This window comes from Pseudomonas sp. NPDC088444 (genome assembly GCF_044900175.1).
Classification (GTDB): Bacteria; Pseudomonadota; Gammaproteobacteria; order Pseudomonadales; family Pseudomonadaceae; genus Aquipseudomonas.
The window spans coordinates 173,015-385,330 of the sequence record NZ_JBJDNK010000008.1 but is presented as its reverse complement, the minus strand read 5'-3'; the positions used below and the strand labels follow the sequence as shown (position 1 = coordinate 385,330).

The 212,316-nt window shown below is 58.5% G+C and carries 161 protein-coding genes, 2 tRNA genes, 1 pseudogene and 1 riboswitch (1 of these 165 running past the window's edge); of the genes and pseudogenes, 66 read left to right on the top strand and 98 right to left on the bottom strand.

Translation table 11 applies throughout. The annotated features are described in order from the left end of the window. Nucleotides 1–2,103: magnesium-translocating P-type ATPase (mgtA, locus tag ACI2KB_RS18075; protein WP_404636542.1), on the bottom strand; the 2,103-nt coding region annotated here is incomplete at its 3' end. 513 nt (nt 2,104–2,616) lie between these two features. Here mgtA and ACI2KB_RS18070 point away from each other — a divergent pair. The 3 genes from ACI2KB_RS18070 to ACI2KB_RS18060 all read left to right on the top strand — a co-directional run bounded on the left by ACI2KB_RS18070 (nt 2,617) and on the right by ACI2KB_RS18060 (nt 7,029). Continuing rightward, nucleotides 2,617–3,633: a class I SAM-dependent rRNA methyltransferase gene (locus ACI2KB_RS18070; RefSeq protein WP_404636541.1), complete on the top strand. Its 1,017-nt coding sequence runs from the start codon at nt 2,617–2,619 to the stop codon at nt 3,631–3,633. Nucleotides 3,634–3,747: 114 nt separating this feature from the next. After that, nucleotides 3,748–6,711, top strand: a complete 2,964-nt coding sequence (locus ACI2KB_RS18065; RefSeq protein WP_404636540.1) for a DUF748 domain-containing protein — start codon at nt 3,748–3,750, stop codon at nt 6,709–6,711. A gap of 15 nt (nt 6,712–6,726) precedes the next feature. After that, nucleotides 6,727–7,029, top strand: a complete 303-nt coding sequence (locus ACI2KB_RS18060) for a DUF2845 domain-containing protein (RefSeq protein WP_404636564.1) — start codon at nt 6,727–6,729, stop codon at nt 7,027–7,029. A 148-nt stretch (nt 7,030–7,177) separates the two neighbouring features. Here the strand turns inward: ACI2KB_RS18060 and ACI2KB_RS18055 are convergent, their stop codons facing one another. The 4 genes from ACI2KB_RS18055 to ACI2KB_RS18040 all read right to left on the bottom strand — a co-directional run bounded on the left by ACI2KB_RS18055 (nt 7,178) and on the right by ACI2KB_RS18040 (nt 14,143). Next, complete coding sequence (locus ACI2KB_RS18055) at nt 7,178–8,857, bottom strand: methyl-accepting chemotaxis protein (protein ID WP_404636539.1); 1,680 nt, start codon at nt 8,855–8,857, stop codon at nt 7,178–7,180. A gap of 361 nt (nt 8,858–9,218) precedes the next feature. Further along, complete coding sequence (locus ACI2KB_RS18050; RefSeq protein ID WP_404636538.1) at nt 9,219–10,589, bottom strand: HlyD family type I secretion periplasmic adaptor subunit; 1,371 nt, start codon at nt 10,587–10,589, stop codon at nt 9,219–9,221. Beyond that, complete coding sequence (locus ACI2KB_RS18045) at nt 10,579–12,732, bottom strand: type I secretion system permease/ATPase (protein WP_404636537.1); 2,154 nt, start codon at nt 12,730–12,732, stop codon at nt 10,579–10,581. The genes ACI2KB_RS18050 and ACI2KB_RS18045 overlap by 11 nt, the downstream gene beginning before the upstream one ends. 61 nt (nt 12,733–12,793) lie before the next feature. After that, the gene (locus ACI2KB_RS18040; RefSeq protein WP_404636536.1) at nt 12,794–14,143 is read right to left on the bottom strand and encodes a TolC family outer membrane protein; all 1,350 of its coding nucleotides are present in this window, start codon (nt 14,141–14,143) and stop codon (nt 12,794–12,796) included. A 405-nt stretch (nt 14,144–14,548) separates the two neighbouring features. On the opposite strand from ACI2KB_RS18040, the gene ACI2KB_RS18035 reads away from it, so the two are divergent. Both ACI2KB_RS18035 and ACI2KB_RS18030 read left to right on the top strand, forming a co-directional pair. Then, entirely contained in the window at nt 14,549–28,090 is a 13,542-nt protein-coding gene (locus ACI2KB_RS18035; RefSeq protein ID WP_404636535.1) for a retention module-containing protein, read from the top strand. Nucleotides 28,091–28,173: 83 nt separating this feature from the next. Beyond that, a complete protein-coding gene (locus ACI2KB_RS18030; protein WP_404636534.1) occupies nt 28,174–28,512 on the top strand; it encodes a tryptophan synthase subunit beta in 339 nt (112 codons plus the stop codon). A 164-nt stretch (nt 28,513–28,676) separates the two neighbouring features. On the opposite strand, the gene lapD is transcribed toward ACI2KB_RS18030, so the two are convergent. Next, nucleotides 28,677–30,623 carry a cyclic di-GMP receptor LapD gene (lapD, locus tag ACI2KB_RS18025; RefSeq protein WP_404636533.1) on the bottom strand — a complete coding sequence of 649 codons (1,947 nt, stop codon included), beginning with the start codon at nt 30,621–30,623 and terminating at the stop codon, nt 28,677–28,679. Between the two features lie 8 nt (nt 30,624–30,631). Then, entirely contained in the window at nt 30,632–31,327 is a 696-nt protein-coding gene (gene lapG, locus ACI2KB_RS18020) for a cysteine protease LapG (RefSeq protein ID WP_404636532.1), read from the bottom strand. 484 nt (nt 31,328–31,811) lie between these two features. On the opposite strand from lapG, the gene ACI2KB_RS18015 reads away from it, so the two are divergent. The 19 genes from ACI2KB_RS18015 (at nt 31,812) to rffA (ending at nt 53,209) form a co-directional block, all read left to right on the top strand. After that, complete coding sequence (locus ACI2KB_RS18015) at nt 31,812–32,792, top strand: glycosyltransferase family 2 protein (RefSeq protein WP_404636531.1); 981 nt, start codon at nt 31,812–31,814, stop codon at nt 32,790–32,792. Nucleotides 32,793–33,280: 488 nt separating this feature from the next. After that, nucleotides 33,281–33,826, top strand: a complete 546-nt coding sequence (gene rfbC / locus ACI2KB_RS18010; RefSeq protein WP_404636530.1) for a dTDP-4-dehydrorhamnose 3,5-epimerase — start codon at nt 33,281–33,283, stop codon at nt 33,824–33,826. Further along, nucleotides 33,826–34,653: an ABC transporter permease gene (locus ACI2KB_RS18005; RefSeq protein ID WP_404636529.1), complete on the top strand. Its 828-nt coding sequence runs from the start codon at nt 33,826–33,828 to the stop codon at nt 34,651–34,653. The genes rfbC and ACI2KB_RS18005 overlap by 1 nt, the downstream gene beginning before the upstream one ends. Beyond that, complete coding sequence (locus ACI2KB_RS18000; RefSeq protein WP_404636528.1) at nt 34,643–35,989, top strand: ABC transporter ATP-binding protein; 1,347 nt, start codon at nt 34,643–34,645, stop codon at nt 35,987–35,989. The genes ACI2KB_RS18005 and ACI2KB_RS18000 overlap by 11 nt, the downstream gene beginning before the upstream one ends. Before the next feature lie 6 nt (nt 35,990–35,995). Continuing rightward, on the top strand, nt 35,996–40,606 hold the full coding sequence (locus ACI2KB_RS17995) for a glycosyltransferase (RefSeq protein ID WP_404636527.1): 4,611 nt from the start codon (nt 35,996–35,998) through the stop codon (nt 40,604–40,606). A 36-nt stretch (nt 40,607–40,642) separates the two neighbouring features. Then, complete coding sequence (locus ACI2KB_RS17990) at nt 40,643–41,908, top strand: hypothetical protein (protein ID WP_404636526.1); 1,266 nt, start codon at nt 40,643–40,645, stop codon at nt 41,906–41,908. Then, nucleotides 41,905–42,531 carry a hypothetical protein gene (locus ACI2KB_RS17985; RefSeq protein ID WP_404636525.1) on the top strand — a complete coding sequence of 209 codons (627 nt, stop codon included), beginning with the start codon at nt 41,905–41,907 and terminating at the stop codon, nt 42,529–42,531. The genes ACI2KB_RS17990 and ACI2KB_RS17985 overlap by 4 nt, the downstream gene beginning before the upstream one ends. Before the next feature lie 14 nt (nt 42,532–42,545). Continuing rightward, nucleotides 42,546–43,646: a DegT/DnrJ/EryC1/StrS family aminotransferase gene (locus ACI2KB_RS17980; protein ID WP_404636524.1), complete on the top strand. Its 1,101-nt coding sequence runs from the start codon at nt 42,546–42,548 to the stop codon at nt 43,644–43,646. Then, nucleotides 43,643–44,593, top strand: a complete 951-nt coding sequence (locus ACI2KB_RS17975; protein ID WP_404636523.1) for a glycosyltransferase family 2 protein — start codon at nt 43,643–43,645, stop codon at nt 44,591–44,593. Before ACI2KB_RS17980 ends, ACI2KB_RS17975 begins: the two co-directional genes overlap by 4 nt. Continuing rightward, the gene (locus ACI2KB_RS17970) at nt 44,580–45,521 is read left to right on the top strand and encodes a WxcM-like domain-containing protein (protein ID WP_404636522.1); all 942 of its coding nucleotides are present in this window, start codon (nt 44,580–44,582) and stop codon (nt 45,519–45,521) included. The genes ACI2KB_RS17975 and ACI2KB_RS17970 overlap by 14 nt, the downstream gene beginning before the upstream one ends. Nucleotides 45,522–45,583: 62 nt before the next feature. Beyond that, entirely contained in the window at nt 45,584–45,952 is a 369-nt protein-coding gene (locus ACI2KB_RS17965; protein ID WP_404636521.1) for a GtrA family protein, read from the top strand. Nucleotides 45,953–45,994: 42 nt separating this feature from the next. Further along, complete coding sequence (locus ACI2KB_RS17960) at nt 45,995–47,497, top strand: hypothetical protein (RefSeq protein ID WP_404636520.1); 1,503 nt, start codon at nt 45,995–45,997, stop codon at nt 47,495–47,497. Between the two features lie 304 nt (nt 47,498–47,801). After that, on the top strand, nt 47,802–48,497 hold the full coding sequence (locus tag ACI2KB_RS17955) for a WbqC family protein (protein WP_404636519.1): 696 nt from the start codon (nt 47,802–47,804) through the stop codon (nt 48,495–48,497). Further along, a complete protein-coding gene (locus ACI2KB_RS17950) occupies nt 48,494–49,417 on the top strand; it encodes a glycosyltransferase family 2 protein (RefSeq protein ID WP_404636518.1) in 924 nt (307 codons plus the stop codon). The genes ACI2KB_RS17955 and ACI2KB_RS17950 overlap by 4 nt, the downstream gene beginning before the upstream one ends. Beyond that, nucleotides 49,404–50,030: a methyltransferase gene (locus tag ACI2KB_RS17945; protein ID WP_404636517.1), complete on the top strand. Its 627-nt coding sequence runs from the start codon at nt 49,404–49,406 to the stop codon at nt 50,028–50,030. The genes ACI2KB_RS17950 and ACI2KB_RS17945 overlap by 14 nt, the downstream gene beginning before the upstream one ends. A 2-nt stretch (nt 50,031–50,032) precedes the next feature. Beyond that, complete coding sequence (locus tag ACI2KB_RS17940) at nt 50,033–50,695, top strand: acetyltransferase (RefSeq protein WP_404636516.1); 663 nt, start codon at nt 50,033–50,035, stop codon at nt 50,693–50,695. Beyond that, complete coding sequence (locus ACI2KB_RS17935) at nt 50,692–51,618, top strand: hypothetical protein (RefSeq protein ID WP_404636515.1); 927 nt, start codon at nt 50,692–50,694, stop codon at nt 51,616–51,618. Before ACI2KB_RS17940 ends, ACI2KB_RS17935 begins: the two co-directional genes overlap by 4 nt. Further along, nucleotides 51,611–51,985: an EamA family transporter gene (locus ACI2KB_RS17930; RefSeq protein WP_404636514.1), complete on the top strand. Its 375-nt coding sequence runs from the start codon at nt 51,611–51,613 to the stop codon at nt 51,983–51,985. Before ACI2KB_RS17935 ends, ACI2KB_RS17930 begins: the two co-directional genes overlap by 8 nt. A gap of 96 nt (nt 51,986–52,081) precedes the next feature. Further along, entirely contained in the window at nt 52,082–53,209 is a 1,128-nt protein-coding gene (gene rffA, locus ACI2KB_RS17925) for a dTDP-4-amino-4,6-dideoxygalactose transaminase (RefSeq protein ID WP_404636513.1), read from the top strand. A 42-nt stretch (nt 53,210–53,251) separates the two neighbouring features. Here the strand turns inward: rffA and ACI2KB_RS17920 are convergent, their stop codons facing one another. The 11 genes from ACI2KB_RS17920 to cbpA all read right to left on the bottom strand — a co-directional run bounded on the left by ACI2KB_RS17920 (nt 53,252) and on the right by cbpA (nt 64,054). Then, on the bottom strand, nt 53,252–54,562 hold the full coding sequence (locus ACI2KB_RS17920; protein ID WP_404636512.1) for a hypothetical protein: 1,311 nt from the start codon (nt 54,560–54,562) through the stop codon (nt 53,252–53,254). A gap of 299 nt (nt 54,563–54,861) precedes the next feature. Next, nucleotides 54,862–55,779: a glycosyltransferase gene (locus ACI2KB_RS17915; protein ID WP_404636511.1), complete on the bottom strand. Its 918-nt coding sequence runs from the start codon at nt 55,777–55,779 to the stop codon at nt 54,862–54,864. A gap of 36 nt (nt 55,780–55,815) precedes the next feature. Next, nucleotides 55,816–56,706 carry a glucose-1-phosphate thymidylyltransferase RfbA gene (gene rfbA / locus ACI2KB_RS17910; protein WP_404636510.1) on the bottom strand — a complete coding sequence of 297 codons (891 nt, stop codon included), beginning with the start codon at nt 56,704–56,706 and terminating at the stop codon, nt 55,816–55,818. Further along, nucleotides 56,703–57,608, bottom strand: coding sequence for a dTDP-4-dehydrorhamnose reductase (rfbD, locus tag ACI2KB_RS17905; RefSeq protein WP_404636509.1), 906 nt, complete (start codon nt 57,606–57,608; stop codon nt 56,703–56,705). The genes rfbA and rfbD overlap by 4 nt, the downstream gene beginning before the upstream one ends. Next, nucleotides 57,605–58,681, bottom strand: a complete 1,077-nt coding sequence (gene rfbB / locus ACI2KB_RS17900) for a dTDP-glucose 4,6-dehydratase (protein ID WP_404636508.1) — start codon at nt 58,679–58,681, stop codon at nt 57,605–57,607. The genes rfbD and rfbB overlap by 4 nt, the downstream gene beginning before the upstream one ends. Nucleotides 58,682–58,905: 224 nt before the next feature. Continuing rightward, nucleotides 58,906–60,243 (bottom strand): DEAD/DEAH box helicase, encoded by a 1,338-nt coding sequence (locus ACI2KB_RS17895; RefSeq protein WP_404636507.1) that lies wholly within the window; start codon nt 60,241–60,243, stop codon nt 58,906–58,908. A 48-nt stretch (nt 60,244–60,291) separates the two neighbouring features. Continuing rightward, entirely contained in the window at nt 60,292–61,191 is a 900-nt protein-coding gene (gene yedA / locus ACI2KB_RS17890; RefSeq protein WP_404636506.1) for a drug/metabolite exporter YedA, read from the bottom strand. Nucleotides 61,192–61,315: 124 nt separating this feature from the next. After that, the gene (locus ACI2KB_RS17885; protein WP_404636505.1) at nt 61,316–61,930 is read right to left on the bottom strand and encodes a PolC-type DNA polymerase III; all 615 of its coding nucleotides are present in this window, start codon (nt 61,928–61,930) and stop codon (nt 61,316–61,318) included. A gap of 140 nt (nt 61,931–62,070) precedes the next feature. Then, on the bottom strand, nt 62,071–62,550 hold the full coding sequence (locus ACI2KB_RS17880; RefSeq protein WP_404636504.1) for an NYN domain-containing protein: 480 nt from the start codon (nt 62,548–62,550) through the stop codon (nt 62,071–62,073). A gap of 233 nt (nt 62,551–62,783) precedes the next feature. After that, nucleotides 62,784–63,083 (bottom strand): chaperone modulator CbpM, encoded by a 300-nt coding sequence (locus ACI2KB_RS17875; RefSeq protein ID WP_404636503.1) that lies wholly within the window; start codon nt 63,081–63,083, stop codon nt 62,784–62,786. Nucleotides 63,084–63,100: 17 nt separating this feature from the next. Further along, nucleotides 63,101–64,054 (bottom strand): curved DNA-binding protein, encoded by a 954-nt coding sequence (cbpA, locus tag ACI2KB_RS17870; RefSeq protein WP_404636502.1) that lies wholly within the window; start codon nt 64,052–64,054, stop codon nt 63,101–63,103. 299 nt (nt 64,055–64,353) lie between these two features. Here cbpA and ACI2KB_RS17865 point away from each other — a divergent pair, with 299 nt between their 5' ends. Beyond that, on the top strand, nt 64,354–65,619 hold the full coding sequence (locus tag ACI2KB_RS17865; RefSeq protein WP_404636501.1) for an Hsp70 family protein: 1,266 nt from the start codon (nt 64,354–64,356) through the stop codon (nt 65,617–65,619). Nucleotides 65,620–65,855: 236 nt separating this feature from the next. Here ACI2KB_RS17865 and ACI2KB_RS17860 read toward each other — a convergent pair whose 3' ends face one another. The 3 genes from ACI2KB_RS17860 to ACI2KB_RS17850 form a co-directional block, all read right to left on the bottom strand. Continuing rightward, a complete protein-coding gene (locus ACI2KB_RS17860) occupies nt 65,856–66,866 on the bottom strand; it encodes an AI-2E family transporter (RefSeq protein WP_404636500.1) in 1,011 nt (336 codons plus the stop codon). A 271-nt stretch (nt 66,867–67,137) separates the two neighbouring features. Next, complete coding sequence (locus ACI2KB_RS17855) at nt 67,138–67,428, bottom strand: PsiF family protein (RefSeq protein ID WP_404636499.1); 291 nt, start codon at nt 67,426–67,428, stop codon at nt 67,138–67,140. A gap of 73 nt (nt 67,429–67,501) precedes the next feature. Beyond that, nucleotides 67,502–68,287 carry an AraC family transcriptional regulator gene (locus ACI2KB_RS17850; RefSeq protein WP_404636498.1) on the bottom strand — a complete coding sequence of 262 codons (786 nt, stop codon included), beginning with the start codon at nt 68,285–68,287 and terminating at the stop codon, nt 67,502–67,504. Nucleotides 68,288–68,384: 97 nt separating this feature from the next. Between ACI2KB_RS17850 and ACI2KB_RS17845 the strand changes: the two genes are divergently transcribed. After that, complete coding sequence (locus ACI2KB_RS17845; protein WP_404636497.1) at nt 68,385–69,269, top strand: DMT family transporter; 885 nt, start codon at nt 68,385–68,387, stop codon at nt 69,267–69,269. Between the two features lie 3 nt (nt 69,270–69,272). Here the strand turns inward: ACI2KB_RS17845 and ACI2KB_RS17840 are convergent, their stop codons facing one another. Both ACI2KB_RS17840 and ACI2KB_RS17835 read right to left on the bottom strand, forming a co-directional pair. Further along, nucleotides 69,273–69,509 (bottom strand): hypothetical protein, encoded by a 237-nt coding sequence (locus ACI2KB_RS17840; protein ID WP_404636496.1) that lies wholly within the window; start codon nt 69,507–69,509, stop codon nt 69,273–69,275. 59 nt (nt 69,510–69,568) lie between these two features. Continuing rightward, nucleotides 69,569–70,459, bottom strand: a complete 891-nt coding sequence (locus ACI2KB_RS17835; RefSeq protein WP_404636495.1) for an esterase/lipase family protein — start codon at nt 70,457–70,459, stop codon at nt 69,569–69,571. A gap of 169 nt (nt 70,460–70,628) precedes the next feature. On the opposite strand from ACI2KB_RS17835, the gene osmE reads away from it, so the two are divergent. Both osmE and ACI2KB_RS17825 read left to right on the top strand, forming a co-directional pair. Beyond that, nucleotides 70,629–70,967 (top strand): osmotically-inducible lipoprotein OsmE, encoded by a 339-nt coding sequence (osmE, locus tag ACI2KB_RS17830; RefSeq protein ID WP_404636494.1) that lies wholly within the window; start codon nt 70,629–70,631, stop codon nt 70,965–70,967. 323 nt (nt 70,968–71,290) lie between these two features. Next, nucleotides 71,291–71,824: a bacterioferritin gene (locus ACI2KB_RS17825; protein ID WP_404636493.1), complete on the top strand. Its 534-nt coding sequence runs from the start codon at nt 71,291–71,293 to the stop codon at nt 71,822–71,824. A gap of 74 nt (nt 71,825–71,898) precedes the next feature. Here the strand turns inward: ACI2KB_RS17825 and ACI2KB_RS17820 are convergent, their stop codons facing one another. Continuing rightward, a complete protein-coding gene (locus tag ACI2KB_RS17820) occupies nt 71,899–73,965 on the bottom strand; it encodes an AsmA family protein (RefSeq protein ID WP_404636492.1) in 2,067 nt (688 codons plus the stop codon). Nucleotides 73,966–74,226: 261 nt separating this feature from the next. Between ACI2KB_RS17820 and ACI2KB_RS17815 the strand changes: the two genes are divergently transcribed. The 7 genes from ACI2KB_RS17815 to ACI2KB_RS17785 all read left to right on the top strand — a co-directional run bounded on the left by ACI2KB_RS17815 (nt 74,227) and on the right by ACI2KB_RS17785 (nt 79,319). Next, a complete protein-coding gene (locus ACI2KB_RS17815) occupies nt 74,227–74,496 on the top strand; it encodes a hypothetical protein (protein ID WP_404636491.1) in 270 nt (89 codons plus the stop codon). A gap of 220 nt (nt 74,497–74,716) precedes the next feature. After that, on the top strand, nt 74,717–75,349 hold the full coding sequence (locus tag ACI2KB_RS17810; RefSeq protein WP_404636490.1) for a TetR family transcriptional regulator: 633 nt from the start codon (nt 74,717–74,719) through the stop codon (nt 75,347–75,349). A 171-nt stretch (nt 75,350–75,520) separates the two neighbouring features. Then, entirely contained in the window at nt 75,521–76,021 is a 501-nt protein-coding gene (gene ureE / locus ACI2KB_RS17805) for an urease accessory protein UreE (RefSeq protein WP_404636489.1), read from the top strand. Nucleotides 76,022–76,031: 10 nt separating this feature from the next. Further along, nucleotides 76,032–76,706: an urease accessory protein UreF gene (locus tag ACI2KB_RS17800; protein WP_404636488.1), complete on the top strand. Its 675-nt coding sequence runs from the start codon at nt 76,032–76,034 to the stop codon at nt 76,704–76,706. Between the two features lie 50 nt (nt 76,707–76,756). Next, on the top strand, nt 76,757–77,371 hold the full coding sequence (gene ureG / locus ACI2KB_RS17795) for an urease accessory protein UreG (protein WP_062378949.1): 615 nt from the start codon (nt 76,757–76,759) through the stop codon (nt 77,369–77,371). A gap of 28 nt (nt 77,372–77,399) precedes the next feature. After that, nucleotides 77,400–77,972: a HupE/UreJ family protein gene (locus ACI2KB_RS17790; protein WP_404636487.1), complete on the top strand. Its 573-nt coding sequence runs from the start codon at nt 77,400–77,402 to the stop codon at nt 77,970–77,972. A gap of 210 nt (nt 77,973–78,182) precedes the next feature. Next, a complete protein-coding gene (locus ACI2KB_RS17785) occupies nt 78,183–79,319 on the top strand; it encodes an AGE family epimerase/isomerase (protein ID WP_404636486.1) in 1,137 nt (378 codons plus the stop codon). Nucleotides 79,320–79,466: 147 nt separating this feature from the next. Here the strand turns inward: ACI2KB_RS17785 and ACI2KB_RS17780 are convergent, their stop codons facing one another. The 9 genes from ACI2KB_RS17780 to ACI2KB_RS17740 all read right to left on the bottom strand — a co-directional run bounded on the left by ACI2KB_RS17780 (nt 79,467) and on the right by ACI2KB_RS17740 (nt 89,599). Continuing rightward, complete coding sequence (locus ACI2KB_RS17780; protein ID WP_404636485.1) at nt 79,467–80,240, bottom strand: SDR family oxidoreductase; 774 nt, start codon at nt 80,238–80,240, stop codon at nt 79,467–79,469. A 384-nt stretch (nt 80,241–80,624) separates the two neighbouring features. After that, nucleotides 80,625–81,071: a hypothetical protein gene (locus ACI2KB_RS17775; RefSeq protein ID WP_404636484.1), complete on the bottom strand. Its 447-nt coding sequence runs from the start codon at nt 81,069–81,071 to the stop codon at nt 80,625–80,627. A gap of 85 nt (nt 81,072–81,156) precedes the next feature. Beyond that, a complete protein-coding gene (locus ACI2KB_RS17770; protein WP_404636483.1) occupies nt 81,157–81,873 on the bottom strand; it encodes an ABC transporter ATP-binding protein in 717 nt (238 codons plus the stop codon). After that, complete coding sequence (locus ACI2KB_RS17765; protein ID WP_404636482.1) at nt 81,870–82,745, bottom strand: ABC transporter ATP-binding protein; 876 nt, start codon at nt 82,743–82,745, stop codon at nt 81,870–81,872. Before ACI2KB_RS17765 ends, ACI2KB_RS17770 begins: the two co-directional genes overlap by 4 nt. Then, complete coding sequence (gene livM, locus ACI2KB_RS17760) at nt 82,745–84,040, bottom strand: high-affinity branched-chain amino acid ABC transporter permease LivM (protein WP_404636481.1); 1,296 nt, start codon at nt 84,038–84,040, stop codon at nt 82,745–82,747. Before livM ends, ACI2KB_RS17765 begins: the two co-directional genes overlap by 1 nt. Before the next feature lie 2 nt (nt 84,041–84,042). Further along, on the bottom strand, nt 84,043–84,957 hold the full coding sequence (locus ACI2KB_RS17755) for a branched-chain amino acid ABC transporter permease LivH (RefSeq protein WP_404636480.1): 915 nt from the start codon (nt 84,955–84,957) through the stop codon (nt 84,043–84,045). Nucleotides 84,958–85,141: 184 nt separating this feature from the next. Beyond that, entirely contained in the window at nt 85,142–86,275 is a 1,134-nt protein-coding gene (locus ACI2KB_RS17750; RefSeq protein WP_404636479.1) for an ABC transporter substrate-binding protein, read from the bottom strand. 357 nt (nt 86,276–86,632) lie between these two features. Next, complete coding sequence (locus ACI2KB_RS17745; RefSeq protein ID WP_404636478.1) at nt 86,633–87,916, bottom strand: NAD(P)/FAD-dependent oxidoreductase; 1,284 nt, start codon at nt 87,914–87,916, stop codon at nt 86,633–86,635. Between the two features lie 192 nt (nt 87,917–88,108). After that, entirely contained in the window at nt 88,109–89,599 is a 1,491-nt protein-coding gene (locus ACI2KB_RS17740) for an aldehyde dehydrogenase family protein (protein ID WP_404636477.1), read from the bottom strand. Between the two features lie 163 nt (nt 89,600–89,762). Between ACI2KB_RS17740 and ACI2KB_RS17735 the strand changes: the two genes are divergently transcribed. From ACI2KB_RS17735 to ACI2KB_RS17720, 4 genes are all read left to right on the top strand, one after another. After that, a complete protein-coding gene (locus ACI2KB_RS17735; protein WP_404636476.1) occupies nt 89,763–90,668 on the top strand; it encodes a LysR family transcriptional regulator in 906 nt (301 codons plus the stop codon). A gap of 361 nt (nt 90,669–91,029) precedes the next feature. Next, nucleotides 91,030–92,229: a nicotinate phosphoribosyltransferase gene (gene pncB, locus ACI2KB_RS17730; protein ID WP_404636475.1), complete on the top strand. Its 1,200-nt coding sequence runs from the start codon at nt 91,030–91,032 to the stop codon at nt 92,227–92,229. Between the two features lie 63 nt (nt 92,230–92,292). Then, nucleotides 92,293–93,120, top strand: coding sequence for an ammonia-dependent NAD(+) synthetase (nadE, locus tag ACI2KB_RS17725; RefSeq protein ID WP_404636474.1), 828 nt, complete (start codon nt 92,293–92,295; stop codon nt 93,118–93,120). A gap of 219 nt (nt 93,121–93,339) precedes the next feature. Then, nucleotides 93,340–94,356, top strand: coding sequence for a DUF1338 domain-containing protein (locus ACI2KB_RS17720; protein WP_404636473.1), 1,017 nt, complete (start codon nt 93,340–93,342; stop codon nt 94,354–94,356). 153 nt (nt 94,357–94,509) lie between these two features. Here ACI2KB_RS17720 and azu read toward each other — a convergent pair whose 3' ends face one another. Beyond that, a complete protein-coding gene (gene azu / locus ACI2KB_RS17715) occupies nt 94,510–94,956 on the bottom strand; it encodes an azurin (protein WP_404636472.1) in 447 nt (148 codons plus the stop codon). 193 nt (nt 94,957–95,149) lie between these two features. Here azu and ACI2KB_RS17710 point away from each other — a divergent pair, with 193 nt between their 5' ends. Continuing rightward, entirely contained in the window at nt 95,150–95,275 is a 126-nt protein-coding gene (locus ACI2KB_RS17710) for a hypothetical protein (RefSeq protein ID WP_404636471.1), read from the top strand. Here the strand turns inward: ACI2KB_RS17710 and ACI2KB_RS17705 are convergent. From ACI2KB_RS17705 to ACI2KB_RS17680, 6 genes are all read right to left on the bottom strand, one after another. Next, nucleotides 95,256–96,152 carry a transglutaminase N-terminal domain-containing protein gene (locus tag ACI2KB_RS17705; RefSeq protein WP_404636470.1) on the bottom strand — a complete coding sequence of 299 codons (897 nt, stop codon included), beginning with the start codon at nt 96,150–96,152 and terminating at the stop codon, nt 95,256–95,258. The genes ACI2KB_RS17710 and ACI2KB_RS17705 overlap by 20 nt on opposite strands. After that, nucleotides 96,152–98,653 carry a circularly permuted type 2 ATP-grasp protein gene (locus ACI2KB_RS17700; RefSeq protein ID WP_404636469.1) on the bottom strand — a complete coding sequence of 834 codons (2,502 nt, stop codon included), beginning with the start codon at nt 98,651–98,653 and terminating at the stop codon, nt 96,152–96,154. The genes ACI2KB_RS17705 and ACI2KB_RS17700 overlap by 1 nt, the downstream gene beginning before the upstream one ends. Before the next feature lie 135 nt (nt 98,654–98,788). Further along, nucleotides 98,789–102,079: a DUF2126 domain-containing protein gene (locus ACI2KB_RS17695; RefSeq protein WP_404636468.1), complete on the bottom strand. Its 3,291-nt coding sequence runs from the start codon at nt 102,077–102,079 to the stop codon at nt 98,789–98,791. A 667-nt stretch (nt 102,080–102,746) separates the two neighbouring features. Continuing rightward, nucleotides 102,747–103,232, bottom strand: coding sequence for a hypothetical protein (locus tag ACI2KB_RS17690; RefSeq protein WP_404636467.1), 486 nt, complete (start codon nt 103,230–103,232; stop codon nt 102,747–102,749). 257 nt (nt 103,233–103,489) lie between these two features. Beyond that, complete coding sequence (locus ACI2KB_RS17685) at nt 103,490–103,921, bottom strand: hypothetical protein (protein ID WP_404636466.1); 432 nt, start codon at nt 103,919–103,921, stop codon at nt 103,490–103,492. A 4-nt stretch (nt 103,922–103,925) separates the two neighbouring features. Continuing rightward, complete coding sequence (locus tag ACI2KB_RS17680) at nt 103,926–104,792, bottom strand: NAD synthetase (protein ID WP_404636465.1); 867 nt, start codon at nt 104,790–104,792, stop codon at nt 103,926–103,928. Between the two features lie 187 nt (nt 104,793–104,979). Between ACI2KB_RS17680 and ACI2KB_RS17675 the strand changes: the two genes are divergently transcribed. Continuing rightward, nucleotides 104,980–105,468, top strand: a complete 489-nt coding sequence (locus ACI2KB_RS17675; RefSeq protein WP_404636464.1) for an Hcp family type VI secretion system effector — start codon at nt 104,980–104,982, stop codon at nt 105,466–105,468. A gap of 51 nt (nt 105,469–105,519) precedes the next feature. Here ACI2KB_RS17675 and ACI2KB_RS17670 read toward each other — a convergent pair whose 3' ends face one another. The 8 genes from ACI2KB_RS17670 to rnr all read right to left on the bottom strand — a co-directional run bounded on the left by ACI2KB_RS17670 (nt 105,520) and on the right by rnr (nt 115,413). Then, nucleotides 105,520–107,826, bottom strand: coding sequence for a YgiQ family radical SAM protein (locus ACI2KB_RS17670; protein ID WP_404636463.1), 2,307 nt, complete (start codon nt 107,824–107,826; stop codon nt 105,520–105,522). Nucleotides 107,827–108,076: 250 nt separating this feature from the next. After that, nucleotides 108,077–109,474 carry a replicative DNA helicase gene (gene dnaB, locus ACI2KB_RS17665; RefSeq protein ID WP_404636462.1) on the bottom strand — a complete coding sequence of 466 codons (1,398 nt, stop codon included), beginning with the start codon at nt 109,472–109,474 and terminating at the stop codon, nt 108,077–108,079. A gap of 160 nt (nt 109,475–109,634) precedes the next feature. Further along, nucleotides 109,635–110,081, bottom strand: coding sequence for a 50S ribosomal protein L9 (gene rplI / locus ACI2KB_RS17660; protein ID WP_108239442.1), 447 nt, complete (start codon nt 110,079–110,081; stop codon nt 109,635–109,637). 20 nt (nt 110,082–110,101) lie between these two features. After that, complete coding sequence (locus ACI2KB_RS17655) at nt 110,102–110,998, bottom strand: hypothetical protein (protein ID WP_404636461.1); 897 nt, start codon at nt 110,996–110,998, stop codon at nt 110,102–110,104. A 41-nt stretch (nt 110,999–111,039) separates the two neighbouring features. Further along, nucleotides 111,040–111,270 (bottom strand): 30S ribosomal protein S18, encoded by a 231-nt coding sequence (rpsR, locus tag ACI2KB_RS17650; protein WP_037015707.1) that lies wholly within the window; start codon nt 111,268–111,270, stop codon nt 111,040–111,042. Between the two features lie 28 nt (nt 111,271–111,298). Further along, complete coding sequence (rpsF, locus tag ACI2KB_RS17645; protein WP_108239440.1) at nt 111,299–111,721, bottom strand: 30S ribosomal protein S6; 423 nt, start codon at nt 111,719–111,721, stop codon at nt 111,299–111,301. 336 nt (nt 111,722–112,057) lie between these two features. Then, nucleotides 112,058–112,816, bottom strand: coding sequence for a 23S rRNA (guanosine(2251)-2'-O)-methyltransferase RlmB (gene rlmB / locus ACI2KB_RS17640; RefSeq protein ID WP_404636460.1), 759 nt, complete (start codon nt 112,814–112,816; stop codon nt 112,058–112,060). Next, nucleotides 112,813–115,413 (bottom strand): ribonuclease R, encoded by a 2,601-nt coding sequence (rnr, locus tag ACI2KB_RS17635; protein WP_404636459.1) that lies wholly within the window; start codon nt 115,411–115,413, stop codon nt 112,813–112,815. Before rnr ends, rlmB begins: the two co-directional genes overlap by 4 nt. Nucleotides 115,414–115,629: 216 nt before the next feature. On the opposite strand from rnr, the gene ACI2KB_RS17630 reads away from it, so the two are divergent. Further along, nucleotides 115,630–115,716 (top strand) — tRNA-Leu (locus tag ACI2KB_RS17630). Between the two features lie 220 nt (nt 115,717–115,936). After that, nucleotides 115,937–116,023 (top strand) — tRNA-Leu (locus ACI2KB_RS17625). A gap of 155 nt (nt 116,024–116,178) precedes the next feature. On the opposite strand, the gene ACI2KB_RS17620 is transcribed toward ACI2KB_RS17625, so the two are convergent. The 13 genes and pseudogenes from ACI2KB_RS17620 to ACI2KB_RS17560 form a co-directional block, all read right to left on the bottom strand. Beyond that, the gene (locus tag ACI2KB_RS17620) at nt 116,179–116,883 is read right to left on the bottom strand and encodes a methyl-accepting chemotaxis protein (RefSeq protein ID WP_404636563.1); all 705 of its coding nucleotides are present in this window, start codon (nt 116,881–116,883) and stop codon (nt 116,179–116,181) included. A 201-nt stretch (nt 116,884–117,084) separates the two neighbouring features. Continuing rightward, nucleotides 117,085–117,297, bottom strand: a pseudogene (locus tag ACI2KB_RS17615) (methyl-accepting chemotaxis protein); the annotation flags it as partial. A gap of 967 nt (nt 117,298–118,264) precedes the next feature. Next, entirely contained in the window at nt 118,265–119,557 is a 1,293-nt protein-coding gene (locus ACI2KB_RS17610) for an adenylosuccinate synthase (RefSeq protein WP_404636458.1), read from the bottom strand. 55 nt (nt 119,558–119,612) lie between these two features. Next, nucleotides 119,613–120,800, bottom strand: a complete 1,188-nt coding sequence (locus ACI2KB_RS17605; protein WP_404636457.1) for an ATP phosphoribosyltransferase regulatory subunit — start codon at nt 120,798–120,800, stop codon at nt 119,613–119,615. Between the two features lie 281 nt (nt 120,801–121,081). After that, the gene (gene hflC / locus ACI2KB_RS17600) at nt 121,082–121,951 is read right to left on the bottom strand and encodes a protease modulator HflC (RefSeq protein ID WP_404636456.1); all 870 of its coding nucleotides are present in this window, start codon (nt 121,949–121,951) and stop codon (nt 121,082–121,084) included. After that, nucleotides 121,951–123,126 carry an FtsH protease activity modulator HflK gene (gene hflK, locus ACI2KB_RS17595; RefSeq protein ID WP_404636455.1) on the bottom strand — a complete coding sequence of 392 codons (1,176 nt, stop codon included), beginning with the start codon at nt 123,124–123,126 and terminating at the stop codon, nt 121,951–121,953. The genes hflC and hflK overlap by 1 nt, the downstream gene beginning before the upstream one ends. Before the next feature lie 96 nt (nt 123,127–123,222). Next, complete coding sequence (hflX, locus tag ACI2KB_RS17590; protein WP_404636454.1) at nt 123,223–124,524, bottom strand: ribosome rescue GTPase HflX; 1,302 nt, start codon at nt 124,522–124,524, stop codon at nt 123,223–123,225. A 12-nt stretch (nt 124,525–124,536) separates the two neighbouring features. Further along, on the bottom strand, nt 124,537–124,797 hold the full coding sequence (gene hfq, locus ACI2KB_RS17585) for an RNA chaperone Hfq (protein WP_404636453.1): 261 nt from the start codon (nt 124,795–124,797) through the stop codon (nt 124,537–124,539). Nucleotides 124,798–124,887: 90 nt separating this feature from the next. After that, a complete protein-coding gene (gene miaA, locus ACI2KB_RS17580; protein WP_404636452.1) occupies nt 124,888–125,859 on the bottom strand; it encodes a tRNA (adenosine(37)-N6)-dimethylallyltransferase MiaA in 972 nt (323 codons plus the stop codon). Continuing rightward, complete coding sequence (mutL, locus tag ACI2KB_RS17575) at nt 125,859–127,817, bottom strand: DNA mismatch repair endonuclease MutL (protein WP_404636562.1); 1,959 nt, start codon at nt 127,815–127,817, stop codon at nt 125,859–125,861. Before mutL ends, miaA begins: the two co-directional genes overlap by 1 nt. 38 nt (nt 127,818–127,855) lie before the next feature. Beyond that, a complete protein-coding gene (locus tag ACI2KB_RS17570) occupies nt 127,856–129,295 on the bottom strand; it encodes an N-acetylmuramoyl-L-alanine amidase (RefSeq protein WP_404636451.1) in 1,440 nt (479 codons plus the stop codon). Nucleotides 129,296–129,297: 2 nt separating this feature from the next. Next, nucleotides 129,298–129,768: a tRNA (adenosine(37)-N6)-threonylcarbamoyltransferase complex ATPase subunit type 1 TsaE gene (gene tsaE / locus ACI2KB_RS17565; RefSeq protein WP_404636450.1), complete on the bottom strand. Its 471-nt coding sequence runs from the start codon at nt 129,766–129,768 to the stop codon at nt 129,298–129,300. Further along, nucleotides 129,756–131,252, bottom strand: a complete 1,497-nt coding sequence (locus tag ACI2KB_RS17560) for an NAD(P)H-hydrate dehydratase (RefSeq protein ID WP_404636449.1) — start codon at nt 131,250–131,252, stop codon at nt 129,756–129,758. The genes tsaE and ACI2KB_RS17560 overlap by 13 nt, the downstream gene beginning before the upstream one ends. A 62-nt stretch (nt 131,253–131,314) precedes the next feature. Between ACI2KB_RS17560 and queG the strand changes: the two genes are divergently transcribed. Continuing rightward, nucleotides 131,315–132,412, top strand: coding sequence for a tRNA epoxyqueuosine(34) reductase QueG (gene queG, locus ACI2KB_RS17555; RefSeq protein ID WP_404636448.1), 1,098 nt, complete (start codon nt 131,315–131,317; stop codon nt 132,410–132,412). Between the two features lie 40 nt (nt 132,413–132,452). Here queG and ACI2KB_RS17550 read toward each other — a convergent pair whose 3' ends face one another. Continuing rightward, nucleotides 132,453–133,064 (bottom strand): trimeric intracellular cation channel family protein, encoded by a 612-nt coding sequence (locus ACI2KB_RS17550; RefSeq protein WP_404636447.1) that lies wholly within the window; start codon nt 133,062–133,064, stop codon nt 132,453–132,455. Between the two features lie 9 nt (nt 133,065–133,073). Next, nucleotides 133,074–133,610, bottom strand: coding sequence for an oligoribonuclease (gene orn / locus ACI2KB_RS17545; protein WP_404636446.1), 537 nt, complete (start codon nt 133,608–133,610; stop codon nt 133,074–133,076). Between the two features lie 112 nt (nt 133,611–133,722). On the opposite strand from orn, the gene rsgA reads away from it, so the two are divergent. After that, the gene (rsgA, locus tag ACI2KB_RS17540) at nt 133,723–134,754 is read left to right on the top strand and encodes a small ribosomal subunit biogenesis GTPase RsgA (protein WP_404636445.1); all 1,032 of its coding nucleotides are present in this window, start codon (nt 133,723–133,725) and stop codon (nt 134,752–134,754) included. Between the two features lie 193 nt (nt 134,755–134,947). On the opposite strand, the gene motB is transcribed toward rsgA, so the two are convergent. Both motB and motA read right to left on the bottom strand, forming a co-directional pair. Then, complete coding sequence (motB, locus tag ACI2KB_RS17535; protein ID WP_404636444.1) at nt 134,948–135,973, bottom strand: flagellar motor protein MotB; 1,026 nt, start codon at nt 135,971–135,973, stop codon at nt 134,948–134,950. 3 nt (nt 135,974–135,976) lie between these two features. Continuing rightward, on the bottom strand, nt 135,977–136,828 hold the full coding sequence (gene motA / locus ACI2KB_RS17530; protein ID WP_404636443.1) for a flagellar motor stator protein MotA: 852 nt from the start codon (nt 136,826–136,828) through the stop codon (nt 135,977–135,979). Nucleotides 136,829–137,039: 211 nt separating this feature from the next. Between motA and ACI2KB_RS17525 the strand changes: the two genes are divergently transcribed. From ACI2KB_RS17525 to ACI2KB_RS17510, 4 genes are all read left to right on the top strand, one after another. Further along, a complete protein-coding gene (locus ACI2KB_RS17525; RefSeq protein ID WP_404636442.1) occupies nt 137,040–138,575 on the top strand; it encodes an HDOD domain-containing protein in 1,536 nt (511 codons plus the stop codon). 47 nt (nt 138,576–138,622) lie between these two features. Continuing rightward, nucleotides 138,623–139,438, top strand: coding sequence for a thiosulfate sulfurtransferase (gene rhdA / locus ACI2KB_RS17520; protein WP_404636441.1), 816 nt, complete (start codon nt 138,623–138,625; stop codon nt 139,436–139,438). A gap of 45 nt (nt 139,439–139,483) precedes the next feature. Beyond that, complete coding sequence (gene asd, locus ACI2KB_RS17515) at nt 139,484–140,353, top strand: archaetidylserine decarboxylase (protein ID WP_404636561.1); 870 nt, start codon at nt 139,484–139,486, stop codon at nt 140,351–140,353. Nucleotides 140,354–140,636: 283 nt separating this feature from the next. Continuing rightward, a complete protein-coding gene (locus tag ACI2KB_RS17510) occupies nt 140,637–142,421 on the top strand; it encodes a molecular chaperone (protein WP_404636440.1) in 1,785 nt (594 codons plus the stop codon). Between the two features lie 89 nt (nt 142,422–142,510). Here ACI2KB_RS17510 and serB read toward each other — a convergent pair whose 3' ends face one another. Next, nucleotides 142,511–143,722, bottom strand: coding sequence for a phosphoserine phosphatase SerB (gene serB / locus ACI2KB_RS17505; RefSeq protein ID WP_404636439.1), 1,212 nt, complete (start codon nt 143,720–143,722; stop codon nt 142,511–142,513). A 130-nt stretch (nt 143,723–143,852) separates the two neighbouring features. Here serB and ACI2KB_RS17500 point away from each other — a divergent pair, with 130 nt between their 5' ends. Beyond that, nucleotides 143,853–145,379 (top strand): histidine kinase, encoded by a 1,527-nt coding sequence (locus ACI2KB_RS17500; protein ID WP_404636438.1) that lies wholly within the window; start codon nt 143,853–143,855, stop codon nt 145,377–145,379. Nucleotides 145,380–145,637: 258 nt separating this feature from the next. Here the strand turns inward: ACI2KB_RS17500 and ACI2KB_RS17495 are convergent, their stop codons facing one another. From ACI2KB_RS17495 to ACI2KB_RS17455, 9 genes are all read right to left on the bottom strand, one after another. After that, nucleotides 145,638–146,345 carry a membrane integrity-associated transporter subunit PqiC gene (locus ACI2KB_RS17495; protein WP_404636437.1) on the bottom strand — a complete coding sequence of 236 codons (708 nt, stop codon included), beginning with the start codon at nt 146,343–146,345 and terminating at the stop codon, nt 145,638–145,640. A gap of 181 nt (nt 146,346–146,526) precedes the next feature. Next, nucleotides 146,527–148,785, bottom strand: coding sequence for a DNA topoisomerase IV subunit A (gene parC / locus ACI2KB_RS17490; RefSeq protein WP_404636436.1), 2,259 nt, complete (start codon nt 148,783–148,785; stop codon nt 146,527–146,529). Between the two features lie 10 nt (nt 148,786–148,795). Then, on the bottom strand, nt 148,796–149,278 hold the full coding sequence (locus ACI2KB_RS17485; protein ID WP_404636560.1) for a TIGR02281 family clan AA aspartic protease: 483 nt from the start codon (nt 149,276–149,278) through the stop codon (nt 148,796–148,798). A 35-nt stretch (nt 149,279–149,313) separates the two neighbouring features. Then, on the bottom strand, nt 149,314–150,273 hold the full coding sequence (locus ACI2KB_RS17480; protein WP_404636559.1) for an esterase-like activity of phytase family protein: 960 nt from the start codon (nt 150,271–150,273) through the stop codon (nt 149,314–149,316). 35 nt (nt 150,274–150,308) lie between these two features. Continuing rightward, nucleotides 150,309–152,213 carry a DNA topoisomerase IV subunit B gene (gene parE / locus ACI2KB_RS17475; protein ID WP_404636435.1) on the bottom strand — a complete coding sequence of 635 codons (1,905 nt, stop codon included), beginning with the start codon at nt 152,211–152,213 and terminating at the stop codon, nt 150,309–150,311. 105 nt (nt 152,214–152,318) lie between these two features. Next, complete coding sequence (locus ACI2KB_RS17470; protein ID WP_404636434.1) at nt 152,319–152,939, bottom strand: YqiA/YcfP family alpha/beta fold hydrolase; 621 nt, start codon at nt 152,937–152,939, stop codon at nt 152,319–152,321. A 130-nt stretch (nt 152,940–153,069) separates the two neighbouring features. Continuing rightward, on the bottom strand, nt 153,070–153,879 hold the full coding sequence (cpdA, locus tag ACI2KB_RS17465) for a 3',5'-cyclic-AMP phosphodiesterase (protein WP_404636433.1): 810 nt from the start codon (nt 153,877–153,879) through the stop codon (nt 153,070–153,072). Between the two features lie 228 nt (nt 153,880–154,107). Then, entirely contained in the window at nt 154,108–154,566 is a 459-nt protein-coding gene (locus tag ACI2KB_RS17460) for a DUF1249 domain-containing protein (protein WP_404636432.1), read from the bottom strand. After that, nucleotides 154,557–155,174 (bottom strand): NUDIX domain-containing protein, encoded by a 618-nt coding sequence (locus ACI2KB_RS17455; RefSeq protein WP_404636431.1) that lies wholly within the window; start codon nt 155,172–155,174, stop codon nt 154,557–154,559. Before ACI2KB_RS17455 ends, ACI2KB_RS17460 begins: the two co-directional genes overlap by 10 nt. Nucleotides 155,175–155,406: 232 nt before the next feature. On the opposite strand from ACI2KB_RS17455, the gene ACI2KB_RS17450 reads away from it, so the two are divergent. After that, the gene (locus ACI2KB_RS17450; RefSeq protein ID WP_404636430.1) at nt 155,407–156,153 is read left to right on the top strand and encodes an RsiV family protein; all 747 of its coding nucleotides are present in this window, start codon (nt 155,407–155,409) and stop codon (nt 156,151–156,153) included. On the opposite strand, the gene cytX is transcribed toward ACI2KB_RS17450, so the two are convergent. Beyond that, complete coding sequence (gene cytX, locus ACI2KB_RS17445; RefSeq protein ID WP_404636429.1) at nt 156,122–157,411, bottom strand: putative hydroxymethylpyrimidine transporter CytX; 1,290 nt, start codon at nt 157,409–157,411, stop codon at nt 156,122–156,124. The genes ACI2KB_RS17450 and cytX overlap by 32 nt on opposite strands. Nucleotides 157,412–157,493: 82 nt before the next feature. Beyond that, on the bottom strand, nt 157,494–159,380 hold the full coding sequence (thiC, locus tag ACI2KB_RS17440; RefSeq protein ID WP_404636428.1) for a phosphomethylpyrimidine synthase ThiC: 1,887 nt from the start codon (nt 159,378–159,380) through the stop codon (nt 157,494–157,496). A 172-nt stretch (nt 159,381–159,552) separates the two neighbouring features. Further along, nucleotides 159,553–159,657: riboswitch (TPP riboswitch) on the bottom strand. Nucleotides 159,658–159,838: 181 nt separating this feature from the next. On the opposite strand from thiC, the gene ACI2KB_RS17435 reads away from it, so the two are divergent. After that, entirely contained in the window at nt 159,839–161,278 is a 1,440-nt protein-coding gene (locus ACI2KB_RS17435; protein WP_404636427.1) for a TolC family outer membrane protein, read from the top strand. Nucleotides 161,279–161,364: 86 nt separating this feature from the next. Here the strand turns inward: ACI2KB_RS17435 and waaA are convergent, their stop codons facing one another. Together waaA and ACI2KB_RS17425 are read right to left on the bottom strand one after the other, a co-directional pair. After that, complete coding sequence (waaA, locus tag ACI2KB_RS17430) at nt 161,365–162,636, bottom strand: lipid IV(A) 3-deoxy-D-manno-octulosonic acid transferase (RefSeq protein WP_404636426.1); 1,272 nt, start codon at nt 162,634–162,636, stop codon at nt 161,365–161,367. 14 nt (nt 162,637–162,650) lie between these two features. Continuing rightward, on the bottom strand, nt 162,651–163,535 hold the full coding sequence (locus ACI2KB_RS17425) for a LysR family transcriptional regulator (RefSeq protein ID WP_404636425.1): 885 nt from the start codon (nt 163,533–163,535) through the stop codon (nt 162,651–162,653). Between the two features lie 108 nt (nt 163,536–163,643). Here ACI2KB_RS17425 and ACI2KB_RS17420 point away from each other — a divergent pair, with 108 nt between their 5' ends. The 4 genes from ACI2KB_RS17420 to ACI2KB_RS17405 all read left to right on the top strand — a co-directional run bounded on the left by ACI2KB_RS17420 (nt 163,644) and on the right by ACI2KB_RS17405 (nt 167,031). Beyond that, the gene (locus tag ACI2KB_RS17420; protein ID WP_404636424.1) at nt 163,644–163,976 is read left to right on the top strand and encodes a DMT family transporter; all 333 of its coding nucleotides are present in this window, start codon (nt 163,644–163,646) and stop codon (nt 163,974–163,976) included. A 64-nt stretch (nt 163,977–164,040) separates the two neighbouring features. Then, nucleotides 164,041–165,216 (top strand): NAD(P)/FAD-dependent oxidoreductase, encoded by a 1,176-nt coding sequence (locus ACI2KB_RS17415; protein WP_404636423.1) that lies wholly within the window; start codon nt 164,041–164,043, stop codon nt 165,214–165,216. Continuing rightward, nucleotides 165,213–166,022, top strand: coding sequence for an aldo/keto reductase (locus ACI2KB_RS17410; RefSeq protein ID WP_404636422.1), 810 nt, complete (start codon nt 165,213–165,215; stop codon nt 166,020–166,022). Before ACI2KB_RS17415 ends, ACI2KB_RS17410 begins: the two co-directional genes overlap by 4 nt. Nucleotides 166,023–166,059: 37 nt before the next feature. Beyond that, nucleotides 166,060–167,031 carry a metal ABC transporter ATPase gene (locus ACI2KB_RS17405; RefSeq protein ID WP_404636421.1) on the top strand — a complete coding sequence of 324 codons (972 nt, stop codon included), beginning with the start codon at nt 166,060–166,062 and terminating at the stop codon, nt 167,029–167,031. Nucleotides 167,032–167,098: 67 nt separating this feature from the next. Here the strand turns inward: ACI2KB_RS17405 and hldE are convergent, their stop codons facing one another. Together hldE and msbA are read right to left on the bottom strand one after the other, a co-directional pair. Then, nucleotides 167,099–168,520 (bottom strand): bifunctional D-glycero-beta-D-manno-heptose-7-phosphate kinase/D-glycero-beta-D-manno-heptose 1-phosphate adenylyltransferase HldE, encoded by a 1,422-nt coding sequence (hldE, locus tag ACI2KB_RS17400; protein ID WP_404636420.1) that lies wholly within the window; start codon nt 168,518–168,520, stop codon nt 167,099–167,101. A gap of 251 nt (nt 168,521–168,771) precedes the next feature. Next, nucleotides 168,772–170,574, bottom strand: coding sequence for a lipid A export permease/ATP-binding protein MsbA (msbA, locus tag ACI2KB_RS17395; protein WP_404636419.1), 1,803 nt, complete (start codon nt 170,572–170,574; stop codon nt 168,772–168,774). Nucleotides 170,575–170,680: 106 nt separating this feature from the next. Between msbA and ACI2KB_RS17390 the strand changes: the two genes are divergently transcribed. Both ACI2KB_RS17390 and ACI2KB_RS17385 read left to right on the top strand, forming a co-directional pair. After that, nucleotides 170,681–171,322, top strand: a complete 642-nt coding sequence (locus ACI2KB_RS17390) for a toluene tolerance protein (RefSeq protein WP_404636418.1) — start codon at nt 170,681–170,683, stop codon at nt 171,320–171,322. 71 nt (nt 171,323–171,393) lie between these two features. Beyond that, the gene (locus ACI2KB_RS17385) at nt 171,394–172,614 is read left to right on the top strand and encodes an O-antigen ligase family protein (protein ID WP_404636417.1); all 1,221 of its coding nucleotides are present in this window, start codon (nt 171,394–171,396) and stop codon (nt 172,612–172,614) included. 14 nt (nt 172,615–172,628) lie between these two features. On the opposite strand, the gene ACI2KB_RS17380 is transcribed toward ACI2KB_RS17385, so the two are convergent. Continuing rightward, nucleotides 172,629–173,519 carry a glycosyltransferase gene (locus ACI2KB_RS17380; protein WP_404636558.1) on the bottom strand — a complete coding sequence of 297 codons (891 nt, stop codon included), beginning with the start codon at nt 173,517–173,519 and terminating at the stop codon, nt 172,629–172,631. Nucleotides 173,520–173,938: 419 nt separating this feature from the next. On the opposite strand from ACI2KB_RS17380, the gene ACI2KB_RS17375 reads away from it, so the two are divergent. Continuing rightward, a complete protein-coding gene (locus tag ACI2KB_RS17375) occupies nt 173,939–174,832 on the top strand; it encodes a glycosyltransferase family 2 protein (RefSeq protein ID WP_404636557.1) in 894 nt (297 codons plus the stop codon). Nucleotides 174,833–174,841: 9 nt separating this feature from the next. On the opposite strand, the gene ACI2KB_RS17370 is transcribed toward ACI2KB_RS17375, so the two are convergent. From ACI2KB_RS17370 to ACI2KB_RS17350, 5 genes are all read right to left on the bottom strand, one after another. Further along, nucleotides 174,842–175,801, bottom strand: a complete 960-nt coding sequence (locus tag ACI2KB_RS17370; protein WP_404636416.1) for a glycosyltransferase — start codon at nt 175,799–175,801, stop codon at nt 174,842–174,844. A 69-nt stretch (nt 175,802–175,870) separates the two neighbouring features. Further along, a complete protein-coding gene (locus ACI2KB_RS17365) occupies nt 175,871–177,274 on the bottom strand; it encodes a PIG-L deacetylase family protein (protein ID WP_404636556.1) in 1,404 nt (467 codons plus the stop codon). Continuing rightward, a complete protein-coding gene (locus ACI2KB_RS17360; protein ID WP_404636415.1) occupies nt 177,271–178,167 on the bottom strand; it encodes an antimicrobial resistance protein Mig-14 in 897 nt (298 codons plus the stop codon). Before ACI2KB_RS17360 ends, ACI2KB_RS17365 begins: the two co-directional genes overlap by 4 nt. Then, complete coding sequence (locus ACI2KB_RS17355) at nt 178,167–179,297, bottom strand: glycosyltransferase (RefSeq protein ID WP_404636414.1); 1,131 nt, start codon at nt 179,295–179,297, stop codon at nt 178,167–178,169. Before ACI2KB_RS17355 ends, ACI2KB_RS17360 begins: the two co-directional genes overlap by 1 nt. Then, on the bottom strand, nt 179,281–181,038 hold the full coding sequence (locus tag ACI2KB_RS17350) for a carbamoyltransferase (RefSeq protein WP_404636413.1): 1,758 nt from the start codon (nt 181,036–181,038) through the stop codon (nt 179,281–179,283). Before ACI2KB_RS17350 ends, ACI2KB_RS17355 begins: the two co-directional genes overlap by 17 nt. A gap of 262 nt (nt 181,039–181,300) precedes the next feature. Between ACI2KB_RS17350 and ACI2KB_RS17345 the strand changes: the two genes are divergently transcribed. Beyond that, complete coding sequence (locus tag ACI2KB_RS17345; protein WP_404636412.1) at nt 181,301–187,372, top strand: dermonecrotic toxin domain-containing protein; 6,072 nt, start codon at nt 181,301–181,303, stop codon at nt 187,370–187,372. A gap of 3 nt (nt 187,373–187,375) precedes the next feature. On the opposite strand, the gene ACI2KB_RS17340 is transcribed toward ACI2KB_RS17345, so the two are convergent. The 8 genes from ACI2KB_RS17340 to glnE form a co-directional block, all read right to left on the bottom strand. Beyond that, entirely contained in the window at nt 187,376–188,815 is a 1,440-nt protein-coding gene (locus tag ACI2KB_RS17340) for a lipopolysaccharide kinase InaA family protein (RefSeq protein WP_404636411.1), read from the bottom strand. Between the two features lie 167 nt (nt 188,816–188,982). Continuing rightward, nucleotides 188,983–189,738: a lipopolysaccharide kinase InaA family protein gene (locus ACI2KB_RS17335; protein WP_404636410.1), complete on the bottom strand. Its 756-nt coding sequence runs from the start codon at nt 189,736–189,738 to the stop codon at nt 188,983–188,985. Then, on the bottom strand, nt 189,735–190,469 hold the full coding sequence (locus ACI2KB_RS17330) for a lipopolysaccharide kinase InaA family protein (RefSeq protein ID WP_404636409.1): 735 nt from the start codon (nt 190,467–190,469) through the stop codon (nt 189,735–189,737). The genes ACI2KB_RS17335 and ACI2KB_RS17330 overlap by 4 nt, the downstream gene beginning before the upstream one ends. Further along, entirely contained in the window at nt 190,469–191,275 is an 807-nt protein-coding gene (rfaP, locus tag ACI2KB_RS17325) for a lipopolysaccharide core heptose(I) kinase RfaP (protein ID WP_404636408.1), read from the bottom strand. The genes ACI2KB_RS17330 and rfaP overlap by 1 nt, the downstream gene beginning before the upstream one ends. Next, nucleotides 191,272–192,396 (bottom strand): glycosyltransferase family 4 protein, encoded by a 1,125-nt coding sequence (locus ACI2KB_RS17320; RefSeq protein WP_404636407.1) that lies wholly within the window; start codon nt 192,394–192,396, stop codon nt 191,272–191,274. Before ACI2KB_RS17320 ends, rfaP begins: the two co-directional genes overlap by 4 nt. Then, complete coding sequence (gene waaC / locus ACI2KB_RS17315) at nt 192,396–193,472, bottom strand: lipopolysaccharide heptosyltransferase I (RefSeq protein ID WP_404636406.1); 1,077 nt, start codon at nt 193,470–193,472, stop codon at nt 192,396–192,398. Before waaC ends, ACI2KB_RS17320 begins: the two co-directional genes overlap by 1 nt. A 1-nt stretch (nt 193,473) precedes the next feature. Beyond that, nucleotides 193,474–194,508: a lipopolysaccharide heptosyltransferase II gene (waaF, locus tag ACI2KB_RS17310; protein ID WP_404636405.1), complete on the bottom strand. Its 1,035-nt coding sequence runs from the start codon at nt 194,506–194,508 to the stop codon at nt 193,474–193,476. 220 nt (nt 194,509–194,728) lie between these two features. Next, entirely contained in the window at nt 194,729–197,680 is a 2,952-nt protein-coding gene (gene glnE / locus ACI2KB_RS17305; protein WP_404636404.1) for a bifunctional [glutamate--ammonia ligase]-adenylyl-L-tyrosine phosphorylase/[glutamate--ammonia-ligase] adenylyltransferase, read from the bottom strand. A 386-nt stretch (nt 197,681–198,066) separates the two neighbouring features. Between glnE and aceE the strand changes: the two genes are divergently transcribed. The 4 genes from aceE (at nt 198,067) to msrA (ending at nt 206,421) form a co-directional block, all read left to right on the top strand. Next, nucleotides 198,067–200,715: a pyruvate dehydrogenase (acetyl-transferring), homodimeric type gene (gene aceE / locus ACI2KB_RS17300; protein WP_404636403.1), complete on the top strand. Its 2,649-nt coding sequence runs from the start codon at nt 198,067–198,069 to the stop codon at nt 200,713–200,715. A gap of 140 nt (nt 200,716–200,855) precedes the next feature. Then, nucleotides 200,856–202,511: a dihydrolipoyllysine-residue acetyltransferase gene (aceF, locus tag ACI2KB_RS17295; protein WP_404636402.1), complete on the top strand. Its 1,656-nt coding sequence runs from the start codon at nt 200,856–200,858 to the stop codon at nt 202,509–202,511. A gap of 448 nt (nt 202,512–202,959) precedes the next feature. After that, nucleotides 202,960–205,653 (top strand): putative bifunctional diguanylate cyclase/phosphodiesterase, encoded by a 2,694-nt coding sequence (locus ACI2KB_RS17290; protein ID WP_404636401.1) that lies wholly within the window; start codon nt 202,960–202,962, stop codon nt 205,651–205,653. A gap of 105 nt (nt 205,654–205,758) precedes the next feature. Next, nucleotides 205,759–206,421 (top strand): peptide-methionine (S)-S-oxide reductase MsrA, encoded by a 663-nt coding sequence (msrA, locus tag ACI2KB_RS17285; protein ID WP_404636400.1) that lies wholly within the window; start codon nt 205,759–205,761, stop codon nt 206,419–206,421. A 140-nt stretch (nt 206,422–206,561) separates the two neighbouring features. Here msrA and ACI2KB_RS17280 read toward each other — a convergent pair whose 3' ends face one another. Next, complete coding sequence (locus ACI2KB_RS17280; protein ID WP_404636399.1) at nt 206,562–207,404, bottom strand: 23S rRNA (adenine(2030)-N(6))-methyltransferase RlmJ; 843 nt, start codon at nt 207,402–207,404, stop codon at nt 206,562–206,564. A 333-nt stretch (nt 207,405–207,737) separates the two neighbouring features. On the opposite strand from ACI2KB_RS17280, the gene ACI2KB_RS17275 reads away from it, so the two are divergent. Next, nucleotides 207,738–208,001: a hypothetical protein gene (locus ACI2KB_RS17275; protein WP_404636398.1), complete on the top strand. Its 264-nt coding sequence runs from the start codon at nt 207,738–207,740 to the stop codon at nt 207,999–208,001. Nucleotides 208,002–208,134: 133 nt separating this feature from the next. Here ACI2KB_RS17275 and ACI2KB_RS17270 read toward each other — a convergent pair whose 3' ends face one another. Together ACI2KB_RS17270 and ACI2KB_RS17265 are read right to left on the bottom strand one after the other, a co-directional pair. Beyond that, on the bottom strand, nt 208,135–209,238 hold the full coding sequence (locus ACI2KB_RS17270; protein ID WP_404636397.1) for a GlxA family transcriptional regulator: 1,104 nt from the start codon (nt 209,236–209,238) through the stop codon (nt 208,135–208,137). A gap of 567 nt (nt 209,239–209,805) precedes the next feature. Then, nucleotides 209,806–211,182 carry an L-serine ammonia-lyase gene (locus ACI2KB_RS17265; RefSeq protein ID WP_404636396.1) on the bottom strand — a complete coding sequence of 459 codons (1,377 nt, stop codon included), beginning with the start codon at nt 211,180–211,182 and terminating at the stop codon, nt 209,806–209,808. A gap of 466 nt (nt 211,183–211,648) precedes the next feature. Here ACI2KB_RS17265 and ACI2KB_RS17260 point away from each other — a divergent pair, with 466 nt between their 5' ends. After that, nucleotides 211,649–212,316, top strand: the 5' portion of a protein-coding gene (locus ACI2KB_RS17260) for a choline ABC transporter substrate-binding protein (RefSeq protein ID WP_404636395.1). Its footprint extends 280 nt past the window's final position; the window shows 668 of its 948 coding nt (coding positions 1–668); it begins with the start codon at nt 211,649–211,651; the stop codon falls past the right edge of the window.

Genomic DNA, 212,316 nt, shown 5'->3' with positions numbered 1-212,316 from the left:
GAGCATGTTGGCGAAGGTCCGGCGACCTTCCAGCACGCCCTCCTCCAGCACCATCAGGCTCTTTTCCAGCAGGATGATGTCGGCCGCTTCCTTGGCGATGTCCACCGCGCTGTCCACGGAAATGCCGATATCGGCAGTGCGCAGCGCAGGCGCGTCGTTGATGCCGTCGCCCATGAAGCCGACTACATGGCCGTTGGCTTTGAGCAGGCGCACGATGCGCTCCTTGTGCGAAGGCGTCAGCTTGGCGAACACGTTGGTGGTTTCCACCGCCACGGCCAGTTCGGCATCGCTCATGCGCTCAACGTCCCCCCCCAGCAACAGGCCCTGACGCTCCAGGCCCACTTCACGGCAGATCTTGGCGGTCACGCGTTCGTTGTCACCGGTCAGCACTTTTACCGCCACGCCGTGTTCGGCCAACGCTTTGAGGGCGGGTGCGGTGCTTTCCTTCGGTGGATCGAGGAAGGCCACATAGCCGATGAGGGTCAGGTCGCTTTCATCGGCCAAGCCATAAGCGTCACGCCCGGCGTCCATTGAACGCGCAGCAACGGCCACAACGCGCAGCCCTTCTTCGTTGAAGCCCGCCGTCACCTGCACAATGCGCTCCAGCAGTTCCGGGGTCAGCGATTCTTCCTCTTCGCCATGACGTACGCGATTGCACACGCCCAACACCTCTTCCAGAGCACCTTTGCAGATCAGCAGATGAGGCTGACCGTGCTCCTGCACGACCACCGACATGCGCCGACGGTTGAAATCGAACGGCACTTCGTCGACCTTGCTGAACGCAGTCCCCACTTGCAGCTCGCGATGGATTTCCACGTGCTCCAGCACAGCAACGTCCAGCAGGTTTTTCAGCCCGGTCTGGTAATAGCTGTTGAGGTAAGCCATTTCCAGCACGTCGTCGGACTCATCCCCCCACACATCGACATGGCGCGCCAGGAAGATTTTGTCTTGGGTCAGCGTCCCGGTTTTATCGGTGCACAGCACGTCCATGGCGCCGAAGTTCTGAATCGCATCCAGACGTTTGACGATGACTTTCTTGCGCGACAGAAACACCGCGCCCTTGGCCAGCGTCGAGGTGACGATCATCGGCAGCATTTCCGGGGTCAGGCCCACGGCAATGGACAACGCGAACAGCAGCGCTTCCATCCAGTCGCCCTTGGTGAAGCCATTGATGAACAGCACCAGCGGCGCCATGACGAACATGAAGCGGATCAGCAGCCAACTGACTTTGTTGACCCCGGCCTGAAACGAGGTGGGCGCACGATCCGTGGCGCTGACGCGTTGGGCCAGGGCGCCGAAATAGGTGTTGTTACCGGTGGTGAGAACCACGCCGGTCGCGGCCCCCGATACCACGTTGGTGCCCATGAACAGGATGTTTTCCAGATCCAGCGGGTTGCCGGTATCGACCTCCTGGCGCCGGGCGAATTTCTCGACGGGCAAGGATTCGCCGGTCATCGCGGCCTGGCTGACGAACAGGTCCTTGGCGCTGAGCACGCGGCAGTCAGCAGGAATCATGTCGCCCGCCGAGAGCACGATCAGGTCGCCCGGCACCAATTGTTTGATCGGCAGTTCGATGCGCTGCGCTTTGCCGTCTTCACGACGCAGCACGGTCGCGGTGTTGCTGACCATCGCCTTGAGTGCGTCGGCGGCCTGATTGGAGCGGGCTTCCTGCCAGAAGCGCAGCAAGGTCGAGAGCACCACCATGGAGAAGATCACGGTCGCGGCTTTCATGTCCTCGGTCAGCCACGAGATGAGGGCCAGCAACGTCAGCAGCAGATTGAACGGGTTTTTGTAGCAGTGCCACAGGTGCACCCACCAAGGCAGCGGCTGTTCGTGCTCAACTTCATTGAGGCCGTGTTGTTGACGCAGCGCGAGGGCTTCGTCTTCGCTCAGGCCGTCGAGGTTGCTGCCTAGGCGCGAGAGCAATTCAGGCACTTTACCGCTGGCACCAAGGGTGAGGGTTTGCGCCAGAGTGGGCGGTACTTCGCGGCTGACAGTGGCGTCGGTCATGCTGTCGAGCATGGCCAGCCGACGGAAATGCCGGGCGAAGTGACGGGTCCGCAGAAAACCTGCGAAGAACTCTTTCAGGAGGGCGAATTTCATCATGGTGTCCCCTGGACTGAAGGGTTACTGCTCATGGAGATTCAGGGGTACAGCCGAGCGCGCGGTGTGCCGTTCGCAAGGAAACAGCGCACAACGGACCACCCGCACGACCGTAAAAAGCCGTACGTGGGGCAAGCGTCAGGGAAAGGACAGGAAAGGGTTCGCCTGCCGTTTCTCGCATGTGTCAGCGAGATAACGGCAGTGAAAAGACTGCGCGTTATCTTGCCGAGGATTGGCCGGTCATCGAAACCGGCTGACGTCTGTCACTCGAACAAGTACCCACTGTGGGTCTCCGCATTGGTTGAAAACGGGCGAAGAATACGCCCGGCTTTTATGAGAGTAAACCGCCATCATGAGCCCTGCCGAGACTATTGCGTGAGGGTTCAGGGAAGGTTCAGGAAGGGCGTTTCCTACAGACCGCACCGATATCCTCGGTGGACGCCGTCCACCGCAACATCCTGCCGGCCTTGCTGCTAGAATGCCGCGCTTCACTCCTGCCCCAAGGCGCCGCGCATGTCTTCCTTGAATCAGGCGCTCAGCGTCGCCCTCGATAATCGCCAATCCCTGCTCGCAGAGCTGCACGCGCAAGGCACCGATTGCTATCGTCTGTTCCATGGCAGCCAGGAAGGCGCAGGCGGCTTGACCATCGACCGTTATGGCCCGCAATTGCTGGTGCAAAGCTTCCACCGTACGCTGGACCGCGACTCGCTACTGGCCGCGCACGCCGCGATCAATGCTCGATTGGGGCTGGAACTGATGCTGGTCTACAACGACCGCTCTCAGGGCAATTCGCGGATCGATCGCGCAGATCCCGTCTACAAAGCCGACGGTGCTGCGCTGGAAGACCTGATCGGCCACGAGTGGGGCCTCAAGTACCGTGTGCGCGGGCGGCATGCCGGGCAGGACCCGCTGCTGTTTCTCGACCTGCGCAATGCCCGCGGCTGGGTGAAAGACCACGCCAAGGGCAAGCACGTACTCAATCTGTTCGCCTACACCTGTGGCGTGGGGCTGAGCGCCGCAGCCGGTGGTGCGCGAGAGGTGTGCAATCTGGATTTCGCCGAAGGCAACCTCGCCGTCGGCCGGGAGAACGGCAAGCTGAACCCGCAACTGCCCGAGATGCAGTTCATTCAGTCCGACTACTTCCCGGCGATTCGCCAACTGGCGGGCCTGCCGATTGCGTCCCGTCGCGGCCAAAAGCTTCCGAGCTATGTACGCCTCGAACAGCGCCAGTTCGATCTGGTGCTGCTGGACCCACCCGCTTGGGCAAAGAGCGCATTCGGGACAGTCGATTTGCTGCGCGACTACCAAAGCCTGCTCAAGCCCGCATTGCTGACCACTGCCGAGAATGGCGTGTTGATCTGCTGCAACAATCTGGCAAAGGTCAGCATGGATGATTGGCGCGATCAGGTGCTGCGTTGTGCCACCAAAATCGGCCGTCCGGTGCGCGAGTGGCAAGCGCTCCCCCCTGCCGCCGACTTTCCGTCACTGGATCAACAGCCTCCACTCAAAACCTTGATCTTGCAGCTTTGATCGGGGGTTGATCGCGCGGATTTTTCCCACAAGCAGTGAGGCAATCGACTTCGGAACCAGATTGGCGTGCCATACTCAAAGGCACCTCATATCGAGAGAGAGTTGGCGACCCTTATGCCCAAAGGATTGAAACGCGCCATCGGCGCCTTGTTGGCCGCCTTCGCCCTTTACAGCATGTTGGGGTTCTTCATTCTGCCCGGCATCGCGCTGCGCGTGATCAACCAGCAACTGGCGAATTACGCGACGGTTCCCGCCACGTTGAACCGACTGGAACTCAACCCCTACACGCTTGAAGTCACGCTGTGGGGCCTGAACATTGGCGCACCGGGCAAAGAACAGATTGCCTTCGAAAAGCTGTACGTCAACCTGCAGATCGACAGCCTGTGGACCAAGGCCCTGCACCTGGCCGCCGTCAAGCTCGACAAACCCAAGACCGAACTGCTGTTCGCCAAAGACGGCACCCTCAATCTGGCCGGACTGTTCAAGCTGCCACCGAGTGATCCTGCCAAGCCCGACGAGCCACCTAGCAAACCCTTCCCGCTGCGTATCGATGAAATAAAGCTCGCTGACGGTTATGTCCACTTCGAAGACCTGCGCCCCAGCGAACCCATCGAATTTCTCTACGACGCCCTGAATTTCGAGCTGAAAAACCTCAGCACCCTGCCTGAAGACAACGCGGACATGACGCTGGTCGCCGCCGGTCCCGATGGTGGGCAGATCGACTGGGTGGGCCGCGTGAGCCTCGTTCCCATCGCCTCGGAAGGCACGCTGAAAGTCACCGATGGCAAGATGAAGCTGTGGTGGCCCTATGTGCGCGATGCTCTGCCGCTGGTACTCAAAGACGGCGTACTTAGCCTCGACACTCACTACACACTCAACCTGGCCAAAGAAACCGAACTGCGGCTGGACAACACCTCCATCAAAGTCTCGCCATTCGCCATGGACGCCCCGGACGGGCGGCCACTGGTGCGCCTGAAAAACTTGGAAGTCAGCGAGACGTCGGTGGATCTGGCCAAGCAGTTAGTCACCGTGGGCAAGATCCGCAGTCAGGGTCTGGAGACCTGGGCCGCACGGGAAAGCGATGGTCAGCTCGACTGGCAGAAGCTGTTCGCCAGCCAGCCTGCGAAGTCGGAGCAGAAGAAGGCCGAAGCCGAGAAGCATCAACCCGCGACCGCTTCGGGCGCCGAAACCACAGCCAGTAAAGACACGGCGCCAAGCAAGCCGTGGCAAGTGCTGCTGCGCGACACACAACTGCGGGACTATCGCGTGCACTTGGCCGACAAAGTGCCCAAAGAGCCTGTCGCGCTGGAGGTCGGCCCGCTCAATCTGGACCTGAACAATTTTGACAGCCTCAATCAATCGCCTTTCACCCTCAAACTCGACACCGGGCTGGGCAAACAAGGCAAGCTGACCGCCGAGGGCGAAGTCAATCTGGCGCCGGTACGCGCCAAACTCAATGTCACCACCCGCGACATCGACCTGCGTGTGGCGCAATCCTATGTCACGCCGTTCATTCGGCTGGAAGTGCGCAGCGGCATGCTGAACACTGATCTGGCGGTCGACTTGAAGAGCACCGAGCCGCTGGCGCTGGGCATTACCGGCAAGGCCCAGGTCGATCAACTGCACACACTGGACACCCTCAAATCCCGGGACTTCGTGAAATGGCAAAGACTGAACGTCGATGGCCTGAACTTCCAGCTGGGCGACAGCCTGAGCATCGCGACCATCAATATCGAACAGCCGTATGCGCGCTTCGTGATCGCCGATGACCGGACTACCAACATTGATGACCTGCTGATTCCGCAGCCTGCCGACACGCCCAAAGCCGCGCCGCAGCCCGCAGCTCAAGCAAAGGCCGCGTCCGCTGACAAACCGATGGGCATTCACATCGGTGAGGTGAACATCAACAATGGCTCGGCCAACTTCGCCGACTTTAGCCTCACGCCGAATTTCGCGACGGCCATCCAGCAGTTGAACGGTACGATCGGCACGCTGGATAACCGTCAGGACAAGCCTGCGCCGGTGGACATCAAAGGCAAGGTCGACCGCTATGCGCCGGTCACGATCAAAGGCGCACTCAACCCCTTCAATCCGCTGGCCAGCCTTGATATTGCGACCAGCTTCAAACGCGTCGAGCTGACCACGCTGACGCCCTACTCCGGAAAATTCGCCGGGTATCGCATTCGCAAGGGGCGGTTGAATCTGGACCTGCATTACCTGATCACCAAAGGCCAGCTCAAGGCCGAGAACAAGGTGGTGGTCGAGCAACTGCAATTGGGTGAAAAAGTCGACAGCCCGGATGCGGTGAACCTGCCGCTGAAACTGGCGATTGCGCTGCTCAAGGATGTGGACGGCAAGATTTCCATCGAACTGCCGGTTTCCGGGGATTTGAACAACCCTCAGTTCAGCGTGATGCCGATCGTCTGGCAGACGCTGCGCAATCTGGTGGTGAAGGCGGCGGCGGCGCCGTTCAAGTTCATTGGCGGACTGATCAGCGGAGGCGGTGCGGAAGACCTGGGCACTGTGGCCTTCGCACCAGGCTCGGACGAATTGAGTGGCGACGCGCAAGCTTCTCTCGACAAACTGGCCGCCGCGCTGAAAGAACGCCCCGCCCTGCGTCTGGAAATCGAAGGCACCAGCGCCGAGGCCAGCGATGGCCCCCTGATCGCCCAGCAACGGCTGGAGCGTGAATACCAGAGCACGTACTACAAAATTCTTCAGCGGCGTGGCGACAAAGTCCCCGCCCAGGCCAGTGACCTGAAGGTGCCGGACGACGAGAAAGCACCGATGCTCGAAGGCATCTATCGCACCCGCCTGAAACAGCAGCCACCTGCTGAATGGGTCGATCTGGGTAAGGAAGAGCGGCAGAACAAGCTGCGCGAGGCCGTGCTCAAGTCGTGGAGTTCTAGCGCTTTGCTGTTGCGTCAGTTAGGCCAGGCGCGGGCAGGCAGTATCAAGGACTATCTCGTGGACAAGGGACAACTGGCCGATGATCGGGTCTATTTCGTTGACGCGTCCCTCGGTCAGCCGGAAAAAGACGGACGCGTCATCAGCCCCCTGCATCTGGACAGTGAGTAACGAACGTTGAAGAGTGTGTTAATCGTGGCCTTGGTGGCGCTCGGCCTGACGGCATTGAGCCTCACCGCTCAGGCGGATACGTTGCGCTGCGGCAGCCAATTGATCAGCGCTGGCGACAGGATGTTCGAAGTGCAACAGAAGTGCGGTCAGCCCATCAGTCAGGACATTGTGGGGTACAAGGAAACGGTCAACCACTTCCGTCAGGTCGATCAGGTGCAGGTGCAGGAATGGATCTACGGCCCGAATAACGGGATGTATCAGTACCTGCGTTTCGAAGGTGGGCGGTTGGTGCGGATTGATAGTCGGCGGGGTCGGTAAACCTGGCGTGGCGTCAGCACCAACCCTGTGGGAGCGAATTCATTCGCGAAATGATGGATAAGGCAACAGAGATGTGTTGATCGAACTACCCCATCGCGAATGAATTCGCTCCCACAGGTGATTGCGTTGTAAGGCGCAATCTATCCCGTCAAATCCTGAACTGCTTCACCAACCCACCCAACCGATCACCTAAGTCTGTCAGGCTGCGCGCCGTATAAGCACCGGCCTGAGCATCGTCGGCCACGGTGTCCACGGCTTGGGCGATCTGAGTCATGCTGCGGCTGATCTCTTCGGCGACGGCAGTCTGCTCTTCCGAAGCGCTGGCGATCTGCGCGTTCATGTCATTGATGGTCTCGATCAACTGCCCGATGGCATCCAATGACGCACCGGCCTCGTTGGCCAACTCGCCCGTGGTTTTGCCGGTGTCGCTTGAGCGGCTCATCGCCACGACCGCGTCTTGCGCACCGCGCTGCAGCGAGGTGATCATGTCGTGGATTTCCTGTGTGCTCTGCTGCGTTCGGCTGGCCAAACCCCGCACTTCATCGGCCACCACCGCAAAGCCGCGACCGGCATCCCCTGCTCGCGCCGCTTCAATGGCCGCGTTAAGGGCCAGCAGGTTGGTCTGCTCGGCCACGGAGCGGATCACGTCAACCACCGAAGCAATCGAGTGCACGTTCTGACGCAGGGTGTCCAGCGACGAGCTGCTCTCACCAATCTCACCGATCAACGCACGAATGCTCTCGATGCTCTTGTTCACCACGCTCCTCGCGTCATGCCCGACGTCGCTGGTCTTGCGCGCGGCCTGAGAGGCGCCTTGCGCGCTGATCGACACCTGATGCGCCGCCGAAGACATTTCGTGAATGGCTGTCGCGACCTGATCAGTCTCCTGACGCTGACGACCCATGGCTTCTTCGGAGCGTTGTGCTTGGGACGACATGTCATTGACCAGGCCGTTGAGCTGGCCGGTCATCTCCGCGATCTGCCGCACCAGTCCATGGATTTTTTCGACGAACTGGTTGAACGACCGAGACAGCGCACCTAACTCGTCATTGCCTGTCTCTGGCAGACGTCGGGTCAAGTCGCCGTCACCTGCGGCAATGTCATCCAGATTCTGCTTGATCACCATCACCGGTTTGACCAGCCCGTTGCCCAGGAACAGGCCAATCACGGCAACGATCAGCAGCAATACCGCAACGACGGCGACGATCAGCGCTGCCGACGAGCCGATGCGGCTCTGGATCGCCGCCTCGATGGCTGCAATTTGTTGATCGATGTCATCGAGGTTGGCCTGCGTGCCGAACGCCAAGTCCCATTTTTGCAGGTAGTTGGTGTAACCCAGTTTCGGAACCGGCTTGTCGCTGCCGGGCGTGGTCCAGTCGTAGCGGAAGAAATGGGTGCCGTCTTTGGCTTTGTCGACCAGGCCGCGGATCACGTAAACGCCGTTGGCGTCCTTGGCATCGGAGAAGTTCTTGCCGATGTCCACGTCCTTGTCAGACCAGAACACCCGCACGTACTGCGAGTTGTAGCCGAAGAAGTAGGCAGCCTTGTCGTATTGCAAGCCCTTGAGGACTTTGAGCGCACGGTCGCGGGCTTCCATATCGCCAGGCGCCGAGGCGTCGTAGATCGGTTTGATCGCGGCTTCGCCAATCTGTTGGTAGTTCTTCAGCGACAGTTTGCGTTCTTCGAGCAGCAACGCACGGGTCTGCTCGACCTCCTGAGTGGCCAGTTTTTGCAGCACGACCCAGGTGATACAGCTAATGACGGCGGCCAGTATCAGGCTGGGAATAATGGCAAGGAGAATGACCTTGCGGCGCAGGTTTAACGTCACGACGAATTCCTTGTATGCAGGACATATCATCTTTACTGATGAAAAATGACCGGAAGCTCTTGTGGTGAGTGGTGGCGTGAACGGCGGTTGCAGCTAATCGTATCGCTGATCCTGAGCGGATCTTTAGGATCCAGGCGCGATAAATTACAACCGAAATATGTCACAAGGCTACTATGATCGATCGATGTGATGGGGCCGAGAGGAGTATCGATTTTGTCGATGGTTTAGCGGAATGAAATGTAGAGACGAGTAGTGCGTAGTACGTCATTCGCGATTGGCCAGTACAGTCGATAGAGATGTATCGAATGTCCCACCGAATCGCGAATGAATTCGCTCCCACAAGGGGGAGGCGTAGGTTCTATTAGCGTTCGTGAAGCGCTTCGGCGCGTGCCTTCAGTACAGGTTTGAGCAGGTAGCTGAGAATGCTCTTCTTGCCGGTGATGATGTCCACCGACGCAACCATCCCCGGAATGATCAACAGCGGATGGTCATCGGTGCCGAGGTGGCTGCGCTCGGTGCGCAGTTTGATGACGTAGAAGGTTTCCTTCTTCTGCTCGTCCTGCACGGTGTCGGCGCCGATCTGTTCCAGCTTGCCTTTGAGGCCACCGTAAATGGTGTAGTCATAGGCCGTGAATTTGATCATCGCTTCCTGGCCCGGATGCAGGAACGCAATGTCTTGCGGACGAATGCGCGCCTCGACCAGCAAGGTGTCATCCAGCGGCACGATTTCGGCGATGTCGCTGCCCGGCTGGATAACGCCGCCGACGGTGTTGACCAGCATCTGCTTGACGATACCGCGCACAGGAGAGGTGACCATGGTGCGGTTGACCCGGTCTTCCAGCCCCTTGGCCGTAGACTGCGCCTTGGCCAGATTGGTACGGGCCTCGTTCAATTGCGTCAGGGCGTCGCTGCGGAATTTGCCACGGGTCTCGTCGATCTTGCGCTGCACTTCGGCAATCGCCGCCTGCGCACGAGGAATCGCCAAGGTGGTGCCGTCGAGCTGGCCGCGGGTTTCCACTTCCGACCGTTTCAACCGCAGGATGTCCACGGGGGACACCGCGCCCTGTGCAACCAGTGGCTCGGACATGCCGATCTCCTGGCGCAACAGGTTCAGGCTGTTGCGGTACTGCTCCTGCTTGGAGCCGAACTCGCGCAATTCCTGCTGACGCTGAATCAGTTGCTGTTGCAGCCCGCCAACTTCATCAACCAGTTGCTGACGACGGCTCTGGTACAGAGACTCTTCGTTCGCAGCCTGTTTGGGCGCCGACTTGCGCGCATCAGCGCTGATGTTCAACGGACGGTCATCGACCTCGGCACTCAGACGCTCGACGCGCAACTCCATGGCCACGCGGTCGGCCTCCGTCTCACCGACGTTGGACGCGAAACGAGTGTCGTCCAGCCGAATCAGCGGTGCACCGGCTTCAACGATCTCACCGTCGCGCGCGTAAATCTGCGCGACGATACCGCCCTCAAGGTTCTGGATTTTCTGAATCTTGGTCGAGGGAATCGCCTTGCCTTCGCCTTTGGTCACTTCGTCGATGACCGCGAAGTTGGCCCACAGCACCAGAAACACGAAGAACAGAATGACGCCCCAGATGGTGTACCGCACGATACGCGGCACGTCATCGAGGAAAGCCTTCTTCACTTCAGGCATCGGCTGCCCTTCAAGGGAAGGGGTGCCTTTGAAATAGCCGAACAACCCGCCGGAGTCTTGACCCGATTTAAGCAACACTGATCTGCCCCTTCTTCAATGCTTCCATCACGGCCGCTTTCGGACCATCGGCAAGGATCTGGCCACGGTCGATCACCAGCAGGCGATCGACCAGAGAGAGCAGCGAGGCTCGGTGGGTCACAAGAATCACGGTTTTCTTCTCGATGACGGCTTGCAGGCGCTGCTTCAGGCGCTCCTCGCCGGTGTTGTCCATGGCGCTGGTGGGTTCGTCCAGCAGCAGAATCGGTGGATTGAGCAACAACGCACGGGCGAGCGCCACGTTCTGCCGCTGGCCACCGGACAGGTTCTGTCCACGCTCACCGACTTGCAGTTCATAACCTTGCGGGTGCAGACGGGCGAATTCGTGCACGCCTGCCAGCTCCGCAGCTTGAAGAACCATTTCATCGTCGACATAACGCGCGCCGCTGACCAGGTTGTCACGCAGCGAACCGGCCAGCAGTTGAATGTCCTGAGCGACATAGCCGATGTTGTGCCGCAGCTCGCTGACGTCGATCTGGCGAATGTCCACGCCGTCAACCAACAACGAGCCTTCGTCTGGTTGATAAAGACCAACCAGCAGTTTGGCCAGAGAGCTCTTGCCCGAACCGCTTCGACCGATGATGCCGATCTTCTCGCCCGGACGAACCACCAGGTTGATGTTCTTCAGCGCCAGGGTCTGTTGATTCGGGTAGGTGAACTCGACGTTGCGGAACTCCATCGCACCTTGCAGCACCTGACGGCTCATCGGACGCTCTTCGAAGTTGCGCTCTTGCGGCAACTCCATCATCTGGTCCACGGACACCATCGTCACTTTGGCCTGCTGGTAACGGGTCAGCAAACCGGACAATTGCGCCAGTGGGCCAAGGGCGCGGCCGCTCAACATGTAGCAAGCCACAAGACCACCCATGCTCAGATTGCCGTCGATGATCATGTACACGCCGAAGCAGATCATCGCCACACCCGCCAGTTGCTGGATCAGCAACGTGATGTTCATGGCCATCCCGGACAGAATCTTGACCCGCAGTTCGAGGCGGCTCAGGGTGCCGATGGTGTGCTCCCAGTGATACTGACGCTCACTTTCGGCGTTGTTGACCTTGACCGCGTCCAGCCCCGACAGCGTTTCGATCAGGCTCGACTGACGCTCGGCCCCCAGAGCCATGGTGCGTTCGAGGGTGGCAGTGAGCGGCTTTTGCAAAAGATGACCAATGCCCAGCGCCAGTGGGAAGGCAATGATCGGAATCCACACCAGATGCCCGCCCAGCAGCGCGATCACCAACAGGATGATGAGGGTGAACGGCAGGTCGATCAGGCTGGTCAGGGTCAGCGACGTCAGAAAGTCGCGCATGCCCTGAAATTCATGGATGTTCTGCGCGTAGCTGCCGACGCGGGCGGGACGAAACTTCATCGCCATGCCCACGATGCGTTCGAACAGCGTCGCGGAGATGATCAGATCGGTCTTTTTACCGGCCAGGTCTAGGCACAGGCTGCGCAGCCCTTTGAGCACCAGATCAAACAGATAGGCACCGACAATACCAGCGGCCAGCACCCACAGGGTGGAAGTCGCCTGATTGGGTACCACCCGGTCGTACACGTTCATGACGAACAAGGGCGCCGCAATCGCGATCAGGTTGATGACGAAGCTGGCAGCAATCGCGTCGGCGTACAACCAACGCGACAGCTTGAGGGTGTCTTTGAACCAGGAGCGTGCTCGCGGGATGATCGAGCCTCTGGTTGCGTCAAATTTATGTTGCGGTTGGGCGAAGAACACCTTGCCGCTGTAATCCTTGGCCAGCGCCTCGCGCTCGACCTGCACTTCACCGCCGTCGCTTTCGCTGATCAGCAGTCTCGCCACATCATCGTTCCAGCCCAGCAATACGGCGCAGCGGTTGTCTTTCAACAACAGCATGGCCGGGAGCGCGATGGCGGGAATCTGGTCCAGCTTGCGCACCAGCAAACGCCCCTGCAAACCGGCCCGAGCCGCCGCACGAGGCAGCAGGTCGGCGGACAGGCGCTGATCGGGCAACGGCAGGCCGGTGCTCAACATCGCCCGGCTCGCCGGTTTGTGATGCAGGGCGCAGAGTGTCAGCAAACCGTCCAGTAACGGGTCGTCATGCTGGCTGCGGGGATCATGACCTAGTTGAACAGAAGGTAATTCCAAATCCACGCTGACACTCTCTTTCTTTAGCAATTAAAAGAAGCTGGCTCCTGACAGGATGCGTCAAGGATCAGTTCATACCCGGCAGTTTGACCGACGGCTTTATATCATTCTGCACAACCGATGCCAGCGGAGCCACGACGCCCTGACTTTTCAGCAAGGTGCCGATGTCGGCCTGAATGCGGTACTGGGTGTAGGTTTTCAGGCTTTGCAGTTGCACCAGACGCTGTTGCGCGGTGAACAGTTCGTTCTCGCTGTCGAGAAGGTCGAGCAGCGTACGCTCTCCGAGGCTGAATTGCTGCTGATACGACGTACGGACGCTGGTGGCCCGATCAACGTACTGCTGCGCGATCGGCACTTGTTGCGATGCGTTGTTGTAGGCGTTCCAGGCCAGACCCAGTTCTTCGTTCAGTTGACGCAGGGCGTTGTTGCGGATGTCCAGCGCCTGAGAAGCCAGGTAAGACTTGGAGGTCAGGTCGGCCTTGTTGCTACCACCGGCATACAGGTTGAACTGCATGCGCACCATGGCTTCCCAGCCGTTGTTGTGACCTTCGTCGCCACCGACGTTGTTGTCGGCGTTGCGGCCCAGATCCAGATCGAAACGCGGCGAGAAGGTCGACTTGGCGGCGGCGTACTGTTTCTCGGCGGCGGCAATGTCAGCCTCGGCCGAACGCAGCACCGGGCTGTTGTCGAGCATTTGCTGACGGGCTTCCTGCAGATCGGCCGGCATCAGCGCGAACGGCGCAGGCTTTTCCAGTTGGTCCGGCAGTTGGCCAATGGCGCTCAGGTAGTTGGTCTGAGCATCGGCGAGATTGGTCTGTTCGGTGATCAGGTTGTTCTGCGCCTGAGCCAGACGGGCATCGGCCTGATCCATGTCAGCCATGCGACCTACACCACGGCTCGTGCGCAACTTGATCTGGTCATAGATACGTTCGTGACTTTTAAGGTTTTCTTCAGCGAGACGAACCATTTCACGCTGCGTCAGAACATCGATATAAACCTGAGCAACTGTCAGCGCAGTGCGCTCGGAAGTATTCAACAAAGAGTACGCCCGAGAATTGGCGGTGGCTTGTTGACGCCCAACTTCGTTACTTGTAGCAAAACCATCAAACAACATCTGGCGCAGGCGAATGGCGGACTCGCCACGGTTCAGTGTCTGCCAGTGGTTGTCATTGCCCTGAGCACGGGTGGTTGGCGTATCGGAACCCGCACGACCATACCCCGCCGTAATGTCGACACGTGGCAGATAGCCGCCCTTCGCCGCACGGACGGCGTAGTCCTGCGCAATGCGGGCGTTGACGCCTGCCTGAACCTCGGGATGCACTTCCATAGCCTTCTGCATGGCTTCTGGCAAGGTTTGTGCCTGCACGAAGCCAGCCGAGAGGATGAACGGTACAGCGGTGAGAATTTGCTTACGCATGTTGGTGACTTCCCGAGAACGTACTTGTTCAAAAACGCAGCATTCACTGCTGCACTGCAAAGAGAGACTTGTGTAAGAGATCGGCGGCGTCAGGCTGTTCTGAAGGGTCTCTGGGAGCGAACAACAGAAATACGCGATCTCAGAAAATATCAATGTGACATTACGGACGCGATTGTTTAGGATGTCGCGGAATAGGTCAATAGTTTGGCAGAAAGTTAATGAGGAAGCCGATACTAGACCGAGAATAAATTGACGCCAAATAACCAACAATAAATAAATCAAACGCTTAGTTGTTGGGCGCCAAAGTTTTGTTAGTTTCAAGCAGCCCCATATGAAGCGCCGCACCCGAAAAGCCGGTCGGCATGATGGATACCTACAGAACGGTAAATTCGGAGAGTCACCCCCATGAGCAGTGTTGTTGCCATCGTCAAAAGCATTGTTGGCCAAGTAGTCGCAGTCTCCCCGGAAGGGATTCGTCGTGTGCTGATCGAGGGTGACCGGCTGTTGGCCGGGGAGCAGGTGCTCACAGGCCCGGAAGGCTCTGTCACATTGCAGTTGCCTGATGGTCGCCAACTGGACATGGGCCGTGACAGCCAGTGGAGTTCGGAAACCCCGACCTCGACCACTAACATCGCAGAAGCCACCGCTCAGGCGGCACCGTCTGTTGCCGAACTGCAACAGGCCATCGCAGCGGGCGCGGACCCGACCAAGGATCTGGAAGCCACCGCAGCAGGCCAGACCACCGGCACGTCTTCCGATGGCGGCAACGCAGGCGGCGGCCACAGCGTCGTGATGCTGACCGAAACCGCGGACGTCGTGAACCCGAACATCGGCTTCAATACAGCCGGTCTGGGGAACGCCGCAGCCGCAGGTATTCAGGAAGACGCCGCAGTCCCTCAGCGCGAATCGACCCTGACCCTGAGCGCAACACCGACACTGACCGAAGAAGGCGGCGCGCTGATCTACACCGCCACCGTGACTCAGGCACCGCTCAGCGACCTGACTATCACCCTGTCCAACGGCTCGACCATCGTGATCGCTGCTGGCCAGACGACTGGCACCGTGGTCGTTCAGATTCCGAACGGCAACACCCCGTACATCGACGCGCACAACATCACCACAACCATCACCGGCACCACCGGCGGCGCTGGCCTGGTTCTGACAACCAACCCTGCGCCGGCCGTGACCAACGTCACCGACACCGTCGACACCACCACGGCCTCTATTACGGGCAGCGCTCAGGTCACTGAAGGCGAATCGGCGACGTACACCATCACGCTGAGCAACCCTGGTCAGACCGAAGTCACCGTCAACCTGACGTACAGCGGCACCGCTGCCAATGGCACGGACTACACCCAAGTGGTCAGCGTCAAGATTCCAGCCGGGTCCAGCAGCGTTACGTTCGATCTGGCAACGATCAACGACACCCTTCCGGAAGACGTCAAGAACATCACCGTTTCGATTGGTTCGATTACCGGTGGCAACTTCGAAAACGTCGTGGCCAGCACCACCAACGGCAGCGTCACGACCATTCTCATCGACAACGATGCTTTGCCTGTCGTTGATTTGAACGGCGCTGCGACTGGCACCAACAGTGAAGTCACTTTCACCGAAGGCAACACCGGTGTCGCGATTGCACCGGACATCAAGGTCAGCGACGTCGACAGCCCGCAACTGGCAGGCGCCAAGGTCACCCTGACCAACGCGCAAGCGGATGACACACTGACCGTGGGCAGCCCGAACGCCAACATCACCGTCACCACAAGCACCGTCAACGGTCAGATCGTCCTGACCCTGACCGGCGCTGCGACAGCGGCTGAATACGAAGCCGTGATCAAGTCGATCACCTTCAGCAACAGCAGCGATAATCCGAGCGTGGCAGATCGTACGATCACCGTGACGGTGAACGACGGCCAGAACGACTCGATTCCGGTGAGCAGCACCGTTCACGTGCAAGCTGTCAACGATGCGCCAACCATCACGTTCGAGACCCCGAGCTACACCGAAAACGGTGCCCCTCAGCCTCTGGTCAACAACCTGCAAATCAAGGACGTCGACGGCGACACGCTGAGCGGGGCGAAGATCACCCTGACCGGCATCAAGGCCGAAGACCTGATCGCGTCTGACTACTATAAAGGTGGCACCGAAGGCACCACCGATCTTGGTATCAGCTACAAACTGGTAAGCAACCCGGATGGCAGCATCACCATCGAGCTCACGGGCAACGCGTCGATCGCCAACTACACCACGCTGATCAACTCGATCACCTACGCGAACAACAGCGACAACCCGGACACCACCCCTCGTGGCGTCAAGATCGAAGTCACCGACGTCGATGCCCATGGCACCGACAATCAATCGGGCGACCACAGCGGTCAGATCGATATCATCTCGGTCAACGATGCACCGACCGTCAATGATGCCAGCGGGACTGGCTATGAAGACGGCAAGGACAGCGCAGGCACCGAGACGGGCCTGGTCAAGATCATCCTGACGGGCAGCGACGTTGACGGTCAGATCGATCACTTCAACCTGGTCGACATGGCCGAGCACGGCAAGTTCTATGCTGACGCGGCAGGCACTCAGGAGCTGACCAGCGCCAGCGACATCGCTGCCGCCAATAACAGCGCAACGATCTACTTCAAGCCGGACGCTGACTGGAGCGGCAAAACCAGCTTCACGTACACCGCGACCGACAATCAGGGCCTGCCTGCCGCAACGGCAGCCACCGGCAACATCACTGTAACCCCGGTGACAGACACCCCTGCCCTGTCGCTGGTGAGCGACGCGGTGGTGGCTTCGCTGACCGTCAACGGCGCGACCACCGGCGTGATCGGCAACATCGGCAGCGGCGCGTGGCACACCGACAACAGCGGCGGCACTGTCGAGATCAGCGCACCAGGCACCTACGGCGTCGGCGCCAACGCACAGAACTCACAGGTCATCGAGCTGGAGCGCAATTCGGGCGACCCAAGCAACCTGTACACCACCATCGACGCCAAAGCGGGCGCGACCTACTCCATTTCGGTCGACTACTCGCCACGCGCCGGTGCGCTGGATAACTCCGTTATCAATGTGTACTGGGGCACTACCCTGATCGGCACGCTGAACGCCAATCAGACCGGCATGCAAACCTACACCTTCCAGGTACCGGTCACCGCCGATGGCGCGGCCAAACTGGAATTCAAGGCAGCCGACAGCAACTCTGTGGGCGGTGTGATCAACAACATCAGCGTTACCGAACAGCTGAACACCGGCCTCGAAGACAAAGGCATCCTGCTCTCGACCATCAAGGCCGCCACCACCGATACCGATGGTTCGGAAACCCTGACGCTGAGCCTCAAAGGCCTGCCGGTCGGTTCGACGCTGACCGATGGCACGCACACCTTCACCGCGACGGCTGGCCAGACGTCTACCGACATCACCCAATGGGACCTGAGCAAGCTGACCTTCACGGCACCGTCCAACGTCAGCGGCACCGTTTCGCTAACCGTGACGGCGACCGCACAGGACGGCGATGCTGCACCGGTGAGCAAAGACCTGAGCTTTGATGTCCACGTGATCGCCGTGGCCGATGCGCCAGTGGTTAACGTCACCTCGGCCACCGGCCCTGAAGACAGTGCGATCCACCTGACCATCGCAACGGCCCTGACCGACACCGACGGTTCCGAATCGCTCAGCACCACGGTTTCGGGCATTCCGTTGGGCGCCGTGCTGACCGATGGCACCCACAGCTACACCTCGATACCAGGCGGTGACGGCGCGGTCGTGATCGATGGCTGGGACCTGAGCAAGCTGACCATCACCCCGCCTAAAGACTTCAATGGCGAGATCAAGCTGACCGTGAGCTCGACCTCGACCGAGGCCAGCAACGGCAATACTGCGACCACCACAACTCCGTTGGTCGTGACCGTCACTCCAGTCAACGACGCCCCTGTTCTGGACCTGAACAGCAAAGACGGCTCGACCGAGACCGGCTACAGCCTGAACTACATCGAAAACGGCAAGGCGATCAGCATCGCTGGCAGCAACGTTTCGATCACCGACGTGGACAACACCACGCTCAAAAGCGCCACCGTCGTTCTGACCAATGCTCAGATCGGTGACGTGCTGGCCGCCACCAGCAAGAACGGCATCTCCGTACAGATCGTCAACGGCGTCGATGCCGATGGCAACAAGACCATCACTGTCAACCTGAGCGGGGAAGCAACCCTGGCTCAGTACCAGTCGATGATCCAGTCGATCACTTATCGCAACACCAGCGATGACCCGAGCACCGTCGATCGCAAGATCACAGTTCAAGTCAACGACGGTCAGTCCGAGTACAACCTGTCCAACGTTGCCACCAGCACCATCAAGGTCACGGCGGTCAATGACGCACCGACCATCGACATGCACGGCTTCGGCAACGTCACCGCCGCTGCGCCTTATGTCGAGAACCAGGCACCGGTCAAACTGATGCCAAACGTCACCCTTGCCGATCCGGACAGCCCGAATCTGCAAAGCGCGACAGTTTCGATCCAGAACGCAAAAGCCGGCGACACGTTGGCGTTCGACACCACCGGTACCAACATCACCGTCACGTCGAAAGTGGTCGGTGGCCAACTGGTCTATACCCTGACCGGCACCGCGACCCAGGCGCAATACGAAGCGGTCTTGAAGTCGGCGACCTTCCAGAGCGTGGGTGACGATCCGGTGGGTGGCATCCGCGTGGTCACCGTCACCGTCAACGATGGCGAGTTGAACTCCTCTGTCGGCACCTCGCTGGTCACCGTCATTCCGGTCAACGATGCACCTGTGGTTGATCTGAACGCAGGCGCTGTGGGCGGCAACGGCAACTTCGTCACCGATTACACCGAGAACCAGGCTGGCATCAACATCGCAGGCAACGTGAAAATCACCGACCCTGACGATTCCAAAGTGCAAGGCGCGACCATCACCCTGACCAACGCTCAGGCCGGTGACGTGCTGACAGCTGCCAGCCAGTTGGGTATCAAGGCGACCGTCATCAATGACCTCGCGCACAACAAGATCACGGTCATCCTGACCGGCAGCGCTAGCGCCTCGGCTTACGAGCAAGCGATCAAGTCGGTCACCTACAGCAGCACCAGCGAAGATCCGGACCAGACGCCGCGCAACATCACTGTCACCGTTTCTGACGGCCACCTGATCAATGGCGTGTCGAGCGCTTCGACCACCACCATCAACGTGACCGCCGTCAACGACAAGCCGACCGTGACTTTCGGCAGCAGCGAATACGTTGAAAACGCCGACCCAGTGTCCATCGCTCCGGGCCTGCAAATCGCTGACGTGGACAACACCACGCTGAGCAAAGCGGTCATCACCCTGACCGGCCTGAAAGCTGAAGACGTTGTGGACTCTGTGCACAACACCGGCAACGGCACCACCGACATCGCCGGTATCAAGTACACCGTCTCCGGCCCGGATGCCAACGGCACCATGGTCATCACGCTGGAAGGCACGGCGACCAAGGCCCAGTACCAGGAGCTGATCGAGTCGATCAAATTCGTCGCCTCGGGTGACAATCCAACGGGCGGCGAGCGCGGCGTGAGCGTCGTCGTGACCGACACCGGCCTGAAGAGCGATGGCACCCACCTGGAGTCGTCGACTGAGTACACAGGCTCCATCAAGGTTACCCCGGTCAACGACGCGCCGGTTCTGGACCTCAACGGCCCGGCCGGTGGCAGCAACAGCACCACCACGTTCACCGAAGGCAACAGCGCGCTGAAGGTCATGCCGTTCATGACCATCACCGATCCTGACAGCCCGACCTTCAAAGGTGCAACCGTCACCCTGACCAACCCGCAGGCGAACGATCAACTGTACTTCGCGACCACCAACGCGAAGATCACCGTGACCTCAGCCACTGTCGACGGCAAGCTGGTGTTCACCCTGACCGGTGAAGCCACGCAGGCCGAATACAACGACGTGCTGAAATCGCTGCGTTTCATCAACAACAGCGATAACCCGTCGAGCGTCAACCGCGTGATTGACGTCACCGTCAACGATGGCTCCGACAGTTCCAACACCGCTCAAGCCATTATCAAGGTCGTGCCGGTCAACGACGCACCGACGTCTGTCGGCGACGGCTCTGGCATCTCGTTCACCGAAGGCGGCGCTGGCACCACTCTCGCCGGCAAAGTCACCGTCGCTGACGTCGACAACGACAACCTGCAAAGCGGCAAAGTCACCCTCGTTGGCACTCAGATTGGCGATGAGCTGACCGTGGGTTCGCCAAACGGCCACATCACCGTCACCCAGTCGGTGGTCGACGGCAACATCGTGCTGACCCTGACCGGTAACGCTACAAAAGCCGAATACCAAGCGCTGATCGACTCGATCACCTTCAAAAACACCAGCGACAACCCGACCACCGATCCGCGCGCGATCACTGTCACCGTCAACGACGGCGCGCTGAACTCTGCGGCGTCCAGCACTGCCGTGACCGTGGCCCCGGTCAACGACGCTCCGACCATCACGTTCACCGGCGCAAGCTACACCGAAAACGGCGCAGCCACCCCGCTGGTCACGAACCTGGTCATCAAGGACGTCGACAGCGGCCAGCTGTCCAGCGCCACAATCACCCTGAGCGGCATCAAGGGTGAAGACCTGATCGTTTCCGATTACTACAAGGGCGGCACCGAAGGCGACACTTCGCTGGGCATTCACTACAGCCTGAGCAACGACGCTAACGGCAACATCGTCATCACCCTGACCGGCAACGCGTCGATCGACGACTACAAGGCGCTGATCAGCTCGATCACCTACGCCAACAACAGCGACAACCCGTACGCTGACCCGCGCAGCGTGAAGATCGAAATCACTGACGTCGATGCGCACGGCACTGACAACCAGTCCGGTTTCAGCACCGGCAGCGTCACTGTGACCCCGGTGAACGATGCACCGATCATTGGCCACACCGGCACAGGCACCAGCTTCGGCAACACCTGGAACGAATCCCTGGCCGATGGCACCCCATCGGGCAGCGGCAAGGGGCCAGGCAAAATTGCTCGCGATTTCACCCTGACCGATCCGGACACCACCGTTCTGAAGTCTGCGACCATCACCCTGACCAACTCGCACGATGGCGACATCCTGAACGTGGTCAAGAATGCGGGTCTGACGTACGAAATCACTAACGTCAAAGACGCTCAGGGCAACATCGTCAGCCAGACCATCACTTTCGGTCCGGGCACCGCAGCGCAATACCAGACTGCGATTCAGTCGATCACGTTCGACAGCTCGTCGCATAACCCGAGCACTGAAAACCGCATCATCAACATCACCATTGATGACGGCGGCGATGTGAACAACATCGCTACTACGGTTTCGACCATCCGGATTACCACCGTCAACGATGCGCCGACCGTGGGCACCGACAAGGTCACCTTCACCGAGAACGACAACGCCGTTTCGGTGGTGAAGAACCTGCAACTGAACGATCTGGACAACACCACCCTCAGCAAGGCCGTCGTCAGTGTCAGCGACATGAAGGCTGGCGAGCTGTTGACGTTCACCGGCACCACGCCTGACGGCGTCACCGTGACCGAAGTGAAGAACGCGTCGGGCCAGGTCACCGGCTTTACCCTTTCCGGCGTCGCGACCCTCGAGCAGTACAAGGCGCTGATCGAATCGATCAAGTTCCAGGCACCGGGCGATAACCCGATTGCAGGCACGCGTGGCGTCGACATCACCGTCACCGACTCCGGCGCCAAAGGCAACGGGGTGAACGGCAAAGAATCGTTCCTGGCCCACGGCGAGATCTCCGTGGTCGCGGTCAACGATGCTCCGACGGCCAATGCCGCTCAGGGCAGTGGCAACGAGGACGACGGGCAGACCAACCCGGGCATCGCCATCACCCTCAGCGGCAGCGATGTGGACGGTCAGATCGACCACTTCAACCTGGTCGATCTGGGTGCGCACGGCACGTTCTACGCCGATGCAGCCCATACGATCGCCATCAACACCAGCACGGATATCCCGGCCTCCGGCAACAGCGCGACCATCTACTTCGTACCGGATGCGGATTGGAGCGGCACCAACGACTTCACCTATAAAGCGGTGGACAATGGCCTGGCCGGCAAGGACGTGCTGAGCTCGCCTGTCGTGAATGGCAGCGTTACCGTGAACCCGGTCACCGATACACCATCGCTGACCATGGATGGCGGTTTCAGCCGTGGCATCGACTTCCAAGGGTCCGGCACAGGCACTAACGTCGCTGTCGAGCAGTTCAGCGGCGGCGTGTGGCACACCGATAACTCCGGCAATGCGGTGGAAATCAACACCGCCAGCACCTATGGCGTGAATGACCCGAAACAGGCCTCGGGCAACCACGTCATCGAGCTGGAGCGCAACACCGGCGACAAGAGCAACCTGTGGACCGAATTCTCGGCCAAGGCGGGCCAGACCTACACCGTAACCGTCGATTATTCGCCACGGGCAGGTGCGCTGGACAACTCGACGATCAACGTCTTCTGGGGTACGACCCTGATCGGTACGCTGAACGCCAACGAGGTGGGCCTCAAGACCTACGCGTTCCAGGTTCCGGTCACCGCCGACGGCACTGCGCACCTGGAATTCAGAGCCGCAGACAGCAACTCCACTGGCGGCATTCTGGACAACATTTCGGTAACCCAGAACGTCAACACCGGTTATGAAGATCAACCTATCCTGCTGTCACCGATTCACGCAGCCAGCACCGACCGCGATGGTTCGGAAAGCCTGACCCTGACCCTCGGCGGTCTGCCGAAAGGCTCGGTCATTACCGATGGCAATCCGAGCCACGTCTTCACCGCTGGCGATAACAACGCCTCGGTGGATGTCAGCAACTGGAACCTGAGCGGCCTGAAATTCCAGGCACCGCTGAACTACAGTGGCACCGTTGGGCTGGAGCTGACCGCCACCGCCAAAGATGGCGCCGCAGCGCCTGAGAGCACGTCGCTGAAATTCGACGTAACGGTTATCGCCGTCGCGGACGCACCGACCCTGACCGTGCATACCGATGGCGGCAACGAAGACAGCGCCATCAAGCTGGATATCGCGGGGGCGCTGGTCGACACTGACGGTTCGGAATCCCTGACGCTGACGGTGGCAGGTATTCCGTTGGGCGCAGTGGTGACCGACGGCCACAACAGCTACACCTCGATTCCGGGCGGCGATGGCGCTGTCATCATCACCGGCTGGGATCTGAACAACCTGACGATCACTCCGCCGAAAGACTCGACGGCGCCGATTCAGCTGAGCATCATCGCCACGGCAACTGAAGCGAGCAACGGCAGCCACGCTTCCACGACGCTGCCGCTGACAGTCAATGTCAACCCGGTCAACGACGCTCCAACCGCCACGGGCGGCAGCAGCACCGGGGACGAGGACACCACCCAGACCCTGCACTGGAGCAACTTCGGTGTTTCCGACATCGATTCTCCAGCCAGCTCGCTGGGCGTGGTCATCACCGGCCTGCCCGCCAATGGCACCCTGCTGCTCAATGGTGTGGCCGTTGCGCAAGGTCAGTTGATCAGCAAGGCCGACATCGACGGCGACAAGCTGACCTTCAAGCCTGCCGATGACGCCAACGGCAACAACTACGCCACCATCGGCTTCCAGCCGAGCGACGGCGGCGCGACCCTGGGCAATGCGTCCAGCGTTGTGATCAACGTCACCCCGGTCAACGATGCGCCTATTGCCGCCAATGATATTGGCCAACCTGTCACCGGCAGCCTGCAGGGCAACTACTACGGCTACAAACAGGGCAGCGGCGCGGGCAACGATGGTCCGAACCTGAGCAGCATCAAGCAAGCGCTGGACTTCATCGCCACGCACAAAGCCGATGCGACCTTCAACGCCAGCACCCTGAACTATGGTGGCTCGTTCGGCAACGACCTGGGCAACGCCGGAAACCTGGCGACCTTCCTGGGCACGGACAAGGGCTCGCTGGTTTACACCAACGGTACTGCGCAAACCACTACGACTGACGCGATCGTCGAGCTGGCGGGCAAGGTCAAGATGGAAGCAGGCAACTACTCGCTGAAGATCACGGCGGACGATGGCTATATCGTTTTGATCGATGGCAAACAAGTGGCTGCCTATGACGCGAACCAGTCACCTACCGCTCGTACAACCTCGTTCTCGCTCGCGACCGGCGGCGAACACAGCATCCAGATCGTCTATTGGGATCAGGGCGGCCAGGCTCAGTTGAAAGTCGAAGTGGCGGAGGTCACCGGCAACGTGATTGGCGGCTACAGCGTTCTGGGCACCAACCCGGCCATTGCGCTGGCGCATGACACCCTGACCACGCTCGAAGACCAGCCATTGGTCATCAAGGCGGCAACCCTGTTGGCTAACGACAAGGATGCCGACGGCGACGCATTGACCATCAACTCGTTGCAAGGCAACGATCCGAAAACGCCATCCAGCGTCACCGACGCGTCGGGCAAAGTGGTCGGTTCGGTGGTCATGGATGCCGCGGGCAACGTGATTTTCACCCCGGCCAAAGACATCAACGGTCCGGTGACTTTCACCTACACCGTCACTGATGGGCATGCGACTTCCAATACCGCCACGGTCACGGTCAACGTGACCGCCGTTAACGATGCGCCGGTCGCATCGGCCAGCACCGGTGCGGGCAATGAAGACACTACCCTCACAGGTCAATTGCAGGGTAGCGATGTCGATGACAACGACGTACTGAAATTCGCCGTCAAGGACGCTGACAAGCCTGCCGGTTTCACAGTCGACGATTCCGGCAAGTGGACGCTGGATGCCAGCAACCCGGTTTACCAGCACCTGGGCGCCGGTCAGACCACCACCTTTAACGTGCCGTTTACCGTCACCGACAAGGCGGGCGCGACCAGCACTTCGACCCTGACCATCACTGTGACCGGCACCAACGATGCACCGGTGGCCAAAGCCAGCGTCGGGTCCGGCAGCGAAGACAGCACCCTCAGTGGTCAATTGCAGGCCACCGATGTGGACGATGGCGACACACTGACCTATGCCGTCAAACCGGCTGACAAGCCTGCCGGCTTCACAGTCGACGAGTCGGGCAAATGGACGCTGGACGCCAGCAACCCGGCTTACCAGCATCTGGCTGCGGGCGAGACCACGGTCATCAACGTACCGTTCACCGTCACCGACAAATCGGGCGCGAGCAGCACATCGAACCTGGCGATTACCGTCACCGGCACCAACGATGCACCCGTGGTCAGCAACGCTGCGGCCACCGGCACCGAAGACACGGCGCTGGTGTTCAAGTGGTCCGACTTCGGCATCAGCGATGTCGACACCGCCAACTCGGCACTGGGCATCAAGATCACCGCCCTGCCAAGCGGCGGCGATCTGCAGTACAAGGCCGCCAACGGTAGCTGGGTTTCCCTGACCGGCAACGACATCGGCAAGGCCTTCAGCTATGCCGACATCGCAGCGGGCAAACTGCAGTTCGTTCCAGCGGCCGACAAATCCGGCAGCAGCGACTACAGCACCGCCGGTGTAGGCGATCAAAAGTCTGTCTACAGCCAGTTGCAGTTCAGCGCGACCGATGGCGGCTCCGTCGCCACGCCGGGCACGCTGAACATCAGCATCCGTCCGGCCGTCGATCAGCCTTCCCTGTCGCTGGGCACCAGCGCGGTCACATCGACCGGCCTGGTCAAGGATGTCTGGGTGGGCACGCTGACCGGCATGGGCACCGACGGCAACGGTGCGAGCGAATCGACTATCAAGGCCGGTTTCAATACCTCGACCGCTCCGACGACCCATACCACGGCAACCGCCGCGCAGGATGGCAACGTTGCCGCGGGCACCGGTACCAAGCTCTCCGGCCTGATCTATCTGGAAGCGGGTCACACCTACAACTTCTCGGGTTCGGGCGATGACAGCCTGCTGATCACCGTCGGCGGCAGCACCGTGGCCAAAGCGACCTGGGGCAGTAACAGTGGCGCCATCTCGTCGACCGGCTACACCCCGACCGAGTCCGGCTACTACACGCTGGATATCTACCACTACAACCAATCGGGCCCAGGCAGCTACACCATTAACCTGGTGGACAAGACCAACAGCACCGGCGCTTCCCAGACCGTCGCCCTGAACAGCGCCAACGAGCTGTTGTATACCTCGGCAGACGACCTGAAGGCTTCCGGCCTGAACGGCGTGACACTGCATGAAAACGGCGCAGGCTCCGGCGAGGGTTACTACACCGCCTACGACCTGAACCACGGTACCGAAAACAACCCGATCAAGCTGAGCTCGATCACGGCGAACTACACCGATAACGACGGTTCGGAAACCCACGTCACCACGATCAGCGGTGCACCTGCGGGCTCCATCCTGACCGACGGCGCCGGTCATAGCGTCACCATCGCCGCTGCCAACACCGCGGTCGATGTGAGCAAGTTCGACCTGAGCAGTCTGGTGATCAAGACGCCTCAGTACTACAGCGGCAACTTCACGCTGACCGTCACCGCGACGGCCACGGAAACCGCGCTGGTTGGCAAGCCGGGCGCCGTTGCGACAGCCACGGACACCAAGCAGATCGCAGTGACCGTCGACGCAGGCGTCTACAAAGCCAGCGAAGGCACTGCGGGCGACAGCACCGTTGTCGGCACGGCTTCCAATGACATCGTGGTCGCAGACGTGACCGCAATGAAGCTGGTGGCGGGTCAGAACTACGACATCGCCTTCATGATCGACACGTCGGGCAGCATGCAGAAGCAACTGTCGACCATGAAAACTCAGTTGATCGCAGCACTGACGCAGCTGTCGACATCGGCAGGCACCGAACATGCCGGAACGGTCAAGGTTTACCTGACCAACTTCGGCAGCACCGCGCACACGGGTCAGAGCTTCGACATCTCGACCACTGCGGGTCTGAAAGCGGCAACCGACTACGTCAACGCGCTGACCACGAATGGCAACACCAACTACGAGTCGGTGTTCAACCAGACGAGTGCATGGTTCAACAGCAGTGACGCCGTCAACGCCGGTGCTCAGAAACTGACCTTCTTCATCACTGACGGCCAGCCGAACACCTTCGACAGCAGCACCCCAGGCGTCGGCAACACGCTGGATTCGCACACCACTGCCGCTTACAACAAGCTGGTGGCCGCGAGCACCAACGGTATTGAAGCGATCGGGATCAACACCAGCGCGCTGGACAAGTACGACACCAACAACCACTCGCAGAACGTCATCGATGTCAGCAAGCTCAAAGACGCGATCCTGAGCAGCGAGACCCTCACCGGTCCAGGCAAAGACACCGTCAGTGGCGGCGATGGCAACGACATCCTGTTCGGTGACATGATCAACTACAAAGCACTGGAAGGGACCGCTGCGCTGAAGCAGTTCGCTGCGGACACCCTGAAAGTCAATGTGTCGACCATCGATGATGCTGCGCTGCACAAGTTCATCACCAGCCACACCGATGATGTTGCTCAGTTGGCCAACACGTCCAACACCTATGACGCGACCAAGTATCCGTTGCTGGGTGATGGCAACGACACGCTGCTGGGCGGCAATGGCGATGACATCCTGTTCGGTCAAGGTGGCAACGACACCCTGATCGGCGGCAAGGGCAATGACATCCTGTTCGGCGGTGCTGGCACCAACACGTTCGTGTGGAAACAGGGCGACACCGGCTCTGACGTGATCAAGGACTGGAACAAGGGCAGCAGTAACACGCTGGACCTGAGCGATCTGCTGCAAGGCGAAAACGGCAACGACGATGCCAACATCGCCAAGTTCCTGCAGATCAACAAGGTCGGCTCCGACACCTACCTAGAAGTCAGCACCACCGGTAAGTTCGACGCTCAGACCACGCCGAGCAATGCCGCTCAAACAGCCGATGTTCACATCAAACTGGAGGGCGTGAGCTGGGATAACAGCATGCTCAAGTCGTTGATTCACGATGCTCATACCATCAAGGTCGATTCGCACTGATAGCTCAAGCGCGTGAGCTGATGTACTGTGCTGGCAGCCGTGTCATACGGCTGCCAGCCATTGCATTCATTGAGGAATGAGCCATGTTTTACGTTCAGCGCGATGCAGAGGGAGTGCTTGTTCGTGTGGAAGCGGCCGCGTTTGCCGAGGCGACCGGACAACTACCGGCCGACGATCACGAGATCCAGGCCTGGTATGCCAATGAGGTGGTGGAAAAGAGCCTGAACCAGCTCAAGTTGAGCGACATGGAGATGATCCGTGTACTCGACGACTTGATTCAGGTGCTGACCAGCAAGGGCATCCTGAATGTCACGGACTTGCCTCCCGCCGCTCAGGCGAAATTGCTCGATCGTACCCAGGCCCGGCAAACACTGGGTGGCCTGAGCGACTTGATCAATGATGATGAAACGCGGTTGATTTAAAGCAACTCTCGTCGGGAAGCGCTGCGCTTTCTGATTGAACGCAATTCCCTGCGGGAGTGAGCTTGCTCACGATAGGTGTGTCATTCAGCGCATAAGTGTCTGAAAGATCCAATCGTGAGCAAGCTCACTCCTACAATTCATTTATAGCCATCCAAACCGCAAGCTCACTTCCATGGCGCCGGGTCACCGACCAACTGCCCCTGCACCCCTTCAATCCCCATCTCGGCAATCACCTGACGCTCGCCTTCGGTCTCGACTCGTTCGGCGATCAATGGCAGGTCAATGCTGTGCGCCGCACGCTGAACGGCCTCGATGAACAGCCGCTTGTGACTTTCCTCGTCAATGGCACGAATGTAACTGCCGTCTATTTTCAAATACGCCAGCCCCAAATGCGCCAGGTTGCCGATCATGCTGAAACGACCGCCAAAGCGTTGCAGCGCCAAGCTGAAACCGGCCTCCTGCAAACGACGGGTCAGCTTCTCCAGCACCGCCTGCTCCGGAAGCTGTTCTTCGCCGATTTCAAACGTCAAACGCCCTCGCAGTTTTGGGTACTGACGCAGCGCCTCGAACACCTGATTCAGCGCAGCCGAATCGCTCAACGTCGCCGCCGACAGGCTCAGCGCCAACGGCTGATCATGGGTTTCCATGTGTTTGAGCACTTGTTGCAACATCATCACATCAAGACGGCTGGCCCAGCCAAAGCGCTCGATCCACGGCAGGAAACGACCGGCCGCAATCGCCTCGCCCTGCTCATTAATCAACCGTGACAGGGCCTTGTAATGCATCACCCGTTTGATGTCCCGCGCGTAAACCACCGGCTGGAAGAAAAACTCGAAACTGCCGTGACTGAGGGCGTGGTCCAGCACCAGACGCCAGGTGTGCTCGTCATCTCCCGAGCGGGTCACCACGCCATTTTCGACACAGGCCCAGGTCTGCTCGCCTTGGGTTTCAGCCAACGCCAGCGCCTGATCCGCCAAGGCCAGCAAGGTCAGCGGCGCCTCACCTGGCGTATACGGCGCCAGCCCCATGTGAGCGACAGGCGAAACATCGGACGCACCTGTCGCGCCCAATGCGTGGAGGGCCTGTTCGATTTCGTGAACCAGCGCCAACGCTTCCTTGTTGGACATGCCCGGCGCCAACACCGCGAATTCGCCACCGCGAGAACGGCTGATGAGGTTGCGCGTTTTCGGATGCTTCTCACATTGTTTGAGCAACACCTGCGCCACGGCGATCAACAACGCGTCGGTGCGCTTACCGCCCAAACGCGCGTTCAGACCGGCCAGGTCCTGAACCCGCAGCAACAGCAGATACCCGTCCAGGTGCTCCTCCTGATTGCTGACATGGGCCTTGAGTTGCATGTCGAAGTAACGGCGGTTGGACAGCCCCGTCAAGCTGTCCTGATAGGACTCGACGCGCAGCTTCTCACTGCGCTCGGTACTTTCCTGAAACAGCGCCTTGAGCTTCTCTACCATCTGGTTCATTGCCTGCACCACGCGGCGCAGTTCAGGGGTGCGCGGCAGCTCCGGCAGTGTCAGGAATTCCCGACGACCGATCGCCTGCGATTGCGCGACCATGTAATCCAGCGGCTTCAACTGCCGACGCAGCAACATCGCCCCGAGTGCTCCGCTCACGATGCCACACAGCACCAGCCAGCCCAGGCTGCCCAACGCGCTCTGCCAGAGTTTGGCCAGGGCGAACATCGGATGACTCACCACCTCGACCCGCGCCGTCTGCTGCCAACCCTTGCTGACAATGGCCTCGCCCCCCGCAGGATCGAGGCCGATCAGATCGGTGAACCACTGCGGTACGCCTTGATTGTCCGGGGTCGCGCTGCGCTCGACGATCACCGCATCGGTCGCCAGATCCACCACGCGAATGCTGGCGTAATAACCGCTGTCGAAAATGGAGGTCACCATCAGCTCGACCATCGTCGGATCGTCGATATTCGCGGTCAGCGACAACGCCAGCGACGTCGCCGCATCCTGCGCGTGAGAGCGCAGTTGGTTGACGTACTGCGCCCGCGAGCTCTCCAGACTGACGACAAAACTGCCTGCGAACGCGACCACCAGAAACAGACAGATAGCGATCAACAGCTGTTTGAAAAGAGACATCGGTACTCCTAGTTCTCAGGCTCGACGGGGAAGCCTTCGGCGGTCATTTTCTTCAGCACGTCCTGCCAGCGCGACAGACGTTTGGTATCGCTCACACGCTTGTTGCCCTGTGCACCCGGCAAGAACAGCCCTTCGGCGTTGAAGGAATACACAGGCAACAGGTCCGAACGTTCGCTGGCAGGCTTGATTTCATTGATGAGGCTGTCGAGTACCAGCGGCATCGCGCCGGGGCTGGAATAGTAGGTCAGCACCATGTGCGCGCGGTTCAGGCGCAAGGCTTTAACGTAAGTGATTTGTAGCTTTTCGCTGGACACACCCAGATGACGCAGGCTGAAATACTTGGCGATGGCGTAGTCTTCACAATCGCCTGCGCCCTTCCACAGCGCCTCGATGGGCGTGGCCCAATAATCGACCTCATGCCACAGGTCGATGTCTTCTTCATAGCGCATCTGCTTGTTGAAGAACTGGTTCACCACTCTCAGCTTGTCCATCTCGCTGATCTGCTTTTCGGTCGACAGCAGATTTTGCCAGGCGTCGATCCGCTGCTTACCGGCCCCCAAAGGCCCATACAACGCCTCGGCACGGCGACTGATCAGCGAAAAGTCCCAGTCAGCGCTCAGATAGCTCGCACACGCCGTGCACGTCAGTGCAAGCGCCAAAAGCAACCAAAAACCTGGACGCTTATGAGCTGAACGTACTGCCAATTCGTTTAGTCCATTGAGCAACGAAGACTGGGGGAGATGGTGAGGGGTTGGGCGGGGAAAGGCAATGGCGAGATGAAATCATCGTTCTTGACGGAGGGGCGTTATCAAGAGGCACAGTTCATATGGCATAAGCACCGATGGAAACGGTGATTTATCGCCTGCCCTTCACTCTTGGATCAAGCAACGCGCAAGTCAGAAGCGACATGAATAATCCCACGCACGCGGGCAAATCATAAACCAGGCCCACGATTAGGACCGGTACGCCAATCATCACAACAGGATTGCGCAAGAAACTCCGAATTCTCATACCTGCGTCCTCACTCAAAGCCAGAGTAGCTTAACACCTGCACGACGCCCGACCGATACCCATCGCGGCTAAAGGACTAACACGCTCAATGCTGACGAGAATCTAGCTGACAGGATAAGATGCGGCTTATTCTGAGTGTGTCTCTCAGATTTTCAGAACCAAGGGGTCAAACCGCTGGTGGCAAATCAGGTCAACGACCAACGCTCAGGGCCTCCATACTCCAGCAGTGATGATGTGCAAAAAAGCGTTGCGATTCTCATGTGTACGTTCAACGGCGCTCCCTTTCTCAGAGAGCAGCTTGATTCGTTCGAAGCCCAGACTTTTTCGAACTGGACTCTTTACGTCTCAGATGACGGCTCGACCGACTCTACAAAACCGATCTTGGCTGAATACAAGGATCGATGGGGCGCGGAAAAAATCTTCATCTTCGAGGGCCCACAACAAGGGTTTGCGCAGAATTTCCTGTCGTTGATCCGCCGTCCGGGTCTCACGGCAGACTTCTTTGCGTTTAGCGATCAGGACGACATCTGGTTCAGGGACAAGCTCTCCAGAGGCATCGCGTCATTAGTTGACCTCAAGCCCGACATCCCTGGCATGTTTTGTACACGAACGCGCCTGGTGGACGAAAACAGGCAAGTGATCGGCTACTCCCCGGCATTCCAAAAGCCTCCATCATTTCAAAACGCACTGGTGCAAAGCATTGCAGGCGCCAACACTATGCTGATCAACAAGGCAGCCCGGCAGATTCTTGCCCAAGTCCCAGTAGATGCGCACATCGTCGCCCACGACTGGCTCGCGTACCTGCTGATCGGCGGATGTGGTGGTGAAATGAAATACGACCCGCTGCCAAGCCTAGACTACCGCCAACACGGCAAAAATCTCATCGGCTCGAATTCGACGTGGCGAGACAAATTCAAGCGTTTGGCTGATCTATTCTCCGGACAACGAAAGGCATGGACCGATGCCAACCTTCAGGTACTTGAATGCGTCGACGCGCCTCTGACGGCGAGTACCAAAGCAATCATCACCCACTTCAAGCGAGGGCGCACCTTGGGACTGCCCGCTCGGCTGTGGGAAATCAAAAAGTCAGGCGTGTATCGACAAACACGGTCAGGAAGCGTGAGCCTGTACGTAGCCGCCGTACTGGGGAAGGTGTAACGATTTGTCGGAAAATTCCGAATTCAATCCAGAAACCGACATTCCCCTTGCGGGAGACATAGGAAAACCTTAACGTCGCCAACGCTTCGAAATGTCGGAGCCTGCTCACAGAACAAGCGCGCGAAGATGCGGTCTGAGGGCCATGCACGAAACACGCACAGGATAAGATAAGTCGTTTGACACGCCGTGATCATCTCATCAGACGCCCCTTGCGAGGCGTTGCATGCAACCCTGCAATGACGATTTTGTCGTTCTTCATCGCGGGCACTGGACATTCAGACACGTTCAGGCGATGCCGCGGCCTTTGAACCCATTAGTATCGATAGCCATGAAAGGCTGCCCTGAACTGTGGCGCACGTAACAAGGAAACGTTTAAAGATCAGTGCCGTCGCGCACGCGCAAACCGAGCCCGGCGCTGATCTCATTCTTTATTTTTACCAGCAGAGCCGAGACATCGGCCCTGGTCGTACATCGGAGACGCTGTAACAATGAGAGCCACCCCACTCGCCATTCCGGATGTAGTCCTTTTCGAACCGAAAGTATTCGGCGATGAGCGCGGTTTTTTCTATGAGAGCTTCAATCAGAAGGTCTTTGAGGAAGCGGTGGGCAGGCCCGTCAACTTCGTTCAGGACAACCATTCACGCTCGGTCCAGGGCGTGTTACGTGGCCTTCACTACCAAATCAAACAGGCTCAAGGCAAGCTTGTGCGTGTCACGCACGGTGAAGTCTTCGACGTAGCCGTCGACCTGCGCAAGAGCTCTCCAACATTCGGCCAATGGGTCGGCGTGCACCTTAGCGCAACCAACCGGTCGCAATTGTGGATCCCTGAAGGCTTCGCCCACGGATTTGTAGTGCTTTCGGAAAGTGCAGAGTTTCTCTATAAAACGACCGACTACTGGGCTCCGGAGCACGAACGCAGCCTCGCCTGGAATGATCCAACTGCGGCAATCGAGTGGCCAACCGGTGACCAACCGACCTTGTCTGCCAAAGATGCGATTGCCGTAAATCTGCACGAAGCTGAGGTATTTCCCTAGTGAACCCTCACCTCAGCCCTTCTTCCGGGCCTGTTAGTCTTGCAGTCAGCCTCTGGAAGAACCGGTCACTCATCTCCCAAATGACCAAGCGCGAAGTCATTGGACGTTATCGCGGTTCAGTTATGGGCCTGGCTTGGTCGTTCTTCAACCCGATATTGATGCTGGCCGTTTACACCTTCGTTTTTTCCGAGATCTTCAAATCTCGCTGGGTGGGCGTTGACACAGGCAAAGGCGGTTTCGCCATTCTGCTTTTCGTCGGCATGATCGTGCACGGCCTTTTCGCTGAATGCGCCAACCGGGCGCCATTGCTGGTCATGAGCAACAGTAACTACGTAAAGAAAGTGGTGTTTCCGCTGGAGATTCTACCGGTCATTACGCTCGGCTCCGCGCTGTTTCATAGCTGCATCAGCTTGCTGGTGCTGGTGATCGCACAGGTTCTAGTCATGGGCACGCTTTATTGGAGCGCTCTCCTGTTCCCGTTAATTCTGATCCCCTTGATACTCGCCACTCTGGGCGTGAGCTGGTTTTTGGCCTCGCTGGGCGTATATCTGAGGGATGTAGGCCATGTGATCACCGTTCTGACGACGGTTCTGCTGTTCCTCTCGCCCGTGCTATACCCGGTTGCGGCTCTGCCTAATGCCTACCAACCCTGGCTGAAGCTCAACCCCCTGACATACATCATCGAAGAAAGCCGCAGCGTATTGCTCTTCGGCCGCCTGCCGGACTGGAGCAATCTGGCCATCGCGATCGCAGTGGGGGCACTCATCGCTGTGGTCGGGTTCTGGTTCTTCCAAAAGACTCGCAAGGGATTCGCTGATGTCATCTGACCAATCGGTAATCAGCGTTCGGAACGTCTCCAAATGCTTTTACAGTTACGACAAACCTCACGACCGACTGAAACAGGCAATCGTCCCCAGGTTTCAACGCTGGGCCGGTGACGAGGTCACGACTTACGGCAAAGAGTTCTGGGCATTGCGTGACATCAGTTTCGATGTTCAGAAGGGTGAGACCGTGGGCATTGTGGGTCGCAACGGTTCAGGCAAGTCGACCTTGCTGCAGATTATCTGCGGCACCCTGACGCCGACGCTGGGCGAAATTGAAACCCGAGGTCGTATTGCAGCGTTGCTTGAGCTGGGTTCGGGATTCAACCCCGAGTTCACTGGACGCGAAAATGTATACCTGAACGGTGCGGTGCTGGGGTTAACCCGCGAAGAAATTAACGAACGGTTTGACGCAATCGCCGGCTTTGCCGATATCGGCGAGTTTCTAGATCACCCCGTCAAGACTTACTCCAGCGGTATGGCCGTTCGACTCGCCTTTGCCGTTCAGGCCCAGGTTGATCCTGAAATTCTGGTCGTGGACGAAGCGCTTTCTGTAGGCGATGCGCGATTTCAAGCCAAATGCTTTGAGCGCTTGAGACAGTTGAAGGAAAACGGCACCAGCATCCTGCTCGTCACTCATTCCAGTGAACAAGTGGTTACCCACTGTAACCGCGCTATCCTGCTGGAAAAGAGCCACGTAGAGATGATTGGCGAGTCACGACCTGTTGTTAATAGGTATACAGACATCCTGTTTGGTCGTGAGAAGCAGGAAGAAGTAGCGCCGAATGTAGAAGACAGCGAACCCGATCTGCGAGCCAACGAAATCCCTGCTGAAGAAATTGAGTTGCTGTTTGATCGAGATGCCTATAGCACCCGTCCCGGCTACAACCAACATGAATATCGCTGGGGGGATGGTGCTGCGAAACTCACTGACTTTCACCTGAGCGCAGCAGGCAGGGCTTATCCCAGCAGCGTCGAGCCTGGCGAAGACATTACGCTTACACTGGCATTTACCTTCAATCGCCACATTGTTAACCCGATACTGGGTTTCACGATAAAGACCAAGGAAGGCGTCACGGTGTACGGCACCAACTCGTACCTGCTTGATTGCGAAGACGCCCGAGAGATGGGCCAGAGCGGTGCCAGAACGAAAGCACGCTTACACTTCAAGAACAGACTAGCAACCGGGGATTACTTCATTTCTATCGGCTTGGCCTCTCGCGAGGGCGAAGAAATCATCCCGCATGATCGCCGATATGACTCCATTCATTTTGTCGTCGAGCCAACGCCAAAGCTCTTAGGCCTGATCGATCTAGCTCTCACCATGGAAATCACTCGGTAAGCCACGATGCATACTTTAGAACAATATGGTTATACCAAAGACAGCAACACCGGCGTATGGGTACGCCCCGATTTCCAAGGCATCGCATACAGCGACGGTGACACCGCCGAAACTGAGCTCGCCACGATTATTAAAGAGGCTCAAGACGTCTCTGTATTGTCAGATGAGTTACCCCAGTACTGCACGGATTGGGCGAAGCTCTACCACCTGAGCGCTACTCGCGGAAACATCCTGCGCCCGTTTGAACATTTGCTTAAAGGACGAGTGCTCGAAATCGGCGCGGGTTGCGGCGCCATCAGCCGATACCTCGGCGAATGCGGCGCCGAGCTTCTTTGCCTGGAAGGAAGCCCGCGCAGAGCCGCCATGGCCGCCAGCAGAACCCGCGGGCTTGATAATGTGACGGTTCTGGCGGAGAGATTCGACGACTTCAGGATCGAGGAGCAATTCGATGCGGTGACGCTGATCGGAGTGCTTGAATATGCCAGCATGTTCAGCAGCGCTGAAGACCCAGCGCTTGCCATGCTCGTGCGCATCCGTCAGTTGCTCAAGCCAGGCGGACACCTTTTTATCGCCATCGAGAACCAGTTGGGCCTGAAGTACTTTGCCGGCGCGCCTGAGGACCACTTGGGTGTATCAATGTACGGTATTGAGGGTCGGTACGAACATGGCCAACCCAAAACTTTCGGAAAAAAACAGCTAGAACAGCTCATCGCATCTGCTGGCTTCGCCGCTTCGGAATTCCTCGCCCCTAGCCCGGACTACAAGCTTCCTAACTCGATCATTACCGAGGCCGGTTTCGAGTGCGCTGAGTTTGATGCCGCAGCACTTGCATGGCAAAATGTCAAAAAAGATCCACAGCTTCCAGAGGCAACCACTTTCAACCTCGAAAAAGCATGGCCGGTCGTCGTTAATAACCGACTGGGAATGGATTTAGCGAACTCATTCCTCGTCGTGGCAGCCTGCGCAGAGCAGGAGTCCCTGACCCGGAATATCCTTGCGTATCACTACAGTACAGGCCGAAAGACCCGCTACTGTAAACAATCCCTTTTTGTCAAAACACCCGAAGGAATCCGTGTCGAGTACAGAAAGCTTGGCACCCTTGCCGAGGAACAGGCTGAGGATGAAGGGACAGACTCGTTCAAATACGTTTTGCCTCGAATCGACGCTTATGTGAGTGGAAAGGTACTTAGCCTTGAGTTCCTGGATATCGCTGCCCGGCGCAATTGGAGCATCGAAAGCTTCGCCCCGTTTCTGACGAAATATCTGTCAAATCTAAAGACGCTCCTCGCTGAGGAGGGAGTAACACTTGAACTGGACTCCGTAAAATCCGTTCTCCCTGGCAGATACATCGATGCTGTACCCCAAAATATTGTGCTGGCACCAGATGGATCGCCTCAACTAATTGACGTCGAATGGGAAATGACCGAGGGCGTCGAGCTCGGCCATCTGCTGATGCGTGCCTTGTTACTCCTGATGGCTGCCGCCAACCCCTTTTACCCAAGCACAGCTTCTTTCAGTCGGCAGGAATTTGTCACAGGGTTACTCGCAAGCGCGGGCTTAGACATCGCCCCGGAAGACTGTGATCGCTACATCGCCACCGAGGCCGCATTTCAAGAGAAGGTCACCGGTGCTAAAGCCGACAACTTTCTCAACTGGGCACCTGAAGCACCCATCCAACAACTCGGCGCCTCAAGGCCTGTGCCAAAATTCGCAACACTTTATATCAGCGATGAGAACGGCAGTTACTCAGAGCAGTCAGCACTGCATCACAAGGTCGAAAACGGGAAACAGCGGGTAAAATTTACACTGCCCGCAGGCCTCACAGCGTCTACCTTGCTGCGTTTTGACCCAATCAATCATCGCCAGAGCTTTTCGATTGATGCCATCACGGTATACTCTTGCGCCTCCCCAATCTGGGAATGGCAAGGTGACATCACGCAACCACTCGTTGCGGCATTCGCTGTCCAAATCTCCCAGTTGGGTGCCGAAACGCTTTATCTGGCGCTGAGTGATGACCCAAGCGTAACGATTCCCGTCATCGGAGAAGCGTTGCAAAGCACGGAACTGCTTGAGCTAGAAGTAAGCTTTACTCTATTCACGGAAGAGCAACTGGCTCACGAGATCAACGTGCTGAATCAATCTGGACTTGTCGGTCCACACGCAGAACTGCAAAACAAACTTGACGTCATCGTTAACTCAAACAAAGAAATCGCGGATGCGCTGGAGCTTGTCAAAGCCTCAGTGAACGGCAGCGGCAGCCTCACAGATCTGAACAAGATGCTGCTTGAGAAAGAACGCCTGGTTCGCGATCTCTCTGATCAACTGCATCTGGCGACTCAGGAGCATGAGGCACAGCTTCAAGTGCTCGCTGACCAGAAAAAGCTCGAACTCGACGCGAAAGACGCTCAGGTGCAAGAGCTGATCGGTTCAAAAGCCTTGGATAATGCCAACTCAGAAGAAGAGCGGCTTCAAATCATCGAGTCGCTGAGTAGCCAAATCACGCTGAAAGATGAAGCGTTGCAAGCGACACTCAGCAAGTGGCAAGAGTCGCTCTCAGAAAAAGACGTTCATATCCGCAATTTGGAAGAAATGTTGCGGATCCAGCAAGTTGACAAAGACACCCACATTCATAATCTCAACTTGCATATCATCGCGATGCAATCATCTTCCAGTTGGAAGGCGACAGCACCCGTCCGCCGGGCTATCCGACTTGCCCGCACGTTTAAAAGGGCCACCTGCCTCCTACCTTCGGTCATTCGTCGCGGCGGTGGGTTGAAGAACACCATTCGCAAAGCCATTGCCGTGTGGCGTATGCAAGGCACTAGCGGCCTGATTTCACGCGTTCGCTGGGTAGCGGGAGCGAGCAACTTTGCCTTCGTTGGTCAGGAAACCCGTGAGGTTCTGGATCGACACGACTATTCGACATGGGTGAGGTACTACGACACCGTTGATGATAATGGCCGATGGAAAATCAGCGAAGAAGTCAGAAAGTGGAAATCAAAGCCACTGATCTCGATCATCATGCCCGTGTACAACCCTCCGCTGAATCTGTTGCGTGAGGCGGTAGACAGCATTAAATCTCAGCTCTACAAGGAATGGGAGCTCTGCATCGCCGATGACGCGTCGTCGGATCCTGAAGTCATTTCGTATCTGAAATCCTTGGCAAAGCAGGATCGTCGCTTCAAAGTTACATTCCGTAAGGAGAATGGACACATTTCCAATGCGAGCAACTCCGCGCTGGACCTGGCGACCGGCAGCTTTGTCGCATTGATGGATAACGACGATCTGCTCCCAGAGAGCGCTCTATATTGGGTCGTTCGGGCAATTCATGAGAACCCCGATGTAGGGCTCATTTATTCCGACGAAGACAAGATCGATACCGCCGGAAAACGCAGCGCGCCATATTTCAAATCGGACTGGAACGAGTTCCTGTTCCGCTCCCAGAACATGGTCTGCCACCTCGGTGTGTACAAGCTTGATCTGGTCAAACAGGTAGGCGGCTTCCGCGTTGGCTTCGAGGGTGCTCAGGATTACGATCTCGCGTTGCGTTGTGCGGAAAAGCTGGAGCGCAAGCAGATCGTGCACATTCCACGAGTGCTCTACCACTGGCGGATACATTCTGGCAGCACCGCAATGGGCGGCGACGAAAAGCCTTATGCAGCACTTGCGGGCGTGAAAGCCTTGGACGAGCACCTGCAGCGTAAGGGGAATATTGGTACAACCGAGCTTCTGCCAATGGGCATGTACCGCGTGCACTATGCGCGCCCTGCTGTTGAGCCTTTGGTTTCGCTGATCATTCCAACGCGCAACGCGTACGCGCTGGTCAAACAATGCATCGACAGTATTGAGCAGCTCAGCACCTACAAGAATTACGAAATCATTCTGATCGACAACGGATCGGACGACCCGACCGCACTGGAGTACTTCGCCCAACTGGACCAGCAGGACAACATTCGCGTAATGCGTGATGATGGCCCTTTCAACTACTCGGCTCTCAATAACAAGGCCGTGCAACTGGCGCGAGGTGAATTGATCGGCCTGATCAATAACGACATCGAAGTCATCACACCTGAGTGGCTGGACGAGATGGTTGCCATCGCACTGCAGCCTAAAGTTGGCGCCGTCGGTGCTCGCCTCTGGTACCCAGATGATCGTCTGCAGCACGGCGGTGTGGTAGTTGGCATAGGCGGTGTAGCCGGTCACTCCCATAAATACCTGCCGAAAGGTGATTTCGGGTATTTCTGCCGCGCTGGGCTTATTCAGGAATTTTCAGCAGTGACCGCTGCCTGTTTGATCATCAAAAAATCCATCTTTGAACAGATCAGCGGCCTGGACGAGGAAAACCTGAAGATCGCGTTTAACGACGTAGATTTCTGCCTGCGTGTTCAGGAAGCTGGGTACATCAACGTTTGGACGCCTTTTGCCGAGCTGTACCACCACGAGTCCGCCACGCGCGGTCTGGAAGATACTCCCGAGAAGAAAGAACGCTTCTCCAAGGAAGTTCTGTATGTTCAGGCGCGGTGGCCGAAGATTCAGGAAGACTACACCTACAATCCAAACTTGACGCTAGACCATGAAGACTTCGGTTTGGCTTGGCCACCACGGGTGAAAATCTAAGAGTGGCGAGTTTCGAATACGGATAGGAAACCGACAGTGCTTCAACACCAAAATATCGAGGCTCAAACCGGCCTGACAAACTTTCGCTGCCAGCTACTGCTGGCAGCGTTTTACATGGTTCTCGTCGCAGCCTGGTCATCTGGAATCGCCTTCAACAGCGCACCCGACGAGTCAACGCACTTCTTTCTGCTGGAATTTTTGGAAAAGTTCCACTCGCTGCCTGCATCCTCAGAACCCCATGAAACGCTGACGGGTTTGATCTCAGGTCGTACATGGCAAAAAGGAGAGTTCTGGTACCACGGACTCCCCTTCCCTCACATTCTGGGAGCCGTGGTGACGGCCAAAGTGGGCAGTTGGCTCTTGCCAGCCGACCTTTTGTATTTGGGGGCCCGAAGCTTCAACTGGCTGCTGGGGGCGGTGTTCATTTGTGCGCTGTTCCGCACAGCTCGCGCGGTTGGCACTCCGCTGCAAATCGCAGCATTGATTGCAGTCAACGTTGCCCTCATTCCTCAGGTGACGTTTGTCTTTTCATACCTCAACAGCGACGGTTACGGACTGGCGAGCATCGCACTGCTACTAAGCACCATGACGAACTACATTAACTCGCCAACAAGAAAGCGAGCGATGTATCTCGGCCTGGCCATTGGCTTGATGCTGCTCGCCAAGTTGTACTTTTTGCCGGCACTGGTTTTTGCCTCAATAATGTTGACAGTCAACAGGCTGTTCAAGGACCGGCGTGTGCTGTCACACCTGCCAACCACGCTTATTGCTGCTGCGATCGTCGCACTGCCGATGCTGGCCGTCGTTTACCTGAAATATGGTGAAGTCTCTGGCGTTTCTGGACAGATCGACTTTGTCGCAATGCACAAACTCAATCCTGCCGCGGGCTACGGCACCTGCTATTTCCTGTGCAGTGATCACCTCATCAACACAAAAAACCTGCTTCCTTGGCTTAGTCTTACGTTGGCAAGCTATTTCTCCGTCACTGGCTGGATGAATATTTTTATCGCAGCGCCCTACTACCTGATTGCAGCCTTGTTGTTGTTGGCCCTGATGGGAGCAGCGTTCTATCAGATCCGCCCGTTGAATAAGGCCGAGCCCTGGAAGGAAATCACAATTCATTACATTCTGCCGATCGTTATGATTGCAGGGCTGTACCCAGCAATCACACTGCTGAGTCTGATTGCATCTCAAAACTCGCTTCCGCAGCCTCAAGGAAGGTACTTGTTTGTGACTATCCCATTCCTGGGACTTTTGATTTCACTGACGGCTAGGCGAGTTATCGCGCGGAGGGCCCAATGAGTACAAACGCCACAGGGCAACTCGTCGCTCACAAGGGAATTACCGCACCTCTAGTGTTGGCGTGTCTATTTTTGTTCGCTGCCAACTTCTCTACCTGGAAGGCCAACACGACGTCAACGATCAACATCCGTACTTCGGCCATCGGAGCGGCTGCTGTTGAAGCACTTTCTCAAGCCGCAGAGCAACCCACCTTAGGCAAGTTGAATTTAAACCCAGACGAGCTTGCCAACCGAATAGCCCTGCCGGGTACGAGCGTGCCATATCTCACATTGCCGGTAGCCACCGGCGTCGCAACGCTGGGCAATATTGACGAAGTGAGCATCACTGCGACTGGCTTCACCTTGCGAGGATGGATATACCTCAACGGTGGCATAGAGAGCCCGGAATATGTAATAGCTGTTGAAAACGGCAAGGCCGTCGGTGCCATGAAAGTGAGCATAAACAGACCGGATGTCGCGAAAGCATTAAACGATAAAAGCGCGCTGCGTACTGGTTACGACGGTCAGGTCAATGCCCCGCTGAACTTGAAAAGCTGTAATATCTCGCTCTTTACTCTGACCTCGTCGCTGACGCTTTACCCAATGCCAAGCGTGTGCGCCAAAGCTGAAGCCACTACTCATTGATATTTGGAATTCCCATGGAAAACATCGTTCTTTTCTCCGCGACCAGGGCAAATGCGGGCATCGACTTTCTCAGCCCCCTCAAAAACGTTCTGGACAGCCATTGGTACATCCTCGGTAACGAGGTCAAGCTGTTCGAAGAAGAATTCGCCAACTACGTGGGCGTCAACCATTGTGTCAGCGTAGCCAACGGTTCTGAAGCCTTGGAGCTTGCGCTTCGTGGTCTGGGTGTGGAGCAAGGCAGCCGCGTGGTTGCCATCGCAAATGCCGGCTTCTACAGCAGTACCGCCATCCATGCCATTGGCGCAGAGCCGGTATATGTCGATGTCGATGCCGCGACACTGACCATGTGCCCGAAAGCGCTGGCAGACGTACTCGACAGCAAGCCTGCGGCAATCATCGTTACTCACCTGTACGGCCAGCTGGCCAACATCGAAGAGATTGTACGCATCGCTTCGGCAGCTGGCGTTCCAGTGCTGGAAGACTGCGCTCAGTCTCACGGTGCTCGCCGCAATGGCAAACAGGCGGGCAGCTTCGGCACCATCGCCTGCTTCAGCTTCTACCCGACCAAAAATCTGGGGGCACTGGGCGATGGTGGCGCGGTGGTCACCCACGACGACCAACTCGCCGCTCGCATTCGTCAACTTCGCCAATACGGCTGGTCTCAGAAGTACCAGGTTGCAATCCCTGGTGGCCGCAATAGCCGTCTGGATGAAATGCAGGCTGCCATCCTGCGCGTAAAACTGCCGCTGCTCGACGGCTGGAACGCTCAGCGCCGCTCGATCGCACAACGCTACAACGCCGCATTCGCCACGTTGGACATGCAACTGCCAGTTTCGACTGACGAAGACTATGTTGCTCACCTGTACGTCGTACGGGTCAAGAACCGCACTGCGTTCGCAGCATCGCTCAAGGAGAAGCTGGTCAGCACTGATGTTCACTACCCAATCGCTGACCACAAACAACCGGCTTATCACGCGGCACCAGCCAGTACGCTGGCCGTCACCGAGCAAGCATGCGACACCGTCATCTCTCTGCCCTGCTTCCCCGGCCTGACCGACGAAGAAGTGGATCGCGTCATTGAGGCTGTGAAAGCCTACTTCTCCAAGGAGCAATGATTTTGCTGACGCTGGTCATCCCCGTTTATCGCAATGAGAGCAACCTGCCCGATCTACTGGTGGCGGTGTCTGCTCTCAACGTAGAGCTGAACAGCGAGCTGGAAGTCGTGTTCGTGATAGATGGCAGTCCGGATCGCTGCTACGAGATCTTGCGGGACGCGTTGCCTTCGCAACCATTCCGCTCCAAGCTCGTTCTGCTTTCGCGCAACTTCGGCTCGTTTATGGCAATTCGCACGGGTCTGCAGAACGGCAGCGGTGATCGATTCGCGGTGATGGCCGCCGACCTTCAGGAACCGCCTGAACTGGTTCTGGAAATGAACCGCGTTCTGCTGCGTAACGACATCGACGTCGTGGTCGGCGTGCGCGAAGGGCGTCAGGATCCATGGGCGACTCGCACGGCGTCTAAAATTTTCTGGGGCCTGTATCGTCGCTACGTCATTCCTGAAATCCCGCCAGGCGGCGTCGACATGTTCGCCTGCAATAAGGCGTTTAGGGATACCCTGCTGACGCTGGATGAGCGCCACAGTTCATTGATCGCGCAGATCTTCTGGCTGGGTTACCGCCGCGAAGTCGTTACCTACTCTCGCCAAGAGCGGGTTCATGGCAAATCAGCTTGGACGCTGCGCAAGAAAGTTAACTATCTGATGGACAGTGTCTTCTCATTCACTGATTTGCCCATCAGACTGCTCACCCGTGTCGGCGCGTTCGGCTCGACTCTGGCTGCGCTGTTTGGCGTCTTTACACTTGCCGCCAAACTGCACGGTATGATCGAGGTCCCCGGTTACGCGATGATCATGCTCGCGATTACCTTTCTGGGTTGCCTGAACCTGCTGGGGCTGGGCATTGTGGGCTCCTACGCGTGGCGCACTTACGAGAATACAAAGAACCGGCCGTTGGCAATTCCAATGCGGGTTGAAGATTTTGGAGACAAGAATGAGCGGCAATAGGAATTTCTTCGTTCACAGCCACGCGCTGTGCGAATCAGAAAAGATCGGGCAGGACTCCCGAGTGTGGGCATTCGCTCACATTTTGCCGGGCGCGACTCTAGGTCGTGAATGCAACGTGTGCGACAACGTGTTCATCGAGAATGATGTCATCATCGGCGACCGTGTGACTCTGAAATGTGGCGTTCAGGTGTGGGATGGGATCACAATCGAAGACGATGTGTTCATCGGTCCCAACGCCACCTTCACCAATGATATTTTTCCGCGCAGCAAGGTTTATCCGCAGACTTTCGCGCGCACGATCATTCGTAAAGGTGCGTCACTGGGCGCCAACTGCACCATCCTTCCAGGCCTGACCATCGGCACCAATGCCATGATCGGCGCAGGCGCGGTGGTCACTCGCTCCATTCCACCCAACGCTATCGTCGTCGGTAACCCGGCGAAGATCATTGGTTATGTAGATGCAAAACCGGCGTCCGCGAACGTAGAAGCCGAACAAAAAGCTGACGAAACCGGCGTTCTGGAAACGTCGGTCAAGGGTGTGACGCTGCACACCATGAAAGAAGTTGCGGACATTCGCGGCAGCCTTTCAGCCGGTGAGTTCGACCGCTCTATCCCATTCAAGACTGAACGCTACTTCCTCGTCTACGACGTACCAACAGCCGAGACCCGCGGCGAACACGCTCACCGTGAATGCCATCAATTCCTGGTCGCCGTCAAAGGCTCTGTGCATGTAGTCGCCGACGATGGCGTCAACCGTGAAGAGTTTGTGCTGGACAGGCCGAACAAGGGGATTCACCTACCGCCTATGACGTGGGGTATCCAGTACCGGTATTCCCAAGATGCAGTGCTGATGGTGTTCGCTTCTCACTACTATGACGCCGCAGACTACGTTCGTAATTATGATGAATTCAAGTCGCTCGTACGTTAATGAGTATGACGATTAGCCAGGCACTCTGGATACTGCGAAACAATCGGTTTTCAAGATTCCTGATGTCGGGCGGTATTAACACCGCCCTGACATACGGGATGTATCTAATTTTGCTGAACTGGTTGGACTACAAGACCAGCTACTCTCTGTCCTACCTGACCGGGATAGTTCTAGCATATCTGCTGAACCGATACTTTGTATTCGGCACCCATCAAGGAATCAGGTCCTTTATGGGTATGCCGATCATATATCTAACTCAGTATCTGTCCAGCATGGGCATCATTTGGGTATGGGTAGAAATTTTCCGACTGGACGAGCGAATTGCACCGCTGATTTCGACGATAATGACAATCCCTATCACATTTGCTTTATCAAAAATCTTCTTTGCTCAAGCGAGAGCTGCCGCTAACACCACATCGGAACGTGACTAAACATGAGTTTCGCCCTCCTATCCAGAGTCGTGCAAAAATAACATGAACAAAGACAGTCGGCTCATCGCGCTAGCCACCTTCGCGACACTAATCATATTCTATCTTATCTGCGGAACCATTCCCGTTAACAATGGCGCGGGGTGGGATGGGGCTGGGTATCTTAGCGTCATACAGGACATTGGAAACGGCACTTTTCTGCAAAATGACCCCTATCATGTGACTCGTCTACCCGGCTTCATACCGGCTATCAGTGCTGCATTGCTGGGGTTCAGAGGTCTTGATTTAATTCACATCCAGACCGCCGTAAATATCTTTTTGATGGCACTTTCTGCGGGACTATTCTCAGAGTCGCTGAAATCCCTTGGCAGATCCGTAGTTGTGACTCGACTCTCCACGGCAACACTCGTCTTTAGCTGGCCTTTTGTCGTTATGCCAGTTTATTACCCCATCCTGAGCGACAACACCGCGCTATTTATGTCCTGTCTAGCTATCTGGTCCTGGGCAACAGGACGTCAGAAGATGCTGTATTTCACGACATTCGCTTCACTGTGGGTCATGCCGGGGCTATTTGTTATCCCGTTCATCCTCTCAGTGTACCCTCCACGAGGCGCCCAACCCACGCTAGCCCAACAACCCCGAGATAAGCTTCTGTTGCTGGGTAGTTGTGTCGCGACCTTACTCATAATGGGCATCCTGACGAAACTTTTTACGTCCTTAGCGTCCACGCTGCCTGATGAGTTCATCGTTCAACACTCCCGAATCCTCAATGGCATGACAGCGCTGATTGAGCTGAAATCCCTATCCATTGCTGCAGCATTCGCCGGTGCGTTGATATTCTCATGGGCATTGAGCCGACGTATTTTCGATCCAGCCAGTTGGAATCTGATTAGCGTTCCTAAACTAGTCGTTGCGACAATCTTACTCATTGCCAACTTGGCGATCATGTATTTCGGAGTTAACTGGGCCACTGGCTTCAAAGGCCCACCCTTACTGCATTTCATGTATGCCCAGACATTGGCACTTCCCTTTAAGCCAATTGTGTCGCATTTTATCGGGTTGAATCCGGCCGTACTGATTGCGGTAGCCGGCTTGCTGTTCAAAGGTATGTCTGAACGCACTGATAAAGGTCCGGAAATCGCGTTACTGTGCTTCGTACCCGCACTATTTTTTGGATCTGAAAGCAGACAATGGGTAGGCATACTACCGATCGCGATTCTCCTGCTAAGCCTCCAGACCTGGTCCATCCCACGACGAATCTGGTGCTTCGCGGCAGCAGTGATGGCAGTCCTCCCGGCGCTCTTGCTCAAAAGCGAGACATTAGTTGCTTCCTCACAATCCATGGGATTACAAAGCGTGGAGTGGCAGTATTACTTCAGTCGCCAAGGCCCTTGGATGTCGGTGGCAAGCTATGAGATCACCGTCATCGCTCTCGCAATTTTTATAATTGGATTCTATTTTGCGAATTCTATCGGCCTCGCCATCATCAGGATCGTAAACAAGATAAAAAAACAGGTGAGTTCGGAGCCCAATCGCGATCTCATCTAATATCTAATTTTCCAAGAGGGCGCGCTTGAGCATACGCGCCCCTTCCCCTCCTTCCATAACAGAATCATAGCGTGACGCCTGGCATTCCCCTGGCCCACCACTGGAAATCTTGCGAGACCGGAAATTATTCGCCCACCTCGTCAGGCGGAACGGCTTCGTCCATGACCGTACTCAGTCATCGGCATACAAAAAAAGGATGACGGCTTTCCCGCGAACTACTAAGATATTCCACTGAAGAAAAGCATGCATCTCGGTGCAGTAATACATATATCTCAATGATGAGCGTAGACAACGGGGAGTCTCCTTGAAAAAAATAGCGATACTCCAATCCAACTACATACCATGGAAGGGTTATTTCGACCTCATCGCCGCCGTCGACGAGTTTATATTGTATGACGACATGCAGTACACGAAACGAGATTGGCGCAACCGCAATCAGATAAAGACACCTCAGCAGCTACAGTGGCTAACTGTCCCTGTAAAAGTTAAAGGGAAATACCTACAAAAAATACAAGACACTGAAATAAATGGTAATGAGTGGGCCGAAGAGCACTGGAAAGCGCTTAACCAAAACTATACCCGGTCGCCCTATTTTGAAGAGATTTCGCGCTGGCTAAAGCCTTTATACCTAGAAATGACTCACACCCACCTGTCTAGTCTGAATTACTGTCTGATCCGCGCAATATGCGACTATCTCAATATAAACACAAAAATATCACTATCCTCGGACTACGACCTCGTTAACGGTAAATCCGAAAGGCTCGCCGAGCTCTGTTTACAGGCGTGCGGCACGGAATATATATCAGGACCATCAGCAAAGACTTACATCGACAATAACGTATTTTTAGACCGGGGTTTGACACTGACTTGGTTTAACTACGCAGGATATCCAGAGCACCCTCAACTCTGGGGGGCGTTTACGCATCACGTCACCATCTTAGACCTACTTTTCAACTGCGGAAAAGAGGCTCCGCAATTTATGAGATACGTTAAAAAATGAAACTGTCTATCGTAGCAACTCTTTATCAGTCTGCACGGTATATCGACGAGTTTCATGCCAGGGCGACGATGGCAGCACAGACGCTCATGGGGAATGACTATGAAATCATCTTGGTGAATGACGGTTCTCCAGATGATAGTTTGAATATCGCCGTCGCTCTCACGCAGAAAGATCCACATGTCAGCGTCATCGATCTGTCTCGTAACTTCGGGCATCACAAAGCAATGATGACCGGGCTGGATCACGCCAGCGGTGACCATATTTTTCTTCTGGACAGTGATCTAGAAGAAGAGCCCGAGCTTCTGGCACCATTTTTTGAGCATCTGGTACAAGCTAAGTGTGATGTAGTCTATGGCATGCAGGAGCAGCGCAAGGGTGGCTGGTTTGAACGTTGGTCCGGACACTGGTTTTATACCTTTTTCAAGGCCCTCACCGGCTTGGCCCTTCCCAAAAATGTAGTCACAGCACGCCTTATGACCAAGCGATATGTCAGCGCGCTATTAAGGCACCGCGAACGAGAAGTCTTCATGGCAGGACTCTGGCATATCACCGGCTTCGACCAACTGCCCCACTTGGTGAAAAAACATAGCACCAGTGAAACGACCTATACATTGCGTCGCAAGCTTTCTCTTCTCGTTAACTCAGTCACAAGCTTCAGCAACGCACCGCTGATCGCGATTTTTTATATCGGTCTTTCGATATCTACTCTGGCAACGCTCTACATCATCTACTTACTCGTCAACTGGCTATTCTTGGAGCACCCACTCAGCGGGTGGACATCGGTCATGGGCTCCATTTGGCTTCTAGGAGGAATGATCATCTCATTCATTGGCGTGGTGGGCATCTACCTTTCCAAGATTTTCTCCGAAACCAAACAACGTCCTTACACCATCGTGAGGCAAACTTATGGAAAACAATAACGATATTCTTGGCAGCGTGTCGGATTACTATTCTGGCAAACTAGCATTGCACGGAAGTACACCACAGGGCGTGGATTGGAATGGCGAACTCAGTCAAACTCAACGCTTTGTAGAGCTCTGCAAAATCATCTCTCAGCCCGAACACTTCTCAGTTGCTGATATCGGCTGTGGCTATGGAGCGCTATTCGACTACATCGAATCTTACTATCGTGATTTTTCGTACGTGGGTGTCGATATATCTGAGAGCATGATTAAGGCTGCTGACGCTCGGTTGCAACCTCATCAAAACCAACGCCTAGTTGTCGGTCACAAATCAGATACTGTAACTGACTATTCCATTGCAAGTGGAATATTTAATGTTCGGCTAGACAAGCCCGATGCAGTATGGCTGGACTATATCATTCAAACTCTCGATGCCGTCAACCTGTCCAGCAAAAGTGGCTTTTCATTCAACTGCCTTACCTCTTACTCCGACCAAGACAGAAAACGAGACTACCTATACTACGCTGACCCCTGCCAGCTGTTTGACATCTGTAAAAAAAGATACTCTCGGCAAGTAGCACTGCTTCATGACTACGGCCTTTACGAGTTCACCGTACTGGTAAGGAAATAATAATGAGGAATCTCGTCATCTTCGGAACTGGAGATATTGCACAACTAGCGCTGTACTACTTTAACGCGGATTCTGACTACCGTGTCGTGGCGTTTAGTGTAGATGCGGAATACATCACGAGCAATGAATTCTGCGATCTCCCTGTCGTACCATTCGAAACGCTCCACTTGGCGTACTCTCCAGACACTCACGATTGTTTCATAGCACTGAGTTATTCAAAGCTTAACGAAACTCGAAAGCAGAAATATCTGACAGCTAAATCAATGGGCTACAGACTCGCCAGCTTCATCAGTTCGGCAGCGACCGTCCTGAATGGCGGCGTAATCGGCGAAAACTGTTTCATACTGGAAGACAACACAATTCAGCCTTTTGTCACTATAGGCAATAACATCACACTCTGGAGTGGCAATCACATTGGTCATCACTCTACCCTCCACGATCACACATTCATTGCATCACATGTTGTGATCTCAGGCGGTGTTGAAATTTTTGAACAATGCTTTATTGGCGTGAACGCAACCTTGCGAGATCACATAAAGATCGGCGAACGATGCGTGATTGGCGCGGGGGCATTGATATTGTCGGATGCCGAACCGGATGGCGTTTATATTGGCAATGCAACCGAACGCTCCCGAGTCCCCAGCACCAAGCTGAGAAAAATATGAATTCGAAGATGAGGTGGAAAAAACTTGGCCTTATTTTTAGCCCTACCAGTGATCATGTCTGGATGAAAGGTTATGCGGCAGTTCCGATTGCCGAGCACCTCCATGACAACATATTTAAAATTTATTTTAGCAGTCGCGACGTGTTTAACCGAAGCCATACCGCTTATATCATAATTGACCTATTAGAACCTAATATCATCCTGGAAACATCGCCATCCCCGGTGCTGGAACCAGGCGTATTAGGTGAATTTGATGACAGCGGCGCAATGGCTACTTGGCTAGTGCATCAACGTGAAAAAAGGTACTTATACTATATCGGTTGGAATCTTGGCGTTACTGTCCCGTTCCGAAATTCAATCGGTCTTTCGATTTCGCAAGAAGGCGAAGCTTTTAAGCGATACGCTTCTGGCCCCATCCTCGACCGCTCTATGAATGAGCCTCATTTCTGCGCAAGTTGCTGCGTTATTGTAGATAATAACGTCTGGAAGATGTGGTATCTGTCATGTACAGAATGGCATATCAAGGACGGAAAGCCAGAGCATAGCTACCACATAAAGTATGCAGAATCTGACGACGGTATTCACTGGCATCGAGATGGCACTGTAGCCATCGATTTTTCTCACGTCGGCGAATACGCCATCTCCAGACCCGCAGTCATTAAAGACCCCGACCGCTGGCGGATGTGGTATTCGATGCGTGGAGATTCTTATCGCATTGGCTATGCAGAATCGGCAGACGGCGTAACATGGCAAAGGAAAGATGAATTGGTGGGAATAGGCGTATCGGAATCAGGTTGGGACTCCGAAATGATCGAGTATCCATACGTTTTCGATCACGCAGGCAGTCGCTACATGCTGTACAACGGAAATGCTTATGGGCAGACAGGCATGGGCCTTGCTGTCCTGGAGTACGACCATGACTAAGCTCTCAGATTATACCTACATCGCTGCTACAATTTTTTTTACTGTTTACGGCCAACTTATTCTTAAATGGCGGATCGCTCGAATGGGCGCACTTCCTACAGAAATGTTTGCAAAGCTCAAGTTTCTAATTTTTTTGCTTTTCGATCCCGCCATATTTTCAGGCTTCGCGGCCGCGTTCTTGGCCTCACTTGCCTGGATGGCAGCCATGACAAAATTCGACCTCAGCCATGCTTACCCATTCATGAGTCTTAATTTTGTTATCGTATTGTTGTTAGGGGGATGGTTCCTGCATGAACCCGTATCGATGCAGAAAGTAGTGGGCGTGTTACTGATTGTCACTGGGACAATAGTCGCAGCTCGCGGTTGAGCGCGCACATCGGCAAGCAGGCGCTCTGCACGTAATTGATACATACAGAATTTTGGCGGGGCCAGCATCCCCCATAGATTTAGAAGGCTCACAGCTATGACTGATCGCATTCCCTTCAACTGGCCTCACATGACAGGAAAAGAGCTGTATTACATCGCAGAGGCTCATTTCAATGGCCGTCTAGCGGGGGATGGGCCGTTCACAAAGCGTTGTCATTCATGGCTGGAAGAGCGTGCCGGTTGCAGCAAGGCAATGCTCACACACTCTTGCACCGCAGCCCTTGAGATGGCGGCACTGCTGCTGGATATCGAACCCGGTGATGAAATAATCATGCCGTCTTATACGTTCGTCTCTACGGCGAACGCCTTCGTTCTTCGCGGAGGCGTTCCTGTTTTCGTCGACGTTCGTACAGACACTCTTAATCTCGATGAGCGATTGATTGAATCAGCTATCACTAGCCGCACCCGTGCGATCGTACCAGTTCATTACGCTGGGGTTGCCTGCGAGATGGATACGATAATGTCGATTGCGCAGCGGCATAATGTCAAAGTTGTGGAAGATGCGGCGCAAGGAGTCATGTCTACATACAAAGGCCGGGCGTTGGGCAGTATTGGTGATTTAGGAGCTTACAGCTTTCATGAGACCAAGAACGTCATTTCCGGAGAAGGCGGTGCCCTACTCGTAAACCTTCCGGAACTGGCCCAGCGTGCAGAAATCATTCGGGAAAAAGGGACAGATCGCAGTCGCTTCTTCCGTGGGCAAGTGGACAAGTACACTTGGCAGGAGGTCGGCTCTTCATTTCTGCCAGGCGAATTGATCGCAGCATTTCTCTGGGCACAACTGGAGGAAGCCGAGAAAATCATTGCTGATCGTCTACATAGCTGGCAGCGGTACCATGAAATGCTAGAACCACTTGAATCGAAAGGCCTCCTGCGTAGGCCTATCGTACCCGCCGACTGTCAGCACAATGGCCACATGTACTACGTACTCTTAGCGGACGGGGTGGATCGACAGCTCATCATTGACGAGTTCCGAAAAAAAGAGATTTCTTCAGTATTTCACTACGTCCCCCTACACTCCTCGCCTGCCGGGCAGCGCTATGGCAGGACTTGCGGCGACCTGGAGGTAACCAATCGAGCCGCAGAGCGTTTGGTGAGGCTTCCACTGTGGGTTGGACTGACAGAGGCACAGCAGCACAAAGTGACGGAGTCTTTCTACTTTTAACTAAGTCAGCGGCGCATTGGGTGAGCCCAATGCGCCGAGGCTTCATTGATCTACCTGGCTTTTTCTCTTGTATATTTTATATGCCGGACTTGGTGAATTCGGCAGCAATATAAAATTTTCTGTTATGTATTTATTAATATAGGGGTGCGAATTCTGAAAGCGTAACTCCTGCCGACCGTCCAAAGGGACATCCATAATAACAGCGAAGCCTGGTTGCGCCTCTTCTATCCTTTCAATCTCTTTCCTTTCAAAAGATTCGCTGCGGGGAAATAACGCGTAAACTTCCCACATGGGTGACTTTCTCTCATTTATCGCATACCCACCTGGCCAGTAGGGTGCGACAAGGTAACTTCGACCATCAGCGGCATATTCACTCGTCAACTTTCGCAATAGATCGATAGCACCAGCGGTGTCTTGATCAATTTTCAACTCACTGCCTGAAACGGTGACATCCACGCATGCTACCCGTGCGTAGCATTGCCAAACCGGATGCAGTTCGATTGAGGCAAGTACACTCATTAGAAGCAGTATCAGGCCACTTGCCCACCTCAGAGTCACTGGGAGCGAACCTGCCAGCGCCAACAGACCGATCAGCATCGGAAATATTCCTTGGGCCAAATGCCCTATATCAGCTCTGGAGTACGCATAATGTGCATACGGCAGCGACAAGAAAGCACATGCTACTAGGACTGGGGACACCGCACGCCCTCTGCACCTCTGATAGAGAGTAAAGGCGAGCAGTGCAGAGCCGGAGACGAGTAAAGCGATAAAGAATATACCCACCACAAACCATTCGGTCCCCTGGATCAGCGTTGTCCCCGAAAAATTTACGGTCCACGGCCACGGAATAGGAAGGGGAAGATTCGTCGCTTGCTGATCAAATAAGAATAGAATGCTTTCCCAGAATGCACGAAAGAAACCAGGGATAAAACATACCATCACGAGCAGCGGTGAATAGCCAGCTACAACGCCAAGCCCCCAATACAACACGCCTCTAATCGGTTGCGCATCCTCCGCATGCTTCCAAACCAACCAAATAAGCACACCTAGACTTCCTGCCAACCCGTACATACCGTGATTGCGGCCGAATATGGCAATCAAGCCTAACCCTAAGCCAGCGATAAAATATCTTTTGGCGGTTTGATACTGTACTAGGTACGCCAACAGGCCAACTAAAAAAATGGACAATGAAATATCAAATAACTTATGTCTTGGTACCATCCAGCACATCAATACAGCAGCAGCAAGAAGACTGAACAAAACATTTTTTTTTGCAGAGCGATCCGCACTTGCTATCAACAAAACGCCTATAAACAGCCCAGCTGCTTGAAAGATAGCAACCGTTATTCGCACTCCAACGATTCCGGAGCTCCCGAACAGGCTCATTAGTGTAGCCGACCAATAATATCGTCCAGGGTCGTAGGCCATAAAGTCCCGAATCGGGACCTCACCGTGCAACACACGCTGCACGCCATACCAGAGAAACCCTTCGTCCCATAGACTGAACCCGACACGCCCCTCTAAAAGGAAACAGAAGAAAACGACTGAGACGGCTATTAAAAGGCTTCTAATAGGCACACTCTTTGTTAACAACCGGTCTAGTTTCATTAGTAACAGCCTTGTTCCATGTCCCAAGCTTTCACAGCCGTCAACTACCGGCCATGCCAAAAACTGCCAAACCAGCTGATGCAACCCACTGCCATCAGCATTAATTGATCCCTCCTGCGTCTTCTATAACGCATCGAATGGATCGCAATACCGGCAAAAAAAGCACGCTTCCGGCTGTCAGTTATTGGGTTGTTCGATCTGCCGGTCAGAATGGAGAGCAATTGAGCCTGATCAAACCACCAGCCGTCTACAAGGCGTCGGAATCGTGAAAACCCAGATTTCAGCCCCGCATTCACCCCCACCTGATTACGCGCATGCTGCCGATAATCCATCCCTGGCACCGGATCTATAAACCACTTGAACCCATGACTTCGCGCAAATGCGTAGCAGAACCAATCATGTAGGGCGACCTCTTGCACCTTGTCCCACTGATCGATGATCAGCTGTTTGAATCCAGCCGCGAGCACTGGTTGTAACACGTAGGTACACCCCGGCCCCGCCGCTTCAAAAAGATGATCCCACTGCACTTGCGGCTGGGCCTTATCGACAAGCATTCGGCGGCCATTGGGCCAGAACGCAATCACATTGCTTGAGTAGCCATCAATGTCATCCGTTCTCAAGCGCTCGACAGCACGCGCCAGTTTATCGGGATACCAGATGTCGTCTTGATCGGAGAAGGAAATAAAGTCGTAGCCGTCTAGGTCGACGTCACGAATAAGGCGAAAGAAATTGCGTGCGGCGCCTTTGAACGGGCCTGCGGCGGGCAAAAGAAATACATTCTTATGGTGTAGAGCAAACTCGGCACACCAACCCTCAGTGCCGTCACTCGATGGGTCAACACTGATGTAGACATCCACGTTAACGCCAGTTTGCGCGAGGATTGAGGCCAGTTGTTCCTCAATCCAGGCCATGCCGTTATAGGCAGCCAACAACACGGCAACCTTGGGAAAGTCGGAAGACATGTTGTCGGCGGTCCTGATTGGCAAGCGATGACTATTTTAGATCTGGTCGTGATCCAGCAACTTCTGCAGGTACTGGCCATACCCAGTTTTTTTCAGCTTCTCCGCTTGGGAAGCCACTTGCTCAGCCGTGATCCAGCCATTGGTATAACCAATCTCTTCCAGACACGCCACTTTCCAGCCTTGACGCTGTTCGATGGTATGGACGAAGTGGCTGGCTTCCAGCAGGGACTCGTGAGTACCGGTGTCGAGCCAGGCGAAACCACGGCCTAGCATCTGAACAGTCAGGCTCTTCTGTTCTAGGTAAACACGATTCACGTCGGTGATTTCCAGCTCACCACGCTCGGATGGCTTGATGTTTTTGGCGATCTCGACGACCTGGTTGTCGTAGAAGTACAGCCCAGTCACCGCATAGCTCGATTTCGGCTTGGCAGGCTTTTCTTCGATGCTCAGTGCGCGACCGCTGGCGTCGAACTCGACAACCCCGAAGCGCTCTGGGTCGTTGACGTGGTAGCCGAATACGGTTGCGCCTTCGGTCTGCTCGGAAGCCGCGCGCAGGTTATCTGAGAAGTGCTGGCCGTAGAAGATGTTGTCGCCGAGGATCAGGCAGCATGGGTCGTTGCCAATGAACTCTTCACCGATGATGAACGCTTGTGCCAGGCCGTCCGGGCTTGGTTGCTCAGCGTAGGTCAGCTGGATGCCGTACTGGCTGCCATCACCCAGCAGCTTGCGGAATGCAGGCAGGTCTTCGGGTGTGGAGATGATCAGGATTTCGCGCATGCCTGCCAGCATCAAGACCGACAGCGGATAGAAAATCATCGGCTTGTCGTAGATCGGCAGCATTTGCTTGGACACGCCCAGTGTGATCGGGTGCAGGCGAGTGCCTGAACCGCCAGCCAGAATGATCCCTTTACGATTGGTCGTGTTCATTTGTTCAAAGCTTCCATAAGCATGCGGGTTACACCACTTTGCCAATCCGGCAAGTGTAGGGAAAAGGCGTTGCGAAGTTTATCCGTCGCAAGGCGAGAGTTCAGGGGACGGCTTGCGGGCGTCGGATATTCGGTGGTGGCGATAGGATTGATCGTTTCCACGGCCAGCGGCTCGCCGTTCGTCCGGGCAAATTCGATGACGTAACTCGCGTACGCGTGCCACGATGTCTCGCCCGCAGGCGCCAAGTGGTAAATGCCACAGAGCGCGGGGTCAACCAAGGTTTTCTGCAGGGCAGCGACGGCAACATCAGCGAGCAGGTCGGCACCGGTAGGCACGCCAACCTGATCGACAATCACGCTGAGCGTTTGTCGTTCTCTGGCCAGGCGCAGCATCGTCTTGGCGAAGTTGTTGCCGCGTGCGGCGTACACCCAACTGGTGCGGAAGATCAGGTGTTTGCAACCCGATGCAACAATCAGTTGCTCACCCTCCAGCTTGGTAGCGCCGTAGTAGTTTACGGGGGCAACGGCATCCGTTTCGCGCCATGGTGTGGTGCCGGTGCCGTCAAACACGTAGTCAGTGGAGTAATGCACCAGCAATGCGTCCAGCGCCTTGGCTTCTTCAGCCATGACGCCGCTCGCCAAGGCGTTCACGGTGTGCGCCAGTTCGCGCTCCGTTTCGGCCTTGTCGACGGCCGTGTAGGCCGCAGCGTTGACGATAACATCGGGCGCGAAGCTGCGGATCGCCGCACGCAAACCGGTGAGATCAGACAGATCACCCGAAAGCGTTCCGTAAGGCGTTACGGCAGAGCGACGGTCCAGCGCGACCACTTCACCCAAGACACTCAACGCTCGCTGCAGCTCCCAGCCAACCTGGCCGTTTTTACCCAGCAGAAGAATCTTCATGCTTTGTCGGTTCGTGCGGCGTAGTTCTTGTCGATCCATTGCTGGTAGCTGCCGCTCTTCACGTGCGCCACCCACTCAGGGTTGTCGAGGTACCACTGGACCGTTTTGCGAATGCCGGATTCGAACGTTTCTTCCGGGGTCCAACCCAGTTCGCGCTGTATTTTGCTGGCGTCGATCGCATAACGCAGATCATGGCCAGGGCGATCCTGCACGTAGGTCAACAGATCAACGTGAGGACGGAAAGCCGAGTCCGGACGCAGTTCATCGAGCAAGGCACACACGGTACGCACGACTTCAATGTTTTGCTTCTCGTTGTGACCGCCGATGTTGTAGGTCTCACCCACTTCTCCTTCTGTCACGACTTTGTAGAGCGCGCGGGCGTGGTCTTCGACGAACAGCCAGTCGCGGATCTGGTCGCCTTTGCCGTAAATCGGCAGAGGTTTGCCTTCCAGCGCGTTGAGGATGACCAGCGGGATCAGCTTCTCCGGGAAGTGGAACGGCCCGTAGTTGTTCGAGCAGTTGGTGACCAGCGTCGGCAGGCCGTAGGTGCGAGCCCAAGCACGAACGAGGTGGTCGGAACTGGCTTTACTGGCCGAGTAAGGCGAGCTTGGCTGGTAAGGCGTGGTTTCGGTGAAGAGGTCTTCGGGATCTTCCAGATCGCCGTACACTTCGTCGGTCGAAATATGGTGAAAACGGAACGCCGACTGGCGAGCGTCATCAAGGGTCGACCAGTAACCGCGAGCGGCTTCCAACAGCGCGTAGGTGCCGATGATGTTGGTCTGGATGAATTCGGACGGGCCGCTGATGGAGCGGTCGACATGGGACTCGGCGGCCAAATGCATCACGGCATCGGGCTGATGCTCGCGAAATACACGATCCAGCGCTTCACGGTTGCAGATGTCGACGTGTTCGAACGCATAGCGTTCGCTCTGATCAACGCTCTGCAAGGACTCCAGATTGCCCGCGTAGGTCAATTTGTCGACGTTAACGACAGAGTCAGTGGTATTGGAAATGATGTGACGCACGACTGCTGAGCCAATGAAGCCAGCGCCGCCGGTGACTAAGATTTTCACGCGAGTTTCGTACCTTGAGTTGCTGACGGCCGCAAAGCGCGGCTATCTGATCCATGAAAGCGAATGCCGGCGAACACGACCCCGGCACCAAGACTCATCCGACTGAAACGCCCGCATCGAGTTCGGCACGCCCAGCGAGAAAAACGGCGAGCATTTTAGCGCCAAATGTAAGCATTAATAACACAGATGTTTATTGATTCATTTCGCCAATAACGACAAACACCTCACGGCTTACGCTTCCTCGGCCCCGTATTAAACGCAGGCACCTTCCTCACCGACTTCACCGCAGGCACATCGGCCACCGTCTCGCCACTATCAACCCACTTGCCCAGATTGCGCTTTCCACCGCCGCCGCTGACTTTGGGCTTCTTCGGCTTTTTCGGTTTCTTGAGAATCTGTCCGCTGGCATCCGTGACCGGCACGCGGTGGTCCGGAATGAAATCCGGCTCTTCCTTGCGTTGCAACGTCTGACGGGTCAGCACTTCGATGGCGCTGAGCAATTCGACTTCGTCGGCGCAGACCAGCGAGATCGCTTCACCGGTCTGTCCGGCACGCCCGGTACGGCCGATGCGGTGTACGTAGTCTTCGGCGACGATGGGCAAGTCGAGGTTGACGACGGTAGGCAGGTCGTCGATGTCCAGGCCGCGGGCGGCGACGTCGGTGGCGACGAGAATTTGCACTTCCCCGGTCTTGAACCGGTCCAGTGCGCGCTGGCGGGTCGCTTGTGGCTTGTCGCCGTGAATGCCGTCGGCGTTGATGCTCAGGCCTTGCAGACGCTCTACCAACTGGTCGACACCCACGCGGGTTTTAGCGAACACCAGTACCTGCCCCCAACGCTGCTTTTTCAGCAGATGAATGAACAGTTCGGTTTTGCGCTTCTTGTCGACGGTCACGATCCACTGCTTGACCGAAGACGCTGCGACGTTGCGCGGGCTGACTTCGATGCTCAGCGGGTTGTTCAGCATCTGGCTGGCCAGGGCGCGGATCGGGTCGGAGAACGTGGCGGAGAACAGCAGGGTCTGCCGACGTTTGGGCAACGCGGCGTAGACGCTGCGCAGTTCTTCGGAGAAGCCCAGATCGAGCATGCGGTCAGCTTCGTCGAGGACGACGGTCTGCACTTGGGAGAATTTCACGGCGTTCTGGCGATTCAGGTCGAGCAAACGCCCCGGCGTGGCCACGAGCACATCGACGCCGCGACGCAGTTTCATCATTTGCGGGTTGATGCTCACGCCGCCGTAGACCGCGTAGGTCGTCAGTGGCAGGTGTTCGGCGTACTGACGAATGGCTTCGTGGACTTGCTCGGCCAACTCACGAGTCGGCACCAGCACCAGCGCGCGCACCGAGTTGGGCGCGACTTTCGGGCCTTCCATCGTCAGGCGTTGCAGCAGCGGCAAGGCGAACCCTGCAGTCTTGCCGGTGCCGGTCTGCGCAGCGGCCATCAGGTCGCGGCCTTCCAGCACGGGGGGGATGGCCTTGGCCTGAACGGGGGTGGGTGTCTGGTAACCGAGCGCTTCGAGCGCGCGCAGCAGGGGGTCGATCAGGCCGAGTGTGGCGAATGTCATGGGAGTACCGTTGCAAAAGGGTCAGCGCGTGGCGCAATCGCGCGCAGTTTACCCTGTCTGCACCAGATTCTGCTTGCGCCACTGCGGCAAGCCGATCAACACCACGGCGCTGATGATCACGGCCATGGCGGCCATTTCTGCGGGACCAATGTGTTCGTCGGCGAACAACACGCCCAGCAGGACGGCCACTGCCGGGTTGACGTAGGCGTAACTGGTCGCCGCAGCAGGGCGTACGTTCTTCAGCAGGTACATGTAGGCACTGAACGCGACGATGGAACCGAACACCACCAGATAGGCCATCACCAGCCAGCCGGACACGCCCGGCGATTGGGTCATGCGTTCGCCGCTGAGGTAGCTGCCGATCAGCATCATCGCACCCGCACTGAGCATTTCGCAGCCGCTGGCCATGGCGCCGGGCGGAAGTGGCAGATAGCGGCTCCAGACCGAACCAAACGCCCAGGTGGCTGCTGCGAAGATCACCAATGCAGCGCCCAAGGGGCTGGCCTGAAGGTTGGAGCCGAGGTTGAGCAAACCGATGCCAATCAAGCCGAGCACGATGCCCGCCCACTCCAGCCGGGTGTTGCGATGGCCCCAGATCAGTCCGAACAGCAACGTGAACAAAGGAACCACCGCTACGGCCAATGCCGCCACGCCCGAGGCCACGCCGTTGTGCTCGGCCAGGGTCACGGCGCCGTTACCGCACGCCAGCAGCAGGAAGCCAATCATGGCCGACGCCTTCCATTGCTTCCAGGTGGGCATGGGTGCCCCACGCAGGCGCATGAAGGCAAACAAAATTGAGCCTGCGATGGTAAAGCGAACGCCGGCCATCATCAGCGGAGGCCAGGTTTCGATACCGATGCGAATGGCGAGGTAGGTCGAGCCCCAAATCACGTAAAGCGCGAAAAAGGCCCCGATGAGCAACAGGGGAAAGCGGCGGGAAGCAGGCATGAAAGGCTCAACCAGGATCTGTGTTTTTTATGGTGAGCCAGTGTAGAGAGGAAATTGCGACAGAATCAGTTACAACTGGGTTTTATTCGACCCGTACACTTTTGCCGGTAAAACCCGGTTTCAGTCAGAACCCGCGATGTTTGCTGATGGCGTCAGCCATTTTCTTGGCCGGGACTTTTTGCAGTGTGCACAGCAACTGGTGTGACACGCCGCTGATGCCGTGGGTTTCGCGCAGCTCCCGGCTCAGATGCGCCGTCAGGTTGGCGGCCATCTCCGCATCCGCCAGCGCCCGGTGCGCCTTGCCGGTGTTGGGCAATCCGGCCCACGAAGTCAGCGTACCCAGTTTGTGATTCGGTGCGCTGGGCATGAGCCGTCGCGCCAACAGCATGGAGCAGGCGAAGCTTTGTTCACGGGTGCGTTTGATGCGGGAGAACTCGTAGTCCCAGAACTTCTGGTCGAACGCCGCGTTATGCGCGACCAGCGGAGTCGATCCGACGAACTCGGCGACCTCGTTCATGACCCGCTCCGCCGAAGGCGCCGTGCGCAACATGGCGTTGCTGATGCCGGTCAGCGATTCGATGAACGCCGGAATGCGAACGCCCGCGTTCATCAGGCTTTGATAACGCTCGACGATCAGGCCGTTCTCCATGAGCACCACGGCAATCTCGGTTGCGCGGCAACTGCTGCTGGGGGCGATGCCGGTGGTTTCGAAGTCGATGACGGCGATGCGTTCTTGCATGGGAAAACCTTTAATTCTTCTGTTTCACGTCAGCCCACCTGTAGGAGTGAGCTTGCTCTGGGCGGCAATCCGACGATGACTGTGTGTCAGGCGCTTCAGGTGGGCGGCCGCGATATCGATAAGTACACGCACCGGAGCGATCAACTCTTGAGCAACAACCCGCCTTCAATCGGCACATACCGGCTGGCTGCACGAATCAACGAATTGGCCGTCAGCCCCGGCACGCCATAGGCCACCGCCTCGACGCCATGCTTGCTGATGATGCGATCAAGCAGCAGATCAAAATCGCCATCCCCCGAGGCCAGCACCACTTCATCAACCTTTGGCGCAACGTCCATGATGTCGATGGTAATGCCCACATCCCAGTCGCCCTTGGCCGAGCCGTCACTGCGTTGGATGTAAGGCTTGAGTTTGACGGTGAAACCGAGGTTGCGCAGGATCTGCTGGAATTGCTGCTGTTTGCTGTCGCCACGGTCGATGGCGTAGGCGTAGGCCTCGACGATCTGCCCACGTTTGCTGATGTCCGCCCACAACGCGGCATAGTTGAAGTGGCAACCATGAGCCTGACGCACGGTGTAATACAAGTTCTGTACGTCGGCGAACACCGCGATTCTTCTCACCCGAACTCCTCGATGCGCTGACAGGCGGCAAGGGTCCGAACGTCGGACCGGCGCTCAGTATGCCAGTTTGAGAAAGGGATTGAAGCGCTGCATTGACGGGGCGACCGCTTTCGCCACCAAGGCGGCTCCCACACGTAGCTCGCCGAATCCGAATCTTATGTTCGACGCTAAATCTGTGGGAGACAGCCGGGCGGCGCTCCGCTTGCTGGCGAAAGCGGCTCCCACATCAGACATCAATCCTGCACGAACCGCCCCAGGCGCTGTTTGAGCATGCGGTTCTCGGCCCGCACTTGTTCCAGTTCGTCGAGCAGGTTCAGCGCCAGGGCGACGCCGTCCCATTCCATGGCCAGATCGTGGTGCAACTTGGCCGCACGTTTGGCCACCGACAGCGACGAGGTGTCGAACAGCCACTCATCCGGCCGCTTTCCCTGGGGTTCGACGATACCGTGCTCGACGATTTCGATGACATAGGCGGTGGGCATGTCGACCACCTGACAGAATTCCTGCATGTCTACGACCAAGGTGTTGCGCATGATCAGTGACTCCCCTTTTAGCTACTCCACTGAGCCCTCGGGTCGAAAGCCGCTTTCTTGGCCAACTGCTCCCAGAGGGCTTTGGTGGCGTCATCGGTGGATTTGGGCATAACGATCTTCAGTTGCGCGAACAGATCGCCTCGCTCGCCCTGTTTATTCAACAGACCATTACCTTTAACGCGCAATCGCTGCCCGCTCTGGCTGTCCGGACGAATGGTCAGGTTGATCTTGCCGGTCAGGGTCGGCACGGCGACCTTGGTGCCCAGCGCGGCCTCCCATGGCGCCAACGGTACGGTGATGATCAGGTCATGACCTTCGACGTCGAACTTGGGGTGCGGCGCCAGACGAATGGTCAGGAACAGATCACCATTTTCGCCCCCGGCAATGCCCGGTGCGCCTTGCCCCTTGAGGCGAATGCGTTCGCCATCGGTCACGCCCGCTGGAATCTTCACGTTCAGGTTCTTGGTGATATCCGCCATGCGCTGGCCGTTGGCACTGTGCTGCGGCACCTTGAAGCTGATCTTCTTCGATTCGGTCGACAGGGTTTCCTCAAGAAAAATCGCCAGGTCCAGTTCCACGTCCTGCCCTCTGCGCCCGGAGCTGCGCGGACGCCCGCCCTGCTGGCCGCCACGATTGCCAAAAATCGAGCTGAAGAAGTCGGAAAAGTCCCCGCCTTCGAAGCCGCCACCGCCAAAACCACCGCCCGCGCCACCGCGGCTCTGCCAGCCCGGAGGCGGCTGGAAACGGCCTTGTTGACCGTATTTGCGAATGTCGTCGTACTCGGCGCGTTTTTCAGGGTCGCTGAGCGCTTCGTAGGCCTCGGAGGCCTCTTTGAACTTGTCTTCGGCGCCCGCTTCCTTACTAACGTCAGGGTGATATTTGCGTGCGAGCTTGCGATAGGCGGTCTTGATTGTCTTCTCGTCCGCGGTCGGCTCTACGCCCAATATCTTGTAATAGTCTTTGAAGTCCATCTAACGGTCACCCATTCTGGTGTCTCCAGCACAGTTGCGTACCGCGTTATCAGATGAGAACGCCGACCGCGCTGAATGTTGCAAAGTTATCGGCACACAGCCTCGCGCGCTTGAAACAGGTTTCAAACCGGGCCGAATGCAATGAAGAGTTGCCTGCAAGATTGGGGGTGTCGGGCCTCTATTCAAGCCATCGACGTTAAATAGAACCTTCTGACGCGAAAAACCGACACGCCGCGCTACGCATCCGCCGCCCACTCGCATACACTGCGCGGCCGTTTTTTGCCCGGAACGTACAGAACATGAGCACCCCATCCCCGGCCCGAGCCCTTGGCATCGACTTCGGCACCTCCAACTCCACAGTGGGCTGGCTGCGCCCCGGAGCGGAAACGCTGATTGCGCTGGAGGACGATAAAATCACCCTGCCGTCGGTGGTCTTCTTCAACATCGAAGAACGCCGCCCGGTCTACGGCCGTCTGGCGCTGCACGAATACCTGGAAGGCTACGAAGGGCGTCTGATGCGCTCGCTCAAGAGCCTGCTGGGTTCCAAGCTGATCAAACACGACACCAGCGTGCTGGGCACGGCGATGCCGTTCAAGGATCTGCTGGGCCTGTTCATCGGCGAATTGAAGAAACGCGCCGAAGCGGTCGCGGGTCAGTCGTTCGAGCAAGTGGTGCTGGGCCGTCCGGTGTATTTCGTCGATGACGACGCTGCTGCTGACCAGGAAGCTGAAGACACGTTGGCTGAAGTCGCCCGCAAAATCGGCTTCAAGGATGTCTCCTTCCAGTTCGAACCGATTGCCGCAGCATTCGACTATGAGTCGACCCTGGATCGCGAAGAACTGGTGCTGATCGTCGACATCGGCGGGGGTACGTCGGACTTCTCGCTGGTGCGCCTGTCACCGGAGCGGCGTCTGGTCGATGAACGCCAGAGCGACATTCTGGCCACCGGCGGCGTGCACATCGGCGGGACAGACTTCGACAAACAGCTCAGCCTGCAAGGCGTGATGCCGCTGTTCGGTTATGGCAGCCGGATGAAAAGCGGTGCGTACATGCCCACCAGCACCCACATGAACCTGGCGACCTGGCATACCATCAACTCGGTGTATTCCCAGAAGTCGCAACTGGCGTTGGGCAGCATGCGTTATGACATCGAAGACACCCTCGGCATCGATCGCTTGTTCAAGCTGATCGAACAGCGCGCAGGCCACTGGCTGGCGATGGAAGTGGAAGAAACCAAGATCCAGCTGACAAACGCGCAAAACCGCGTGGTGCCGATGGACCGTATCGAGGCAGGTCTGAATGCCGACCTGACCCGCGCGCTGTTCGAGTCGTCCATCGAGTCGTTGTTGGAACGTGTGCGGGAAAGTGTGACGAGCTTGCTAGGTGATGCGGGTGTGGGCGTGGCGGATGTCGACACAGTGTTCTTCACCGGCGGCTCCAGCGGCATCCCGGCCCTGCGCAACAGCGTCTCGGCGATGCTGCCCAACGCACGGCACGTGGAAGGCAACATCTTCGGCAGCATCGGCGCGGGGCTGGCGATCGAGGCGAAGAAGCGGTACGGCTGATCCCGCCGTCGCATTGAACTGCTGATGGGAGCTATGTTGGCTGGCCAACCCCCTTCGCCACCAAGGCGGCTCCCACAGTGATTGCGTCGAATCCAAATCTTGTATTCAACGCTGAAACTGTGGGAACCGGCTTGCTGGCGAAAGCGGTGGACACCGCATTCCGTCGACGCAGAGCGTCATCACCGCGTGTCCACGCAGAGCGTGGGTACGATCAGTCAGGACTTGGGGTCAACAGATCAAACGAGCTCAGCCTTGCGCAACTCGCTCTTCAGGTACGCGTAATAAATCGGCCCCGCCACGACACCCGGCAAGCCGAACGCCGCTTCGAAAATCAGCATCGCCAGCAACAACTCCCACGACTTGGCACTGATCTGCCCTCCGACGATCCGCGCGTTGAGGAAATACTCGACCTTGTGGATCACGATCAGATAACCCAACGCCGCCAATGCCACCCAGATCGACAGCGACATGCCGACGATGAAGATCAGCGTGTTGGACATCAGGTTGCCCACCACCGGCAACAAGCCCAGCAGGAAGGTCATCACGATCAGCGTTTTGGTCAACGGCAGGTGCACACCGCACAACGGCAGGATCACCGCGAGAAACACCGCAGTGAAGGCGGTGTTGAGCGCAGAAATCTTGATCTGGGCGAAGACGATGTTGCGGAAAGCCTGGCTCAACAGGTGCAGCCGCTCGAACAGCGCAGCGGCCAAGGGCTTGCGCTTGGTGACGTCGGGAATGCGTTGCAGGGCGATGATCGCGCCCAGCACCATGCCGATCAGCAACGTGACGAACATGTGGGCCGCGCCCTTGCCCAGCAATTGCAGCTCGCCGATGTGCTTGGTCAACCATGCACTGAGAGACGCCTGGAACTCCGACGCGCTGGCAGGCAGATAGCCGTCGATGAGTGGCGGCAACTGACCTCGGGCGCGCTCCACCAGAATCATGAATTTATCGAGCGAGGCCCCAGGGTTTTCGGCCTCGTGGAGGATGAAACTGATGGCACCGGCAAACAGCAGCGACAGCACACTGACCACCAGCGTGCCAAGCAACGCCACTGCCAGCCAGCGCGCGCGCTCGCCAGCGATCAGACGTTGTAATTGCGGAGTGAGCATGTCCACCAGTTCATAGACCAGCAACCCGGCCAACAGGCTGGGCAGCAGTTTGAGCGGTAACACCAGCAGCAGACCACCGAACACGATAATGCAACTGGCCAGATACACATGACGCGGCGAAAACGTTGGCATACAGCCTCAAAACAAACGGCCTGAAAAGATGGGCAGTCTGCCAGCGTTCCCCGCCCACGACCAGCGCCGGAGAGCGTCGTTAGTCGCTCGGTCTTGTATCGTTTAATCCTGCATAGCCAGATCCAGCCGTGACACACATACCTTGCGGGAGCGAATTCATTCGCGAGAGGCCGGTACGTCTGATGCATCTCTATCGACTGTACCGCCGCCATCGCGAATAAATTCGCTCCCACAGACGCGTACCACTCCGATAACTCTCGTAACAAATGGCTTATTTTTTCTTCAGGCAATCACTCATGAACGCCTTGCGCGCATCGCCCTTGAGCGCCTGCGTGGTGGCGGTCGCGTTGCAGGTCTTCATCTTCTCCTGCTGGGTAGCCGCCGGAGCGGGTGCAGCTTTGAGGCAAGTGCTCATGAATGCCTTGCGCTCGTCGCCCTTGAGGGATTTGGCCGTGGCGTCGGCATTACAGGTGGTCATCTTGTTCTGCTGCGCAGTCGCGGCGAAACCTTGAGCGCACATCAACAAGCCCATGACCAGAAGAGGAATACGCAGCATTTTCATCGATTTTCTCCAAGAGCACCGCGCACCTGCGCAGCGTTCGAAGAAGTGTAGACAAGGATTGTTGCGGCATGTGTCAGACCCGGCGCGCCTGCCGTCGATACTGGTCCGGCGTACAACCGGCTTCACGCTGAAACATGGCAATGAACGCCGAAGCACTGCTGTAGCCCATGTCGAATGCCACCTCTTGCACGGTCATACCCTTGTCCAGCGCTTGAATCGATGACAGAAAGCGCAGCCGCTGGCGCCAGTCGCCAAAACTCATGCCCAGCTCCCGCAGACACTGCCGTGCCAGCGTGCGCTCACTGACATTCACTTGCGTGGCCCACTCCGCCAGCGTGCGGTTGTCACCGGGGGAGGACTGCAACGCCGTCATGACCGCGTGCAGCCCGCCACTTTCGGCATACGGCAGATAACGGGTCTGCACTTTGGCTGACTGCAGCTGATCCAGCAGCACCTGCGCCAGCCGCCGATCCCTTTCGCTTTCCGGAATTTTCACGTCACGCTCGGCGAAGTCATGCAGGATCGCCTTGAGAATGTCGCTGATCATCAACGTACACGGCTGACCCGGCAGCACCTGACAATGCTCGACCGCCACGTATAGCGAGCGATACACGACGGCTTCGCGGTTGTAGCAGCTGTGTTCGAAATTCGGCGGTATCCACACGCCGTATTGCGGCGGTGAGAGAAAACGTTGACCGGCGATGTTCAGCGCCATCACGCCACTGGACACGTAGTTGAGCTGGCCCCAGGCATGGCTGTGGGGCGCGCTGTGGCTGTCGGCGCCGAACTCGTCATGGCGCAGGTACACCGAGGAGGGCAATTCACTGAGCAGCGGCAGGGGGATGAGATTCTTTTCCACAGTGTCTGGATCGCCTATGAGGTTGTCCGAAACCGAGTATACGCTTCGATTCGGACACGACGATAATACGCCCCTCTTTGTTCTCGACGGTCACCCTATGCAATACCTCTTTCCCCTGCTCACGATCATGATCTGGGCAGGCAACAACGTCATCACCAAAGCCGCGGCGGGGCGAATTTTCCCGGCGGAGATCGGTTTCTACCGCTGGCTGCTGGCGGGGCTTTTATTCACGCCATTTTTGCTGGGGCCGGTGTGGCGCAATCGAGCCGTCATCCGCCCGGTCCTCGGAAAAATCGCCATTCTCGGCGTGCTGGGCATGGCGATTTACCAGAGCTTGGCGTATTACGCGGCGAACATCACCACCGCCACCAACATGGGGATCATCCTGTCGCTGGTGCCGGTGATGACGCTGGGTATGTCGATCGCCAGCCTGGGCACGGCACTGACAGCGGGAGCGTTGGTGGGCGCACTGGTGTCATTCGCGGGCGTGCTGTTGGTGGTATCGCAAGGGAGCTGGGCGGTATTGGTGGCCCACGGTGTCAACCTGGGCGACTTGATGATGCTCATCGCAACGCTGGCCTACGCGACCTACAGCACACTGCTGAAGAAATGGCAGTTGCGTATGCCGCCACTTCAGTTGCTGTACCTTCAAATCCTGGTGGCGATTGTCGCGCTGTTCCCGCTGTTCCTGCTGTCAGCGAAAACCGGCCTCAACGCTCGCAATATCCCGCTGGTGCTCTACGCGTGCATTCCGACGTCGATGATCGCGCCGCTGCTGTGGATGAAGGCCATCAGCATCCTCGGCCCGAGCCGCACCACGCTGTTTTTCAACCTGGTGCCAATCCTCACGGCGCTCGTCGCCGCCCTTGCACTGGGCGAGCGACTGGCGGCGTATCACTTCATCGGCGGCGCGCTGACCCTGGGCGGGGTGATCCTGGCCGAACGCTGGACCACGCCACTGCGCACAGCCAGCGCGCGCTGAGGCTCAGGCGTCGTCGCGTTCTTCGGCGCTGTGAATCGACACGTCGGTGATGCCCGCCACATGGGGCATGTCGACGAGAGATTCACCATCGGCCAGCGGGTCGTCGTCCAGTGCCACATGGTGCTTGTGTGCCAGCTCATGGACGACTTCGATGATCGGGACATCCAGATTGTCGATCACGTCGACATGATGTTCCCCAGCCAGGTTGTACTCAATTTCATACTGCTCTTTATCGCTCATCGCATCACTTCCTTAACGACCCACTCGGGCCAGCTGATCACGAACCACGGCTCATAAAGTCAAAGACCGGCGGCTTTCAACCGCGCGGCATGTTCGAGAAACAATCCCACAGGATTGGCTCCCTTGCCCACCAGACCGAGGTGCTGGTTGACGATGTCGAAATGGTCGAGCGGGAAGTCATCGCCGATGACAGTGCCCAGGTGAGAACTGAATCGCCCGACCATGCCATCCGATTGACCGCGCTCTTTGGTGAACGTGCGAGCAAATATTCGACAGGTGAGATTGGTGGTATCGAGCAGGTTCTTACCCCGGTCTGTCCGCCCTGGTTGCAAGGTGCCGGACCATGAGTAGTAGCGCACGCCGTTGACCACTTCCGCGCCCTGCCCGCCCCATGTATCGGGCAGCCCCTGGGGAAACAGCTTGTTGAAACGGGCGACCCCGCTGGTCGTCAGCGAGTGATGTGCGGCGTCCACATCCGTGGGCAGTCGGGTGCCGCGATACCCCGTGTCGAGTATCGCCAGCACCCACGTGGTCAGGCGAATGGCGGCATTCACCAAACGCCCACGCAAGGTGCTCTGTGGGTAATGTTCTTCGAGGTAATCTGCCAGTTCCGAGCCGTGGTTGGGGCCTGCAACGGACGTGACAGATGCCACCAGATCCGGGCGTACACCGGCGACGTAGCGGATGGTCAGCGCGCCCTGGCTGTGGCCGATCAGATTGACCTTGGCGGCGCCGGTTTCTTTAAGAATCTCTTCGATTCTGGCCAGCAATTGCTCGCCCCGAATTTCGGTGGAATTCACGGCCGACACCATCACCGGAATGACCGTCGCCCCGCCACGACGCAGCGCCGGGACGATGCCATACCAATAGGGATAAACCACCAGTTTCACGAAGCCCAACAACCCCGGCACCAGCACGATCGGGTAACGGGTGGCCTGATCTTGTGTCATGAATGATTAAATCCCTTGCCGACTGCTACAAACGTTAGCCGCAAACCGTTCATCAATGATGACAAAACAGAACTGATGCCCCATCGCCATCTTTGATCGAACTCTTTCAATCCACCAATGCTCATAACAGCAACGGGCCGATAACGGCCTTTCTGTGGAGCGATCGGTTATGTACAAGCAATCTCTGGCAGTAGTGTTCGCAATGGCCGCAGTGGCAGGATGTACATCGACAACCTTGCAAAACCCGGTGGATTTCGCGACTTATCGCAACGAGCCGCTGGTCAAGCAAGTAGACGACGGCATGACCGAGCAACAGGTGCTGACCATCGGTGGTGAACCCTCCACCCGCGTACATCGCAAGGTTCATCCGGGCACCTGCAACAACTACGTGCTGAACAAGGATGGTCATCAGCAGACCTATTACGTGACCTTCAATGCCAATGGCCGTGTAGACAGCAAGGGCTTCATGACCTGCGATCAGCGCGAGGCGAATGAGCGGGCGATGTGATTGATCAACCGCATTCGCCACCAAGGCGGCGCCCACAGGGATCGCGCCGAACTCGAATCTCGTTATCGACGCTGAATCTGTGGGAGCCGGCTTGCTGGCGAACGCGCAGTGTCAGTCGCCGAAGATGGATCTGACACACCGCATTCGCCAGCAAGCCGGCTCCCACAATGCTTCAGCGAGCTGATCTGAGCCACGCAGCAAAACAAATCAAACTTTTCGCAGCGCACACCACTCACACCTTTGAACCCGATCTTGCCAGGCGTCGATCAGTTCGACGCACAAGAGCGAGACGGCCAAAACCGGATCAGCCCTGGAGATGAATCATGAGCAATGTGCATCAATTGTCGGATGTCAGTTCCCTGCGTGAGCGCGCGCGTCAACATGTTGAAAACGGCGCCGTGACCGAAGGCTATGACGCCGATCGCGAAACCATCCTGCGCCTGCTCAACGAGTCGCTGGCAACCGAGTGGGTTTGCGTACTGCGTTACAAGCGTCACTACTACATGGCCAAAGGTGTGAAAGCCCAGGTGGCAGCGGCGGAATTTCTGGAACACGCCAATCAGGAAGCCGCCCACGCCGACATGCTGGCCGAGCGTATCGTGCAGCTGGGCGGTGAACCGGAACTGAACCCTGACCTGCTATCGAAGAACTCCCACGCGCAGTATGTGGCCGGAAGTACGCTCAAGGAGATGGTCACCGAAGACCTGATCGCCGAGCGCATCGCCATCGACAGCTATCGCGAGATCATTCAGTACATCGGCGACAAAGACCCGACCACCCGCCGGATCTTCGAAGACATTCTGGCGCAGGAAGAAGAACACGCCGATGACATGGCGGACATTCTTGACGGGCTGTGATTGATCGTCGGAATGCAAAAAGCCAGGACCGGTGTCCTGGCTTTTTTGTGAGTGTGTAACTAGGAGACCGCGATCTACTGGACGGTCTTCGGCGCCTTGCCCGAACGCATCTGTTCCAATAGCGGCGCACATTGATTCGGCTCACCGCCACTCGGCGCCACCAGCGCCAGCAATCCCGCCGCAGGCCCCACTGCCGCGCCCAGTAACACCATCCCCGCGCCGCGCAACAACAGCGGACCGGATTGCACCCCGGCACTGGGCTTGATGAACGGTCCACGCACATACAGCGGCGAGCGCAGTGAGAACACGCGGAAGCCCTTGGACTCGGGACTGATCTTCAAGTCCAGTTGCTCGGTCTTCATGTTCGCGGTGCCGTCGATGTAGATGATCGCGTTCTCGGTATCGAAGACTGACAACTTGCTCGTCGCCAGTCCGTCCTTGAAGCCGAAGTTGGACGCGGCACAGTTGATCTTCACGTTCTTGTCACCGAACAGCGTCCCGACTACGTAGTTACCGACGTTCAGGCCCGCGATTTCCATGAGGTCACGGCTGATCGCACCGTCGTTCACCAGCAACTTCATCTCGCCGTTGGCATTGCCCAGCAAGGCCGCCACCGAGTTGCCCTTGCCGCTGATGTCGGCATCACCGTTCAACTCACCGAAGCTGGTTTTCATCGGCTCGAAGGTCGGGAACAACTGCTTGAGTTTGAAGCCACGCGCGCTCAACTTCGCCCGACCGTCCAGCGGCTGCGAGTGGCCATTGAGCTTGATGTCCGCATCCAGCTTGCCGCCGGCCACGCCGAAACGCAGGGGTTGCAGGCTCAGCTGCCCATCGTTGAGCACCACATGGGTATAGAGATCCGTGAACGGCAGCTCGGCGCTCTGGACGATGCGCTTGCCGGTGAACTCGACATCCGCGTCCATCGCGCTCCAGCGATCGGTTTTGAATTCTTCGACAGGCAGCACCTTGTCCGCTGGCTGTTTACTCTCGCCACCACGGCTTTTCTGCTCGGCGTTGGAATCGGCGCCGATGAGCGGTTTGAGGTCAGCCATCAGCAGTTGGTTGGAAACCAGTGCACCGGTCAACTTGGGGCGCGGCTGGCTGGCGACGAAGCCCAGATCGCCATGGATGTCACTGTTGCCGATCTTGCCGTTGAAGCCCTTGTACTGAAACGCTGCTCCAGCCGGATCGTGCAGCTTGGCGATCAGACGGCCATCGGTGGAATACGGCGGGGAATCCGGCAGCGTCACGCCGGTCAGCGGATAGAGATTTCCCAAGCTGTCGCCGGAGAGCTTCAGGCGCAGGTCCAGTTCGCCCAGGTTTTGCGGATCGGTCACCGTCCCGGCAATCGACACTTTGGTGTTTCCTGCGCTGACATCGGCCTGAACCGGGAAGGGTAACGCAGCATCTTTCAGCGCCAGCAACCCGCCGACCTTACCGCTGCCGTTGAGTTTTTGCCCGTGGTACTGGCCTTTGGCGGTGAACCCAAAAGCGTAATCCTGCGCGGATGCGCCCTTATCCTGCACTTTCTTGGCTTCACCGCTGCCCACGATGTCGCTGAACGGGATCGGCTTGCCCAGCGGATCGATGACCACCTCCACCGAGGTGTTGATCATCTGATCGTTGTAGCTGACGAAGCCTTTGTCGAAGCCAATCGAACCGATGTCTACCACCCATTTGGAAGGTTCGGCATTGGGGTCGCTCTTGGGCAGATCGAACACCCAGTTGGCGCGCCCATCGGCCAAGCGCTCGATTTTGGCATTGGGTTCGGTCAGGTCGATGCGCGGGATGACCACTCGTTGCGCCAGCAGCGGCAAAGGCGCCAAACGCATTTCAACGCGCTTGAGGGTTACCATTTGAGGGTTCTTCGACCATTCGGGGTTGCCCAGCGCAATGTCTTCAGCCGACATGTGCGGCCACGGCACCCACGCGCGCCAGCCGCCTTCGTCTGGCTCTCGGCGCCACACCACCGCCAGGTTGCCATTGATGGCGAACGGTCGGTGCAGTTCGGCAGATACCTTTTCATTGATGGTCGGCTTGAGCCGGTTCCAGTCGAAGGTCGCGATCACGATGATCAATACGGCCAGCAACAGCAGCACAATGCCCGCTGTCCAGGCAAAAATCTTGCGTCCTCGCGTCATTGCGTTGTCTCCCCAAATCCAGACGCCCATCCTGGCGGCGTCTTACACGTCATAAGCCCTTCGACTGACAAAAGCCCCGTGGGTTTGATGAAATCTCGAAATCAGCCTGTAAGCGCCCCCGCAGGCCTTGATTCTCCTGGGCTGCACGCCCGAATCAATTCTATCGATGGTCACCATCAGCCCTTTGAACTTCTTTACAGACGTCGCCCCGGTAAAATCGCCTCCATGTTCTCTACACGCCCTTTCGAGGAGCACCCACTCATGAAACGCCAACTGATCGCACTGACCCTTTCCCTTCTCGCTTCGAGCGCATTTGCCATGCCTGCCAGCGAACAGCCTGTTCTCGGCGAAGTGAAAGCGACTCAGCAGGTTGGCCTGCCGACGCTGGCGCAGAACGGTCCTGATCACCTGATCAACCAGTATCAACGTGTCGCTTCCGAAGAGAATTGCGATACCTTGGCGCACCGCTATCAGCGCGTTGCCGATAACGGCCCTGATCGTCTGGTTCAGCAGTATCAGCGCGTTTCCTGAGCCAAACGGCATCCTGTAGCAGCACAGCTCGCCAGCGGGAGACCCTCTCTGTGGGAGCCGGCTCGGTGGCGAATGCAGTTGACCAGGCAACATAGAATCTCCCTCCAAGTAAAAGAACGGTGAAGAAGTATCCACCGGTGATATCAGGAATCTGGGTTCGACGCCGCACAAACGCATTTGTTAGAGTGCTGCCCAATTCTGGTTCAGAAACCCAAGCCCCATGCTCCCCCGCGCCGAACAGAAACAGCAGACTCGCCACGCCCTGCTCGATGCCGCACGGGGTTTGATGGAGAGCGGGCGAGGTTTTGGCAGTCTGAGCCTGCGCGAGGTCGCGAAGACGGCGGGGATCGTGCCAACCGGCTTCTATCGCCACTTCGACGACATGGATCATCTGGGTCTGGCGCTGGTCAGCGAGGTGGGCCAGACCTTCCGTGAAACCATTCGCCGCGTGCGCCACAACGACAACGTCAACACCGGCATCATCGACGCCTCGGTGCGGATCTTCCTTGAAGTGGTCGCAGCCAATCGTTCTCAATTCCTGTTTCTGGCCCGCGAGCAGTACGGCGGTTCACTGAAGGTGCGCCAGGCGCTGGGCGCACTGCGTGAAGCGATCATCGCTGACTTGGCGACCGACCTTGCGTCGATGCCCAAATTTCACCACCTCAACACCGACGACCTGTCCGTCATGGCTGACCTGGTGGTGAAAAGCGTGTTCGCCATGCTGCCCGAACTCATCGACCCGCCCTCCGTGACCTTGGCTGAGCATTTGACGCCTCGGGCCAAGATCACCCAGCAATTACGCTTCATCTTTATTGGTGCCAAACGCTGGCAGGGTCTTGGCAGCACCGAATAACCAATAACGCACCAAAAAGAAACACAAGAAACTATCACGCACCAAAAACACGCCATTCTGCGCCCCACCCTCAAGCACACCTGCACTGAATGTAGGCAATTTCCTTCAGCCGACACTGTTGGCAAGCCACTTGCTCTAGCCATGTCATCGCACATTGCTGGAAGTTTTCCAATGCTGGTGATTCATCAACGAATCGAACCCCAGACCGAATGGGCCGCTGAGCTGCATTTGAATTTCGAGGCCCGGAGCAAAAGCCGTCTGCGCTGTTTCAGTGCCGAAGGCGAAGACGTCGGGCTGTTTCTTGAACGAGGCCAACCGCCCTTGCGCGATGGCGACTTTCTGAAGGCTGAGGACGGCCGCATCGTTCGTGTTTGCGCGCGCCCCGAGCAGTTGATGCACGTGACCTGCGCCAGCGCCTTCGAACTGACCCGCGCTGCTTATCACCTGGGCAACCGCCACGTTGCGCTGCAAGTCGGTGATGGCTGGCTGCGCCTGCTGGACGATTACGTACTCAAGGCGATGCTCGATCAACTGGGCGCGACCACGGAATCCATCGAAGCGCCCTTCCAGCCAGAACACGGTGCTTATGGCGGTGGCCACCACCACTCCCGCGCCGGAGAAGAAGACTTCAACTACGCGCCGCGCATTCATCAGTTCGGCGTACGTAAATGAGCCTGCGTTCATGAACAAGGCATGGGCGCTGTTGCGTCTGGCGAGCCCGCAGTTGCCGATTGGCGGTTACAGCTATTCACAGGGGCTGGAGATGGCTGTCGAAAACGCCACGGTCACCGATCCCGTCACGGCGGGTCGATGGATCAGCGATCAACTGCTGCTCAACCTGTCCCGTTTTGAAGCCCCGCTGTTGCTCGCCCACTGTGTCGCCGCCGCCAACGATGACTGGGCTGCCCTGCTGCAATTGAGCGAAGAGCACCGCGCCAGCCGCGAAACGCGCGAGTTGCAGCTGGAAAGTCGGCAGATGGGCTACTCGTTGCAGCAGTTGCTCAACGGTTTGCCCGAACTGGATCAACCGGCCCGGGACTTCTTGCAGCAGGTCGATGAGCCTCATTTGGCGCTGGGTTGGGCCTTGGCCGCCCGCGCCTGGCAGATCGAACCGCAAGACGCCCTCGCCGCCTGGCTGTGGAGCTGGCTGGAAAATCAATTGGCCGTCTTGATGAAAACCTTGCCGCTGGGTCAGCAAGCCGCGCAACGCCTGACAAGCGAGCTGACACCCTTGCTGCAACAGGCACAGCAGCACGCCTCTGAACTCGATCCGACACACATCGGCAGCGCGCCGTTTGGCCTGGCCATTGCGAGCATGGCTCACGAGCGCCAGTACAGCCGCCTGTTTCGATCCTGACTGCTTATAGGCCTTATGAATCGCACAAGAAGATCAACGGAGAACACGTTATGAACAGCCAACCTCTGCGCGTCGGCATCGGTGGCCCGGTCGGGTCCGGCAAGACTGCGCTGACCCTCGCCTTGTGCCTGGCCCTGCGCGAGCGCTACAACCTCGCGGTGGTCACCAATGACATCTACACCCGCGAAGACGCGGACTTTCTGGTGCGTAATGAAGCGCTGGCGCCCGAGCGCATCATCGGCGTGGAAACCGGCGGCTGCCCGCACACCGCTATTCGTGAAGACGCGTCGATCAACCTGGAAGCGGTCGACCAATTGAACCGTCGCTTCGAAGGCCTGGACCTGATCATCGTCGAATCCGGCGGCGACAACCTGTCCGCGACCTTCAGCCCTGAGCTGTCCGACCTGACCATCTACGTGATCGACGTGTCGGCAGGCGACAAGCTGCCGCGCAAGGGCGGGCCGGGCATCTGCAAATCCGACCTGCTGGTGATTAACAAGATCGACCTGGCACCGCTGGTGGGCGCGTCGCTGGAGATGATGGACCGCGACACCAAGAAAATGCGCGGGGATAAGCCGTTCGTGTTCAGCAATCAGAAAACCGGCCACGGCCTGGAGGACATCATTGCCTTCATCGAGCGCCAGGGCTTGCTGACTGCGGCCTGATTTCAACCACTCAAGGGGATTACTGTTCATGAATTTCAAGAAACTGTTCGGCGCTCTGGCGCTGCTGCTGGCCCCGGCGCTGGCGTTCGCTCATCCGGGTCATGACGAAAGCGGCCTGATCGCCGGTATCAGCCACCCGCTGAGCGGCATCGATCACTTGTTGGCGATGGTGGCTGTCGGTCTTTGGGCCGCACAACAGAAAGGCGCTGCACGCTGGGCGCTGCCATCCACGTTCGTCGTCACCATGCTGATTGGCGGCCTGTTGGGCTTTGAAGGGCTTGAACTGCCTGCGCTGGAGAGCGGCATTGCTGCTTCGGTGTTTGCATTGGGTCTGGCCGTCGCGCTGGCCGTTCGCCCGCCGCTGTTCGTCGCGGTAGCAGCCACAGCGCTGTTCGCAATGTTCCACGGTGTGGCGCACGGTCTGGAATTGCCTGAAATGTCCAGCCCGTGGGGTTATGCACTGGGCTTCGTCGGCGCTACTGCTGCGCTGCATGCCGCCGGTTACGCCGTGGTGCGGTTCCTGCCTGCCGCTGCGGCACCGATTGTGCGTGTTGCCGGTGCGCTGTCGGCTGCAACTGGCGTGTGGTTGTTCGCAGGTTAAAACCCTGCACAACACCTGTGGGAGCCGGCTTGCTGGCGAATGCAATAGATCAGGCACATCGATAGTGACCGATACACCGCCTTCGCCAGCAAGCCGGCTCCTACAGGAGTAATGCGCAAAGTCAGTTACATTTGCTCCACCGTTTACCCCCGTCATCCCCACCTCCTGCTACCATGTCGCGCAATTTGCCCTCTGCCGCGACGCCATCCGATGCCTGACGCCTCTCCCCTCTCTGCCCAGTCTGAACTGTCCACGGCCTTCGCCCGCGTGCAGCAACACTTCATGGATGTGATCGTGCCGCTCTGGCAAGGGCCGGGCTGGAATGCCGACATGGCGTTGCCCTATGAAGCGCTGGACGCTCAACACCAGCCGCTGCCGCCTCAACGCTATCGCGCCATGGCCTGTGCGCGGCAGCTGTTCCTGTTTTCCAGCTTCATCGGCGACCCTCAAGTCCCCAACGCCAAAGCGCGTGCGGCAGCGTTGTTTCGCTCGCTGCAACAGCACTTTCACGATGCCGAACACGGCGGCTGGTTTTACAGCATCGATCCAGAGGGTGCGCCGCTGGATCGCCGTAAGGATTTGTACACCCACGCCTTTATCGTTTTCGCCTGCGCTCACTACTGGGCCAAAGTGCGTGAGCCGCTGGTCGAGTCGGTACTCAATGCTGCGCTGCACGTCGTGGCCGAGCGTTTTGCCGATGGCGACGGGCTGTATGAATCGGTGCTCGCCGAAGACTGGTCGTCACTGGACGCAGGCCCTCTGCAAAACCCACTGATGCACTTGGCCGAGGCCTTCCTAGCCGTGCTGGAAGTGCGCGAAGACGCCGACACGCTGGACGCCCTCGACGCGCTGGCCGAAGGCATGCAGCGCCGATTCGTCGATGCCGCAAAAGGCGTGATGCTGGAGCAGCCGCTGGACGCTGTGGATAACTGGTCCGAGCCGGGGCATCAGTTCGAATGGTTCTATTTGCTGGAATCGTCGGAGCACTTGCGGGGCACGCCGCTGCACCAATCGCTGACTACGGCATTTGCGCATGCCGAGGCACAGGGCGTCGATCCGATTACAGGGGCGGTGGTGGCTTCGCTGGATGTTGAAGGTGCGGTGAAAGATGGTACGCAGCGCATTTGGGCACAGGCCGAGTACCTGCGAGCCTTGACGCTGCGGCCTGACAGTCAGGTGTTGCTGGCTCGGCAGTTGGAGGCGCTGGAGCGGCGTTTTCTGCACCCGGGCGGCTGGAACGAGTGCCTGGATGGTCAGGGCCAGATCAGCCGCAGCGACATGCCGTCGACCACGCCGTATCACTTGGCGACCTGTTACATCGGCTTGGCCCAGTACTTCAAAGCATGACACTGCCCCCTATGGGAGCACCTCAAACATTGTGGGAGCCGGCTTGCTGGCGAACGCGGTGTGTCAGTCTTAGATTAAGGTGACTGACGCACCGCGTTCGCCAGCAAGCCGGCTCCCACAGGTTGGCGTGATCTATACGATCAGCGCTTACTTCGCATCCCCACGCGTACGATCAATCGCAAACCCTGCCCAGGTCTGGCTCACAGGCATCAGCTCAAGGTTGTTCACGTTAACGTGCGCCGGGGTGTTCATGATCCAGAAGATCGTCTCGGCGATGTCCTGCGGCTGAATCGGCTCGGCGCCTGCGTAGGTGGCGTCGTATTTGGCCTGGTCACCGCCGAAGCGCACCAGCGAAAACTCGCTTTCGCACAAGCCCGGCTCCAGGTTGGTCACCCGCACGCCTGTGCCGATCAGGTCGTTGCGCAGGTTCAACGAGAACTGGCCCACGAACGCTTTAGTGCCGCCGTACACGTTACCGCCCGGATACGGGTAGTTGCCCGCCACCGAACCCAGGTTGACGATGCTGGCGCCGCGGCCATAAGCGATCAACCGCGACAGCAGCGTGCGAGTGGTGTAGACCAGCCCTTTGACGTTGGTATCGATCATGGTGTCCCAATCGTCCAGATCGCATTTCGGCGCAGGGTCAATGCCCAGCGCCAGACCGGCATTGTTGATCAGGCCACGGATCTTGGCGAACTCGGCAGGCAGACCTTCGACGGCCTTCTCAACCGCTTCACGGTCACGCACGTCCAGTGTCAGGGTGTGGACCTTGGTTTGCTTGGACAACTCGGCGCTCAGCGCCTGCAAGCGCTCTTCACGGCGACCGGTCAGCACCAGCGACCAGCCCGCTTCTGCGAAACGGCGTGCGCAGGCTTCGCCAAACCCGGAAGTGGCACCGGTAATGAACACGGTAGAAGTCATGTGGTTCTCCTGACTGAGGGTGTCGGCTTGGGGATAAGTCCCGGATTTACGCAACCAACCGCGTTGCGCGTAGGAAAGTTCTGGAGAATGCCCGCGCAGGCGCTTCAGGATCAAGCCTGTTAATCACAATCGTCGTACAACCCAATCACTGTACAAAAAACGAACAATCTCGCCAAAGCCTTACCCTACGGGGCCTGCACGCAGTTTTGCCCATCTTATCCACAGTCAGACTCACAAAAACCGGGGGCAACTCGAAACGCCACAAGCCCCGCCATACAAGGCCTGTGGGCAACTCGAACGGCAAAACGACTTGACCGGCTGAAACGTGTCTGCAATCAAGCCAGGCTCTGATCTGGGCACGCGGACACAACCCAGCGCGCAAGCCTAGAGATTGCGCGATCTACAGCCGTCTTTCCAAGGGTTGCGCACAGAGTTATCCACAGGCTTGCGCACACTATTAACTGTATATAAAAACAGGCCTTGGAGCGTTGACAAACAGAGCAAAGGTAACGACCAAAACCGCTGATCAAAAATCAACCAGACCTCTACAAGCCACGTAAACAAAGGGCTGTAGCCAACTGCCACCAACTTATTCACAGTCGCCTCCACAGCAAAACTGGACAAGTCAAAACCGTGACAAAACAACCGTTTGCAGCGGCTAACTGTCGCGGTTTGGAAGCTCTTCGGAATTGTTTTCCACAATGGCTGGACATGGCAGATCTGAATGGTGGCGTGCTTGCAGATATCCATGGACTTGTGGGAGCCGGCTTGCTGGCGAAAGCAGCGTGTCAGCCAACTCATTCGTCCCAGATGCACCACCTTCGCCAGCAAGCCGGCTCCTACAGGCACCCCAAATGCAAAACGCCCCGAGTGCGTAACACTCGGGGCGTTGGTTATTGCGAGACCTCAGGAAGACTCAATGCCCGCCGAGATACGCGTTCCTCACCTCTTCGTTGGTCAGCAGCTCCTGACCGGTGCCTGTCAGACGAATCTCGCCGTTGACCATCACGTAAGCGCGGTCTGACAGCTTCAGGGCGTGGTTGGCGTTTTGCTCGACGAGGAAAATCGTCATGCCGGTCTGGGCCAGTTCACGCAGGGTGGAGAAGATCTGCTTCACGATGATCGGCGCCAGGCCCAGGCTCGGCTCGTCCAGCAGCAACAGCTTGGGACGGCTCATCAGGGCGCGGGCGATGGCGAGCATTTGTTGCTCGCCACCGGACATGGTCATTGCCCGCTGGTTGCGACGCTCCTTGAGGCGCGGAAACAGGTCGAACATGCGCTGCATGTCTTCGCTGGCGTACTTATCCCCAATCGGGATGGTGCCCATCATCAGGTTTTCTTCCACCGACATGTCAGGGAACACGCGGCGGCCTTCCGGCGACTGCGCAATGCCGTTGGAGGCGATGTAGTGCGACGACTTCTGGGTGATGTCGGTGCCCTGATAGATGATCTGCCCGCTAGCGGCTCGGGGCTGGCCGAAGATCGACATCAGCAGCGTGGATTTGCCCGCGCCGTTGGAGCCGATCAGGCTGACGGTTTCGCCTTCGTTGATTTCCAGTGAGACCTTTTTCAGGGCCTGAATCGGCCCGTAGTACACGTCGATCTCTTTCATTTCGAGGATCGGCTTACTCATACCAACTCCTCTTCATCAGCACCCAGGTACGCGGCGATCACTTTCGGATCGTTGCGGATCTGCTCCGGCTTGCCCTTGGCAATCACGTTGCCATGGTCGAGCACGACGATATCGTCAGAAATGCCCATGACCATGCCCATGTCGTGCTCGATCAGCACGATGGTCATGTCGTGTTCGTCGCGCAGGTGGCGAATCATGCCGCTCAGCGCTTCGGTTTCCTGTGGGTTGAGGCCTGCGGCGGGTTCGTCCAGGCAGATCACCTGCGGACGGGTGCACATGGCGCGAGCGATTTCCAGACGGCGCTGCTGGCCGTAGGAAAGTTCACCAGCCAGGCGGTTGGCGCAGTCCACCAGATCGACCACTTCCAGCCAGTAGAAGGCCGTGTTCATGGCGTCTTCTTCGGCCTTGCGATAGCCCTTGGTGTTGAGGATGCCCGCGATCATGTTGCGGTTGACCCACATGTGCTGGGCCACCAGCAGGTTTTCGACGACGGACATTTCTTTGAACAGGCGAATGTTCTGGAACGTTCGCGCCAGACCTGCGCGGTTCACCAAGTGCGTGCCGCCAAACATTTTGTAGTACAGGCGGCTGCCGAAGCTTTTCGGCGAAGCGAAGTCGCTGACGCGGAACTGCTCGCCAAGCAGTTTGATCACGTTGGTTTTCTTGCCACGGGCGTTCAGCTCGATCTTGCCGCCGGTGGCTTTATAGAAGCCGGTCAGGCAGTTGAACACGGTGGTCTTGCCTGCGCCGTTCGGGCCGATCAGGGCGAATATCGAGTTGCGGCGCACTTCAAGGCTGACGTCGCTGAGGGCTTTGATGCCGCCAAAGTGCATCATCAGGTTTTCGACGGACAGAACGATTTCGTCGCTCATCACGCGCCCTCCACTTTGGCCAGCACGCCTTTGCGTGGTTGTACGCCGGTACGGCTGATGCGGATCAGGCCGCGAGGGCGCCAGATCATCATCAACACCATCAGGATGCCGAACAGCAATACGCGGTATTCGGCAAAGCTGCGCAGCATTTCCGGGGCGACGGTCAGCACGAACGCTGCGATCACCACGCCCACAGTCGAGCCCATGCCGCCCAATACAACAATGGCGAGGATCAACGCGGATTCAAAGAAGGTGAACGACGTCGGGTTGACGAAGCCTTGGTAGCTGGCGAAGAACACCCCCGCCAGACCTGCGGTCGATGCACCGATGGTGAACGCCGAGAGCTTGACCAATACGTGGTTCAGGCCCATGGAGCGGCAGGCAATTTCGTCTTCACGCAGGGCTTCCCAGGCGCGGCCGACCGGCATGCGGGTCAGGCGGTGCTTGATGTACAGCACGGCCAGCACGACGAGGAACAGCACGGCGTAGATAAAGATGAATTTCAGGTCCGGGTTGTATTCGAAGCCGAAATACTCGTGGATCGGAACGCCGCCATCTTTGGCACGACGGCCGAATTCCAAACCGAAGAAGGTCGGCGAAGGCACGGCCACACCGTTCGGACCACCGGTGAACGACAGCCAGTTATTGAGCACCAGACGAATGATTTCACCGAAGCCCAACGTCACGATGGCCAGATAGTCGCCGTGCATACGCAGGACCGGGAAGCCCAGAATGCAACCGGCAAACGCCGCTGCAATCGCCGCCAGCGGCAGCGCGGACCAGAAGCCTAGGCCCAGATACTGATAACCCAGTGCCAGGCCGTAGGCACCGATGGCGTAGAACGCCACGTAACCCAGATCGAGCAGACCGGCCAGACCGACCACGATGTTCAGGCCAAGGCCCAGCAGCACGTAGATCAGGCCAAGGATCACCACGGTCAGCACGTACTTGTCAGCGAACACCGGGAAGATCACCGCGATCAGGATCATCAGCGGAATGATGAAGCGCAGGCGTGTCTTGTAACCCGGCGGCAGTACATGCACGCCAGAACCCGGGCTTTCGAAGCTCTGAGCGATGGCCAGGCCTTTCGGGGTTTGCAGGAACAGGCTCATGAGGAAGCGACCGACCACCACCACGCCAACCAGCGCGGCAACGCGGCCTGGTTGCATGTTGAAGCCGTAGCCATCCAGCACGATGCCGACGATGGGACCGAACACGATCAGCGCCAGCAACCCGGCCAGCACGGCGTCGATCACGCTTTGTTTGATATCGATGGGTTTGACAGGAGCAGACATGGTTACACCTTCGCCACGAGTGGGCGACCCAGCAGGCCTTGAGGACGGAAGATCAGAATCACGACCAGCAGGCCAAAACTGAACACGTCTTTGTAGTCGGAGTTGATCAGACCGGAGAATTGCGACTCGGCTACCCCCAGGATCAATCCACCGAGCATGGCGCCCGGCAACGAACCGATGCCGCCCAGCACCGCAGCGGTGAAGGCTTTGATGCCGATGACGAACCCGGCGAAGAAGTCGAAGGTGCCGTAATTCATGGTGATCAGCACGCCCGCCAGTGCTGCCATGGCCGCGCCGATGACGAACACGTAGGAAATGATCCGGTCAGTGTTGATGCCCAGGATCGACGCCATTTTGCGGTCTTGCTGAGTAGCGCGGCACATACGGCCCAGCTTGGTGTACTTGATGATGTAGGTCAGCACGCCCATGCCGATGAAGGCCGCCACGAGAATGAAGATCTTGGTGTAGGTGATCTGCACGAAGCCTGAGCCGACGTCGAAGCGCATGGCGCCTTCGAGCAGGGTCGGTACGCCTTGCTGGCGTGGGCCTTGGGCGATCTGCGCGTAGTTTTGCAGGATCAGGGAAATACCGATGGCACTGATCAGCGGTGCCAGCCGGGTCGAGTTACGCAGCGGTTTGTAGGCCACGCGCTCGATGACGAAGCCGTATACGCCGGTCACCACGATGGTGAAGATCAGCGTGCCAAGAATCAGGAAAGGGAAAGATTGGATACCGAAAAAAGACAGCACGGCCAGGCCGATGGCTGCGAGGTAGGCGGAGATCATATACACGTCGCCGTGGGCGAAGTTGATCATGCCAATGATGCCGTAAACCATCGTGTAACCGATGGCGATCAGGCCGTAAACCGACCCGAGGGTCAGGCCGTTGACCATTTGCTGCAGGAAAATACCATCCATCACGCACGCTCACGAACTTGAAGGCCAACCTGGTGCGGACCGGCTACCCCCTCGTGAGGAGCAGCGGGACGCACACGATGGCAACAGAAGAAATCCGGCGCCGCGCGAGACAGCGCCGATTACCGGGTGAAGCGGCTCTGAGGTTCCAAGCCCGCAGCGCCGCCCATCCGACTAGAGGCTCAACTCACTTCTGCTTTTCGAGCTGGTGATATTTGCCGTCCTTGTCCCACTGATAGACCACGTAGTCGGAGACCTTCAGGTCGCCTTTGGCGTCCCAGGCTTTCTCGCCCATGACGGTTTTGACCGGGTGGGCTTTCAGGAACTTGGCAGCGTCTTCGCCTTTGTTCGACTTGGCGCCGTTGAAGCCAGCGGCCAGGGCCTGAACCGAAGCGTACGCGTACAGGGTGTAACCTTCAGGCTCGTAACCGGACTTGCGGAACTCTTCGACCACTGCCTTGCTGTCAGGCAGCAGGCGCGGGTCGGCGCCGAAGGTCATGTACACGCCGTCGACGTATTGCGCGCCGCCAGCGGTGGTCACCAGTTCGTCGGTCACAACGCCGTCGTCGGACATGAACTTGACGTCCTTCAGGCCTTGCTCACGCAGTTGGCGAACCAGAGGACCGGCTTCCGGGTGCAGGCCGCCGAAGTAGACAACGTCGGCGCCCACGGAACGGATTTTGGTGACCAGGGCGCTGAAGTCTTTCTCGCCGCGGGTCAGACCTTCTTCCAGCACGGGCTTCACGCCACGGGCGGTCAGCTGTTTGGCGGTGGCATCAGCCAGGCCTTTGCCGTAGGTGTCTTTGTCGTTGATTACGGCGACTTTCTTGCCTTTCAGCACGTCGACGATGTAGTCACCCGCCACGACGCCTTGCTGGTCGTCACGGCCGCACATACGGAACATGGCGCTCAGGCCGCGTTCGGTAACGGTCGGGTTGGTGGAACCTGGGGTGATCGCGATGATACCGGCTTCGTCATAGACTTCCGAAGCGGGGATGGTGGAGGAAGAGCAGAAGTGGCCAACGACGCCAGCGACTTTCTCTTGAGACATCTTGTTGGCGACTGCTACGGCCTGTTTCGGCTCGCACGCGTCATCGCCCTGAACCAGAACGATCTTCTCGCCGTTCACACCGCCCGCAGCGTTGATGGCATCAGCCGCTGCCTGAGCGCCTTTCATGTACTGCAGGCCGAACGAGGCGTTGGCGCCGGTCATCGGGCCTGCAACGCCGATCTTGACGTCAGCCTGCGCAAAAGTAGCCGCACCCATTGCAGTAGCGACTGCGAGTGCCAGAAAGCCTTTCCTGTAAAACGTCTGCGACATGAGTTGGTGCTCCTAGGTTTTTTAATTAGCACTGCGACCACAGAGATGCTCTGAGCAAGGGGCGTGCCATCGGTTTTTTATTCTGAAAAAAGTCGTCGTTTTGTTGTTATCCGACTGATTCGGGCCCTTTTTTACTGGGCGTGCAACCGTCTAAACCGCGCAAGGTGCAACCCTGCGACTTATAAAGGGCAACCCTCCTGAATAAAATGCGCAACCACGCCAACCTGACCTGTACAACCCTGTTGTTACAGCCTGCGTCACCGAACTGCACACCGCCGGTGCGGGGTCGCTACGGGACGCACCATTTCAGGTTAGTGGATGCGCGAAAAAGCGCTGATTTATGACAGACATTTCGCCTCAGATCACAATTCTGAGGCACTGCCCTGCGTGGTATAGCGAAAAGCCAGCCTCATATAAAGAGCTGCGCAAACCAATGGCCGAGAGCGGCTGCATAGGTGCAAACGGAATCGGCAGTACGCTCGCGTTACCGCCGCACAGGTAATCAGCGAACGCCTTGCCCACCACTGTGCCCGTCGTATTGCCACGGCCGTTATACCCGGTCACCGCGACCAGTCCTGGTGCAGGTTCGAACATGCGTAGCAGATGATCGGGCGTAAACGCGATGCAACCGGTCCAGGTGCACTCCCATTCAACCTTTCTCAGATACGGGAAATAGTGCTGCTGCACGCGATCCGCCCAGGCTTTGAGGAACCATGCCGGCTTCTGATTGCCGTTGCCCAGACTGCCCAGCAACAAGCGGCCATCAGCATCGCGACGAATGCTGCTCAGTACCTGGCGGGTATCCCACGAGCCTTGGCCACCGGGCAAAATTTGCTGCGCAGCCTCTTCGGTGAGCGGTGCCGAAGCGACCTGATAGTAGTAGCCGGGGAAGAAGTTGCGGCGCAGTTCGGTCCATTCGCCTTCGGTGTAGGCGTTGGAGGCGATGACCACCTGATCGGCGATGACCGAGCCGTTTTCGGTGATCACGCACCAGCGCTGGCCCTGACGTTCGAGGCGTTTGACCGGCGAATGATCGAAACGCTGACCACCGAGTTTCGTGACGGCAGCAGCGAGGCCACTGGTGTAAGCCATCGGGTTGATGGTGCCCGCACGATGGTCGAGCAAGGCTGAAGTAATCTCCTTGGTGCCGGTCGCTTCCTGACAGGCCTTGCCGGTGAGCAACTCAATCGGTGCGCCACGGCGTTTCCACTGTTCTTCACGACTGCGCAAATCCAGCTCGCCTTTGGCGTTGTGCGCCATGTGCAGCGTGCCCTTGCGCGTGGCCTGGCAGTCGATGCCGTATTTTTCGATCAGGCTGAACACCAATGACGGCGCGTTGCCGAGCATGGTGTTGAGCTGGCTGCCGATTTTCTCGCCGAAACCGGCTTCGATTTCGTCGGGAGGAATCCACAGCCCGGCGTTGACCAATCCCACGTTACGCCCCGAACCGCCCTGCCCAGTGCGATGGGCTTCGACGATGGCGACTGTCTTGCCCTGCTCCAGCAGGTGAATCGCCGCCGACAACCCCGTGATGCCTGCGCCGATCACGCACACATCGACGGTCACTTCCCCTTTCAACGCTGGCGCCTCAGGCCTCTGCGGCGTCAGCGTTTCCCACAGACATTCTTCGCGTAGCGGCATCGCAAAACCTCGGAAAGGACAAACGATGATTCAAGTTATACCGATCGTTACTGATCGTTCCCATGCTCCGCGTGGGAACGCCGTTGGTGGCGCTCTGCGTCACACAAAAACGGACGCAGAGCGTCCATCAAGGCATGCCCACGCAGAGCGTGGGCACGATCATCACAAAGGAAAAGCGCTTACCTTACGGCATCAATCAAACGTAATCCCCTGCGCCAACGGCAGCTCGCGGGAGTAGTTCACGGTCGCCGTCTGGCGACGCATGTAGCCTTTCCACGAATCCGAACCGGATTCACGGCCACCGCCGGTTTCCTTCTCGCCGCCGAACGCGCCGCCAATCTCTGCACCGCTCGGGCCAATGTTGACGTTGGCGATGCCGCAGTCGCTGCCCAGCGCCGAAATGAACTGCTCGGCCTCACGCACATCGGTGGTGAAAATGCACGACGACAGACCTTGCGGCACATCGTTGTTCAGGCGCACGGCCTCGCTGAATTCGTCGTAACCGACCACGTACAGAATCGGCGCGAAGGTCTCGCTACGCACCACATCGCTTTGCTCCGGCATCTCGACGATCGCAGGCGACACATAGAACGCATTCGGGAATTTGTCAGCCAGTTGGCGCTTGCCGCCGAACACCTTGCCGCCTTCGCTTTGGGCCTGCTCCAGCGCTTCCTGCATGTTTTCGAAGCTTTGTTTGTCGATCAGCGGGCCGACCAGGTTGCCTTCCAGCGGATGGCCGATGCGCACTTTGGCGTAGGCCGCTTTCAAGCGCTCGACGAACTCGGCCTTGACCGAGTTGTGTGCGATCAAACGGCGGAGCGTGGTGCAACGCTGACCCGCCGTGCCGACGGCGCTGAACAACACAGCGCGAACGGCCAGGTCCAGATCGGCACTCGGCGCCAGAATCATCGCGTTATTGCCGCCCAGTTCCAGAATGCTGCGAGCGAAACGCGCGGCAATCTTCGGCGCCACTTCACGACCCATGCGGGTGCTGCCGGTGGCGCTGACCAAGGCAACGCGAGCGTCGTCGACCAGCGCCTCGCCTGCATCGCGACCGCCCACTACGCACTGCGCAAGGAACTGCGGGGCATCCGCAAATTCAGCCGCCACGCGGTCGAACAACGCCTGACAGGCCAGCGCGGTCAGCGGGGTCTTTTCCGAAGGCTTCCAGATCACCGAGTTGCCGCACACCAGCGCCAGCGCGGTGTTCCACGACCAGACGGCCACCGGGAAGTTGAACGCGCTGATCACGCCCACGACACCCAGCGGGTGCCAGGTTTCACGCATGTGGTGACCCGGACGCTCGGAAGCGATGGTCAGGCCGTACATCTGGCGCGACAAGCCAACAGCGAAGTCGCAGATGTCGATCATCTCCTGCACTTCACCCAGACCTTCCTGAGTGATTTTCCCGGCTTCCCACGACACCAGTTCGCCCAGATCGGCCTTGTGCTTGCGCAGCGCTTCGCCGAACAGACGAATCAGCTCGCCACGGCGCGGCGCTGGCACTTTGCGCCAGGCTTCGAACGCGTGCTCGGCGCGGGTGATGCGTTGCTCGACTTCAGCGGCACTTTCCCAGTTCACCGAAGCGACCTGGCTGCCATCGATCGGGGTATGAACAGGCTTGTCGCCCTTCTGATAAAGCGCAGGGTCGACACCGAGGCGAGTGAGCAGGTCGTTAAGCATGATTTCTCCTGGATTCTGTGGAATCGAAAAGCGCGAACGCGGAATGCTGAAATTCAGTTCTTTCGTCAGCTTCTAGTAATAGCTGGCGTTGCGTCGCGCAACAAACGACGATTAAGCGAGATATCATTCCGTTTTTTCATGCTGATGCTGAGCACGTCTGAATATGCTGAACCGACGCCACCTGCCGTCCATCACCGCCCTGCAATGTTTCGAAGCAGTGACCCGACACCTGAGCTTCACCCGCGCCGCCGAAGAGCTGAACCTGACCCAAAGCGCCGTCAGCAAACAGGTGGCGCAGCTTGAGGAATTGGTCCAGCACCTGTTGTTCAGACGCGTGCGTCGTAGGCTGCAACTTACGCCCGCCGGGGCGTTGTATCTGGGAGAGGTGCGAAAAGTCCTCACGCAGATGGAGATGTCCACCCACTTTCTACGTTCCTACGGCGGTGAAACTGAGGTCCTACGCGTGTCGACGCCTTCGACCTTCGGCGCCCGCTGGCTGGTCCCGCGCCTGAAAGGCTGGCGTCTGCGCCATCCGCACATCCATCTGGACCTGGTGAACGAGCAGGAAAGCGACGATCTGGCGCAAAGCCGCTGCGATCTGTCGTTCTATTTCGGCCAAGGCGCGCGTCCCGGTGCAGAGAGCGTGAAACTGTTTGGCGAAGAACTGGTGCCCGTGTGTGCGCCGGACATCCTCCCGGAAAAGCCCTTTACCCACCCCACGCAACTCACCGACTTGGTGTTGCTGCAATGCGCCCATCGCCCTCAAGGCTGGCACGAGTGGTTCGATAGTCAGGGCTACCAGACCGAACACAGCTACCATGGCCCGCGTTTCGAGACGTTCTACATGTGCATTCGCGCCGCGCAGGTCGGTTGTGGCGTGGCGCTGCTGCCGCGCTTTCTGGTGGAGGAAGAACTGGCCGACGGCAAGCTGGTCATTCCATGGGCTCATGCACTGCCCAGCCACGACGCCTACTACCTGGCCTATCCGGAGCATGCCGCGGAGGTGCCCAAGATTCGGGTGTTCGTGGAGTGGATGTTGGAGCAGTTGGATAACCCAACGCCGCGGTAAATGATCTGAATCACGATCACCCTGTGGGAGATTCCATGTTGCGTGGCCAAACACAAATCCATGGTTAGACACACATCAATGTGGGAACCGGCTTGCTGGCGAAAGGGGTGCGTCATTCACCGTAGCGGTAACTGGCGTGCCGCATTCGCCAGCAACCGGCTCCAACAATCGACGGTTGAGCCATCGGCGCTGAAACATTTCTGCCCCAACCCCGCGTCGACTGGCATTATGTCGCTCTTCGTCAATAACAAACCGGACGTAGTGGCATGGAGCCAATACCAGGCGCTACCGCAAGGTTGTATGCGACACCTATTTTTTCATGGGCCGCAACGTGGCGGCCTCTGCTGGCTGGAGCGACACAATGAGTGAGAGCGCTTTCGCAGATCGCATCGTTCAGAACCTGCTCGATACCGACCTCTACAAACTGAGCATGATGCAGGCAGTGCTGCACAACTACCCCAACGTCGACGTTGAGTGGGAGTTCCGCTGCCGAAACAGTGAAGACTTGCGGCCGTACCTGACGGAAATTCGCCATCAGATCGAGCAATTGTGCGACCTGTCCCTGAGCGTCGAAGAAACCGGATTTCTGGAACGTATCAACTTCATGAAGCCGGATTTTCTGCGCTTCCTAGGCCTGTTCCGCTTCAACCTGCGTTACGTCTACACCGGCATCGAAAACGATGAGCTGTGCATTCGCCTGTCCGGCCCTTGGCTGCACGTGATCCTGTTCGAAGTGCCGATCCTTGCCATCGTCAGCGAAGTCCGAAACCGCCATCGCAACCCGGACACCCTGCTGATCCAGGCCCGCGACCAGCTCTATCGCAAGTTCGACTGGCTGCATGAGGCCGCGACACCCGAGGAGTTGGCCGAATTGAAAGTCGCGGATTTCGGCACCCGTCGGCGGTTCTCGTACGCGGTTCAGGAAGATGTAGTGTCCGTGCTGAAAAAGGATTTCCCCGGTCAGTTCGTGGGCACCAGCAACGTCCACCTGGCACGCAAATTCGACCTCAAACCCCTTGGCACCATGGCCCACGAATGGATCATGGCGCACCAGCAACTGGGACCTCGACTGATCGACAGTCAGATTGCCGCCCTCGATTGCTGGGTCCGGGAATACCGTGGCCTGCTGGGCATCGCGCTGACCGACTGCATCACCACCGACGCTTTCCTTGGCGACTTCGATCTGTTCTTCGCCAAGCTGTTCGACGGCTTGCGCCATGACTCAGGCGATCCCGTGCAGTGGGCCGAAAAGTGCATCACCCACTACCAGAAACTGGGCATCGACCCGATGAGCAAGACGCTGGTGTTCTCCGACGGTCTGAACCTGCCCAAGGCGCTGGACATCTTCCGTGCCTTGCGCGGTCGCATCAATGTCAGCTTCGGCATCGGCACCAACCTGACCGCCGACGTACCGGGCGTTCAGCCGATGAGCATCGTGCTTAAAATGACCGCTTGCGCCGGTCAGCCCGTCGCCAAGATTTCCGACGAGCCCGGCAAGACCCAGTGCAAGGACCCGGAATTCGTGTCCTACCTGCGTCACGTATTCAAGGTGCCAGCCTGAAACGAGCACCGTAGCGCCTCACTTTTTTACATGCCTCTTTTTCTTCTTCATAAGGAGTCAATCATGCAAGCCGTACAACTCGAGATCGCCAGGGAGCTCAAGGTCCAGCCGCCCTTCGCCAATCAGGGTGAGCTTGAAACCGAGGTTGCGCGCCGAATCCAGTTCATCAAGGACTGCCTGCAAAACGCCCGTCTGAAAGTGCTGGTACTGGGCATCAGCGGCGGTGTGGACTCGCTGACCGCTGGCCTGCTGGCCCAGCGTGCCGTGAAGGAATTGCGCGAGAGTACTGGCGACAACGCCTACCAGTTCATCGCCGTACGCCTGCCGTACCACATTCAGCACGATGAGCACGAAGCCACCGCTTCGGTAGACTTCATCAACCCGGACGAGCGCCACACCGTAGACATCGCGCCGTCGGTCAAAGGCCTGGTCGAGCAGGTGAAAGCATTCGAAGGTCAGTCCGATTCGGCTGTGGACTTCGTCAAAGGCAACGTCAAAGCACGCACGCGCATGGTCGCGCAATACACCATCGCGGGCGTTCGTGGTGGTTTGGTGATTGGCACTGACCACGCGGCGGAAGCCGTGATGGGCTTCTTCACCAAGTTCGGTGACGGCGCCTGCGACTTGGCGCCATTGAGCGGCCTGGTGAAAAATCAGGTTCGCGCCATCGCCCGCAGCTTCGGCGCGCCAGAGTTTCTGGTCGAGAAAATTCCGACTGCTGACCTGGAAGATCTGGTGCCGGGCAAGCCCGACGAAGCCTCTCACGGCGTAACCTACGTCGAGATCGACGCCTTCCTGCACGGCCAGCCGCTGCGTCAGGAAGCGTTCGACATCATTGTGAACACCTACCGCAAAACCCAGCACAAGCGCGACCTTCCCTACGCCCCTTGATGCTCGCTCTTCGTAGGAGCGCGCTTGCCCGCGATGAGGGAGTGTCAGATGCAAACAGGTGTCTGACGGATTGCATTCGCGAGCAAGCGCGCGCCTACAAAATCACATTTGGCGTCGTTCAATAGAAAACGGAATGAATCCGCAGTTTTTTTTCGCTTGTCCCACCCGCCCAACGGGGCTTACATAGCGTCCTGACTTTCTCGCTCAGAGCCGCTACCCATGACCGCATTCCAAGGCCTCTTCTCCCTCGTCGCGTCAACCGTCGGCCAGCCCGCTGCCGAATGGCTTGAACGCCGTGTCGACGTCCCGCAGGCGCTGCAGAACTTCTCCTGGTCAAACGACGCGATCCATCGCGTCTGGCTCGCAGAAGCACTGAACCTGTGCCTGTTCCACAAGTTGGTAGAAGCGGTGCCGGATGGCCTGCGCTATGTCGATGAACAGTTCGAATCTGGCCGTAAAGTGGTGTTCGATCATGGCGCCATTCGCACCGTCGATTGGGCAGAGAACGGCGAGCTGCCGCGGGGGCGTCTGGCCTTCTCTCGTCTGCTGGAGCCTCTGGGCTTCACCGACGTTCGCACTTATCCACTGACCAAGCTGAACATGACCGGCTGGGGCTATCGTCAAATGGACCTGCCGGAAGACATCGCGCAGTTCTTCGTCTCTGAGCTGCATCCGGGGCGTTTGAGCCAGGCGTTCCAGAACGCAGTCGGCCGCGTGGTGGCGTCGAGTCGTGATCCGTTGAGCGCCGAGGACTTGAGCATCCTCAAACGTCTGCACACCACCCGCCATTGCAGCCTGGAAGAGGCCACGCGGCTGCTGCCGGGGCTGTATCGCGCGTTCGGTCGTCAGCATGGTGTTGTGCAGGAAGCGGACTATCGCCAATTGCTCAGCGAAAGCGCAGAGATGGCGTGGATTTCCACCGAGGGCAACAGCTTCAACCACCTGACGGACCGGGTCGATCATCTGGAAGCTACGGTGGAGGAACAGATTCGTCGCGAGCGCCCGATGAAGGACAGCATTGAGGTATCAGCGTCGGGCCGTGTGATGCAGACGGCCTACAAAGCCTGCATCGTAAGCCGGGAATTGCTGGACGCCGAGGGCGTGGCCAGAGCGCATCAGGTGCCAGGGTCGTTCGTGGAGTTCATTCAGCGCAAGATCGACCCGGAAAACGGCAAGCTCGATCTGAATTTCGACAGTAGCAATGCGCAGGGGATTTTCAAGATGACGGCGTCTTGATCGCGCAGGCCCTTACAAACCTTCGACGCAGCTCTCACGGCTAGACCTCCGTCATTGTGGGAGCCGGCTTGCTGGCGAAAGCGGTGTGTCATTCAACGCATCGGTGTCTGACTTGACGCTTTCGCCAGCAAGCCGGCCCCCACAACTGTACGCTTACTTCAGGGTAACGACGCCCTTCATCATGCTGATATGACCCGGGAACGAGCAGAAGAAACCATACTTCTGCGCCGGGTCCAGCTTCGACACATCGATCTTCAGCGAAGCTTTCTCACCCGCACCGATGATCTTGGTGTGGGCGATGATGCGTGCATCGCCTTCTTTCAGATAATCCTTGTCGATGCCAACGCTCAGGCCGTCGGTGGCGATGGGCTGCATGTCAGCCTCTTTACTGATCACCAGGTTATGACCCATGACATTCTTCGGCAGGCTGCCGGAGTGCTCCAGGTTGACGGTGAATTCCTTGCAGCTCTTGTCGATTTCGATGGCTTTGGTGTTGAAAGACATCTGATCGGTGGAGTCCACCGTCACCGAGCATTCAGCGGCCAACAGATGCCCGCTGGCCAGGGTCAGCAGGGATGCAGCAACGAGCTTGCGAATCATGTACGAGTCTCCTGAATGGGGTTGCTCTTGTTTTTTGTATACAAAGAGTGCCTCAACTTTAAACAAGTTATCAACCACAGATTATGAAACATGTCTGGGTGGCCTCTATCAGGGCCATGGAGACAATCAAGCAGCGAGCGCTACAGTGCCGCTTTAAGATCAGCTTGTCACTTACTCGTTCAGGATGACCGCCATGAACCTCAACGCCCTCTTCCGTAGTTTGCTCGCGGCCTATGCTTGTGGCGCCAGCGGCAGTTACGACAGTGCCACTCAGGATTACAGCGACTATCGCCGCGCTGTCACTCCGACAGCGGCATGACCGTCACCCGCACTTCCGGGTCATGATTGCCTCCACCGAGGATCACGCCGCGCAGCGGCGAGACGTCGGAAAAGTCACGCCCCCACGCCAGACTGATGTGCTCCAGAGCAGGCTGGATGTTGTTGGTGGGGTCGAAATCCACCCAGCCCAGCGTCGGACAAAACACTGACACCCAGGCGTGAGAGGCATCGGCGCCGATCAGTCGTGGCTGGCCGGGTGGCGGCTGAGTCAGCAGATAGCCGCTGACATAACGCGCTGCCAACCCGCGAGAGCGCAGGCAAGCGAGCATCAGATGGGCGAAGTCCTGGCAGACGCCCCGACGGCGCTCCAGCACTTCCACCAAGGGTGTGGCCACTTGCGTCGCTTCACCATCGAAGGTGAATTCGTCGAAGATTTTTTCCATCAACGCCTGCGCGCAAAGCAGCAGCGGTTTTCCGATCGGGAAACAGTCAGTGGAAAATTCCACGAACGACTGCTTCAGATGCACGTAAGGCGATTCGAAGCGGTAACGGCAAGCGTCGAGAATGTCTGGCGACATCTTCGAAGCGCTGTACGTCAGGGTGCTACGGGCGAGGTCCCACGGCATCGACTGTTGGAACTCCAGCACTGGGCGCGCCAGCACTTCAATCAGCAACCGTGCGTTGACCTGCAACTCATCGTGAGGGCGCTCGAACGCCAACCGGGTCAGCGGGTTACCGAACACGTCCTGCTCGTCGCGCCGAGTGGTCGGCTCCGGGCTGATTTCCAGTCGCTGTTCGATACAGCGCTGCCAAGGACTGACCCTCGGCCACAAATGCGCCAGTTGCTGCGCCAGAGAGACCGGGCTGTCGTACTTGTAGTGGGTATCGTGAAGAATTTCGTAATGGGCGCTGTTCATCAGACGGACACCGTGCGCTGGCTGACATCATCGACATGGGCAAAGTGGCGCAGAGACAGGCGATCAGACACCTGCCCGCTGATCTCGCCCACGCTTTGCAACAGGTCCGCCAGCCCGTGCAGCGCGGACTTGACGCTGCTCTCGCCAAACAGTCCGTTTTCCAGACAACCCAGATCGAAGGTGGCCAGACGCTGGGTCAGCAACGTAAGGCTGTTTTCGTGGGGCACGCCAAAATCGTCGTTCAAACGCCTGACAGAGCGCCTGACCACTTTGAGCTGAAACAGCACCGCATGGGGGTTTTGCTCGTCGAGCAACAGCAGGTCGAGCACCGGGATCAACTGCGGCAACGCCAGATAACGCGAGCGGTAGGTGATGCTGCTGTTACCCAACTCCAACAGCCAGTCCAGCGCATCCTGATCAAACACGGCATCGCTGCGCAGAAACGCCGCCAGGCTGGCACTCAGAAACTGCAAACGCTCGATGCGTCGACCAATCATCAGGAAACGCCAACCGTCGTCGCGGGTCATGTCGTCCAGCGCAAAGCCTGACAAGGCCGCCAACGACATCACCAGCCGGTTGAGAAAATCCAGCAACTCGCCGAAGTCTGGCGTGTCGGTATCCAGATTCGCCGCTTCACGCTGCAATTCCACCAATGCCTGCCAGTTTTCTCGCGACAGCTTGCCGCGCACTTGCGACGCCGCCCACTGCAAGCGTTGCAGGTTCGAGCGCAGGCTGAACGGCCACTCTTCACCCAACAGTGCATCGAGCAGGCGCTCGTGCAATTCGCGAGGCTCGTCTTCGTCCTCTCTGGGCACCAGATTCAGGCGTTCCCCCAATTCCACGGCCGCTTGCAGCGCCATTGGATCATCGCCATCGACATAGCGGGCGAGCATGATCCGCAGCAAGCGGGCGCTGTCGTCGCAACGTTCGCAATAGCGACCAAACCAGAACAGGTTTTCCACCACCCGCGACGGCAGATAAGGATCGCGGCGAATCAGGTCGTGGACGCCGAGCGAATGGCGATTGCGCCAAGGCTCGCTGCCCACCGTGCGTTCGCCGAGAATCCAGGTGTCCTTACTCGCACCACCGCGTTGCATCGACACCACATCGGCGTCGGCCTCTGCGGCCACGCGGGTCAGGCCGCCCGGTAAAACACGATAACCATCGGCGGCGGCGACGGCATACACCCGCATGCCGATGGCACGCGGCTGCAATTGCGCCTGTTCACCCTGCCAAACCGGCGCATGGGACAGTTGCGCCAACTCCTGCGCGACGTAAGCGTAAGGCCGCGCCTGCATACGAGCGGCCAGCGCCTGACGCTGTTCTTCGTTCAAATCACGGCCGAAAACCGGCGCAAAACTCTGCGAAGGAAACGCGGGTTTGATCAGCAATTCAGGCATCTTTTCCAATGCCTGAGCGAGCACCGGAGGTTCGCCGCACCACCAAGTCGCAATCGACGGCAGGATCAGTTCTTCGCCAAACAGGTACTCATTGATTTTCGGCAGAAAGCCCAACAGGCCCGGCGACTCCAACACACCACTGCCCAGTGCGTTAGCCACCACAACACGCCCTTGGCGAACCGCTTCCAGTAGGCCCGGCACGCCGAGCGCGGAATCGGTGCGCAGCTCCAGTGGATCGCAGAAGTCATCATCGAGGCGACGCATGATCGCGTGCACACGGCGCAGGCCACTGAGGGTTTTCAAATAAACCGTGGCGTCGCGCACCGTGAGGTCGCTGCCCTCTACCAATGGATAGCCCAACTGCCCCGCAAGGTAGAGGTGTTCAAAATAGCTTTCGTTGAAACGGCCCGGCGTCAACAGCACGATTAACGGCACCTCCATGCCACTCGGCGCCTGACGGGCGAGGGTTTCCTGCAAGGAGCGGAAGAACCCGGACAGGTGCTGCACCTCCAGATCGCGATACAACTCGGGAAACGCCCGAGACACGATCAGGCGGTTTTCCAGGGCGTAACCGGCACCCGACGGCGCCTGCGTACGGTCTGCTGTAACCCACCAACGGCCATCGGGGGTGCGCGCCAAGTCCACGGCGTACACATGCAAAAAGGTGTTTTCTGGCGGCGTGACGCCCTGACACGGCCAAAGAAAATTGTTGTGCCCGAACACCAGTTCAGCAGGAAGCAGGCCCTCGGCAATCAGTTTTTGCGGGCCGTATAGGTCGGCGAGCACTGCATTGAGCAAACGGGCTCGTTGGGCAATACCGGCGGCGACCTGCTGCCATTCCTCGACCGGAATCAAATGCGGCAGCAAATCCAGCTCCCACGGGCGGTCTGCGCCTTTGGGGTCGGCGTACACGTTGTAGGTCACGCCGTTTTCCTGGATCTGGCGAGCGAGCAGCGCCTGACGCTGAATCAACTGCGCAGGCGTGCTGCGTTGCAAATGCTCATAGAAACGCTGCCAATGGGGCCGGACAGCGCCGCTGGCGTCGAGCATTTCGTGATAACTACCCGCAGAGAGCGGATATCGGTCAAGCAGGTCGGGCATGGAAGGCTCGGCAGACAACTAAAGGAGTCAGATTAGCGCAGACAAAGTGACACGCAGTGGCTCGCTTCCCTGCGGCCACTTTTCTCGCCAGAAGGCCTGACGCATCGCATCAGGCCGTCTGTCCGGGCCGTACCTCTATCGATGCAGACGCAAATCCAGCGTCATGGGCATTTCATCGTTGATGGACAGCGTAGGCACCGCCAGTTTGCCGGGGGTATGGCCGACGCGGAAGAACCGCGCCAGACGTCGACTTTCGGCTTCGTTGGCGTTCACCGGCAGGGTTTCGTAATTGCGACCACCAGGATGGGCGACATGATACTCGCAGCCACCCAGTGAACGCTGCATCCAGGTATCAACGATGTCGAAAACCAGCGGCGCGTGCACCGGAATCGTCGGCTGCAACGCGTTGTACGGCTGCCATGCGCGATAACGCACGCCTGCAACGAACTCACCAATACGGCCAGTGGGTTGCAGCGGAACGGGTACGCCGTTGCAGGTCAACACGTAGCGCTGAGGCGGCAGGCCGCTGACTTTCAACTGCAAACGCTCCAGCGACGAGTCCACGTAACGGACCGCACCGCCCCCCGATCCCTCTTCGCCCAGCACATGCCAAGGCTCCAGCGCCTGACGCAGCTCCAGCTCAATACCGCTGACCGCGTAATCGCCCACCTTCGGAAAGCGGAACTCCAGATGCGCCGCGAACCACTCGGCGCGAACCGGATACCCGGCAGCGTTGAGTTCGACGATCACATCGGCAAAGTCCTGCTCAATGAAGTGCGGCAGCATAAAGCGGTCGTGCAGTTCATTCCCCCAGCGCGCCAGCTTGGCCGGGGCATAAGGCTGACGCCAGAAACGGGCGACCAGTGCACGCAGCAACAACTGCTGCGCCAGGCTCATCTGCGCATGAGGAGGCATCTCGAAAGCGCGCAGTTCCAGCAGGCCCAGACGCCCTGTCGCACCATCCGGCGAATACAGTTTGTCGATGCAGAACTCGGCGCGATGGGTGTTACCCGTGACGTCGATCAACAGGTTGCGCAGCAAGCGATCAACCAGCCAAGGCGGACATTCTTCGCCCGGTTCGGGCATTTGTGAGAAGGCGATCTCAAGCTCATACAACGAGTCATTGCGAGCCTCATCGACACGCGGCGCCTGCGAGGTCGGACCAATGAACAGGCCGGAAAACAGATACGACAGCGAGGGGTGGTTGTGCCAGTAACTCAACAGACTGCGCAGCAAATCGGGCCTGCGCAGAAATGGCGAGTCCCCTGGCGTCGCGCCGCCAAGCACGAAGTGGTTACCCCCGCCGGTGCCGGTATGGCGCCCGTCGATCATGAATTTTTCGGTGGTCAGGCGTGTCAATCGAGCCTGTTCGTACAGAAACTCGGTGCGCTCGACCAACTCGTCCCAACTGGACGATGGCTGAACGTTGACCTCGATCACGCCCGGGTCCGGCGTGATACGGAAGTTGGCCATACGTGGGTCGAACGGTGGCTCATAGCCCTCCAGCAGCAACGGGCAACGCAGTTCCTCTGCGGTCGCTTCGATGGCCGCGACCAATTCCAGATACGCCTCAAGGGACTGTAACGGCGGCATGAACAGGTACAACCGACCGCCGCGCACCTCGGCGCTCAAGGCTGTGCGGGTGAGCCAGTCTGCGGATTGATCGATGACAGGAGCGCGCTCTGCCTGATCATCAGCCGTCTTGAGCCCCTTGAGCTTCGAGTCGATCTCGTCACGATCCGCCAGCTCCGGGAAGTCCTGGTTAGGATCGTTGGGATGGATATACGGGTATTCCGCGGCCTTGACCCAAGGCTGCGAGGCCAACGGCAGGCGATAACCCAGTGGGGAATCGCCCGGCACCAGTCGACAATGTTCACCACGCAAGTACCAGCGTCCGCTCTGCCAGCGATCATCCGCTGCTGTACGTGCGAGTGGCAGGACGTGACCGATGACCTTGTCCAGCCCTTGAGAAAAGACTTTGCTCAAGCGCGCCCGCTCCATTTCGTCGCTCAAGCGGGGATCTTCGGCGCTGACGTTCTGCGGTAGCGACCCTTCGCGCCACAGGTAGTAGAAATTGTCTTCGTACGCGGGGAAGACATAGCGGGCAGGCAACTTCAGGCGCTCGGCGACACTGCGCAAAAAGCGTCCGGCGGTCTCGCTGTCCGTGCCGTAGTCTTCGGTCTCATCGGCGATCAACGCATTGTTGCGCCACACCGGCTCGCCATCGCGACGCCAGAAGCAGTTCAGCGACCAACGCGGCAATTGCTCGCCCGGATACCACTTGCCCTGGCCAAAATGCACGATCCCCTGCGGCGCATAATGCGCGCGCATGCGCTGAAACAGCTCAGCCGACAGCACGCGCTTTTTCGGCCCCAACGCGGCAGTGTTCCATTCGCTGCCATCCCGATCATCGATGGACACGAAGGTCGGCTCACCGCCCATGGTCAGGCGCACGTCATCCTTGATCAGATCGGCGTCGATCTGTCGGCCCAGCGCTTGGATCTCCAACCATTGCGCTTCGGTATAAGGCTTTGTGACGCGCGGCGCCTCCCAGATGCGCTCCACCGACATGTCGTGGCTGAAGTCGGTTTCGCAGGGTTCGACCAACCCGCTGATCGGCGCCGCAGAAGAAGGATCCGGGCTGCACGCCAACGGAATATGCCCTTCCCCGGCAAACAACCCCGACGTGGCGTCCAGACCAATCCAGCCAGCGCCCGGCAGATACACCTCGCACCAGGCGTGAAGATCAGTGAAATCAACGTCAGTGCCCGACGGCCCGTCCAGCGCCTCCACATCCGCCTTGAGCTGAATCAGATAACCCGACACAAACCGTGCTGCCAGCCCCAAATGACGCAGCAACTGCACCAACAACCACGCGGAGTCTCGGCAGGACCCGGAGGCACTGTCCAGCGTGTACTCCGGCGTCTGAATGCCCGGCTCCATGCGGATCAGGTAATTGATGTCGTGCGCCAAACGCTGATTGAGGCTCACCAGAAAATCGATGGAAGGCACGGGTGTGCGGTCGATGCTCTCCAGATACGCCTGAAATTTCGGCGTCAGCGGCAACTTTTCCAGATACGGCAGCAGTTCATGGTGCTCTTCCTTGGCGTAGGCGAACGGAATCTTCTCGGCATAAGGCTCAAGGAAAAAATCGAATGGATTGAACACCGCCATCTCGGCGACCAGATCCACCTCGATGCGCAATTCGTCAGTCTTCTCGGGGAACACCAGACGCGCCAGGTAATTACCCTGCGGGTCCTGCTGCCAGTTGATGAAGTGATTCTCAGGCAACACTTTCAGCGAATACGACAACACCCGCGTACGGCTATGAGCCGCCGGGCGCAACCGCACAATCTGCGGGCCTAGCTCGACCGCACGTTCGTAGCGGTAATGCGTGACATGGTGCAAGGCAATGTGAATCGACACGGCGTGCCTCCTGCGAGCCTGGACGGTAGCGGAACCGCGCAAGACTTATGCCATCCAGGCAAGTCCGGCGCCTTCGGCGTTGAGGGTGCCCGCACAGCTAAGCACAGCACCAAAATTGCGCCAACCCTGATGGATGGTGCAGGGGTGTGCACGGGGATGGGGCGGACATCCTGACAACACATATCACTGCCTCCAGTCGACGCCATACTTACCTGTCAGGATCGGCTTTGCAGATGAAAAGCCCGAATGCCCCTAACGCCACTCCAAACAACACGGTCCCCAAATTCCCAGCGATCGAGAACCAGTACATACTAGGTTGAGTGCCTACCGAATAGTACTTAATCGGCCCTGTCCTACCACCCGGCATCGCGACACCGCTGATCAAACCGTCATATATCATGTAAAACCCGCACGCTATTAGCACAGTAGCAACAAGCAGAAAAAATAGTAAACAACCTTTTCTTCGCCAGGATTTCTTATACCCCACGCGATCAACCATCCTTGCTTGATCACGAAGCCTGTTACTTTCAGCTATTTGCCGCTTTGTAAGCCTCTCTCTCGGCGCATCAGGTTTTCGCCCCATGGCACGTCCTCCATCTCGATCAACTTGAACGGCAACACTCATTAAAAGCAATCATCAACAGCTCAGATCTACCCAACGCGGGCGCTAGCCATTCACTTTCCCTTTTTCTGCTTTTAACCGCCGCATCCGGGCTTTTCGGATTCCAAAAAAACGCAAACGCTTATAACGTGCGACAACCAGAATACGCCTCATCTCTCGATGCTTATTTGAGTTCAAAACCAGCAATCCCATCAATGGAAACAGCAACGCAAAAAAATAGAGAACTCTTTGCGGGCGATATTCAATAGCTGGCAACGTCAGAAGGAAACAAATAAAGAATATCGAAGCCGCACCCCACACCCATGAAACCCGTCCCCTAACGATGAAAAAGTGGCAGACACACATGATTATTATTGCGAACATCGCCGCGCCGAAGACCCATGCTGTGGCGTCGCCCCAACGCAGCGACCTGTAGAATGCGTCGGCGTAGAGAGTGAGAAGGAGTGTGATCGATAGCACCCCTAAAAAGATCCCACCTATAAACGTATGGAAATAGCGCCGCATGAACAACAAATACTCTAAAACCCTCATAACCTGGCATCCTCTTAAAAAATATGGATTGCAAATTTTCAGACACTCACATCAACCCCAAAATAGCAACACAACTTTCAACCTATTGAAGCAAAATATATTAACTAGAAAGCTCAGAAAAATCGTCACCAAACACAATTTTAGCGTACTCTTTGTTCTCCAGCTTTTTCAGAACCCCGAAAACGGTTTTCCTGGTTAAAACCTCCATAGCATTCACAATCCCAGATATCGACCTTCCGACCGATTAAGGAATTAGGTTAACCAAGGCTCTTGCGCATCTCTTTTTTTTCTTCTAACCAAACCAACATGCGTTCATACCTTGTAGATTTCAAGAAGCCTAATGCGAGCAGTGAGCACGCCAATGCGAGGATATATAAAACAAAGCTCGGAGCGTATAAAATCGAAAAAAGATCAACCACGAAAAACAACATACACATCCCTACCAGCGCCCTCACCCATTTGGCCCGACCTTGTGAAATCATAAAGCATACAAAAGTCTGGTACACTGCAAACAGCAGAGATAGCACGCAGAACCACTTTGCTTGGTCAACGAACGCAGTATCATTCAAATATGATGAGATCGCTAAAAGCAACGTAAAAAAACATGAAGCCATCCCAATATAAATCGACCCCATAAAAGTTCCAAAATACTCAGTACGAAATTCTAAGCCATCCTTCCAGTTGAACATTCCATTACTCCTCAAAAATCCCTATCACGTACGGGCGCAACACGCCGGAATTAATGCTCCCCCCGATAGCCAAAAAAGCAGCAGACAAGTCATTACGCTGAATGGTTGCCTGCTTACGAATTTCGGCATTTGTAATACGCCCAGATAACCCGACGGTCTGCATGCGATATTGATGAAGCTCTATTGTTAAATTCAGTCTCTCTCTCGGACTCAGACCTTTAAGTACTGATCTAATCGATTTTCCAGTAGCTGCCCTAGCAGCCAGCACAAAGCGCGCGGTTACAAAAAGAGATGTGCTAGCGCCGACTAAGGTGATCCTGTCAAGTGTCTGGTTCATATCCTCAAACCAAGTTTGAGAAGTCAGTTCATCCAACTTATCTGGAAAAAACATCTCCCCTGCTACCTTTCCTGCGCCGATCAAGCACTGACCAGTGCCGGCAACCGCTGAAGAAAGAGCTATTCCAGATATTACAATGCTTCCGCCCAACGTCATCGGTGCGGCCAAACCGCCCGCATAAAAAACGGTCCAACTAATGTATGCACCTGTACATGCAATAGCCGCATTTATCGCTTCATCCACAAGCTTTGACTTCCGGGGTCTCAACTCTAAATCCCGAGCAAATTCTTGGGGTGCCATGTGCCGAGGCACCTCTTGTAGGAAAACTCGCTTAACAGAAATGCTGCAAATAGGCTGAAATTCCCTAACTACTACAACATTTGAATCACTATCAATAAAGATCACGCCGGCGCCGGCGATCGCAGGATCCGCGTCAATTGCTCGGAATAGTGCCCGAAGATCGATGCTGCTCTCAAAGCGATCTCTAGCCATGCTACGCGCGACAGAAAAACCATCTCTAATATTTATGCTCATACTCGCTCCGCCCTGAAATATCAACGCGAACAGAGGATAGGCAGTAACGATTGGAAACGATGTAGGAGATTTTCCTTTATTCTGTGTGAACCATCTCTTTATGCCTTTTCCCTATTGCGCTTCGGCCCGCAGTGAGAAAAGGTGCGCTCCGGCAGTTCGCCGTTTTTTTGCATTTCAAGGAGTGTGCATGGCTATCGATATGTTTTTGAAAATCGGTGATATCAAGGGTGAGTCCAAAGACAGCTCGCACAAAGATGAGATAGACATTCGGTCTTTTCAGTGGGGAATGGCACAGTCGGGCTCCATGCACCAAGGCGGCGGCGGTGGCGCGGGAAAGGTCAATATCCAAAATTTGAGCCTGACAAAATTTCTGGATAAAGCCTCACCCAATCTGATGATGGCATGCTCCAGTGGAAAACATTATCCAGAGGCTGTTTTAACTATTCGGAAAGCCGGAGGAACATCCCCAATTGAATACATGATCATTACCCTGAAAGAAGTAATGATTGCGTCCTACAGCTCCGACGCGGGATGCAATGACGAGATAATTCCTGAAACCATCTCTCTAAACTTCGGCAAAGTCGAAGTCTCCTACCAACCTCAAAAAGCCGACGGCAGCAAAGATGGTGGAGCCATCAAGTACGGCTGGAACATCCGCGAAAACGTGAAGATGTAAAACGCAAAACGCCAGCTCGAAAGCTGGCGTTTTTGTTTACGGCACGATCATTCAGCGTGGGAACACGGGCTGACGTGACGGTTTCTTCTTGCCGCCCTTCCCGCCTTTCGCAGCATCCGCACGATCTTTCGCGGCTTGTTTGCTGCGCGCGGCAGCGGCTGCTTTCGCTTCTTCACGCTTATCCCAAGGCTTGCTGCCGTCACTGGCGCGCGGTGGCAGGCCGGTGTGTTGCGTGAGAATCTTCGTGTTCTTGGCGACCTTGTGGCTACCAGCTGGCGTCGAGTTCTTGCGGCGAGCGCTCTGGTAGCTATCGGTGTCCGGCTGATGCAGCGGGATCAACTGGTGCTTGCCTGGGCCGATCAGGTCGGCACGGCCCATACGCTCAAGCGCTTCACGCAGCATCGGCCAGCCTTTCGGGTCGTGGTAGCGCAGGAAGGCCTTGTGCAGACGGCGCTGCTCTTCGCTCTTGACGATGGTGACCGGGTCGCTCTTGTAGGTGACCTTGCGCAGCGGGTTCTTACCCGAGTGGTACATGGCAGTCGCACTGGCCATCGGCGACGGGTAGAACGCCTGCACCTGGTCCGCACGGAAGCCGTTGCCCTTGAGCCACAGCGCAAGATTCATCATGTCTTCGTCGGTGGTGCCCGGGTGAGCAGCGATGAAGTAGGGAATCAGGTACTGCTCTTTGCCCGCTTCTTTCGAGAACCTCTCGAACATGCGCTTGAACTTGTCATAGCTGCCAATACCCGGCTTCATCATCTGATTGAGTGGGCCTTCCTCGGTGTGCTCCGGGGCGATTTTCAGGTAGCCGCCGACGTGGTGGGTCACCAGCTCCTTCACGTACTCCGGCGACTCAACTGCCAGGTCATAACGCAGACCGGAGGCGATCAGAATCTTCTTCACTCCCGGCAGCTCACGGGCACTGCGGTAGAGCTGGATCAGCGACGAATGGTCGGTGTTCAAGTTCGGGCAGATGCCTGGGAACACGCATGAGGGCTTACGGCAGGCGGATTCGATTTCCGGGCTCTTACAGGCGATGCGGTACATGTTCGCGGTTGGACCACCGAGGTCGGAAATGACGCCAGTGAAGCCGGGCACCTTGTCGCGAATCTCTTCGATCTCACGAATGATCGAATCGTGAGATCGGTTCTGGATGATGCGGCCTTCGTGCTCGGTGATCGAACAGAAAGTGCAGCCACCGAAGCAGCCACGCATGATGTTCACCGAGAAGCGAATCATGTCGTAGGCCGGGATTTTCTCCTTGCCGTACGCAGGATGGGGGATACGTGCGTACGGCATGCCGAACACGTAGTCCATTTCTTCAGTGGTCATCGGAATGGGCGGAGGGTTGAACCAGACGTCAACGTCACCATGCTTCTGAACCAGCGCGCGAGCGTTACCCGGGTTGGTTTCCAGGTGCAGCACACGGTTGGCGTGGGCATACAACACCGGGTCGTTACGCACTTTCTCCATCGACGGCAAGCGAATGACCGTTTTGTCACGGGTCATACGTTGGCTGGCCAGAATCTGCACGACCTTGGCTTCGTTCGAGTCTTCAACCTCGCCCTTTTCCTGCTCGATGGCGCAAGCCTGGGTGTCCTGGGTGTTGACGTACGGGTTGATGATCTTGTCGACTTTGCCCGGCCGATCGATGCGTGTGGAGTCGACTTCGTACCAGCCTTCAGGCGTGTCGCGACGAATAAACGCGGTTCCCCGCACATCGGTGATGGTTTCGATCTGCTCGCCATACGACAGACGGTTGGCGACCTCGACAACTGCCCGCTCGGCGTTGCCGTACAGCAAGATATCGGCGCAAGCGTCAATCAGGATCGAGTTGCGAACCTTGTCCTGCCAGTAGTCGTAATGCGCGATGCGACGCAGGGATGCCTCGATGCCACCGAGGATGATCGGCACATCCTTATAAGCTTCCTTGCAGCGCTGGCTGTAGACCAGGCTGGCACGATCCGGACGCTTGCCCGCCATTCCGCCAGGCGTATAAGCGTCATCGGAACGAATCTTCTTGTCAGCGGTGTAGCGGTTGATCATCGAGTCCATGTTGCCCGCTGCAACGCCGAAGAACAGGTTCGGCTTGCCGAGCTTCATGAAGTCGTCTTTGGACTTCCAGTCTGGCTGCGCAATGATCCCGACGCGGAAGCCCTGCGACTCCAGCAGTCGGCCAATGATTGCCATGCCAAACGACGGGTGATCGACATAGGCATCGCCGGTCACGATGATGATGTCGCAGGAATCCCAGCCAAGCTGATCCATCTCTTCCCGGCTCATTGGCAGGAAAGGCGCTGGCCCGAAACATTCGGCCCAGTACTTCGGATAGTCAAATAACGGCTTGGCTGCTTGCATGTCGATGACCAGGGTTCGTAATCAGGGGAGGCGATTCTTCTACGGGAATTCGCGGGCGCGGAGAATAGCACAAATTTTGATCAAATCCGACGGAGTTGGTCGGGTTTGTGTTGATTCAAGAGAGCCTGACGGCCATTGGTTTGAGATTGCTGCATGGATGCCCTTCGGGCTTTTCGCCACCAAGGCGGCGAAAAGCCCGAAGGGCATCAGAGTATGGATTTCAAGCCAAAACCGCCAACCTCAACCCAACCTACTCATCATCATCAAAGTTATAACTACCCGGCGCCAGGTTTTCGAACCGGGTGTACTTGCCGATGAAGGCCAGCCTCACGAAACCGATCGGGCCGTTCCGCTGTTTACCGATGATGATTTCCGCAACGCCTTTATGCTCGGTTTCCGGGTGATACACCTCGTCCCGGTAAACGAACATGATGACGTCGGCGTCCTGCTCGATCGCTCCGGACTCCCGCAAGTCGGAGTTAACCGGCCGCTTGTTCGGGCGTTGTTCCAAGGAGCGGTTGAGCTGGGACAGTGCGACTACCGGGCAATTGAACTCCTTGGCCAGCGCTTTCAGGGAACGGGATATCTCAGAAATCTCGTTGGTCCGGTTGTCGCCGCTGGAGCCCGGAATCTGCATCAACTGCAAGTAGTCGATCATGATCAGGGCGATGTCGCCGTGCTCGCGCACCAGACGCCGGGTACGGGCGCGCATTTCTGACGGGCTGATGCCGGCGGTGTCGTCAATGAACAGCTTGCGGTCATTGAGCAGGTTGACCGCCGAGGTCAGGCGTGGCCAGTCATCGTCGTCCAGTTGACCGGAACGCACCTTGGTCTGATCGATACGCCCGAGCGAAGACAGCATACGCATCATCAGCGATTCGCCTGGCATCTCAAGCGAGTAGACCAGCACTGCCTTGTCGCTGCGCAACACCGCGTTTTCGACCAGGTTCATGGCGAAGGTGGTTTTGCCCATCGACGGACGGCCCGCGACGATGATCAAGTCTGCTGGCTGCAGGCCGCTGGTCTTTTCGTCCAGATCGGTATACCCCGTGGACAGACCGGTAATGCCCTCGCCCATGTTGAACAGGGTATCGATGCGGTCGATGGCCTTAGTCAGCAGGTCGTTGACGCCCACAGGGCCGCCGGTCTTTGGCCGGGCTTCGGCAATCTGGAAGATCTGCCGTTCGGCCTCATCGAGAATTTCTTCGGCAGTGCGACCTTCAGGATTGAAGGCACTGTCGGCAATTTCGTTACTGATGCCAATCAACTGACGCAAGGTGGCCCGCTGCCGAACGATCTGGGCGTACGCCTTGATGTTCGCAACCGACGGGATGTTTTTTGCCAGCTCCGACAAGTAGCCCAGGCCACCCACTTGTGAGGTCTGACCTTCCTTGTCCAATTGCTCGGAAAGGGTCACGACGTCGATGGGCAGGTTCTGATCGGCCAATTTTGCAATGGCCCGAAAGATCAGGCGGTGGTCGTGGCGGTAGAAATCGCCATCCGACACCTGATCCAGTACCCGTTCCCAAGCATTGTTATCCAGCATCAAACCACCGAGCACGGCCTGTTCAGCCTCGATGGAATGCGGCGGCACCTTCAGTGCAGCGGTTTGCAGGTCGTATTGCTCGGGAGCGGAAATATCGTTCATGGCCACACTGAATCAGGATTTGTATCAGGAGTTAACTAACAATACCTAGAAATGACAAAGGGCACGACCTGTAAAACAGGTACGCGCCCTTTGCTGATGAATTGGCGAGGTTATCGCCAACTCATCGAATTTCAGCACCGAAGCACCGAAATCAAGCAGCTTACGCAGCCACCACGACAACGCGAACGGTCGCTTCAACGTCGCTGTGCAGGTGCACGGCAACGTCGTACTCGCCGACGTTACGGATGGTGCCGTTCGGCAGACGAACTTCGGACTTGGCCACTTCAACGCCAGAGGCGGTCAGTGCGTCAGCGATGTCGTGAGTACCGATCGAACCGAACAGCTTGCCTTCGTCACCGGCAGTGGCAGTGATGGTCACTTCCAGCTCGCCCAGTTGAGCAGCTCGCGCTTCAGCCGAAGCTTTCTTCTCGGCAGCTGCTTTTTCCAGCTCAGCGCGACGCTCTTCGAACGCAGCCAGGTTGGCAGCGGTCGCAGCGGTGGCTTTGCCGAAAGGCAGCAGGTAGTTACGGCCGTAACCAGCCTTAACGTTTACTTTGTCGCCCAGGTTGCCCAGGTTGGCGATTTTTTCCAGCAGGATCAGTTCCATTTGGTAATAACCTCTTAACTTTAACCTTCACCGTTCGCAGAGCCGTTATCGGCGTCCTTCGACACCAGACGGCCGCGAAAATCAATCAGGCTGTCGACAATGGCAAACACCACCAGCAACGGATAAATCAACTGCATGAACAGCACCAGGGTGACGTACAACCCCACCAGCCAAAACCGTGTCAGGTGCTTTGCAGCCACCAGACCGTGAATCAAGGCCAGACCCGCGAACGCCAGCGGCACGCTGCACAACGGTGTCAACATCGCCAGTTGCGGACCGAAATTCGGCGCCACCAACATGCACACCAGCAGCACCAGCATCGGTGCCCGCGGGAGCTTCAAGCTGCGAAATTCGCGCCCGAAACCGCCTGGGTTATACAACAACCCCTGCCAGTACCGCCCAAGGATCAGGCATACCACGCTGAGGATCTGGAGCACCGCTGCTATCAGGCCGTTGAGGACCGGTGTAATCAGTGCTCCCAGACGCGCTCGCTCTTCTACCGACATCTGTTGGTAGACCTCACCGAAGACGTGGGGTAGGAGTTTCTGCAACTCCCCCGCCATGGTTTCGATGGGTTCGCGGAAAACCGCCCCCAGGATCACGCCATACAACAATCCAAGCCCTACGCTGACCAGCAGCACGCGAACCCAGGATTCGCTGGCACGCAAAAGCGCTGCCAACCCCCATGAACCCAGCAACACCATCAGGGTGCGAGGATCACCGAAATACCACCAGACAACCGCTGGCAGCAGACCCCAGGCGAGGACACTCGTGGCATCACTCAACCCGCGTCGCAGAAGCACAAGGCATCCCGCGGCAGCACTCAACCAGAACAACAGCGGCAATGCCGCACATCCAGCCACTACCAGAGTGGCCTGCACGCGACCGCGCATGATGAAGTCAGCCATGGCGCGCATGCGATTTATCCCTTACTGCGTTTTGTCGACTGAACCTGGACTCAGCGGCCGTGGCTGTCGGTGTAGGCCAGCAGGGCCAGGAAGCGGGCGCGCTTGATAGCGGTAGCCAGCTGACGCTGATAACGAGCTTTGGTACCGGTAATGCGGCTAGGAACGATCTTGCCGGTTTCGGATACGTAGGCTTTCAGGGTGTTCAGATCTTTGTAATCGATCTCTTTAACGTTTTCTGCGGTGAAACGGCAGAATTTACGACGACGGAAGAAACGTGCCATGTAATTGGCTCCTCAAAAGGTCCGTGGATTACTCGTCAGCGTTATCGCTGTTGTCGCTGTCATCACTGTCAACGCCTTCTGCGTCGGAGTGCTCAGGACGGTCGCGACGCTCACGGCGCTCACTGCGGTTCTCTTCAGCCTTGAGCATCTCGGACTGGCCAGTGATGGCTTCGTCGCGACGGATGACCAGGTTACGGATCACGGCATCGTTGTAACGGAAGTTGTCTTCCAGCTCGGCCAGAGCCTTGCCAGTGCACTCAACGTTCAGCATCACGTAGTGAGCTTTGTGAACATTGTTGATTGCGTAGGCCAGTTGACGACGGCCCCAGTCTTCCAGGCGGTGGATCTTGCCGCCATCTTCTTCGATCAGCTTGGTGTAACGCTCAACCATGCCGCCGACTTGCTCGCTCTGGTCCGGGTGAACCAGAAAGATGATTTCGTAATGACGCATGAATGCTCCTTACGGGTTGTAGCCTGCCGCCAGAGCGGTCAGACAAGGAGTGAAAAACACTGGTTTATCTTGCACAAGGGCAGGCACATCTGCGCCTGCCATAACAGCAAGGGGCGCAATTGTAGAGAAGGGCCTGAGTCGGCGCAAGGAAATTGGTGAATATTTGAACAGCAGAGTTGTAACATGCCAACCGAGATACGGGCGCGCAGCCTGTGGGAGCGAATTCATTCGCGAGAGGGCGGGAACGACAACGCAGATGGATCGAATGTACCGCCGCATCGTCGGAATGCCGCCCAGAATGAATCCGCTCCCACAGCACGGGGCAGCAGACCTCGTTTACTTCTTCAAAACCGCTTTGGCAGCACGCTGACGCATGGCTTCGAACAGGCAAACGCCTGTTGCCACCGAAACGTTCAGACTGCTGACACTGCCCGCCATCGGCAATCGCACCAGATAGTCGCAATGCTCGCGCGTCAGGCGACGCATGCCTTTGCCTTCCGCGCCCATGATCATGATCAGCGGGCCGGTCAGGTCTTGTTGATACAGCTCCTGCTCAGCCTCCCCCGCCGTACCCACGACCCACAATCCGCGTTGCTGGAGTTTTTCCAGGGTGCGCGCCAGGTTAGTGACGGCGACCAGCGGGATCACTTCAGCCGCACCGCAGGCGACTTTTCGTACCGTTGGCGTCAGCGTGGCCGACTTGTCCTTTGGCACAATCACCGCCAGCGCACCGGCTGCATCCGCCGTACGCAGACAAGCACCGAGGTTGTGCGGATCAGTGACGCCATCGAGTACCAGAATCAGCGGTGCACCTTCCGTACGATCGAGCAACTCGTCGAGCATCGCCTCGCCCCAGACCTGGCTCGGGCTCACCTCGGCCACGACGCCTTGGTGCACGCCTTCAACCCAGGCGTCCATTTCACGGCGCTCGGCTTGACCAACCTGCACGCGATTCTGCGCAGCAAGATCGATCAACACCTGCATGCGCGGCTCGCTGCGCCCTTCAGCCAGCCAAATTTGCTTGACCCGCTTCGGGTGATGGCGCAACAGCGCTTCCACGGCATGCACGCCGTAGATTTTTTCCAACTGACTCATGACTTGGCCTTAGGTTTCTTCGCCGCAGGGGACGACTTCGATGGTCCCTTACGGTGCTTGGTCGGCTTTGACGCCTTGCCTGACGATCCGGAATCACCTTTGGCAGATTTGCCGCCGCTCTTGGCTTCAGCCAGCAATGCCTTTTTCATTTCGCGACTTTTGCGAACTTCTGCATTCTTGGCCGCAGCATCACTGGCGCGGTACGCCTCGACCGGTTCTTTGGCAGGACGACGGCTCGGCTTGGAAAGCGTGAGCTTTTCCTTCTCTTTCTCAGGCTTTTGTGCAGTTTTTTGCACAGGCGCAGGTTCGGCTGCCTTACGTTTGCGACCTGTTGGCGCAACGGCTGGCTTGTCCGACATTTCGAAGTCGATCTTGCGCTCGTCGAGATCGACGCGCATGACGCGCACTTCAACGGTGTCACCCAGGCGGAAGCTACGGCCGGTACGCTCGCCCGCGAGGCGGTGATGGACCGGATCGAAATGGTAGTAGTCATTCGGCAGCGCAGTAACGTGCACCAGACCTTCGACATAGATGTCGGTCAGCTCGACGAACAGCCCAAAGCCCGTCACGGCAGTGATCACACCCGGGAACGACTCGCCTACGCGATCCTTCATGAACTCGCACTTGAGCCAGTTCACCACGTCGCGGGTCGCTTCGTCGGCGCGGCGTTCGCTCATCGAGCACTGTTCGCCCAACTGCTCCAACGCGGCTTCGTCGTACGGATAGATACGCGCTTTCGGAATCGAGGCCGCACCGGCACGACGAACGTGCGGAGTGTCCTGCTTCGAGCGAATCACACTGCGAATGGCGCGGTGGGTCAACAAGTCCGGATAACGGCGAATCGGCGACGTAAAGTGGGTGTACGCCTCATAATTCAGGCCGAAGTGGCCGTTGTTGTCGGACGTGTACACCGCCTGACTCAACGAACGCAGCATCACGGTCTGGATCAGGTGATAATCTGGACGATCCTTGATCGACTCCAGCAACGCCTGATAATCCTTCGGCGACGGGCCGTCCTTGCCTTTGTGCAGAGACAGGCCGAGCTCACCCAGGAAGGCGCGCAGCTTTTCCAGGCGCTCAGGCGGCGGGCCGTCGTGAACGCGGTACAGTGCCGGGACTTCGTGCTTTTTGAGGAATTCCGCCGTGGCCACGTTGGCCGCCAGCATGCACTCCTCGATCAGTTTGTGAGCATCGTTACGCTGGGTCGGACGAATTTCCGCGATTTTGCGCTCGGAGCCGAAGATGATGCGAGTTTCCTGAGTTTCAAAATCAATGGCACCGCGAGCGTGACGTGCGCCCAGCAGCGCTTTGTACAATGCATAGAGCTGCTTGAGATCAGGGACGACCTCGCTGTACTCACCACGCAGCTTCTTCGCTTCGGACGTCTTCGAGTGCTCAAGAATCGTACTGACTTTGTTGTAAGTCAGGCGCGCATGGGAATGGATGACCGCTTCGTAGAAGACGTAATCCGTCATTTCACCGGTTTTGGAAATGGTCATTTCGCAGACCATCGCCAAGCGATCCACCAGAGGATTCAGCGAGCAAAGGCCGTTGGAAAGCTGCTCTGGCAGCATCGGCACCACGCGTTCGGGAAAGTACACCGAGTTGCCGCGCACCTGTGCTTCGGCGTCCAGCGCCGAACCGATTTTCACGTAACTGGAGACGTCGGCGATGGCAACGTACAGCTTCCAGCCACCAGAGAACAGCCGCAGCTTGCCGGGTTTGGCCTCACAGTAAACGGCGTCGTCGAAGTCGCGGGCGTCTTCACCGTCGATGGTGACGAACGGCAAATGACGCAGATCGACGCGATGCTCTTTGTCTCGTTCCAGCACTTCAGGCTTCAGACGGCCTGCTTCCTTGAGCACACCTTCCGGCCAGACGTGGGGAATATCGTAAGTACGTAGCGCGACATCGATTTCCATGCCTGGCGCCATGTAGTTACCGACGACTTCGATCACATCGCCCTGTGGCTGAAAGCGCGGCGTTGGCCAGTGGGTGATTTTCACCTCCACGAACTGGCCAATCCTGGCGTCGGCATTACGGCCCGGCGTAACCAGCACTTCCTGCTGGATCTTGGGGTTGTCAGCGACGACAAAACCAATACCCTGCTCTTCGAAATAGCGGCCAACGATGGTTTCGTGTGCACGAGAAACGACTTCGACGATCACACCTTCACGACGACCACGACGATCCACACCCGATACGCGGGCCAAAGCGCGGTCGCCATCGAACACCAGACGCATCTGCGCCGGACTCATGAACAGGTCTTCGGAGCCGTCGTCCGGCACGAGGAAACCAAAACCATCGCGGTGACCGCTGATGCGACCCAGGATCAGGTCGAGCTTATCCACCGGCGCATACGTACCACGACGGGTGTAGATCAGTTGCGCGTCGCGCTCCATGGCTCGAAGGCGGCGGCGCAAGGCTTCGATCTGGTCTTCCGTCGTGAGACCGAACTCTGCCACCAGCTCTTCACGGGCAGCGGGAGACCCACGCTCGGAAAGGTGCTGGAGAATCAGCTCGCGGCTAGGGATGGGGTTTTCGTATTTTTCCGCTTCACGAGCGGCCTCGGGATCGAGGGACTGCCAATCGGCCATTAGAATGAATTCACCTTATCTGTATGCAATTAGTTTGGCATATACCCGATTGAAACGCGAAGCCAGCATTCATTGAGACTTTTCGCTATTTCAAAAAAAATTTCACGGCAGGGGGTTTACAGCCCCGAATCTCATCCGTAAGATGCGCCCCACAACGACGGCACAGGCCACGTTGTAGTTGAAATCGAAAGAAATATCCTTCGAAATCAACGACTTGCCCAGATGGTGAAATTGGTAGACACGCCAGCTTCAGGTGCTGGTGACCTTACGGTCGTGGAAGTTCGAGTCTTCTTCTGGGCACCAATTCAACGAAACCGAGCCAAGTGCTCGGTTTTGTGCTTTTCGGGGTTTGAAAATATCGCGCTACAGAACAACCCAGAGCGTAGATCACTTACTCCCCCCTTTCCTCAACGGCCATCTTGCCCGTTCTTTTCTACATTTCTTCGAACGACCACACCCTCCGATCAAAAAAATTAAAAATTCAGTTGCATCAAAACGAAAAATCTAATTAAATCAGCGCCATGCCCAGGTGGTGAAATTGGTAGACACGCCAGCTTCAGGTGCTGGTGACCTTACGGTCGTGGAAGTTCGAGTCTTCTCCTGGGCACCAGACAAAACGAAACCGAGCCAAGTGCTCGGTTTTGTGCTTTCTGGGGTTTGTGAATTTAATGCCCCCCTATAGCAACACGGCTTGCGGACGGCGACGTCACAAAATTCGCTGCCGCCGGCAAGCCGGACTGCTACAGATACATAGCCACTCACTCGCTAAGCCCGGAACTGCCCCAAGCTCGCCTTCAATTGCGCCGCCAGCTTATCCAGCGTCTTGCCGCTGGCCGTGGTTTCGACCACCGCCTGCGCCGCCTTCTCTGCTTGAGCATGAATCACTTCAACGCGCCCTCTGACTGCTTGCGCACCTTTCGCCTGGTGCTCAGCGGCACGCGTCGCCAATCCGATTGCCGCATGCACCTGCTCAACCGAGGATTGAACGGTCTGTTGTAAGCGTGCGCTGTCGCGCAACACCTCAAGCCCCTCTTTCGCTTGGCGCCCAGCGATACCGATGGTTGCCACGGCCTCTTTGGCACCGGATTGCAGCTTGGTGATGTGCTCTTGAATATCGCCCGTCGAGCTTTGGGTCTTGCTGGCCAATGCACGCACCTCATCTGCCACCACCGCAAACCCACGCCCGGTCTCCCCCGCCCGCGCCGCTTCAATCGCTGCGTTGAGCGCCAGCAAATTAGTCTGCTCGGCGATGCCATGAATCACTTCCAGCACCACTTCAATTTGCTCACTTTGCTGAGCCAGACGTTCAATTACCTGCGCACCGGCATCAACCTGCCCGGCCAGCGCCTCGATCAGATTGCCGACCTGATTGGAGGTGCGGGTGTTTTCATCCGTAGCATGACGAATGTCCACCACTTGCTGAAGAGCAGCCTGCATTGCCTGACTTTCAGCCTGAGCCTCATCGGCCATTTGCGACAGCGCTTGCAGGCTGGCCGCCACTTCATCCCGCTGCAACTCAGCTGCCGCATCGGCGCCCGCATTGCGCTTGCTCATGGCACCGATCTCAACGCCGGTCTGCTGCGCCACATCGCCCGCTTCACGTACGATGGGTTGCAGCTTGTCGACGAAGCGATTGACCGCGGACGCCATATCACCGATTTCGTCATTACTGTTAAGTTTGACCCGCTTGGTCAGATCGCCCTCGCCCGCAGCCAGATCATCCAGTGCCCGATTGAGCAGTTGCAGACGCAGGACAACACGGCGCCCCAAGACCACCGCCAACGCCAGTAAGACGCCCAGCCCCACCAACGCAAGGCCCACACCGATTCTCCAGCGCAACGTCGTCGCCGCATCCTGCACCGCAGCACTGGTATTGGTGGCCATCGCCGAAGCAGAGGACTGCGCGGTTTGCAGGCGCGAACGCAACGCTGTCGAGCTTTCGGCAGCAGCGCTGCCCAGGCTGTCGGAGACCAGTTGCTCGCCATTGCCGATCAGCGCCGTAAATCGCTTATCCAGCGCAGCCAAGTCGGCCTCTACCAAAGCCGTCGACACGCCCATGCGCACCTTACCAATCTCAACGCCATTCGGACTGATGGACGCCTCGACGTAATAAACCGACGGATCTTTCTGTGCCGCATTCAGCACCTTATCCATCGCCCGCTCGCCCTCACCTTTGGCCAGTAGGTTCTTGATAGATTCGTTGTCGCGATTCAGGTAGCGCGTCAGGTGCTCGCCTTGAGCGTCGTCATATACCACGAACAGCACGTTCGGATTACGCTGAGCGCGGCGTGCGAATTCGGAAAGCGTCGGCGTGTCGTTGTCCCACATGGCGCGCGGCGCTACAGCGGCGAGTAATTCAGCCATGTCACCTGCTGAATCCTTGAGGGCCTTTTCCAGCGTGCCCCGCAGTTGTTTCTGCTCATCCTTCAGCCGAGCCGACAAACCCGCACTAAGGCGCTGCCGGGTATTTTGCGAGAGGCTGTCCAGACTGGCGGTAACGTCACGACTCGCCTGCTCAAGCTCGCCCGACAAGTGTTGCGAATCTACACCCAGGCGCGCAGCCAGATCAGCTTCGAGCGCCGTCACGGTGCTCCGGGTAAGGGCGACCGCTACCAGCACCTGCACCAAAAGGGCGATGCCGAGGGCAATGAATACGGGACGCAGCAAGCGGCTGCGCAAAAGCGAAAGGACGGCTGACACTGGAGACTCCCCCAACAACAAACGCCATTAAAATGATGGCATCTTTTCTGACGGTATTTACAGCAAGGGGCGTGCCGTTCTCATGATCAGGATCATACGCGCATAAAAAAGGGGTCGCAGTTGCGACCCCTTCTTGTATTTCAACGACTTATCAACCGAACGGATGACGCAGAACGATGGTCTCGTTGCGATCAGGGCCTGTCGAAATAATGTCGATCGGCGCACCCACCAGCTCTTCCAGACGCTTGATGTACGCCACAGCGTTGGCTGGCAGCTCTTCCAGGGTTTTGGCACCCAGGGTCGATTCAGACCAGCCTGGCATTTGCTCGTAAACAGGCTTCAGGCCCACATAGCTGTCGGCATCGGTCGGCGCGTCGATCACTGCGCCGTTTTCGTTCTCGTAGCCCACGCAGATGTTGATGGTTTCCAGACCGTCCAGCACGTCCAGCTTGGTCAGGCACAGACCCGAGATGCTGTTGACGTCGATGGCGCGACGCAGGATGACGGCATCGAACCAGCCGCAACGACGCGCACGACCAGTAGTCGCACCGAATTCATGACCGCGCTTGGCCAGGAACGCACCGACATCGTCGAACAGTTCAGTCGGGAAAGGACCGGAACCGACGCGCGTGGTGTAGGCCTTGGTAATGCCGAGGATGTAGTCGATGAACATTGGACCAACGCCCGAACCGGTGGCGATGCCGCCTGCGGTGGTGTTGGAACTGGTGACGTACGGGTAGGTGCCGTGGTCGATGTCCAGCAGCGAACCTTGAGCGCCTTCGAACATGATGTCCTTGCCGTCGCGACGCATTTCATGCAACGCAGCGGTCACGTCCAGCATCATTGGCTTGAGCTGCTCGGCGTATTCCATGCACTCGTCGAGTGTTTTCTGGAAGTCAATCGCAGGTTCTTTGTAGTAATTGACCAGCACGAAGTTGTGGTAGTCCAGCAGCTCACCCAGCTTGGCGGCGAAACGCTCGCGATGGAACAGGTCACCGATGCGCAGGCCACGACGTGCAACCTTGTCTTCGTACGCTGGGCCAATGCCGCGACCGGTGGTGCCGATCTTCTGCTCGCCACGGGCCTTTTCACGGGCCTGATCCAGCGCAACGTGGTAGGACAGAATCAGCGGACAGGACGGGCTGATGCGCAGACGCTCGCGCACCGGAATGCCTTTCTCTTCCAGCTTGGTGATTTCACGCATGAGCGCGTCAGGCGCTACGACCACACCGTTACCGATCAGGCACTGCACGCCTTCGCGCAGTACACCGGACGGAATCAGGTGCAGAACGGTTTTCTCGCCATCGATCACCAGAGTGTGACCGGCGTTGTGGCCGCCTTGATAGCGAACTACCGCGGTAGCATGTTCGGTCAGCAGATCAACGATCTTGCCTTTGCCCTCATCACCCCACTGGGTGCCCAGGACTACGACATTCTTACCCATAACACTTGTCCTCATTCACGCAAACTTGGGTGCCGGCTGTGCCGACTGGAAAAACTCAAGAGGCCAGCGGCATCACCTGCCAAAGCTCGCCCTGCTGAACCAATTGCCGATCGCAGTCGGCTTCTTTCGCTGCCGAGACCTGCTGGCCTGGCAATGCCTGAACCACGCGCTGACCTTCGCCGCGCAACTGGCAGACTTTCTGCCAGAGTGCCGCATCGGTGCTATCAGGCATCCAGATACCGCCAGACGGTAGCTCGATCTGCGCCTGCCCCAGCGTGACCAGGGTTTTCAAATCGGTGGAAAAGCCCGTTGCCGGACGCGCTCGACCAAAGTCGGCACCGATATCATCGTAACGACCGCCCTGAGCGATCGACTGCCCCACGCCCGGTACGAACACCGCGAACACCACACCGGTATGGTAGTGATAGCCGCGAAGCTCGCCGAGGTCGAAGTACAGCGGCAGATCCGGGAAACGCGCCGACAGACGCTCGGCGATTTCCACCAGATCATTCAAGGCGTCGATAACCGGCGCAGGCGCCTTGGCCAGACGCTCGCGGGCAGCCACCAGCACTTCACGACCGCCACACAGATCAACCAGTGCGCGCAGCATGGCGGCCAGGTCGGCTGGCAAGCCTTCGGTCAGGGCGACGACTTCATCGATTGCCTTGCGCTGCAAAGCATCAAACAGTTGTTGCTCGACCTCACCGGAAAGGCCGGCCGCACGGGCCAGACCGCGGTAGATGCCGACATGGCCCAGATCCATGTGAACGTCAGGCACCTGGGCCAGTTGCAACATGGCCAGCATCAAGCTGATGACTTCCACGTCACTGCTCGGACTGGCATCGCCGTACAATTCGGCGCCCAGTTGAATCGGGCTGCGCGAGGACGACAGCGCGCGAGGCTGCGCATGCAATACGCTACCGGCATAGCACAAGCGGCTCGGGCCTTCCCGGCGCAGTGTATGCGCGTCGATACGGGCGACCTGCGGCGTGATGTCCGCACGGAAGCCCATCTGCCGACCCGATTGCGGATCGACCACCTTGAAGGTGCGCAGATCCAGATCCTGGCCCGCACCCGTGAGCAGAGACTCAAGGTATTCGATGTGCGGCGTCACGACGAACTCGTAACCCCAGCTTTGAAACAGATCCAGCACCTGACGACGCGCCACTTCTATGCGCGCAGCTTCCGGCGGCAGTACTTCCTCGATGCCATCCGGCAGCAGCCAGCGGTCAACCGTTGCCATTACGCCTTTCCCCTATGATCCGGGCGGCCAACCCCTTGGGCGAGCCTTGAGTGAAGCAGACAGCATTCGACAGGATGATCCCCGGACGAGTCCGGCCTGAGCGTTGCGAACACTGCCCTCGAAAAAACTGCCGCGCACGACATACGCCACGGCCAATCAATCGTGTAGACGCAAAAAAGCCGGGAATTTCCCGGCTGCCGCATCATACACACGTTTTGCCGTGTGATCACCCCGCCGGACAGTTTTGCCGCCCGGCGGGAGGTATCGATCACGGGGTGCGATTACGGTTTGGCTTTTTCCAGATAGCGGAAGAACTCGCTGTTCGGGTCCAGCACCATCACGTCGCTCTTGTTCGCGAAGCTTTCGCGATAGGCACGCAGACTGCGGTAGAACGCGTAGAACTCCTGATCCTGAGCATACGCCTTGGAGTAGATCGCAGCGGCCTGGGCATCGCCATCACCGCGAGTCTCTTCAGACTCTCGATAGGCTTCGGCCAGCAGTACACGGCGCTGACGATCGGCATCAGCACGAATACCCTCGGCCAGCTCGTTACCTTTGGCGCGGTGCTCACGTGCTTCACGTTCACGCTCGGTGCTCATACGCTCGAACACGCTGCGGTTGACTTCTTTCGGCAGATCGATTGCCTTGACCCGAACGTCGATGACTTCGATGCCCAGCTCTTTCTCGGCCATCTTGTTCAACGTCGACGTGATGTCGGCCATCAATGCGTCACGCTCACCCGACACGGCTTCGTGCAAGGTACGCTTACCGAACTGGTCACGCAGCCCCGATTCCAGACGACGGGACAGACGCTCGTCGGCGATCTGCTTCAGGCCCGATGTCGCGGTGTAGAAACGCTCAGCGTCCTTCACGCGCCATTTGGCATAGGCATCCACCATGACGGCTTTCTTTTCCAGGGTCAGGAAGCGCTGGGTGGGTGCATCCAAGGTCAGCAGACGCGCGTCGAACTTGCGCACCTGGTTCACGTAAGGAATCTTGACGTGAAGACCCGGTGGAACATCAGCCTGAACCACACGACCGAATTGCAGCAGCACCGCGCGCTCGGTCTGAGCGACGATGTAGAAGCTATTCCAGGCCACAACGGCCAATACGGCACAGACAATCAGGGCGACCAGAGATTTATTGCTCATCAACGGGTCTCCCTAGTGCGCGTGTCACGTTGAGTTTGCATGTCCGAGGTACGAGCCCCCGGATCGACGACAGTGGCCGAAGCGCCGCTCGACGACGAACCGGAACTGCCACGACTGCTTTCGATCATTTTGTCCAACGGCAAATAAAGCAGGTTGTTCTGACCCTTGTCGCCGGTCACGAGCACCTTGCTGGTGTTGCTGAAGACTTCCTGCATGGTTTCCAGGTACAGACGCTCACGAGTGACCTCCGGCGCCTTGCGATATTCCGCGACCAGTTTGGTGAAGCGATCCGCCTCACCCTTGGCGCGGGAAATCACTTCGTCGCGGTAACCGTTGGCGTCTTCGACAATACGCTGAGCCTGACCACGGGCCTCCGGGATCACGCCATTGGCGTAGGTTTCAGCCTGGTTGCGCGAACGCTGCTCGTCTTCACGGGCGCGAATCACGTCGTCGAAGGCTTCCTGAACTTCACGAGGCGCAGCGGCGCTCTGCACGTTCACTTGAGTAACCGTGATACCGGTGCGATAGGTGTCGAGGAAACGCTGCAGACGCTCCTTGATTTCGCTGGCCATCAACTCACGACCTTCGGTCAGCACCTGATCCATCGCGGTCGAGCCGACGACATGACGCAGGGCACTTTCGGTCGCATGTTGCAGGCTGACCTCAGGCTGGTCGACGTTCAGCACGAAATCCTGCAGGTTGGTGATCTTGTACTGCACGGTCAGCGGCACTTCGACGATGTTTTCGTCTTCGGTGAGCATCTGGCCCTGCTTGCTGTACGCACGTTCGCGGGTCACGTTTTCGAGGTACTTGCGGTCGAACGGCGGGAAATAGATATTCAGACCCGAACCGACGGTTTCGTAGTATTTGCCGAAACGCAGGATGACGGCCTGTTCTTGCTCGTCCACCACGTAGATTGCGTTGTAAAGCCAGATCGCGAGCAGCACGACAAGGCCGATACCGAGCAGGCCAAAACCGCCGCCCTTGCCCGAGCTGCCACTGCCGCCGCCATCACTGCTGCGTTTTTTTCCACCACCGAACAACCCATTCAGGCTTTCCTGCAGCTTTCGGAAGGCCTCGTCGAGATCCGGTGGCCCCTTGCGGTCGCCGCCTTTGCGCTTGCCACCCCAGGGATCCTGATTATTCGAGTTGCCACCCGGCTCATTCCAAGCCATAGCGCTCTCCATCTGATAAAGCAAAGACGCGCCCTCGGCGCGCCGACCAATGCTACAGAATGCCTGTCGAAGCAGCACAACCGCTTCGAAAGGCTTTTATTGCAAAGTGTGTTGCTCGATGAATTCCAGCGGCTGCAGTCCTTCGCGACTCACCAGGCGATTGAATTCAACTCGGGGCAGGCGGACCGCCAACAGACTCTGGCCCTCTTCATCATGGGCCTCGCTCTGCACCGCACCCAATTGGAAAAACTGGGCGCGTAGCCGCGCAAAGCGTTGCGACAGACGCAAGGTGCCAATGAACAGATCGTCCCCCAACAGCTCGGCGATGGCTTGCTTGAGCAAATCCAGGCCACGACCATCACGTGCAGATACCCAGACCCGTTGCGGCTTGCCATCGGCATCGCGCTGAATCTGAGGCTCGACCCCTTCGAGCAAATCGAGTTTGTTATAGACCTCCAGCATCGGCAAGTCTTGCGCACCAATCTCGCGCAGCACCGCCAGCACCTGTTCGATCTGCTCCATGCGGTCAGGCTCATGCGCATCGATCACATGCAGCAACAGGTCCGAGTTGCTCGACTCTTCGAGCGTAGCCCGAAAGGCCTCTACCAGCTTGTGCGGCAGGTGGCGAATGAACCCCACCGTGTCGGCCAGCACGATCGGTCCCAGGTCGTCGAGTTCAAGACGGCGCAAGGTCGGATCGAGGGTGGCGAACAACTGATCAGCAGCGTAGACCTCGGAATGGGTCACCGCATTGAAAAGCGTTGATTTACCGGCGTTGGTATAGCCAACGATGGAAACGGTCGGGATATCGGCACGGGAACGGCCACGACGGGCCTGGTCGCGCTGACTGCGGACCTTCTCCAGACGGCCTTTGATTTGCCGCAGACGAACCCGCAACAGACGACGGTCCGTTTCGAGCTGGGTTTCACCCGGACCGCGCAGGCCGATACCGCCGCCCTGGCGCTCAAGGTGAGTCCACCCTCGGACCAGGCGGGTGCTCATGTGCTCAAGCTGAGCCAGTTCGACTTGCAGCTTACCTTCATGGGTTCGCGCGCGTTGGGCGAAGATGTCGAGAATCAGGCCCGTACGGTCAAGCACGCGACACTCGAAAACACGTTCGAGGTTGCGTTCCTGACTGGGCGTAAGGACATGGTTGAAAATAACCAGATCGGTTTTTTCGGCGTGGACCAGGTCGCGCAATTCCTCGACCTTGCCGCTGCCTACCAGAAACTTGGCGGTTGGCCGATGCCGTGGCACGTTGACGAATGCAACGATATCGGCACCTGCCGAAATAGCCAGCTCCCGGAACTCCTGCGGATCTTCGCGCGCCTCAGGGTCCTGGCCATCCAAATGAACGAGGATTGCCCGCTCACCACCTTCGTGGCGCTCAAAGAACAAGGCAGACTCCTATCAGGCGTTACCTGGCTCAGCGTCACCCTGGTCGGATTCGGACGCGCTAGGCAGACGAATTGGACGAACCGGAACAACGGTCGAGATGGCGTGTTTGTAAACCATTTGGCTGACAGTGTTCTTCAGCAAAATAACGAACTGGTCGAAGGACTCGATCGTGCCTTGCAGCTTGATACCGTTTACCAGATAGATCGAAACCCCAACCTTCTCTTTACGCAAAGTGTTCAGGTAAGGGTCTTGTAGCGAATGCCCTTTTGACATGTGCCGCACTCCTTTAAGGATCAATAGAATAAATTCAAAAACATTGGCTCAGGCCGTTACCCCCCAAGGATAGACGGCTATTGCAAGGACTCAGCCCAATATGGAGACCGATCCCAAGTATTTCAAGGTGCGTGGCAGATTGTCGCAAGCCAGGCTGTCCAACCAGTGTAAATTTTCCCAGCTTCGCAACCAGGTGAACTGTCTTTTGGCCAACTGGCGCGTGGCGATGATGCCGCGTTCCTGCATCTCGTCCCAAGTCAGCTTTCCGTCCAGATGGTCCCAGACCTGGCGATACCCTACAGCTCTTATAGACGGTAAATTCGAGTGCAGGTCACCCCTCGAACGTAACGCCACAACTTCTTCAACGAATCCTTCTTCAAGCATTTGCCTGAAACGCAACGCGATTCGGTCGTGCAGTACCTTCCGATCCTGAGGTGCGATCGCAAGATTTGCGACAGTATAGGGCAATTGATGTCGCCCCGAAGCGCCAGCTTGAGCACTTTGCGCACTTTGTTGCTCTCGGTGTGCGGTCATGCTCATCCCGCTCACCCGATACACCTCCAGCGCCCGAACCAGACGTTGCGGATCGTTGGGGTGAATACGCGCCGCCGAGACCGGGTCAATGCTCGCCAATTCATCGTGCAACGCCTGCCAGCCACGGCTCGCCGCCTCGGCTTCAAGCTGCGCACGAACATCGGGGTCCGCCGCGGGCATGTCTGCCAGGCCCTCCAATAGAGCCTTGAAATACAACATGGTGCCGCCGACCAGCAGAGGAATTTTTCCTTTGGCTGTTATTTCAGCCATCGCCTGCAACGCATCGCTACGAAAATCCGCAGCAGAATAGCTTTCAGACGGATCGAGAATATCGATCAAGCGGTGTGGATACTTGTCCAAAAGCGCTTTTGAAGGCTTGGCAGTGCCAATGTCCATGCCGCGATAGACCAGCGCGGAATCGACGCTGATCAACTCGCACGGCAGGACTTTGGTCAGCTCGATGGCCAGATCGGTTTTGCCAGCGGCCGTCGGCCCCATCAGAAAGATGGCCGGGGGATAAGCACTCATCAGCGACCGCGCAGAAACAGTTTGTCGAGATCGTCCATACCCAGTTGAGTCCAGGTTGGCCGCCCGTGGTTGCATTGACCGCTGCGCTCGGTGTTTTCCATGTCGCGCAGCAAGGCGTTCATTTCCGGAATTGCCAGACGCCGGTTGGCGCGCACTGCGCCATGGCAGGCCATGGTCCCGAGCAGTTCGTTCATATGAGCTTGAACCCGGTCGCTGGTGCCGTATTCCATGAGGTCGGCCAGCACGTCATGCACCAGACGATTCGCCTCCGCCTGCTTGAGCAGCGCAGGAATCTGCCGAATCGCCAGGCTCTCAGGCCCCAAACGCTGCAACTCGAAGCCTAGTTGCTGGAATGTCGCCATGTGCTCTTCGGCGCAGTCGGCCTCACGCTGACTGACGGCAATCGATTCTGGCACCAGCAGTGGTTGGCCACTCAGGCCCTCGCTGGCCATGGCAATTTTCAGGCGCTCGTACATGATCCGCTCGTGAGCGGCGTGCATGTCCACCAGCACCATACCGTGGGCGTTTTCGGCGAGGATATAAATACCCTTGAGCTGCGCGAGGGCATAACCCAGCGGCGGAATGTCGCCTTGAGACTCAGGCAAGGCGACGCCCGTAGCGGTTGTCGGATTGACCGTCGTACCCGGCAATGGGGCGAAAAACGCACTGTAAGCGGCTCGCGCCTCCTCGGCAGGCAGCACAGACGCCGGGCGGGGCGTGTACTGATATTGATAGCCCGCGCCACTGCCGGAACCTGCCGAAGAGACCGAACCTGCGCTGTTTGGCGCATTCCACGCAGAGCCTTGAGGCGTTTCCAGCACATTGTTGGCCAGGCGCATCTCGCCCTGCGGCCCGAACTCGCCCGCCCCCGGCCCGCTCGGGCGCACCAGCGCGGCGACGGACGTCGTGCCCGCCAATTGATCATCAGGACGCACATCGCCCAGTGCGCGATGCAACGTGCCATATAAAAAGTCATGCACCATTCGCCCGTCACGGAAGCGAACTTCGTGTTTGGTCGGGTGAACGTTGACGTCGACCACGGCAGGATCGACCTCGAAAAACAGCACGAACGTCGGATGACGGCCGTTGAACAACACGTCTCGATACGCCTGACGAACCGCATGGGCGACCAGTTTGTCGCGCACCGCACGGCCATTGACGAAGAAATACTGCAAGTCCGCCTGACTGCGAGAGAAGGTCGGCAAACCCACCCAACCCCAGAGTTTCAGGCCATTGCGCTCGACCTCGATCGGCAGCGCCTGCTCCAGGAAGCCGGGACCGCAGACCGCCGAGACACGGCGCGCACGGGCCACGTCATCGCGGGCCTCGTGCAGGCTGAGGATCGTCTTGCCGTTATGGCGCAGGTGGAAAGCCACGTCGAAACGGGCCAGCGCCATGCGTTTGATCACTTCTTGCAGGTGATCGAATTCGGTTTTTTCGGCTTTGAGGAACTTGCGCCGGGCCGGGGTATTGAAGAAAAGGTCGCGCACTTCTACCGATGTGCCCACCGGGTGGGCCGCAGGCTGCACGCGAGAGGCCATGTCGCGACCTTCGGTTTCCACTTGCCAGGCCTGATCGGCGTCGCGGGTGCGAGAGGTCAGCGTCAGGCGCGCGACGGAGCTGATCGACGCCAGCGCCTCACCGCGAAAGCCCAGACTCATGACCCGTTCAAGGTCTTCCAGCTCGCGAATCTTGCTGGTCGCGTGGCGCGCCAGCGCCAGGGGCAGGTCGTCAGAGGAAATGCCACCACCATCGTCGCGCACGCGCAGCAGTTTGATACCCGCTTGCTCGACTTCGACATCGATACGGCGAGCACCGGAGTCCAGGCTGTTCTCCAGCAATTCCTTGATAACCGACGCAGGCCGCTCGACCACCTCGCCCGCTGCAATCTGGTTCGCCAACCGAGGGCTGAGCAACTGAATGCGCGCAGCTTTTGCGGCAGGGCTGTCGTCACTCACGCCAACATTGAGCCCCTGCTCATCCAGCAACAGATCACTCACGGCTCACCCGCCAGTTCCGCGCTCGGAATTCTCAGTTGCTGGCCGATTTTCAACTCATCGGAACTCAATTTGTTCGCACTGCGCAGCGCTTCCATGCTCATGTCGTAGCGCACGGCGATCATGCTCAGCGACTCGCCGGGGCGTACGGTGTGCTCACGCGCACCCATGGCCAATTTGCCGTTGTCACGCAGCCACGCAATGTAGGTGCCTTGCGGCGGGTTCTGTTGGAAGAACTGTTTTACGCCCGCAGTGATCGAGCGCGCCAGGGCCTGCTGATGGCTGGCGCCTTCAAGCTTGTTGGCTTCAGCGGCGTTGGAGATAAAGCCTGTCTCGACCAGAATCGACGGGATATCCGGCGACTTGAGCACCATGAAACCGGCCTGCTCGACACGGGATTTGTGCAACGGGGTCACGCGACCGATGTTGGTCAGGACTTTTTGGCCAACGTTCAGGCTGGAAGTCAGCGAAGCCGTCATCGACAGGTCCAGCAACACCCCGGCCAGCATGCGGTCCTTGTCATCCAGACTCACCGCCCCCGCGCCACCGATCAGGTCGGAACGGTTTTCACTGTCTGCCAGCCAGCGAGCCGTCTCGGACGTCGCGCCACGATCAGACAAGGCAAACACCGACGCACCGAACGCAGCCGAGGAAGGCGCGGCGTCAGCGTGGATGGAAACGAACAGGTCCGCGCCTTTCGCGCGGGCGATCTCGGTCCGTTTACGCAGCGGGATGAAATAATCCCCGGTACGGGTCAGTTCAGCGCGATAGCCCTTCTCGGCGTTGATCTGCCGCTGCAGCTCTTTGGCGATCGACAACACGACATTCTTTTCTTTCTGCCCACGGCCACCGGAGGCGCCAGGGTCTTCCCCGCCATGGCCGGCATCGATGACGACCACGATGTCGCGCTTGCCGTTGGGCACAGGAGGTAGTTTGATTTCAGGCTTGGATGGGCTGACCGGCACGGCAGGCGTCGCCGGGGCAGCCGTGGCCGGGGTATCCGCGACGGTTGGCGTCGGATTGGCGTCTGCGGGGTTGTCATAGAGATCAACCACCAACCGGTTCCCGTACTGCTGATTCGGCGCGAGCGTGAAGCTCTTCGGCGTCACGGCCTTTTTCAGATCGATGACGACACGTAGATCATCCGGCGTACGCTGGGCCGAACGCATGGCCGTGATCGGGGTGTTGGCGGTCGCGATATTAAGCGAGCCGCCCAACGTGGCGCCGTTGATGTCGATCACCAGACGATCTGGAGACTGCAAGGTAAAGACGCTGTGCTGAACCGGACCGGACAGGTCGAACACCAGCCGGGTGTTATCCGGCGCACGCCATAAGCGGACACTTCGTACCTGTGAGGCGGCAAACGCATCGACAGCCAATGTCGTCAGCAGCAGTCCAATCACAGAAACCAGCGCGCGCATGCGCATACCAAACCCCATATCTATTTGAATTCCAAAGCCAAAGCGGCACACCACGCCTCGCCGCGCGAGCTCTCCGGGCTTAGCGTCAACGCTCGACCTTCCGCGTGCGGCCTAATGGTAATGATCAGGTCAGGCTTTGGCAAAAAGCCTGCACCGAGGTTGGGCCACTCTATGAGGCAAAGCGCTTCGCCTTCGAAGTAGTCGCGTATGCCGAGGAATTCTAGCTCTTCTGGGTCAACAAGTCGGTAAAGATCAAAGTGATACGCGCGATTTCTCCCAATTTCGTAAGGTTCTACGAGGGTAAAAGTCGGGCTTTTTACCGCACCAGTGTGACCAAGACCGCGAATGATGCCCCGCGACAAGGTGGTCTTGCCCGCGCCCAAATCGCCTTCAAGAAAAATAATCCCATTACTTTCAGTGACTTGGGCAATCCGTGCACCAAAGTTGGTCATCGCCTCTTCACCCACCAGGTGCAGGGTTAACTCAGACACGGTTGTTGCTCCTCCAACAGCTTGCGAATTTCAGGAATCAGATCAGCGGCAGCCAGGCCACGCCCGCCCGCCCCACATTTTTCTCCGGCCAGCGCGTGCAGCCAGACACCCAGGCACGCCGCATCGAACGCTGCCATCTTTTGCGCCATCAGCGCGCCAATCACACCCGCCAGCACGTCACCCAGCCCGCCCGTCGCCATAGCTGGGTGGCCGTGATCGGCCAGCGCCAGTTCGCCTGCCGGGCTGGCAATCAAACTGCCACTCCCCTTGAGCACACAAACGGCATTGAACCGCTTCGCCAGAGCGAGCGCAGCAGTCGGACGATCAGCCTGCACCGCTTGCGTGCTGACGCTCAGCAGCCGCGCCGCCTCTCCGGGATGCGGCGTGATCACGCAATCCTTGGGCAATTGCGCAAAACCGGCGGCCAGTTGATTGAGTGCGTCAGCATCCCAGACCTGCGGTCGCTCGGCATTGGCGGCTGCCGATAACAGGCTACGCCCCCAGGCCTGCTGCCCCATGCCCGGCCCGACGACCAGCACCGACGCGGGATCCATCAGCGCCATCAGTTGATTGGCCGAATGTATTCCGACAGTCATGACCTCCGGGAAACGCGCCAGTGCCGCAGCGACATGTTCAGAACGGGTCGCCAGCGTGACCATGCCCGCACCGCAACGCAAGGTGCTCTCAGCAGCCAACAGGGCCGCCCCGCCGAAGCCATGATCGCCGCCGATCACCAGCACCCGGCCAAACAGCCCTTTGTGCGCGGTGCGGAGACGAGGTTTGAGCGCAGGCAAATTAGATTTATCGAGACGTTTAACGCTGACGGGGGTCTGCGCCACGATTGCAGGGTCGGCCTGAAGGTCGTCAAAGATCAACTCCCCGACCACCTCAGGCGCATCTGCCGTGAACAGCCCGATCTTGAGGCCGACAAAGGTGACCGTCAGGTCTGCACGAACCGCCGCCCCCAGCGTTCTGCCGGTATCCGCACACAGCCCTGAAGGGATATCCACCGACATGACCGGCAGGCCGCTGTTATTGATGTGTTCGATAGCAGACGCGTAGGGCGCACGAACATTACCCTTCAGCCCGGTCCCCAGAAGCGCGTCTACCACGATTCCCGACAGCGGCTGCTGAATCCACGGTTGAATAACGACTTGCTCAGAAAGCGCTTCTTTATAAGCAGTTTCGGCATCGCCTTGCAGCCCTGAACAATCGCCCACCGCGAAAACAACCACCTGCCACCCTGCCCGTTTGGCCAAGGCGGCAATCAGATAGCCATCTCCTGCGTTATTGCCGTGCCCGGCCAGCACCGCCAATTGCCGCCCCTCGGGCCAGCGCCGACGAATCGCCCGCCACGCTGCATGGGCTGCACGCTGCATCAATTCGAAGCCAGGCGTGCCCGCTGCAACCAGCCGCGCGTCGAGGTCGCGGACCTGCGCGGCGCTGTACAGTGCGTCGGGAAATGGGGGTTTGCTGTGCAACATGAGTCTTTGGGCTCCGATGTCTGGCAGAATTATACGCACCTGCGCCCCGGTGTCCTCTTTGCATGTCCTCGATTACTGTAGATCCATCCACAAACTCAGCGCCGCTCTCGGCTGCCGGGTTGTCCGAGCTTGCCCAATCGATCAAGGACTGGGGGCGCGAACTCGGCTTTCAGCAGGTCGGCATCTCGGGGCTGGATCTGGCGGAACACGAACAGCATCTGGAACGCTGGCTGGAAGCCGGGTACCACGGCGAGATGGACTATATGGCAGCGCATGGCAGCAAACGTTCGCACCCGGACGAACTGGTGCCTGGGACGTTGCGGGTCGTGTCGTTGCGCATGGACTATTTGCCCGGCGACACGCAGATGGCGCAATTGCTGGCCCAACCGGAAAAAGCCTACGTTTCCCGTTATGCCTTGGGCCGCGACTACCACAAGCTGATTCGCAAGCGCGTGCAGCAGTTGGCAGAGCGCATCCAACAGGCCATCGGACCATTCGGATTCCGGGCATTCGTCGACAGCGCACCGGTGCTGGAAAAGGCGATCGCCGAACAGGCCGGGCTGGGCTGGATCGGCAAAAATACGCTGGTGCTCAATCGCAAGGCGGGCAGTTATTTCTTCCTGAGCGAGTTGTTCGTCGATCTGGCGTTGCCAATTGACGAACCCCATGCCACTGAGCATTGCGGCCGTTGCAGCGCGTGTCTGGATGTGTGCCCGACCAACGCTTTCGTCGGCCCTTACGTGCTCGACGCCCGACGCTGCATTTCCTACCTGACCATCGAGCTGAAGACATCGATCCCCGAAGAACTGCGCGCGATGATCGGCAATCGGGTGTTCGGTTGTGATGATTGCCAGATTGTCTGCCCGTGGAACCGCTTCGCCCGGCCTACCGATCAGAACGACTTCAAGCCGCGTCACGGCCTCGACAACGCCGAGCTGACGACGCTGTTTTTGTGGGATGAAGCGACCTTCCTGAGCAACACCGAAGGCTCGCCGCTGCGGCGCGCGGGGTATGAGCGCTGGTTGCGTAATCTGGCGGTGGGATTGGGCAATGCGCCGTCGAGCATTCCGGTGATCGAGGCGTTGAAGTCTCGGCGGGATTATCCGTCAGAGATGGTGCGCGAGCATGTGGAATGGGCGTTGCGGCGGCATAACGCCTGATCGATATCCCACAGTTGAGCGTTACAGGCCAGAGCGACACTCAATGCCCATCCTTGTAAACGAACTTGGGCATTTCCCAGCGAAACCGGATCGCCAACAAACGCAGTAACAACCCGCCCGACAACGTGATCAACGTCCCTTGCTCAATCGGCAACCCTGCCCACTGACACAGCAGAAAGCACCACGCGGCTGCGAACGAAACACTGGCGTACAGCTCGCGGCGGAAGATCAGCGGGATGTCGTTACAGAAAATATCGCGCAGGATGCCGCCAAACGTCCCGGTGATCACCCCACTGACCGCCGCGACCATCATGCCCAGCCCCATCTCCAGCGCCGTCGTGCAGCCGATGATCGTGAACGCCACCAGCCCCAGGGCGTCGAGCACCAGAAACAGCGAACGCAAATGCCGCATCAGGGGCGCGATGAAGATGGTGACCAATGCCGCGGCACTGGTCAGGATCAGATATTCAGGGTGCTTGACCCACGTCAGCGGGTAATGGCCCAACAGCACGTCACGCACCGAACCACCGCCCAAGGCCGTGATGCAGGCGATCAGCACCACACCGAACCAGTCCATTCCGCGCCGCCCGGCAGACAATGCGCCCGTCATCGCTTCGGCGGTGATGGCGATCAGATAAAGCATCAACAGCATGGTGGCAGATTAAACCTTGATGAAGTGCTCGCGATAGAAACGCAGCTCGGCAATGGACTCACGGATGTCGTCCAGCGCCAGGTGGGTGCTGCCTTTCTTGAATTTCAGTTCCGGCGACCAGCGTGCGGCCAACTCCTTGAGCGTCGACACATCGAGATTGCGGTAGTGAAAGTAGTTTTCCAGGGTCGGCATGCGCTTATAAAGGAAGCGACGGTCCTGGCAGATGCTGTTGCCGCAAATCGGAGAACTGCGCTCTGGCACCCATTGCTTGATGAACTCCAGGGTCATGGCTTCAGCCTCGGCGGTGGAGATGTTGCTCTCGCGCACGCGCTGGGTCAGGCCCGAGCCGCCGTGTTGACGGGTGTTCCACTCGTCCATTCCGTTCAGGAGGTCGTCACTTTGATGAATGGCGATGACCGGCCCCTCTGCCAGCGTGTTCAGCTCGCTGTCGGTGATGATTGTGGCCATCTCGATGATGACGTCGTTATCAGGGTCCAGACCGGTCATTTCCAGGTCGATCCAGATCAGATTCTGTTTGTTCTGCATATGTCGGCTCCTTAGCGTAGGCGCGCAGTTTAGCCTAGGTAAGCGTGCTAGACTCCCGGCGTTTTACTCAATCTGCCGCTTTCTGCACCCCGAATTGGAACACTGAACACCCATGGCCAAACGCCAACTCAACCGCCGCCAGAACTGGCGCATCGAAAAGATTCAGGGCGAACGCGCCGCCCGCGCGGCCAAACGCGAGTCTCTGGCCCTGGAAACGCTGGAAGGCGGGGATCTGGGTCCTGAGCAGACAGGGTTGGTCATCGCGCACTTCGGCGTGCAGGTCGAAGTCGAGGCGCAAGAAGGCGAACTGAGCGGGCAGGTGTTTCGCTGCCACTTGCGGGCGAACCTGCCCGCTCTGGTGACGGGTGACAAGGTGGTCTGGCGTCCGGGCAATCAGGGTATCGGTGTGATCGTTGCGCAATTGCCGCGCACCACTGAACTGTGCCGGCCTGATACTCGCGGCCAACTCAAGCCTGTGGCGGCCAACGTCGATTTGATCGTGATCGTCTTCGCCCCCGCGCCGGAGCCTCACGCCAACCTGATCGACCGCTATCTGGTGGCGGCTGAACATTCGGGCATTCGTCCGCTGTTGCTGCTGAACAAGTTCGACCTGATCAACGACCAGAACGCCCCGGCGCTCAATGCACTGCTGGCGGTGTATCGCACGCTGGGTTACCCGGTGCTGGAAGTGTCTGCTCATCACGGCGATGGCATGCAGCAGTTGCAGGATTTGCTGGATCACAACACCAGCGTTTTCGTGGGGCAGTCTGGCGTGGGCAAGTCATCGCTGGTCAACAGCCTGTTGCCTGAGGTAGGGACGCGAGTCGGGCCGCTTTCCGAATACTCCGGTCAAGGCACGCATACCACGACCACTGCGCGGTTGTTCCATTTCCCCCGTGGCGGCGATTTGATCGACTCCCCCGGCATTCGCGAATTCGGCCTGGGGCACGTCAGCCGCGCCGATGTGGAAGCGGGCTTCATCGAGTTCAACGACCTGTTGGGCCGCTGCCGCTTCCGCGATTGCAAACATGATCGCGAGCCGGGCTGCGCACTGCTCAAGGCGCTGGAAGATGGCCGGGTGCAGCAGCAGCGGATGAACAGCTATCGGTCGATCATCGCGAGTTTGCCGGAGAGCAGTTACTGAGCCGATGCACTGTCCTCCTGTGGGAGCCGACTTGCTGGCGAAGGCGCTCGATCAATCAACATCGACGGTGCCTGACCCGACGCTTTCGTCGGAACGCCGCCCGCACCAAGCCGGCTCCCACACGGTTTCCGCTCACCATTGATGGCACACAAAAACGCCGCGATTATCGCGGCGTTTTTGTCAGAACCGTAAATCAGTTCTTGGTCTCGTCGATCTTCAACTGCCCTTGATCGAAGATGTTCAGCTTCTGCCGAATCTCATGAGGCTGGGCGTCAGCCTGTGGATCGACGGCCGGTGCCGCACTGCTCGACGCGCCAGGCTGGCCCGCTGGCGCCGCAGGAGCTGGCGCCGCTTTCGGGGCGCCGCCCGCGTTCTGGTCGCCTTCGATACGCGCCTGTGCCTTTTTGGTCAGCACGGTGATGTCGATACGGCGGTTGATCGGGTTGTTCGGGTTCTCCTTGTCGTACAGCGACGACGAGGCGAAGCCCACGACACGAGCCACTTGCGGATCCGGGTAACCGCCTGCCGTCAGCGCACGACGTGCGGCGTTGGCGCGGTTGGCTGACAGTTCCCAGTTACCGAAACCGTTATTGCCCACGTATGGCGTGGCGTCGGTGTGGCCACTGATGCTCACCTTGTTTGGCACCGTTTTGATGGTGTCGGCCATGGCCAGAAGGATGTCTTCGAAATACGGTTTCAGGCGCGCACTGCCGATGTCGAACATCGGGCGGTTTTCCGCGTCCATGATCTGGATACGCAAGCCGTCCTGAGTAATCTCGAACAGGATCTGGTCCTTGAACTTCGCCAGTTGCGGGTTCTCGTTGACCTTGGTCTGCAACTCTTGCAGGAGCATCTCCAGCCGCTCCTGCTCGACCTGCTCGGCCGCTGCATCCTGCTGATCGGCGTCCACCGGGACTTTGTCGGGCGCGGGGGTGGATTTGACTTCAGGGTTGAGGGTCTGGTCCGGCGACATCTCGGGCGAGCCGCCCAGGTCGATGACGTACGGCGAACCACTGTCAGAGAACCCGACCGGATCCTTGAAGTAACCGGCGATGGCGATCAACTGCTCGGGCGTGGCCGACGACATCAGCCACAGCACCAGGAAGAACGCCATCATCGCCGTCGCGAAGTCGGCGAAGGCGATTTTCCAGGCGCCGCCGTGGTGTCCGCCGCCAAAGCGCTTTACGCGCTTGACGATAATGGGCTGATTATTTTCCATGGATCAACGACCGCGAACAGCTTGTTCCAGCTCGCTGAAGCTGGGGCGGTGAGCCGGGTACAACACCTTGCGACCGAACTCGACAGCCAGTGAAGGCGGCACACCCGAGGCCGATGCCACCAGGGAAGCCTTGATCGATTCGAACACGTTCATTTCTTCTTTGGCGTCGTGGGCCAGGCACTGCGCCAGTGGGCCGAAGAAGCCATAGGCCGCGAGAATACCGAAGAAGGTACCGACCAGCGCCGCACCTACGTGCATACCGATCGCCGCTTTGTCACCGGAACCCAGGGACGCCATGGTCACGACGATACCCAGTACCGCCGCAACGATACCGAAACCGGGCATACCGTCCGCGACGCCGGTCACCGCATGGGAAGGGTGCTCAAGCTCTTCTTTCATGCTCAGCAGTTCCATGTCGAACAGGCCTTCCAGCTCGTGGGGAGCCATGTTGCCCGAGGACATGATGCGCAGGTAATCGCAGATGAACGCGATCATCTTGGTGTCTTTCAACACGCTGGGGTACTTGGCGAAGATCGGGCTGTTTTCCGGCTCTTCGATATCGCCTTCGATGGCCATCATGCCTTCACGACGGCTTTTGTTGAGGATTTCGTAGATCAGGCCCAGCACTTCGAGGTAAAAGGCGTGAGTGAAGCGCGAACCGAACATCTTCAGGGACTTCTTGATGACCAGCATGGTCATATATCCCGGGTTCGCCTGGAGGAATGCACCCAGCGCAGCACCGCCGATGATCATCACCTCGAAAGGCTGGATCAACGCAGCAATCTGACCATGGGAAAGTACGTAGCCGCCGAGAACGCTCGCGAAAACGACGATGATGCCGATAATTTTTGCCATAGATAAAAAATACTTACTGAGTCGGGTTCAAGGTCATTGTGCGAGAAGCGGTCGAAACTCTTGTTCTACTTATCGGCATGAGTGCGCCAGACTATAGTCAATTCAGGCGAAAATCCTGTCTGGCGTCTGGCTCGGGCACCACAGCGCAACGGCCAGCATGATGCCACCATTCGACGCCGATCAAAACCTCCCAGCCGTACGGGCCTTGTGAATGCAATCAGAAAAAGCTTCTACGCTCCTCGTTCCGCAGACACTCGACGCTTGGGTCAAGCAGCTCGATGGCATTGCCCTGCCCGTCCCTGCCAACGCTCATGCGAAGGTGCACGCTGCGCTCAACGACAGCCGCCGCTCGTTGCGAGAGATTGCCGACTTCATGCAGGACAGTCCGGCGCTGGTCCTCAGCGTATTGCGCGAAGCGAATTTGAATGCCGGTGGCCTAACCGAACCTGCGGAAAGCCTTGAAGTGGCCTTGAACCGCTTGGGCCTGGCCCGCACCGGCACATTACTGGCGCGCCTGCCCAGCATCGAATTGCAGAACATCCCGGTCGCGTTTCGCCAACTGCAACTCATCAGCCAGCACGCCACGCAACAGGCTTACGGATTGTTCGCCAATCAGCTCGCACGCTTGTGGCAGGACATTCATCTGGGAAGTCTGCTGTTCCTCGCCCCCCTGTGGCCGATGGCATTGGCGCACCCCAAGCTTCTGGAAGAATGGGAGCTGAGGGTCATCCACAAGGGCGAGTGCGCAAAAACTGTCGAAAAATCGTTGTTTGGCGTGCGTCTGGTACAGCTCTGTCAAGCCATGGCCCAGCATTGGCAACTGCCGATCTGGGTGACGCAGGGCTACGATCTGCTGGTCCGCGAGCAGCGCAGTCTGGTGAAGGTGCTGCGTATCGCGCATGAAAATGGTGACCCACTGAAACAGCAACAAGCACTGGACGCCGATCTGCCCTTGCGCCGCTGGCTCAACCAACCCGCCAATACGATTCTGCTGGCCAACGGCCTCGCGCTGTCGGCGCAACAATCCTGGGACACCCCACACAATCTGCGCTGGCAACTGCTGACCAGCCTGTACCTGCAACAGCCTTTCGACGAATTACAGCAACAAGTGCATCAAAACGCCGCCGCCAGCGCACGTCAGCATGCCGCGCCCGGCGTCTGGCATCCGGCTGAAGCGTTGCTGTGGCCATGGGACACGCGCCGGGTCCACAAAGGTTTGCTGCCCGCCCCGCCGCCATCGGCCGAAGCGTTGCAAATCTGGCGCAAGCATTGCGGCGACTTGCTCAAAGAGCCCAGCGCGTTCACCAACGCAATGCACCTGACCACTTGTGCGCGGGATGCGCTGCTCGCCTCTGGCATGAAGCGTACCGTGCTGCTCATGATCGACCGCAAGACCGACACTTTGCGCGTACACCAACTGGCAGGGGTAGACCCGACGTCCGCCGCGCTGCTCATCCCTTATCGTGACAGCACCGTGCTGCAACGCTTGATGGCGCAAGCCACCCAATTGCGCCTGACCGCCAGCAATAACGCACAGTTCTCGGCATTGCTTCCTCCTCAGCTGCGCAGCCTGTTTCCGGGGGAAAACCTGCTGATCCGCTCGTTGGCCAGCAACGGCCGCGTGGTGATGGTGATCATGGCCGATCAGGGTGGCGGGCCATTTTCGGAAGTGACGGTCCAGGCATTCGGAAAAACCGGGCAATGTATCGAGAAAGCTCTGACAACCTTTAGCCAACGCAACGGCTGACGGCTGAGCTACAATTCGCCTCTTTTTTCATGATCTGGAGACGTCACATGTCTGCCTTCTCAAGCTTGCCACTGGTGATCGAGCCTGCAGACCTGCAGGCACGCCTCGGCGCTTCAGAACTGATTCTGGTCGACCTGACCAGCGCCGCCCGTTATGAGGCAGGCCATATCCCCGGCGCCCGCTTCGTCGACCCGAAACGCACTCAACTGGGCCAGCCTCCGGCGCCCGGTCTGCTGCCGACCCAGGCGCAACTGGAAACACTGTTCGGCGAACTCGGCCACAACCCTGACGCGGTCTACGTGGTGTACGACGACGAAGGCGGCGGTTGGGCCGGTCGTTTCATCTGGCTGCTGGACGTCATTGGGCACTCGAAGTATCACTACCTGAATGGTGGCGTGCTGTCTTGGCAAGCCGAAGGCCTGCTGCTCTCTACTGAAGTGCCTGCGCCTGCCGGTGGCCCGGTTGCAATCACGATCCACGACGCCCCCACCGCGACCCGCGAATACCTGCAAAGCCGTCTGGGCGCTGCGGACCTGGCAATCTGGGACGCACGCGGTCCCAGCGAGTATTCGGGTGAAAAAGTCGTCGCAGCCCGAGGAGGGCACATCCCCGGCGCAATCAACTTCGAATGGACGGGCGGCATGGATCAGGCCCGCCAGTTGCGCATCCGCAAAGACATGCCGCAGATACTCGAAAACCTCGGCATCACCCCCGACAAAGAAGTCATCACCCATTGCCAGACTCACCATCGCTCCGGCTTCACCTATCTGGTGGCCAAGGCGCTGGGCTATCCGCGAATCAAGGGCTACGCCGGTTCGTGGGGCGAATGGGGCAATCATCCGGACACGCCGGTCGAGAAATAACGGGTTGCCACGCGACCTGAATTTCCCTTTTTCAAACGCTTAGGAATCCTGATGAAACAGCGTCTGTTTATCCTTTTCCAATACCTGCTGCCTCACCATCTGCTGTCTCGCCTGGCGGGTTGTGTAGCCGAGTGCCGCGTGCGCTGGTTCAAGAATGCATTCACCCAATGGTTCGTGCGCCGCTATCAGGTCGACATGTCTCAGGCGCTGGTGGAGGACGCCACGGCGTACCCGCACTTCAACGACTTCTTCACCCGGGCGCTGAAGCCGGGCGCTCGCCCCCTGGATGAAACACCGGGCGCAATCCTCTGCCCCGCTGACGGCGCCGTGAGCCAGTTGGGCACTATCGACCATGGCCGCATCTTCCAGGCCAAAGGCCACAGCTTCAGCGCGCTGGAACTGCTGGGTGGTGATGCACGCCTGTCCGCGCCGTTCATGGGCGGTGAATTCGCCACCATTTACTTGTCGCCGAAGGACTATCACCGCGTTCACATGCCACTGGCAGGCACGCTGCGTGAAATGGTTTACGTACCAGGGCGTCTGTTCTCAGTGAACCAGACCACCGCTGAAAACGTGCCGGAACTGTTCGCCCGCAACGAGCGCGTGGTCTGCCTGTTCGACACCGAGCGCGGCCCGATGGCCGTTGTGCTGGTGGGCGCAATGATCGTGGCCTCGGTCGAAACCGTCTGGGCCGGTCTGGTGACACCTCCGAAGCGCGAGCTGAAAACCTTCCGTTATGACGAAGCGGCCCGTGCGCCGATTCATCTGGAGAAAGGCGCCGAACTGGGTCGCTTCAAACTGGGCTCGACCGCCATCGTGCTGTTTGGCCCGAATCAGGTGAAATGGGTCGAGGAGCTGTCGGCCGGTTCGCCCACGCAAATGGGTCAACTGCTGGCAACGCCTGTTCAGGCTTGATTTTTGCCTCACAAACTCTGAAACGGTTTATTGGCGGGCCACTCATGTTCAATGAGACCCGCCATTCATCGTCACGAAACCGACGTATCGGCCTCAATACAATGTCACTTTGATATTAATGGCTGCGACACAACGTCGATGCTGGTACAGTCGTCCATCGGTGTTGTAGGAAACTTCGCTTTCAATTGACGTAAACTTGCTCGTTTCGCTGGGTCACCGTGCCACTGCACCGCAGTTTCATGACGCCATCCGGGCCAGTAGTTTGTTGGAGTTTGCCTGTCACATGAGTAACTTAAGCCTCCCTCTGTTGTTGCGCGCCCCTGTGCCGACGCAGTCGAGCCTGTCGTTCTGTGACGCGACGCCAAAAGACCTGAAGCGCTGGATCGCTACCCTGCCTAAAGCCAACCTCGGCGAAATGGCCCGCCAGCTCTATCAGGGCCTGGGCGAGCTGAACCAACTGCGGACGCCCAGCGAAAACCGTCTGCAACTGCTCGAATTGCTGCGCCCGGAAGTGTTTTTCGTGTGCAGGCACTTGGAGCGGCATTTCCTGAATCAATCCGTGGTGCTGGAAGAACGGCCTCGAAAGGTCGCCAACCTGTGTCAGGCGCTGCAAAACCACTTGGCAATTGGCTATAAGCAGATCATCGCCAGAGTGGCCCCCAAATTCAGCCGAGACCGTACAACGCTGCTGGCCACCGCATTGCAACGTGCGCTGCATTGCCTCAATGGTCCGCTCATCCGCGCCAATCAGTTGTACTGCCCGGTACAAGACGGGCTTTGGCTGGAGCTCCACCAGATTTACCAGATCGCGCGACAACATCAGTTGCACGGGATACCGGTGGCCGACAATCAGGCGAACCACACCCGTACCCTGACCGTCGAACAGACCTACATCGTGGCCCTGTTGATGGGGTGCTCGCGCTGCAACCAGATGCGCCAGCACAACATCGGCAAACTGGCCGATGCGCTGGATGCCTGGAGCGCGATGGTCACGCTGCAACAGCCCCTGGACGACTCAAGCCTCTACGCAGTGGCATTCGGCACCGATACGGCGCCGCGTTACACCTCGTTGTTCAATGAGGATCAACGCGCCCACCTGCTAGGTTTCAACCCTCGCCCACTGTCCGCAGCGCTCCAGCGCTACCTCGAAACACCGCCTGACCAGCGCTCGCAGTCCTACCTTCATGTGCCGCCGGGCTTGTCGATCGATGTGCTCCAACATCTGGCTGCTGCGTGGGGAGATGTATCGGAGCGCGCGTTTCAGCGCACTCAGGGCCAAGGCACGCTGACGGTCTGCGTTGGCATGAGCGCGCTGCACTACTTCGTCGGCGGGCAGCGCTGCTTCAGTGACTTGCTGCAAATGCCCGCTGCCACAGTCGGCAAGGTCACCGAATACACGCTGCAGCCGCTGGAACCCGCCAAGCTTGATCCTTGGGGGCAGGCACTGGACGTGCAACGCACTGGCACGTCGAACACGATGTTGCCGTTCGAAGAGATCGAGTACCAGGGCAGCGAAGCCGAAGCCGCCGCAGCCGCCGACGCACAGAAAGGTTTTCCGACTTACAGCTTGAACATCGTCAATCACAGCCCGGGGGGTTACTGCCTTGCGTGGCCAAAGGAAGTGCCTGATCAACTTCAGGCCGGTGAGATGATCGGCATTCAGGATCATGGTCACGGCTGGAGTATTGCGGTCGTGCGCTGGGTGCGTCAGGTGCGCAGCGGCGGTACACAGATGGGGCTGGAACTGATCGCGCCCTTCGCTCAAGCATGTGGCCTGCAATTGCTGCGCGCCGAACAGAGCAGTCAATACCTGCGCGCCCTGTTACTCCCGGAAGTACGAGCCATCGACGTACCCGCGACGGTCCTGGCCCCTCGCTTGCCTTTCGAGGACGGCTGCAAGGTGATGATCAACAACTGCGGTGACGAACGCCGAGCGACCCTCAATGGGCGTAAGGCAACGACAGGAAATTACAACCAGTTCGAATATGAAATCCTTGAAGGGCCGAAGAAAGCCACTGCGCAAGCAGGTCCGGAGCAGGAATTCGATTCGTTGTGGACGGTGTTGTAGCCATTCGGTACTTCGTCGTCTAGCAGCATGGCTTGCCGGCGGTGGCGTATTTGAAATCGCTGCCTCCGGCAAGTCGTGCGACTAAAGAGTCAGCGGCCTTCCCGGTCACGGAAGCCCAGCAGGTACAGCACACCATCGAGGCCCAGCGTCGAAATCGCCTGTTTGGCAGACTGCTTGACCAGTGGCTTGGCGCGGAACGCTACGCCCAGACCGGCAATGGCCAGCATCGGCAGATCGTTCGCGCCATCACCCACGGCGATGGTCTGCTCCAGACTCAAACCTTCCTTCTCTGCCAGCTCACGCAGCAGATCGGCCTTGCGTTGAGCATCGACGATCGGCTCTACAGCAACGCCGGTGCACTTGCCGTCGACCACTTCCAGTTCGTTGGCGAAGACATAATCGATGCCCAGTTTTGCCTGCAACTGTCGGGCGAAGTATGTAAAGCCACCGGACAGAATCGCGGTCTTGTAGCCCAGACGCTTGAGTTCGGCAAACAGCGTTTCCGCGCCTTCGGTCAAGCGCAACGCCGCACCAATCTCGTCCAGCACCTTGATGTCCAGGCCCTTGAGCAGCGCCAGGCGCTCCTTGAAGCTGGCGCGAAAATCCAGCTCGCCGCGCATTGCACGCTCGGTGATTTCCGAAACACGATCACCTACACCATGAGCCTTGGCCAGTTCGTCGATGACCTCTGCTTCAATCAGCGTCGAGTCCATGTCGAACACGGCCAGACGGCGATTGCGGCGGAACACCGAATCCTGCTGAAACGCGATGTCGACATTCAGTTCCTGAGCCACGTGCAGGAACTCGGCGCGCATCTGCTGCGCATCGGCAGGTTCGCCGCGAACGGAAAACTCGATGCAGCCCTTGGCCTTTTCAGTCGGCATGTTCAGCGGAATGCGCCCGGACAGACGATCGATGCGGTCAATGTTCAAACCGTATTTGGCCGTAATCGCACTCACGGTCTGCAACTGCTCGGCCGTGACCTTGCGGGTCAGCAGCGTCACAATGTGCCGGTCCTTGCCCTGATCGTCGACCCAATGCTGGTAATCGTCTTCGCTGACTTGGGTGAATAACACTTGCAGGCCCAGTTCGTCGGCCTTCAGTTGCACCCGATCCAGGACCGTCGAGCCGCTTTCGGTGTCCGGAATCTGCACCAGAATGCCGAATGACAGGGTGTCGTGAATCACGGCCTGACCAATATCCAGAACATCGGCGCCACCTTGAGCCAGAACACCGGTAATGGCTGCCGTCAGACCCGGGCTGTCTTCGCCGGTAATGTTAATCAGGACAATTTCGCGCAAGGCGCACCCCCGCTGTGGAAAAAAAGCGCATTCTACGCACTTTCAGTGACCGCCGGGCACAGTGAGCGCTTTGCCGCATCTGGGTCGCTCGCTATACTGCGCCCCAACTTCTCCAAGAGAGCCGTGCTCAGTGAACCGGCCCACGCCAGTAAAAACCGATAATTTCTTCTTGCTGATCTTCCGGGCATTGCGTCATCGACGCGTACCGATTGCTTTGCGCATCGCCAGCCACAACGTGATCCTCGTCGCGCTGGCGTTGGTGATCTACGCCTGCGTGATGGGTTTGCAGTTCAAGCAAGCCATGCACGAGCAGGCCGACGCGCTGGGCCAGGCCCTGACCACGCAAACCGCGACCTCCGCCACCGAACTGCTGGTGTCCAACGACATCCTCAGCCTCAACGTGCTGCTCGGCAATCTGGTGAAGAACCCGCTGGTCGCCCACGCGGCGATTTACAGCGTGGACAACCGTATTCTCGCCGAAGCGGGTCAGCGCCCGAAGAACGGCCTGCTCGGCCAGACGGAAGGCCTCTACGAAACCAAAGTCACGTTCCAGGACGTGGTCGCCGGTACGTTGCGTATCAGCCTGGACATGAGCCAGTTCCAGCAGCCACTGACCATCAGCCTGCAAAGCATGGGCATCCTGGCAGGCATTCTGCTGGCGCTCTCGCTGGCGTTGAGCCTGCGTCTGGGGCGACATATTTCCACGCCGATGCTGCAACTGCGCATGTGGCTGCGCTACATCGACCCCTACACCCCGGCCACCGACCGCCAGGATGAAATCGGCGATCTGGCTCGCCAGCTCAAGGCGTCCTATGCGCCGCCAGAGCCGGAACCGGCACCCATTCCCGAGCCTGAGCACATCGACGACGAAGACGACATTTCGCCTGAGTTCGACGCCAGCGATCTGAACGACCCTGATTTCGACGACTCGCCGAAGCCCCGTGCCACCGCCATACCGGCGCGCCGTATCTTGGCCGAGGAAGATGAGGACGACGAAGACCCGTTCGCCGACCTCCGCGACGAAACGCCTGTTACCCAGAAACCTGCATCGCGCCCTATTTTGCCGGTGGTGCCTTCGCAGCCCCAGTACAGCGCTGTATTGGCTGTGCAACTGGGTTCTCAGGAACAACTGCGCCGCCTGCCCCGCGCTCGTCTGACCGAATTGCTGGAGCGCTATCGCGACTGCATCGATCAGGCGGCTTCGTTGTACGACAGCGAGCTGCACACCCTGAACGATGGCAGTTCTCTCATGGTGTTCAGCACGCAGGACAGCGGTGACGACTACCTGACCAACGCCATCTGCTGCGGCGAGTTGCTGCGCGCGCTGAGCCACGCCTTGCAGATCGAAGTGGCGGACAGCGGCATCACCCTGCAATTGCAGTTGGGCCTGACGCTGGGCGAAGGTCTGCACGGCATGAACCAGATCGATCTGCTGCTGACCGAAACCGCGCAAGACGCACTGGCCCTGTCGCAACACAGCCGCAATTTGCTGCTGGTGGAGCGCAAGATCAGCGAAGACCACACCATTCGCCAGCGCGCACGCATCCGCCCGATTGCAAGCCCCGAAGGCGCGAGCTGTGTGGAACGCCTGATGGAGCCATACCCATCGATGCTGGAACGCCAGTTGGCACGTATGCATGAGGCGCGTAAGGTCTGAGCCCCAAGCCTGAGATCGCCCGCGACCTGCTCTTGATTCTGGCCGGAGGCCGTAGGAGCGCTGCTTGCTCGCGATCTGCCGGGCACCGGCAGTAAACGCTGTTTAAGAGGGTTGCCTGACACTACCCAGCGCCTGATTTTGCTGCCGCTTGGCGCCAGATCGCGAGCAAGCTGCGCGCCTACGCCCTCCGGGCAGAATCAGAAGACACTGCCCACAAAAAAGCCCGCATCGCTGCGGGCTTTTTTGTTTGCGCTGAACTCAGAAGCGGAACACTTCCAGATCGGTGCGAATCGGAGAGGCCATCGGGATCTTTGGCTTGTCCTGATCGACACGGGTCTTGGCCGGCTGCGCGGCCTTTTTCGGTTCATCAGCGACCAACGGCTGACTGGCGACAGGCTTGACCGCAACGCTCAACTGCTCGGCAAGGCGCTGCAACAGCACGCCCTGAGCCTTGACCTGAGCAGCAGAAGTGCCTGCATGGGGTTCTTCAAGGTGAATCAGCTTGCTGTCGCGTACGGTGCCACGACGGTCCAGCAGGCGCCATTGTGCATCGAGCACCGCAGGCTGATTCTCACCGGAATCCAGACGGGTGATCGACAGCACCACCTGCACGTCCGGAGTGAAATTGGCCGCCGCAGGCGCCATGACCACGCGCTGGCTGTCCAGCTTCCACGCCAGTTGGCGCAGCAGCAGTTGATCGATGTCCGAAGACAGGCTGCCCGCCCAACGCCCGTCGGTCGATGCCGTCAGGCTGCCGTCGGGTTGGCGTTGCAATAATGTTTCCCGTTGCAGGTAATCAGCAACGGAAACCGGCCCCAGCAAAACCGCGACGCCAGCACTTTGTTTAGGTTGTCCTGGATCGCCACTGTCCAGTTGATAAAGCGATTGAGGCTGATGAACGCTACATCCGGCCAAACCCAGAACGCCGGTCAATAACAGAACAAAAGGAACGCGTAAAAAATTCATCATTCCGTCCAGGTGAGCGAATACGACGCGCCCACAATTCAAATAACTCGTAGAAACATGAAAGCGCTGGGCCATGCCAGCGCCAAACGACGTCATATCATCCGTGAATATGCGCTGTGACTCCAGCGATTCTGCGTCGATCTTCGTGACAAACCGAAGATCGATCACTGAAAACACCGCTTTACGTAGCGCTTTCCACTAACAGCGCATCCACGCGCTGGAAACCCCGGGGCAGCTTATTGCCACGACGCCCACGCTCACCTTTGTAGTGCTCGAGGTCGTCCGGTTTCAGAGACAGGGTACGCTTGCCCGCCTGAAGCACCAAGGTGGCGCCGTCGGGAATCACCGCCAGATCGGTCACGTATTCTTCACGGCTGGCCACACGCTCGCCCGGAATACCGATGATCTTGTTGCCCTTGCCTTTGCCCAGTTGCGGCAAGTCGCTGATTTTGAACACCAACAAGCGGCCTTCGGTGGTCACGGCGGCCAGCCAGTTTTGCTCGCGATCCGGGACCGGGCGCGGCAGGATGACTTTCGCGCCCGCTGGCAGGCTCAGCAATGCCTTGCCCGCCTTGTTCTTGGCTTGCAGGTCTTCACCCTTCACCACGAAGCCATAACCGGCGTCAGAGGCGATGACGTAAAGCGCTTCATCGTCCGGCAGCAGCACACATTCGAACGTCGCAGCAGGCGGTGGCGTCAGACGACCGGTCAGCGGGTCGCCCTGCCCACGAGCCGACGGAAGGCTATGTGCGGCGAGCGAATAACTGCGTCCGGTGGAGTCGATGAACACCGCAAACTGATTCGAACGCCCCGCCGCCGCCGCCTTGAAGCCGTCTCCGGCTTTATAGGAAAGACCTGTGGCGTCGATGTCATGGCCTTTGGCGCATCGTACCCAGCCCTTTTCCGACAGGACAACGGTGACTGGCTCGGTCGGCATCAGCTCGTTTTCAGACAGAGCCTTGGCTTCGGCGCGCTCGACAATCGGCGAACGACGCTCGTCGCCGTAGGTTTCGGCATCCTTGATCAGCTCGCTGCGCACCAGTTTGCGCAGTTTTGCGTCGCTGCCCAGCAGGGCCAGCAGTTTGGCTTGCTCTTTCAGCAGTTCGTCCTGCTCGCCGCGCAGCTTCATCTCTTCCAGACGCGCCAATTGACGCAGACGGGTGTCGAGGATGTAGTCCGCCTGGATTTCCGACAGCTCGAAACGGGCGATCAGGTCGGCCTTCGGGTGATCCGAGGTCCGGATGATGTGAATCACTTCGTCCAGGTTGAGGTAAGCGGTGAGCAAACCTTCCAACAGGTGCAGGCGCTTCTCGACCTTGTCCAGACGGAATTGCAAGCGGCGGCGCACGGTGGTGATCCGGAACTGCAACCATTCGGCCAGCAACGCTTTTAGGTTCTTGAGCTGCGGCTTGCCGTCCAGACCGATGATATTGATGTTCACCCGATAGCTGGATTCCAGCTCGGTGGTGGCGAACAGATGCTGCATCAGCTCATCAGCGTCCACGCGGTTGGAGCGCGGAATGATCACGATGCGGCAGGGGTTTTCATGGTCCGACTCGTCGCGCAGGTCGGCGACCATCGGCAATTTCTTGGCCTGCATCTGTGCGGCGATCTGCTCCAGCACCTTGGCACCGGAGACCTGATGAGGCAGCGCAGTGACCACGACGTCGCCATCTTCCACGCGATAGACCGCGCGCATGCGTACCGAACCACGACCGCTTTCGTAGATTTTCAGCAGGTCGGCGCGTGGGGTGATGATCTCGGCTTCGGTCGGGTAATCCGGGCCTTGCACGAATTTACACAGGTCTTCAGTCGTAGCCTTGGGGTCGTCGAGTAAGTGCACACAGGCATTGGCGACTTCCCGCAGATTATGTGGCGGCACATCGGTGGCCATGCCTACGGCAATACCGGTGGTGCCGTTGAGCAGGATGTTCGGCAGGCGCGCAGGCAGTACGGCGGGCTCATCCAGCGTACCGTCGAAGTTCGGCACCCAGTCCGCCGTGCCCTGGCCCAGCTCGCTAAGCAGCACTTCGGAATAACGCGACAGGCGCGCTTCGGTGTAACGCATGGCGGCGAACGACTTGGGATCGTCCGGCGCACCCCAGTTACCCTGGCCGTCCACCAGCGTGTAGCGATAGCTGAAGGGCTGCGCCATCAGCACCATCGCTTCATAGCAGGCCGAGTCGCCGTGGGGGTGGAACTTACCGAGCACGTCACCGACGGTACGCGCCGATTTTTTGTGCTTGGCGTCTGCATCCAGGCCCAACTCGCTCATCGCGTAGACGATGCGGCGTTGTACAGGCTTCAGACCGTCGCCAATGTGCGGCAAGGCCCGGTCCATGATCACGTACATGGAGTAGTTGAGATAGGCCTGTTCGGTGAAGTCAGCCAGTGAGCGGCGTTCTACGCCATCTAGGCTGAGGTCAAGGGAGTCGCTCATGCGGGCCTCATCATTTTGTCGTCTGGCGCAGCAGCAAGGTGCCGCCGCGCTGGGTGAATTCGAGTTGTTTGACGGCGCTCATGCCCAGCAGCACCTGATCACCGTCCAGACCGGGCACCACCAGGGCGCGCACATTGTCCAGAACGATGTCGCCGATCTGTAGCCGTTTCAGCGTCGTGCGGAAGGCTTCGGTCCGGCCATTGGCCGTACTGACGTCCACGCGAGCGCCGCGCTCAAGTCGCAGTGTCTGTGCGACGCTTTCGGGAATCGCAACGTTGGTCGCGCCCGTATCGAGCATGAATTCGACGGGACGTGCATTGATCTGCCCCGTCATGACGAAGTGCCCCTGGCGATTGCTCACCAGTTGCACCTCGACATAGCCATCACCGTGTTGCGAAGTGACAGCGGTATTCGGATTTTCCTGACGCTGCTCCCATTCGCCGAAAAAACGCGTCGCCAAAAACAGCGCCGCAGCCCAGACGATGATCAACATCAGACGCCCGGCGCGCTTGCCGGGAGGTGCCTGCGTCAAGGCTTGCCACTCCAGCCACCTTCGGGCGCGGCAAAGCGCCAGACGATGGGCCGTTTTTCGCCATCGGCGCGAGCGCCGAAGTTGTTGTCGGTGCCCACCCACGCGCCGGTGTCATCGACGATCAGCGCTTCGGTCAGACCGTATTTCTGGTCATACAGCCGATTGGGCTGCAAGGCCTCTTTGGCGAACGACCAGCAGGTCTCCAGTTTCCCGGTTTCCAGCGTACGACGGCAGATGCGGTAAGCCGCACGCTCAAGGCTGTAGAGTTTGCCCTTGTACAGCGAGATGTCGGAAAAATCCTTGGCAACGGATCTGCCCCCCAGTTGCGGCGGCAATACGTCGTTACCGGACTCGACCCGCAATATGCAGCTCGCACCGCAGGCCCAACCGTCCTTGCCCAGCGTCGCGGTCAGCAACCCACGCTTCTCGCGCTCGGCCGCCAGCCAGATCTGGTCACCCGCCGGGCTGATGGCGATGCCTTCGAAAATGGCATTGAAATGCTGCAACATCCCCGCCGCCTGGGCTTCCTGCACCAGCTTTTTCGGCAGTTCGAGCCAAGTGGGTTTACCGTTCACCGGAACTTTCAGCACCGTGGCATAGCCTTCGCTGACCAGATAGCGATTGCCTGCCGCGTCACAGCTCACACCCTCGTAATCCAGATCGCCGCCACGAATCAAAGCCGCTGCCTTGGCCATGCCACGCAGCGTCGAGGACAGCCCGCTGTCCGGAATCGGCGGAATCTCCAACACCTGCGCCCGCGCTTTCCAAACTGTGGATGACGTGTCGAGGCTGTACAGCAACGTATCGTCGCGGTCGGAGATCGTCCACAGCGTGCCGTTGCAGGACGCCAGACCCGAGAGGTTACCGCCGACCATGTCGTCGACGGGATGCTCGGACAGCAGCTTCAACTCCGGCAGCGGCTTCTGCTCAACCGGCTGCGCGGCAAGGACGGGCATGGCGGCCAGCAACAGGGCCGCCAGCCACCCTCGCGTCAAACCAGCACCTCGGCCAGGTTGCCTTTGGATTCCAGCCAGTTCTTGCGGTCGCTTGCGCGTTTTTTCGCCAACAGCATGTCCATGATCTCCGAGGTCTCTTCGAAGTTGTCCAGCGTCAGTTGCACCAGACGGCGAGTGTTCGGGTCCATGGTGGTTTCACGAAGCTGCGGCGGATTCATCTCGCCCAAGCCTTTGAATCGCGTCACTTGCGGTTTGCCGCGTTTCTTCTCGGCGACCAGACGGTCGAGAATCCCGTCGCGCTCGGCTTCATCGAGGGCGTAATAAATGTCCTTGCCCAAGTCGATGCGGTACAGCGGCGGCATCGCCACGTAGACGTGACCGGCATCGACCAGCGGGCGGAAGTGCTGAACGAACAGCGCGCACAGTAGCGTGGCGATGTGCAGGCCGTCAGAGTCGGCATCGGCGAGGATGCAAATCTTGCCGTAGCGCAATTGGCTCATGTCCGCCGCGCCCGGATCGACGCCGATGGCGACGGCGATGTTGTGCACTTCCTGGCTGGCAAGCACTTCGCCGCCGTCCACTTCCCACGTGTTCAGGATCTTGCCGCGCAACGGCAGGATGGCCTGAAATTCCTTGTCTCGTGCTTGCTTGGCCGAACCGCCCGCAGAATCACCCTCGACCAGAAACAGCTCGGCGCGCATCGGGTCCTGGCCCGCACAATCGGCCAGTTTGCCCGGCAATGCCGGACCTTGAGTGATGCGCTTGCGCTCGACCTTCTTGCTCGCTTTCAGACGACGGCCTGCGTTGCTGATGGCCAGTTCAGCCAGTTGCATGCCCACTTCGGGGTGCGCGTTGAGCCACAGGCTGAACGCATCCTTGACCACGCCAGACACGAATGCCGCTGCTTCGCGGGACGACAGGCGCTCCTTGGTCTGGCCGGAGAATTGCGGCTCCTGCATCTTCATCGACAGCACGAACGCGATGCGCTCCCAGACGTCTTCCGGGGCCAGTTTCACACCGCGTGGCAGCAAGTTGCGGAACTCGCAGAACTCGCGCATGGCATCGAGCAAGCCCTGGCGCAGACCGTTGACGTGGGTGCCGCCCTGCGCAGTCGGGATCAGGTTGACGTAGCTTTCCTGAACACTGTCGCCGCCTTCCGGCAACCACAAAAGCGCCCAGTCCACAGCTTCCTTGTTACCGGCGAAGGCGCCGCAGAACGGCTCTTCCGGCAGGCGCAGGAAATCGCTGACAGAATCCTGCAAATACGAACGCAGGCCATCTTCGTAATGCCACTCGACCTTCTCGCCCGTGCTCTTGTCTTCAAAACTGACGGTCAGGCCCGGGCAGAGAACGGCCTTGGCCTTGAGTACATGTTTGAGGCGGCTGACAGAGAATTTGGGGCTGTCGAAATACTTCGGATCCGGCGCGAAGAACACGCTGGTGCCGGTGTTGCGCTTGCCCACGGTGCCGATGACCGACAGTTCGCTGGCCTTGAAGCCGTCAGCGAAGGTCATTTCGTATTCGTTGCCATCACGCTTGACCCGCACCCGCACTTGGGTGGAGAGCGCGTTGACCACGGAAATCCCCACGCCGTGCAGGCCGCCGGAGAACTGGTAGTTCTTGTTGGAGAATTTGCCGCCCGCGTGGAGCTTGGTCAGGATCAGCTCAACGCCCGACACGCCCTCTTCAGGGTGGATGTCAACCGGCATGCCGCGACCGTCGTCGGCGACCTCCAGCGAGTTGTCAGCGTGTAGGATGACCTGCACCGACTTGGCGTGACCGGCAAGGGCCTCGTCGACGCTGTTGTCGATGACTTCCTGCGCCAAGTGGTTCGGCCGAGTGGTGTCGGTGTACATGCCCGGCCGTTTGCGGACAGGGTCGAGGCCCGAGAGGACTTCGATGGCGTCTGCGTTATAAGAGCTAGCGCTGGGATTGGCCATGGGGTCTCGTCATCAAGTCGTTCATGAAATGTCGGAGTGCTGCTTATCTTTTCAAGCGTGGTCTACAAATATGTTTCAACTGGCGCCTCTGTCCGCACGCTTGGCTTACAGCGCTGCCAGATCGATGGCCTGCAACAATTCCGGGGCAAAGCCTGCAATGCTCAACAGGGCCGGCATTTTCTGCGCGAAGCCCTGGAAGCTGTGATCGCCGCCCGCTTCGATGCGCAAGGCGCAAGCCCGGTAAAAACCCTGAGCGCGTCGATAATCCAGCGTCTCGTCACCGGTTTGCAACCACACCTGAATGCGCTGCGGGTCCTGCGGTGCAGGCACTTCCAGCTCAGCCAGCGCGTCCACGTGGTCGTGGGTCAGTTCCCACGTCTCGCCGGTGTAGAGGTTGGTCTGGGTGCCGAGAAAGCCGTCGAACAACTGATGCGGGTTCACCGCCGGGTTGATCAGCACGGCCTTGAGGCCATGGCGTTCAGCCAAGTGAGTCGCATAGTAGCCGCCGAGCGAGCTGCCGACCAGTAATGGCCGCCCGCCCAGTTCTTCGATTGCCGCTTCCAGTTGCGCAATGGCCTGACGCGGGTGGTGATGCAACTCTGGAACCCGCAGTCGCTCGCCGAGACCCAACTTTTTCATTAACGCAGTCAGTTGAGTGGCCTTTTTCGACATCGCCGAGCTGTTCAGGCCATGGATATAAAGAAGCGTCGAATGGTCTTGGTTCATGCGTTTGCCTCAAAAAACCGCCAGTCGCTATGCCTCTCAGGGCAGCGAGATTCAAAACCACGCAGTTTACAGAGACAACGGCGTGAAGACTCACGTGATGAGCATTTGCGACGAACTCAGGACATTCCTTTCAGTATCCGGCGCCACTCAGATCGACTTCGAACAAATCCGGTGCGATGCGAGATACCCCGGTTTCGATCTGGCCATCGTCATGCAGGCGCAACCAGCGATAGCCCGGCGCCAGAGAGTCGAGGCCGAAATCCACGCTGTTGGGCGCGAACTGAATGCAGGTGGAGGGCGAGGCCATCAAGCGCACACCATGGCGTGGCTGATCGAACTCCTGATGCACGTGCCCCCAGAGCAACGCACGGGTCTGCGGGAAACGTTCAAGCACCGAAAACAGCGCCTCTGGATTGCGCAGCCCAATCGGCTCCATCCACGCTGCCCCAATCGGCACCGGGTGGTGATGGAGGCACACCAGGTGATGGCGATCCGGCGCCTCGCTCAGCGCCTGCGCGAGCACTTGCAGTTGTTTGTCTTCCAGATAGCCGGGGACCGAGCCTGACACTGACGAATCCAGCATGGTGATTCGCCAATTGCCGACGTCGGTGACAGGGTCAAGCAGATCGCTTTGCTGAGCTGCAATCGCCATCTCCCGCGTCTCGTCGTGGTTGCCCGGCAGCCAGCGTTTCGGCGCCTTGAGCCGGTCGCTCGACTCGCGAAAGGCCTGATAAGACTCAACGGTGCCGTCCTGCGAAAGGTCCCCGGTCGCCAGCACCAGGTCAATGTCCGGTTGCTCAGCCAGCACCAGATCGACCACGGCGTTGAGGCTGTCACGGGTAGTCATGCCCAGCAACGAGCCGTCCGCCTCGGCGAACAGATGACTGTCGGACAGTTGCACGACCAACACAGAGGACGGATGTGAGGATGCGCTCAGCAATGGCCATCTCCTTGAGCAGATATGGCCGGATTATGGTGTCTGATTGTGACGACGGCAAACCCGCAGACGCGTGGCAGTTCTCATTTGCACAATAGAACCATCGAAGAAGACCAATCCCTGTAGGAGTGAGCTTGCTCGCGATAGCTGTCCACCTGTCGCAATGAGAGTGACTGATAGCCCGCTATCGCGAGCAAGCTCACTCCTACAGGGGATCAGGACGGTTTGAAATCAACGAACCGCTTCGAACTCATGCCCGCATGCCAGGCAATGGCTCAGCCACTCGCCAAGGAACAGGTTCAACTGCGCCTTTTCATCCGGCTGGTGCATGGCTTCGTTGGGATACGGGTAGATGCCACGGAAACGTCGCGCATGTTCGGCGCCGATGACTTCGGCCATGCGGGCGTCGTGGTAGACCTGCACTTCCAGCACCGGCACCGGCAGCCAAGGCAGGCTGTGTTCCTGACGCACTTGCAGCGTGGTGGTGTACGGGCAGTCGAGCAGCACTTCGACGGCCAGCACGCCGAGCATTTGATCGCCTTGGGTGACAGCCACTCGGCGAGAACGTTGCCCACTGCCCTGACGCATGTCCGGCAGCAGACGCATCAAGCGCGCGTAGTTCGCCTCACAGGCTGCTTGCAGCCCGGCGAGGTCGACACGGTAGCGCTCGCGCAGAAGATTCACGACCAAAGCCCCCTGATTTCGGCACGGTTCAGTGCCAGCCATTGTATTGCGATGATAGTTGCCGCGTTGACGATGCGTCCGTCTTTCACTGCCTGAAAGGCCTCGTCGAACGACCAGACCGACACACGGATATCTTCGGCCTCCTCTTCCAGCCCGTGCAGCCCACCCGCCCCCTCGCTTTCGCATTTGCCCAGGTACAAGTGCACGAACTCGTTACTGCCACCGGGCGACGGAAAGTATTTGGTGATGGGCCAGAGCGATTCGAAGACAAGCCCAGCTTCCTCTTCTCCTTCGCGGTGAGCAACCTCTTCCGGCTGTTCTTTTTTATCGATGAGCCCTGCGACCATCTCGATCAGCCACGGGTTGGGATGCTTGCCGACCACACCAACGCGAAACTGCTCGATCAGCACCACTTCATCGCGCTTGGCGTCATAGGGCAGTACACACACGGCATCGTGACGCACGAACAGTTCGCGCTTGATTTCCGGCCCCATCCCGCCATCGAACAGTTCATGCCGCAGGTGCAGGCGATCCAGTTGGTAGAAACCCTTGAAGCAGGTTTCACGGTGGGTGATCTCATGCTTCGTGGGTGTCGATTTAGCGCTGTCGGTCATGGGTTTTCTCACTGCTAAGCACGGAAGACTTCGCGCCATCCTAACGTGGAGTTGCACGGGATGCAGCCCTCATCGTTGGCAAATCCGGCACTGAGGGTAGACGACCGGACGGGAAAGGCCCTCTAATCCGCCCAGTGGCGAACTGATTGCGCCCCATGCAGTCAAAGCCCGTTGCCGTTACCCCTCCGGGGTGGCCTTTTATGGCCCTAATCTGCCAACGCCAAGGATCACCATGTCGTTTCTGAAGATCTCTTCAATTGCCTGTCTGGCCCTGATTCTGGGTGCCTGTCAGAGTTATTTCGAACCCAACATGCGCAAGCCGCTGACCGTTCAGCGCGACGCTTCCGAATTGGTCAAACCTGGCTGCACGGCCACCGATTGCCCGTTGGTGAACATCGACACCGTGCATTTCCCAGACGAGCCAAAACTCGATGAAATCGTTCAGCGCACATTGCTGGGCCTGACCCGCAGCGATTCCGATGGCCCAGTGCCGCCGTCGATCAAAGCCTATCAGGAGCGGTTCCTTGCCAATGCCCCTGCGCGCAATGCCAGCTATTTGCAGGCCAAGGTACGGGAGCAGCATGACGGCATCGTGGTGGTCGAGCTGTCGAGCTATCTGGACACCGGTGGCGCCCATGGCAATCCAGGCCGTGCGTTCATCAATTATTCCCGTCAGCAACAGCGCGTCCTGACCCTCAACGACATGCTGGTGCCGGGCCAGGAAGCGGCGTTCTGGGCGAAAGCAGAACTGGCACATCAGGCGTGGCAAGTCAGCACCAAGCTGGACAAGGACGCCGAGTTCCAGAAGATGTGGCCATTCAAACGCACTTCCAACGTCGCCCTGACGTACGGTGCCGTGATCCTGAAGTACCCGGTCACCACCATCGCCCCGTACGCCATGGGCCACATCGAGCTGAAGATTCCTTACCCTCAGCTCAACGGCATCATCAAGCCGGAACTGTTCCCCGGCCGGAGCTGATCGCCTTACTCAAGATCAGTTGCAGCACGCCAGCCACGATCAGGGCTGGCAGTGTTGCACCCACATCCGGGTACAGATTGGCCAGCGTGTGGTAAGTCGCGATGCCGCCCGCCCACGCCAGCAGCGTCATCCAGCGCAAGCCCACCGTCGCGGCGACATGACTGCGACGACGCAGGATGAAGTGATCCACCAGCACCACGCCGAACAGCGGCGCGAACACCGAGCCGATCAGCAACAGGAAATTCTGGTATTGCGCCAAGGGTGCAAAGCAGGCAATCAGCGTGCAGATGACGCCGATGGCCAGCGCCAGATGCTCGACCTTGACCTTCAACAGAATCCCGCTTGAGACCGCGGCCGAATGAATGTCGGCGAAGGCGTTTTCGGACTCGTCGAGCAAGATCAGCAGCAGTGGAATGCCCATCCCCGCCCCGGCCAGCGCCAACAACAGCGCATTGGCTTCACCGCTCGGCGCAAACGCCAGTGTGTAGGCAACGCCCAAGGTCATCAGCCAGAAGTTACCGATGAAGAAGCCCAGCACCGTGCCACCGAACACACCGGTTGCGCGTTTGCCGAAGCGCGAGTAGTCGGCAATCAGTGGCAGCCATGACAGCGGCATGGCAATCGCGATGTCAAAACCCACCGCGAACGGCATCGAGCCATCTCCGGCGCGAGCCCAGAGTGCCGCCAGATCAGCCTTGGCGAACAGGTTCCAGGTCAGCCAGGCGCACGCCGCCAACAGCAACCAGATGCCCCATTTGCGCAGGATCTGCCGAACGAAGGTCAGGGGGCCGCTGACGGCCAGGAGGGTTGCCAGCCCCCCGAACAACAGCGTCCACAGCAGGGGACTTGTCCACAGGCTGTTTTCGGAGAATGCACCGGCCGCGAGCAGGCTGGCTGCATCACGCATGACGATGATTTCAAACGAGCCCCAGCCCACCAGTTGCAACAGGTTGAGAACCGCCGGAACTGCCGCACCCTGGGCGCCGAGGCTGAGCTTGAGTGCAGCCATGGACGACAGGCCGGTGTCGCTGCCGATCACACCGACGGCAGCGAGCAGCAGAACGCCAACCAAGGTGCCAAGGAAGATCGCCAGCATCGACCCTGACAAGCCCAGCCCCGGCGCCAGCAAGGCCCCGGTTTGCAGGACCATCAGGCCGATGCCAAGAGAAAACCACAGGGAAAACAGATCGCGCCCGCCGAAGACCCGCTTGGAAGCGGGGACGGGGATGCCGGGGGAATAGGTGCCGGGTGTGTTCACAGTGTGTGATCTCAGAGGAGCATTGTTATTGGGTTTGGTGATCGTTCCCACGCTCTGCGTGGGAACGATCAATCAAGATCGGTCAGACCTTTTTGTAGAGCTGGCTGCCTTCCTGCTTGAACCGCTCAGCCTGCTCGCGCATGCCTTCAGCGACCGAAATATCCACCGCGTCGATCTTCTGGTTGGCCGCGTATTCACGGACTTCCTGGGTGATCTTCATCGAGCAGAATTTCGGGCCGCACATGGAGCAGAAGTGCGCGACCTTGGCCGAGTCCTTCGGCAGGGTTTCGTCGTGGAACGAGCGCGCGGTGTCCGGGTCCAGACCGAGGTTGAACTGGTCTTCCCAGCGGAATTCGAAACGCGCCTTGCTCAAGGCGTTGTCGCGGATCTGCGCACCCGGATGGCCTTTGGCGAGGTCGGCGGCGTGGGCAGCGATCTTGTAAGTAATGATCCCGGTCTTCACGTCGTCTTTGTTGGGCAGGCCCAAGTGCTCTTTCGGCGTGACGTAGCAGAGCATCGCGCAACCGAACCAGCCAATCATCGCAGCGCCGATGCCCGAGGTGATGTGGTCGTAACCTGGCGCGATGTCAGTGGTCAGCGGGCCGAGAGTATAGAACGGCGCCTCGTCGCAGCATTCAAGCTGCTTGTCCATGTTCTCTTTGATCAACTGCATCGGCACGTGGCCGGGCCCTTCGATCATGCACTGCACGTCGTGCTTCCAGGCGATCTTGGTCAACTCGCCCAGAGTTTCCAGCTCACCGAATTGCGCTTCGTCGTTGGCGTCGGCAATCGAGCCCGGACGCAGGCCGTCGCCCAGCGAGAAACTGACGTCGTAGGCCTTCATGATTTCGCAGATTTCGTCGAAGTGGGTGTAGAGGAAGTTTTCCTTGTGGTGCGCCAGGCACCACTTGGCCATGATCGAACCGCCACGGGAAACGATCCCGGTCACACGTTTGGCCGTCAGCGGCACGTAACGCAGCAACACGCCCGCGTGGATGGTGAAGTAGTCGACGCCCTGTTCGGCCTGTTCGATCAGCGTGTCGCGGAACAGCTCCCAGGTCAGGTCTTCGGCGACGCCGTTCACTTTTTCCAGCGCCTGATAGATCGGCACGGTGCCAATCGGAACCGGCGAGTTGCGGATGATCCACTCGCGGGTTTCGTGAATGTGCTTGCCGGTGGACAGGTCCATCACGGTGTCCGAACCCCAGCGAATGCCCCACGTCAGTTTCGCCACTTCTTCTTCGATGGACGAACCCAACGCGCTGTTACCGATGTTGCCGTTGATCTTCACCAGGAAGTTACGGCCAATGATCATCGGTTCCAGTTCGACGTGGTTGATGTTGGCCGGAATGATCGCGCGGCCACGGGCGATTTCTTCGCGCACGAACTCGGGGGTGATTTCTTTCGGAATGCTCGCGCCGAAGCTGTGACCGTCGTGTTGCTGCTTCAACAGGCCAGCGGCGCGGGCCTCTTGCAGCTTCATGTTTTCGCGGATGGCGACATATTCCATCTCGGCAGTGATGATGCCTTTGCGCGCGTAATGCATCTGGCTGACGTTGGCCCCGGCCTTGGCGCGACGTGGGTTGCGCACGTGGGCAAAGCGCAGTTTGGTCAGCTCGGCATCGGCCAGGCGCTGTTGGCCGAAGTCCGAACTCAAGCCATCGAGACGCTCGGTGTCGCCACGGTCATCGATCCACGCCGAGCGCACATCGCCCAGGCCTTTGCGCACATCGATAATGACGTTGGGGTCGGTGTAGGGACCGGACGTGTCGTAGACACAGACCGGCGCATTGATTTCGCCACCGAAGTCAGTCGGCGTGACATCCAGGCTGATTTCACGCATGGGCACGCGGATGTCCGGGCGCGAGCCCTGAACGTAGATTTTCTGCGAGCGGGTGAACGGTTGAACCGACCCCGAATCGACCTGGGCGGACTCACTCAGATTGGTGCTTTTTAGTGTTGTACTCATCACTGGCTCTCCAGACATCATCCTGCAACGGATTGAATTGTCGGAGCTTGAGCCTGATTCGAACGGACGGAGGCACCCTGAGAAATCAAACGGATGCTGAGAATCGAAAAACGAGGACTGTTCACAAAATGAACAAACACGACCCCGGACGACACTCAAGAGGACTCGCCGGGAGACGAGAAATCTTGTTCCCTACGCAGGCGCTAACCTGATCAGGTTCAACGGGATCCGGATTATCCGATCTCAGCCTCACAGCAAGGCACCCCGACAAGAACGGCATCAGTCTAGACGCGACCACCTGCTAACGCCAAGCGCGGATTTCAAACGCTCGTTAAATGGCAGGTATGCCCGATTGTTGTCGACAACGTGCGGAACTACACTCGCTACGCGGCGCCAAATGCCGTCTGCTGTCGTTTTGACGGCATCGCGTTAACGAAAACAACTACCAGGGACTGTTTATGCTGCGCAAACTTTCATTGGCGATTGCCGTGTCATGTGCCTCGAACGCAATGGCTGGCGCAGCGGACTTGCCTCTGCCGACCAAGACCGGACTGGTCAGCGTCTATCAGGAAGCCGTCAACAACAACGCCGACCTCGCTGCGGCCCGCGCCAATTACGATGCGCAAAAGGAAGTCGTGCCCCAGGCCCGCGCAGGCCTTCTGCCCAACCTTTCTGGTGGCGCAGACATCAACAACACCCGGACCAAGATCGATGAGCCGTCCGCGGTGATCAATCGCAGCGGCACGGCTTATCGCGCCACGCTAAGCCAGCCGATCTTCCGCGCCGACCGCTGGTTCCAGCTCAAAGCCGCAAAAGACGTCAACGAGCAGGCCTTGCTGCAACTGTCGGCCACGGAACAGAACCTGATCCTGCAAAGCGCCGAAGACTATTTCTCGGTGCTGCGTGCACAGGATAATCTGGCCTCGACCAAGGCCGAAGAAGCGGCCTTCAAACGCCAACTGGATCAGGCCAACGAGCGTTTCGACGTGGGCCTTTCCGACAAGACCGACGTGCTGCAAGCCCAAGCCAGTTACGACACTGCCCGTGCTGCGCGCATTGTGGCCAAGCGTCAGGTAGACGATGCGTTCCAGGCGCTGGTGACCCTGACCAACCGCGAGTACAACTCCATCGAAGGCATCGTCCACACCCTGCCCGTGCTGGCGCCCTCGCCTAACGATGCGAAATCGTGGGTGGACACGGCCTCGCAACAGAACCTCAATCTGCTGGCCAGCAATTACGCCGTCAGCGCTGCCGAAGAAACCCTGCGCCAGCGCAAGGCCGGTCATGCACCGACCGTGGACGCCGTTGCGCAGTACGAGAAAGGCGACAACGATTCGCTGGGCTTCACTAACCCTAACTACACTGGGCAGAACTTTCATGGCAGCGTCGAGCAACGCACCATCGGTCTGCAAGTGAACATCCCGATCTACAGCGGCGGCCTCACCAGCTCGCAAGTGCGCGAAGCCTATGCCCGCCTCGGGCAGACTGAACAACAACGCGAGGGCCTGCGTCGTCAGGTGGTGGAAAACACCCGCAACCTGCACCGTGCAGTGAACACCGATGTTGAACAGGTTCAGGCACGCAAGCAGTCGATCATCTCCAACCAGAGCGCGCTGGAAGCCACGGAAATCGGCTATCAGGTCGGTACACGCAACATCGTCGACGTGCTGGATGCGCAGCGCCAGCTGTATGCGTCGGTACGCGATTACAACAACACCCGCTACGACTACATCCTCGACAACCTGCGTTTGAAGCAGGCGGCGGGAACGTTGAGCCCGGGGGATCTGCAGGATTTGTCGCGGTATCTGAAGTCCGACTACAACCCGGACAAGGACTTCCTGCCACCGGATCTGGCGAAAGAGGCGGCGAAGAATTTCGAGAGGCCGTCGGAGCGGTAGCGCTTATTGGAACTGTGGGAGATTCTATGTTGCCTGGTCTAGCGCTTTCGCCACCAAGGCGGCTCCCACAGAGTCGGCGACAGCCGTTAGACCAAACGCCCAATCCCATCCAGCAGCTTCTGCAAAGCCCCCTGATTGGCCTTCATCACCGCCACCCCTGCATCGGCCATCGCTTTGGCCTGCTCAGGCTGCTCGATCAATCGCTGCACCACCACTGCCAACCCCGCCGCATCACTCACCTCCTCCAACGCCCCGGCACTGCGCAACAACGCAGCAATTTCGAGGAAGTTGAACAGGTGCGGGCCGCTCAACACAGGCTTATCCAGCGCAGCAGGTTCGAGCAAATTGTGGCCACCATTGGGCACCAGACTTCCGCCAACGAAGGCGATGTCCGCCAAGGCGTAGAGAAACAGCAGCTCGCCCATGGTGTCGCCAACCAGGACCGACGTCGCGCTCGTCACCGGCTCTGCGCTTGAGCGGCGCACACTGGCAAAGCCCTGCTGCTGGCTGAGTTCAAACACGCTGTTGAAGCGCTCAGGATGGCGTGGCACCAAAATGAGCAGCGCATCAGGATGTTGTTTCAGCAACTCGCGATGGGCTGACAAGACCACCTCGTCTTCACCCGCATGGGTGCTGGCGGCGATCCATACGGGGCGCTCGCTGGTCTGCCAGTCCGCGCGTTGCTGTGCGGCGCGGGTAAGCAGTTGTGCGTCGATGGTCAGGTCGAACTTGATCGAACCGGTGACCGTCACGCATTCAGGGCGAGCGCCCAAGTCCAGAAAACGTTGGGCCTCAGCCTCGGTCTGCACTGCAATCAGGCTCATCTCGGCCAGCATCGGCCGGGTGAGTTTGGCGAACTTGCCGTAGCCCCGCGCCGAACGCTCTGACAGTCGTGCGTTAGCCAAGACTGTGGGAATGCCGCGTTTCGCACAGTGGTGAATGTGATTGGGCCACAGCTCGGTCTCCATGATCACACCGATTTTCGGCTGAATGTGATCGAGAAAACGCCCCGCCGCCCACGGGAAATCGTACGGCAGGTAGCAATGCTGAACCCGAGGCTCGTGAGCGAACATCGATTGAATGCGCTCGGAACCGGTGGGCGTCATGCAGGTGATGGTGATCGGCAGTTCCGGGTAACGCGCCAACAACGACCGAACCATCGGCGCCGCTGCGATGCTCTCGCCAACAGACACCGCGTGCACCCAAATGCCGCCCTTATGCATGGGCGGCAACTCGCGGGCAAAGCGCTCGCTGATACGTTTGGCGTAGGCCGGGGCCTTGCGGGCACGGAGCCAGAGGCGCAGCGCAATCAGGGGCAAACCGAGGTGAAACAGGAAGGTGTAGAGGGTTCTATTCATGGGCGCGGAGTCTATCAGCCAATGGCCTTCAGGTGATGGGTGAAACATTCGGCCAGCCAACGGGCCGCTGGCCCCAGTGGCTCATCGCGACGCCAGACCATTTCCACCACCAGCGCAGGTGGCGTCCACTCGCTGCTCAGTTCGATCATCTGATTTTGATAGGCCGGGTACTGCACCACATGGCGCGGCAGCCAGGCCCAGCCCAGCCCGCGCATCAGCAACTCGGCCATGACGTAGAAGCTGTCCGCGCGCCAGACCTGCGGGCTTAACTGCTCGCCGCCCGGGTAGTCGCTTTGTTGCGGCGCGATCAGTAATTGGCGATGCCGGGCCAGTTGTTGCCGAGTGACCACCGGCTCGCTCGCCAGCGGATGATTGACGGCGCACACGGTGACCATCTCCACGCTGCCCAGCACCCGCCGCTCCAGCGCTTCGGGCATTTGTTCGTGGTGAAACAACAGGCCGAGGTCAGCGCGGCGCTCCACCAGCTTGCGGGCCACGTCGCCTTGCGCGCCGCTGGCCAGTTGCACCTCGACGCTGGGAAAGCGCTGATCCAGCTTGTCCAGGCTGTCGAGCACCGGTTGATACGGCATCGCTTCATCATGGGCCAGTCGCAAGCGGGCTTCCTGACCGCGCATCAACGCCAGCGCACGGCCATCGAGCCGCTCGCATTGGCGCAACAACTCTCGCGCCTCTTCCAACAACGCAGCGCCCGCTTCGGTCAAACGGGGCTGCCGCCCGCTGCTGCGATCGAACAGGCTCACACCCAGATCGGTTTCCAGCATCGCAATCGCACTACTGACCGCCGATTGCGCGCGCTTCGACGCCCGCGCCACCGCAGAAAACGAGCGTTGTTCAGCGACGCTGACGAACAGCCGGATCTGTTCAAGGCTCCATTCCATGATCGTGCAACCTATCAGCCCGTGAGATAGGTAATGACTTTACCCCATCTGCATAGGCTCTAAAATCCACCACCAATGAAGCGTGAATTTGCAAAGAGGGTTTCCATCATGTCCGCCTACTACCTGCTCGCCATCGCCATCTGCGCGGAAGTCATCGGCACCGTTTCCATGAAAGCCGTCAAAGGCCTGAGCACGCCTCTACCCCTGCTGCTGGTGATCGTCGGTTACGCCACGGCGTTCTGGATGCTGACGCTGGTGGTGCGCACGATCCCTGTCGGGGTGGCGTATGCCGTCTGGGCGGGAATGGGCATCGTGATGGTCAGCGTTGCCGCGCTGATCATTTACGGCCAGAAGCTTGATCTGCCTGCCATCGGCGGCATGGCGATGATTGTCGCGGGGGTCGTGGTGATCCAGTTGTTCTCGAAAACAGCCGGCCATTAAAGGAGGTCATTGAAAAGCGGCTTCCCTTATAATGCCGCGATTCGTTTTGCCATCCGAGGTTCGCATGTCATCTGCCATATCCACTGACGTCCTGATTGTCGGCGGGGGTGTTGCCGGTCTTTGGCTCAACGCCCGCCTGCGTCGGCAGGGCTTTTCGACTGTCGTGGTGGAGAATGCCAGCCTCGGTGGCGGGCAGACCGTCAAGTCTCAGGGGATCATTCATGGCGGCGCCAAGTACGCGCTGCACGGCGCGCTGTCCGGCGCTTCGGAAGCCATCGCTGACATGCCCCGTCGCTGGCGTGAGGCGCTGTCGGGCAAGGGTGAGTTGAACCTGTCGGGCGTGCGTCTGCTGTCCGAAGCTCACTACTTGTGGTCGCCGGGCACGATTGCGGGCAACCTCACCAGCTTCTTCGCCAGCAAGGCGGTGCGCGGACGTGTCGATCAGGTCAAAGGCACTGACCTGCCCCCCGCCCTGCAAGACCCGCGCTTCAAGGGCAAGGTCTATCGCCTGGCTGAGTTGGTGATCGACGTTCCAAGCCTGATCGAGAAACTGGCCGAGCTGGCCGGTGACAGCCTGTTGGCCGGCGAGAAGATCGAGCCGCTGCTGCACGAAGATGAACTGGTCGGTCTGCGAGTCGACGGTCGCGACATTCACGCCCAGCGCGTGGTGTTGAGCGCAGGTGGTGGCACCGCCGAATTGCTTAAAGCACTGAACGTCAGCCACCCGGCGATGCAGCGTCGTCCGCTGCACATGGTCATGGTCAAAGGCCCGACACTCAAACCACTCTACGCTCACTGCCTGGGCGGCGGGCCGAAGCCGCGTATCACGGTCACCACTCATCCGGCTGCCGACGGCCAGTGGGTCTGGTACTTGGGCGGTGACATTTCCGAAGCCGAAGGCGTTGCCCGCGAGCCGGCCGAGCAAATCGCGGCGGCGAAAAAGGAACTGACTCAGTTGCTGCCGTGGGTTGATCTCAGCCATGCACAATTCGCCACAATGCGTGTGGACCGCGCCGAACCTCAACAAACCGGCCTCGTGCGCCCGGACAACGCCTTTCTCGATGTGCAGGGCCGCCTGATGGTGGGCTGGCCGACCAAACTCGCGCTGGCCCCGGATTTTGCTGATCGCGTGTTGGCGTCGCTGTCCCGCGATGCCATCCACCCGATTCCGCAGCCAACGTACCCCGACCTGCCCAAGCCGCCGCTGGCCAAACCAGTATGGGACGTGCTGCTGCCATGAAGACGCTTCACGATCTGCATCGCCCGCTGGGCAATCTCGGCATTGATGTGTCGCCGATTGGTCTGGGCACCGTCAAGCTGGGCCGGGACCAAGGTGTGAAATACCCCAACGGCTTTACCATTCCCGGCGATGACGAAACGCGCATGTTGCTCAAGCTGGCCCGCGATCTGGGCATCAACCTGATCGACACCGCGCCAGCCTATGGTCGCAGCGAAGAGCGCCTCGGGCCGCTGCTGCGGGGCCAGCGTCATGAGTGGGTCATCGTCAGTAAGGTCGGTGAAGAGTTCGAATCCGGTCAGTCGAACCATGATTTCAGTGCAGCACACACGCGGATGTCGGTGGAGCGCAGCCTGAAACGTCTGGAAACGGATTTCATCGATCTGGTGCTGGTGCATTCTGACGGCAACGACCTGCATGTTCTTAACGACTGTGAGGTCTATCAGACCCTCGCCGACCTCAAACGCGAAGGCAAGATTCGCGGCATCGGCTTCTCGGGCAAAACCGTTGAAGGCGGTCTGTTGGCACTGCAAAACGGCGACTGCGCGATGGTCACCTACAACCTCAACGAACAGGCTGAAAAACCGGTGCTCGACTACGCGGCGATGCACAACAAAGGCATCTTGATCAAGAAGGCCCTGGCCAGCGGCCACGTTTGCCTGAGCCCCGGCGTAGACCCCGTGCAGGCCAGTTTCGAGTTACTGTTCGAGCATCCTGGCGTTACCGGTGCTATCGTCGGAACGATCAATCCGTTGCACCTGTCCCACAACGTGGCCACTGCCGCTGCCGTGCTCAACCGCCAGCGCTGATTACGGGCGGCCGACCCCAACGCAAGAAGGAGCCGATATGCCGCGAACCCTGATCCGGAAAAACCCCAGCAACTTCAAAACCCTGCCGCTGTTCGTCGAAGCCACTCCCGAAGGCCTGAGTTATCAGAGCGTCGGGATGCCGCTCAATTTTTCCCAGACCCTGCAACGTCGTCGCAAGATCGAAGTGGAGAACAGCGAACGTTTTTCCACCGAGCTGGCGAACCTGGGGGTCTCGGTTCGCCTAACCTTGACCTGGCAGAACCGGGATTACTGGGTACTGGTGCGACAGCGTCGGCAGGACCGTGGCGATGTGGTGCTGAAACTGATTTCCGGCTATGTCCCGGCCCATGAACTGAATCTGCCGCTGCTGACTGCGATTCAGGAAGTGGCTGAAGAATGCCTGATCGAAACCCCTCAAGGCTGGCTCATTGGCCGCTTCAACGACACCTGGCTGCCAGCGCCTTACGCGGCGGCGTTGCACTATCGCGAGGCGATGCCCTTTCGCCTCAGTCCGCTTTCAGGGGCCGCACGGCCCGTACGCTGCGGCAGCTTGAACCTGCTCGAACGCCCCCGCGCCTATGTCCATCTGCCGACGGCTTCGTTGCAGTTGATCTATGACATGCGTCTGGAAGTGCCAAAAGAGGCGCGCCCGCTGAGCCTGTTTCATGTCGACGAAGCGCTGGAAAATGATGAGTTGGTCGCAAGACTCAATCGCAGCAAACCTGACCTGTATTTGATGCCGCTGGAAAACGGCAAGCCGCTGCCCGAGCTTTACACCCTGAAGAACGACAAGCTATCCCCAGCGGGAACACGCGGGCTGTACCTGGCCGAGAGTTTTGCGGCGCAGGAGGGATGGGTGGTACGAGACGAGCGAATTCGCTGGAAGGACTGGCTGGTGCAGCAGGGGCTGGTGCCGCCAAAAGCGAAGAAGACTGGGATCAAGCGCCGATTGAAGGTGGGCGCCAAGCAACTGCTGCGCATGGCGCGGCAGAAGTTGCATAAGACATAGCCAGCCCAAACGACGCATACCCCTGTGGGAGCCGGCTTGCTGGCTCCCACAAAGATTCAGCGGCGACTCACTGCCCGCGGATTTTCTCGACGATGGCCGTGGTCGAGCTGTTTTCCACCAGCCCCAGCACCCGGACTTCCCCGCCATACGCCTGAACGATCGGCGCACCGACGACTTGATCAACGGTGTAATCCCCACCTTTGACCAGCACATCCGGCTTGACGTGACTCAGCAGGTTTTCCGGCGTGCCCTCCGGGAAACTGATGACCCAGTCCACGGCACCCAAGCCCGCCAGTACGGCCATGCGGCGGTCGACGCTGTTGATCGGACGGCCCGGTCCTTTGAGGCGGCTGACTGAGGCATCGTCGTTGACGGCGACGATCAAACGATCACCCTGCGCGCTCGCCTGCTCCAGATAGGTCACATGGCCCGCGTGCAGGATGTCGAAACAACCGTTAGTGAACACGATTTTCTCGCCGTGTGCGCGAGCGTCTTCGATGGCCAGCAGCAGTTGGTCCAGGCCCAGCACTCCACGCTCGGATCCTTCGGCGCGCTGGATGGCACGACGCAGTTCCGGAGCACTGATGGCAGCCGTCCCCAGTTTGCCGACGACGATACCCGCCGCGAGGTTCGCCAGTGCTACGGCATGAGGCAATTCCTCGCCCGCAGCGATGGCGGCTGCCAGCGTGGAAATCACGGTGTCACCCGCACCAGTCACATCGAACACTTCACGAGCGCGAGCAGGCAGGTGCAAGGCTTGTTGGTCAGGGCGCAAAAGGGTCATGCCGTGCTCGCCACGGGTGACCAGCAATGCACCGAGTTCCAGTTCGGCCATGAGCTTGGCGCCCTTGGCGACCAACTCCGCCTCGTCAACGCAATGGCCGACAATGGCTTCGAATTCACTGAGGTTCGGGGTGATGATGCTGGCGCCGCGGTAGATCGCGAAGTCCTTGCCCTTCGGGTCGGCGAGTACCGGAATGCCACGATCACGCGCGGCCTTGATCAACACCTGATGGTTCCTCAGCGCGCCTTTGCCGTAGTCGGACAGCACCAGCACCTTGACGCCGTCAAGCAAGGCGTCAACCTCATTGCTCAGCGCAACGGCGTCGGTGGCGAAGGGTTCTTCGAAATCGATGCGCAGCAATTGCTGGTGGCGGCTCATGACCCGCAGTTTGACGATGGTCGGCTGATGGGCGATGCGCTGGAAGCGTGCGATCACGCCAGCGGCCTTGAGGCTGTTGCCCAGGCTTTCGGCCGCTTCGTCCTCACCGGTCACGCCAACCAGCGACGCCCTCGCACCCAGCGCGGCGATGTTGAGCGCAACGTTGGCGGCACCGCCCGGACGGTCTTCGATCTGGTCGACCTTGACCACCGGCACCGGGGCTTCAGGGGAAATACGCGAGGTCCCGCCATGCCAATAGCGGTCGAGCATGACGTCGCCCACCACGAGAACTGGTGCCTGATCGAAACGTGGCATGGACAACTTCATCGAACAACCCGCAACTAAGAATGAACAGGGGCCGAATCTTAGCACAGGGTTTGCGAAGGCTTGAAAGCAGAAGGAAAACTCGGTGTAACGGCTTGTGATGAATGACTTGTGGGGAATCCAGATCTTGATATCGACGCTAAAACTGTAGGAGCCGGCTTGCTGGCGAAGGCAGCGCGTCAGTCAAGATAACGTTGACTGATGCACCGCTTTCGCCAGCAAGCCGGCTCCCACAATTATTGACTAACCGAGTGTTAAATCGCCCCGACCGGCGCGGGCTCATCCAGCCCCATGGCGTGCAAGCGGGCGTAGTAGCCATTTTGCGCCAGCAGCTCGGAATGGGTGCCACGCTCGACGATCCGTCCCTGATCCATTACCAGAATCAGGTCGGCGCGCTCGATGGTGGACAGGCGGTGAGCGATCACCAGTGTCGTGCGGCCTTTCATCACGTGATCCAGCGCGGCCTGGATATGGCGCTCGGATTCGGTGTCCAGCGCTGACGTCGCTTCATCGAGGATCAACAGCGGCGCGTTTTTCAGCAGCGCTCGGGCAATCGCCAACCGCTGGCGCTGACCGCCAGAAAGCAACACACCATTCTCGCCGACCTGGGTGTCGAAACCTTCCGGCAACTGGTCAATGAACTCTTTGGCATAGGCATCGGCAGCGGCGGCTTCGATGTCAGCGCGCGGCGCGCCGGCCAGATCACCGTAGGCGATGTTGTTGGCCACAGAGTCGTTGAATAGCGTCACGTTCTGATTCACCTGAGCGACGTGCTTGCGCAGGTTACGCAGGCGATAGTTCTCGATCTCGACGCCATCGAGCAGAATCTGACCCGATGAATGGTGATAAAAGCGAGGAATCAGGTTGGCCAGTGTCGACTTGCCGCTGCCCGAACGCCCGACCAGCGCGATCATCTGCCCCGGTGCCGCAGTGAAGCTGATGTCCGTCAGCACCTTGCGTTCGGTATCCGGGTACGTGAAGTTCAGATTACGCACTTCCAGATGACCCTTGACCCGCTCCAGCTCAACAGTGCCGGTGTCGACTTCCGGCTCGACATCGAGCTGTTCGAAGATGCTTTCAGCTCCCGCAACGCCCTTCTGGATCGTCGAGCTGACTTCCGAAAGCTGGCGAATCGGCTTGGGCAGAAGACCCGCCGCAGTGATGTAAGCCACCAGATCGCCCGCCGTCGCATCACCGCGCAACCACAACACCAGGAACATCAGCACAGCCATGGCGGTGTAGATCACCAGTTGCAGCATTGGCGTATAGATCGAACCGGTCTTGGTCATGCGCAGCTGTTTATCGGTGTTGCTGGTGCTGGCTTTTTTGAAGCGCTCTTCTTCGTACTTCTCACCGCCAAAGCTGCGGACCACGCGGTAACCCTGAATGGTTTCCGATGCGACATGAGTCACGTCGCCCATCGCCACCTGGATTTTCTTGCTCTGCTTGCGGAATTTCTTGCTCGAGCTGCCCACCATTAACGCGATCAGCGGCAGAATCGCCAGCATCACGATGGTCAGTTTCCAGTTCATCCACACCAGGTAGAAGAACAGAAAGACCACCGTCAGCCCTTCACGAATGACCACTTTGATGGCGTCCGTCGCAGCCCCGGTAACCATGGTGACGTTAAAGGTGATGCGCGAAATCAGATGCCCGGAGTTATGGGTGTCGAAGTAGCGGTTGGGCAGGACCAGCAGTTTGTTGAACAACTCGACGCGCAGGTCGTGAACCAGTCCCAGTGAGACCTTGGCCAGAAAATAGTTGCCCAGATAAGAGCCCAACCCCTGCCAGGCAGCGATCAGCACGATCAGCAACGGCACCGCCTGCAACAGTTGCAGGTCCTTGAGGTACGGGGTGTTGGGAAACAGTGCCGCTTCCGGGTTGGTCAGGCCATCGACGAAATACTTGAGAATCCCCGCCAGCATCGGCTGGGTGGAGGCGAAGATAACGAAGCCGAGGATGCTGAGCAAAAAGATGCCCACGTAAGGCTTCACGTAAGTCAGCAGTCGGAAATAGATTTTCAGGCTGGAGGATTCGCGTTTCTCTGGCGTGCTCATGGTCATCGATACGATAAAAAGAGCCGGAATACTATCACACGGGTTGGGAGTTGGGCCTCAGCCGACCGGCTGAGGTATTATGGCCGCCACTTTCGAAGGAGCCCGCATGCGCGCACTGACCCAATCCGACTTCCAGGCCTTGCGCAAAGACGCTCAGGTGCTGGAGGCAGATGCCTTCGGGGACAAGGTACTTCGCCTGTCTGACGGCAACTTCATGAAGCTGTTTCGCCGCAAGCGCCTGATCTCATCGGCGGCGTTGTTCCCGTATGCCAGGCGCTTCGCCCGCAACGCTCTGGCGTTGAAGCGCCGAGGCATTGCCTGCCCGGAAATCCTGGAAACCTACCGGGTAGCCGATATTGCGCGCGATGTCGTTCACTACCAGCCTCTGCCGGGCCAGACCCTTCGCCAACTGATCAAAGAACCTGCACATTTCGATGACAAGCACCTGATTTACAGGTTCGGACACTTTGTCGCCCACCTCCATAACGAGGGCATCTATTTTCGTTCCCTGCACTTGGGCAATGTGGTCATGACACCGGACAACGAACTGGGCCTGATCGATATCGCGGACATGCGGGTTTACCGTCGCCCATTGCGCAAAACCGTACGCCTGCGCAATTTCAAACACATGTTGCGATACAAAGATGACGCTCGCTGGGTACTGGACCCAGCATTCAGCGAGGGCTATCTGAGCAACCAGCAGGTCTGCAACGACATGGAACTGCGCACAGTGCTGAACGGTCATTGAGTCGGTTGTACACTGCGCTCAAATGGAATGAACCACCGCGAGCCAAGGCTCAAACACCCTGAGAATTATTGATGATCTCAAGCGCCCTAGCCCACCCCACATTGCTGCGCCTGCGCGACCTGCTGAATGTCTACGTCGTACCGCTTGGATGGGTATTCATGCTCACGGGGTTGTTCTGGGTTGGAAAGCGCTCGGCCTACCATCAGCTGTATTATGTGTTCATGCTGTTTCCAACGGTCATCGCTGTCGCCCTGCAACCACAGCTGTTGAAGCGCTTCATTCGTAACCCGATGTTCATCGTGCTCGCAGTGTTCAGCATATATATGCTGCTGACGCTCTTATGGTCCACCAGCGAGGAATCGTCCGGCTCGCTGATCAAGCGGCCCATCTACATTGCGGTGCTCCTGTTTGCGGTAGGCATTTCGACGCTAAAAGCCCCAAAGCAACTGGAGTCAGGCACGCGACTGGCGGCCATTTTTGCCGCAGCGGCCGCGCTGGCCTCAACGCTGTGGTTCCTTTACACCAGCCCTTCGTTTTCCGATCGACTCAACGGCTATGGCGCGCTGTATAACCCGCTGCTAACAGCTCACGTGCTGGGGGCATTTGCGTCCTACTGGCTGTGCTGCTGGTTTCTGGCAGAACGCCCTACAAGCCCAATGCCTCTAATCTGCATGGCAGCGCTGGCGGTGGCTATCATCGCGACAGGCTCACGAACCCCCATGGTCGGTTTGAGTGCAGCGCTGGTCTGGCTGTGTATCGTGGGGAACAAGAAGCGTGCGGCGGTTGCCGTCGGCATACTGGTCGTGCTGCTGGCGGCTCTCTGGATTACCTATCCAGACGCATTTACCCAGCGTGGTGTGTCTTACCGTCCGGCCATCTGGGCAGAATCCCTTCGACAAATCAGCTTGAAACCCTGGTTAGGCTATGGCTTCGACTATCCGATGGTCGTACCGGTCGCCGAGCTCAGCGAACCCCTGTATGACCCGCACAACATCGAACTGGGCGTGCTCTATGCAGGTGGAATCGTCGGGTTTGTGCTGTGGATGACCCTTTACGGCCTGGCGATGGGATTCTGCTGGAAGCACCGTCGCGAGCCGGCGGTCATGATTGCAGCCTGTTGGCTGATCTACGGGTTTGCGGCAGGCTTGACCGAAGGGAATGCCTTCATGTCTCGCCCTAAAGAACACTGGTTTCTGATCTGGATGCCCATGGCGCTGGTTTACGGTCAGTGGATTCTGAGACAGCACGAACAGGGGAACAGAAAAGACAGCAACGCTTATGAGGCAGCCTGAGCAGCCGCCACCGCTCAACTCACGATCAGACGCAGCATCCCGCGAAAGGTCTTTTTACCCCAGTACCTGAGCGGGATCGTGCGCAGTAGCTCCCAGGCGAAGCCCTTGTCCCGACGGGCGTACTTGAGGAACATTGAGTTACGAAAGCGCATGCAAACTTTTTCGTAATCGGGATGGTCGCTGAACACGGCGTATGTTTTGAGGACGTTTTCAAGCATGAAACGCCCGTTCTTGAAGGTGTTGGTGGGATGATTGCGGTACTGCGCCAGCACTTCCCCCAGGACATCGATGAAGTACCCTGCGCGCAATATGGAGAGCTCGATGTAAACGTCCTCCAGCCGGATGTCCGGATCAAATCCGCCGACTTTTTCCAGCGCACTGCGCCGCAACATGAGCGTTGCAGCCATGGGACCCGGCTTGCGGTCCAGGAACAGATCATCAAAATCAAGACGGCGGAAAGGATGGTCCCGCCCCCGCTGCTCACGAGCCCCCATGACTTTGCCGTGCTGATCAATGGTTTCGATGTTGGCTGAGCAAATCCCGACCTCGGGCTTGCCATCAAGATAGGCAACCTGCGTGGCGATCCGATGCGCCAGCATGATGTCATCGGAACCAAATGGAACGATCAATTCGCCGGACGACCGCGCGATAGCCTCGTTCAATGTGGTAGAGAGACCTTTGTTCTGTTGGATGACCAGGTCAAAGCCGAGGTCAGCCTGCAGCTTTTTCAGAAGCTCGACGCTGCCATCGGATGAGCCATCGTCGATCACCAGCAACTCAATGTTCTGGTAAGTCTGTGCGCGAATACTTCTCAGGCAGGCTTCAATGTAATCAACATGGTTGAAGGAAGCCACAATGACGGTAACGAGGGGTTTATCGTGTTCCTGCGACTCATGCAAAAGCATTGCAAACCCTACGTAAATACTCACTTTGCATATTATTAACTAATCTGCGCCTGCCCATCTTGAGGCCATCACCCCCTTTGACATCTGAGGCATTGTCTTCGGCGGCCTCTCTATTGTCAAGCGCCCGACTTACCCTCAAGTTTTAATATAGATGCAGATGTACATATTTTTTTACAACGTTATATTCATCCCATGCACACCGCGACATTCCTTACCCTCCGGTCACGCGCCTCCTGAAAAGATAGCGAAACACATCACGCACAGGCCGACATCGTGTCATCGACGCCCCTTGCAAGCCCCGTATCATGAGGCACCAAGAGCCCCGCTCAAAAAATTTCCCTGCACGCCAATACGATCATATAATCAGCCCCGCAACGTTCCCTGCCTCGAACGCACCGTCGACGAATTCAGAAATGACCATGTCTTTAGTATTAACTGACGCACCTGCCCCTCTGACAGTAGACGCGCCACTCGTCTCGATTATTGCCCCCTGCTACAACGCCGAGCATTATTTGGAAGTTGCCATTCAAAGTATCTTTGAACAGAGCTATCCAAATTTCGAAGTTATCATTGTTGACGACGGCTCGACCGATAACAGCTTCGAACTACTGAAAGAACTGCAGACGCGCTACTCGTTTCAGCTATACCGTCAAAATAATCAGGGCGTTAGCGCAGCACTCAACCACGGCTTGCAACACGCTCGTGGTCAGTACGTGGCCACGCCTGACCTGGATGACATCATGCTCCCCGAGTCAGTCCAGGTGCGCGTCGACTACCTGGAACGTCACCCCAATGTCGGCATCGTTGGCGCTTTGATCATCTATATGGACCCTCATGGGAAGACGATCAAACAGCAGACCCGTACGCATATTCAGCGCTTCGGCTTTGACCAACTGTTGGCGGACGCCGTTGTATGCGGCGCGCCGGTCGCACTTTACCGGATGGACGCCCTGAAGGCAGCAGGTAACTACGACCCTCAGATCAAGGTTCAGGATTTCCAGATTACGCTGCGTATCGCGCATCTTGGGTACGACGTTCATTCATTGCCTGTCATTGTGACGCGCTACCGGCGCCATCCAAACAACCTGTCGCGTCGCTATAAGAAAATGCTTGAGGCCGACAGCTTGGCGATCGCGCCCTACAAAGCGCACTCGCAGTACAGCCGCGCGCATGCGGCTGTCATTAACAAAGCACTCAAGTACGCCGTAGTGGAAGACAAGAAAGATGCCTTCAGGCTGATTCGCTCGATCCCGTTCAAACACTGGAACAGCGTTACATTCAAACGGCTCAAGCGCCTGTTGACCCGCTGGTAAAGTCGAAATTCACGCGATCCGCAGCGCTTCCAACAGGCGCTGCCAGACACTGGTCGGGGTCATTGGGCGCAACGGAGCAGCCATGGCTTCGACAATCGCCCCACCCAGAGCATGGAAGCTGTAACGCTCCTCAACAAGCGCCTGACCATTTCGGGAAACACGCTCGCTAAGCTCGGGCTGATCCCGCAATATCGTCAACTTGCCGCGCAACTCATCGATGGATGTGTAGAGCACGATGTTGTGCATGTCCTGAAAGCCCAGCGCCTGATTTTCTTCAGCACCCTGATCGAACGCCAGCAGCACACAGCCACATGCCATGGCTTCGAAGTTCTTGATCATGTACTCCCCCATGCCCACGTCTGCACTGGCAAAGAAGCGAATACGGCTTAGGGTCTGACAGTATTCCTCACCCGACTTGGTGCGTGTAACCAGCAGGGTTTCAACGGCTGCCAGGGCGTCGAGCATGGCCTTGCGGCCCGCGTAGGCGACACTGTTCAGGCTGCCGACAAAGCCCAGTTCAATATCGCGCTCGCAGTTTCGATTGTTCAACAGCGCCTGGTCATAGCCCTTGGGCACGAACACTGCGTCGAATCCCTCATCGCGCAAACGACGACTGACGGTGTACCCCGAACTGATTACACGCGCCCAAGGCAGCTTGCGATAGTGTGCGCTGAATTTGCCGGTGTACTTGCAAGGGATGTAATTCTGGTAGGCATCGTGTTCAAGTATGACCAGATTAGGAATGGTACGAATGAAACGGACCTGGCGAATCTCTTTCTTGAAGCGCAGAAAGAACAAAATACGATCGTAGCGTGTCACGTCGACGTGCTTGCGAAAATAGCCACGCAGATCATCCTGTTCGGCGCTGCTCAGCTCTCGCAGATCGCATTCGCAGTTGGCGGCAACGCCATCATACAAACGATCCAGAATGGCGCGTTGCTCTTTCTGGACCAGAAATAAAACCTTCATGGGCTTCCCTACTAAACCGATCATTGTCAGCCCGGCCACATCAAGTCCCTGAGCGGGACTCAAGGGCGGTCAGAGCTCTCTGCGCCAGAACAGCTCGTGGCGACGCACAGCCTTTCTGAAAAACTCATTTTCACCCTCGGCGGGCCACTGCCGCGCGGCGAGGATCCTCTGCAACCATCGCCGCACGCGACGTTTGAGCGGGGGGGGCGGCTGCAGGTCGTGCATCATACCCAAGGCCATGGCCTTGTCTCGTTGTTGCTCGGTATTGAGCTCGATACTGTACGGCACCAACGGCTGCGATGGATCAAATACCGGCGGCAAGGCCACACCGCTATACGCATTGCCCATTGGCCAGCGGTCGTTGTCGTGAAGGTGATTGGCATAGCCGAGTATCACGCTCGGCTGCCAGTCCAACCCCTTCAAGGCCTCCAGCACAGCAGCTTGCGAGCAGATGTGATCGGGGTGTGGGTCGATGGTCGCGTGCGGCATGACCAGCACTTGCGGCCTGGCGTGAAGCAGCAGCGCACGCAGGTCGGCGATCAGGTTGTTCCAGGTTGGCGCGCCGTCGACATCGCCGGGCAACGGCAATGTGTTGAACTGACGAAACAGCCGCGTATCGCTCAAATCAGCTTCGCGCGAGGCAATCGGCTGATCGGGCGCGGCCTGCATCGCCGGGAGCTGAAGGCAGAAGTAGCCCAGTTGGATACAGCGGGATTCCGGCACACCAGCCCAACGCGGCACGGTGATGCTGTCCCAGGCGCGCAGTCGACCTTTCGTACGTGCCGCGTCAGCAGGGCTCATGCCCATTTGCTGGTAGTGCTCGGCCTCGATCTCACCAGCAGTCAGAGTGACGATCCAGCTTTCATCGGCCTGGCTGTACAGTCCGAACGCGGCCAGCTCAGCGTCATCGGCATGAGGGGCGATGACCATGACGCGCTGGCGGCGGGCGTCTTCATGCCGGAATGACCACAGCCGCGGCTGGCTCTGAATGCTGCAACGGCGCCCGCGAATACGCAGCGCACCCAACGATGAGGCGAATCCCGTCAGGTTGAGATAACGCAAGCCATCGACACCTCGCTCGAATGCCTGGCTGTCGCGAAGCGCTCCCCCGCTCAACTCGACAGCGGGATCGAGAAAACGCCCCAGCCACGAGCTTTTGATCGACAACGCCAGCACCAATGTTTCATCGCCGTTCAATGCCAGCGGCGAGTCGAACGTCAACGCGTCACCCCGCAGCGCCACACCCGTCACTTCGTGGCTCGTCGGCAATTGATACTGATAGTCATCGCCCGGCGAGTAAAACAGGTGATCGGAAAACCAAGCTTCGTGGGCAACCCAACCCAGCACCGCCAGCAGCAGCGGCAGCCACCAGGCGACCAGCACGCCGACCAGCACCAGCAGCACCAACGCGACCAGCAACGCCATCCGCTTGTTGCGGCGGTGGCGCTTGAGCAATTCCTGTTTACGGCTCAACGCTGAAATACCGGTACGGGGTTGCACCAACGATCCTTGTATTCACGATCGGCGCGACCAAAGGAGAAACGCAGCGCCTTGTTCCGCGCCCGAGCATCTTCCCAGGCGCTTTGTGTGTTGAGGAAGCTCAACACACTGCCGGGGCTGAAGTCGCGGGTTTCGGGGTCAACGCCACCGTTGATGTATTCGACGCTGATCCATTCAGGGGCTTCGACACGGTAGATCAGTTGAATGGCAATCGGCGCATCCTTCAGGAAAATCACCGAGCCGATCAGCAGCTCGCGCAGCAGCTCGATGACGTCCGCCATGCGCTCGGCCCCCGTGGCCGCAAAGCCCCAGCGGCGCTGAAACAGGTCGCAGTACATGCGCGCAATGTCGGCGCTGCTGAAGTCAGTGATCGGACGAACGACACCGCCCGCCTCTTCAAGCAGGCGCAATTCGCGACGTTGGTTGTAACGAAATTTCTTGGACAGGTCTTCCGGCGCTCGGGCCATCGCCAGAGATTCGGTCTGCGGCTTGAGCGTGGCGATGCGCCCCTGGCTCAGCTCCGACAGGTAACGCCCGCGATGGCGCAACGGGGCTTGGGCGTCGACAGCAGCAGGCAGAATCAACTCGGCATTGCCCAGATCGAATAGCCCTTTCTTGCCATGGCTTTTCAGCACGTCCTTGGACAGTGCCAGCGAGCGACCCCAGGTCGGGATCGCGGCTTTCAGCTCACCGCCCTGCTGCCAGCCCAGATAACGGACAGGAATTTCGGCCAATGCCGCCAGGCGCTCGACCACTTGGGGATGGGTCGCGACACTGCCGCCGAAACGTTGCCAGGCTTGCGTATAGGCAGGCGCGTCAATAGCCGTCCAGCCACGTTCGCGCCAGGCTTGAAAACGATTGAGCATCAGGACTCCGCCGTCAGGTCGTTGACTTGTGGCAAACGCCAAAAGACGTTGCGCACGGCCTCATCGGAGAAGCGCTCATGCAAACGAACCCGCATCATGTCCGCACAGGACTGGCGCTGTTCGGCGTCGAGTCGCGACAGATGAACCAGACCTTGGGCGAGGTGCTCGGCATCACTCAGCGGGAAGAGAATCCCCACGCCTTCGACGACTTCCTTCGCCCCGCCTGCGGCCGTGGCAATCAGCGGCACTCCTGCGACCATGGCCTCCAGCAACACCATGCCGAAGGGTTCGTGATCGGAACTCAGGGCAAACGCGTCGAATGCCTTGTAGTAACGACTGGCCTGCGGCACCTGGCCCATCAGCAGGACGTGCCGACCGATGCCCAGCTCCATCGCCAGCTCTTTGAGGTCCTGCTCCAGACGCCCCTTGCCCAGAATGACCAATTCGCTGTCGGCAGGCAGATTAGGCAACGCCTGCGCGAAACCACGCAGCAAGGTGGCCTGATCCTTGTCCGGGTGCAGGCGGCCGACGTTACCGACGATCCACGCATTCTGGGGCAAACCCAAGGCTTCTCGGGCCTGCTCTCGCGGCAACTGCGTGTCGGCAAGCGCCTGGACGTCGATGCGGTTGTAGAGCGTCTGGATTCGGCCAGTCGGCCATTTCGGCAGGCATTGGCGCATGTCGTCACGCACGGCATCTGATACCCCAAGCAGGCTCAGGCGCATGCGGAAAAGGTGCGCGAACAGCTTGCGGCTGCGGCGCTGATAATCACCAAACGCGTGATGCACGCCGATCACTGGCAAACGGGTGCCCAGCAAAGCGATGTAGATCGGTTTGAAACGATGAGCAATGCAGAACGCAAAATTCCGGGATGCGGCGATTTTGCGCAGGTCGCGGATGGCACCCAGCTTAAGGCCACGAATGGCCTTGGAGCTGTATTCCATGAACAGCACTTCATCCGACGCACAGCCTTTGGCGACGTCGGAATCGGCAGCACCGGTCAGAAATACCGTGGTAACCCGGTATCCCTTGCCCGCGAACAGGCTGGCGTATTGACGAGCGCAGTCGAGAAACGGCCCGTCATAGCCGTGACAGAACTGCAACACATGGCGCTCAGCCGAGCGTGTCATAAGCGTCCGCGCCGTCTTTGACCACCAGAATGTCTTCCATGATCAGGTATTGCAGGTCCGAGCCGAAGAACATGTTCAGGGCATCGGTCGGCGAGCAGATCATCGGTTCGCCACGACGGTTCAGCGAGGTGTTCAGCGACACGCCGTTGCCGGTCAGGTTTTCCAGCGCTTTCATCATGTCGTAGTAGCGCGGGTTGTACTCGCGCTTGAGCACCTGGGCACGGGAGGTGCCATCTTCGTGGACGACTTCCGGCACCCGGGTTTTCCACTCTTCTGCCACTTCGAAGGTGAAGGTCATGAACGGCGCAGGGTGATCGATCTTGATCATCTGTGGCGCAACGGTGTCGAGCATCGACGGGCAGAAAGGCCTCCAGCGCTCGCGGAACTTGATCTGGTGGTTGATGCGGTCAGCCACACCTTCCACGCTCGGGCAACCGATAATCGAACGACCGCCCAACGCGCGCGGACCGAACTCCATGCGACCCTGGAACCAGGCCACCGGGTTGCCATCGACCATGATCTTGGCGATCTGCTCCGGCATGTTTTCCAGCTTGCGCCACTTCGGCTGGCTCGGGTGACGGGCGCAGGCCGCGATCACGTCTTCGTTGCTGTACGAAGGGCCGAGGTAGACGTGTTCCATCTTCTCGACCGGCACGCCGCGCTGGTGCGAAACGTAAGCGGCCGCACCTACCGCCGTACCGGCGTCGCCGGACGCCGGTTGTACGAACAGCTCTTTGACTTCAGGACGGGCGATGATTTTCTGGTTCAGTTTGACGTTCAGTGCGCAGCCGCCCGCGAAGGCGATCTTGCCGGTTTCCTTGAGGATGTCACCCAGATAGTGATCCATCATCTGCAGCGCCAGCTTCTCGAACAGCGCCTGCATGCTCGCCGCGTAATGGATGTAAGGCTCGTCGGCGATGTCGCCTTCGCGCTTCGGCCCCAGCCACTCGATCAGCTTCGGCGAAAAGTAGAAGCCTTTGCCCTTCTCTTTATAGCGGCGCAAGCCAATAACGTTGGCGTATTCGGTGTTGATCACCAGCTCGCCGTTTTCAAAGCTGGCCAGACGCGAGAAGTCGTACTTGCTGGCGTCGCCATACGGCGCCATGCCCATGACTTTGAATTCGCCGTCGAGCATTTCGAAACCGAGGAATTCGGTAATCGCGCCGTACAGGCCGCCCAAAGAATCCGGGTCGTAGAATTCTTTGATCTTGTGGATCTTGCCGTTTTCGCCGTAGCCGAAGAATGTGGTGGCGTACTCACCCTTGCCATCGATGCCCAGAATCGCGGTTTTCTCTTTGAAACCCGAGCAGTGGTAGGCACTGGAGGCGTGAGCCAAGTGGTGCTCGACCGGCTCGATCTTGATCTTCTTCGGATCGAAGCCCAGTTGCTCAAGGCACCAGACGATCTTGTTGCGATAGCGCTTGTAGCGACGGTTGCCCATCAGGATCGCGTCAAGGGCGCGGTCCGGGGCATACCAGTAACGTTTGGCGTAGTGCCAGCGAGCTTCACCGAACAGGCTGATCGGGGCGAATGGAATGGCCACGACGTCGACATCGGAGGGCTTGATGCCTGCTTGTTCGAGGCAGAACTTCGCAGACTCGTACGGCATGCGGTTCTTTGCGTGCTTGTCGCGCACGAAGCGTTCTTCTTCGGCCGCCGCGATCAACTTGCCGTCGATGTACAGGGCTGCGGAAGGATCATGGCTAAGGGCGCCGGACAGGCCAAGGATCGTCAATGCCACTGGGGTTTAGCCTCTCAAGTTTGCAACAGGCGTCGTGCGCCTGATCAATAAGGTGTGCCCGGCGCATGGGCGGCGGGCAGCTAAAGGGCGGGATTATAGCGTAATGAAACGGGATATGGCGCTGAGCAAATAATCGGCACCATGCAATACATATCTACCCCCTGGCCCCTGATCAGTCGTGATTGATTGAACCCATGAAACACGCGGACTTCTCCGCGCCATGGCGCCCTTGCCCAAAGGGCCACTCAGGAATCAGGACTTTATGCAGACCTATACCCCCGTTCGAACATCGTCTACCGCGCAATACATCGAAGCGTCCGACGCGCTCACACAACTGGATCAGACCGCCACCCTTCTGTTCAAAGAGCTGAAGCATTTACCGACGCCAGGGCAGGCCATGCTCGACGCGTTGCAAGCCAAAGACCACGCACAGGTCACCTTGCTTCTGGTCGATCTGATCAAAGCGCTTGATCACTACTGGCAAGCCCCCAGTGCACTGGAGCAAAGCCGAACAACCTTGTTCGCCGCTCGCCTGAAGCGCGCGCTGCGTGATGAAGCCACGCTCAAGGAATATGAGGGGGAATTGCAACCTGAGGCGAAGCAATGCCTGGCAGACGCCGAGCCGCCAACGGCACCTGACTCAGTGATTAGCCACGCCCTGTCCGTCCAGCTTAATGAGCAGTCGCTTGCAGAAATCAAAGGTGCACTGGTCATGAGCACGGCTTCAGGCCGTACATTGCTGGCTCTGCCGGGCAGCGGGCTGACGGAACACACCTCCCACGCAACCATGCGCAAGACCCTGGCGAACTGGCTCAACGACGAAACGCAGCGCTGGACCGTGCTTGCCAACACAGACCTGCGCCACCAGGCCGCAATCCGTGCCGTGACAAGCGATTCGGATCTGTCGCTGGACGCATTCAATGAAGCGCACATACAGCTCCAGCTCATCAACACAGCCCCCTATCGGCACGCGGTCGAGCGTCAGATCGACAAGCAGCGCGAAGATGTGCGCTACGTTTCCAACGAGGGGCTTGACTCAGATCCACAGCGCCATGCGCTACAGTTCGCAAGCGCTATCCGACTCGGGGGGTTGATCGGCCCGGCTGCAATACTGGACCGCCGCGAGCATGTGCTCATCAGACGTACAACACGCTCCACGCTGCCCGACTGGATCAAATCGGCCAGTGACGCGCAGATCACAGCCTACAGCGCATGCCTGAACCGCTACGATCACGCCCGCGACGTACTGTCCGGCATGCTCAACGGCGCACAATCGGCAGAGCATTACGCCCGAACCACTCTGCAAAACAGCCTCGCCAACGACCTCGGCATTGACCTGTCGCCCGATACGATCGTGCTCACCACGCAGCGTTCACTGCCTGACAATCTCGGTCACTACACCCTGACACGCGCGCTCACAGCGCTGGCACTTCATGGCCTGCACCCCAGGGACGAACGGAGCGATTCCGAGTTCGCGACTGGCACCACCATCACGGTTGACGGCCAGCCTGCCAGCACTGCGCACACCTCATTGACACCCGAGTATCTGGCAAGGCTGATCAACCGCTTGAGCCTGCGTAACGGGTATGGCGAGTATCGAGAAAGGCTCCACGCGCGGCCGGCCAATCAGCGACAGATGTGCGAAGTGCTCAAGCTGCAAATCGCCGAAGCGATCTACGCCGCACGAATGCAAGGGCATATCGATGCCAGCGACCTCACGCTGATAGAGCGCATCACCTGCGCGACAGCCAGCCTGCCACCGGGGCACAGTGTTCAACAGATCTCGCTCAACCGCCTCCAGGCTTTGGGGCACACGCTGGTATTCAGGAAGGAGAGCCCCTCCGGTGTGCTTGAGCGACTGGTCCTGTTCACCTCGCATGCGCCACGCTCGCAGAAGCTTCAAGGGTTTGATGATGAGACCCGCCTGCTTCATGAACTGGTGAGCTGGACGGCGGACACGCAGATGACCGACTACCTGCTCAATCAGGTACCCGGCCCTGAACGCGAACAACTCGCCGCCACCCTGGCCGGTTTGAGCCTGAAGCCTTTTCCTGAAGCGGACTTCATGCAACTGACCTCGCTGGATAGCTACGAGCGCGCATTGCAGGCCCTGCTCGATCAGCAATTGAACGTCGCCCGCGCCGAGCTCGACGCCCATACACCGGCCTGGTACCGGAATGCCAGCCTGTCACAGCGCCAACAATTAACCGCGCTGGAAGACACGCTTCAAGGTGCGCTGGATCACTACCAGAACCAACCCCATACCGCCGTCGAGGCGTTCGAAAAGTACGTGCACCGCCGCGCCAGCGAAAAAATAAATCAGTTGCTGAACACCCCTGAGGGCACCGTCGATCCGGATCAAGTGCTCATCATCACACCTAGGGAAACACTGACTTACACGCAAATGTTGCGCAACGGTTATGACGACAGCATCAGCCTGCTCACTCCGACTGCCGACACCACGGCCAGCTTCAAAGGACCGGAAGGTGTCGACCTGAGCCACCTCACACCCGCCCTGGTGGCGGGATCGGTACGGGGCAAATGGCTCGCCGACCAGTACGCGCTCCTGATCAGTACCACGCTGCTCGCCCCGACCTCGACTGGCTACGAATACCGACGCAAGGCAAGCGCTGTGATCACACAATTGCAGATGCAGTCGGCTGCGTTGCGCAGTCTCTTGAAGGGGCACATCGATGAATCGCGTTATCAATGGCTCACGCCAATCATTGACGCCTTGCGCCATGACGATGTCGAGTCACGAGGCCGTTACCCGGTGTATCCGCTACAAATCCACGTGGACAAACCTTTCATTGCATCCCGATTGAAGCTGATCGACCAACTGGTCATCGCGGACACGAACGTCACGCATCTGGAAACCGTGCAAGGGTGCTTCGCCCTTATCTCGAACGAGTCCCGGCTTTCCGCGTTGCTGTACACCCCCGGTGCACCAGACGGCATCGAGTTCCGCCTGTTCAGCACGTTCGTTGAATCACTTAACTCGTCGGGGATGATCGATTACTACAAGGACCGCTGCCGGCTGAAGGCCCGACGGCTGCTGTCCTTTTTCCTCAACGACATGAAAAACGGGAACGCCCACAAAGCCCCGTTCCTGCCGAAAGCCTCGATTCAGGACTTTGCGCAAATCTGCTTCAACCGCCCCCTGGAGCGCAAATTGCGCGACGTGGAAGAAACGACAACCGGTCGTCATGACATGCTGAGTCGCTTGATCTGGAACAGCATTGATGTGATCGCCACCCTCGTTACGCTGCCCTTTCCCCCTGCCAGCTTTACAGTTGGCGTCGCCTTGTCGTTACGCGACAACCTGAAAGCCCTGCAAACACTGACAGGTGAAACACCGGATGAGGCAGGCGCATTCATTCTGGCGTCCGTTCTGAACATCGCAGGTGCGGCGGGCGATTTCACGGTTGGCCTGAAGGGTTTTGGCGGTGTTGCGCGTCAATTGGCACGGGACGCCAAGTCGCGATCATTGCTGACTGGCGCTGAACGCACAAAGGGGGGACCCGTTCGGCAAACGTTGCATCCCGTCGAGATTCAGGACGAGCCGTATCTGGTGGCCCGCCCGGATGCGCAGGGGCGCGCACAGGTTTACGTCAATGCGGGATTTGAAGCCGATGATGCCTTCGCCACAGGGCAATACGCCGTCAGAAACGCCGCCGGGCAATGGCAGCCGCTGGAACCCGCGATCACCTCCACCGCCACAGCACCAACCCCGGTCTACGCCAATCGAGCTGTTGATCTGCCGCTTTCATCGCTTCACCCCGTCACCGAAGGCCACGCTGCGGGCATATATGTCGGCAACGGCAAGTGCTTCATCACCATGAACGACCTTGTCTATCAGGTGCAGTACGACCCTCGCGCCCGTGTCTGGGCCATCGTAGATCCGGCCAATCCGTTCGCGTTCTTTGGCCGACAACCCGTCCGGCTGAACGACAAGGGGCAATGGCAACTGATCGCACGACCAGCCCTGCGTGGAGGGGCGGACGATGTGCCAGGCAACTACAGGCCACTGCCCGAAGAGGCAGCGGGGAGCCAGACGGCGGGCAGCAGCCTGCACGATTACGAGGTACCGAAAAAGCTGCAACACCATCTGGATGTCATTCTGGGCACCGATGAGCTCGACTCGCTCGGCCCCGGATTCGATGAGTTTTTCGAGGCCTATTACCTTCAGATGCGCAACATCTATACCACGCTGAGGGCCAATCTCTATCGTGACGCTGACGCCTTCTTTTCTGCCTCTATACCGCTACCGGCCCGGCCGACACTGCCTGAAATCCATGACTCAACGACGGTAGGCAGCTTCCTGGAAAACGCGTTTACCCACAGCAACGGGCTGGTCTTCAGCGAGGCGCCCAAATCCATCACCAGCAAACGCCTGCTAATGCGGCACATGCCCAAACTCGCGGAGCAGGGCGTGGAGGTGCTGTACATTCAGCACCTGCTGACCGACAAACACCTGCGCAAACTGGCGAAATACCGCGCCAAAGGGGCGAAGGTGCGCACAGGTTCGCACGAGATAAAACACTATCTCGAAACCGTCAACGGTGGCGCACTGGACAATCTGAGCAACGAGTACGACTACTACCACCTGATCAAGGAAGCCCATCGCCACAACATCGACGTGCGCCCGTTCAGCGCGTCCACCAGCTATCCGCTGGATGCGCACCCGGTTGCGGCGGCTGCCGAAGACGCAACGGCCGCTCAAAAAATGAGCAATTACTTCGGCCATAAGGTCATCAGCTCCGATGTGGAAGCGAACGCGAACAGGCGCTGGGTCGCGCTGTTGGAGCACAGGCTTGCGACCACCCATGACCAGATCCCAGGCATCGCAGAACTGGAAGGCGCAATCAGCATCCACGTCGATGACCAGGTGGCTGGGCCGATGATGCGGGTCACCCGGAACAACGACCTCACCGATCACAGCGATTTCAAAATCAAGTTTCTCAGCGAGCCGCCCACTCGGCAGCCTGCCATGCCGGATCTGCGACTTGACCTGGATACCGTTGCGACAACCCGAAATGCAGACCTCCAGAACACGGAAAGCGGCTTTCAGTGGAATGACGTATCAGGCTGGCAGCGCATCAACCCGGAACACTGGACAGCCAACACGCCACCGACAGCGCTTCAGCAGTCACTGGCCGACGCCGCCTACGAAATTCCGCTGGAGACCCGAGATACGCTCTACGAAATGATCTACCTGCAACGCAGAGGGATGGATACACACTACTTCTTCACCGACGAGCGTCTGATGTCACTGCAGGCCAACTTCTCCGAGCTTCGTTCAACGTTGCAAACAGATGCCCGCCGCGTGATCACCGTAACGCTTGCGAAGCGACCGGCGATGCCCTCGGTGATCCCGCAGCCAGACAATGCCACCTTCATCCGTCGCCTGTATCAGGAAACCGATGGCATGGTGGTCGGTGAGTTTCACTCGTCCATCGGCAGCAAGAAATTCATCATTGAGCATATGGATCTGCTCGTTGAGGAGAATGTGAAGACGTTGTACATGGAGCACCTGCTGACCGACCTTCATCAGGCCGATCTCGACCGTTTCTTCGAGACGGGCCAGATGAGCAAACGCCTGTTGCACGCCCTGAAAGTGCTCGACAACGGCCACCTGACCGATCCCGCCAAGGTCTACACCTTCGAAAAGCTTGTCCTGAGAGCTCGTCAGCACGGCATTGAAATCCGTGCGATCGACTGTGCCGCCAGCTACCACCTCAAAGGCCTCGCTCAGACGGTATCCACCACGCGTCAACAGATGATGAATTACTTCGCCTCCCGGACGATTCGTCGTCATCAGGCCGTCATGGGCAAACACAAGTGGGTTGCGCTGGTAGGCAATAGCCACGCCAACACTTTCGTTGAAAGCGTGCCCGGCATTGCCGAGCTTGAAGGCGCCATCGGCGTTCACGTTTTCGATGTACCCTCAGGCTCGGCAGCCGGTGCCAGCGTGGATACGGGCGAAAACGTGCGATTGCCATTGAGCAATCGAGGAGTGTTTCTGAAGGGGGATTTCCGACTGGATATGGAAATCCCGAAAAACCCCATCGTGATCAGACCGCCACAACCACTGCCGCTGGAACAACGTCTTTCAAGGCCTGGCATGTTCGTGACGGAGCAGCGGGGCAATGTGCACACCATCATCCATCGCTCGCGTGATCAAGCCCTTCATCACACGCCCGTGCAAATCAATGCCGCAGGCAAAGTCTACGTGGATCGCCCGACCTGGTCGGCTGTGCACTTACAATCCTACGACGACATCGACGCGCTGCTACAGGCCCTGGAGGACATCAACCTGACCCGCGTCGCCTGACGATCAAGGCGCTTTCGGCAGGCGCTGCTCCAGCAGCTGGTGCAGCGCACTGTCGACAGGCCAGTTGCGCATGAAACGGGCGCGGTCCTTGGCAAAGGCCGCTGCGAAGGTGCTTTGCGAATTGTGCTGACACATAGCATCGAGGTCGATCAGTGCCCAGCGGTCCTGATGCCAGAACACGTTATGGCCCTTCAGATCGCCATGACTGATGCGTTCGCGCAGCAACTGGGCGAACAGCGTATCCAGCGCCTGCAACTCGCTTTCCGGCGCATCGCCCGAGGCGACGTAAGGCGCGAAGCGCTCGATGATGTCAGGCCCTGGCAAATATTCGGTGACCAAATAGGCTTTGCGGCGTAACCAGAAAAAACGCTGCTCCAGCAACGCCAGAGGTTTGGGCGTGGCGATACCAAGAAACATCAGGCGATTGCCTTCGCGCCATGAAAGCCACGCGCGACTTGGGCGCCAGAAGCGCTTGAGCCAGTGGGCGAAGTTCTTGATGTTGTAGCGTTTGATCACCAGCTCACGGCCATTGACCTCAACCTTGGCGACACTCGCTGCTCCGCCGGTCTTGTACAGGTGACCGCTGTCGATCAGCGCATCGGCCCTGTCGAGCACCGGCAGCATCGCAGCCTCTTCTTCACGACGAATCGCGCGCAGCTTGAACGGGCCATCGAAGACGCTGAACAGGCTGCACTCGCGCCCGACTTTGATCAGGTAATCCTTGAGACGCCAGGCGCTGACCTTGTCGATCTGCTTTTGCAAGGCCTCCACCGGCAGCGCATGCTCGCCGTTGCTCAGCAGGTAGTAGACCAACAGTTCTTCGGTGAACGGCGCCAGCGCCTTGGGCAACTGGGCGAAGAACACACCGAGGTTTTCCAGCACTTTCTGACGAGACAGCGGCTTGCCCGCTTCTTCAGCGCGAATGCCAGCGCCGTCGATCAGGTACAGATTGCCGTTCTGGCGCAGTAAGTTGTCCAGATGCAGGTCTTCTTGCCACAAGCCTTTGGCGTGCATCTGCCCGACTGCCGCGAGGGCTTCGCTCAGCACGGCGATTTGCTCATCGGCGAGTGGGGGCAGATGCTCGACGGATTTCCAAGCCTCGCCCAGCGATTCGGCCTGATCGAGAAACTCGAACAACAGCCAGCCACCCTCGCCTTCCTGAAGCCCCTCGGCCAGCAGCAACGGCGTGGTCAAGCCCTGCTCTGCGAGCAATTGCACTCCGGCACGCTCGCGCTGAAAGTGCCGGGGCGCCTTTTGGCCAACCAGCAATTTGGCCAACACAGGGCGCCCGCGCCAGATCCCGGCCCCCACATAGCGTTGGCCCGGCAGCACACGCAGCAGGCTGAGCAACTGCAACTCGGCAGGCCCGGCGGCATCTGCCAAGGCGATGCTCATGGGCAGTGCCGGAGTGCGACCGGCGTTTTTCAGTTCAGACAAACGCATCGGCGTCCTCTTCGGTCAATCTTCAAATCAAATGCAGACCGCTTCTGCCCGAAGGGCGTGGGAGCCGGCTTGCTGGCGAAAGCGGCGTATCAGCCACCCATGATGCCGTTGATCCGACGCATTCGCCAGCAAACCGGCTCCCACAAAAGATCGACGCCCCCCTGAGATCAGCGGCCGCTGCGTTTATGGCTGCCGCGTTTGGCCAGCCGCTGCCACCAGGCCTCCACCAGCCCGCTGTCGCTCGGCGCTTGCAGGTAAGTAGCAAGCAGCTCGCGGATTTCGGCCTCGGTCCACATCGGCGCGCGACGCAACAGCGGCTCGATGTCCTTGACCCGGTCACGCTGGCCGAAAATCGACTTGCGCGTTTTCTCAAGGTCAATCAACTGCGCCTGATACCCGCCGCCCCTGGCCTTGAGAAAAATATGCTTGGGATAGAAACAGCCGTGCACTTGCCCGGCCTTGTGCAGCGTACGCGCCAGTTGTCCACAGGCTTGCAGAATGGCCAGACGCTGGGTAGCGGCCGCCTCATCCCACTGCGTCAGCAACGTATCGAGATCGGTCCAACCGTCCAGCGCGCGGGTCATCAAGATCGCTCGGCGCTCGCCATCGACTTTCTTCTCGCCGTAGAACACCGCATGCAGCGCGGGAATGCCGAGCTTCTGGTACAGGCTGATGTTGCGAAACTCGCGAGAAAAGGACGGCTCGCCAAACGGGTGATGCAGGGTGTAGGTCAGGTAATTGCTTTGGCGCTTGAGGTAATACCCCGCCCCTTCAAGCTCCAGACGGAACACACTGCTCCAGCCACCCCGCCCAGTGTTGGGTTCGTCCACGGCATCGAGCTGTACGTCCCACAGCGAATCGAAATCCGCCAGGCCATGGCGCTCCAACAATGCGCGATCAGCATCGGCTATGAAAACACTCATTCGCGCCCCTCGAAAAAGCTGACGATGTGGCGAATGCGCTTTTTATCTGAATCGTTCAGGCGCTCACGCCCCCGGTATTGCAGATAAAAGCGCAGGCGCTGGGTGGCCGACAGGTGATATTTGGCCACCTTGTCCAGACAGGCCAAGTCTTTGGTGATGCGATAACGCAGCATGAAGCTGACCCAGAACGCGCCGTTGGGGCAGTCGATCAGGAACACCGTTGACTGATCGTCCACCAGCAGGTTGCGCCACTTCAGGTCGTTATGGGTGAAATGGTTGTCATGCATCGTGCGGGTGTAACGCGCCACTTGCTGACTGATCCGATCGACCCAGGATCGATCGTTCAAACGCTGGTCATGATGCCGCGCCAGTTCAGACAAGTCTTCGGTACGCGGCAGCTCGCGGGTGATCAACGCACCGCGATCATAGGCCGCGCCTTTGCGTTCAAGGCCCCAGGCCACCACTTCAGCGGTCGGAATGCCCCACTTGGCGAAGCGCTTGAGGTTCTGCCACTCGGACTTGACCCGAGGACGCCCCAGATAGCGACGCAGGCCTTTGCCCGCAGCCGTGTAACGCTTGACGTAATAGTTGATGCCGCCGCGCTCGACGCGAATCACTTCGGACAGCGGGTCGCGGGTCAGGCGCTCGCCCCGCAAGGCAAACACTGCGTCCAACGAACCAAAATCCCCGGCCAGCGCAGCATACTCAGGTTCCAGATTCCAACCCGCCATCAGAGCGCATCCCCATACCGCAGTTTGCGCTGATACAGCTTCTCGGCCTTGGCCTCCAACCAGACCAGCAGCGCCGACTCCTCAACCAGAATCTTGCGCAGCGGTTGCTGAAAGTAGCCGTTGAGGAAACGCAGTTTGTCACGACGAGTCAGGCCGATGTCCAGCGCCGAGAAATACAGCGCGGCCAGGTCCTTGTTGCGCCAGCGCTGGGTAATCTGCGGACGGGTCTGGGCGCGGTGCAGGTCGATCACCGACAATTTGAAGCTTTCCGGGGTGACCGGCGTGTCAGTGTGCAGCAGGAAGTGGCACAGATAGCAGTCACGATGGTTGACCCCGGCGCGATGCATCATCCCGACCAGGCGCGCGACTTCAGCGATGTAGGCCCGCTTCATACGTGGCTCAGGCGGCTGCTTCGCCCAATGCAGGCTGACGTCTTCCATACTTTCAGTCGGCGCCAGTTCTTCGGTGACGATGAAGGAATGCTGCGCCGCTGGATTGTTGCCGCGTTCACCATAGGCCACAGACGTCATGGTCGGCACGCCGACTTCTTTCAGGCGGTTGATCGCCTCGAATTCTTTACCGGCGCCGAGCACCGGCAACTTGGCGGTCAGCAGGTTCTTCGCCACTTCGCCCCAGCCGATGCCGCGATGGATCTTGACGAAATACCCCTTGCCATCGACTTCAGTGCGCAATGTGCGACGGTTTTCCAGCTCGCGATACACCTGGCCTTGCAGTTCCTCGACGGCTTCGAACGCATCGCGCCCGGCCCAGAGGCTCTTGAAGGGTTCCTCAAGGATCAGTTTCATCCGCGGTGCTCCGCCAGAATCACATCCGCCGCATGCTGCGGCATGCTGTAAAGGTCAGCCGTATCGGCGAACGCCAACCCGTTCTTGCCCCAGGTGGCACGCTGGGCGTCATCCTTGAGCATGCGTTCCAGGTACTGGTTGAGCTGGTTTTGCTCGAATGGCTCATCCAGCACCAGACCGCTGTCGGCCTCGGCGATGTAGTGGGCGTAACCGCACACCGCGCTGACCAACACAGGCAATCCGGCAACCAACGCTTCCAGCAACACCGTGCCGGTGTTCTCGTTGTAGGCCGGGTGAATCAACAGATCGGCACCCAACAGGAAGCGCGGAATGTCGCTGCGGCCCTTCATGAAGGTCACGTTGTCGGTCAGGCCCAGTGCCGTGCTTTGCATCTGGAACAGTTTCGGATCGTCCTGGCCGATGACGAACAAGCGGGTGCGCTTGCGCAGCTCGGACGGCAGTGCGGCCAGAGCCTTGAGGCTGCGGTCCACGCCCTTGGTCTTGAAGCCCGAGCCAATCTGCACCAGCAGCAAGTCGTCCTCACCGAGCTTGAACTCGCGACGGAAGTCAGCGCGGATTTCGGCTGCATTGGCAGGCGCGCGACGGTCCTGAGAAATCCCCGGCGGCAGCAGGTGGAACCGCTTGAGCGGCGTGTCGTAATGCTTGATGAACAGCGGCTGCTGCACTTCGGAAATCATCAGCACTTCGGTTTTCGCATCTTTGGCGAACACCGCGCGCTCATAGTCAGCGAAGTGGCGATAGCGGCCCCAGTATTTGTACAGGCCGTGGCGCAGATTTTGCGCCTTGTCTTCGTAGCAGCCGTCGGCGGCGTAATACACGTCCAGACCGGGCATCTTGTTGAAGCCGATCAAACGATCCACCGGGCGTTTGGCCAGATCGGCGTTCATCCAGTCGGTGAGCTTTTCGTTGCGCCGATGGTTGAAGATCGCCTTGACCGGCGCCACCAGCACTTCGAAACCGGGCGGCACGTCCCCTTCCCAGATCAGGGTGTAGACGCGGATCGAATGCCCGCGCTGCTGACACTCCAGCGCAATGCGCATGAAATCACGCTGCAGGCCACCGAAGGGAAAGTATTTATAAAGCACGAATGCCAGTTGCATCACGGGTGTTCCTTTGCCAGCAACAGCGAACCCAGTTGGCTCGCTACTCGCTCGGGATTCAGGCGAGTGAAGCACATCGGCCACTCGCGTTCGGTATCGACCTGACGCTGATCTTCAGCGGTCGGGCGATAGGTGCATTTCTTTTGCAGACACGGCGCGCAAGCGGGGTAATCGCCCGCCAAGTGAACCTGCGACTTGCCGTAGGCGCCACTCAACCCGGGATTGGTCGGGCCATAGAGCGACAAGGTCGGCACGTCGAGCGCTGCCGCAAGATGCCCAAGACCGGTGTCCACGGCGACGCAGCCCTGAGCGCCTGCCAGTTCCCGCGCGACGCCAGCCAGATTCAGTTTGGGGAGCACGATGGCTTTATCAAGGCCCTCGGCAATTCGCTCGGCGCGAGCCTTTTCGGCCGGATTACCCCAAGGCAGGCGAACTTCAAGGCCTTGAGCGACCATGCGCTCGGCCAACTGGCGCCAGTACAGCTCCGGCCAGTGCTTGGTGTCCCATGTGGTGCCATGTAAAAAAACCACGAAAGGCGCCGCGTCTTCGGCGCCACGCTCAACACCCTGCAAGCGGCTGCGATCGAGGCTGTAATCACCCACCCCTTCCGGCAGCGGATAGCCCAATGTCTGAGCAAACAACTGACGTGTACGCTCAACCGCATGCTGGCCACGGGCGACGGGATAGGTTCGATCGTAAAAACGAGCGGCCAGCGGTTCGCGGACCGAGTCTTTATCCAGACCGGCGATCGGCGCCTTGACGTAACGAGTCAACCACGCGCTTTTCAGCAGGCCCTGGGCGTCAATCACCAGGTCGTAACGGGTGTCGCGCAGGCGCTGTTTGAACTGGCGCCATTGGCCGCTCTTGAACGTTTGCCAGAGATTTTTTCGCCAGCGCCGAATCGCCACCGGAATCACCCCAGCCACCGCCGGGTGCCAGGTCGGGATTTCGGCGAAGCCTTCTTCCACCACCCAGTCGAACTGGATGCCGGGAATCGCCCGTGTGGCGTCGGTCAGCGCGGGCAGGGTATGAATGACGTCACCCAGCGACGAAGTCTTGATCAGCAGTACCCGCAAGTCAGGCAACCTCGACCGGCGTGCCGCCCAACTGGCCCAACGCGCGGATAACCGAATCCGGTTCCAGCAGACGCAGGCAGTTGTAGTGACCAAAACGGCAGGTGCGCTCAAAGCACGGACTGCATTCGATGCCCAGTTGCACGATCTCGACGTAATCGGCCAGCGGCGGGGTAAAGCTTGGCGAGGTCGAACCGTAGACAGCGACCAGCGGACGGTTCAGCGCAGCAGCCACGTGCATCAGCCCGGAATCGTTGGAGACCACGGCGTCTGCGCAGGACAGCAAATCAATCGCCTCAGCCAGCGAGGTCGCGCCGCTCAGGTTGCTCGACTCTTCTCGCAGGCCCGGAATCAGCCGCTCGCGAATGCTTTCGCCCACCGCGTGGTCGTTCTTGGAGCCGAACAGCCAGACTTGCCAGCCTTCACGAATCTTCGCTTCAGCGACCTTGGCGTAGTGCTCGGACGGCCAGCGCTTGGATTCACCGAACTCGGCACCAGGGCACAGGGCCAGGACCGGGCGGTCGAGGGTCAAGCCGAACTTGGCCAATGCGGCTTCGCGGCTAGCGGTTTCAATCTGCAAGCTTGGTTTTGGATACGGACGCGGTATCTCGGCGTCTTTGTCATACGCCAGCGCCATGAAACGCTCGATCATCAGCGGGTACTTCTGCTTGTCCAGAATCCGCACGTCGTTGAGCAGGCCGTAGCGGAATTCGCCACGCCAGCCAGTGCGTTTCGCAATACCGGCAAAGAACGGCACCAGCGCTGACTTCAGCGAGTTAGGCAGCAGAATCGCCTGATCGTACTGGTCTTTCAGGGATTTTCCGATGCGTCGGCGAGTCGCCAATTCCAGCGCGCCGTGGCCGAGCGGAAAGCTCAAGGCCTTGCGCACTTCTGGCATGCGCTCAAGGATCGGCCGACTCCACTCAGGGGCCAGCACATCGATTTCGCATTGCGGGTGTCGCTGTTTCAGGCACTGGAACAGCGTTTGCGCCATCACCATGTCACCGACCCAGCTGGGCCCTACGATCAGAATTCTCATGCTCAATCCAAAAACGACCAGAAACGAGCAGGGAGGCCCATCAGACTGCGTGACGCTTCCACACAGCCTGACGCCTCCCTGTCATAGCTTTATATAAGTCCAACTGCAGCGCTCGTTCTGACGCCATCGCGGGCAAGCGCGCTCCTACAGGAGATCGCGCTCAACTGTAGGAGCGCGCTTGCCCGCGATGAGGTCAGTGGCATCAACAAAACCCGATGCGTTAACTCAACCCCAACTGCCCCCAGATCCGCATCACTTCACGCCGTTCACTGGCGAACTGATCGCCACTGACCACGCCCGCATCCTTTTGCAGGGCTTGCCGGTGAGCGGCGGAGCGGTAGGCTTTATACACCTCGCGCAGCAGGCTCGCATCGGCGGAAGGTATCAGTCCTGCCTCTTCCAGCCCTTCGAGAATGCGGATGTTGTCGGTGTATCGAAGCAGCGCGGGATGCTCTCTGGACCACGCCAGGGCCGCGTATTGCACCATAAATTCGATATCGACGATACCACCGGCGTCCTGCTTGAGATCGAACGACGAAGTGGCCTCGAAGGCGTTTTCTCCCTTTCCGGCCGTCGTCCCCTTGGTTCCGAGGTTGTCGCGCATCTTGGCCCGCATGTCGCTGACTTCCTGGCGCAAGGTGTCCAGATTGCGCTCGCGCCCCAGCACTGAAGCACGCACCGCCTCGAACCCGGCGCCCACATCCGCACTGCCCACCAACACCCGCGCACGTACCAGCGCCTGATGCTCCCAGGTCCAGGCTTCGTTCTCCTGATAGCGGGAAAACGCCCCTAACGAGCTGACCAGCAAACCCGCCGCACCCGATGGCCGTAGACGCATGTCCACTTCATAGAGCTGACCGGAGTTGGTCTGCGTGGTGATCAGGTGAATGATCCGCTGACCCAGCCGGGTGAAGAACTGCGCGCCATCGATCGGCTTGGCACCGTCGGTTTCGGTCTGAGGATCACCGTCGTGGATGAACACCAGATCCAGGTCCGAACCATGCCCCAGTTCGATGCCGCCGACTTTCCCGTAACCGACAATCACAAAGCCGGGATCGCACAAGGTGCCATCCGGTCGGCGCGGCGCACCATGGCGCGCGACGGTATGCCGCCACGCCAGCGCCAACACTTGCTCCAGGATGGCTTCGGCCAGCCAGGTCAGGTAATCGCTGACTTTCATCAAAGGCAGGCTGCCAGTGATTTCCGACGCCGCCACCCGCAGCCGGTGCGCCAGTTTGAAGTGACGCAACGCTTCCATCTGCTGCTCAAGATCGTCCTCGGGAATCCGCGTCAGCCGTTCGCGCAGCTCGGCGGCCAGCTCAAGGGCTTGCGGCGGGCTGAACAGACGCCCTTCGTTGAGCAGTTCGTCGAGCAGCAACGGAAAGCGGGCGATTTGTTCGGCGATCCAGGGGCTGGCCGCACACAAGGTCAGCAAACGCCGCAACGCACCGGGATTTTCGGTGAGCAACACCAGGTACGCCGAACGGCGGGCCACGGCCTCGACCAATGGCAGCACCCGTTCCAATACCAGATCGGGATTCTCATGTTCGACGGCCTGAGCCAGCAGGCGCGGAATGAACGCGTCGAGGCGTTCACGGCCCAGACGCTGCATCGAGCGCAGTTGCGAACTGTTGCGCAGGTTGCTCAGATGTTTCAGCGCCTTTTGCGCATCGGCGAATCCGCCTTCCTGCAATTGGCGACAGGCGGCGTCTTCGTCCTGTGATTCTTCCCACAGCGGCAGCCACTCGCCACCGACGATCTCTTCACCACCGTCCTGCTCGCCCTCTTCCTCGTCCGGGTCGGCGATAACCTGGCGAAAATGCCAGTCCACCCGACCGCGCCAATACATCAGCTTCTCGTGGAAGGCGTTCCAGTCCGCGAATCCCATGATGAAAGCGATGCGCGCCTGATCACGAGGGTCGTCTGGCAGCATTTGCGTCTGGCGATCGGCAATGGCCTGAATGGCGTGTTCGGTGTAGCGCAGGAACTCGTAGCCTTCGCGCAATTCAGTGATGACGGCCTGAGGCAGATAGCCCTGGCCTTCCAGCGTGCGCAGCACTTTGAGCAGAGGTCGTTGTTGCAGGCTCAGGTCGCGGCCGCCGTGGATCAACTGGAAAGCCTGGGCGATAAATTCCACTTCACGAATACCGCCCGCCCCCAATTTGATGTTGGCGGCCATGCCCTTGCGGCGGACTTCCTGCTGAATCAACTGCTTCATGGTGCGCAGTGCTTCGATGGCCGAGAAGTCCAGATAGCGGCGGTAAACGAAGGGGCGCAGCATTTCCAGCAGTTCGCCGCCCTTGGCCTGATCGCCGCCGACCACGCGGGCCTTGATCATGGCGTAGCGCTCCCAGTCACGGCCCTGATCCTGATAATACTGTTCAAGCGCGTTGAAGCTGAGCACCAGCGCCCCGGCTGAACCGTAAGGCCGCAAGCGCATGTCGACGCGAAACACGAAGCCGTCGACCGTCACCGGGTCCAACGCCTTGATCAAGCGCTGCCCGAGGCGAATGAAAAACTCCTGATTATCCAGCGGGCGTTTCACGCCTTGCGTCTCCCCGCCTTCGGGGTAGGCGAAAATCAGGTCGATATCAGAGGACAGGTTGAGTTCCACGGCACCGAGCTTGCCCATGCCCAGAATGACCATTTGTTGGGGTTCACCACTTCTATGGCCCGTCGGCACCCCGAATTGCTGGCAATGTTTGTCATATAACCACCGATAGGCGAGGTCGATACTGCCATCGGCCATGTCGGACAGGTCACGGCAGGTTTCCACCAGATCAGCCTGACGGGTGATATCGCGCCAGATAATTCGCACTTGCTGCCGTGTCCGTTGACGACGTAGATTACGCCCCAACTCATCGTCGGTGGTCGCTTCGGCAACCGCGTTGGCGATGTGTTCTCGCAGCTCGCTGGCCGCAAAACTGCGCTCCAGCTCGCCGGATTCGGCGAGGTCGAGCAGCATCTGCGGATCGCGTCCGACGTGTTCGGCGACAAAGTCGCTGGCCGCACAGACGCGGTCGAAGGCAGCCAGACGTTCGGCAGGCCAGGTCTCGAAAGCGGCCAGACCCGTGTCGTTCAGAGCAGTGAGTGCCGTGCGAAAGGACTGTTGTGCACGGGTAGCCAACGGAAGCAGTACGGCTGGCAGATCGGCCAGCAAAGGAAGGCTCATGGTCTATCCTTGATCGGCGTTCGAAACACTACCTGCGGCGAGGGTTGTACACACGTTGCGAGGCAGAATGTCGAACAAAGGTTAAAAATTGCGGGTATTTACCTCTTTTTGATCGCAAGGGCCATTCGCCCGCCGATCTTTTTATGGTTTCTACCAACATTTTTCATTTGATTCATCGCAACACATCAGCGAAACCATCGCAGAACTGTAGTTTTACTACTGTATATACAAGTCAAAAAGCTGAAACGGCCAAAGATTTGTAGTAAAACTACACGGACCCGGTAACTCTCCGGTTATCCAAGAATTTTTACGTCGTCTGCCCACAAGGCCAGTCGCAACAAACTCAGGCAACCGATTCTGGAAGCCTTTCCGCCCTGGAGCAAGCCATGCAAGACCTCGATCCCGTCGAAACCCAGGAATGGCTGGACGCCCTGGAATCGGTTCTCGACAAAGAAGGCGAAGACCGTGCTCACTACCTGATGACCCGTATGGGTGAACTCGCTACCCGCAGCGGTTCGCAACTGCCGTACGCCATCACCACGCCCTACCGCAACACCATCCCCGTTACCCGCGAAGCACGCATGCCCGGCGACCTGTTCATGGAACGCCGCATCCGTTCGATCGTTCGCTGGAACGCCCTGGCGATGGTCATGCGCGCGAACATGCAAGACCCTGATCTGGGTGGTCACATCTCCACCTTCGCCTCCAGCGCGACGCTCTACGACATCGGTTTCAACTATTTCTTCCAGGCCCCGAACGAAGAACACGGCGGCGACCTGATCTATTACCAAGGCCACGCCTCGCCTGGTATCTATGCTCGCGCCTTCCTGGAAGGTCGCTTGAGCGAAGAGCAAATGCTCAAGTTCCGTCAGGAAGTGGACGGTGGCGGCCTGTCCTCGTACCCGCACCCGCACCTGATGCCTGACTTCTGGCAGTTCCCGACCGTTTCCATGGGTCTGGGTCCAATCACCGCGATCTACCAGGCACGCTTCATGAAGTACCTGGAAAACCGTGGTTTCATCCCGGCTGGCAAGCAGAAAGTCTGGTGCTTCATCGGTGACGGCGAGTGTGACGAGCCGGAAACCCTGGGCGCCATCTCCCTGGCCGGTCGTGAAAACCTCGACAACCTGATCTTCGTCATCAACTGCAACCTGCAGCGCCTCGACGGCCCGGTTCGCGGCAACGGCAAGATCATCCAGGAACTGGAAGGCGTGTTCCGTGGCGCCAACTGGAACGTCAACAAGGTCATCTGGGGCCGCATGTGGGACCCACTGTTCGCCCAAGACGAAGACGGCCTGATGCAGCGTCGCATGGACAAAGCCATCGACGGCGAGTACCAGAACTACAAGGCCAAAGACGGCGCTTACGTTCGCAAGCACTTCTTCGGTGATGACCCAGAGCTGCTCAAGCGCGTCGAGAACCTGTCCGACGACGAGATCTGGAAACTCAACCGTGGCGGCCACGACCCGTACAAGGTCTACGCGGCGTACCACCAGGCGGTCAACCACAAAGGCCAGCCAACCGTCATCCTCGCCAAGACCATCAAGGGCTACGGCACCGGTGCGGGCGAAGCGAAGAACACTGCGCACAACACCAAGAAAGTCGATATCGAGTCGCTGAAGAAATTCCGTGACCGCTTCGACATTCCGCTGAACGATTCCGAACTCGAATCGCTGCCGTTCTACCGTCCGGCCGAAGACAGCGCGGAAATGAAGTACCTGCGCAAGTGCCGCGAGAAGCTGGGCGGCTCCCTGCCACAGCGCAACCGCGGCAACATCAGCATTCCGACCCCGCCGCTGGATACCCTCAAGTCCGTGCTGGACGGTTCGGGCGACCGCGAAATCTCCACCACCATGGCGTTCGGTCGTATTCTGGCCTCGCTGGTGAAAGACAAGGAACTGGGCAAGCGCATCGTTCCGATCCTGGCCGACGAAGCCCGTACCTTCGGTATGGAAGGCATGTTCCGTCAGTTGGGTATCTACTCGCCTGTCGGCCAGCTGTACGAGCCAGTCGACCGCGACCAGGTGATGTACTACCGCGAAGAGAAAGACGGCCAGATCCTGCAAGAAGGTCTCAACGAAGCCGGCGCGTTCTCCTCGTTCATCGCGGCGGGTACTGCCTACAGCAACTACAACACCCCGATGCTGCCGGTCTACATCTTCTATTCGATGTTCGGCTTCCAGCGTATCGGCGACCTGGCCTGGGCGGCTGGCGATGCCCAGACCCGCGGCTTCCTGCTGGGCGGCACCTCCGGGCGCACCACACTCAATGGTGAAGGCCTGCAACACGAAGACGGTCACAGCCACCTGCTGGCCAGCACCATCCCGAACGTGCGCAGCTATGACCCTGCCTATGCTTACGAGCTGGCGGTGATCATGCAGGAAGGCACGCACCGGATGATGACCCTGCAGGAAAACGTCTACTACTACATCACCGTGATGAACGAGAACTACCACCAGCCAGCAATGCCGGCCGGTGTAGAGCAAGGCATCATCAAGGGCATGTACCTGCTGGAAGAAGACAAGCGCGACGCGGCTCATCACGTCCAACTGATGGGTTCGGGCACGATCCTCAACGAAGTGCGTGAAGCGGCGAAGATCCTGCGTGAGCAGTTCAACATCGGTGCTGACGTGTGGAGCGTCACCAGCTTCAACGAACTGCGTCGCAACGGTCTGGCCGTTGAGCGCAGCAATCGCCTGAAGCCAGGTCAGAAGCCACAAGTGAGCTACGTTGAAGAGTGCCTGAGCGGCCGTAAAGGTCCGGTCATCGCGTCGACCGACTACATGAAACTGTTCGCTGACCAAATCCGTCAGTGGGTTCCGACCAAGGAATTCAAAGTCCTGGGCACCGACGGCTACGGCCGTTCCGACAGCCGCAAGAAGCTGCGTCACTTCTTCGAAGTTGACCGCCACTTCGTCGTGCTGGCAGCCCTGGAAGCCTTGGCTGATCGTGGCGACATCGAACCTAAGGTCGTGGCTGAAGCCATCACCAAGTTCGGTATCGATCCAGACAAGCGCAACCCGCTGGACTGCTGAGCGTAGGTCGGACGCGCGCTGAGAGCGTGCGCGAAACAGCCGCCGATGCGGAATTTACTTCGGTAAATGAGCATCTCCGGCTGTTTCGTTGCAGTAGCACCAGCGCAATCGAGTGAACAGTTCTCCTGAGGAGAGACATTGTGAGTGAGTTAATTCGTGTACCCGACATCGGCAGCGGTGACGGTGAAGTCATTGAGCTGTTCGTCAAGGTTGGCGACCGCATCGAAGCCGACCAGAGCCTGCTGACCCTGGAGTCGGACAAGGCGAGTATGGAAATCCCTGCGCCAAAGGCCGGTGTCGTCAAAGCCCTGAAAGTGAAGCTGGGCGATCGCCTGAAAGAAGGCGACGAACTGCTGGAGCTGGAAGTGGAAGGCGGTGCGGCTACAGCTGCCCCGGCTCCGGCCGCTGAAGCAGCAACTGCTGCCCCTGCACCTGCTGCTGAAAAGCCTGCTGAAGCCGCTCCGGCGCCAGCCGCTGCTCCAGCCCCGGCTGCCGCTGCATCGGTTCAAGATATCCACGTGCCTGACATCGGCTCGTCAGGCAAGGCTCGCATCATCGAGCTGATGGTCAAGGTGGGCGACAGCATCGAAGCTGATCAATCTCTGATCACTCTGGAATCCGACAAAGCCTCGATGGAGATTCCGTCTCCAGCCGCTGGCGTGGTCGAAAGCATCAGCGTCAAGGTCGAAGACGAAGTCGGCACTGGCGATCTGATCCTGAAACTGAAAGTCGCAGGCGCTGCTCCGGCGGCTGCACCGGCTCAAGCGGCGGCTCCTGCTCCGGCCAAGGCTGAAGCGCCTGCTGCTGCACCGGCTGCCGCCCCTGCACCAAAAGCTGAAGCCGCACCGGCTCCGGTTGCCGCACCTGCTGCCAGCGGTGCAAAAGTCCACGCTGGCCCGGCTGTTCGCCAACTGGCTCGCGAGTTCGGCGTCGAGCTGAGTGCTGTGACTGCAACCGGCCCACACGGTCGCGTGCTGAAGGAAGACGTGCAGGCGTACGTCAAATCCATCATGACCAAAGCCAAGGATGCACCGGCTGCTGCTGGCGCGACCGGCGGCATGGGTATCCCACCGATTCCGGAAGTCGATTTCAGCCGTTTCGGCGAAATCGAAGAAGTGCCGATGACTCGCCTGATGCAACTGGGCGCCACCGGTCTGCACCGCAGCTGGCTGAACATCCCGCACGTCACTCAGTTCGACCAGGCCGACATCACCGACCTGGAAGCTTTCCGCGTTGCGCAGAAAGCCGTTGCCGAAAAAGCCGGCGTGAAACTGACCGTTCTGCCACTGCTGCTCAAGTCCATTGCGCACCTGCTCAAGGAACTGCCGGACTTCAACAGCTCGCTGGCACCCAGCGGCAAAGCGGTCATCCGCAAGAAGTACTTCCACATCGGCTTCGCCGTGGATACTCCGGACGGCCTGCTGGTTCCTGTGATCAAGAACGTCGATCAGAAGAGCCTGCTGCAACTGGCTGCCGAAGCCGCCGAGCTGGCTGAAAAAGCACGCTCCAAAAAGCTGTCGGCCAACGACATGCAAGGCGCCTGCTTCACCATTTCCAGCCTGGGTCACATTGGCGGCACTGGCTTCACGCCGATCGTCAACGCGCCGGAAGTCGCGATCCTGGGTGTGTCGAAGGCCACCATGCAACCAGTCTGGGACGGCAAAGCCTTCCAGCCACGCCTGATGCTGCCATTGTCGCTGTCCTACGATCACCGCGTGATCAACGGCGCCGCCGCTGCACGCTTCACCAAGCGTCTGGGCGACCTGCTGGCGGACATCCGCACCATCCTGCTGTAAGCCGTACAAGGCCCGTTTCCTTCGAGACGGGCCTTCGCTGTTTGCGAGCTGCCACGCTCGTACCTCAACCCCGCTCATGCAGCGGGGCTTTTTTTGCCCGGATATTTTGTATTGGCGCCGCACCATCTGTAGCAGTCCCGCTTACCGGCGGTTGCGCCCGAAAGATCACTGCCGCTGGCAAGCCGGATTGCTACAGAGAATTGCGTTCTCATTGCGCTGAGTCGACGGAGTTGCGCCTTCAGGCCTCTCGAATAACAACCAGTTACCCGCCCTTTCCGACAAATCCGACCAACAACCTTCAGTTAATGCCCGATTTGCCGACAGATTTATAGCACTAAGCCATCGCGCTCACTTGTCAGCCCGTTCGCCATGATGCAACCTTGCGACACGCGATTTAACGTTGGGCTTCCTACCCACGCGCGACCGTACTCTTAAAGCGAGTTCCTTCATGAAAAGCCAACCTGATGCTGCCGCCCGATCGGCAGCCGAGGTCGTGACTCAGTTGCCGGTGCCCTCGCGGCTCGGCATGCTGCGTTTCGAGCGGCTGAATGAAGCCAGTTGGGCGATGCTGTACCTGGACCCCAACTGCGAAAAGCAGTTCGACATGCCCGCCATCGAGCTGTGCGCCCTGATCGGCGCGCCCTATGCCAGCCTGATGGAGCCTGATGCGCGCTACCAGTTGCATGACTCAGTGCAAATGCAGCTCAGCAATCACTCGCATTACATCATTCGCTACACCCTGCACACGACGCGCGGCCCCTTGGGCCTGATGGAGATCGGTGAAGGCTATCGACAGCACAATCGCGAGCTGTTACGCGGCTACCTGATCGTGGTCGATGGCGTCTTCGACCCCAGCGAGCTGGCGTTCACCCCCGATCTGGAAGTCCAGAACTCACGTTTGCAAATCGCACTGGAACTCAACCAGCGCGCGCAACACGAACAATTGCAGCATCTGGAGCGGGTCCGCGCTCAGCAAAGCCTGATTCTGCGGCTGACCCGCCATCGCTACCGCTCCAACGATTCGCTGCTCGAAGCCGCAGAGCTGATTACCAAAAGCGCCTGTGAAATCTACGACATCGACCGCGCGGCCATCTGGAACCTCAACGGCCAGGTGCTGGAACCCATTGCCGAATACCGTCGCGATATCGATGAGTACCTCAAAGGTGCGCCCATCGATATCAGTCGCTACCCCAGCTATCTGGAAGCCCTGCACAACAGCCGCGCCATCGACGCCCACGACGTGCAGCTCGACCCCCGCACTCGCGAGCTGGCCGAAAGCCTGGGGCCACGGGATATCAACGCCATTCTCGATGCCAGTATTCGCATCGATGGCCATGTAGTCGGCGTCCTGTGCCTAGAACAGACAGGCAGCGCCCGCGAGTGGCAGTCGGACGAAATCGCCTTTGCCGGGGAGTTGGCCGACCAGTTCGCGCAGGCCATCAACAATCACAACCGACGCACCGCCACCAACGCCCTGCACCTGTTTCAGCGGGCGGTAGAGCAAAGTGCCAATGCGTTTCTGCTGGTCAATTGCGATGGAGTGGTCGAGTACGTCAACCCAAGCTTTACCGAGATCACGCAGTACACCGCCGAAGAAGTGCACGGGCACCGCCTGTCGGAATTACCGGCGCTGGAAAACCTCAACTCGCTGCTGCTCGATGCCAATTCCAGCCTCGCCAGCAGCAACAGTTGGCAGGGTGAATTCAAAAGCCGCCGTAAGAATCTGGAACCGTACTGGGGCCAGTTGTCGATTTCCAAGGTGTATGGCGACAACCGCGAGTTGACCCATTACATCGGTATCTACGAAGACATCACGCAGGCCAAGCTCTCTCAACAGCGGATCGAGCGCCTGGCGTACACCGATAACCTGACCAACCTGGGCAACCGCCCGGCGTTCATTCGTACCCTTGATGAACACTTTGCTCGGGACATCGAAACGCCGATCAGCCTGTTGCTGGTGGACATCGACAACTTCAAGCGCATCAACGACAGCCTCGGTCACCAGACCGGTGACAAATTGTTGATCAGCCTGGCCCGTCGGCTGCGCAACAGCCTGAGCCCGAGCGGGATTCTGGCGCGCTTTGCCAGTAACGAATTCGCCGTCCTGCTGGATGACACAGGCCTGGAAGACGGCCAGCGCATTGCGCACCAGGTGCTGACGACCCTCGACAAGCCCATGTTCGTCGATAATCAGTTGATCAGCGTGACGGGGTCCGTGGGCCTGGCCTGTGCACCGTTGCATGGCCGCGATCCGCAAACACTGATGAAGAACGCAGGCCTGGCGCTGCACAAGGCCAAAGCCAACGGCAAACATCAGGTACAGGTGTTCACCGAAGCACTGAACGCCGAGGCCAGCTACAAGCTGTTCGTCGAGAACAACCTGCGTCGCGCGCTGACTCAGAACGAGCTGGAAGTCTTCTACCAGCCCAAGCTGTGCCTGCGCACCGGGCGCCTGCTGGGGATGGAGGCGCTGCTGCGTTGGAATCATCCGGAAAAGGGCATGATACGCCCGGATCAGTTCATCAGCGTGGCCGAAGAAACTGGCCTGATCATCCCGATCGGCAAATGGGTCGCGCGTCAGTCCTGCCGCATGAGCAAGCAACTCAGCGCTGCGGGTTACGGCAAGCTGCATGTGGCGATCAACGTGTCGCCCAAACAGTTCTCGGACCCGGATCTGGTCAGCTCACTGGCCAGTATTCTGCGCGAAGAACAGCTCGACCCCTCGTTGCTGGAACTGGAACTGACCGAAGGCTTGCTGCTGGAAGCGACCGAAGACACCCGCCTGCAACTGGAATCCTTGAAAACCCTGGGCCTGACCTTGGCCATGGATGACTTCGGGACCGGTTATTCGTCGTTCAGCTATCTGAAAAAATTCCCCATCGACGTGATCAAGATCGACCGCAGCTTCATCCGCGACATCCCGGATGATCAGGACGATATGGAAATCACTTCGGCGGTCATCGCCATGGCCCACAACCTCAAGCTGACGGTGGTCGCAGAAGGCATCGAGACCGCCGAACAACTGGCGTTCCTGCGTCGCCATCGCTGCGATGTAGGTCAGGGCTATCTGTTCGACAAGCCCATCCCCGGCGAAGACCTGATCGGCGCCTTGCGTCGCTACCCCCGCGCCACTCAAGCCTGAACCCTTCCCTGCCCCGCGCGAGTGCGGCAAACTGGCTGCCTTGACCGGAATCAGAACCCTCTGACCCCTTATTCAGCAGAAATCTGTCCAGAGAGGATTGCCCTCATGGCCCTGCGCTCGGAAATTCTTGTGAACAAAAACGAAATGCCTACTGCCCAGCAAGCTTTGCCGGGCCGTGAAACACCGATGGCTCTCCCGGAAACCCACTTCGTCAACGGTCGTCCGTTGCTGGGTCCGTTCTTTGAAGACGTCGAATTCGCCATTTTTGGTCTGGGTTGCTTCTGGGGCGCCGAACGTCGCTTCTGGCAACGGGAAGGCGTTGTCAGCACCGTCGTTGGCTACGCAGGCGGTTTCACCCCCAACCCGACGTACGAAGAAGTCTGCTCGGGCCTGACCGGCCACAGCGAAGTGGTGCTTGTGGTGTACGAGCCTGCGAAGGTCAGCTACGAAGCGCTGCTGGCCATGTTCTGGGAACTGCACAACCCGACTCAGGGCATGCGTCAGGGCAACGACATCGGTACGCAATATCGCTCGGTGATTTACGCCACTACGCCCGATCAACTGGACGCCGCAAAGAAAAGCGCCGAGGTGTATCAGGCCGAGTTGACCAAGGCGGGCTTGGGAGCCATCACCACCGAGATTGACCAGGCGCCGACCGTGTACTTCGCAGAAGCGTATCACCAGCAATACCTGGCGAAGAATCCGCAGGGCTATTGCGGGATTGGCGGGACGGGCGTGTGCATGCCGCCGAGCTTGAATCACGCATAACACGCCCTCAAGACTGACCGCGGCCATGTGGGAGCCGGCTTGCTCGCGAAAGTGCTGCGTCATTTACCGTTGTGGTGTCTGATGTTCCGCATTCGCCAGCAAGCCGGCTCCCACAGGTATCACGCGCGTCAGGCAACCTGTCACGCCTCAGCAATCAACCAATCCAGCCGCCAGTCGCCCTTGGTCTGCCCCAGCTTCTCGGCCAGCCACGGCAGCAACTCACGCAATTCCTCTTCCAGCCCCCATGGCGGGTTGGCAATCGCCAGGCCTGAGCCGTTCAGGCTGTTGGGTGTGTCCAGCGGATGCACCAGCAACTCGACGCGCAGCAACTTCGGCGCACCGGTTTCAGCCAGTTCCTGATAGAAGCGCTTGAGCGCGCGCTGGTCCTTGATCGGGTACCAAATGGCCGCCACGGTCTGACGCATGCGGCCGATGGTTTCCTTGAGCGCCACCGAGCAGCGCTTCATCTCGTCCAGTTGCTCGAATGGCGGGTCAATCAACATGACGGCGCGCTTTTCCTGCACCGGCAGCAAGGCTCGCGGCACGTGCCAGCCCTCACCCAGATGCACGGCGACGCGCTTGTCGTATTTCATGTTGTCCTTGAGCAGCACGCCATCTTCAGGGTGCTTCTCGTTGAGCAGCACGCGGTCCTGCTCGCGGGTCACGCGGCGGGCCAGCTCAGGGGAGCCGGGGTAGTAGCGCAGCTCACCGGTCTTGCGATTCATGTGGCGAATCACGTCCATGTAACCGGCCGCCATGGCAGGCACGTCAGCCGCATCCCACAAGCGGCCAATGCCTTCGATCCATTCGCCGGTGCGCGTTGCCTGATCGCCCTGCAGGTCATACAGACCGATGCCTGCGTGGGTATCAAGGTAGGCGAGCGGCTGCTCCTTGCGCGACATCAGCGCGATCAAGCGAGTCAGGACAATATGTTTCAAGACGTCGGCGTGGTTGCCAGCGTGGAAGGCGTGACGGTAGTTCATGGCGGCTCCTGGAAGGCTGCGGAGTTTAACAAAACCGCCGGTATTGCGCAGACCGCTCGTAGGCCAGCCCATCTCGTCGACAAAAACGACAGGCAAAAAAAAGCCCCGGTTAAGCCGTTACAAAACCGGGGTTGAGGCACTGTCCGGGCCAGAAGGTGACCAAACCGAGGCCGGGACAATTTTGAGTGGAGCCATTATGCCGAATTAACTAAACGGTTACATAGCCAAAACCGACACACTGATGTGCATGCCAGACATTGCCGATGACAGGTATTGCCGAGCGTGCAGCGGGCTACCAGAATCGGTTCCACCTCAATAAAAGGAGCGAGCGTCATGATGCATGCAGACCTGATCGACCAGGACGATCTACTCGGTCAACTCAGATCCATCGGCTTTGAAATGCCATCGGGCGCCACGGCCGAGCAAGCGTGCGCGCAAGCGGTCTGCGGCCTGAACGAAGACCGCGCCCGTGCGTTGCGCCAATTGGTAGAGAAGATGCTCAGCGGCAGCGCGACCATCCTGCCAGCGGTGCGTCAGGCGATTGATCAGCAGTTGTTGCCTGCGTTGGCGATGTATAACAAATCGCGCGCTCACTGATCAGGGCCAATATGGCTCCGTACTTGTGGGAGCCGGCTTGCTGGCGAATGCGGAGTATCAGACACCAATGCTGTGAATGACACACCGCTTTCGCCAGCAAGCCGGCTCCCACACCGGATAATTCGTGTCGCCTTTACAACCTCACACTCGCAAATGTCGATTCATTGCGGGCCTGGCTCAGGGCCGAAAGCGGGCCGGACAGCGGAGCGAGCACCATCGCTTGCGGAATCGGCATCATCGCCACTTGCTGGGCGGTGTTGGAACCGACGCGCTCGTCACGAGGTGGAATACCGAAGTATTCGCGGTAGCACTTGGAGAAGTGCGGCGTGGAGACGAAGCCACAGACCGACGCCACTTCGATGATCGACATCGGTGTCTGCTTGAGCAACTGCCGCGCACGGATCAGGCGCAGCTTCAAGTAGTAGCGCGATGGTGAGCAGTGCAGGTATTTCTGGAACAGCCTTTCCAACTGACGCCGCGACACCGACACGTAAACTGCCAGTTCGTCGAGGTCGATTGGTTCTTCAAGGTTAGCCTCCATCAGCGCAACGATTTCCTGCAGTTTTGGCTGGTTGGTGCCAAGCATGTGCTTGAGCGGCACGCGCTGGTGATCCTGTTCGTTGCGAATGCGCTCGTAGACGAACATTTCCGAGATGGCGGCGGACAGTTCACGCCCATGATCGCGGCTGATCAGGTGCAGCATCATGTCCAGCGGGGCGGTGCCGCCAGAGCTGGTGAAGCGGTTACGGTCGAGGGTGAACAGGCGTGTGCTCATGGCCACGCGCGGGAAAGCTTCCTGCATGGCGGCCAGACATTCCCAGTGCACGCTGCAATCGAAGCCATCGAGCAGCCCTGCGCACGCCAACGCCCAACTGCCGGTGCACACGGCACCCAGACGGCGGGACTGACGGGCTTGGCTTTGCAGCCAGCTCACGTGCTCGCGGGTCACCGTACGTTGAATGCCAACGCCGCCGCAGACGATCACGGTGTCCAGCACCGGCGCCTTGTGCATGGCCGCATCAGGGGTAATTTGCAGACCGTCGCTGGCCCAGACCTGGCCGCCGTCGACGCCCAGAGTGGTCCAGCGATACAACTCACGGCCGGACAGTTGGTTGGCCATTCGCAGTGGCTCAACCGCAGATGCGAGAGAGATCAGTGTGAAATTGTCCAACAGCAAAAAGCCGATGGATTGAGGCGCACGGTTCTGGGGTTGAGCCCCGGAGTTGAACGAAGTCATCACGGTATCTCCTCACACGAAAAGCGGTTGATGGCCCCAAGTAGAGGCTCTTGTTGTTTCGCCCTCATCTCTGGAGAGCTTTATCTATTGCAACGCAAATGCCATGCCTAAAGTTGAACGCGCATTCAATAACTCTCGTTTGCGACGTCGCGAAGCGTCTATTCGGGAGCGACAGTACTGTTCCGTTAGCGACCTATCGATTGGGAAGCCGCGGAAACAGCGGGCGGGATGAGCAATTCGGTAGCACTTGTGTGAATTACCGAAAGATCATCGCCGAGGTGAGTGTCACCCCAGGCACGGGTGACGGGCGGTAGGCCTGGTAACGCCTGTGCGGCATGGCGTTGCGCCATGCCCTCACAGTTCACGCGCCAAAAGAAAGCGGCGGGGTTGGCGCGTGATCGAAAAGCGAGCAGAAGCGGTTCAGCGACTGATCGTTCCCACGCTCTGCGTGGTAACGCCGCTCAGGACGCTCCGCGTCCATCGCCGGGTGACGCGGAGCGTCACAGGAGGCATGCCCACGCAGAGCCTGGGCACGATCAGGTTCTGCGTCAGATCGTAACGAGGTGTTCAGCACTCCACCGCGCTAACGGCCAACCCACCGCGCGATGTCTCTTTATATTTGTCGTGCATGTCGGCACCGGTATCACGCATGGTGCGGATCACGCGGTCCAGCGAGATGAAGTGCTCGCCATCGCCGCGCAAGGCCATCTGCGCCGCGTTGATCGCTTTAACAGCAGCAATTGCGTTGCGCTCGATGCACGGCACTTGCACCAGACCGGCCACCGGATCGCACGTCAGGCCCAGGTTGTGCTCCAGGCCGATTTCCGCCGCGTTACACAATTGTGGCGGCGTGGCACCCAGAATGTCGGCCAGTCCGGCAGCCGCCATGGCACAGGCGGAACCCACCTCCCCCTGACAACCCACTTCCGCACCAGAAATCGAAGCATTCTTTTTACAGAGGATGCCGATCGACGCCGCACCGAGGAAGTAATCCACCACGTTGGCTTCGCTGACTTCATCGCTGAATTTGACGAAGTAATGCAGTACCGCCGGGATGATCCCCGCCGCGCCATTGGTGGGGGCCGTGACCATTCGACCGCCCGCTGCGTTTTCTTCGTTGACCGCCAGCGCGAACAGATTGACCCACTCCATGGCGTTGAGGGTCGAGCCAATCACGTTAGGCTTGCCCAGCTCCTGCAAGCTGCGATGCAAACGCGCCGCACGACGACGCACGTTCAACCCGCCCGGCAACACACCTTCTTCTTTAAGGCCGTGCTCGACGCAATCCTGCATCGCCTTCCACAGACGCATCAGACCGGCGCGAATCTCTTCTTCGCTGCGCCAGACCTTTTCGTTTTCCATCATCAGCTCCGACACACGCAGGTTGTGCTTCTTGCACAACCGCAGCAGCTCTTCGGCACTGGAGAAGTCATACGGCAACACGGTGTTGTCGGCATCGAGCACGCCACTGGCCGCTTGCGCCTCGTCCACCACGAAACCACCGCCCACCGAGTAATACGTGTCGCGATGCAACTCGCCGTTCGCGTCGAAGGCGATCAGGCTCATGGCATTGGGGTGGTACGGCAGGTTTTCGTCGAGCAACAGCATGTCGCGTTGCCAGATAAAGGAAACCGGGTGATCGCCATTGAGCTTCAGCGTGTCGGTTTCGCGCAGGTCGGCAATGTGGCGGTTGATCTGCGACGGATCGATTGCGTCCGGCCATTCGCCCATCAGCCCCATGATCACAGCGTTGTCGCTGCCGTGCCCGACACCGGTTGCAGAGAGCGAGCCGTACAGGCGCACCTCAATGCGTTTCACCTGCGCCAGACGGTCGCTTTCACGCAGGCTCTGAACGAACAATGCCGCCGCTCGCATCGGCCCCACGGTGTGGGAACTGGATGGGCCGATACCGATCTTGAACAGGTCGAAAACGCTGATAGCCATTTACCGCAAACCTCCGAAGAACAGGGCTTCCGGCGCGCCCAGCGGCCGGCGACGGAGCTGCTACGCTTCACGCTGCAGTCCACCGAGATAGCGGCATCATCAGCCTTTTATCTCGAAGGGCGGCGTCTCACACCGACTCACTCTTGTCCACAAACGTCGTTCCACGCAGGAGCACATCCCCCGGAAGAAGAGCCACTGTTTTCGACACTTTTTGCCGCAACCACACTCGAAAACCTTCCGGCGAGCGGGGAAAAAATCTGTAAGCGACGTCACTGACACTGGATACGACCCCCTCTGTACTGGTTACGACGCGCCCTGTAGGCGTTTGTTTTTCCCTGTTACATGATCGTTATCGACTCAATCGCCAGACGCAGTGATAGAGCTGTTTTCCCACTTGACTCGCCGACACCAGAAAACGCGTCAGCCCTGACTGATGCCGAGAAGAAAACACCTAAGGAGTCCAACCATGAAAGGTTCACATAAGCTGTTGCTGGGCGTTGCGCTGAGTCTGCCGATGCTGGCACAAGCCGCAGAGCCAGCCGCTTGCCAGATGGTCAATTTCTCCGATGTCGGCTGGACCGACATCACCGCTACCACCGCCGTGACCAGCGTCGTGCTGCAGTCCCTGGGTTACAAAACCAAGACCACCATGATCTCCGTTCCCGTGACCTACAAATCGCTGGCCGACGGCAAGAACATGGACGTTTTCCTCGGCAACTGGATGCCGACCATGGAAAACGACATCAAGGCCTACCGCGATGCCGGAACGGTTGAAACCGTGCGCGCCAACCTTGAGAACGCCAAATACACCCTCGCCGTACCGCAAGCGCTCTACGACAAGGGCCTCCACGACTTCGCCGACATCGTCAAATTCAAGAAAGAGCTGGACGGCAAGATCTACGGCATCGAGCCGGGCAACGACGGCAACCGTCTGATCCAGAGCATGATCGACAAGAACGCCTTCGGCCTGAAAGACGCAGGCTTCAAAGTCGTCGAATCCAGCGAAGCGGGCATGCTGTCCCAGGTCGATCGCGCTTCCAAACGCGGCACCGACGTGGTGTTCCTGGGCTGGGAACCGCACCCGATGAACACCCGCTTCAAGATCAAATACCTGACCGGTGGCGACGACTACTT

What these genes read in the sequence shown, in the direction of transcription:
- ACI2KB_RS17330 (WP_404636409.1), bottom strand. Translation starts at nt 190,469, where the DNA reads ATGGCGGGTTGGAATCTGGAACCTGAGTATGCTGCGCTGGCCGGGGAT.
- ACI2KB_RS17435 (WP_404636427.1), top strand. Translation starts at nt 159,839, where the DNA reads ATGCTGCGCAAACTTTCATTGGCGATTGCCGTGTCATGTGCCTCGAAC.
- ACI2KB_RS17825 (WP_404636493.1), top strand. Translation starts at nt 71,291, where the DNA reads ATGAGCAATGTGCATCAATTGTCGGATGTCAGTTCCCTGCGTGAGCGC.
- ACI2KB_RS17735 (WP_404636476.1), top strand. Translation starts at nt 89,763, where the DNA reads ATGCTGAACCGACGCCACCTGCCGTCCATCACCGCCCTGCAATGTTTC.
- cbpA (WP_404636502.1), bottom strand. Translation starts at nt 64,054, where the DNA reads ATGGACTTCAAAGACTATTACAAGATATTGGGCGTAGAGCCGACCGCG.
- ACI2KB_RS17780 (WP_404636485.1), bottom strand. Translation starts at nt 80,240, where the DNA reads ATGACTTCTACCGTGTTCATTACCGGTGCCACTTCCGGGTTTGGCGAA.
- lapD (WP_404636533.1), bottom strand. Translation starts at nt 30,623, where the DNA reads ATGTCTCTTTTCAAACAGCTGTTGATCGCTATCTGTCTGTTTCTGGTG.
- ACI2KB_RS17975 (WP_404636523.1), top strand. Translation starts at nt 43,643, where the DNA reads ATGATTTTGCTGACGCTGGTCATCCCCGTTTATCGCAATGAGAGCAAC.
- ACI2KB_RS17340 (WP_404636411.1), bottom strand. Translation starts at nt 188,815, where the DNA reads ATGCGTTTGTCTGAACTGAAAAACGCCGGTCGCACTCCGGCACTGCCC.
- ACI2KB_RS17675 (WP_404636464.1), top strand. Translation starts at nt 104,980, where the DNA reads ATGGCTATCGATATGTTTTTGAAAATCGGTGATATCAAGGGTGAGTCC.
- dnaB (WP_404636462.1), bottom strand. Translation starts at nt 109,474, where the DNA reads ATGAACGATATTTCCGCTCCCGAGCAATACGACCTGCAAACCGCTGCA.
- ACI2KB_RS17820 (WP_404636492.1), bottom strand. Translation starts at nt 73,965, where the DNA reads ATGACGCGAGGACGCAAGATTTTTGCCTGGACAGCGGGCATTGTGCTG.
- ACI2KB_RS17415 (WP_404636423.1), top strand. Translation starts at nt 164,041, where the DNA reads ATGTCATCTGCCATATCCACTGACGTCCTGATTGTCGGCGGGGGTGTT.
- hfq (WP_404636453.1), bottom strand. Translation starts at nt 124,797, where the DNA reads ATGTCAAAAGGGCATTCGCTACAAGACCCTTACCTGAACACTTTGCGT.
- rlmB (WP_404636460.1), bottom strand. Translation starts at nt 112,816, where the DNA reads ATGAGTCAGTTGGAAAAAATCTACGGCGTGCATGCCGTGGAAGCGCTG.
- ACI2KB_RS17455 (WP_404636431.1), bottom strand. Translation starts at nt 155,174, where the DNA reads ATGACCGACAGCGCTAAATCGACACCCACGAAGCATGAGATCACCCAC.
- ACI2KB_RS17720 (WP_404636473.1), top strand. Translation starts at nt 93,340, where the DNA reads ATGACCGCATTCCAAGGCCTCTTCTCCCTCGTCGCGTCAACCGTCGGC.
- ureG (WP_062378949.1), top strand. Translation starts at nt 76,757, where the DNA reads ATGAACAGCCAACCTCTGCGCGTCGGCATCGGTGGCCCGGTCGGGTCC.
- aceE (WP_404636403.1), top strand. Translation starts at nt 198,067, where the DNA reads ATGCAAGACCTCGATCCCGTCGAAACCCAGGAATGGCTGGACGCCCTG.
- ACI2KB_RS17875 (WP_404636503.1), bottom strand. Translation starts at nt 63,083, where the DNA reads ATGCGCAACACCTTGGTCGTAGACATGCAGGAATTCTGTCAGGTGGTC.
- ACI2KB_RS17355 (WP_404636414.1), bottom strand. Translation starts at nt 179,297, where the DNA reads ATGACACGCTCGGCTGAGCGCCATGTGTTGCAGTTCTGTCACGGCTAT.
- ACI2KB_RS17950 (WP_404636518.1), top strand. Translation starts at nt 48,494, where the DNA reads ATGAAACTGTCTATCGTAGCAACTCTTTATCAGTCTGCACGGTATATC.
- ACI2KB_RS17770 (WP_404636483.1), bottom strand. Translation starts at nt 81,873, where the DNA reads ATGAGTAAGCCGATCCTCGAAATGAAAGAGATCGACGTGTACTACGGG.
- waaA (WP_404636426.1), bottom strand. Translation starts at nt 162,636, where the DNA reads ATGAATAGAACCCTCTACACCTTCCTGTTTCACCTCGGTTTGCCCCTG.
- ACI2KB_RS17685 (WP_404636466.1), bottom strand. Translation starts at nt 103,921, where the DNA reads ATGTTCAACTGGAAGGATGGCTTAGAATTTCGTACTGAGTATTTTGGA.
- ACI2KB_RS17980 (WP_404636524.1), top strand. Translation starts at nt 42,546, where the DNA reads ATGGAAAACATCGTTCTTTTCTCCGCGACCAGGGCAAATGCGGGCATC.
- motA (WP_404636443.1), bottom strand. Translation starts at nt 136,828, where the DNA reads ATGGCAAAAATTATCGGCATCATCGTCGTTTTCGCGAGCGTTCTCGGC.
- osmE (WP_404636494.1), top strand. Translation starts at nt 70,629, where the DNA reads ATGTACAAGCAATCTCTGGCAGTAGTGTTCGCAATGGCCGCAGTGGCA.
- ACI2KB_RS18030 (WP_404636534.1), top strand. Translation starts at nt 28,174, where the DNA reads ATGTTTTACGTTCAGCGCGATGCAGAGGGAGTGCTTGTTCGTGTGGAA.
- thiC (WP_404636428.1), bottom strand. Translation starts at nt 159,380, where the DNA reads ATGAGTACAACACTAAAAAGCACCAATCTGAGTGAGTCCGCCCAGGTC.
- ACI2KB_RS17865 (WP_404636501.1), top strand. Translation starts at nt 64,354, where the DNA reads ATGAGCACCCCATCCCCGGCCCGAGCCCTTGGCATCGACTTCGGCACC.
- msbA (WP_404636419.1), bottom strand. Translation starts at nt 170,574, where the DNA reads ATGAGCACGCCAGAGAAACGCGAATCCTCCAGCCTGAAAATCTATTTC.
- parE (WP_404636435.1), bottom strand. Translation starts at nt 152,213, where the DNA reads ATGGCCAATCCCAGCGCTAGCTCTTATAACGCAGACGCCATCGAAGTC.
- rfbD (WP_404636509.1), bottom strand. Translation starts at nt 57,608, where the DNA reads ATGAAGATTCTTCTGCTGGGTAAAAACGGCCAGGTTGGCTGGGAGCTG.
- ACI2KB_RS18065 (WP_404636540.1), top strand. Translation starts at nt 3,748, where the DNA reads ATGCCCAAAGGATTGAAACGCGCCATCGGCGCCTTGTTGGCCGCCTTC.
- rplI (WP_108239442.1), bottom strand. Translation starts at nt 110,081, where the DNA reads ATGGAACTGATCCTGCTGGAAAAAATCGCCAACCTGGGCAACCTGGGC.
- ACI2KB_RS17800 (WP_404636488.1), top strand. Translation starts at nt 76,032, where the DNA reads ATGAACAAGGCATGGGCGCTGTTGCGTCTGGCGAGCCCGCAGTTGCCG.
- ACI2KB_RS17700 (WP_404636469.1), bottom strand. Translation starts at nt 98,653, where the DNA reads ATGCCCGACCTGCTTGACCGATATCCGCTCTCTGCGGGTAGTTATCAC.
- ACI2KB_RS17390 (WP_404636418.1), top strand. Translation starts at nt 170,681, where the DNA reads ATGCGCGCACTGACCCAATCCGACTTCCAGGCCTTGCGCAAAGACGCT.
- rfbC (WP_404636530.1), top strand. Translation starts at nt 33,281, where the DNA reads ATGAGAGCCACCCCACTCGCCATTCCGGATGTAGTCCTTTTCGAACCG.
- ACI2KB_RS17855 (WP_404636499.1), bottom strand. Translation starts at nt 67,428, where the DNA reads ATGAAAATGCTGCGTATTCCTCTTCTGGTCATGGGCTTGTTGATGTGC.
- ACI2KB_RS18000 (WP_404636528.1), top strand. Translation starts at nt 34,643, where the DNA reads ATGTCATCTGACCAATCGGTAATCAGCGTTCGGAACGTCTCCAAATGC.
- azu (WP_404636472.1), bottom strand. Translation starts at nt 94,956, where the DNA reads ATGATTCGCAAGCTCGTTGCTGCATCCCTGCTGACCCTGGCCAGCGGG.
- ACI2KB_RS17480 (WP_404636559.1), bottom strand. Translation starts at nt 150,273, where the DNA reads ATGCCCGTCCTTGCCGCGCAGCCGGTTGAGCAGAAGCCGCTGCCGGAG.
- ACI2KB_RS17740 (WP_404636477.1), bottom strand. Translation starts at nt 89,599, where the DNA reads ATGCTTAACGACCTGCTCACTCGCCTCGGTGTCGACCCTGCGCTTTAT.
- ACI2KB_RS18070 (WP_404636541.1), top strand. Translation starts at nt 2,617, where the DNA reads ATGTCTTCCTTGAATCAGGCGCTCAGCGTCGCCCTCGATAATCGCCAA.
- ACI2KB_RS17450 (WP_404636430.1), top strand. Translation starts at nt 155,407, where the DNA reads ATGTCGTTTCTGAAGATCTCTTCAATTGCCTGTCTGGCCCTGATTCTG.
- ACI2KB_RS17750 (WP_404636479.1), bottom strand. Translation starts at nt 86,275, where the DNA reads ATGTCGCAGACGTTTTACAGGAAAGGCTTTCTGGCACTCGCAGTCGCT.
- hflC (WP_404636456.1), bottom strand. Translation starts at nt 121,951, where the DNA reads ATGAGCAATAAATCTCTGGTCGCCCTGATTGTCTGTGCCGTATTGGCC.
- ACI2KB_RS17935 (WP_404636515.1), top strand. Translation starts at nt 50,692, where the DNA reads ATGAATTCGAAGATGAGGTGGAAAAAACTTGGCCTTATTTTTAGCCCT.
- rsgA (WP_404636445.1), top strand. Translation starts at nt 133,723, where the DNA reads ATGGCCAAACGCCAACTCAACCGCCGCCAGAACTGGCGCATCGAAAAG.
- ACI2KB_RS17710 (WP_404636471.1), top strand. Translation starts at nt 95,150, where the DNA reads ATGAACCTCAACGCCCTCTTCCGTAGTTTGCTCGCGGCCTATGCTTGT.
- ACI2KB_RS17290 (WP_404636401.1), top strand. Translation starts at nt 202,960, where the DNA reads ATGAAAAGCCAACCTGATGCTGCCGCCCGATCGGCAGCCGAGGTCGTG.
- livM (WP_404636481.1), bottom strand. Translation starts at nt 84,040, where the DNA reads ATGTCTGCTCCTGTCAAACCCATCGATATCAAACAAAGCGTGATCGAC.
- hldE (WP_404636420.1), bottom strand. Translation starts at nt 168,520, where the DNA reads ATGAAGTTGTCCATGCCACGTTTCGATCAGGCACCAGTTCTCGTGGTG.
- ACI2KB_RS17275 (WP_404636398.1), top strand. Translation starts at nt 207,738, where the DNA reads ATGATGCATGCAGACCTGATCGACCAGGACGATCTACTCGGTCAACTC.
- ACI2KB_RS17985 (WP_404636525.1), top strand. Translation starts at nt 41,905, where the DNA reads ATGAGTACAAACGCCACAGGGCAACTCGTCGCTCACAAGGGAATTACC.
- ACI2KB_RS17335 (WP_404636410.1), bottom strand. Translation starts at nt 189,738, where the DNA reads ATGAGTGTTTTCATAGCCGATGCTGATCGCGCATTGTTGGAGCGCCAT.
- rfbA (WP_404636510.1), bottom strand. Translation starts at nt 56,706, where the DNA reads ATGAACACGACCAATCGTAAAGGGATCATTCTGGCTGGCGGTTCAGGC.
- ACI2KB_RS17860 (WP_404636500.1), bottom strand. Translation starts at nt 66,866, where the DNA reads ATGCCAACGTTTTCGCCGCGTCATGTGTATCTGGCCAGTTGCATTATC.
- ACI2KB_RS17485 (WP_404636560.1), bottom strand. Translation starts at nt 149,278, where the DNA reads ATGTTGATCATCGTCTGGGCTGCGGCGCTGTTTTTGGCGACGCGTTTT.
- queG (WP_404636448.1), top strand. Translation starts at nt 131,315, where the DNA reads ATGTCCTCGATTACTGTAGATCCATCCACAAACTCAGCGCCGCTCTCG.
- ACI2KB_RS17605 (WP_404636457.1), bottom strand. Translation starts at nt 120,800, where the DNA reads ATGGCAACGGTTGACCGCTGGCTGCTGCCGGATGGCATCGAGGAAGTA.
- ACI2KB_RS17995 (WP_404636527.1), top strand. Translation starts at nt 35,996, where the DNA reads ATGCATACTTTAGAACAATATGGTTATACCAAAGACAGCAACACCGGC.
- ACI2KB_RS17940 (WP_404636516.1), top strand. Translation starts at nt 50,033, where the DNA reads ATGAGGAATCTCGTCATCTTCGGAACTGGAGATATTGCACAACTAGCG.
- pncB (WP_404636475.1), top strand. Translation starts at nt 91,030, where the DNA reads ATGAGTGAGAGCGCTTTCGCAGATCGCATCGTTCAGAACCTGCTCGAT.
- ACI2KB_RS17810 (WP_404636490.1), top strand. Translation starts at nt 74,717, where the DNA reads ATGCTCCCCCGCGCCGAACAGAAACAGCAGACTCGCCACGCCCTGCTC.
- parC (WP_404636436.1), bottom strand. Translation starts at nt 148,785, where the DNA reads ATGAGCGACTCCCTTGACCTCAGCCTAGATGGCGTAGAACGCCGCTCA.
- waaF (WP_404636405.1), bottom strand. Translation starts at nt 194,508, where the DNA reads ATGAGAATTCTGATCGTAGGGCCCAGCTGGGTCGGTGACATGGTGATG.
- ACI2KB_RS17560 (WP_404636449.1), bottom strand. Translation starts at nt 131,252, where the DNA reads ATGTTGCACAGCAAACCCCCATTTCCCGACGCACTGTACAGCGCCGCG.
- ACI2KB_RS17420 (WP_404636424.1), top strand. Translation starts at nt 163,644, where the DNA reads ATGTCCGCCTACTACCTGCTCGCCATCGCCATCTGCGCGGAAGTCATC.
- ACI2KB_RS17360 (WP_404636415.1), bottom strand. Translation starts at nt 178,167, where the DNA reads ATGCTCAATCGTTTTCAAGCCTGGCGCGAACGTGGCTGGACGGCTATT.
- ACI2KB_RS17620 (WP_404636563.1), bottom strand. Translation starts at nt 116,883, where the DNA reads ATGGCCGATGAGGCTCAGGCTGAAAGTCAGGCAATGCAGGCTGCTCTT.
- ACI2KB_RS18035 (WP_404636535.1), top strand. Translation starts at nt 14,549, where the DNA reads ATGAGCAGTGTTGTTGCCATCGTCAAAAGCATTGTTGGCCAAGTAGTC.
- ACI2KB_RS17270 (WP_404636397.1), bottom strand. Translation starts at nt 209,238, where the DNA reads ATGACTTCGTTCAACTCCGGGGCTCAACCCCAGAACCGTGCGCCTCAA.
- ACI2KB_RS17495 (WP_404636437.1), bottom strand. Translation starts at nt 146,345, where the DNA reads ATGAATTTTTTACGCGTTCCTTTTGTTCTGTTATTGACCGGCGTTCTG.
- ACI2KB_RS17745 (WP_404636478.1), bottom strand. Translation starts at nt 87,916, where the DNA reads ATGCCGCTACGCGAAGAATGTCTGTGGGAAACGCTGACGCCGCAGAGG.
- ACI2KB_RS17550 (WP_404636447.1), bottom strand. Translation starts at nt 133,064, where the DNA reads ATGCTGTTGATGCTTTATCTGATCGCCATCACCGCCGAAGCGATGACG.
- ACI2KB_RS17970 (WP_404636522.1), top strand. Translation starts at nt 44,580, where the DNA reads ATGAGCGGCAATAGGAATTTCTTCGTTCACAGCCACGCGCTGTGCGAA.
- ACI2KB_RS17690 (WP_404636467.1), bottom strand. Translation starts at nt 103,232, where the DNA reads ATGAGGGTTTTAGAGTATTTGTTGTTCATGCGGCGCTATTTCCATACG.
- rfaP (WP_404636408.1), bottom strand. Translation starts at nt 191,275, where the DNA reads ATGAAACTGATCCTTGAGGAACCCTTCAAGAGCCTCTGGGCCGGGCGC.
- ACI2KB_RS17380 (WP_404636558.1), bottom strand. Translation starts at nt 173,519, where the DNA reads ATGCTTTTGCATGAGTCGCAGGAACACGATAAACCCCTCGTTACCGTC.
- ACI2KB_RS17610 (WP_404636458.1), bottom strand. Translation starts at nt 119,557, where the DNA reads ATGGGTAAGAATGTCGTAGTCCTGGGCACCCAGTGGGGTGATGAGGGC.
- miaA (WP_404636452.1), bottom strand. Translation starts at nt 125,859, where the DNA reads ATGAGTGCTTATCCCCCGGCCATCTTTCTGATGGGGCCGACGGCCGCT.
- orn (WP_404636446.1), bottom strand. Translation starts at nt 133,610, where the DNA reads ATGCAGAACAAACAGAATCTGATCTGGATCGACCTGGAAATGACCGGT.
- ACI2KB_RS17960 (WP_404636520.1), top strand. Translation starts at nt 45,995, where the DNA reads ATGAACAAAGACAGTCGGCTCATCGCGCTAGCCACCTTCGCGACACTA.
- ACI2KB_RS17525 (WP_404636442.1), top strand. Translation starts at nt 137,040, where the DNA reads ATGCAATCAGAAAAAGCTTCTACGCTCCTCGTTCCGCAGACACTCGAC.
- rffA (WP_404636513.1), top strand. Translation starts at nt 52,082, where the DNA reads ATGACTGATCGCATTCCCTTCAACTGGCCTCACATGACAGGAAAAGAG.
- ACI2KB_RS17670 (WP_404636463.1), bottom strand. Translation starts at nt 107,826, where the DNA reads ATGCAAGCAGCCAAGCCGTTATTTGACTATCCGAAGTACTGGGCCGAA.
- ACI2KB_RS17765 (WP_404636482.1), bottom strand. Translation starts at nt 82,745, where the DNA reads ATGAGCGACGAAATCGTTCTGTCCGTCGAAAACCTGATGATGCACTTT.
- ACI2KB_RS17410 (WP_404636422.1), top strand. Translation starts at nt 165,213, where the DNA reads ATGAAGACGCTTCACGATCTGCATCGCCCGCTGGGCAATCTCGGCATT.
- ACI2KB_RS17915 (WP_404636511.1), bottom strand. Translation starts at nt 55,779, where the DNA reads ATGTCTTCCGACTTTCCCAAGGTTGCCGTGTTGTTGGCTGCCTATAAC.
- yedA (WP_404636506.1), bottom strand. Translation starts at nt 61,191, where the DNA reads ATGCCTGCTTCCCGCCGCTTTCCCCTGTTGCTCATCGGGGCCTTTTTC.
- rpsR (WP_037015707.1), bottom strand. Translation starts at nt 111,270, where the DNA reads ATGGCACGTTTCTTCCGTCGTCGTAAATTCTGCCGTTTCACCGCAGAA.
- ACI2KB_RS17705 (WP_404636470.1), bottom strand. Translation starts at nt 96,152, where the DNA reads ATGAACAGCGCCCATTACGAAATTCTTCACGATACCCACTACAAGTAC.
- ACI2KB_RS17755 (WP_404636480.1), bottom strand. Translation starts at nt 84,957, where the DNA reads ATGGATGGTATTTTCCTGCAGCAAATGGTCAACGGCCTGACCCTCGGG.
- msrA (WP_404636400.1), top strand. Translation starts at nt 205,759, where the DNA reads ATGGCCCTGCGCTCGGAAATTCTTGTGAACAAAAACGAAATGCCTACT.
- ACI2KB_RS17785 (WP_404636486.1), top strand. Translation starts at nt 78,183, where the DNA reads ATGCCTGACGCCTCTCCCCTCTCTGCCCAGTCTGAACTGTCCACGGCC.
- ACI2KB_RS17680 (WP_404636465.1), bottom strand. Translation starts at nt 104,792, where the DNA reads ATGAGCATAAATATTAGAGATGGTTTTTCTGTCGCGCGTAGCATGGCT.
- ACI2KB_RS17845 (WP_404636497.1), top strand. Translation starts at nt 68,385, where the DNA reads ATGCAATACCTCTTTCCCCTGCTCACGATCATGATCTGGGCAGGCAAC.
- ACI2KB_RS17815 (WP_404636491.1), top strand. Translation starts at nt 74,227, where the DNA reads ATGAAACGCCAACTGATCGCACTGACCCTTTCCCTTCTCGCTTCGAGC.
- ACI2KB_RS17965 (WP_404636521.1), top strand. Translation starts at nt 45,584, where the DNA reads ATGTCGGGCGGTATTAACACCGCCCTGACATACGGGATGTATCTAATT.
- ACI2KB_RS17265 (WP_404636396.1), bottom strand. Translation starts at nt 211,182, where the DNA reads ATGGCTATCAGCGTTTTCGACCTGTTCAAGATCGGTATCGGCCCATCC.
- ACI2KB_RS17885 (WP_404636505.1), bottom strand. Translation starts at nt 61,930, where the DNA reads ATGCAAGAACGCATCGCCGTCATCGACTTCGAAACCACCGGCATCGCC.
- ACI2KB_RS17895 (WP_404636507.1), bottom strand. Translation starts at nt 60,243, where the DNA reads ATGACATTCGCCACACTCGGCCTGATCGACCCCCTGCTGCGCGCGCTC.
- ACI2KB_RS18040 (WP_404636536.1), bottom strand. Translation starts at nt 14,143, where the DNA reads ATGCGTAAGCAAATTCTCACCGCTGTACCGTTCATCCTCTCGGCTGGC.
- motB (WP_404636444.1), bottom strand. Translation starts at nt 135,973, where the DNA reads ATGGAAAATAATCAGCCCATTATCGTCAAGCGCGTAAAGCGCTTTGGC.
- ACI2KB_RS17385 (WP_404636417.1), top strand. Translation starts at nt 171,394, where the DNA reads ATGATCTCAAGCGCCCTAGCCCACCCCACATTGCTGCGCCTGCGCGAC.
- ACI2KB_RS17945 (WP_404636517.1), top strand. Translation starts at nt 49,404, where the DNA reads ATGGAAAACAATAACGATATTCTTGGCAGCGTGTCGGATTACTATTCT.
- ACI2KB_RS17655 (WP_404636461.1), bottom strand. Translation starts at nt 110,998, where the DNA reads ATGCGCGCCATGGCTGACTTCATCATGCGCGGTCGCGTGCAGGCCACT.
- nadE (WP_404636474.1), top strand. Translation starts at nt 92,293, where the DNA reads ATGCAAGCCGTACAACTCGAGATCGCCAGGGAGCTCAAGGTCCAGCCG.
- hflK (WP_404636455.1), bottom strand. Translation starts at nt 123,126, where the DNA reads ATGGCTTGGAATGAGCCGGGTGGCAACTCGAATAATCAGGATCCCTGG.
- rhdA (WP_404636441.1), top strand. Translation starts at nt 138,623, where the DNA reads ATGTCTGCCTTCTCAAGCTTGCCACTGGTGATCGAGCCTGCAGACCTG.
- ureE (WP_404636489.1), top strand. Translation starts at nt 75,521, where the DNA reads ATGCTGGTGATTCATCAACGAATCGAACCCCAGACCGAATGGGCCGCT.
- ACI2KB_RS17320 (WP_404636407.1), bottom strand. Translation starts at nt 192,396, where the DNA reads ATGCAACTGGCATTCGTGCTTTATAAATACTTTCCCTTCGGTGGCCTG.
- ACI2KB_RS17345 (WP_404636412.1), top strand. Translation starts at nt 181,301, where the DNA reads ATGCAGACCTATACCCCCGTTCGAACATCGTCTACCGCGCAATACATC.
- glnE (WP_404636404.1), bottom strand. Translation starts at nt 197,680, where the DNA reads ATGAGCCTTCCTTTGCTGGCCGATCTGCCAGCCGTACTGCTTCCGTTG.
- rpsF (WP_108239440.1), bottom strand. Translation starts at nt 111,721, where the DNA reads ATGCGTCATTACGAAATCATCTTTCTGGTTCACCCGGACCAGAGCGAG.
- ACI2KB_RS17510 (WP_404636440.1), top strand. Translation starts at nt 140,637, where the DNA reads ATGAGTAACTTAAGCCTCCCTCTGTTGTTGCGCGCCCCTGTGCCGACG.
- ACI2KB_RS17370 (WP_404636416.1), bottom strand. Translation starts at nt 175,801, where the DNA reads ATGAAGGTTTTATTTCTGGTCCAGAAAGAGCAACGCGCCATTCTGGAT.
- ACI2KB_RS17375 (WP_404636557.1), top strand. Translation starts at nt 173,939, where the DNA reads ATGTCTTTAGTATTAACTGACGCACCTGCCCCTCTGACAGTAGACGCG.
- ACI2KB_RS17570 (WP_404636451.1), bottom strand. Translation starts at nt 129,295, where the DNA reads ATGGGGTTTGGTATGCGCATGCGCGCGCTGGTTTCTGTGATTGGACTG.
- ACI2KB_RS17425 (WP_404636425.1), bottom strand. Translation starts at nt 163,535, where the DNA reads ATGGAATGGAGCCTTGAACAGATCCGGCTGTTCGTCAGCGTCGCTGAA.
- ACI2KB_RS17930 (WP_404636514.1), top strand. Translation starts at nt 51,611, where the DNA reads ATGACTAAGCTCTCAGATTATACCTACATCGCTGCTACAATTTTTTTT.
- ACI2KB_RS17280 (WP_404636399.1), bottom strand. Translation starts at nt 207,404, where the DNA reads ATGAACTACCGTCACGCCTTCCACGCTGGCAACCACGCCGACGTCTTG.
- ACI2KB_RS17790 (WP_404636487.1), top strand. Translation starts at nt 77,400, where the DNA reads ATGAATTTCAAGAAACTGTTCGGCGCTCTGGCGCTGCTGCTGGCCCCG.
- ACI2KB_RS17840 (WP_404636496.1), bottom strand. Translation starts at nt 69,509, where the DNA reads ATGAGCGATAAAGAGCAGTATGAAATTGAGTACAACCTGGCTGGGGAA.
- rnr (WP_404636459.1), bottom strand. Translation starts at nt 115,413, where the DNA reads ATGGCCGATTGGCAGTCCCTCGATCCCGAGGCCGCTCGTGAAGCGGAA.
- ACI2KB_RS17835 (WP_404636495.1), bottom strand. Translation starts at nt 70,459, where the DNA reads ATGACACAAGATCAGGCCACCCGTTACCCGATCGTGCTGGTGCCGGGG.
- ACI2KB_RS17405 (WP_404636421.1), top strand. Translation starts at nt 166,060, where the DNA reads ATGCCGCGAACCCTGATCCGGAAAAACCCCAGCAACTTCAAAACCCTG.
- ACI2KB_RS17470 (WP_404636434.1), bottom strand. Translation starts at nt 152,939, where the DNA reads ATGAACCAAGACCATTCGACGCTTCTTTATATCCATGGCCTGAACAGC.